We start from the raw sequence: 230,686 nt of genomic DNA, 5'->3' as shown, positions 1-230,686 counted from the left end.
GTGCGAATATGAAGATTGTTTGAGAATTGATTTCGCGTTCTGGAGATGTGACGACATGTGATAGTTGGAACAGTCACTACCACCAAGTCGCTCAACCACCGAGACGATGGAGCGTTCGGCCGATCGTTCGCTGCAACCGTCGTACGATCTTGATCGTCTGCTCGTCCGAGAAGCCTGTCGTGATCGACCAATCAAGGCCAGAGCCGAACACCTCGCCGGCGAACAAGTCATTGTAAGAAGCGGCGAATCGAACTGACCTGCCCTCAAAGGTCAAGGCGCAGCACGGTTTCTTCGATCTCCCCATCCCGAGCGGAAGCGTAGGCGACCTCGGTACCGACAACACTGAAGCCCGCCTTCCGCAACACCCGAACAGAACCGAGGTTGTCGCTGGCGGCGCGGGCGTACAACGGACGATCCCGGACCACGTCGAGGAAAAGCGCGAGGGCGCGGCTGGCGATTCCCCGCCCCCAGACCGCGCGGTCGATCCAGTAGGTGATCTCGGCGTCGCCCTCCACGAAGAACCTGCCGATGGTGCCGAGGAACCGGCCGTCACCCGTCACCGCGCGCAGGATGAGCTCCGGAGAAGTCCGCAACCGCGCCATGTGCAGGTCGAACGCTTCGCGGTCGTCGGGGTCCCTGGCGATGAACGCGGCCATCCGGACCGACTCGGGGTCACGCATCAGTTCGAACAAGGCGTCCAGGTCACGATCCTCGACCGACCGCAGTGCTACCTCGACCATCGGTTCCTCCGTCCTCGGCGACGTCCCAGACAGCCATCAAACCCGAAACCCGCCTAAGGTGACGAGGACGCCGCAGTCACCCCGGGAGGCACGCATGTCGTTGTTGGCCCAGCTGAACACCGCGATCACCACGGGCACGATCGGGGTCGTCGACCTCACCGCCCCGCTGAGCGCGAGCACCCCGATCCTCCAGCTGCCGGAGCCGTTCGCGAACACGATCCCGTTCGGCCTGGAGGAGATCAGCCGCTACGACGAACGCGGGCCGCGCTGGTACTGGAACAACATCCACACCGGCGAGCACACCGGGACCCATCTCGACGTTCCCGTGCACTGGGTGTCGGGAAAGGACGGCCACGACGTGTCCGAGGTGCCGCTGCGTACGCTGGTCGCCCCCGCCGTGGTGCTCGACGTGACGGCCCGCGCCGCCGAGGATCCGGATTTCCTGCTGTCCATCGAAGACATCCGTGAGTGGGAGCGGGTGAACGGGCCGCTGCCCGACGGTGGCTGGCTGCTCTACCGCACGGGCTGGGACGCCCGTTCGCATGATCAGGAGGCCTTCCTCAACAACGACGAGAACGGCCCGCATTCGCCGGGCGTCTCGGGGGAGTGTGCCCGCTGGCTCGCGGAGGAGGCGCCGATCACCGGGTTCGGGGTGGAGACCGTGGGCACGGACGCCGGGCAGGCGCTGGCGCTCGAACCGGCCTTCCCCTGCCACGAACTCCTGCTCGGCGCGGGAAAACACGGCCTGACCCAGTTGCGGAACCTGGCGAGCCTGCCGCCCACCGGATCGCTGCTGGTCGTCAGCCCGCTCCCGATCGTCGGCGGTTCCGGCAGCCCCGCCAGGGTGTACGCGCTGGTCGAACGGGCGTGAACGTCGCGGAGCTGGTCGGCCGCACGCTGGCGGGGCTCGGGGTGGACGCCGCGTTCGGGGTGGTGGGCAGCGGGAATTTCGAGGCCACCAACGGATTACGGTCCGGCGGGGCGCGGTTCGTCGCCGCGCGGCACGAGGGCGGCGCGGCGAGCATGGCCGACGCGTACGCACGGATGAGCGGCCGTGTTTCCGTGCTGAGTCTCCACCAGGGCTGCGGGCTCACCAACGCGCTCACCGGGATCACCGAGGCCGCCAAGAGCCGGACACCGATGGTCGTCCTGGCCGGCGACACCGCGGCGTCGGCGGTGCTGTCGAACTTCCGGGTGGACCAGGACGCGCTCGCGGCCGCGGTCGGCGCAGTGCCGGAACGCGTGCACGGCCCGCGCACCGCGGTCGCCGACACTGTCCGCGCTTATCGGACGGCGGTGCAGCGACGCCGGACCGTCCTGCTCAATCTGCCGCTCGACGTCCAAGCCCAGGAGGCGCCCGAAGCGGTCCGAATCCCGGAGATCCCCGGTCCGGCGCCGATCCGGCCGGACGCCGAGGCGGTCGCGACACTGGCCGACCTTCTCGTCGAAGCACGGCGGCCGGTGTTCATCGCCGGCCGCGGTGCCCGGGCGAGCGCGGCACCTCTGAAGGCGCTCGCGGAAGCGTCCGGCGCATTGCTGGCGACTTCGGCGGTGGCGCATGGCCTCTTCCGCGACGATCCCTTCTCGATCGGGATCGCGGGCGGCTTTTCGTCGCCGTCGGCGGCGGATTTCATCAGGGGCGCCGACCTCGTGCTCGGCTGGGGCTGTGCGCTGAACGGGTGGACCACCCGGCACGGCACGTTGCTCGGCCCGGACGCCCGGCTGGTCCAGGTCGACGTCGAACAGGCGGCGCTCGGCGCGCACCGGCCGATCGACCTCGGCGTCGTCGGCGACGTCACCAGCACGGCCGTCGACGTGCACGCCGAACTCGCGAGGCGCGGCCATCGCGCCCAGAGACGCCGAACCGGCACACGATGGGCCGACCTGCCGTATAACGACCTATCCGGCGGCGGGAGGATCGATCCGCGCACGCTCAGCCGACGTCTCGACGAGATCCTGCCCGCAGAACGCGTCGTCTCGGTCGACTCCGGCAACTTCATGGGCTATCCGAGCGCGTATCTGTCCGTCCCCGATGAGAACGGCTTCTGCTTCACCCAGGCCTTCCAGAGTATCGGGCTCGGGCTCGGAACGGCGATCGGCGCGGCACTGGCCCGTCCGGACAGGCTGCCGGTGCTCGGAGTCGGTGACGGTGGCTTCCACATGGCCGTCTCCGAGCTGGAAACCGCCGTGCGGCTGGGGATCCCGCTCGTCGTGATCGTGTACAACGACGCGGCGTACGGCGCCGAGATCCACCATTTCGGTGACGCGGACATGACCACGGTCCGGTTCCCCGACACCGACATCGCGGCGATCGGCCGCGGTTTCGGCTGCGCCGGTGTCACCGTGCGGTCGGTCGAAGACCTGGCCGCCGTCGAGGAATGGCTCGACGGGCCACGGGACGCGCCGCTCGTCGTCGACGCCAAGATCGCCGACGACGGCGGCTCGTGGTGGCTCGCCGAAGCCTTCCGGCATTGAGTCCGCTAAACGCCCCAGTCCGGGCGCAGCGGCATGCCCGAGTCACCGTCCGGACCGACCTTCACCCCGAGCACCTGGTGCAGTTCGATCTCCCGCCGCTCGAAGGCGAGGCGGCACGCGGCCATGTACAGCGCCCAGACGCGGCTCCGCCCGGCACCGGCCTCGGCGACGGCCTCGTCCCAGTTCGCGTCGAGGTTGGCGCACCACGCGCCGAGGGTGGTGGCGTAGTGCTCGCGGAGGTTCTCCGCATGCCGCACCTCGAGCCCGCTGTCGTGCATCGCGGTGGTGATCTCCCCGACCGCCTCGAGTTCGCCGTCGGGGAAGACGTACCGGTCGATGAACCCGCGCGACCGGTGCGCGACCGAGGTGTCCGGGTTGGTGATGGAATGATTCAGCAATCGCCCGTGCGGCTTCAGTTTCCCGGCGAGGAAACGGAAGTACGACGGCAGGTTGCGGGCGCCGATGTGCTCGGTGAGCCCGATCGACGAAACCGCGTCGAAACCCGTTTCGGTGACGTCGCGGTAGTCCAGGTGCCGTACTTCGGCCTTGTCCGCGAGCCCCTTGGTCACGATGTCCTTCTGCGCCCATTGCGCCTGCTCGCGCGAAAGGGTGACGCCCAGTGCCTCGACGCCGTAGTTCGCGACGGCGTGCTCGACCATCCCGCCCCAGCCGCAGCCGACGTCCAGCAGCCGCATCCCCGGCCGGAGGCCGAGTTTCCGGCACACCAGGTCGAATTTGTGCGCCTGTGCCTCCTCCAGCGAGGCGTCGGCGGACGGATACGCGGCGCAGGTGTAGGCCATGGACGGCCCGAGGACCAGTTCGTAGAACCGGTTCGAAACGTCGTAGTGGTTGGAGATCGCGTTGCTGTCGCGCGCTTTCGAGTGCCGCAGCCCGTCGACGGTGCGTTTGAGGCGGCTCGGCAGTTCTTCGGCGGGCGGGGCGACCCGGCGCAGATGCGTGGGCCCGAGTTCGCGCAGCAGCCACAGCCGGTCTGCGGTACTGAGCTGATCGACCTGGGAGACGAGCGCGCGCAACGCCGTGTAGAGGTCGCCGTCGACGTCGAGCGCGCCGGCGACGTAGGCACGTGCGAGACCGAGGTCGCCTGGGGACGACACGAGGTACGTCAACGCCAACGGCGACCGCACTCGGATCGACACGGTCGCGCCGGCTGGCCCGCTCGTACTGCCGTCGTAGGCGGTGATGGACACTTCGGTGCTCGGGCCGAGCAACCGCTCGAAGATCTCGCCGACGGTCGTCGTCTCAGCCATGGTCGTCTCTCTTCCGGCCCGGGTCACCGCCGCCGCACGCATTTCGCGTACAGGTCGAGCAGGCGGCCGTCGGGGTCGTAGGCCGACTTCAGGTTCCGGTAGGCGTCGCCGTTGTACAGCCGCCAGAACTCGTCTTCGGTGTAGAAACTGTCGGAATACAGCGATTTCCGCCCGCCGAGCCGCGTCACTTCGGCCTCGATCAGCCGATTGTGCGTATCCGGTGCCTCGCCGGGGTCCAGCGGGACCGCGGACCAGAACCCGAAGTTGACGTACAGCGTTTCGGGGTCCAGTTCGTACAGCGGGGTGTTCACGCCGCCCGGCCGCTGCTTCAGCGGGCAGATCCACACCGGGCTGATCGGGATCTCGCGGCGGAAGAAGTCCAGGAACTCCGCCGCCCGCGAGAGCGGTACCTCGATGTCCTGGACGACGGTCTCCTCCGGGGGAAGCCCGCGCAGCTTGAGCAGTTTCGCGGCGATCCCGAACCGGCGGTCGAGCGCCACGACCTTCCAGTAGACCGACGACCGCAGCAGCCGCCTGCCCAGCAGCAGCCGGGGGAGCCGGTGCTGCACGCCGAACGCCCGCGAGCACCAGAACCAGTCCGTGTCCCAGCGCCACAGGTAGTCACGGACGCTCAGATGGTCCGTCCCGCGGGAGCGGATCGACTTGTAGTAGATGTCGAGCCAGGTGTAGTCGCTGGTCGCGGGCGCCGAGGTGGTGAACGTGCCCAGGGTCAGGTATTGCTCGCCCGGCCCGAAGACCGTTCCGTCCACGAAGTCGGCCGATCCGTCACGGCAGGCCTCGCCGAGGGCCGCGACGTACTCGTCGGTGTCGTCGTACCGGACGTGGTCGAGCCGCACGTACGGTTTGACCGGCTCCAGTTCGATCTTCAGCCGCAGCGCGTAGCCGAGCGTCCCGTAGGAGTTCGGGAAGCCGCGGAACAGGTCGCCGTGCTCGTTGTCGGGCCGCGCGACGACGATCCTGCCGTCACCGGTGAGCAGTTCCATCTCCAGCACCGACTCGTGCACGAGCCCGTTGCGGAACGAGGACGACTCGATGCCGAGGCCGGTGACCGCGCCGCCGAGCGTGATCGTCTTGAGCTGCGGCACGACCAGCGGCATCAACCCGTGGGGCAGGGTCGCGTCCACCAGCTGCTCGTAGGTGACCATGCCTTCGACGTCCGCCGTCCGTGCCAAGGGATCGACGTCGAGCACGTGGGTGAATCCCGAGACGTCCAGACCCGGTGAGGTGGTCGCCGTCCGCGCCCGGAACAGGTTCGACGTCCGTTTCGCCAGCCGGATCGTGCCGTGGAGATCCGCGAGCCGCGCGCGGAGCGTTTCGGCGCGCGCTTCGTGTTCGGCGAACCGGACCAGCCGCGCCGTCTCCCGGATACCGCTGTCGCTCGCCATCGGTTCATCGTGCCCCACGGAACCGCCTGGCGCAGCCCTCATTCGTGCCGGAGGCGATGCAGCGGGACGGCGTCCGCCATGGCGGTGAAGCCCTTGTCACCGGGATGGAGGTGATCGCCGGAGTCGTACTCGGGTTTCATCCGCTGGGGGTCGGCGGGATCGCGGATCACCGCGTCGAAGTCGATGTGGCCGTCGAAGATCCCGCTGGTCCGGATGAACCGGTTCACCGCCTGCCGGGTCTCTTCGAGCTGCGGCGTATACGAACCCCAGCCCTTCCACGGGGTGATCGTCGCGCCCAGCACCCGCAGCCCGCGGTCGTGCGCCCTCGTCGCGATCTGCTTCAGCGCCGAGATGATCTTGTCCGGATCGGCCTGGTGCGGGGTCTGCTGGATGTCGTTGATGCCCTCGAACACGATCGCCGTCCGCACGCCGGACTGGTTCAGGACGTCCCGGTCGAGCCTGGCCAGCGCGTTGACCCCGTAGTTGCCGCCGTCGAGCAGCAGACGGTTGCCGCTGATCCCGGCGTTGAGCACGCCGAGGCGCGCACTGATCTTGTCGGCGAGCTGATCGGGCCAGCGCAGGTTCGCGCCCCAGGTCGAATACGCCCCGTCGGTGATCGAGTCGCCGATGGCCACGACACTGCCCCGCAACCCGGCGCCACGGACGTCCACTCCGGACACGTAGTGCCAGACCGCGGTCTTCTCCGGGAACGCCGCCGCCGACTCGTCGGCCGCCTTGTCGCCGTTCCGGGTGAAGTACGAGTTCTGCATCGCGAGCGGGTGATAGGTGACCGGGCCCGATGGCTCCGGGGTGTACGTGGTCACCAGGAGGTCGCCGTCCCTCGGCACGGTCAGCGCCGCGCCGTCGCTGACGATGTCGGCCCCCGGCGGCACGGTGACCTCGCGATCCCCGCCGAAGGTCAGCGTGCGCATCGTGCCGGGCACGGCCTGCGGAGTGTCCGGGCCCGCGGCGACCGCGACGGTCACCCGGCCGAACAGCACCGGAGCGCGGCCGAAGGCGTTGGACAGCCGCACGCGGACCTCGTGGCCGCCGGCGCTGGTGTGCACGATGTTGCGGATCGAGAAGTTCGGGTAGCCGTTGTCGGTCCCGGCCACCCCGGCCGCCGGCGCCGCCGCCCAGGTGCCCACCCAACCGCTGGTGGCCGTGCCCTCGACCTGTGCCGCGGCCGAGCCGGGCACCGATCCCAGCAGCAGGATTCCCGCGATGGCGAGATGCTCAACGCGCATGTCGGTTCGCCTCCACCCAGTCGGCTCCGTTCATCGTCAAGGAATCACCGACAGCCGGTCAACGGCTCGGACAGGACAGGTTTCTGTCGGTGGGCGCGGTTAGCCTGAACGCCATGAAACCCGCCGCGCTCGCGAAGCTCTGCCTAGGCCTCCCCGGCGCCCGGGAGGAGTTCCCGTTCGGCGCGGACATCAACGTGTACAAGGTCGCGGGCAAGGTCTTCGCGCTCGGCCCGCTCAAGGCGAAGCCGCTGCGGATCAGTCTCAAATGCGAGCCCGATCTCGCGGTCCGGCTGCGCGCCGAGCATCCGGCGATCATCCCCGGGTACCACCTGAACAAACGACATTGGAACACCGTCGAGCTGGACGGTTCGCTGACCGACGACTTCGTGCGGGAGATGATCGAGGACTCCTACGACCTCGTCGTCGCGGGCCTGCCGAAACGAGAACAGGAGAAACTGAACTGGGTGGCGCTCAGCCAGGAATGAGCGGCCGCGTTTCATCCGGATTTCATCCGGCCGTGCTCGCCCGGCCTCCTACCGTGGGCGGAGACGGGTGCCGCCCGCCGCACGATGACTCGCTCACCGGGACTTCCTAGGCTGATGCCGTGCTGGAGATCTTGCGGGACCGGTTCCGGGCACGGGTGCAGGCGAGTCTCACCCGGGCCGGGCTGACCCTGCCGTGGTGGGGCGCGTTGTGCGCGAGCGCGGTGAGCTTCGTGTTCACGGCGGTCGCGCTGATCCAACGGGACGCCCTGCTGCCGCCCGAGCCGATCGCGCTGGCCGGTCTGATCGTGATCGCACCTTCGCTGATCTGGGCGGTCACCGACTGGATCATGCCGTGGGTGCGGATGACGGCGCTGATCATCGCGGCCTCGGTGCTGCTGATCGAGCCCGTGCTGCCGGATTTCGCGCCGTTGCTGCTGCTGGTCGCGGCCACCGAAGCGGGCAGTGTCCTGCGGACGACGTGGGGGATCGCCCTCGTCACGGTCGCGGGCGAGGCGGTCCTGGTCGTGGCGGGGATCTGGGGCGGGCTGATCGGCGGGCCGGTGTACATGGTCGCGATCCTGCTCGGCCTCAGCGGCGGGCTCATGGTGCGCTGGTACACCAGGGTGCTGGACGCCGAGCGAGGCAACCGTGACGCCTCTCGCGACAAGGCCCTCCTCGCCGAGCGGCAGCGCATCGCGCGTGAGGTGCACGACGTCGTCGGCCATTCGCTCAGCATCACGCTGCTGCACCTGACCGGCGCCCGGCACGCGTTGCAGCAGGATCGCGACGTCGACGAGGCGATCGAGGCGCTCACCGAAGCCGAGCAGGTGGGACGGGCCGCGATGGCCGACATCCGCCGCACGGTCGGCCTGCTCGCCGACTCGCCCTCGGGCAGCGCCCCGCTGCCGGGGGTGGAGGACATCGCGACGCTGGTGGAACGCACCCGCAGCGCCGGACTGGCGGTGCGCTATACACAGGAAGGCGACCTCGGCCGGGTAGGCGCCTCGGAAGGATTGGGCCTCTACCGGATCGTGCAGGAATCACTTGTCAACGTCGTCAAGCACGCCCCCGGCGCGACCGCGGAGGTCCGGCTGAACGCCGGCCGTCCGGGGGTGAAGCTCACCGTCAGCAACACCCTTCCCGCGACCGTCCGGCGCGCGGCCGAGGACGGTTCGGGGCTGGCGGGGATGGCCGTCCGGGCCGCCCAGCTCGGCGCCGACCTCAGTGCCGGGCCCCAGGGCAGGCAGTGGATCGTGCAGGTCACCGTGCCGGGGGCGAAGCCGTGACCGCCGCCGAGATCCAGGTGCTGCTGGTCGACGACCAGGAGCTGGTCCGGTCCGGGCTGCGGCGGATCCTGCGCCGGCGCGACGGGTTCGTCATCGCGGGGGAATGCGGCGACGGCTCGGAGGTGCCCGCGGCGCTGGCCGCGCACGAGGTCGACGTCATCGTGATGGACCTGCGGATGAAGAACGTCGGCGGGGTCGAGGCGACCAGGCGGCTGCGGCGGTCCGGCGGGCATCCGCCGGTGCTCGCGCTGACCACCTTCGACGACGACAACCTCCTGGCCGACGCGCTGCGCGCGGGCGCGGCGGGCTACGTCCTCAAGGATTCCCCCGCCGAGGATCTGATCAGGGCGGTACGGGCGGTCGCCGCCGGAGACGCGTGGCTCGACCCCGGCGTCACCGGGCGGGTGCTCGCCGCGTACCGGCAGGCCGCCGGGAACGGCAGCGGCGGACGCTCACCGGAACTGCTGACCCCGAGGGAGCAGGACGTGCTCAGGGCGATCGGCCGCGGGCTGACCAACGCGGAGATCGCGGCGACCCTCGTCATCTCGGAGGTGACCGTGAAAAGCCATATCGGCCGGATCTTCACCAAGCTCCAGCTGCGGGACCGGGCGGCGGCGATCGTGTACGCGTTCGACCACGGGATCGTGGTGCCGGGCTGATGCGCGACGATGGGGGGATCATGCCGGACTCGCGACTTCGCTTCGAACTGCTCGGCCCCTTGCGGGCCTGGCACGGGGAGACCCGGCTGGACCTGGGGCCGGTCCGGCAGCAGGCCGTGCTGGCCGCGCTGCTGCTGCGCCCGGACGTGACGGTCAGCCACTACGAGCTGACCGACGGGCTCTGGGAGAAGCCGCCGGAGTCGAACGTGCTGCCGGTGTACGTCCGGCGGCTGCGGCAATGCCTGGACACCTCGGGCCAGAAGCCGCGGGACTCGGTCATCGTGTCCGATCGCGGTGGCTACCGGTTCGCCAGCGGCGGGGTCCGGCTGGACGTGGTCCGGCTGGAGGAGGTCGCCGCCGTCGCGGCCTCGGCCGAGGAGTCGGGCGACCTCGTCGCCGCCGTGGACACCTTCGCCGACGCGCTCCGGCTGTTCCACGGCGAGCCGCTCACCGGGTTGCCCGGCGCGTTCGTCCAGGGGGAGCGGCGACGGCTGGAGGAACGCCGGCTTCTGTTGCTGCGCCGGAAACTCCGGGCCCAGCTGAAACTCGGGCGGTTCGACGAGGTGATCGGCGAGCTGTCGGCGCTGGTGTCCGCCGATCCGCCGAGCGAGCCGCTGGCCGCGTTGCTGATGCGGGCGCTCTACGGTGGCGGGCGGCAGGCGGAGGCGCTCGAGGTGTTCACCGACGTCCGCGAGCGGCTGATCGAGCAGCTCGGCGTCGAGCCGGGCGAGGAGTTGCGGCAGGTGCAGGAGGCGGTGCTGCGGGGGGACGAGGCGCTCCTCGGGGTCGCGCCGCGCCGGGAGCCGTCCCGCCGGATCCGCAACGAGCTGCCCGCCGTCAACGGCGAACTCGTCGGCAGGGACCGGGAACTCGCGCTGCTCGCCGAAGCGGGCGATCCGGAGTCGGTCTCGGTCGACACCGTCGACGGTGTGCCCGGCGCAGGGAAGACCACGCTCGCGGTGCGCGCGGCCCACCGGCTCCGTGAGTCCTATCCGGACGGCGCGTTGTTCGTGGATCTCCACGGCTACACCGAAGGCCGCGAACCGGTGACGCCGGAGCGCGCGCTGCGGCGGTTGCTCCGCGCGGTCGGGGTCGAGGACGGGGCCATGCCGGACGATCTCGACGAGCTGGCGGCGTCGTGGCGGGCGGCGACCGCGCAGCTGCGGTTGCTGCTGGTACTCGACAACGCCGAGTCCGCCGGGCAGGTGCGGCCGCTGCTGCCGTCCGGGCCGGGCAGCCGCGTGCTGGTGACCAGCCGCCGTCGTCTGTCCGGTTTGGACGCCGACCGCCGGGTTTCCCTCGGCGCGCTGGGTCTCGAAGCGGCCGAACGGCTGCTCGGCCGGATCGTGGGGGCACCGAGGGCGGAGGGCGAGCGGTTCGCGGTGCGCGCGCTCGCCGGGCTGTGCGGGCGGCTGCCGCTCGCGCTGCGGATCGCGGGCGCCCGCTTGCAGAACCGTCCGATGTGGACGTTCAAGGACCTGGTCGACCGGATGTCGGACGACGAACGCAGGCTCGGTGAACTGACGGCCGAGGATCGCAGTGTCGAGGTGGCGCTGCGCCTGTCGTACGAACAGCTGAGGCCCGCCGAGCAGAGCGCGTTCAGCGTGCTCGGCCTGTCGCCGACGACCGAGTTCGACCGGCTGTCGGTCGCCGCCCTGCTGGACTGCTCGGCCGCCGAAGCCGAGCGGCGGCTGGAAAGCCTGGTCGACGCGAGTCTCGTGCAGGAGCCGGCGAGCGGCCGCTACCGGCTGCACGACCTGGTGGCGGTCTACGCCCGGCGGCTCGCCGGTGAGATGCCCGAGGACGCCGCCGACGCGGCTCGGAAACGGGTGTACGGGCTCTACCTCGGCGCCGCTCGCCGGGCGAGCGAATGGGGTGTCGCGCGATTCCCGGTGGAGACCGGGGGACTGTTCACCGGGCAGCGTGACGCTTCGGCCTGGCTCGACGCGGCCGGCGACCTGCCGGAGGTGGTGTCGCAAGCGGCCGAAGCCGGGTTGGACGACCTCGCCTGCTCGGTCGCCGAGGGCCTGGTCGACTATCTCGCACGCCAGCAGCGGTACCACGAATGCCGGACGGCGTTGCAGGTCGCGCTGCCGCTCGCCGAACAGGCCGAAGACGAACGCCTGGTCTCGTCGCTGCGGTTCTGCCTCGGCTACGCCTATGCCATGCAAGGACAACTCGACCGCGCGCGCGGCTGGTTCGACGACGCGCTGCGCGCGGGGCGGTCGTCGGGAGACCGCGGCGTGGAGGCGCGGGCGCTCGGCGGGCTCACCATGGTGGATCTCATCGCCGGGCGGCACGATCTCGCGATCCCCGGCATGCGGCGGGTGATGGTCCTCGCCGACGAGGTCGGGGACAGCTGGCTCGCCGAGAGATCGCTGTCCGCGCTCGGTTATCTCGCGTACCTGCGGGGAGAGCACGAAGAGGCGCTCGGCCACCTCGGCCGTGCCCAGGCGCTGGGCGAGGAGATCGGCAGTCCCGGGATGGTGGCCAGGGTGCTGTGCCACAGCGGCACCGTCCGGCTCGAAACCGGCAGGTTCGCCGAAGCCGCGCTCGACCTCCGGCGGTCCGTCGAGCTCGCCGAGGAGACCACGGACGGGCTCCTGACCGCGACCGGTCTCGCGAGGCTGGGCGCCGCGGAACTGGAGCTGGGGAATCTCGACGCCGCCTTCGAACTCCAGCGGCGGGCGCTGACGGCGGTCACCGAGGAGACCATCGTCGGGATGGAGTCGGAGATCCGCAACCGGCTCGGCCGCACCCATCTCGCCGCGGGCGATCCGGTGGCCGCGAGGGAACACTTCGAGTGGGTGCTCACCACCATCGGGCCCGACGGCGATCCCGCGCAGCGTACCCTGGCGCTGGAAGGTCTGGACCTCACCAGACAGTCGGCACACCGGCGTTGACGATCGTGAAGCGGTGGCCCGCCATGCTCGTCTTCCAGCGCGCGAAGTAGGTGTCGGCCGCGTCGGCCAGGTGCGTTCCGGCACGGACCTCGTGGACGACGTAAGCCCACTCCGCGCCGTCGCACAGCACCGATTCCCTTGGTGCTCCACGCTTCCGGAGCACGGCGGAGCAGAGGGCGCCGCGCCTGCCGATGCTGCTGTCGTCGAGACAGCGGCGGAGGTCTTCGACGGCGTGGCCCGCCGTCTCGAACAGCGTCCACCGGTACTTCGGCGACGGGCGCCCGTCGGCCCACGGCGTGGAGAACGCCGCCCAGCTCCAGCCCGGCCCGACGAGCCCGTCCCGTTCCCCGGGGCTCGGCGTGTCGTCCCTGGGCACCACCATGTTGTACGGGGTCCGGCTCGCCGGGCTCATGCACGTCTCCTCGTGGGCCACGGTCCGCGGTCGCGGATCCGTGCCGGAACGGTAAGGCGGAGCCATGAAATCCCGATGAAACGCCGGATGGCCTCGTGAGTGGTCAGGACTGTTCTCTTGACCCGTAAGGCGGATGTGGTGTGTTCGGGCGCTTGCTGGATGCGGGCTTCGGTGTCGCGAAAGCCACTTTCGGGACATCAGGCGTCGCGAAAGTGGCTTTCGCGACGTGGCCGAGCCTTCCGTCGCCCATAAGACCGCATCACCTGTGGCGAAGGGGACTTTCCTCGCGTGCGATGAGGGGAAAGCTCCCTTCACCTCGCCCAGCACCCCCGAGCGCCGGTCCCCCGACGGGACACCCTTTGCCCTACGGCTCAATAACCGTCCTTACCCCTCACGAGGGCTGCGGCACGACGGTCAGCCGCCGCCCGTTGAGCGGCTGGGGCGTGCGGGCGTTGCCCTCACCGAACAGGGCCTGGAACCGCGCGATCGTCGACGGTGAAACGGTCTGCTCGGACATCAGGAACCACTGCACGCCTTCGGTGAACGGGGCCGTCGTGAGGGATCCGTCGTAGCGCAGCGTGCTCCGGTCGCGGGGAAGGAGCGTGGCGAGGTCGAAGTCCTCCAGGGCCACCGTTTCACCGCATTCCGGGGCGAGCTTCGCCAGGACGCGATCCACCGGCGACCCGGCGCCCGAGCGCAGAGGTACCCCGATCACGAGCAGTTTCCCGGCGGCGCTGCGATGGACGAAATGCATTTCCAGCGGATCGGCGCGCCCGCGGAAACGGTGCTCGGACGGGGTGTGGAAATGGAACTGTTCGAGCTCGTAGCGGACCCCGGCGAGGGTGACGTGCCCGGTGCCCGGCCTGACGATGGCCTCTTCGGTTTCTTCGTGATTCCTCGTACCGCATCCGTCGGCGTCCGACGCGTCCTTCCGGATGTATTCGAGGTCCAGATCCGAGTGGCCGTAGGAGATGTCCAGCCTCGGCAGGGTCGGATCGAACCTGATCGCGGCCGGGGAGATGTCGACCGGGCTCTGTGCCGGCTGCCGCGAGTGGGCGGTGCCGCCCGCGGTGAGGAGGAATCCGGCGAGGGCGAGGGGAACGACGAATGCGACAAGGCGCCTGCGCGTCACGCTCTGAACCTTTCGAAGAGCCGCACCCGATGGAGTGGTGCGCGCGAGAAGAACACATCTTTTTCCTGTGCCGAGGAATGCGCAAGTCCCCAGAACAGGGCAATTTCCGACATATTCTCTCGTTTCGTGCGAAACGGAGCGTGTTTTTTTGTCGGTACCCCTCGAAAGATTCACTGTGCGCAGCCGGGTGGACACCCCTAGTATTCGATCATGTCGATCTTGACCGTGCTCCTCGGCCTGGTGGCCCTTCTCCCCGCGGTGGATCCCGTTTCGCGAACGGGCGCCTGCGAGGGAATGGAAGGGGTGACGGTCACGGTCGGCGTCGAGGCCGAAGTGCTCGTGCGGTGCGTGTCCGGTTCACCCGGCGACGCGCGGACCGCGCTCGAGCGGTCCGGCCTCGCGGTCCGGCTGGGGAGCGGAGCGGGGCCGTACGGCGATTCCGGCTACGTCTGCCGTGTCCAAGGCCTGCCCGATGGTGATCCTTGCACCGGCCATCGGGCGGGTTCACCGTTCTGGAAGGTGTGGCGCGTCGGGCTGGATCCGGTCGCGTGGCGCGAATCCGGCACCCAAGGCGGGCCCGGCGCGGTGCGGGTCTGTCCTGGCGGGCTCGTCGGGTTCGCCTTCGGGACTTCGCAGCCGCCGGTGGCGCCCGAGCGGGTGGTGACCACGCCCGGCTGGCTTCCGCCTCGGTGCTGACGGGTCAGTTCGCCGGGACGATGAGCGACGCCATCACCTTCGGGATCAGTTCGCTCACGAACCGGCCGTCGGCCGGGAGTTCGCCGCCTTCCAGCAGGTAGTTCTGCAGTCCCTGCTCGTACAGGGCGACTAGGACGAGTACCGCGTCGTCCGGTGAGATCGTCAGTTTCCGGCCGATCCGGTCGAGCGTGCCGACCAGGATCGCGCCGAGCTCGGTGTGGAAATGCCGGAACGCGGCGCCGATCCGGTCGCGGATCTCCGGCTGCCGCAGGCCTTGCGTGCGAAATTCCGCGCACAGCAGGTACCAGTCCTTGTCCGCGTTGAGCGCGACCATGAACAGTTCGGCGATCCGCCCGAGGGTGGGGGAGAGGTCTTCGCGCGCGCCGACGGCGGTCTCGCCGAGCACGCTCTCGGTGGCCTCGCGGAACCGGTCGAGACGGAGGGTGTTCTCCTCCTGGAACAGGGCGAGGAAGAGGTCTTCCTTCGAGCTGAAGTTCGAGTAGAAGGCACCGCGGGTGAAGCCGGCGCGCTCGCAGATCAGCTCGACCGGGGTGTCCCGGATGCCGCGCTCGGAGAAGGCCTCGTACGCCGCGTCGATCAGCCGTCGGCGGGTGTCCGCCCGGCGCCTGGTCATGGTGGCGCCCCGCTCCTCGGTCATCTCGCCATTCTTTCGCATCGGCCCGGTTCACCCGGCTGTGGGACAGGATACATCGTGAATCGGATACAGCGTGTATTACGATACGCCATGTATCCAACGAGCGCCGGGAGCCGATCGTGTCGTCATTCCTCTACCGCCTCGGCAGGCTGGCCGCCCGCGGACGCGTGCTGGTCACCGCGTTGTGGCTGGTCGTGCTGTGTGTCTCCGGCGGCGCGGCCCTGCTGTTCGGCCAGGGCACCGACGACACGTTCGCGATACCCGGTTCGGAGTCGCAGGAGGCGCTCGATCACCTCGGGCGCGTCTTCCCGCAGGTGAGCGGGACTTCGGCGCAGCTGGTGGTGCTCGTCCCCGAAGGGCAGCGGGCCGACTCCGGGCTCGTGCGCGACTCCGTCTCCGCCGTGGTCCCGGAGCTGACCGGGGCCCCGCAGGTCTCGACGGTGGTGAACCCCTTCGACCCGGCTGTGCACGACGCCGTGTCCAAGGACGGCCGCGCCGCGTTGGTCACCGTGCAGCTCGACGTCGGGCTCGCCGACATCCAGCCGTCGACGAGGACCGCGCTCGCCGGGATCGCGCAGGACCTGGAGAGCCGGATCGGCCACGGTACCGAGGTGCTCACCGGCGGCGACGCGTTCTCGGACAAGGTGCCGAAGCTCAGCCCCACCGAGGGGATCGGCCTCGTCATCGCGCTCGTGGTGCTGCTGATGGTGTTCGGTTCGTTCATCGCGGCGGGAATGCCCTTGCTGACGGCGATCCTCGGCGTCGGGGTCTCGGTGGCGCTGGTCTACGCCGCGACCTCGGTGGCGACCGTGTCCTCGACCGCGCCGATGCTCGCAGTCATGCTCGGGCTCGCCGTCGGCATCGACTACGCGCTCTTCCTGCTTTCCCGGCACCGGGATCAGCTCGCCGAGGGCCTCGAAGTCGAGGAGTCCATCGCGAGGGCGACCGCCACCGCCGGATCCGCGGTCATCTTCGCCGGGCTGACCGTGGTGATCGCCCTGCTGGGCCTGTTCGTCGCGGGGATCCCGTTCCTGACCACCATGGGTGTCGCGGCGGCGGGCGGCGTCGCGGTCGCGGTGATCGTGGCCATCACGCTCATCCCCGCGCTGCTCGCGTTCGCCGGCGAGCGGCTGCGGCCCAGGAAACCGAAGAAGAGCAAGCGCAAGAAGAAGGCGCGCTTCAGCCTCCGTTGGGTGCGGCTCGCCACGAAATCGCCGTGGGTGACGATCGCGCTGATCGTCGGAGTGCTCACGGTGGCGTCGTTGCCCGCGCTCGATCTCCGGCTCGCCTTGCCGGACAACGGAACCGACGAGGACGGCACGCCCGCCCGCGTCGCCTACGACGCCGTCGCCGAGCATTTCGGACCCGGTTTCAACGGCCCGCTCGTCGTCACCGCGGACATCCTGTCGACCACCGACCCGATCGGGATCACCAACGGCATCGCCGACGACATCCGGAAGGTGCCCGGCGTCGCCGTCGTCCCGCTCGCGACGCCGAACCCCAAGGGCGACACCGCGATCATCCAGGTCATGCCGACGACCGGCGCCTTCGACGAGGCGACCGACGACCTCGTCGAACGGCTGCGGGGGATGGAGGGGCAGTTCAAGGACCGGTACGGCGTGCAGACGGCGGTCACCGGGTTCACCGCCGTCGGCATCGACGTGTCCACGCAACTCGGCGACGCGCTGCTGCCGTTCGGCATCCTGGTCGTCGGGCTCTCGCTGGTGCTGCTGGCGATGGTGTTCCGCTCGATCCTCGTGCCGCTCAAAGCCACCTTCGGCTACTTGCTCTCGATCGGTGCCGCGTTCGGCGCGACGTCGTTCGTGTTCGGGCAGGGGCATCTGGCGGAGGCCTTGGGCGTCACCCGCACCGGTAGCGTGATCAGCTTCCTGCCGATCATCCTGATGGGTGTCCTTTTCGGACTCGCCATGGACTACGAGGTGTTCCTCGTGTCCCGGATCCGGGAGGACTACGTCCATCACGGCGACGCGCACAAGGCGATCGAGACGGGCTTCGTGTCCGCGTCGAGGGTCGTGACCGCGGCGGCGGTGATCATGCTGGGTGTGTTCGCCGCCTTCGTGCCGGACGGCAGCGCCACGATCAAACCGATCGCGTTCAGTCTCGCCGTCGGCGTGTTCGTGGACGCCTTCCTCGTGCGGATGACCCTCGTCCCGGCGATCCTCGCGCTGCTGGGCCCGCGCGCCTGGGGCCTGCCGCCATGGCTGGACCGCAAGCTCCCGGTGTTCGACGCCGAGGGCGACGGTCTCGTCCACGAACTCCGGCTCGCCGACTGGCCCGCGCCGGGTTCGCCCGAGGTGATCAGTGCCGCCGGTCTCCGGGTCGACGACGACCGGGGCCGCACGATCTTCCGCGACGTCGAACTGCATCTCGGCCCGGGGGAGATCCTCGCCGTGCACGGTTCCGGCCCCGCGGGCAAGAGCGCCCTGCTCTACGCGCTGGCCGGTCGGGTTCCGCACGTTCGCGGCGACCTGAAGGTGCTCGGCCGCGTGCTGCCGCAGCACGCGCACGCCGTCCGGCGGAACGTCGCTTTCGTCGCCTGCAAGGAGACCGACGACCCGGCCGGGGAGGTCCGCCGCGCGCTCGACGACGGCGTCGGCCTCGTCTTCCTCGACGATCTGGACACCGTCGTCGCCACCGCGCAGCGCGCCGGCCTGCGAGCCGCGTTCGCGAGCAGGGCCGCGACGTTCGCCGTGTCCTGCCAGAGCCTCGCGATCGTGCGGGATCTGCTGCCCACCACCGCCGTCGCGGGCCTCGCCATGACGCCCGCCCTTGTCCCCGCCGAGGTCCGCTGATGTCCCGCTTCTTCACCGGCTCCGCCCGTGCGACCGCCTTCGGTCCGCTGACCTGGAAGTCCTGGCTCGGGATCGTGCTCGTGCCGGTGATCGTCGCGCTCGGGCTGGCGTGGGCGTTCTGGTCGCCCGGCGACAATCACGGCGCGGCCAAGGCCGCGGTGGTCAACAACGACGAACCGGTGACGGTGAACGGCCAGGTGCTCCCGCTCGGCCGGGAACTGGCCGGAAACCTCGTGCACGGTGAGGATTCCGCGTACACCTGGGTGCTCACCGACGCCAAGGACGCGAAGGAGGGCATCTCCGACGGGACGTATTCGGCGGTGGTCACCATCCCGCCGGACTTCTCCGCGCAGGCCACGTCGACGACCGGGAAGCCGCTCGATGCCCGACAGGCGATCATGCGTATCGAGACCTCGCAGCGAACCGGCCTCGTCGACCCGGTGGCGAGCCGGGAGGTCGCGAACGCGACGCTCGCCGCGCTGAACCGGCAGATCGTCGAGACCTATGTGGACAATCTGTACGTCGGCTTCTCCTCGATCCACCAGCAGCTGGTGACGGCGGCCGACGGCAGCGACCAGCTCGTCGTCGGGCTGCGGCAGCTGTCCGACGGGACCGGGAAACTCGCCGCGGGCGCGGGCGAACTCGCCGGTGGGGCGGGAAAGCTCAGCGGGGCCGCCGGACAGCTGGCCGACGGCGCGCGCGAGCTGGCGAACGGCACCGCGCGGCTCGCCACCGGTTCGGGTCAGTTGTCGTCGGGGCTGACCCAGGCCGAGAAGGACACCGCGCAGCTGCCCCGGCTGACCAGGGAACTGGCCGACGGGGCACAGCAGGTCGCGAACGGGAACAAACAGTTGGCCGACAAGATCTCGCCGCTGGCGGACAAGGTGCTCCGGATCATCGACGCGCTGCCCATGGCGGGCGATTCGGCGCGGAAGTTCGCCGAGCTGGCGCAGAAATGCGATCAGGACACGAAGTTCTGCGCCGATCTCAAAGCCGCTTCGGAGAAGTTCACGGCCGACGCCGCGATCCTCGACGGCAAACGCGCCGAGATCCGCGACGCCGTCGTACAGACGAAGAAGGCGGTGCAGGACCTTTCGGCGGGGTCGCAGAAGGTCGCCGACGGGAACAAGCAGCTCGCGGACAAGTCGAAGGAGCTCGCGGGCGGCATCGGCACGGCGGCCGACGGCGCGCGGAAACTCGACGCCGGGGTCAAGGCCGCCGACTCCGGGGCGCGGCGGCTCGCCGACGGCTCCGGTCAGCTCGCCGGTGGCGCGACCACTCTGTCCACCGGCGCCGGTGAACTCGCCACCGGCGCCCGCACCGCCGCCGATGGCGCCGAGCGCGCCGAATCCGGCGCTTCGGAGCTGGCCAAGGGCCTCAACGAAGGCCGGGGCAAGGTCCCCGACTACACCCAGGCCGAACGCGAGCATCTCAAACAGGTCGCCGCCACCCCCGCGATCGCCGACACGGCGGGCTCGGGCACCTTCGGCGAAGGCGCGGTGGCGCTGATCCTCGTGCTGGCGCTGTGGGTGTGCGCGCTGGCGACGTACCAGGTGATCCAGGCGGTGCCGGCGAGCGTGCTCACCACCCGTGAACCGAGCTGGCGGATCATCCTCGCCGCGGCCGTTCCCGGTGCGACGCTGGCGGTGCTGACCGCCATGATCCTGACCGGGGTGTTCTGGGCGTTCCTCGGCCTGAGCTTCGGCAAGGCGGTGACCCTGCTGGTGGTGCTCGTCCTCGCGGCGGGGACGTTCACCGTGGTGAACCAGGCGCTGGTGGCGATCTTCAAACGGCCTGGCCGCTTCGCCGCTCTCGCGATCCTCGTGCTCACTGTCGGCGCTTCACTGGTTTCGACCGTGCCCGGCTTCTTCGGCACCGTGCTGGGAATCCTGCCCACCAACGGCGCGCTGGTCGCGCTGCGCTCGCTGCTGACGGGGTCGGACGGCTTGCCGTCGGGGATCGTGCAACTGGTGGTGTGGCTGGGAATCGGGACGTTGGCGATGTTCCTGGTGACCGACCGGCGACGCTCCTTGCCGGGCCGGGAACTTCGGTTGGCGTAGGCCGAGCGCGCACGTCGCGAAAGCCACTTTCGGGACATCTGACGTCCCGAAAGTGGCTTTCGCGGCACCTGCGGCCCAGGCGTGCCGCCTTACCCCCACCCCGTATGTGACGCACGTCGCTCACTTATACCCTGCGGGGGTACCGTCAGGCTCTTGCGGTACCCCCCTGGGGTATGTACGTTGAATCCATGAGCGGCGCACGAGCCGCCTGGATCACGAGGAGAGCCACGATGAGCGAGACGACCTACACCGTCACCGGGATGACCTGCGGCCACTGCGCGACTTCGGTCACCGAAGAGGTCTCCAAGATCGACGGCGTCACCGGCGTCCGGGTCGATCTGCCGACCGGCGCCGTGACCGTCACCGGTTCCCGTGAACCCGCGGTGGCGGACGTTCGCGCCGCCGTCGAAGAAGCCGGATATCAGCTGACCGCCTGAGCGGCTCCACGATCGCGGGTGGCACCCGCACTAAGGACTCCACGATGAACACAGCAGCGAAGCTTTCCGCCTACGGTGTGGTACTCGCCCTGGTCGCCGGTGGCGGCTGGGTGACGGGCACGGCTGTCGGTCCGTTCGCCGGCGCGGCCGGCGTGCCCGGTGGCGAGGACGCCGGGCACTCGGACACCCACGGCGGCACCGTCGCGGAAGCGGCGCACGGCAAGCAGGAGCACGAACCCGCCGGGCTCGCGTCGTCCAAGGGCGGCTACACCCTCACGCCCACCACCACGACGCTCACCCCCGGGAAGACGGCTCCCTTCACCTTCCGGATCCTCGGCGCCGACGGCGCGCCGGTGACCGCCTACGACGTCGAACACGAGAAGCGGATGCACCTCATCGTCGTCCGCCGCGACACCGCGGGTTTCCAGCACATCCATCCCGAACTCGGCGAGGACGGGACCTGGTCCGTGCCGCTGGCCATCGGGGACGCGGGGGTCTACCGCGTCTTCGCCGACTTCAAGCCCAGCGGCGGCGAGGCGATCACCCTGGGGGCGGACCTCTTCGCGGGCGGGGACTTCCGCCCGGCCGAGTACCGGAGCTCGCATGTCGCGGAGGTCGACGGCTATCAGGTCCACCTCGACGGCGACCTGACACCGGGAACGTCGTCGAAGGTGACCCTCACCGTCACCAAGAACGGCCGTGAAGTCACCGATCTCCAGCCGTACCTGGGTGCTTACGGGCATTTGGTCGCGCTGCGCGGCGGAGACCTCGCGTACCTGCACGTCCACCCGGACGGCGAACCAGGTGACGGCCGGACCCCGGCGGGCCCCGCGGTCACGTTCTTCGCCGAGGTCCCGACGGCGGGCACCTACCGGCTGTTCCTGGACTTCCAGCACGAGGGCAAGGTCCGCACCGCGGAATTCACCGTCACGACAGGGGAAGGGAGCCACTGATGAGCACGGACACCACCGCGGTGGCCAAGTCGGAGGTCGAACTCGCGATCACCGGGATGACCTGCGCCTCGTGCGCCATGCGCATCGAGCGGAAGCTGAACAAGCTCGACGGCGTCACGGCCACGGTCAACTACGCCACGGAGAAGGCGAAGGTCAGCTACCCGGCGGGCATCGAGCCGCGGCAGCTGGTCGAACAGGTCGAGGCGGCCGGGTATTCGGCCGCTTTGCCCCTGGTGGAAAAGGAAGAACCTGCCGAGGAGACCGATCCGATCGCCCCGCTCCGGCAACGGCTCATCGGATCCACCGTGCTGTCGGTGCCGGTGATCGTGCTCGCGATGGTGCCCGCGTTCCAGTTCACCTACTGGCAGTGGATCTCGCTGACGCTGGCCGCGCCGGTGCTGGTGTGGGCGGCGTGGCCGTTCCACAAGGCGGCGTGGGCGAATCTGCGCCACGGCGCGGCCACGATGGACACCCTGATCTCGATGGGCACGCTCGCCGCGTTCCTGTGGTCGTTGTACGCCTTGCTGTTCGGCACCGCCGGAACGCCGGGGATGACGCATCCCTTCGAACTCACCGTCCAGCGGATGGCGGGTGACGGCAACATCTATCTCGAGGTCGCAGCCGGCGTCACGACGTTCATCCTCGCCGGGCGCTATTTCGAAGCGCGGTCCAAGCGACGGGCCGGCGCCGCGTTGCGGGCCCTGCTCGAACTCGGCGCGAAGGACGTCGCGGTGCTCCGCGACGGCGAGGAAGTACGTGTCCCGATCGGCGAACTCGCGGCCGGCGAGGAATTCGTGGTCCGGCCGGGGGAGAAGATCGCGACCGACGGCGTGATCACCGAAGGCGCGTCGGCGGTCGACGCGAGCATGCTGACCGGGGAAAGCGTTCCGGTGGAGGTCGTCCCCGGTGACACGGTGGCGGGCGCGACGGTCAACGCGGGCGGCAGGCTCGTCGTCCGGGCGACCCGTGTCGGCGCCGACACGCAACTGGCGCAGATGGCTAAACTCGTCGAGGCGGCGCAGACCGGGAAGGCACAGGTCCAGCGGCTGGCGGACCGGGTGTCGGCGGTCTTCGTGCCGATCGTGATCGCGCTCGCCGTCGGCACGCTGATGTTCTGGCTCGGTACCGGCGGTTCGGTGGCGGCGGCGTTCACCGCGGCGGTCGCCGTGCTGATCATCGCCTGCCCGTGCGCGCTGGGCCTGGCGACCCCGACCGCGCTGCTCGTGGGCACCGGACGGGGCGCGCAGCTCGGAATCCTGATCAAGGGCCCGGAGGTACTGGAATCGACCCGCGCGGTCGACACGGTCGTCCTCGACAAGACGGGCACCGTGACCACCGGGCAGATGTCGCTGGTGGCGGTCCACGTCGCCGACGGCACCGACGAGGAGACGACCCTGAGGCTGGCGGGGGCGCTGGAGAACGCGTCGGAACATCCGATCGCGCAGGCCATCGCCCGCGCGGCACGGGAACGCACCGGGGAACTGCCCGCCGTCGAGGAGTTCGCCAGCGTCGAAGGCCTTGGCGTGCAAGGGATCGTCGACGGTTCGGCGGTTCTGGTCGGCCGGAGCGCGTTGCTGGAGCAGTGGAGTCACCACCTGACTCCCGAGCTGGCGGAGGCCAAGGCGGCTGAGGAGAAACTCGGTCGCACGGCGGTCGTGGTCGGCTGGGACGGCGAAGCCAGGGCGGTCCTGGTCGTCGCGGACACCGTCAAGCCGTCGTCGGCCGAGACGATCACCCGGTTGCGCGAACTGGGGCTCACCCCGGTGCTGCTGACCGGTGACAACGAGGCCGTCGCCAAGGCGGTGGCCGCCGAGGTCGGGATCGGAACGGTGATCGCCGAGGTGCTGCCGAAGGACAAGGTCGACGTCGTCAAGCGGCTCCAGGGCGAGGGCAAGGTCGTGGCGATGGTGGGCGACGGCGTCAACGACGCGGCCGCGCTGGCACAGGCCGACCTCGGCCTGGCGATGGGCACCGGCACCGACGTCGCCATCGAGGCCGGTGACCTCACCCTGGTCCGCGGCGACCTGCGGGCGGCGGTGGACGCGATCCGGCTTTCCCGGCGGACGCTGCGCACCATCAAGGGCAATCTGTTCTGGGCCTTCGCCTACAACGTCGGCGCGCTGCCGCTGGCGGCGGCGGGCCTGCTCAACCCGATGATCGCCGGCGCCGCGATGGCCTTCAGCTCGGTCTTCGTGGTGTTCAACAGCCTGCGCCTGCGCGGGTTCCGGAGCATCACCGCTTGACGATCGGACCAGGCCTCCTCCAGTATGAACAAGCGTTCATGAACGCACGTTCATAACGGAGGAGGTTCTGGTATGTCCGGCATCGTCAACACCGCGCAGTCGGAGGCGTGGAACGGCTACGAGGGACGGCATTGGGCCGAGCACGACGAGCGCTACGACGCGGTGAACAGCGGATTCAACGAATTCCTGTTCGACGCCGCCGGAATCGGCGAGCGGGACCGGGTGCTCGACCTCGGCTGCGGCAACGGGCAGGTCACCCGGCTCGCCGCCGTCCGTGCTCCGCTCGGGGGAGCGACCGGGATCGACCTGTCCGCCCCGATGCTCGCGACGGCGCGGGCGCGCGCGGACGCCGAAGGTGTCGCGAATGTGGTGTTCGAGCAGGGCGACGTCCAGGTCTTCCCGTTCGAGGACGCGGTTTTCGACGTCGCGCTCAGCCGGTTCGCGGTGACGTTCTTCGCCGATCCGGTCGCCGCGTTCGCGAATGTCCGCCGGGCGCTGAAACCGGGCGGCAGGCTCGCCTTCCTGTGCATGACCGCACTCGCCGGAACCGACCTCGGCGCCGTTTTCGGCGCGCTGGCACCGTTTCTGCCGACCCCGACCGGTGAGGACGGCACGGGGCCGACGGCTTTCGCCGACCCGGCGCGGGTTCGCTCGGTGCTGACCGGCGCCGGGTTCCGCGATGTCGCCTGTGACCGTGTCGAGGCCGACCAGGTCTGGGGAAGCGACGTTCCCGACGCTGCCGCGTTCATCGCCGATTGGGGTCCGGTCAAGTACCACCTCGGCCAGGTGAGCACCCAAGCCGCGAACAGTGCGCGAGAGGCCCTTTCGGTCGCGCTGCGGCCCTTCGAGGGGCCCGGCGGTGTCCGGTTGCGTGGCGCCGCCTGGCTGGTCAGGGCGAAATCCTGATGTCACCGAGAAAAGCGGCCGCCCTGCGGCATACGGAAGACGGCCGGAGCCTGCGCGAGCATTTGATCGATACCGCCGCGGACCTGATCTCCGCGCACGGCACCGCGGAACTCACGGTGCGGGCGATCGCGCGCGCGGCGGGAGTCGCCGATGGCGTGCTGTACAACCATTTCGCCGACAAGGAGGAGTTGCTGGCCGACGCCTTGGCCGCGCACGTACGGAGAGTGGAAGCCGGGCTCGGCGAGCTGCCCGAGCCCGGTTCGGCCACGGTCGAGGTCAATCTCCGCGCCCAGCTGGCTTACGGGCTGGCTCTGCACAAGGAGATCCTGCCCGCGTTCGCCGGGCTGCTGGCCCGTCCCGTCGTGCTCGCGCGATTCGGCGAACGGGCGGGCGATGGCGAGACCTGGCGCGCTCGTCTCGCCGGATACCTGCGGGCGGAGAAGGAACTCGGCAGGCTCGATGGCGATGTCGGGGCGGCGGCGGCCATGCTGGTCGGCGTCTGCCATGAGACGGTGCTCTCGGGTCTGCTTCCGCACGGCCCGGGGGTGACCACTTCGCCGGCGGTGGAAGCCGTGGTCAGGACGGTGCTGGAGGGTATCGCGGTCCGATGAACTCCGGCACGGGTTGATCGGCGGGAGTTCTGGGTAACCCGGATGTGCGACTTCAGCAGGGAGGTCGCGCGCGCGACGGGAAGGGTGGCTCCATGATCAGTATCGCGGAGCATCCGGTGCCGGGAACCTGGGTGCTTGACCTGCGAGCCACGACGCCACGGGCGTTGCCGGACATGCGTGCCTGGGTGGGCAGATGCCTTCCCGATCTCGGCGAGAAGCACCTCGACGACGTCCTGCTGGCCGCGACGGAACTCGTCGCCAACGCCTACGTGCACGGGGGTGGCGCACGCCACATCCAGCTGTGGCGTGGCGTGGCGCCCTGCGCGGTGCGCATCGAGGTCGCGGACGTCAGTGTCGAGCAACCCAGGGCGCGGAGTTCGCAGTTCGAGGATCCGCGCGGCCGCGGGCTGCTCGTCGTCGACGGGGTGGCGGTGCAATGGGGTGTCCGGCGCGAGCCGGTGCGGGGCGGGAAGATCGTCTGGGCGCACATCCGGTGCGACGGCCGCTGTCCGGAAGCGCTTCCGCGCGTGAAGCGCTCCCGGAACTGAGCTGCCTCAGACGGCGCGGCGTGCGGTGAGCAGGCCGAGCGCGGAGATGGCCGCGAAACCGAACAACAGCCACCTCGCCGACGTGACCACCGAACCACCGCCGAAGCTGACCAGCAGGCCGGCGACGGCCGCGCCGAACGCGGTCGACATCGTCAGGATCGTCGCGATCGCGGCGGCCGCCTGCCCGGCCTCGCCGTCCGGGGCGGAGGTCATCGCCGCGACGGAGAGATGAGGCATCGCGATGCCGATTCCGGTGCCACCGAGGAAGAGCACCGGCAGCCAGGCGAGCACGACGGGCAGCGACGGCTGCGCGGTCTGCAGCAGCCCCAGCAGCGCGAATCCCGCCGCGAGGCAGACGGGCCCGGCCAGCACCAGGCGTCGTGTCTTACGCGCCGAAGCGCTGACGAGCTGGCTCACCGACCAGCCCAAGGACAGCGCGGCGGCGAAGAATCCCGCCGCCGCGGGCGGGAGCCCGCCCAGGCTTTGTCCGAACAGCGGCAAGAACGTCTCCACCGCGACGCCGGACGCCAGGATCATGATGGTCAGGTAGATCCACCGCAGCCGTGAGCCTCGCCGGTAGACCGAAGCGGGCAGAACACTGGCCGCCGCACGGTTTTCCGCCACCAGGAACGCGCCCACGAGCCCGAGACCCAGCGCGATGAAGGCCGCCGTCGCGAGGACGTCGGACAGGATCCCGGCCACGCTCACCGCCCCGGCGGCGCCGACGATCAGCGACAGCGAAACGACCGGGGCCGGCGACGACTGCGCCGGGGCTTCGACGGCGGGCAGCGCCCTGGGCACGAAGATCGCCAGCACGGCCGCAGCCGCGGCGAGGATCGCGAACGCCGCGCGCCACGAACCGAACTGTGCCGAGAAACCGCCGAGCGCGGGGCCCGCGAAGTTCCCGATCCCGAACATCGCGGAGATCAGGGCGCTGCCCCGGCTCCACAGCCGTGGCGGCAACGCCGAATGGATCAGGGCGAAGCCGAGCCCGGTCAGCAGGCCGGCGCCGAGGCCCTGTGTCCCGCGCCCGATCAGGAGGACCGGCATCGACGGGCTCACCGCGCACAGGACCGAGCCCGCGGCGAAGACACCGAAACCGATCAGATAGGAAGCCTTGCCCCCGAAGCGGGAAAGGGCCTGGCCCACCAGCATGGTCGCGACGACCTGGGCGACCAGGAACGCCGTCATCGTCCAGGCGTACAGCGGTCGTCCGCCGATGTCCTGGACGGCGGTCGGCAGGAGGCTCGCCGCCACGTAGATGGTGATCGCGCCGACCAGCACCCCGCCCGCCAGTACCGCCGACGTGCTCGTATGGCGGCCCAATTCCCGCCACGACCCGACTTCTTGCCCGATGCTCACGCGGTTCTCCTCGTTGTCGAAAGGATTGCGCTTCGCATCCTGTCGGCGCGGGAGGCCCCGGTAATCGGGCAAATCGGACGTGAATCGCGTCACATTTTCGTGCGGCCTTCGATGGCGGCGCGGGCGGCCTCGACCGACTTCCGGACGACGACTTCCGTGGAGTAGCCCTGTTTCTTGAAGACGCCGTCGAGGTAGAACGTGCCGTAGCCGTGCGCCTGGGTGAACAGCTGCTCCATCAATTCGAGCCCGTCCTGCGGCCGGTCCGCGACGGTCAGGCAGAGCATGACGAACTGGTCGGTCAGGCGGCGGGTCTGCTCGTGCAGTGCGGCGTGCTCGGGGCCCTGCAAGCCGTCCGAGTAGATGATGTTCATCCCGGCGCGGCGTTCGATGAGGTACTCCGTGTACGCGCCCGCGGCCGCGGCGAGCGCGGCGACGGGTTCGCTCTCGGCCTCGATGGCTTTCTGCACCCTGTCGGCCAGTTGGCAGGCGACGGTGGCCGCGAGCGCGGCGAGCAGGCTCTCCTTGTCCGGGAAGTGCCGATAGGGCGCGCCTGGGCTGACCTTCGCGCGCCTGGCGACCTCGGCGACCGAGAACGCGCCGAGCCCCTGTTCGGCGATCAGGTCCAGCGAGACCCGCACGAGTTCGGCGCGAAGATCGCCGTGATGGTACTTGCCGCCCATGTCGTGGATCACACCGTCCCGGTCGCGGAATATGTAAGAGCCCTCTTACGCTAGTTGTAAGTGACCTCTTACATGGTCTCACTGCTTCTCGGAGGGTTTCATGACGACGACCACGCACGCCATCGCCGCGCCGTCCCCGGGTGCCGCCCTGTCGCCGACGACGATCGAGCGTCGCGACCTGCGTCCGGACGACGTGCTGATCGACATCGCGTACGCGGGGATCTGCCACAGCGACATCCACCAGGTGAAGGAGGACTGGGGTAGCGCGATCTTCCCGATGGTGCCCGGCCACGAGATCGCCGGCGTCGTCGCCGCGGTCGGCTCGGACGTGACGAAGTACCAGGTCGGTGACCGCGTCGGCGTCGGCTGCATGGTCGATTCCTGTGGCGAGTGCGAATACTGCCTCGCGGGCACCGAGCAGTTCTGTGTCAAGGGCAACATCCAGACCTACAACGGTGTCGGCTTCGACGGCGAGAACACCTACGGCGGTTACAGCCGTCAGATCGTCGTGAAGGACTCCTTCGTCTGCCGCATCCCGGAAGGGATCGGCCTCGACGTCGCCGCCCCGCTGCTGTGCGCGGGCATCACCACCTACTCGCCGCTGAACCGCTGGGGCGCCGGGCCGGGCAAGAAGGTCGCCGTCGTCGGCCTCGGCGGGCTCGGTCACATGGCGGTCAAGATCGCGGTGGCCATGGGCGCCGAGGTCACCGTGCTCAGCCAGAGCCTGAAGAAGCAGGAAGACGGCCTGAAGCTGGGTGCGAAGGACTACTTCGCGACCGGTGACGCGTCGACGTTCAAGGCGCTGCGCGGCCGCTTCGACCTGATCCTCAACACCGTTTCCGCCACGCTGCCCGTCGACTCCTACCTCGGCATGCTGCGCGTCGGCGGGGCGATGGTGAACGTCGGGGCGCCCGGCGAACCGTTGTCCTACAACGCCTTCTCGCTGCTGGGCGGGAACAAGGTGCTCGCCGGTTCGATGATCGGCGGGATCGCCGAGACCCAGGAGATGCTCGACTTCTGCGCCGAGCACGGGATCGGCGCGGAAATCGAGACGATCTCGGCCGACCAGGTGAACGTGGCCTACGACCGGGTCGAGAACAGCGACGTCCGGTACCGGTTCGTCATCGACGCGGCGACCATCGGCGCCTGACCCGCTTGGCCGGGAGAGTCGCCTGACACGGACCTGGCGACCATGTCGCGAAAGCCACTTTCGAGACGTCTGATGTCCCGAAAGTGGCTTTCGCGACACCGCTTCCCGGAACGGGACGGCTACATCAGCAGCAGCGGCACGGTGTTCATCGCGGTGTGCGCGGCGATCGGCGCCCACAGGTTGCGGTAACGCGACCACAGATACCCGGTGAACAGCCCGAAGAACCCTTGGAACGCGACGATCGCGCCCAGAGTGAGCGGGAGCGACCCCTGCCCGTGCGTCGGCAGGTGCAGCCACGCGAACAGCAGGGCCGCCAGCAGGATTCCTGGCCACCGGCCGAAAAGCGCCTCCAGGCGGGTCTGCAGCATGCCGCGGAAGAAGACCTCTTCGAGGACGTTCGCGGTGAAGAAGGTGAGGGTGGCGCCGACCGCCAGGTACACCGGGTCGGGGTAGTCCTCCGCGGTGGGGAGCGGCGGCGCGAGGGGGCCGAGGACGGAGAGCCAGCCGAACGCGAGCACCGCCGGGATCGGCGCGAGCCATCGCCAGGACCGCCGGGGCCACCACGTGAGCCGGAACGGATCGGGTTCCCCTCGCGTACGCAGGAGGACCAGCGGCAGCACCAGGAACACGAGCGGCTTGGCGAGCGCCCAGACGTCGCGGACCAGCGTCTGGTGTCCCGCCACCGAAACCAGGTGCAACGCCGGCGGCCACAGGAAGGCGATGAGCGCCAAGGCCGTCGCCTGCTTTCGGAGCCTGGCCCGGTCGACGGTGTCGGGGAGCAGTTTCGGCGCGTGGAGCGGGATCCCGTGGATCAGCAGCATCCCGGCCAGCGCCGGAATCAACGCTCCGGCAAGGGAAAGCGTCTTGTCCGAATCCGCGGACGGCTTGATCGTGTCGTGCCCGGTCGCCAGCAGCAGTGCGGGCGCGGCCACGAACACCGCGAGCCCGCCGAAGAGGATTCCCCACGCGGGTACCGGTTTTTCTTTCACCGGGTCAGGATCTTCGAAGCCACGCGAGTCCGCGTCATCACTTCGGAGGACTTCAGCCGACCGCGATGACCTTCTCCAGGCTGCGCAGGCACAACGTGAGTGCTTCGTGCTTCGGCGTCTTGTCTCGCACCAGCTCCCACGCCGTGTAGAGCATGCTCCAGAGCAGCTGGAGCAGCCACTCCTTCGTCATCGCCGGATCGATCGAGCCCTCGGCGTGCCCGCGTTCGATGAGCCGGAGCAGGCGGCGGTCGTCGTCGCTCTCCTCCGCCCATTCGGGCCGGGTCACCAGATCCGGCATGGTGAACAGCAGCTGGAAGATGTCGGCGTGCTCGAAGTACTCCTGGCACAACCGCGCCAGCACGGTGGGGACCGGGCCGTCGTCGAGCCTGGCCCGCTGGGTGCTCTGGGAGATCTTGTCGAGGGCGTCGTGGCTGATGGCGTCGATCAGGTCCGAACGCTCCGCGAAGTACCGGTGCACCGTGGTGCGCCCGACGTTCGCCGCCGCCGCGATGTCGGCCAGCGAGGCGCTCGGTTGCTTGGTCAACGTCTCGATGGCCGCGTCCAGGATCGCGCGCCGGGTCCTCGCCCGGACACCCGTCTCGGTGACCACACCCTCACTCATGGCCGGTACCGTACCTCGCTCCCCGATATGGAACTCGTTTGACGATTTTAGAACACTCGTGTTCCATTGAGAACCATGAACACTCCACGATTGAAGGTGCTGTGGTCGTTCGCGAGACCACACAAGGGGGCACTCGCGATCGGGCTGTTGCTCGCCCTGCTCGGTTCGGCGGCGGGCCTCGCCACGCCCATGGTCACGAAATGGGTGCTCGACTCGCTCGGTTCGTCGGCGTCGCTGGCGGGCCCCGTGCTGGCGTTGGCGGGGCTGATGGTGGTCGGCGCGGTGATCTGGCTGGCGCAGTGGATCCTGCTCGGCACGGTCGGCGAGCGGGTGGTGCTGCAGGCGCGGGAATCGATGGTGCGCCGGTTCTTCCGCGCGACGATCCCGGCGATCACGAAGCGGCCGACGGGGGAGCTGGTCACCCGCGTCACCTCGGACACGGTGTTGCTGCGTGAAGCGGCGTCCTCCAGTGTGATCGGCCTGATCAACGGTGTGGTGATGCTCGTCGGCACCCTGGTGCTGATGAGCGTGCTCGACCCGGTGCTGCTGGCGACGACGGTGGCGGCCGTGCTCGTGGTGATCGCGCTGTTCACGTGGCTCATGCCGGCCATCGCGAAGGAACAGGAGAAGGCGCAGGACCGCGTCGGCCGTCTCGGCGGCGTCCTCGAAGGCGCGCTGCGGGCGATCCGCACGGTGAAGGCCAGCCGTGCCGAAGCCCGGCAGTCCGAGCGGATCCTGGTCGACGCGGAAGCCGCCACCGCGCACGGCGTCCGCGCGGTGCGACGGGAGGCCGTCGCCTGGGTGGTGGCGTGGACCGGTATCCAGGCCGCGACCCTGGTGATCCTCGGCCTCGGTGCCTGGCGGGTCGGCGCGGGCCTGCTGGAGGTGTCCAGCCTCATCGCGTTCCTGCTGTACGCGTTCGCGCTGATGGAGCCGATCACCGAACTGAGCCAGAACATGACCGCGTTGCAGGCGGGGATCGCCGCGGCCGGGCGGATCCGGGAGATGGACGCGCTCGAGGTCGAAGAGGATCGGGCGCCTGCCCGGACGGAGCCGGGTGCCCGGAGTGGCCCGGTGCTGGAGCTGCGAGAGGTGACCGCGGGCTACGGCGGCGACCCGGCGTTGCGGGACGTCTCGCTGAAGATCCCGAGGCGCGGGCACACCGCGATCGTCGGGCCGTCCGGCGCGGGCAAGACCACGATGCTGTCGCTGATCATGCGGTTCGTGCGGCCGGAGTCGGGGGCGCTGCTGCTGGACGGACGCGAGTACGCGGACCTGCCGTACGCGGACGTGCGGAGCCGGCTGGCCTACGTCGAGCAGGAGACGCCGATCGTGCCGGGGACGATCCGGGAGAACCTGCTCTTCACCCATCCCGACGCGACCGAGGACGAGGTGCGGCGGGCTCTCGAAGAGGTCCGGCTGAGCGACAAGATCGCCGCGCTCGACGACGGCCTGGACACGCCGCTTTCGTCGACGTCGGTGTCCGGCGGGGAACGCCAGCGGATCGCGCTGGCCAGGGCGATCCTGCGCACGCCGGACGTGGTGCTGCTGGACGAGGCGACCGCGCAGGTCGACGGCCGGACCGAGAGTGCGATCCACGACTGCATCCGGCGGCTGGCCCGCGAGGGCGCCGTGGTCACCGTGGCCCACCGGCTGTCCACGGTGATCGACGCGGACACCATCGTGGTGATGGAGGAGGGCCGCGTCCGGGCGAGCGGCAGCCATGAGCATCTGCTCGCCACCGACACGCTGTACCGGGAACTGGTGGAGGCGCTGCGGATCGCGGGGGAGGGCGCCCCTGTTCCCGGCTGATCTCAGGCCGGGACGGCGCGGACGCCCGGCGGCATCTCGCGGTTGACCTCGTCGAGCCGGGTGGCGACGGTCCGGCAGGGTTCGCAGCCCGCGAGATGCGTGGTGATCAGGTTCGCCCGGCGGCCCGGCACGCCGCCGCGGAGCCACGCGCCCATCCGGCGCCGCGCTTCCTGGCAGCACGGCGTTCCCGTCTCGGGGACCTGCGCTTGCAGGAAGGCCTGGCGCAGTCCTTCGCGGGCGCGCAAGGCGAGGACGGAGGCGCCGTTGGGCGAGACGCCCAACAGCGGAGCGACCACCTTCGGCGAGTCTCCTTCGGCTTCGGTCCGCCACAGCACCGTCCGCCAGCGGCCGGGGAGCGCGCAGTAGGCGGTCCACGCCAGCCGGGCGTTCGACCGGAGGATGACGAGTTCTTCCGCGCCCACGGCTCCGGCGGCCTCTTCGACCGCCGGGGTCGTGCCGTACAGCTCGACCCGTTTGTGGTGACGGCTCCACTTGGCCGCGAGATTCCGGATGGTGACCGCGAGGTAGGGGCGGAGGTTTTCGCGCGGCCCGCCGCCGTCGCGGATGACGCGCAGGACCCGTACGAAGGCTTCGGCCACGAGGTCGTCCCGTTCGGCGGGGTCGGCGACCCAGCCGGCGGCGATGCGGCGGAGCGGCTCGGCGTGGCGCCGGAAGAGGGTCTCGCCGGCGGCGATGTCACCGGCGCGGAAGGCGTCGAGCAGCGTGGCGTCCGCTGTGGTGTCTTCGACGTCATTCCTCATCGCGGTCTCCCGAAGTAACGGGTACGGCAGTGTACCGGTAACCCGGCCACCGATAAACTCCGGGGGATGACGCCTGAAGCCGACGTGCCTCGGCCGGACGGCCGCGCGGCGCGCTGGGCGGGACAGCGTGAGCGCCGCCGTCGGGAGTTCGTCGACGCGGCGCTGCGCGCGATCGCCGAGCACGGTCCGGAGGTCTCCACCGAGCAGATCGCCGACGAGGCCGGGGTGGCGAGAACGCGGGTGTACAAGCATTTCGACGACGCCGCCGACCTGCAGCGCGCGATCGCCGACCGTGCCGTCCGGCTCATCACCGCCGAACTCGCCCCGCTGTGGGACCCGAGCGGGACGCCGATGCAGCTGATCACCATCGCGGTGGGCGCGCACACCGGCTGGCTCGCCGAACACGGGAACCTCTACCGCTATCTCGCCCGGCACTCCCAGGCCGGGCGGCGCGGCGGCGACGCCATCACCGACGTCAGAACGGCGATCGCCCGGCAGCTCTCCGTCCTGTTCGAGCACTACCTCGACACCTTCGACCTCGACGGCCGGATCGCGGAACCACTCGCGTTCGGGCTGGTCGGCCTCGTCGACACGAGTGCCGCGCGCTGGCTGGAGAATCCGGGCGGCCTCGAACTCCCGGAACTCGCGAGCCAGCTGGTGCGGTGGATCTGGCGGGTCATCGACGACACGCTGCGGGAACGCGGGGTCGAACTCGATCCGCATTCGCCGCTGCTCGTGCCGGGCGGCTGAGCGCCCAGGATGCGGGAGCGGGAATGAAAGCCCGCCCGCCGGTGTCGGAGCGGTCATGGTCACCCCTTTCGACGACCCGGTCTGGGCATCGCTGACCGGCCCGCACGCCCACTTCGCGGAACGCTCCGGCCAGGTCCTGCGCTACCAGGTCGACGTCGCGCCGTTCTTCGCCCTCCCGCCGGAACCGGACGACGCTGTGTGGGCCGACGTCGCCGCGCTGGCGGGCCCCGGCCAGACGGTCACCGTCCACAACACGCTGCCCGTCCCGGCCGGCTGGGAAGTCCTCGGCAGGATCGCCGGAGTCCGGCTGGTCGACGTCGCGCTCGAAGCCGCCGAAGATCCCGAAGCGGTCGTGCTGGGGCCCGACGACGTCCCGGAGATACTCGGCCTCGTCGACCGCGCCCAGCCCGGGCCGTTCCGGAAGCGGACCATCGAATTGGGGACATACCTGGGAATCCGGCGCGACGGCGAGCTGATCGCGATGGCCGGGGAGCGGATGCGTCCGCCCGGCTGGACCGAGATCAGCGCCGTCTGCACCGACCCGGCGTATCGCGGCCAAGGACTGGCGACCCGGCTCATCCGCGCGGTGGCGGCGGGGGTCCGGGACCGCGGCGAACGTCCGATGATGCACGCGGCGGCGACGAATACCTCGGCCATCCGGCTCTACGAATCGATCGGTTTCGAGGTGGAGCCGCGGCCGGACTTCGTGTCGGTCCGGGTTCCTGGCTCCTTGTGAAGACACGCTAACGAGGGATTTCAGAAACTCGCGATGGACTGAACAGCACGGGCGGGCCAGACTTCGCGCCATGAAGGCATTGGTCAAAGCCGACCGAGCACCCGGGCTGGAACTCACCGACGTGCCGGACCCCGCCGTCGGCCCCGGCGACGTCGCCGTCCGCGTGCTGCGCGCCGGGATCTGCGGTACCGATCTGCACATCGACTCCTGGGACGACTGGGCGGCGCGCACCATCGCCGCGCCGCTGGTCATCGGGCACGAGTTCGTCGGCGAGGTGGTCGAAATCGGCCGCTCGGTGACCACGGTCAAGGTGGGCGACCTGGTCAGCGGCGAGGGCCACCTGGTCTGCGGGAGCTGCCGCAACTGCAAGGCCGGGCGGCGTCACCTGTGCGCCAGGACCAAGGGTCTCGGCGTGCACACCGATGGCGCCTTCGCGCAGTACGCCGTGCTGCCCGAGATGAACGCCTGGGTGCACCGCACCAAGGTCGACCTCGACATCGCCGCGATCTTCGACCCGCTCGGCAACGCCGTGCACACCGCGCTGTCCTTCCCCGTCATCGGCGAGGACGTGCTGGTCACCGGCGCCGGCCCGATCGGCATCATGGCCGCCGCGATCGCACGCCACGCGGGCGCGCGCAACGTCGTCGTCACCGACGTCAGCGAGCATCGGCTGGAGCTGGCCCGCAAGGTCGGCGTCGACCTCGCGCTGGACGTCTCCTCCGCGACCATCGCCGACGCGCAGGAGCGGCTCGGTATGGCCGAAGGTTTCGACGTCGGCATGGAGATGAGCGGGCGGCCCGAGGCGCTGCGCGACATGATCGCGAACATGTCGCACGGTGGCCGCGTCGCGCTGCTCGGCCTCCCCGCCTCCGACGTGTCGGTCGACATCGCGTCCGTGGTGCTGAAGATGATCCAGATCAAGGGGATCTACGGACGCGAGATGTTCGAGACGTGGTACTCGATGTCCGTGCTACTGCAGGCCGGGCTCGACATCTCGCCGGTGGTCACCCACCGGTTCGGCTACACCGAATACGAGAAGGCGTTCGCGACGGCCAGGGAAGGCCGCTGCGGCAAGGTCATTCTGGACTGGACGGAGAACTGATGTACGGCGCGATGCGCGACGACCTCAAGGCCGGGCTCGCCGAGATCCGGGAAGCCGGGCTGTACAAGGGCGAGCGGGTGATCCAGGGACCGCAACGGGCTTCGGTCAGCGTCGGCGACGGCGACGTCCTCAACTTCTGCGCCAACAACTACCTCGGCCTCGCCGACCACCCCAAGCTGATCAAGGCCGCCCAGGAGGCGCTCGACCGCTGGGGCTTCGGCATGGCGTCGGTGCGGTTCATCTGCGGGACCCAGCAGCCGCACAAGGAGCTCGAAGCGAAGCTGTCGGAGTTCCTCGGCACCGAGGACACGATCCTCTACAGCTCCTGTTTCGACGCCAACGCCGGGCTCTTCGAGACGCTGCTGACGGATCAGGACGTCATCATCTCCGACGAGCTCAACCACGCGTCGATCATCGACGGCGTCCGGCTCTGCAAGGCGAAGCGGATGCGCTACCGCAACCGTGACGTCGCGGATCTGGAGGCCAGGCTGAAGGAGGCGTCCGGCGCGCGCTACCGGATGATCGCCACCGACGGCGTGTTCTCGATGGACGGCTATCTCGCGCCGCTCGACGAGATCTGCGAACTGGCCGAGCGCTACGACGCCCTGGTGATGGTGGACGACTCGCACGCCGTCGGCTTCACCGGCCCGACCGGCCGCGGTACTCCGGAGCTGTTCGGCGTGCAGGACAAGGTCGACGTGCTGACCGGCACCCTCGGCAAGGCACTCGGCGGCGCGAGCGGCGGCTACACCTCCGGCCGCGCCGAGATCGTCGAGATGCTGCGGCAGCGTTCGCGGCCGTACCTGTTCTCGAACTCGCTGGCGCCGTCGATCACCGCGGCCGCGCTCGCGACACTCGAACTGCTGGACTCTTCGAGTGACCTGCTGGGCAAGCTGCGCGCCAACACCGAGCTGTTCCGGCGCCGGATGACCGAGGCCGGCTTCGACCTGCTTCCGGGTGAGCACCCCATCATCCCGGTGATGATCGGCGACGCCGCCAAGGCGGGCAAGATGGCGGATCTGCTGCTCGACCAGGGCATCTACGTGATCGGGTTCTCGTATCCGGTGGTGCCGCACGGCAAGGCCCGGATCCGGACGCAGATGTCGGCCGCGCATTCGACCGAAGACGTCGACCGGGCGGTCGACGCGTTCGTGACGGCAAGGTCCATGATGGACGAATGATCGATCCGCGACGGCTGCGCGTGCTGCGCGCCCTCGCCGACCACGGCACCGTGACGGCGGCGGGGCAGGCGCTGCACCTGACGCCGTCCGCGGTTTCCCAGCAGCTGGCCGCCCTCGAAGCCGAGTGCGGCCAGCAGCTGCTTCGCCGCCGGGGCAGGCGTGTTTCGCTGACCCCGGCCGGCGAGCTGATGGTGGTGCACGCCAACGCCGTCGCCGCCGAACTGGAACGGGCGCGGGCGACCCTCGCCGCGCTCGATTCCGGTGTCCAGGGCATGGTGCGGCTGGCGAGTTTCGCCTCCGCGATCACGATGGTCGTGGCGCCCGCGATCGCGTCGCTGCGTGCCGGTTCGCCCGGGGTCACGATGCAGGTTCAGGACGTCGAGGGGCACGCGAGCATCCCGCTGCTGCTCGACGGCGAGGTCGATCTGGCGATCACCGAGGAGTACCGGCTCTCGCCACGGACGGATGAAAGCAGGCTCACCCGGTTCCCGTTGTACGTGGAGCCCTTCGACGTCGTGCTGCCCACCGCGCACCGGCTCGCGGAAGCGTCCGAAGTGGACATAGACGACCTGGCCGACGACGAGTGGATCGCGCCGAAACCCGGTAATCCGTGCCGTGACGTGCTGATGATCGTGTGCGCCAATCCGGCGATCCGGCACGTCTCCGACGATTTCCACGCGATCACCACCCTGGTCGCCGCGGGCGAGGGCGTGGCGCTGGTGCCACGCAACGCTTTCGCCGCCGTCCCCGGGGCTGTCGCCGTTCCGTTGCGCGGCGAGCCGCCGCTGCGTCGCGTGTTCGCCGCCGTCCGGCGGGGGAGCGCGGACCACCCGTTGCTCAAGACCGTGCTCGCCGCGCTGCTGGACGCGGATGCGGACCGGGGAAGTCCCACTTAAGATCTGGGCACCTGCCGTCGAAGGAAAGACAGGGTCCGGATGCTCCAGATCGATGCCCTCACCTGGATCGTCACGATCGGGCTGGTGCTCGGGCTCCTGGCACTCGATCTCGTCCTCGCGGCGGTGCGGCCGCACAAGGTCGGCTTCGGTGAGGCGGTGGCCTGGTCGGTCGGCTACATCCTGGTCGCGGTGGCGTTCGGCGTCTGGCTGACGATCGCGCACGGCGGCGACTTCGGGCAGCAGTACTTCGCGGGTTACATCGTCGAGAAGAGCCTGTCGGTCGACAATCTCTTCGTCTTCGTGATCATCATGAGCACCTTCGCGGTCCCCGAGGAACACCAGCACAAGGTGCTCACGTTCGGCATCGTGGTCGCGCTGATCATGCGCGCGATCTTCATCGCCCTCGGCGCGACGCTGCTTTCCTTGTTCTCCTTCATGTTCCTGCTGTTCGGGCTGCTGCTGATCTACACCGGCGTCCAGCTGTTCCGGCATCGGGACGAGGATCCGGACGTCGAGAACAACGTGGTGGTGCGGTCCGCGCGCCGTCTGCTGCCGCTCTCGACCGAGTACGACGGCGGCAAGCTGACCACCCGGGTGGAGGGGAAGCGTGTCGGCACGCCGCTGGTGGTGGTGCTGCTCGCGATCGGCGGGATCGACCTGCTGTTCGCGCTGGACTCGATCCCCGCGGTCTTCGGCGTCACCGACGAGCCGTACCTGGTCTTCGCGGCCAACGCCTTCGCGCTGCTGGGCCTGCGGGCGCTGTACTTCCTGGTGAAGGGCCTGCTCGACCGCCTGGTGTACCTGTCGGCCGGGCTCGCGGTGATCCTCGGATTCATCGGGATCAAGCTGATCCTGCACTGGGCGCACGTGGACATCGACGAGAGCGTTCCCGAGATCTCGACGCCGGTCAGTCTTTCGGTGATCATCGGGATCCTCGTGGTGGTCACGGTGGCGAGCCTGCTCAAGACCCGCAAGGATCCCTCCGCCAAGGCGCATCCGGGCTCGCTGCGCGGCTCCCGGCCCGAAGAGGACTAGCGCCAGCCCCGTTCGAAGAGGTCGAAGATTCTCTCGACGTCCTCTCGGGGATCCTTCCGGCCTCGGGTGAGCGCCGGGATGTCCAGCACGAAGCGGGCGAGCGCGTGACAGGCGATGTCGTCGGAGCCGGCGCCGGTCTCTTCGGCGATGGCCGCGCCGAGGGCCGCGGCGTGCCGGGTCCACATGCGCTCGCCGTACTCCTGCAGCGCCGGGGTGCCGGTCACCAGCGCGGTGAACTCGGCGTACTGGGGATGCTTCGTGAGCGGAAGCCACGTCGTGAGCACGTACTCGCGCAGCGCCTCGACGATGCTCTGACCCTCTTCGCGCTCCCGGACGGCTGCGACCAAGCGTTCTTCGCGGTCCTGCGACTCGTCGAAGACCAGCGCCTCCTTGCCAGGGAAGTGCTTGAACAGCGTCGTCGTCGAGACGTCGGCCGCCTCGGCGATGTCTCGGATGCTCACCTGGTCGTAGCCGCGCGCCAAGAACAGGTTCAGCGCGGCGTCCGCCAGTGCCTGGCGGGTGGCCGCCTTCTTGCGTTCACGCCGTCCCGGTGTCTCCATGTGCGCACCCTACCGCAAGGGTTGTCACAGTCACTAAGTTGACTCGTTGCACTTTTTAACTCGTTCTGCTTTTCTGGGACTCATGACGATCAGCATCATCGGAGCGGGCCCGGGCGGCCTGACCTGTGCCCGCATCCTGCAGTTGCACGGTGTTCCCGTGACGGTGTACGAAAGCGATCCGCATCCCCGGGCACGGAACCAGGGCGGAACCCTCGATCTCCACGCGGACGACGGTCAGCTGGCCCTGCGTGAGGCCGGCCTCCTCGACGAGTTCTTCGCCCTTGCCCGCCCGGAGGGGCAGGAGATGCGCAAACTAGATCCTCGCGGGTGCCTCTTGGAGCACCATGTCCCCGCCGAAGGAGAGACGTTCAAACCGGAGATCGACCGCGGTCAGTTGCGCGGTCTCCTCCTCGACTCACTGGAGCCGGGCACCGTCCACTGGGGACGGACCCTGGAACGGGTCGAGGCCCCTGGGCGTCTGCGCTTCACGGACGGAGCGACGATTGAGACCGACCTGGTCATCGGCGCCGACGGGGCGTGGTCACGGGTCCGCCCGGCGGTCTCGGCGGCCGTGCCCGAATACTCCGGGATCACCTTCCTGGAGGCGTGGTTCGACGACGTCGAGGTCGCGCACCCCGAACTCGCCGAACTCGTCGGCCAGGGCAGCGCGATGGCGGCCGACGGCGAACGGTGCCTTTTCGCTCAGCGCAACAGCGGGGACCACATCCGGGTCTACATCATCCAGCGGCTGCCCGCGGACTGGGCCAGGTCGGCCTCGGAGGTCCGCGGTCGCCTGCTCGACGCGTTTTCCGGCTGGTCGCCGTCGATGTTGCGGATGATCACCGACAACGACGGGCCCTACGTCGATCGTCCGTTGTACGTCCTGCCCGTCCCGCACACTTGGGAACACACGCCTGGAGTGACCCTGCTCGGCGATGCCGCCCACCTGATGCCGCCGCTCGGCGTCGGTGTCAATCTGGCCATGGTCGACGCTTGTGAGCTCGCGCTCGCGCTGGCCGGTTCGGCTTCTGTCGGCGACGCTGTCGCTCTTTACGAGAAGACCATGTTGCCGCGTTCGGAGGAGATCGCGCGACGGCTGGAGAACGGCGCCGAAGGGTTGCTAGAGGTCGATTAATGTTGGTGTGTAAGGAAAATGTTCGTTCTGTCGGTGGTCGGTTGTAGTTTCGGTGTGTGGATACACGGAACGCGCTTGTGGCGCTGCTCGAGGAAGTCACGTCGGCTGATCGGCTTCGGGAGGTCAATGCTTCGCTGGATTCGTTGGGGGATGAGGATGTTGTGGCGGCTGCTGTGGCGGCGTCGGAGGGGATCGCACGGTTGGAGGCGGTGCGGTTCCGGGCGTTGGCTCAGCTGAGCCGGCACCGCGACGGCGCGTCGAGTGTGGTGCAGGAGGTCGCGCTCGCGTTGTCTGTTGTGGACGGTCACGCGGCTGGGCTGGTGTCGACGGCGGAGGCGTTGACCACCCGTCTCCCGCGCACCCTCGGGTTGCTGGATGGTGGCAAGGTGGGTGGTTACGGGGCGATGAAGGTCGCTGCCGCGACCGCGTGGTTGTCGGATGAGGACGCGCGTGCGGTGGACGAGGTGCTGGAGGACCGGTTGCCGGGGCGGAATTCCGAGCAGGTCCGGAAAGCGGCCAGTCACGCGGCGATGATGGCCGACCGTGACGGCGCCGACCGGCGTGCGGAACGACAGCGGGCGGGGCGCCGGTTGTCGATCCGCCAGGGTGAGACCGGGGTGGCGTCGATCGAGGTCGAGGACGGCCCCGTGGAGAAAGTCACCGCCGCCTACACGAGGATCGACCGTGAGGCACGCGCGTTGAAAACCGGCGGGGAAACGCGCACCCTGGATCAGCTGCGCGCGGACGTCGCGCTCGATCTGTTGCTGGGCGGGCAGGGTGGACGTGAGCGGGCCGAGGTGTTCCTGTACATGGACCTGAACACTTATCTCGGGGTGAACGATGCTCCGGCCGAGCTGGCCGGGCACGGGCATGTTCCGGCGTCGCTGGCGCGGCATATCGCGTCTGGCCCGGACACGGTGTTGCGGCGGATCATCACCGATCCGCTCTCCGGGCAGGTGCTGGATCTGGGGCGGGACCGGTATCGGCCGACTGCGGGGTTGGGTGAGTTCGTGCGGGTGCGGGACCGGGAATGCCGAAGACCCGGCTGCCACCGGGCCGCCCAGTCCTGCGATCTCGACCATGCGGTGCCCTGGCAACACGGCGGCCACACCGCCGACACCGAACTGATCGACTTCTGCCGCCGCGACCACCGATTGAAAGACGAACCAGGCTGGGTCTACCAGCTCGCCTCCGACGGCACCCTCACGATCACCACACCTACTGGACAAAGCTACGACAGCACACCACCGCCCCTGCACGAACCCCGCACCGACGAGCCACCATTCTGAACCGACCACGGGTGAGGTCGTTGCCGAAATTCGGCGAGCGCTCGGGAGACGGGCCCGGCTGGGAACTACGGGCATGCGGCTGCGAGCTGGCCACCAGCTCTGCATGAATCGTGCGCCAAAGCGACTGTTCTAAACCCGCCGCCGGAACCGACCACGGTTAGGGTCGTTGCCGAAATTCGGCCAGCGCCTGAGAGGTGGACCCGGCTGGGGGTCTACGGGCCCGCGGCCGACAGCCGGCCACCAGCTCTGCATGAATCGTGCGCCAAAGCGACTGTTCTGAACCCGTCGTCGGAGCCGACCGCGGTTGGGTCGTTGCCGAAATTCGGCCAGCGCCTGAGAGGTTGACCCGGCTGGGGGTCTACGGGCCCGCGGCCGACAGCCGGCCACCAGCTCTGCATGAATCGCGCACCAAAGCGACTGTTCTGAACCCACCGCCGGGAACCGACCACGGTTGGGGTCGTTGCCGGAATTCGGCGAGCGCTTGGGAGCCGGACCTGGCTGGGGTTGCGGCTGGCGATCGGTCAGTTCTTCTGGACGTTCCTCGCAGCGATGAGTCACCGTTCTGGACCCGTCGCCGAAAAGTGGCGATGGGGCGAAGATGGGTTGCCGAAATTTGGCGAGCGCTCGAGAACCGAACCCAGTGGGGTCTACCGGCTTGGGGCTGACAGTCGGCCACCACCCCGCACGAACCCCGCAGCGAACAGCCACCACCACGAACCCGTCGCCGAAAAGTGGCCATGGGGCGGAGATGAGTTGCCGAAATTCGGCGAGCGCTCGAGAACCGAACCCAGCTGGGCCTACCGGCTTGGGGCTGACAGCCGGCCACCACCCTGCCCGAACTCCGCAGCGAACAGCCACCATTCCGAACCCGTCGCCAGAAAACGGCCACGGCGCCCATGGTTGGGGTCGTTGCCGGAATTCGGCGAGCGCTTGGGAGCCGGACCTGGCTGGGGTTGCGGCTGGCGATCGGTCAGTTCTTCTGGACTTTCCTCGCAGCGATGAGTCACCGTTCTGAGTCCGTCGCCGAAAAGCGGCGATGGGGCGAAGATGCGTTGCCGAAATTCGGCCAGCGCTCGAGAACCGAACCCAGCTGGGCTTACCGGCTTGCGGCCGACAGCCGGCCACCGCCCCCGCACGAACCCCACAGCGAACAGCCACCACCACGAACCCGTCGCCGAAAAGCAGCCATGGAGCGAAGGTGCGTTGCCGAAATTCGGCCATAGGACGGCACGCCCTGCGATGAATTTCGCGAGTCGTGACCACGTCCGTCACAGCTAGCTTCCACCGCCCCGCCCGCGGCTGTAGCCGAAAAACGACCATGAGACCCACGGCTGGATTCATCGCCGGAACACAACACACCACCGCCCCCCGCGACCAGCATCCCCTGATTACGCGCCCGTCGCCGGAAAACGACCACACTCCCAGGCGCAGGTGGTTGCCGGAATCCGGCCACGGAAGCAACACGGCACACACCCGACGATGTCTCGCACCTCGTGGCTATGGCATGGCCACCCACCCTCTCCGAGTCAAGCGCCCGACCATGCCGTCGCCGAAAAACGACCACGCGCCGAGGTCTGAGATCGTTACCGGAATCCGGCGACGGAGCCAGGGGCGTTGCAGTGCGCGGTGTTGTCTCGCAGCAACTTGTGGCTACGCCTACCGTCCAGCGCCCTGGGTTCGCGTCGGCGCTGGCCGTCGCCGGAAAGCGACCACGTACCGAGAGGCGATGCTGTCTAGGGGCAGCCCGACCGAGAATGGAGTCCCGTCACCACAACACCCGATTACCGAAAGACGGCGACGCCTGAGCGCACGGACAGGAATCAGACGTTCGGCACCGCCAGACGGGGCACGGTTCGGCGCTGACTGCCAATCCGCCAGGCCACCGCGACAGCAATACGCAAAGGCACGCCGAACACGCTACTTCACTACAGAATCCCGAACAGGCGAAACTTCGACCTCCAGCGAAGAGTCACGCGAAGGCTCCCGCACCACCAAAGTCGCCACGAACGTCAACCCGATGCAGCCGGTGACCCACCAGAAGAAGACGCTTTCGTGCCCCGCCTGCTTCAAAGCCAGCGCGATCGGTTCCGAGAGCCCGCCGAACACCGCGGTCGCCAGGGCGTGCGGCAGCCCGACTCCCAGCGCGCGGACGTTGGTGGGAAACATCTCCGCCTTGATGATGGCCGACAAGGCGGTGTACCCGCTGAGGAAGATCATGGCGGTGATCATGAGCAGGAAGGCCACCCACGGATTCCCCGTCCTGCCTACGAGCGTCATGATCGGCACGGTCAGCAGCATGCCGCCGACGGAGAAGCCGAACATGACCGGGCGGCGGCCCCAGCGGTCGGAAAGGGCGCCGGCGACGGGCTGCATGAAGATGAACAGGAACAGGGCGGCGAAACCGATGAGCGAAGCGGTCGGCTTCGGGATCCCTGCCGTGTTCACCATGTACTTCTGCAGGTAGCTGGTGAAGGTGTAGAACGCCACCGTCCCGCCGATGGCGAGGCCGAGGACGGCGAGAACCTGGCGCCGGTGCTCGCGCAGCAGGACCCGCAGGCCACCGCGAGAAGGCGAGCCGGCGGAGCGCTGGAAGTGCTCCGATTCCACCATGCTGCGGCGGAGATACATCACCACGAGCCCGGCGATCGCCCCGAGCACGAACGGGACCCGCCAGCCCCACGCGTACATCTGCGCTTCGGTGAGCAGCGACTGCATCACGATCATCACCAGCAGCGCCGAAAGCTGCCCGACGGTGATCGAAACGTACTGAAAGCTCGAGTAGAAGCCGCGCCGCCGCGGGGTGGCGATCTCGGACAGGTAGGTCGCGCTCGAACCGAACTCGCCGCCCACCGACAGACCTTGCGCGAGCCTGGCGGCCACGAGGATCACGGGCGCGAGCATGCCGATCGACGAATAGCCGGGAGTGAGAGCGATGGCCAGCGAGCCGAAGCTCATCAGCGTCACGGACAGGGTCAGTGCGGACCGGCGGCCGAACTTGTCCGCGTAGAGGCCAAGCAACCATCCACCGAGCGGGCGCATCAGGAAGCCGACGGCGAACACGACGGCGGTCGAAAGCAATTGCGCGGTCAGGTTTCCCTCGGGAAAGAAGCTGGCCGCGAAGTAGATGCTGAACGAGGCGTAGACGAACCAGTCGTACCACTCGACCAGGTTGCCGAGGCAGCCGCGAACCACGTTCGCGACGACGCCGGGTTTCTTGTGCGGCAAGGGAAGCTCCTTCGCTCCGGGAACGCCGACCATCATGAGCTGTGATCCCTGCGGTTGAGAAATAGAAATCCGCGATGGGCACATACCCGGTCGGCATGGTCTACCCGAGGAAGTCGCTCACCAGGTCGCTCGATTCGGGACGGCACTCGTCGAAGTAGGCATGGCGCGCCCCGGCGAAGAGATGCATTCGCGCGTCGGGGATCCGCTCGGTCAGCAGCGGCGCGTTCGCCACGGGAGCGAGCAGATCGTCGTCACCGTGCAGGACCAGGGTGGGCGCGGTGATCTCCGGAAGCACGTCCCAGGCGTCGTGGGTGTTGCTCGCGACGAGATGCCCGCGCACCGCGTGCGGCGGCATGCCATGCGCACCCAGCACGCGGTATGGACCGGGATTCGCCGCGCGCCAGGCAGGCGTGTACATCAAGTCCGTCAGCGTCTCCCGCGCCTCCAGGGAAGACCGCCGCGCCAGGGCCAGCCGCACGTCGTTCGAGCGCTCGACACCATGCTCGCCGCCCGGCGTGGTGCAGCCGAGCACCAGCCGCCGTACCCGGTCGGGATACCGCGCGGCGACCCATTGCGCGACACGGCCACCCATCGAAGTGCCGTAGACATCGGCCTCGCCGATCCCGAGCTCGTCGAGCACCGCGATCACGTCGTCCGCGAAACCCGTTGTGGAGTAAGCGGAATCAGGCGCGTCGCTGGCCCCTGTACCGCGATAGTCCATGGTGATCGTGCACGGGAAGTCACCGCGCGTACGGTCCCACCACGTGTGGTCGTTCGCCTGGCCGGCCAGCAGCACGAGCGGCCTGCCCGTGCCGTGCCACTGGTAGGCCAGCCGGGTCCCGTCGGTGGCGACGGCGTGACCGGTGCCGGTGAGCGTGTTCATTCTTCTCCTGTTCGGTCTTCCCAGAGCCGCGCCGAGGGCCACTCGCCCTCCCGCACGGTTCGGTGGATCTGCCGGACCAGCGCCCGGGCGACGGCGTCGACGGCGGGTGTGACGCGCCCTGTCCTCGGCGTGCCGAGGACGACGGTCCGCCAGACCTCCGGTTCGCAGACAGGAGCCGCGCTCAGGGCGCCGTCGGCGACGTCCGCCGCGATGCCGATACCGGGCAGGATCGTCCAGCCGTGCCCGCCGAGGACGAGGCGTTTCTGCAGGGTCATGGCGTTCGTCTGCACGGTGACCTCCGTCTCGGCGCCCGCCTCCCGGGCCGCGCCGTCGATGAGGGTGCGCAGCGCGTGCCCCTCGGACGGCATGACCAGCGGACGCGCGGCCACTTCGGCGAACGGGACGGGCCGCGCGGGATCGAGCCCGGCCGAAGGGTGAGCGACCGCCCAGAGCCGTTCGCGGACCAGCGGCCGGACGTTGAGTGACGGCGTGCTGGTCAGGTTGTAGAGCAGGCTCAGGTCGACGTCACCGTCGTCGATCCACCGCTGAAGATGCCCGGAATACGCGGTGAGCAGCCGCAATTCGATCCCCGGATGCTCACGGAGCACCTCAGTGGTCAGCGGCGCGGCGAGCCGTTCGGCGGCGCTCTCCAGCAGGCCGACCGTGACGATCCCGGTGACCACCCCGGGTTTCGGGGCCAGCTCGGCCCGTGCCCGGTCGAGTTCGGTGAGTGCCCGGCGGGCCCGTTCGACGAGCGTCGCGCCCGCCTCGGTCGGGCGCATCCCGTGGCGGGTCCGCTCGAACAACGGCACGCCGAGTTCCTGCTCCAGGGTGCGGATCTGCCGGGTGACCGCGGGCTGGACCAGGTGCAGCAGCTCGGCCGCGCGGGTGACGCTGCCGACCTCGGCGACCGTCACCAACGCCTTGAGCTGCTTGAAGTCCACCGTCGTCCCTTCACATCGCGGACCGGTATGCGGCTATCATGATTCGGTATTTCACAGACCGTCTCATCATCACTCATGATAACCACATGACCGAGGAAGAGACCGAGATCGTCGCCCTCGTGGCCGAGTTCGTGGATCGTGAGGTCCGGCCCGTCGCGCGGGAGCTCGACCATACGAACACCTATCCCGGCGAACTCATCGACCAGATGAAGGCGATGGGCGTCTTCGGGCTGGCCGTGCCCGAGCCATGGGGCGAGACCCAGGTCTCCGCCCAGTGCTACGCGGCGGTGACGGAGGAGCTCGCCCGCGGCTGGATGAGCCTCGCCGGCGCGATGGGCGGCCACACCGTCGTCGCGAAACTCCTTGCCACATATGGCACTCAGGAGCAGAAGGACACCTACCTGCCGAAAATGGCGACGGGCGGGATCCGCGCGACGATGGCGCTCACCGAACCCGGTGGCGGCTCCGATCTGCAGGCACTCCGCACCACGGCACGGCGCGAGGGCGACGAGTACGTGGTCAACGGCAGCAAGACCTGGATCACCAACGCGCGCCGGTCCCAGCTGGTCGCGTTGCTGTGCAAGACCGACCCCGCCGCCGAACCCGCGCACAAGGGGATCTCCATCCTCCTGGTGGAGAAAGGGCCGGGTTTCGAGGTCTCACGGGATCTGCCCAAGCTCGGCTACAAGGGTGTCGAGAGCTGCGAGCTCTCCTTCGACGACTTCCGCGCCCCGGCCACGGCCCTGCTCGGCGGCGTGGAGGGACGTGGCTTCGCCCAGATGATGCGGGGGCTGGAGATCGGCCGGATCCAGGTCGCCGCCCGGGCCCTCGGCGTCGGCCGGGCCGCACTGGAGGATTCCCTGCGCTACGCCCAGGAACGCGAGAGCTTCGGCAAACCGATCTGGCAGCACCAGTCGGTCGGCGATCATCTCGCGGACATGGCGACCAAACTCGAGGCCGCGCGCCAGCTGGTGCACCACGCGGCGCGCCGCTACGACTCGGGCGAACGCGCGGACCTCGAAGCCGGGATGGCGAAACTGTTCGCTTCCGAGGCCGCGATGGAGATCGCGCTCGACGCGGTCCGCATCCACGGCGGCTACGGCTATTCGACGGAGTACGACGTCGAGCGGTATTTCCGCGACGCGCCACTGATGATCGTCGGCGAGGGCACCAACGAGATCCAGCGTGGCGTGATCGCCCGCCAGCTGATCGAACGGCACCGCATCCCGTCCTGAACACCGAGGAAGGCTCCATGCGCCAACCACTCGAAGGAATCACCGTCGTCGCGCTGGAACAGGCCGTCGCCGCGCCTTTCGCCTCACGTCAGCTCGCCGACCTCGGCGCGCGGGTGATCAAGATCGAACGCCGCGGCGTCGGCGACTTCGCCCGCGGCTACGACCGGACCGTGCACGGGCAGTCGAGCTACTTCGTCTGGCTCAACCGCGGCAAGGAAAGCGTCGAACTCGACATCAAGGATCCGGCGGACCGGACGCTGCTCGGCGCGATGATCGGCAGGGCGGACGTGTTCCTGCAGAACCTCGCGCCCGGCGCGGTCGAGCGGCTCGGCCTCGACGCCGGGACGCTGCGCGCGGAACGTCCGGAACTGATCCACTGTTCGATATCGGGCTACGGCCCAGAAGGTCCATATCGGACGAAGAAGGCCTACGATCTGCTGGTGCAGTGCGAAACCGGGCTCGTGATGTCCACCGGTACCCCGGAGACGCCGGCCAAGGCGGGGATCTCGATCGCCGACATCGCCACCGGGATGTACGCCTACAGCGGCGTGCTCACCGCACTGTACGACCGCGAGCGCACCGGCGAGGGAGCGAGCCTGCACGTCGCGATGCTCGATTCGCTCGGCGAATGGATGAGCCAGCCCGCCTACTTCTCCCGTTACGGTCAGGAACCGCCGAGGCGCACGGCGGCGGCGCATCCGTCGATCTCGCCGTACGGCCCGTACCGCACCGGCGACGACCACGTCTTCCTGAGTGTCCAAAGTGAACGGGAGTGGATCGTGCTCTGCCGGGACGTCCTGGCGCGTCCCGAACTCGCCGAAGATCCGCGGTTCGGGACCAACGACGACCGCGTCCGCAACGACGGCGACCTCACCACGATCCTGGAGGAGACCTTCGGCGGCCTGACCGCGGACGAGGTCGGCGACCTGCTGGAGCGGTCCGGGATCGCCAACGCCCGGTTACGGACGCCGGAGCAGTTCACCCGCCATCCGCAGCTGACCGCGAGGAATCGCTGGCGCGAGGTGGAAACCCCTGCCGGAACGCTGGAGGCGTTACTCCCGCCCGTCGAGGTCGTGGGCCACGAGCCGGTGATGGGTCCGGTGCCCGCGCTGGGGGCGCACAACGAGTCGATCCGGGCCGAGTTCGATGCCCGCCAGGAGGTACGAACGTGAAGGAAATCCTGCAGCCCGGACCCGCGGAGGCGCTGGCTTCGCTGCTCGACGTCGACCTGCCGGACCTGGACCGTGACGGTCTGCCCCTGCTGTGGCACTGGTGCTACCTGCTGGACCGGCCCGCGCAAGCCGACTTGGGGCCGGACGGGCATCCGATCCGTGGCACGGAGCCCGGCCGCCGCCGGATGTGGGCGGGCGGACGAGTACGCGCACTCGGCCCGCTGCGGTGCGGTCTGCCCGCCGAGCGGCATACGGAAGTGCTTTCCACGATGGAGAAAGAGGGCCGCAGCGGACGGTTGACCTTCGTCGTGACCGGCCACAAGATCGTCCAGGGCGGGGAGATCGTGGTCGAGGAGGAGCAGGACATCGTCTACCGCGACGCTGCCACCGGGCGGGCGGACGCCCCCGTCGAGGAGCCGGAGGTACCGGTGGCCGAAGACGAATGGGCGATAGACGTCTCGCCGACGTTGTTGTTCCGCTTCTCGGCACTGACCTACAACGCCCACCGCATCCACTACGACCGCGACTACGCCCGCGACGTCGAGGGCTATCCGGGGTTGCTCACCCACGGCCCGTTGCAGGCGCTCGCGATGGCCGAAGCGGCCCGGCGGCGGGGAAGCGGCGGGAGGCTGGCCTTCGACTACCGCCTCGTCGCGCCGCTGTTCGACCATCAGGGCATGATCGTCCGGGCCGAGGACACCGGCACCGCGGTGCGTGATCGCCACGGACGGCGGACGGCGACCGGGACGATGCGGAGCCTCGGCCGATGAACGAAACCACCGCGAAGACCTTCCTGTTCGTCCCCGGTCACCGGCCGGACCGCTTCGCCAAGGCCGCGGCCAGCGGCGCCGACGTCGTGATCCTCGATCTGGAGGACGCCGTCGCGCCCGACCGGAAAGAGGCCGCCCGCGAGCACGTCCGGGCGTGGCTGGACGAAGGCCATCGGGCGGTCGTCCGGATCAACGCCGCCGGAACCGCTTGGTACCACGAGGATGTCGCGAGTGCCGGCCGCGCGCTCGCGGTGATGCTGCCCAAGGCCGAGGATCCCGCCGAGATCGATTCCCTCGCCGGACGGCTGCCGGGTGTCCCGATCCTCCCGCTCGTGGAAACGGCGGCCGGGATCGCGAACGCGGTGGCGGTCTGCGGCGCGGACGCGGTGGTGCGGCCCGCGTTCGGCAGTGTCGATCTGGCCGCGCAGCTCGGGGTCGACCATCGGTCGCACGAGGCGTTGCGATACGCGCGGTCCGCGCTCGTCGTCGCCGCGGCGGCCGTGGGGAAGGCGGCCCCGATCGACGGCGTCACCACGGCACTCGACGACGAAGCCGCGCTCATCGCCGACCTCGACCACGCCAAAACCCTCGGCTTCACCGGGAAGCTCTGCGTGCATCCACGTCAGATCGCGGTCGCCGATCGTGGGCTGGCCCCGTCGGAGAGCGAAATCGAATGGGCGAGGGGAGTGGTGGCACTGGCGGGCGACGGCTCGGTGGCCGTGGCGGGTGGCCAGATGATCGACAAGCCGGTCGAAGCGCGGGCCAGGGCGATCCTCGATCGCGCGGGTGAGCCGTTCCGGCCGGCCGGATGACGCCGACGGCCCTGGTAGTGCCCGCCGAGTGGCGGTAGCGTCGGGCAGGACGACTTTTCGTTACAGGCGAACGGAAAGGGGGCGTGGTCGGCGTGCACGAGCCGAAGGTGACGGAGTTCGCGACCACCGATCCGGAACAGGCGTGTGCCCTGCTCGCCGAGGCGTACCGCGACAATCGCCTGCGGGTCCGCGGCAGCGTCGAAGGCTACCGTTTCGAGCACAACCGCTGTGATCTCGGGGATGTGCATTTCGACTTCCTGCACAACACGCTGACCACGGAGGTCGTCGTCCAGCCGTTGGGCAGGGTGGTGCTGTTGCGGGTGCTGGACGGTGAGCAGGAGCTCGACGACGGGGTGAGCGACCGCAGGCTCGGCCCGGGAGACGTGTTCGCCGGCCCGCATCCCGGCCGCGAGTACCGGACGGGGCTGCACGGAACGCGGCTGCAGATCACCGGGATCGACCTCTCGCTGTTCGGCGGAATCGACCCGGAACCCGTGGTGGAGCGGTTGTGCTACGAGCCGGTGTGCCCGGAGAAGGCTCGGCGATGGAGCCGGACGGTCGACTACATGACCGCCTTGTTCACCGATCCGGACGTGGAGAACGGCCCGCTGGTACTCGGCGCGGCGGGCAGGCTGATGGCGGCCATGGCACTGGACACCTTCACCACGGGCAGGGGCGAAGAGCGCCCGCGCGACCGCCGCGACGCCGTCCCGGACACGGTGCGTCGCGCGGTCGCCTTCCTGGAGGCCAATCCGGACCTCGACCTCGGCGTCGCCGACATCGCCCGTGCCTGCCGGGTTTCGGTGCGGGCCCTGCAACTGGCGTTCCGCCGGCATCTCGACACCACGCCCATGGCCTACCTGCGCCGAGTCCGGCTCGACCTGGCCAGGGCGGATCTCCGTGCCGCCGGGCCAGGCGACGGCACGACGGTGACGAGTGTCGCGGCGAAATGGGGTTTCCTGGACGGCAGCCGGTTCAGCGCGCACTACCGCGCGGCGTTCGGGGAGCCGCCCAGCCACACCCTGCGGAACCGCTGAGGTTCGTTTTCGTCGGTGCCGGTGTGCGTTTTCACCGCTAGACGCCGGCGCCCCGGCCCTGTTCCATGAAGCGTGGCACCAGTACCGCCCGGACCCCGCCTACTGGTGTGTCGCGATCCCGTCGTACATGACCCGGCGGACCGCCCGGCTCATCGCGGCCTGCCGTTCCGGTGAGGGGTCGCGCAGTTCGGACAGGATCGACGCGAGGATCATCCCGTTGATCGCGCGGGCGGTGGCGTCGACGTCCAGGTCCTCGTGCAGATACCCGAGGCGGACGCCGTGGTGCAGATAGCCCGCGGTCAGCTCGGCGGCGGTCTCGTAGAAGTCCAGCACCCGTTCCCGCATCTCGGCGTCGATACCCGCCGCTTCGAGCAGGAGGAACCGGGCCATCCTCGGGTCGTCGCCGAAGATCCGGGCGAGCGCGTCGCCGATCCGCGCGCTCTGCTTGCGGTACTCGGCCAGGCTGCTGACCGCGTCCGGCGCGTTGTCCGCGGCCAGCGCGCCGACCACCTTCTCGACCAGGTCCGTGATGACGTGGTCGACGATGTCCCGCTTGTTCTGGAAGTACCGGTAGAAGGTGCCGTGCCCGATGCCCAGCCGGGCGGCGATGTCGGCGATGCCGGTCGCGTGGTAGCCCCGCTCGGCGAAGCAGTCGAACGCGGTCTCCACGATCTCGCGCCGTAGTTCCTGCTTCTTTCGTGCGGCCCTGCTGACCGGGATCTCCGTCGTCATTCCGCCAGCTTATTGCCTCGCGCGTTCAAATGACATACCGTTCCGGAAATGACACGTCATTCCGCGAGGGCGCTGGTGCTCGGCTGCGGCGGGACCCTCGGGTTCGCCTGGACGGCCGCGGTGCTCGACGCGCTGCACGTCAAGGCCGGCTGGGATCCGCGGGAGGCGGACGTCCTGGTCGGGACGTCGGCGGGAGCCGAGGCGGTGGCCATGCTCGGGGCGGGCATCCCGGCGAAGGCGATCCTCGACGCGGTCGCGGGCGCTCCCGGTGGTGACGCGGTCGTCGCCGCGCACGTCCGGCGAGTGCCGGACAGGTTTCCCCCGGTGCCCTCTCCGCGCTGGCCCGCGGCCGGGCTCGTCCGGGCCGCGCTGCGGCGGGACGTCGACACGCTCGCCGGTCTCGCGGGCCTCTTGCCTCGGGGTAGGGGTGACGCGAGCTGGCTGCGCGAACTCGGTGACGCGCTGGCACCCGGCGGCTGGGTCCCGCATCCCGCGACCTGGCTGATGGCCGCGGACCTGACGGGGAAGCGGATCGCGCTCGGTTCCCCGGACGCACCGCCCGCCCGCCTCGGTGAGGCGATCGCCGCGTCGTGGGCGATCCCCGGCTGGTTCCCACCGTCCGTTGTGGACGGACGTCCGCTGCTCGACGGCGGCACGGTCTCCCCGACCTCGGCCGACTTCCTGCTCGGCCACGGCGTCGGCGAGGTGGTGCTGATCGCGCCGATGAGCAGCGAAGGCGGCGCTCCGGCGCGCGGCGCGGCCCGGCTGGAACGGCTGCTGCGGACGGCGATGACCAGGCGGGTCGACGACGAGGCGCGGCGGTTGCGCGCGGCCGGTGTCCGGGTGGTGCGGATCGAGCCGGGGCCCGCCGATCTCGCCGCCATGGGCGCGAACTTCATGGACGGACGGCGCCGCGAGCACGTGCTCGCCACGGCGCTGAGGACGGCGCCGGACCTGGTCGCCGATGCCTTCGAACGAGAAGGAGTACGCGCATGACCAAGTACCCGGACCTCGACCTTGCCGGCGCGCACGTCGCTATCACCGGTGCGGGGCAGGGCATCGGCCGCGCGACCGCGGAACGCATGGCCGCCCTCGGTGCGCGCGTCTCCATCGGTGACCTCGACCTCGAAGCCGCGAAACGGACCGCCACGGACATCGGCGGCACCGCGCATCATCTGGACGTCGCCGATCCGGCGTCGTTCACCACGTTCCTCGGTGAGGCCGAACGGGCGAACGGACCGCTCGCGGTGCTCGTCAACAACGCCGGGATCATGCCGAACGGTGGCTTCCTCGATCTTTCCGACGCGCTGAACCGGGCGACCATGGAGGTCAACGTCTTCGGCGTCGTCCACGGTATGCGGCTGGCCCTGCCCGGCATGCTGGAACGCGGGCGCGGGCACATCGTCAACGTCGCGTCGCTGGCCGGGAAGTTCCCGGTGAAGGGGCTGGCGATCTACAACGCCAGCAAGTTCGCCGTCGTCGGGCTGACCGCGGCGACCCGGCTGGAATACGCGCCGCACGGCGTGAGCGTCTCGGCCGTGCTGCCGTCGGCGGTCGACACCGCGCTCGCGTCCGGGCTCGACATGCGGCCGATCCCGAAGGTGAAACCGGGCCGGATCGCCGACGCCGTGGTGGATTCCGTCCGCACCCGGGCCGCCGAGATCGCCGTGCCCGGCTACGTCGGCGCGCTCGCGACCCTCGCGGCCGTGACCCCCGAACCGGCGCTCAACGCGTTCCGCCGTCTGGTGCGGGACGACCGCGCCCTACGGCCCGATTCACCCGAGCGGGACGGCTACCGCGCCCGCCTCGACCAGGACACCCACCGGGAGGAAAACGCATGACCACGCAGTACGACGCCGTCGTCGTGGGGGCCGGTTTCGGCGGGATGGGCGCGGCGATCCAGCTCACCCGGCTCGGCTACGACAACCTGCTCATCCTCGAACGCGAATCCGACCTCGGCGGCACCTGGCATGTGAACCGCTATCCCGGGCTGGCCGTCGACATCCCGTCGGCCACCTACTCGTACTCGTTCGAGCCGAATCCGCACTGGTCGCGGCTCTTCGCGCCGGGCGCGGAACTCAAGCGGTACGCCGAACACGTCGCGGACAAGTACCGGCTGCGGCACTACATGCGGTTCGGCTCGGTGGTCACCGGCGCGGTCTGGGACGAGGCGGACGCGCATTGGAAGGTCTCGCTCGCCGACGGCGGCCCGGTCACCGCCAAGTACCTCCTCACCGCCACAGGATTCCTTTCCCAGCCGAAGAAACCCGACATCGCCGGGATCGACACGTTCGGCGGCAAGGTCATCCACACCACCGCCTGGGACGACGAGTACGACCTCGCGGGGAAACGGGTCGCGGTGATCGGCACCGGCGCGACCGCGGTCCAGCTGATCCCCGAGATCGCGAAGGTCGCGCGGGACCTCACCGTGTACCAGCGGACGCCGATCTGGGTGAGCCCCAAACTGGATTTCCCGGTGCCCAAGGCGGTCCGGCGCGCGTTCGCCGCGGTGCCGTTCACCCAGCGGGCCGCCCGGCTGACCGGGACCGCGCTGCTGGAGCTGATGATGGTGTCCGGTGTCCTGCACTACAAGCAGCTGCCGATGGCGAACCGGCTCGGCAAGCTGTGGTGCCAGGCGCATCTGCGCCGTCAGGTGCGGGATCCGGGGCTGCGCGCGGAACTGACGCCGCGCTATTCGTTCGGCTGCAAGCGCCCGACGTTCTCCAACGAGTACTACCCGGCTTTCACCAAGGACCACGTGCACCTGGAGACGACGTCCATCGCGAAGATCGACGAGACCGGGATCGAGACCGCCGACGGGCGGCGGCGGGACATCGACGTCCTGGTGCTGGCGACCGGATTCGACCTGTGGGAGGCGAACTTCCCGGCGATCGAGATCATCGGGCGCGGCGGCCGGGATCTCGGGAAGTGGTGGCGGGAGAACCGTTTCCAGGCCTACGAGGGCGTCGCGATCCCGAAGTTCCCCAACTTCATCTCGCTCAACAGCCCGTATTCCTACTCGGGACTGTCCTATTTCACCACCATCGAGACGCAGATGCGGCATATGGACCGGCTCTTCGGCGCGATGCGGCGGCGCGGTGCGACGGAGTTCGAGGTGACGCAGGAGGCCAACGACGCGTTCCTCGACCGGATGACCGAACGCCTCGGCGACTCGATCTTCACCCTGGGGAACTGCGCCCCGGCGAACAGCTACTACTTCAACCCGCACGGGGAGGCGACCCTGCTCCGGCCGTCCTCCACGGTGAACGCCATCAGGGAGGCGCAGAGCTTCCCTATCGAGGACTACACGTTCGCCTAGCGGGCGGGCTGAAAGCGTCCTTCACCGCATGCCACGCGGTGAAGGACGCTTTCCTTGCATCGCATGCGGTGAAAGCGTCCTTCAGCCCCCCGCACCGTTGACGTTTACTGCTTGCGAAGCCGCAGCGTGACGGCCGTGCCCGCGGCGGCGAGGAAGACCGCGCCGAGCGCGTACGGCCACCACGGCACCTGGGTGTCGCCCACCGGGGCGGCACCGTAACCACCGGCGGCACCGGTGCGGTCGTAGGTCGAGCCGGGCAGCTTGTCGCCGTAGCGGCTCTGCAGGGCTTCGCGGTATGCGGCGAGCGACATCTTCTCGCCGGTCTTCGCCACCGACGAGCCGTCGAGGACGGTCACGGTGTCCCCGTCGACGGCGTACCAGGCGCCCGCCTGAGGCTCGCTCAGGAGATAGCCCTTGCCGACCTGCGCCGCGAGGCGCTTTTCGACGTCACCCGAGGCGACGTTGTACACCGACCAGCCCGAGCCCTCGCGCTGCGACCACACGGTCGCGGCGTCGCCGTTGCCCAGGGTGGCGGGCGTGGCGACATAGGCGAGCTCGGCCGGGACGGAGGACGTACCGGCGATGAAGCCGGCGGTCGGCTGGTACACCGCCACCGGTGTCCGCGGATCGGCCTTGGCGGTTCTGGCCGCGATCGCCGTGTCCGCCTTGGCCGCACCGGGGAACTGCGCCTTGGCGAGCCGCTGGGTGGTCGCGTCGCTGGTGACCACAGTGGACACCGCGGCGAGGTCGGCGGCGGTGGGCGCGCCGCTGGGGGCGTCGGCGGCGGAGGACTGGCCGCCGAGCGCCAGTGACAGTCCGATGGCGAGGATCGTGGCGCCGAGGAAGGTTCGCTTCATGGTTTCAGTCCTTGATCCCGTAGACGGTGTGGGTCCAGGTGAACGAGTTGTTGGACCGGTAGGCGTTGTAGCTCATCTGGTTGTAGCGGGGGCTCGAACCCCACGGGTCGCCGTAGTACACCGTCGTCGCGCCGTTCGTGTTGTCGTAGCCGTAGAGCACGTGCATGTGCCCGCCGCCGTTGCGCCAGCCGATCCGGGTGCCGATCGGCTGCCGCGCGTCCACCTGGCTCTTGATGGAGGCGAAGCTCAGCGTCTGGCCGGACGAACTGTAGGTGCCGACGTTGCTGAACCCCAGCCAGCGGAACACCCGCTGCTGATCGCTCAGGTAGCCCTGGTTGTTCGCGCAGTCCGTCCCGGACTCGTTGTGCGCGATCTGGCAGAACTTCGTCTGGGTGAGGGAATGCCCCCACCACGCGGCGATCGTGTTGCCACTGGCGTCCCAGCACCAGTTGCTCTTCTCCTGTGCCTGCATCCTGATCGGGATCGTGGTGGCCGCCGTGATGGCGGGTGCCGCGGTGGCGGGCGCCTGCAGGGCGACCAGCGCGGCGACACCGGCGCAGGCCGTGGCCAGCCCGCGCCTGAACGAGGTCTTCACCGTCGGAACACTCCTAACTGGATGGTCGAACGCGAAGCACGCGCGGGCGGCTACCCGTAAGGGACAGGTGGGGACTTCGGCTACCCGAACGGGTGGCCGACCGGCGCGAGCAGGGGGTCTGCACTGTGGGGAGGTGACAGAGGGGCACTGCGAACAGTCTGAGATTCACCCTCCGGTGGTCTCGTGGCAAGGTTCGCGGCAATACCTAAGGGTCCGTATTGCCGCCGCGAGGGTCGGTGTCACCGCAGGTCGTCGTCGCCCGATCGAGTTAACGATGCGGGGAGGTCGTGACTCCGGTGGTGTGGACCAGCGGAAAGCCCCCGGCTCGTGGTCACTGTTCGTGTTCCCGCCTTTCGGCGGGTGTCCTCTGGGTATGGTCCCGAGCATGCCGACGATCGGTACGGCACCGGTGTTCGTGGCCCGCGACGCCGAATTGGCCGAACTGGTGCGCGTCGCCACGCGCCCGCCGTCGGTCGCCGTCGTCGAGGGTGGGCCGGGGGTGGGCCGGAGCCGCCTGCTCGAAGAACTGGCCGCCCATCCCGGGATCGCGTCGCGCGTGGTCTGGTCCGCCCGGTGCGGTTCGTTCGCGCGGCCGGGCCGGCTGGCGCCCTTGGTCGACGCGCTGCTGGCGAAGAGCGACCTGGCCGCCGCCCACTCGGCCCGCTTCTCCCCGGTGACCGGAGTCCTTCGGCGGCTGATCCCCGAATGGTCGCCGTGGCTGCCGCCGTTCCCGGCGAACGCGGACGCCGAGACCGTCCGGCAGCAGGAGTTCCGCGCCGTGCGCGAAGTGCTGACCGGCTGCGGTCCGGCGGTGCTGATGCTCGACGACGTCCACTCCGCCGACGACGACACGGGGGAATTCCTGCACGGGCTCTCGGCCTCTCCGGCGGCGACGCTGAGCGTGGTGGTCAGCGCGGCGGTGTGCGGGCCGCGGCGATTCCCGCCGTTGCGCGAGACCACCGCGCATCTCTCGCTCAAGGCGTTCACCGCGGTCCAGGTGCGGACGTTCCTGGACGCCTCCTTCGGCCGGTGCGCGCCGGATCTGGCCGAAGCGGCGCACCGGCGGACGTCCGGGATCGCCGTCGACCTGACGGCGCTGGTCCACAGCGTCGGAGACACGGTCGAAGCGCTTTCCGCGGACAAGCTGGCTTCGGCGACGGTTCCGCCGATCGTGCGGAGCCGGGTCTCCGGGCTGATCGCGGCGATCGGCCCGGCCGCACAGGACGTCGTCCGCGCGGCCGCGGTACTGGGATCCCGCGCGGGTGAACCGGAACTGGGCGCGGTCGCCGGCGCGTCCGGCGAGGTCGCCGGTGCGATCACCGAAGCGGTGGAGGCGGGACTGCTGCGGGATCTCGGCCGCGGCCGCTATGTCTCGGGAAGTCCGTTGATCGCCGAAGCGGTCTACGCGTTGCTTCCCGGGCCGCGGCGGTGCGCGATGCACGGCCGAGCCGCCGCCCGGCTCGCCACGAGCACCGAACCTTCGGCGTCCCTCATCGCCCGTCACGCGCGGCTGGCAGGCGACATCGCCGCGTGGACACAGTGGACCGGCGTCGCGGTCGACAACGCCATCGAAGACGGCCGTACCGAGGAAGCGGGTCGTCTGCTCGAGGCGGCCTTGCGGGACGCCGATCTCCCGCGAACCGCGCGCGAATCGTTCGCCGTCCGGCTCGGCAGGGAGCTGCCGCGCAGCATCGCGCACGCGGGCACCGTCCGGCTGCTGCGGGAGATCCTGCGCGAATGGCCGCTGAGCAAGGCCGCGCGGGGCGAGATCCGCGTCCATCTCGGGCAGGTGCTGATCAACCAGGTGGGCAAGGTCGAAGCGGGCAGGCTCGAGATCGAACTGGGCGCCGCCGACCTGGGCAGGCGGCAGGCGCTGCTCGCCAGGGGACTGGTCACCTTGGCGCTGCCGCATATCGGGACCGTTCCGGTGGAGGAGAACTTCCGCTGGCTCGACGAGGCCGAACAGGTCAGCAAGGGGGAGCACGACGCCGGGCTGCTCGCCGCGATCACCGCGAACCGGCTCTCGGCGCGGATGCAGGTCGCCGATCCGGAGGCGTGGCAGGAGATCGCGGATCTGCCGCGGGCGCCGGAATCGGCGGAGGTCTCCCGTCAGGTGGCCCGCACCTACATCAACCTGGCCGACGCGGTGGCGTGGAACGGGCACTACCCGGTCGCCCGGGCGTACCTCAAAACGGCGCGGCGGCTGATCCGCGACGACCACCAGCCCTATCTCGACGCGCTCGCCGACGGCACGGAACTGCGCCTGGATCTCGCGATGGGGGAGTGGGCGAGTGTCGCGGAGAAGGCGCGCGCGATGCTGACCCGGGTCGACAAGGACGGTTCGCTGGCGGCCGAGCCGTTGCTCGTGCTCGGCTGGTACGAGTACGGGCAGCACCGGCCGACGGCGGCACTGCGTAGTTTCGACGCGGCGTTCGCGCTTTCCGCGGGCAGTGTCCCGGTGCAGGCTTCGGCGTACGCGGGCCGCGTCGCGGTCCACCAGGCGGGCAAGGATCTGCAAGCGGCCCGGCGACTGGCCGAGTTCGGCCTGGAAACGGTGCGGCGCAAGAACAACTGGGTCTGGGCGGCCGAGCTGATGCCGTTCGCCGTGCGCACCATGCTCGGGCTCGGGCAGCATGTCGAGGCGCGGGAACTGCTCGCCGAGTACCGGCAGGGAATCGACGGAAAGGACGCCCCGGTCGCGAACGCGTCGGCGTTGCTGTGCCGGGGCATGCTCACCGAGGCACGCGGCGAAACGCTTCCCGCCGCGGAGCTGCTGCTCGGGGCCGCACAGGCCTACAGCGCGCTGCCGCTCCCGTATTTCTCGGCCTACGCCGGCGAACTCGCGGCCGGCTGCTTCTTCGAAGCCGGAGCGCGGGAGCGCGCCGTCGCGTCCTACACCACCGCGGAGACGACGTACGCGGGTCTCGGAGCCGCCGTGGACTCACTCCGCTGCCGCCGTTCGCTGCGGCGATGTGATCCGGAGATGCCCCGGCGTGGCCGCAAGGGTTACGGCGAAGCGTTGTCCCCGAGAGAACTCGAAGTCGCCCGGCTCGCCGCCCAGAACCTCACGAACCGGGAGATCGGCGAGCGGCTCTTCCTGTCGCCCCGGACGGTCGAAATCCACGTCGGACGGGCGCTCCGGAAATTGGGGCTGCCTTCGCGTACCGTCCTGACCGCTGATCTGCTCAGTGACATTCCCTAAGGGCACGTATTCTTCGATTCGCTGGGTAAGGCGCAGAAAACAGCAGGTCAGAGGCGGTTCCTTTAAATAGTGGGGCAATCGCCGTATTCCACTATTGTTCCGTTTCCGCCGCCGATCGACAGTTGTCGGGCAGTCGCGCTTTCCCGGAAAGGAATCACCGTGAGCAGAAAACGGATCTCAGGCGTGGTCGCCCTGACCCTGGCCGCGCTGGCACCGGCGGCGGGGCTCGCCGGTGCGGAACCGGCGGACACGCTTCGCGCCATCACGCCGACCGACGCCGCGCCCCTGCCGACGGGCGGTGTCCACGGCCAGAGCATCGGCGGCTCGCCCGCGTCGGTCAAGGACTACCCGTATGTCATCGCCGCCCTGCGGGAAGGCGGTTCGAGGCCGAAGGGGCAGAGCTGTTCCGGCTCCGTCATCGCGCCGCGGAAGGTCCTGGTCGCGGCCCACTGCAAGGAGCTGGCGGGTGAGAAGAGTGTCCTTTATGGACTCGATGACCTGAAGAGCGCGGGCGGCACGCAGCTGAAGGCTGTCGACTACAAGGTCCATCCCAAGTTCACCCAGCCTTGGTACGGCTACGACGTCGCGGTGATCACCGTCGACGGCGACATCCCGGTCCCGCCCGGAGGCTACGCGAAGGTCGCCACCTCCGCCGACACCGGCTTGGAGGCGCCGGGCAAGGACGGCTTCAGCCTCGGCTACGGAAAGAAGGACATCAACGACTCCACCCAGGACGTCACGCTGCACAAGCTGACCCTGCCGATCGTGAACGCGAGCCAGTGCACCGGCGTGGAGAACGGCGTCGACCCGAAGACGATGATCTGCGCCGGGTACTCCGACGGCCGCAAGACCGTGCTCCCGGGTGACAGCGGCGGCCCGTTCGTCGTGAACGGGAAGGTCGTCGGGGTCACCTCGTGGAGCCGCAGCGACTTCCGCTGGTACAGCGTCTACAGCAGGCTCAACAACGAGATGGGGGACTGGGTCGCCCAGCAGATCGGCGGCGAGCAGCCGGGTGACGTCTTCACGCTCGCGGCCTCGCCCTCGTCGGTGAAGGTCTTGCCGGGCAAGTACGTGTCGGCGAGTGTGACGAGCAAACCGGGCAAGAACGGTGCCGAGAGCGTCACCTTGTCGGCGTCGGGGTTGCCCGAAGGCGCCAAGGCCACCTTCCAGCCCGCCACGATCAAGGCGGGCGAGGTGGCGAAGCTGACCATCGAGACCGCTTCCGGCACTCCGGAAAAGGCCTATCAGGTCACGATCTCCGGCAAGGGAACGACCGAGACGGCCACCGCCGGCCTGTCGCTCACCGTCGGCGCCGGCGAACCTCCCGTCGGCGACCTGAAGGTGGCCGTGAACCCGTCTTCGGGATCCGGGCGCGCGGGTTCGCTGGTGAGCGCGACCGTCACCGCGACCGGCGGAACCGGCTCGATCACCTTGTCCGCCAGTGGATCCGGGCTGCCGGTCAACCCGTTCTTCTCGCCGCAGAGCGTGTCGAGCGGTGGCAGTTCGACCATGCAGGTCTTCGCGCCGTTCCAGCCGGGCACGTATCCGGTCACGGTGACCGCCAAGGACGGCGGCGGCAAGACCGCGACCACCACCTACACCCTCACCGTCCAGTGATCTTCGCCGAAACAGAGGGGACTTCCCATGCGTGACAAGACGAAAACCCTGCTGGCGCTCGGCCTGCTGAGCCCGCTGCTCGCCCTCGGCGCCGGAACCGCCGTCGCCGCCGAGGCCGAAGGCGTCGTGATCCCGGCCAAGGAACACTACGGCGACCAGTACATCGTCGTCCTCCATGACGTCGCCGCGGCGGGACAGGCGGCGTCGGCCGATCTGGCGAAACGCTACGGCGGCGAGGTGCGTTCGGTCTGGACTTCGGCCGTCCGTGGCTTCTCGGCCAAGAGCATGACGCCCAAGGAAGCGCGGAAACTCGCCGCGGACCCGTCGGTCAAGGCGGTGTACGAGGACGGCACCGCGCGCGGCACCGGCACTCAGCAGAACCCGACGTGGGGCCTGGACCGGGTCGACCAGAAGAACCTGCCGCTCGACAAGGCCTACACCTACCCGAACGAAGGCGCGGGGGTCACCGCGTACGACCTCGACAGCGGCATCAACCCGTCGAACCCGGAGTACGAAGGCCGCGCCAGCCTCGGCAAGGACTTCATGGGCGGAGACGGCAAGGACTGCCACGGGCACGGCAGCCACACGGCGGGCACGATCGGCAGCAAGACCTACGGCGTCGCGAAGAAGGTCAAGATCGTCGGGCTGAAGGTGCTGGGCTGCAACAACTCCGGGCCGGACTCGGGCATCATCGACGCCGTCGACTGGGTGACGGCCAACGCCCAAAAACCCGCCGTGGCGAACATGAGCCTGACGATGGACGCCCCCGGGGTCGGGGACGACGCGGTGAAGCGGTCGATCGCGTCGGGTGTCGTCTACGGGGTGGCGGCGGGCAACGCGTCGGCCGACGCCTGCAACACCAGCCCGGCCCGGGTGCCCGAGGCGATCACGGTCAACGCCTCGGACTCCGCCGACAACCGGTCCTCGTTCTCCAACTACGGAAGCTGCACCGACATCTTCGCGCCCGGCACGAACATCACTTCGCTGAGCCCGAGCAACGGCGGCTCCGCGGGGATGAGCGGGACGTCCATGGCGACGCCGCACGTCGTCGGAGCGGCCGCGCTCTACCTCTCGGCCAACCCCGGCGCCACTCCGCAGCAGGTACGGGACGCGCTGGTGAACGGCGCGACCGCGGGCGTCATCAAGAACGCGGGCAGCGGCTCGCCGAACAAGCTGCTGAACGTCTCCTCGATCGGCAGCGGTGGCCCCGGCCCGCACTGCGGGGTCAAGTCGAACACCACGCCGGTGTCCATTCCGGACGCCGGGGCCGCGGTGACCAGCTCGGTGACCCAGGATGGTTGTGACGGCAGGGCTTCCGCGTCGCTGCCGGTGAAGGTGGATGTCTCGCACAGCTACACCGCGGACCTCGTGCTCGACCTGATCGGGCCGAGCGGCAAGGCCTACCGGCTCAAGGAGTCCGGCGGCGTCGGATCGTCCGCCGGTGTGCACGAGACCTTCACGGTCGACGCCTCCGGTGAGGCGGCCAACGGCACCTGGAAGCTGAGCGCGCAGGACGTCTACCGGTTCGACACCGGCTCGATCGACGGGTTCGCCATCACGTTCTGAACCCACTGAGACTCGCCGGCAGGGCGGGGAGGGAAGCACCGGCGGGGCCGCTTCGGCGGTCTCGCCGGTGTCCGTTCACCAGGGCCGCGACGTGTCGCGAAAGCCACTTTCGGGACATCAGAGGTCGCGAAAGTGGCTTTCGCGACACCTCGCGCAGGCGATGCTCGCCGTTAGGGTGGCCGCTCACCCCGGAGACGTTGCGAAAGCCACTTTCGCAACCTTCAACGTTGCGAAAGTGGCTTTCGCAACACGCCTCGGCCCTGGTCAGGCAACCGCTTGGCAGCTTCCGGCCTCCCGCCGAACTGGGCCTTGACACCAACTAAGCCTACCCTTAGTTTCCCCCTATAACTTTCCGAGGGGGCGAGATGCCGAAGACCGGAGGCCGTCCGGCGACGATCGCGCGGGACGACATCCTGCGGGCCGGTCGCGAGCTCGGGATGCGCCGGCTCAGCGTCAAGGCGGTCGCGGTCCGGCTGGGGGTGACCGCGACCGCCCTGTACCGGCACGTCGACGGCCGGTGGGGGCTCGAGCGGCTGGTCGGCGAGAGCATCCTGGCCGAGTTGCGGCTCCGGGACGATCCGCGGCACGGGCTCGAACAGCACCTGCTGTCCTTCGCCCTGCAAATGCGGGAATTCGCGCTGGAGCATCCCGGCCTCGTCACCTACCTGCAACTGCTCTTCCCGCGCGGCGACGGCGGCCAGCGCCTGCTCACCACCGAGGTCGACGCCCTCGTCCGCCGGGGTTACGAGCCCGCCGCGGCGATCGTGCTCAGCGGCGCCGTGGCGTCGCTGACCATCGCGATGACCGCGTCCGAGGAGAACAGCACGGCCGCGGAGGAGGCCGACGGCGACGGGCTGGACCGGGAACGGCAGGCCGTCCGCGACCGGTTGTCCCGTGACGACCGGCTCGCCGGGCCGTCCGCCGCGTTGCCGGAGGTGCCGCGGCCCGAGTACGTGCGGCTGCTGCTGACCGCGTCGATTCGCGGGTTGATCGAATCCTGCCCGCCGGGCAGGCCGGTCGCCGAGATGGTGGCCGATCTGGCGGCCACGGGGGAGGATCTGTGATGGCGCGCGGCTTCCAGGGCGCGGTGATGCGGGGTTTCGGAGCGAGAGACCACGAAGCGACCGTCGTCGAAACAGCGGAGATCACGCCGCGGTTCGTGCGGGTCCGGTTCGTCTCACCGACGTTGTTCGAAGACGTCGTCGTGGAGCCGACGGCCTGGCTCCGGTTCTGGTTCCCGGATCCGGACGGCGGCACGACGGAGTTCCAGCGCGCGTACACCCTCACCGAAGCCGATCCGGAAGCCGGCACGTTCGCCATCGACGTCGTCCTGCACGAGCCCGCCGGGCCCGCCTCGCGATGGCTGCGTGAAGCGCGGCCCGGGGCGAAGGTTCCGGTGATGTCGCTGGGTTCCACGTCCTTCTCGGTGCCCGCCGAACCTCCGGCCGGCTATCTGCTGATCGGCGACTCCGCCTCGATCCCCGCGATCAACGCGATCATCGGGGTGGTTCCGGCCGAGATCCCGATCGAGCTGTACCTCGAAGAGCACGAGGAGACCGACCGCCTGATCCCGCTGGGGGAGCACGCGAGGCTGACCGTGCGCTGGGTGCCGCGCCTCGACGCGACCTCGCTGGCGGCGGCGATCGAGACGCGCGACTGGTCGGACTGGCAGGCGTGGATCGCGACGGAAGCCGGTTCGTTCAAGCACTTGAAGACGCGTTTGCGCGACACGTTCGGCTTCCCCAGATCCGAGGTGCACGGCCGGGCGTACTGGTACTTCGGCCGGGCCATGGGTGCTTTCCGTGGCGAGAAGGAGGAACCGGCAGCCGAAGCCGTGAAACCGGTCGAGAGGGCACCGAAGGGAGCATGGCGGGCGCAGGCGGCCGGACGTCTGCTGGCGCCGGTGCGGCGGACACTGATCTTCGCCGGGATCCTGCAGGCCGTCGTGACGCTGATCGGGCTCGCGCCCTTCGTGCTGCTGGTGGAGCTGGTCCGGCGGCTGCTCGCCGGTGACGAATCGCTGTGGGCGCCCGGCATCGCGGCGCTGGTGCTGCTGGGCGTGGGAACCCTGCTCGAATCCGCGGTCGTGCTCTGGCTGCACGCGGCCGACGCGCGGTTCGCTCGCGAACTGCGGCAGCGGCTGCTGGGCAAGCTCGCGCGGCTGCCGCTGGGCTGGTTCACCGCGCGGGGCTCGGGCGCGGTCGCGAAACTCGTCCAGGGCGACACGCTTTCGCTGCACTACCTGGTCACGCACGCCGTCCCGGACGCGGTGGCGGCCGTCGTCGCGCCGGTCGCGGTGCTGGCGTACCTCTTCGCGGTGGACTGGCGGCTCGCGCTGGTCCTGCTCGTCCCGATCCTCGTCTACCTCGTCACCACGTCGATCATGGTCGTCCAATCGGGACCCAAGACCGGCCAGGCGATGCGCTGGGCCGAACGGATGGCGGGCGAGGCGGGCGCGTACCTGGAGGGGCAACCGGTGATCCGGGTGTTCGGCGGTGCCGCGGCGTCGTCGTTCCGGCGGCGGCTCGACGAGTACCTCGGTTTCCTCGGTGACTGGCAGCGACCCTTCACCGGCAAGAAGACCATGCTGGACTTCGCCACCCGGCCCGCGACCTTCCTGCTCCTGATCACCGGTGTGGGCACGCTGATGGTGGCGGGCGGCGGGATGGAGCCGGTGACCCTGATCCCGTTCCTCGTGCTGGGCACCACGTTCGGCGCGCGGCTGCTGGGCATCGGGTACGGCCTCGGCGGAGTCCGCGAAGGGATGCTGGCCGCCCGCCGCCTCCAGGTCGTGCTCGACGAACCCGAACTGTCCACAGTGGAACTGAGAGACCGGGAAGGTGCCGAGCCGGGCACGGTGGAACTGGACAGCGTGGGTTTCGCCTACCGCACCGGCGTTCCCGTGCTGGAGAACGTCTCCCTGACCCTGGGCCCCGGCACGGTGACCGCGCTGGTCGGCCCGTCGGGAGCGGGGAAGTCGACCCTCGCCGCACTGGTCGCGAGGTTCCATGACGTCACCGAGGGCGCGATCCGGGTCGGCGGCCGGGACGTCCGCTCCTTCTCCGCCGACGAACTCTACGGCCGGGTGGGTTTCGTGCTTCAGGATCCGCAGCTCGTCAGGGGCACCGTGCGGGAGAACATCGCCCTCGCCGTCCCCGGCGCGACCGAAGACCAGATCGTCGCCACGGCCCGCGAGGCGCGGATCCACGAGCGGATCCTGCGGCTGCCCCAGGGATACGACACCGTCCTCGACGCCGGTTCCCAGCTGTCGGGCGGTGAACGCCAGCGGGTGGCCATCGCCCGCGCGATCCTCACCGACGCTCCCGTCCTCGTCCTCGACGAGGCGACCGCCTTCGCCGATCCCGAGTCGGAGTACCTCGTGCAGCAGGCCCTCGACCGGCTCACCGCGGGCCGGACCGTCCTGGTCATCGCCCATCGGCTGCACACCGTCACCGGCGCCGACCGGATCGTGGTCCTCGACGGCGGCGAGATCGCCGAAAGCGGGACCCACGAAGAACTTCTCGCCAGGGAAGGCCGGTATGCCCGCTTGTGGCACGCCGGTGCCGGGGCGGGGGTGACCGCGTGATCCGCACACTGCCGGCGCTGATCCCGGACACGCAACGCGCGGCGTTCCGGCGTTACGTCGTGCTCGCCGTGCTGTCGGTGCTCCTGCGCGCCGCCGGTGTCGTACTCCTGGTGCCGTTGGTGGGTGCCTTGTTCGGCGCGGAACCCTCGGACGCGTTGCCCTGGCTGGGCGCGCTCGCGGCCGCCACCGCTGCGGGCTGGGCCGTCGACGCGGTCGTGGGGCGGCTCGGGTTCGAACTCGGGTTCGGCGTGCTGGACCACACCCAGCGCGATGTCGCCGAGCACCTGACGAATGTCCGGCTGTCCTGGTTGGACGGTGAACACACCCGGACCGCCCGCCAGGCCATCGCCGCCACCGGCCCCGATCTCGTCGGCCTGGTCGGCTACCTGCTCACCCCGCTCATCGGCGCGGTACTCCTGCCGATCGCGATCGCGCTGGCCCTGCTGCCGATCGCCTGGCCGCTCGGTGTCGCCGCGCTGGCCGGGGTCCCGGTCCTGCTGGGCGCGCTGTGGGCGACCGGTCGGATCACGCGGCGCGCCGACCGGGCGGCGGCGGAGGCGAACACCACGCTGACCGAGCGGATCGTCGAGTTCGCCCGCACCCAGCAGACCTTGCGCGCCGCCCGCCGCGTAAAACCCGCGCGCAGCCACGCCGGTGCCGCGCTCGCCGCCCACCATGGAGCGACCGTCCGGCTGCTGCGCCTGCAGATCCCGGGCCACGTGCTGTTCGGCGTCGCCGGTCAGCTGGCGCTGGTCCTGCTCGCCGGGACGGCCGTTCTCCTCGTCACGCGAGGCGGGTTGAGCGTGCCCGAGGCCATCGCGCTGATCGTCGTGATCGCCCGGTACCTGGAACCGTTCACCGCGCTCGGCGATCTCGCTCCCGGTATCGAGACCGCCACCACCACCCTCGGCCGCATCCGCACCGTGCTCACCGCGCCGGTCACCCCGGCAGGGGAGTCCGCCGCACCGGCCGAGGCGCCGCTGATCCGGTTCGAGAACGTCGATTTCCGCTATTCGCCGGGCACCGAGAACGTGCTGGAGAACTTCGACGTCACCTTGGCCCCGGGGACGACGACCGCGATCGTCGGGCCGTCCGGCTCGGGCAAGAGCACCGTCCTCGCGCTGCTCGCCGGTCTCCATCAGCCGACCGGCGGACGGGTCCTCGCCGACGGAACCGACCTCGCCGGGTTGTCCGCGGCCGGGCGCCGCGATCTCGTCACCGTCGTCTTCCAGCAGCCGTACCTCTTCGACGGTTCGGTGCGCGACAACGTGCTCGCCGGCGACCCGTCCGCGAGCGACGAGCGGGTCGCCGAGGTCGCCGCGCTCGCCAGGGTGGACGAACTGCTGGAGCAGACGGCCGTCGGCGAGGCGGGCGGCGCGCTCTCCGGCGGCGAGCGGCAGCGGGTCTCCATCGCCCGCGCGTTGCTCAAACCGGCACCGGTGCTCCTGGTCGACGAGGCGACCAGCGCGCTGGACACCGAGAACGAGGACGCGGTGGTCCGCTCGCTCAGCGCCGACGCCGTACCGCGGACGCGAGTGATCGTCACCCACCGGATCGCCGGGATCCGGTACGCGGACCGGGTGCTGTTCCTGGAGGACGGGCGGATCGCCGAAGACGGTACCGTCGAAGAACTCCTCGCGGCGCAAGGACGTTTCGCCGAATTCTGGCGGCGGCGGATCGACGCCACCGGCTGGAGGATCTCCGCGAGATGACCCACACCCAAGGCGAGCCCGAATGGGTCGTCACCCGCGACGGCAGACGGCTTCACGCGATGGTGCGCCCAGGGCCGGAGGGTTTCACCGGGCCGACGGTCGTGTTCGAAGCGGGCGCCGCCGCCACCCGGTCGTCGTGGGCGGCGGTCCAGCCGGAGGTCGCCCGGTACGCCCGCGCGATCGTCTACGACCGGTCCGGGCTCGGCCGCAGCGCTCCCGACCCCGGCGGACGTACGCTGCGCCGGATGGCCGACGACCTCAACGACGTCCTCGACCATTTCGGCCCGGGGCCGTACGTCCTCGCCGGGCACAGCGCCGGCGGCCCGATCGTGCGGCAGGCCGCCGGGCGCCGCCCGGAGCGGATCGCCGGGCTGGTGCTGGTCGATCCGACCGACGAAGCCGCGGACGTCCTCTTCGGCCGCGCCTTCCGCACCGGTGAACGCGTCGTGCTCCGGCTCAGCGCCGTGCTCGCCCGCCTGGGCCTGCTCAAGGCCCTCTTCCGCGGCCTGCTGCGGGGGATCCCGGACGACGTCCGCCGCGATCTCGAACGGGAGGCGTTCACCGTCGGGACGGTGCGGACCCAGCGGGAACAGGCCCGCACCTTCCTCGGTGAACTGGCCCTCTGGCGGCAGGACCCGCCGGGGCTCGGCGACATCCCGGTCACCGTGGTGTCCGGCGGCCTCGGCGGCAGCGGGTTCTCCGCCGGGATGAGGGCCCGCGCGAACGCCGCGCACGCCCACCGGGTGACTCTGTCGCCCGCCGGCAGGCACGTCGTCGCCGAGCGGTCCGGCCACTACGTCCCGCTGACCGAACCCGGCGTGATCGTCCGCGAAATCGTCAGGATGACGCGAGCGCCCGCCTGAGCTCTTCGTAGGTCGGGGCGAGTGTCCGGAGGGTCTCGGCGGCACGCTGGTCGTCCTCGACGACGAGGTCGTACTGCAACGAGCCGATCAGCCGGGCCTGCGTGGCGAGGACGGCGGCGGCTTCGTCGCGTCCGATCCGGCGCAGGCACGTCGCCGCGTCGGCCGTCCGCCGGGCACCGAGGCGGACCACGAAATGGATGAGCAGCCCGCGCAGTTCCGCGTCGGGGCCGTCGCCGATCCGCGTGGCGAGCGCGAGGGCCGCGTCACCGTTGCCGAGCGTGCCGGGCGGAAGATCGCCGTCGTTCTGCCCGCTGAGCCGCTTGATCGCCCTGGGGAGCGACGCCACGATGGCGGCCTCGTCTTCTACGACGGTGTGCCGCACGAACTTCGTCCGCATCGTGTGCGGTTCGCCGTATGCGACCGTTTCGGCGCGCCAGGCGGCCGCGAAATCCGCGCGGGGGATCCGCGCGTACGGGTAGCCCTGCGGGTCGTGGGCGGTGACGGACTCGTCGTCCGCGGCGAGCGCGACCAGGAAATGGTCGGCGCCGATCGGGCCGGTCATCCCCGGCTGGTGGCGCAGGTGCCCCATTTCGACCGGGCCGAGCAGGACCGGGCCGTCGGCGAGGCTTTCGACGAGCCGGGCGAAGGCGACGTCCGGATCCGGCTCGCTCGCCGTTTCCGCGTGCCAGCCGAGGGCGTCGAGGGCCTCGCCGATACCGAGATCGGGATCCCAGCCGAAGGCGTCGAAGAACGGCAGCGAACCGCCGATCAGCTGCATGCCGAAGGGACTGCCCGTCACGGTTTCGAGTACGTCGGTGCCCGGCGCCTCGGAGCCGAGCAGCATCGCGAGGGAATGGGCGTAGCAATAAGGGCCGGAGCCACGATAAGGAAGATCGATCACGTGTTCGACCATGGCGGATTTCGGGTGAAAACGCCACCCTCGATCGCGTCCGTTGTGGACAGTGCTTCCATCACCCGTCCGGGGGTTTCGGGGCCACTCAACGGGTTTTATCCAGGCGACACCACCGGTCGCGGTTGCCGTCGGCGATCTCGCCGAACCAGGATGACGATCACTTGGGCTCGCTGTCCCCGCCGTCCTGACCTGGGCCGACGGGAGCGAGGGGTGAGGCGGAGGCGGCATGGCGGAACGTCCTGGGCGGAATCGGTGGCGCCGGGGCCTGGCGGTGCTCACGGTGGCCGTCGTGGCGCTGCTGATGGGTGCGCCCTTGCCCGCTGCCGCCCAGATCCAGCCGCGCGGGGCGGGCACCGAACGGCCGATCGGGCCGGAACCGGTGTACTCCGGGCTGGCACACGGCGGGATCACGATGGCCGCCAACTCCGTCGTGCAGTGCGGTGTCGGTGTGGCCTGTACCGAGTCCGCGAGCAACGCGAGCCCGGTGTCGTGGATCAAGACCGACCCGGCCGCACCGGGGAACACCGCGTCCGCGGCGAGCTTGAACGTCCCGGCCGGCGCGAAGGTGCTCAACGCCCGCCTGTACTGGCAGTTCAACCCGGTCGCCAGCAGCGGAACCTCCGGCGACGGCAGCCGGGGCGACCAGGTCTCCATGAAGACCCCGGGGTCCGGCACCTACCAGCGGATCACCGCCGAGACCTACGACTGGTTCCCCGCGACGACCACGGGCGGCTTCCCGACTTTGTACGCCTACGGCGGCGCGGCCGACGTCACGTCTCTCGTGGCGAACGCCGGCACCGGGCAGTACACGGTGGCCGACATCCAGGCCTGCCAGGGTCAGTCGATCAGCGGGACGAACCTCGGCTGCTGGGGTGGCTGGTCGCTGGTGGTCGCCTACGAGCTGCCCAGTGAGCCGCTGCGTTACCTGCAGGTGTGGGACGGTCTGCAGCGGGTCGCCGGCGGCACCACGCCGAGCTCGGCGACCATCGCGCTGAGCGGTATCAAGGCGCCGACCTCGCGCCAGCCCAACGTCGAACTCGGCATCGTCGCGGGTGACGGCGACGCGCCCATCACCGGCGACTACCTCCAGGTCGGCCCGAACGCGGCGAGTCTCCAGACCATCGCCATGCCCGCGCCGGGTGGCGTGGCGACCAACAACGCGTTCAGCAGCCGTATCGACCGGGTCACGGCCACCGGCTCGGGCACCAGCGTCAGTTCGCGCGACCCCAACCCGGTGAACAACGTCGGCTACGACTCCCGCAGCGTCGACATCACCGGCAAGGTCCCCGCGGGGACCACCGCGCTCCAGGTGAAGATCGGCACGGTCGGCGACGCGCTGTACCCGCAGACGATCTGGCTCGTCACCGACGCGCTCGAACCCGACCTCCAGATCACCAAGGCCAACGATCCGGTCGGCAACACCGACGACAGTCCGCCGGGTTACGTCACCAAGGGCGGGGAGATCACCTACAGCTTCGACGTCGCCAACCGGCACGCCGATGGCAGCGTCACCGACCTCGACACCGCGACGAACGTGGTGCTCACCGACACCTTGCCCGACGGGGTCACGTTCGTGGCCGGGTCCAATCCGAACTGTTCGGCCGCCGGTCAGCTGGTCACCTGCACCCTGCGGAACCTGAGGCCGGGGCAAGCGCAGAAGGTCGACTTCAAGGTCAAGGTCGGTGCCTCGGTGCCGGACGGCACCAAACTCGACAACACCGCCAAGCTGACCTTCCGCGGCGAGGACACCGGGCGGCCGCAGGAACGCACGTCGAACACGGTGCGGAACACGGTCACCTCGCCCGGATACCAGCTGACGAAGACGGTCGACCTCGCCGAGGCCGTCCCGGGCGACACCCTGACCTATCAGGTGGCCGTGCGGAACACGGGGGTGATCCCCGTGCCCGCGTTCACGGTGCGCGACACCTTGCCGCCGGGGACGACCTACGTGTCCTCCACGCCGTCGAAGGGCACCGCGTCCGGTACCGGGCCGATCGACTGGGCGGTGAACGGACTCGCCGTCGGGGAGACGGCCACGTTGACGGTGCGCGTGAAGGTCGAAGAGGCCGCCATCGGCAAGGAACTGGTGAACCGCGCGAACGTCCCGGCCGGGCCGCCGCCGGTCGTCCCACCGGACAACCGCTGCCCGGACGATCCCGCCGCCGCGTGCGCGAAGACCAAGGTGCCACCGCCGTCGTACATGGTGACGAAGACCGCGGACAAGGAATCCGCGAACCCCGGTGACGTCGTGCGCTACAAGGTCACCGTCGCCAACACCGGGAAGGTGACCGCGGCGGACCTCAAGGTCGTCGACGATCTGACCGGGGTGCTGGACGACGCGGTCTACCAGAACGACGCCACCGCGTCACCCGGGGCGGTGGCGTATGCGGAGCCGAAGCTGACCTGGACGGGCACGCTCACGGCGGGGCAGAGCGCGGAGTTCACCTACACGGTCAAGGTCAAGAGCCCGAACACGGGCGACAATCGGTTGAAGAACGTGGTGACGACGGAGACGCCGGGTGGGAATTGTCCGCCGGGGTCGACGGATCCGAAGTGTGGGACGACGACGCCGGTGTCGGGTTTGCTGATCGAGAAGTCGGTCGACAAGCAGTCGGCGAACCCTGGCGATCTCGTGAAGTACACGGTGACGGTGAAGAACACGGGTCAGACGAGGCTGTCTGGTGCGACGTTCACCGATGATCTGACGCAGGTGTTGGATGACGCGGATTATCAGAATGATGGTGCGGCGACGGTCGGTGGTGTCACGTATGCGGCGCCGAAGTTGACGTGGACTGGTGATCTGGAGATCGGTGCCACGTCGACGGTCACGTATTCGGTGAAGGTCAAGAATCCGAACACGGGCGACAATCGGTTGAAGAACGTGGTGTCGTCGGAGACGCCGGGTGGTAATTGCCCGCCGGGGTCGACGGATCCGAAGTGTGGCACGACGACGCCGGTGTCGGGTTTGCTGATCGAGAAGTCGGTCGACAAGAAGTCGGCGAACCCGGGTGATGTCGTGAAGTACACGGTGACGGTGAAGAACACGGGTCAGACGAAGTTGTCTGGTGCGACGTTCACCGATGACCTGACGCAGGTTCTCGATGACGCGGACTATCAGAATGATGGTGCGGCGACGGTCGGTGGTGTCACGTATGCGGCGCCGAAGTTGACGTGGACCGGTGATCTGGAGATCGGTGCCACGTCGACGGTTACGTACACCGTGAAGGTCAAGAATCCGAACACCGGTGACAACAAGCTGTCCAATGTGGTCACTTCGGAGACACCGGGTGGGAACTGTCCGCCGGGTTCGACGGATCCGAAGTGTGGCACGACGACACCGGTGTCAGGTCTGTCGATCGAGAAGACCGTGGACAAGAAGTCGGCGAACCCCGGTGACGTCGTGAAGTACACGGTGACGGTGAAGAATGCGGGTCAGACGAAGTTGTCTGGTGCGACGTTCACCGATGATCTGACGCAGGTGTTGGATGACGCGGATTATCAGAATGATGGTGCGGCGACGGTCGGTGGTGTCACGTATGCGGCGCCGAAGTTGACGTGGACTGGTGATCTGGAGATCGGTGCCACGTCGACGGTCACGTATTCGGTGAAGGTCAAGAACCCGAACACCGGCGACAATCTGCTCAAGAACGTGGTGACGTCGGAGACGCCGGGCGGGAATTGTCCGCCGGGGTCGACGGATCCGAAGTGTGGCACGACGACGCCGGTGTCGGGTTTGCTGATCGAGAAGTCCGTGGACAAGAAGTCGGCGAACCCGGGTGATGTCGTGAAGTACACGGTGACGGTGAAGAACACGGGTCAGACGAAGTTGTCTGGTGCGACGTTCACCGATGACCTGACGCAGGTTCTCGATGACGCGGATTATCAGAATGATGGTGCGGCGACGGTCGGTGGTGTCACGTATGCGGCGCCGAAGCTGACGTGGACCGGCGACCTGGAGATCGGTGCCACGTCGACGGTGACCTATTCGGTGAAGGTCAAGAACCCGGCTCCCGGAGACAAGAAGCTCGTCAACACGGTCACGTCGGAGACACCGGGCGGGAATTGCCCGCCGGGGTCGACGGATCCGAAGTGTGGCACGACGACGCCGGTGTCAGGTCTGTCGATCGAGAAGACCGTGGACAAGCAGTCGGCGAACCCCGGTGACGTCGTGAAGTACACGGTCACGGTGAAGAACACGGGTCAGACGAAGCTGACCGGTGCGACGTTCACCGATGACCTGACGCAGGTGTTGGATGACGCGGACTATCAGAACGACGGTGCCGCGACGATCGGCGGCGTGACCTTCGCGGCGCCGAAGCTCACGTGGACCGGTGACCTCGAAGTCGGTGCCACGACGACGGTCACGTATTCGGTGAAGGTCAAGAATCCGAACACCGGCGACAATCTGCTCAAGAACGTGGTGACGTCGGAGACGCCGGGCGGGAACTGCCCGCCGGGCTCGACCGATCCGGACTGCGGCACGACGACGCCCGTTTCGGGCCTGGAGATCAAGAAGTCGGTGGACAAGCAGTCGGCGAACCCGGGTGACGTCGTGAAGTACACGGTCACGGTGAAGAACACCGGCCAGACGAAGCTCACCGGTGCCACGTTCACCGACGACCTCACGCAGGTTCTCGACGACGCCGTGTACCGGAACGACGGTGCGGCGACCATCGGCGGCGTCACCTACGCGGCGCCGAAGCTGACGTGGACCGGCGACCTCGAAATCGGCGCCACCTCCACCGTGACCTACTCGGTCCAGGTGAAGAACCCGGGCGACGGTGACAAGAAGCTGTCCAATGTGGTCACTTCGGAGACCCCCGGTGGGAACTGCCCGCCCGGGTCGACCGATCCGGACTGCGGTACGACCACTCCGATCTCCGGACTGCTCATCAAGAAGACCGCCGACAAGAAGTCGGTCGATCCCGGCGACACGGTGAAGTACACGATCACCGTCACCAACACCGGGCAGACCAAGCAGGACAACGCCACCTTCACCGACGACATGACCGAAGTCCTGGACGACGCCGACTACCAGAACGACGGCGCGGCGACGATCGGTGGTGTCACGTACGCGGCGCCGAAGCTGACGTGGACCGGCACACTGGAGATCGGGCAGACCTCGACCGTCACCTACACGGTCAAGATCAAGAATCCGAACCCCGGTGACAAGAAGCTGTCCAATGTGGTCACCTCGGACACCCCGGGCAACAACTGCCCGCCGGATTCGACCGACCCGAACTGTGTCGCGGACGTGCCGTCCCGTGAACTGACGGTCAAGAAGACGTCGGACAAGCAGACCGCGAACCCCGGTGACGTCGTCACCTACACCGTCACCGTCACCAACACCGGCAAGGTTGACCTGACCGGCGAAGACGCCGCCCGGGTCACGGACGACCTGTCCGAGGTGCTCGACGACGCCGACTACTCCGACGACGCCGTGGCGGCCCCGGTCGCCGGTGAGTTCGCCTTCGCCGCGCCGAACCTGGTGTGGGCCGGTGATCTCCCGGTGGGCGCGTCGACCACGCTGAAGTATTCGGTGAAGGTGAAGAACCCCGTGACGGGCGACCACGAACTGAGGAACACCGTCAGCACCAACACGCCCGGCACCTGCCCGCCGCAGTCCGACGACCCGGCGTGCTCGACCGTCACCCCGGTGCCCGGTCTCTCGCTGGAGAAGAAGGCGGACAAGGCCACGGCGAACCCGGGCGACGTCGTGAAGTACACGGTGACCGTGCGCAACACCGGCAAGACGAAGCTGACCGGTGCGACGTTCACCGACGACCTCACCGAGGTGCTCGACGACGCCGTGTTCCAGAAGGACGGTGCGGCCACGATCGGTTCGGTGACTTACGAGGAACCGAAGCTGACCTGGACCGGCGATCTGGAGATCGGGCAGACGGCGACGGTCACCTACAGCGTCAAGGTGACCAAGACCGACGGTGACGGCAAGCTGGCCAACGTCATCACCTCCGACACCCCGGGCGGCAACTGCCCGCCGGGCAGCAAGGATCCGAAGTGCGGCACGACGACGCCGCTGTCCAGCCTGAAGATCAAGAAGACCGTCGACAAGACGGAGGCGAAACCGGGCGAGGTCGTCACGTACACCGTCACGGTGGGGAACACCGGGCAGGCCGCCGTCGACGACGCGACGTTCACCGACGATCTGACCCAGGTGCTCGACGACGCCACGTTCGACGGCACGGCGAAGGCGAGTACCGGAACGGTGGCCTACTCCGCGCCGAAGCTCGAGTGGAAGGGCGCGCTCAAGCCGGGGGAGAAGGCCACCATCACCTACGCCGTCACCGTGCGGAAGCCGGCGACCGGAGACCACCGCCTCCGCAACGTCGTCACGTCGGACACCCCGGGCGGCAACTGCCCGCCGGGCTCGGAGAACCCCGACTGCGGCACCGACACCCGGGTTCCGCCGGAGCCCCCGACGCCGCAGCCGCCGGAGAAGCCGAACCCGCAGCCGCCGACGACCCCGCGTCCGCCCGGGCTGGCCGTGACCGGCTCGCCGGTGAAGGCGATGACGGTGCTGGCGCTGGGCATGCTGGCGATCGGCGCGTTGCTGCTCCTCGCCGGACGGAGGCGCCGGGAGTCCTAGGACAGCGGGCGATTTCGCGTGACCAGAGGGACGACACGTGTGTCTGGATGGACGACACGCGTGTCGTCCGCTCGGTCACGCGAAAGTACCGGCTCGGCCCGGGTGGGTCGTGAGTGGCAATGATCGTTCTAACCGTCTTTACCGCTCACGACCACACCTGGAATCGGACATTGTCGCATCAACCGGGCGTTCGGTTGACGTGAAATGTCCCTTGTGGACCTTTCACGCGGCCTTCGGTATCGCGATCAGCGCTTCGACCTCGACGACCAGCTCCGGCTTCGCGAGTGCTGCCACGACGATCAGTGACTGCGCGGGCCAGTCCGCCGCCGGGTACCAGCGGGTGAAGGCCTCGCGCATCGCCGTGCGGAACCCGGGGAGGTGCTCGGTGCCCGACACCATGCTGAACACCTTGACCAGGTGTTCCGGTCCGGCACCCGAGGCTTCGAGCAGCCGTTCGAGGTTGCCGAGCAACGCGCGCGTCTGGGACTCGGCGTCGGGCCCGGCCAGTTCGCCGTCGGGCAGTATGCCGATCTGACCGGACACGACCACGAGTTCGTGGTCGGCGGGCACACGGACCAGATGGCTGTACGGACCGATCGGCGCAGCGACGGCCTCCGGGCTCCAACGATGGATCATCGGTCTCCTTCTCTCGTTCGCCGAGGAAAACGTCTGGGAGGTACCGATGATTCCGGGCCGCGTCGGGAGTCCCACCCTCGACGACGACTACTGGAGGGACTCCGGATGCCGGATTCGAGAGTGAAGACCGAGGTCTGGCCGCTGATCCACGCCGAGCGGGCGGCGCTGGCGGACGACTTGGCGGACCTCACCGAGGAGCGATGGGAGACACCGTCGCTGTGCGAAGGGTTGACGGTTCGCGAAGTGCTCGCGCATCTGACCTCGGCCGCGAGCCTCACCCCGCTGCGGTGGATGGCCGGGGTGATCCGCTGCCGGTGGGATTTCGACAAGCAGGTCGCCATGCGGCTGGCCGAGCAGCTGGGGGACGACGGCGCCGAGACGCTGGAGCGGTTCCGCGGCGTCGTCACCAGCACGACGAAACCGCCCTTGCCGAAGATGGCGATGCTCGGCGAGACGATCGTGCACGGCGAGGATATCCGCCGTCCGCTCGGCATCCGCCGCGATCACCCGATCGACGTGCTCACCGCGCTGGCCGGGTACTACCGAGGCTCGGACATGGTGGTGGTGGCGAAGGGACGCATCGGCGGGCTGCGGTTGCGAGCCACCGATGGCCCCTTCGTCACCGGGTCCGGGCCGCTCGTCTCGGGTACGACCTTGGCACTGATCATGGCCATGACCGGACGGGTGGCCTATCTCGCCGAACTCGACGGCGACGGGGTCCCGATCCTGCGGAAGCGCGTGCTTTCTCAGGACTGAGACTCGAGGGGCAGGCCGGCGCCGGCCCAGTCCTCGATGCCCTCGCGGTACTTGCGGACGTCGGTGTAGCCGAGGGCGGTGAGCCGGTCGGCGACCTGGCCGCTGTTCGGGCAGGCGGGGTTCGAGCAGTAGGTGACGATGGCGGCGCCGCGATCGGGCAGCACGGTCGCGGCGTGCGCGTCGACGTCGGCGAGAACCAGGGGAACGGCGCCGGGCAGATGCTGCTTGGCGTAGTACTCGCCACCCAGTGCGTCGACCACCGTCACGGTCTTCGCGTCGATCGCGGCCTTCAGTTCGTCACGGGTGATGAGTGCGGTCATGTCGCTACCTCCAGTTAATCGGACTATAGTCCGGATGTGCCTCACGACCATAACGGACCGCAGTCCGCTTCTGCAACGTCGCTGGAACTCCTGCGCACGCCGCCGCCCAAGGAGCGTGCCGACGCGGCGCGCAATCGCGCCGCGATCCTGGACGCGGCGGCGGCGTTGTTCGCCGAGCACGGCGTCGACGCGGTGTCGATGGATCAGGTGGCGGCCGCCGCGGGAGTGGGCAAGGGCACGCTCTTCCGCCGCTTCGGCGACAAGGCGGGCCTGGCCGTCGCCCTGCTGGACGCGCGGGAACGCCTGCTCCAGGAAGGGATCCTGCACGGCCCGCCCCCGCTGGGGCCCGGCGCTCCGCCGGCCGAACGGCTCGTGGCCTTCGCCGACGCGTACGTCGGCTACGTACTCGAACACCTGCCGCTCGTACGGATGTCGGAGACCGCCGCGCCAGGGGCCCGCTACCGCATCGGGGCCTACCGATTCTGGCACCGGCACGTCGCGATCCTGCTCGGCGGCACGCCCGACCCCGAGCACGCCGCGCACGCCCTGCTGGCCCCGCTCGCGGCCGAGCATCTGACGGCGTTGCTGCCCGAACTGGGGGAGGACCGCGTCCGTGCCGGGATCACGCGCCTGTGGCGGGCGGCCGGATCCCAGTAGGGTGTCGGCGAGAACCCCGGGAGTGTGTCGATGATGGTGGCGAGCCGAAGGACGGCCAGGCAGGCCGTGCCGGTGCTGCTCGCCGCCGTGCTGACCGCGCTCGGCCTGCTCTTCGCGCTCCACTCGGGCGGTTCCGCCTCGGCGGACGAACCGCGGCCGTCGAACGCGACGGTCGACTCCTCGGTCTCCAAGGCCGTCGCGCCGGTGCGCGCCGCGGGCAGGCTCGCCGCCGAACCCGCCCTGCTGGGTGTGCACGGTCACGGTGACCTGCCTCTCTTCGGCACCGTCCCGCACGGGCCGGCGTCCACGACGCTGCTCCGCCTCGACGAACTCCACGACGAAGCCACTCCCGTCTCGCGCACGGCGAACCGCCTCGCGCTGGGCGATCGCGCTCCTCCTTTCCCGGCAGCCGTCTGAAGCTGACGGGCGCGCACTCGCGCGCCCGGACCGGGAAATCACAAGGAGAACTTCGTGCCGCGCGAAACCGCGCGGCGAGGAATGACCGGGCGAGCCGTCGTCTCGCTGGTCGTTCTCGCCGCGACCGTCTACCTGTTGCTGACCACCGCCCCCAGACTGGGACTCGATCTGCGTGGTGGCACGCAGATCGTGCTGGAGACCAAGAATTCGCCCACCGTCACCGCCGACGCCCAGACCACCGACCGGACGCTCGAAGTCCTGCGCCGACGGGTCGACGCGCTGGGTGTCGCCGAGCCGATGCTGGCCCGTTCCGGCGACAACCGGATCATCGTCGAACTGCCCGGCGTCCGGGATCCGCGCGAGGCCGTCGAGGTGATCGGCCGGACCGCGCAGCTGTCCTTCCATCCCGTGCTCGCCCCCGGCACCGCGGATTCCCGGGTCCTCGACGACGAGAGCGGGCAGCCGATCACGCTGGGACCTGCCGCGCTGACCGGTGAAGGTGTCGACGAGGCACTCTCGTCGGTCGACTCCCAAGGCGGCGGCTGGCTGGTCTCGGTCGACTTCAAGGGGGACGCCGGTCGTTCCTGGGAGCGGCTGACCGGGCAGGCCGCGTGCTCACCGCCGGGTGATCCCACCCGCCGGGTGGCGATCGCGCTCGACGACAAGGTGATCTCGTCGCCGCAGGTGAGCCCGCAGGTCGCCTGCGGGGTCGGGATCGTCGGCGGGAGCACGCAGATCACCGGGCGGTTCTCGCCGGCCGAGGCCAAGGATCTGGCGCTGCTGATCAACGCCGGCGCGCTGCCGACCCCGGTCGAGATCATCGAGCAGCGCACCGTCGGGCCCACGCTCGGTGCCGCCGCCATCGACGCCAGCGCCCGCGCCGCGGTGATCGGCCTGGCGCTGACCGCGCTGTTCCTGCTCGCCGTGTATCGCCTGGCCGGCCTGATCGCCGTGGGCGCGCTGGTGGCGTACGCCGCCGTGTCCTACGCCGCGCTGCTCGCCGTCGGAGCGACCCTGACCTTGCCGGGGCTCGCCGGGTTCGTCCTGGCGATCGGTATGGCCGTCGACGCGACCGTGCTCGTCTTCGAACGGGCGAGAGAGGAACACGCCGTCAAACGGGGAGGTTCGCTGCCGCGGTCGGTCGGCCGCGGGTTCAGCGGGGCGTTGTCGGCGATCGTCGATTCGAACGTGACCACCCTGCTCGCCGCGGGTCTGCTGTTCTGGCTGGCGTCCGGCCCGGTGCGCGGATTCGGGGTGACGCTGTCCATCGGTGTCGTCGTGGCGTTGTTCATCTCGCTCGTGCTCACGCGTCTGCTGCTGCACCTCACGATGCGGGGTCCGGTCGCGCGGAAACCGCGGCTGTCCGGGCTCACGCACGAGGGCCGGGTCCGCCGGTGGGTGAATCGCCGTGACCCCGGCTTCCTCGGGAAACCGAAGCGCTGGCTGATGGTGGCCGGCGCGGTCGTCATCGCCGCGATCGCGGGATTGTTCGTGGCGGGGCCGAATCTCGGCGTGGAATTCACCGGTGGCCGGGTCGTCGAATACAGCACCTCGGCGCCCGCCGACGTCGAACGGGTTCGCGACGCGGTGTCCGACGCCGGATTCCCTCGCGCCGTAGTACAGATGTCCGGGGAGAAGGACATCTCCGTCCGCACCGAGCCGATCGACGAAGACGCCACCGAACGGATCCGGACCGCCGTCGCCGGGGTCGCCGGCGACGCCACCGAGATCCGCGACGAGCAGATCGGCCCGAGCCTCGGCGCCGAACTGCGCACCAAGGCGGTGATCGCGCTCGGTCTCGCGGTGCTGGCGCAGCTGATCTACCTGGCGGTGCGGTTCGACTGGCGGCTCGGCGTGGCCACGGTGGCCGCGCTCGCCCAGGACGTCCTGATCATCCTCGGGATCTTCGCCTGGCTGGGCAAATCCATGGACGGTGTCTTCCTCGCCGCGCTGCTGACGGTGATCGGCTACTCGGTCAACGACTCGGTGGTGGTCTTCGACCGGGTGCGGGAGGTACGGGGGCAACGCCGCAAAGAGCCGTTCTCGCGGGTCGTCGGCACGGCGGTGCTGCAGACGCTGCCGCGGACGATCAACACCGGGATCGGGGTGCTGTTCGTCCTCGGGGCGCTGCTGTTCCTCGGGGACGGATCGCTCGCCGACTTCGCCCTCGCGCTCCTGCTCGGTCTCGTCGCGGGCACAGTGTCCACAGTGGCCACTGCCGGTCCCGTCGCGATCCTGCTGGACAAGCGGTGGCCAGGAGCCGGACGCCCGGCCAGGAAGGCGTCGCCGACCCGACAGCGGGACGACAACGGCGCGGTGGTGTGATCGACGTTCCTTTGTGGACCGCCGTGCCCGGTCCGGCCTTTAAGCTCGTTCCCGGTGGCAGGGGAGTCCACCGGGAACGAGGGGCGGGGAGATGATCCAGAGCGTGCTCGTCGGCGCGGTCGTCGTGCTGGCCTGGACGATGACCGCGGCCAGGCTGGAGCGGTGGCAGATCACCGCGCCGATGGCGATGGTCGCGGCCGGGCTGGCGATCGGGTTCACCACCCGTAACGATCTCGGCAACGGGCTCAACACCGAGATCGCGCTCAACGCGGCGGAACTGATCCTCGCGCTGCTGCTGTTCGTGGACGCCACCGCGGTCAAGGGCGGCTATCTCGGTCACGACGCCAAGACCGCGGTGCGGCTGCTGGTGATCGCGCTGCCGCTGACGATCCTGATCGTCCTGGGGGTCGGCCTGCTGGCGCTGCCGGGCCTCGGCTGGGCGGCGGTCCTGCTGATCGCCTGCATCATCGCCCCGACGGATTTCGCGCCGGCGACGTCCGTGGTGCACGACGTCCGGGTACCCGAGCGCGTGCGGCATCTGCTGAACGTCGAGAGCGGCTACAACGACGGCGTCGTCGCCCCGGTGTTCATCTTCGCGCTCACCCTCGCGGGGAGCCACCACCAGGCGAACACGCCGGGCGAGGCGCTGCGGGCCGCGATCCCGGCGGCGTTGCTGGCCGTGCTGGCCGGCTCCGTCATCGGCGCGGTGGCCGCGGTGACGATGAACGTGACGGCCCGGCACGGCTGGTCGACCCGGCATTCCGCGCGGGTCGCGGCCGTCGCCCTGCCGCTGCTGACCTACACCGCCGCCGTCGCGATCGGCGGCAACGGCTTCGTCGCCGCGTTCATCTGCGGGATCGCCTACAAGACGGCCCGTCATCCGACCGAAGACGAACTCGGGCTGGCCGAGGACGTCAGTTCGTTGTGCGGGCTGCTGATGTGGTTCGTCTTCGGCAGTACCGCGGTGCTGGTGCTGTCCTTCGGCCTCACGTGGGGCATCGTGCTCGTCAGCGTCGTCGCGCTGACCGTCGCGCGGCTGATCCCGGTGCTGCTCACCCTGCTGCGGACGGACTTCCGGTGGAAGGACCGGATGACCATCGGCCTGCTGGCCCCCCGCGGCGCGGCGTCGATCGTGTTCGGCCTGCTCGCCTTCAACTCACTCGACGGCGACGCGGCGGACGTCGCGTTGAGCGTCATGGCGGTGACCGTGCTGCTGAGTGTCGCCGCGCACGGTGTCGGGGCCTCGGCGTTCCTGAACCGCAAGTCGAAGAGGACCTGACGGCGCCTTGTCAGCCGGCCAAGGGCGTCGCGAAAGCCACTTTCGGGACATCTGACGTCGCGAAAGTGGCTTTCGCGACACGCCTCGGCTCGTGGTGGCGCCGGGTGACCCCCGGTCAGCCGCTCATCGCCTTCCTGATCGCCGCCTCGAGCTCCTTCACGTGCTTCGAATTCATGCCGCCGTAAGTGAAGGTGTTCATGTCGACCTTGTCGGCGTACATGGGCACGTCCTCGACGATGGCCTTGGAAGCGCCTTTCACGTCGAAGACGAGCATTCCCGGCTTGAACGCCGTCGGCGGGATGTTCTCGATACCGCTGATCTTCTCGACGGTGAACGTGTGCTTCTTGTCGTTGAGCCCCTTGACGGCGGCCTTGATGGTGACCGACCGGCCGCTGAAGCTGATGGAACGGCGTCTGGCGTGGATGTGCACGAACCCTCCCCTGGGTGCGGAAGAAGGCACTTTAGGAGAGGGGAATCGGCCGGGGCGGGCGTCGTTTTCGAACCGTTACCGGCTCAGTTGCCCGCGGTCTCCACATCCCCGACGGTCGGGTCGTGCGGAGCCGCGCTGTTCCCCAACGCCTCCGCCTCACCGGCGAGGACGGTGAACGCCAGTGCGACGGTGCCCAGTACGTACAGATCCAGATTGTCGTCGGTTCCTGACATCGATGGCATCGCCGAACCAAGCGATACGAAGCCATTTGGCTCAACCGATTGTCTGGTCCAGTCCAGTTATGTCTACTAACGTAGAGGGATGGAGCTGGAACTGCGCCACCTGCGCATCATGTGCGCGATCGCCGAACTCGGCAGTATCACCAAGGCGGCGAACACGCTCGGAATGGCCCAGCCTGCACTGACCGCACAACTCAAGCGCATCGAACGGACCCTCGGCGGGAAGTTGTTCCTGCGCGACCACACGGGCACCCGGCCGACCGCGCTCGGCCTCCTCGTCCTCGACCGGGCGAAGATGGTGCTCCCCGCCGTGTCGTCGCTGCACGACGAGGCGGCGCGGCTCGCCCAGCACGCCGGTACCGGTGAGCCGGTGACCCTGCGGCTCGGTTCGGCGACCGGGCCGATGCTGGGGGCGCTCCTGCAACGCCTCGGCACCACCCATCCCGACATCCATGTCGCCACGCATACGTCGTGGTCGGCCAACGAACTGGCGGACATGACCGCGGAGGGCGCGCTGGACTTCGCCTTCGTCGGCGTCTGCGGTGACGCCGCGCCACCGCCGGAGCCCGGTCTCCGCTGGCGGACGCTCGCGCATCATCCGGTGTTCGTGCTGATGTCGGCGCGGGACGAGCGCGCGCAGCGGCCCGAAGTCGAGCTCGGCGCGCTCGCGAACGAACGGTGGTGCGCGACGCCGGGCGACGGATGTTTCGGCGACTGTTTCGCCTCCGCCTGCGCGAGATCGGGTTTCACACCGCGTTCGCTGTACGAAACCGATGTGCTGACCTGTATCGAGATGGTCGAATCCGGGCACGCGGTGGTGTTGTGCCAGCCGTTGTTCCACGAGATCCCGGGTATCGTCGCGGTCCCGATCGCGGGAAACCCGCTGAGCTGGCGGAATCTCGTCGGCTGGTCGGAGCGCGGGGAGATGGGGCCGTTCGCCGCGGAGATGATCGCGCTGTCGCGCGCGGTGTACGGCGAGCTGATCGACCGGCGGCCGACCTACTCGAAGTATCTGGAGCTGAACCCGGGGTACGGCGTGGACTACACGGACGCGGGGATGCGCTGACCTGCGCGGAAGCGGTCGAAAGGTCCAGTCCACTGGGGTGGATATGACCTAAATGGTATGTACCATTCGTGGCGGGTGCCTCGTACGGTCTGGAACGAGATCTTCTTCCGGAACGCGGTGAGGAAACGCCTGAAATGAACCGAAAGATCGTAGCGGCCGCCGCGGCGGCCCTGACCGGCGCGGGCCTGGTCACGGCCATCGCGCTGACGCCGAGCGCCAGCGCCGGCCAGAACGTGACGGCCGCCGAACAGGTCCAGTCGGAGATCGTCGCCGCCATGGCGCGTGACCTGAAGATCAGCCCGGATCAGGCAAGGACCCGCCTCGCCGGGGAGCAGAAGGCGGCCCGGGCCGACAGCGACCTCAAGGCCCGGCTCGGCTCGTCCTACGCCGGATCGTGGCTGGACACGGCCGGGACCACCCTGACCGTCGCGGTCACCGACGCGGCGCTGGAGGGTGTCGTCCGTGCGGCCGGCGCGACCCCGAAGACGGTCGCGCGGAGCGCCGCGCAGCTCGACGCCGCGAAGTTGTCGTTGGACGCCAAGGGCACCAGCGCTCCGAAGACCGTGCCCGGCTGGTACGTCGACGCCACCACGAACTCCATCGTGGTGCTGGCCAACGCCGGCGATGAGGCGGCCGCGAAGTCGTGGGCGACTGCGGCGGGCGTGGGCGCCGAAGTGGTGCGGGTCGAGACCAGCACCGAAAGCCCGGTTCCGCTGATCGACGTCATCGGCGGCAACGCCTACACCTTCGGCTCGGGCCGGTGCTCGATCGGCTTCTCGGTCGAGGGCGGCTTCGTCACCGCGGGCCACTGCGGCACCACCGGCACGCGGACCTCGAACCCGAGCGGGACCGTCGCGGGTTCCAGCTTCCCCGGCAACGATTACGCGTGGGTCCGTGTGGACGCGGGCAACACCCCGCGTCCGCTGGTGAACCGGTACCCGGGCACCGTGCCGGTGGCGGGTTCGCAGGAGGCCGCGGTCGGCGCGTCGGTCTGCCGCTCCGGTTCCACGACGGGCTGGCGCTGCGGCACGATCCAGCAGAAGAACGCTTCGGTGAACTACCCGCAGGGCACCGTTTCCGGCCTCACGCGGACCAGCGCCTGCGCCGAGCCGGGTGACTCCGGTGGTTCGTGGCTCGCGGGCGACCAGGCGCAGGGTGTCACCTCCGGTGGCTCCGGCAACTGCAGTTCGGGTGGCACGTTCTACTTCCAGCCGCTTTCGGAGATCCTGAGCGTCTACAACCTCCGCCTGGTGACCTCGGGTTCGAACCCGCCGTCGAGCACGACGCCGACCACCACGACGTCGAACAACCCGCCCGGCGGCACCTGGGCGGTGGGCACCACCTACGCCGCCGGCGCGACGGTGACCTACGACGGTGCCACCTACCGGGCCCTGCAGGGCCACACGGCACAGGCAGGTTGGGAGCCGCCGAACGTCCCAGCGCTTTGGGCGCGCGCCTGACCGCCTAGCCGTCCGGGCCACACGCAGGGGTGCGCCCGGACCGACCGCCCCCGACGTCGTCCGTGCGTCGGGGGCGGTCCCTCTTTCCGGCGTAACTCGCGTGACGGGACGCGCAACTCGCGTGATTGAAGGCGTAACTCGCGTGATCAGGCGCCGCACACGTGAGTTACGTCTTCAATCACGCGAGTTACGCGTCTGATCACGCGAGTTACGCGTCTGATCACGCGAGTTACGCGTCAGTGCAGGACTTTCAGGCCCACGACGCAGGCCACGATCCCCACGATCAGCAGGATCCGGGCCACCGAAACGGTTTCCGCGCCCGACCACATGCCGTACGCGACGGTGAGCGAAGCGCCGATCCCGACCCAGACCGCGTAGGCGGTGCCGACGGGGAGATCCTTCATCGCGTACGCGAGACCCACCATGCTGGCGACCAGTGTGACGCCGAAGATCACCGACGGCACCGGCCGGGACAGGCCTTCGGATTTGCCGAGGGCGGTGGCCCACACGGCTTCCAGTACACCCGAAACGATCAGGACAAGCCACGACATGACGCGCTCCCAGAGCGCCGTCTTGTCGCTGGCCGGGTACGGCACCCACTCGTCCGGGGACCTCGTTGAGGAGGTTCCGTCACCAGGATGGCACATCGCCCGCGTGGACCGCCCGCCGGTTTGACGAGGGTCACCACGCGGGCGCGCCATTGTGGACGGTCAGGTCAGCACCTTGGGGGCCGACCAGGCGAGCAAACCCAGCTCCAGCACCGAGAATCCGATCAGCGCCCACGCGCTCGGCAGCCAGATCAGCGCGATGCCGACGAGCAGGACGGGCAGGACCAGCCCGGCGTAGGCGGCCAGGAACAGGGCGGCGAGGACCTCGCCGCGCACCGGCGGTTCGGCGAGAGCGGCGACGGTGGCCACCGACGCGCGGAAGCCCAGCCCGACACCGGCGCCAGCCACGATCCCGCCCGCGACGAAGAGCCACAGCTGGGACGTCGTCACCGCGACCGGCAACGCCACCAGTCCGCTCACCATCAGGCCGAGGCCCAGTCGCAGCTGGGTTTTCCTGGCCAGGCCGGCGAAAAACACCTGCGCCGCGGCGGCCGCGAGGAACACGGAGAACGACGCGAGACCGGCCAGCATCCGCGAGTTCTCGTGCATGCCCTGCGCCAGCAACGTCGGCGTCAGCGCCATGAACAGGCCCGTGATCGCGAACGCCGCGAAGGCGCCGATCGCCGCGCCGAAGAAGGCGGGCCGCGCGCTCGACGGCAGTGAGACGCGCTGCGGCCGATAGGCGGGCCGTTCTTCGGCGCGCTGCACGGTTTCCGGTACGAGCGCGACGGCGATGGCCGCGGCGAGCAGCAGGACCAGGAAGAACACGAACGGCGTCGTGAGCGGCTCGGCGGAATAGCTCGCGAACACGCCTCCGAACAGCGGTCCGAGCGCCAGCCCGCCCATGTTGACGACGGTCGCGATCAGTCCCGCGCGGCCGTGGTCCTCCCGCGGCCGGGCGACGGCGCGGAGTTCGGACAGGTGAGCGGTGGCGGTCGCGGTCAGCGCGCCGATGCCCGCGCCGCCGACGAGCCTGGCCAGGATCAGGCCGGGAACATCCGGCCACGCCAGGAAGAGTGTCGCGGATAGGGCTTGGGTCAAGGTCGCCGCGAGGATGACTCGCCGTCGTCCCAGCCAGTCGCTGACGTGTCCTGCCAGATACAGGCTGCCCATCACGCCGACGGCGTACGCCGCGAAGACGATGGTCACGACGTAGGTCGGGAAGCCGTCGCGCTGCTGGTAAAGCACGTAAAGCGGGGTGGGGACGGTGGAGAAGGCCAGCGAGGCGGCGTAGGCCGCCGCGATGATCCAGAAACCGCGACCGTGGCTGATCCGCCGGAACGCGGGACGGGGGAGGGCGACGCTGTTCAGCATGTCTCCACTGTGAATCTTCGGATCATCCAAGTCCAACGAACAATCCTGGTCACAGTTATCGGTGGATGCGATAATCAAAGCCGTGGAGACCCGCCAGCTCGAATGTTTCGTCGCCGTCGCCGAGGAGCTCAGCTTCACTCGCGCAGCCCAGCGGTTGTACGCGGTGCAGTCCACCGTCTCGGCGACGATCCAGGCCCTCGAAGGCGAACTGGGGGTCAAGCTGTTCGATCGGTCCACGCGAAGGGTCGAGCTCTCCCCGGCGGGCAAGGTGTTCCTGCCCGAGGCGAAGGCCGCGCTGGAAGCCTTCGACAGGGCGCGCGACGTGGTCACCGACGCCTCCGCCGGCCTGCGGGGCAGCCTCCGCATCGGCACGCTGACCAGCGTCGGCGATCTCGACCTGCCCGATCTGCTCGGCGCGTTCCACCGCCGGTATCCGCTGGTCGACCTGCATGTTTCGGTGTCGATCACCGGCTCGACCGGACTGGCCGAGGACCTGCGTCAGGGCAGGCTCGACGTCGCCCTCCTCGGCCTGCCCGAATCCGATCTCGCCGGGCTCGAAGCCAAACTGCTCGGTTCGGCGCCGTTCGTCGCCGTGCTGCCCGACGGCCATCGGCTGAGCGGACGGCGGTCGCTGACCTTGGCGGATCTCGCGGGCGAGTCGTTCGTGGACAACCCCCGCGGCTTCGGCAACCGGGTGGCCCTGGACCGCGCTTTCGAGGCGCTCGGGGCGCCGCGCCGGGTCATCGTCGAAGTCGCCGACCTGCGTGCCGTGCCCTCCTATGTCGCGGCGGGGCTCGGCGTCGCCGTCGTGCCCGATCTCAAGCTGCTCGCGGGGGTCCGGACCATCCCGCTCGACGAGCCCGGTCTCACCTGGCCGCTGACCATCGCCACCCGGGGAGAGCGTCCGCCGAGCCGGGCCGCCCGGCTGCTGCTCGACCTCGTCGACAGCGGGGAGTTCTCCCTCGTGATCCCCGCGCGAGCCTGAGCTCAGCCCGTCAGCAGCGTGCGCGTCGTCCGCGTCACCAGGTCGACGGTGCGCGGCGGCGGTGCCTCGCCGCGGTCGAGATGTCTCTTCACCGCGGCATAGGGGAGATCCACGAGGGCCAGCATCAGTTCGTCCGTGCTCCGGCCGGTCAGTGGACGCAGCTTCCGCAGCACCTTGGTGATCGCCGTGTCGAGCCGGTGGTTGGCGGCCTCGACGCGGGCGCGATCCTCGGTGCTCCAGTCGTCGACGCCGAGCGCCCTGTCGCCCCCGTAGAGCAGTTTCGCCTCGGCGGGATGGGCACGGCACCACCGGACGACCTGCGCGGCGGCCTCGACGGCGGCTTCCATGGCCGGTTCCTGTTCGAGCGCTTCGAGGTAACCCCGCTGGAAGCCGTCCAGGGTGCGGAGCCAGACGGCGGCGAGCAACGCCGGACGTCCAGGGAAGCGGTGGTAGATCGACCCGCTCGGCGCGCCGACCTCGCGGGCGACGGCCGACATGGTCACCCCGGCCACCCCTTCGATGGCGAAGATCCGCACTGCGGCGTCGAGGAAGTCGTCGGCGGTGTGCCGCGGTGGCCGTCCCATTTTCAGAGACTATCCTCTACTATCGTTTTAGGGGAAGGTCTCTAGAACTGGGAGGCGCGATGCGCGTATGGAACAGGCATCACCGGATCGTCGACGTGGCACAGGAACGCGTCGGCGCGTTGATCGACACGCTGGCCACGGAAGACGACAGGCTCTGGCCCGTCGACGCGTGGCCGCCGATGCGGTTCGACCGGCCGCTCGGGGTGGGAGCGACCGGCGGGCACGGGCCGGTGCGGTATCGGGTCGAGTCCTACGAGCCCGGGAAGTCGGTGCGGTTCCGGTTCACCGCGCCGCGCGGCTTCGACGGATTCCACGAATTCACCTTGCGGACGGTCGAAAACGGGAAGACCGAGCTCGCGCATCTCATGGTGCTGCGGCTCCGGCATCCCGCGTGGCTGACGTATCCGCTGCTGTGGCGGCCGATGCACGACGCCCTGGTGGAGGACTGCCTCGACCGCGCCGAGCGTGAACTCACCGGCACGGTCGAGACGCCCGCTCGATGGAGCTTCTACGTCCGGCTCTTGCGGAACCTGATCTCCGGCAAGAGGCCCTTCCGCTTGAGCACGAACAAGGTGCCGCCGATGAGCACGACGGCGATCAAGTAGCCCAGCGCCAAGGACACGGCACCGCCGTTCGCGGGCGGGAGCAGCACGCCGAACACAGCGCTGACCACGGCGAGGATCCACCGTCCGCGGTCGGTCGTGAGGCTCACGGCGAGCAGTGCGACCGTCCACAGGAGATACCAGGGCTGCACGACCGGCCCGAGGACCAGCATCGCGGCGAAGGTCAGCCCCGCGGCGTAGAGCGGGTGCAGCTTCTCCCGGTACGTGAGCCACAGCAGCCTGGCGCCGACGGCGAGACCGAGGACCGCGCCGATGAGCGAGAACACCTCGATCGCGCCGTCGGTCAGGTCGGCACCGAAGATCTTGCCGACCCCGCCGACGAGGAAGCCGAGTTCGTTGGTGGGCGCCATCCAGCTGTGGACCTGGCCCGAGACCCCGGACAGCACGCGGACCCAGCCGAAGCCGAGCCCGCTGCCGAGCGAGATCGCCGCGGTGACGGCGGCGAATCCGGCGGGCAGCCCGAGCGCGACCGCCACCCGGCCGGCGGGCGTCGCCCGGCGGAACAGGTCGACGCCGACGAACAGCAGGCCCGCGACGGCCACGATCTTGATGTTCGCGGCCGCGCTCACCGCGACCACACCCGCCGCGATCAGGGCGGGCCGGGCCGCGCCGGTCTTCGCAGCGCCCATGAAGACGAGCTCCAGCCCGGCGACCATGAGCCCGACCATGAGCCCGTCGTTGTGCACGCCCGCAACGATGTGCCAGAGCACCAGCGGATTGAGCACGGCCAGCCACAACGCGATCGACGGCGAGACCCCGGCGCGGCGGGCGAGCCGGGGGAGCGCCCACGCCATGAGCACGATCCCGATCAGGCCCAGCAGCCGGTGGAGCAGCACCGTCGGCACGAAGGCGTCCCCGGCGATCTGGGCGATCGTGCGGGCCAGCGCGACGAACGCGGGACCGTACGGCGCGGGCGTGTCCCGCCAGTAATGGCTGACGGCCATCGTCACCGGGGAATCGGCGCCGAGCGCCTCGGCGGGCCCGACGAGATAGGTGTCCAGCCCCTTGGCCGCGATCAGGCCTTGCGCCAGGTAGCTGTTGATGTCGCCGCTGAACAGGGGACGCGCGACGAGCAGCGGCGCGCACCACGAGACCGCGATCCAGTACAGCCGCCGCTCGGGCAGCCCGGCGGCGAGCCGTCCGATGCCGAGCCAGGACAGCACGAGGGTGGCCATCCCGGCGACACCCAGCGCCACCACCAGCACCGAGGGCAGGCCGATCCCGGACGTGACCAGCACGAGTACGGCGATTCCGAGGAAACCCGCCCAGTGCAACGCCGAGATGTTCAGCCCGGCCTTCTCCGGCGCGGGCAAGACGTTCTGCATGCGGCCAAACTACTCCAAGTGCGAAATCAGGTTCCGCCGATCGCACGGTTAGCCGGCCTGGACGCTTCGGAGCCGCGTCCACGGGGTACTCCCCGCGGACGAGAGGCGGTGGTGGGCGTGAAGAAGCGCTGGGTTCGTCTCGGGGCGTTCGTGCTGGTCGGGCTGCTGGTCGTCGCCGCGGCCCTGCAGATCACCGGGATCCTGCCGAAGCTCGATCCGTTCGGAACGTCCACTGTGGACCGTTCGCAGCCCGCGGTGCTCCAGGCGGTGCGGGATCTGAGCCAGTACCACGCGGCCGTCGGCGACTACCAGGTCGTCGTGGACATCGAGAAGGACGTCCAGTGGGTGCCCGCGAGCATCGCCGGGGAACGCACCCTGTTCGTCGCGGCGGGTTCCGTCGACGCGTACGTCGATTTCGGGCCGCTGGTGGAGAATTCGCTGACCGTGTCCGAAGACCGGCGGACGGTCGAGGTGCGGCTGCCCGAACCGAAGCTGGCGAAACCCAATCTGGACAACGGACGCAGCTACGTCTTCGGTCAGGAGCGTGGCCTGATGGATCGGCTCGGTGCCTTGGTGTCCGTGCAGGATCAGCGGCCGTTCTATCTGGCCGCGGAGAAACGGATCGGCGAAGCCGCGCAGCACTCCGGTCTGCTCGAACGCGCCAAGGCCAACACCAGGGCGATGCTCACGCAGATGCTGCGGGCGCTGGGCTTCCAGGTCGTCTTCCCGGCGGAACCGGCCACCTGACCCGATCGCCCGCTTTGTCCGGTGTTTCGGCTGGTGAGCGGCGTGGTACGGCTTCCGCATGAACGCGGACGCGGTACCGGAGCGCATCGTGGAGGTCTGGGGAGAGCGGACCCCGTACCAACGAGGGGACGCCTGGCCTCGCAGAGCGGACGTCCATCTCGAGGAGGGTGTCGGCGAATCCGATGTGGACCGCTGGGTCCGCTCGGCCTGCGTCCTGTGCAGCAACGGCTGCGCGTGCGACATCGCGGTGAAGGACGGCCGAATGGTCGGTGTCCGCGGCCGCGAGACCGACCTGGTCAACCACGGCCGGATGGGGCCCCCACTGATCCGTCGCGACGGCGAGCTGGTGGAGTCCGACTGGGACACCGCGATGGACCTGATCGTGCGGCGTTCCCAAGACCTGCTGGCCGAGGCCGGGCCGCTGTCGCACGGTTTCTACACCAGCGGGCAGCTGTTCCTGGAGGAGTACTACACGCTCGGCGTCATCGGCAAAGCCGGCCTCGGCACCCCGCATATGGACGGCAACACCAGGCTGTGCACGGCCACCTCCGCCGCCGCGATGAAGGAGAGCTTCGGCTCCGACGGCCACTGCGACGCGCTTTTCCTCTTCGGTCACAACATGGCCGAGACGCAGACCGTGCTGTGGAGCCGGGTCCTCGACCGGCTCGCCGGACCCGAGCCGCCCGTGGTCGTCGCCGTCGATCCGCGGCGGACGAAGGTCGCCGAGGCGGCGGTGGCATCCGGTGGCCTGCATCTCGCGCCGTTGCCCGGCAGACGTGTCTGCTGCTCGCCGGACGGATCGACCGGCAGACCGAAGCGCTCGCCCCGATCGTCGAGCGATACGGCGAAGACCGCGAAGAGGAGCCCGAGCGGCTCCACGCCGCGGGCCTGGAAGGCACCCGCAGCGGTGGCGTCGGCCTCTTGAGGGACCTGCAGGACCTCTACGCGCTCTCGTCGTTCACCGACATCACCTGGACCGTGGTCGGACAGGCCGCCCAGGGCCTGCGCGACCGGGAACTGGTCGACCTCGCCGAGGACCACGAGCAGGAGACCGCGCGGCAACTGACGTGGCTTCGTACGCGGATGAAGCAAGCCGCTCCCCAGGCACTCATCGCGGCACCATGATTCCGCGTCCGTGCGGTGCTCACCCCGCCGGTCTTGACCGGACGTGCTGGTGACTGGTGGGCTGGCGAAGTCGACTGGGAGGCGCGATGGTGACGAAGCCGAGGGACAGCCTTACCTACAGCGAACCGATCGCCACCGGGGAGGTCGCGATCGACACATCCCCGGAGCGGGTGTACCGGCTCGTCAGCGATCCGGTCTCGATGGCGGAATGTACCGAAGAACTCCGCAAGGCGCGCTGGATCCGCGGCGCGACCGAGGCGCGCGTCGGGAACTGGTTCTCCGGCAGCAACCGCAACGGATGGCGGCGCTGGGTGACCCACGCCGAGATCGTCGAGGCCGAACCCGCCCGCCGGTTCGCCTATCGGGTGCGCACGCCGTTCTTCGTGCCGATTTCCCGGTGGGAGTACGAAATCGTCCCGGAAGGCGACGGTGCCCGGCTCGCCGTGGCGAACTGGTTGCTCGTGCCGCCGTGGTTCGTCCCGTTCGCCATCTTCATCACCGGTGAGCCCGATCGGGCCGGTACCAACCGGGCCAACATCGCGGCCACGCTGGAGCGGGTGAAGGCGCGGCTCGAGGGTCGGGAGTGGCATCGCTAGCCGCTAGCCGCGAACGGTTGAAAGTACGTGAAGGACCCCTTCACTGCGCTAGACGCAATGAAGGGGTCCTTCACGTACTTGGGGAAGGTGTGAAGGTCGAGTTTCCTCGGCTGAGCCGAGTGAAGGGGTCCTTCACGCGCAACCCGCCGTGACTGCTGATATCGATGGGGCTTGTGTGGTGAGCCGCGTGTCCGTGTAGGCCTCCTTGAGAGACCCAGAGTCCCTCAAGGAGGCCTACACGGACACGCGGCTCAGTCGTTCCCGAAGTTCTGCATCCCCCGGTTCTCGAGTTTGCGCATCACCGGGCCGGACAGCAGGCCGTGCACGAGGACCGAAACCGCGATCGTCAGCGCCGTGACCCGCCACAGCGAGTCGGCCATCGGGAAATCGCCGTGCCCCAACGCGTACGAGAGATAATAGAGACTGCCGATCCCGCGGATACCGAAGAACGCGATCGCCGTCGCCGCCGGCCGGGTGGTGGAGCCGCCGAGCAGCGCCAGCCCGCCGAACAACGGGCGCACGATGACCACCGCGGCGACCGCCACCAGGACTTCGACGAGCGTCAGACCCGCCAGCAGCCCGTCGCCCAGCGCGACGCCGAGACCGAGCAAGGCCAGAGCGACGAAGAGCCGCTCCAGCTGATCACCGAATTCGTGCAAGACCCCGTGGTACTCGTGCGATCGTTCGCTGGCGCGGATGGTCGCGGCCGCGGTGAACACCGCGACGAAGCCGATGCCGCCCAGCCATTCGCAGAGCGCGAAGGGCAGGAACGCGATGGCCAGCACCACCAGCCCGTCGGAGTATTCGCCCAGGCGCAGTCTTTCGTGCCGCACCCGGAACATCAGCCACGACAGCAACCGGCCGCAGACGAGGCCGACCAGGACGGCGACCGCGAGCGGGACGACGACCTCGGTCAGCAGCCAGGGAACCGGCGACGTGCTCGCCGTGCCGGCCCAGACGAGGGCCAGCAGCACGAACGGCATCGCCAGGCCGTCGTTGAGCCCGGCTTCGGAGGTCAGCGTGAACCTGATCTCGTTGTCCGAGCCCCGGCCGTCGTCGGTATGCGGCGCGGGCACCTGGACGTCGCTCGCCAGCACCGGGTCGGTCGGCGACAGCACGGCGCCCAGCAGCAGCGCGGCGGCGGGGGACAGGGCGAGCGCCCACCAGCCGAGCAGGGCGACCGCGCAGACCGACAGCGGCAGCGTGATCGCCAGCAGCCGCCAGGTCGAGTTCCACGATCGCCAGCCGAACAACCGGTCGGATTTCAGTCCCGCGCCGACCAGCGACACCAGCACGCCGAGTTCGGTGATCACTTCGACGGCGCCCACCTGCGACCGCGGGTCGAGTACGCCCTGACCGTAGGGGTGTCCGAAGGGGAGCAGCCCGAAAACGAGCCCGCCCACCAGCAGGACCAACGGCATCGAAAGCGCGCGTTCGTGCAGCAGGTTCGGCAGCACGGCGGCACACAACGCCAGAACGCCTGCCCCGGCGAGCAAGATCTCCATTCGCCCGGAGTACCCGGCCCGCCCGTCCGGCAACCGGTCCGGGCTCAGCCGCCCACTTCAAGTCCTTTGTGGACCGTCAGATCGACACCCGTCGCCAGCCGGTACGGTCGCGTGTCCACAATGGCCCCGAGCAGCCTTCGCAGCCGGGAGACCTCGGCGCGGACGGTGACGAGGTGTTCGGCGTCGCCGTAGAGCGCCCGGCTGAGCGCCTCGGCCGAAAGCCCGGACGGGCCCGCCGTGTCGAGGTGCACCAGGATCTCCGCGTGCCGCGGGGTCACCGTGCGGACCCAGCCGACGTCGCCCGACGCCATCCGCAGCATCGGCGCGTGACCGAGTTCGAGGTCCAGCCGGACGCGGCGCGCGGTGTCGGCTGGACGGACGAGCCAGCCTTCGGTCAGCCGTTCGGGCAGGCAGGCGCCGAGCCCCGGCACGGCGAGGATCTGTCCTTCCGTGGGCGCGGCGATCCTCGCGCCGGACGCGACCCCGGCGGAATGGGCCACCCAGCCGTCGTCGTCCACCAGCAGTACCGGGCCGCCCAGGCCGGTCACCACCGGTTCGGCGGTCCGGCGCAGCCGGTCGAGACCCTGCTGATGGTGCCGCCAGAGCTCGGATTCGACCAGCCGCCGCCCGGTCTCCACCAGCGCGCCGATCGCCGGGTGCAGGGTCAGGGCGGGGCCGCTGACGTCGATCACGCCGAGCAGTTCGCCGGTACGCGGATCGTGCACCGGCGAGGCGGTGCAGTACCAGGGATGCTGGCCCTGTTCGAAGTGTTCCCCCGCGAGCAGTTCCACGGGCGCCGCCTCGGCGAGCGCGGTGCCGATCGCGTTGGTGCCGACCCTGGTCTCGGTCCAGACGGCGCCTTCGGTGAAACCCAGGGTGTCGGCCCGGCGCCGGACGGCGGGCGAGCCCACCCGCCAGAGGATGATCCCCTCGGCGTCGGTCACCACCAGCAGCATGTTCGCGGTGTCGGCCGTCGCACCGACCACTTGCCCGAGGTCTTCCACCACCAGCCGCAGCGGGGAGGCGCGGCGACGGCGGGCGACCTCGTCGAACGGCACCGAATCCCGGGTGTTCACCCCGTCGGCGGCGAGCCCGAGGCTCAGCATCCGTGACCACGACCGGGATACCAGCGGCCGCGGCCGGACCCGCGGACGGCCACCGCCGATCACGGCTTCGTGCATGCGGATCAGGTCCCGGGCGTGCATCGGCAGGTCGGCGCCGGGCGGGACCGAGCTGGACAAGCTCACAGGCCACCTCCGCACCATCGCGTCGCCCGACCAGCATAGGACCGCCCGCCGAGGCGCGCCAAGGCGCCGGAGGTGCAACACGCTGCAACCTTTGCCCCGGCACCCGCCCGGGGCGTGTGATCGGGGTAACAGCCGAACGCCGACGTTCAGGAGTGGCCATGACACAGACGGTGGACCGGATCGAGGCGACGGGCTCGCCGCAGGCTCGGGTGGACGCCTGGTTGAGCCGGTTCGAAACGGCACTCGCCGCTCGCGATGTCGAAGCCGCCGCGGCGCTCTTCGCCGTCGACAGTTATTGGCGTGACCTGGTCGCCTTCACCTGGACGATCAAGACGGTCGAAGGCCGCGACGACGTGGCGGGCATGCTCGGCGCGTGCCTCGACCGGATCGACCCGTCCGGGTTCCGCACGACCGAGACGCCGACCGAAGCCGACGGCGTGACCGAAGCGTGGCTCGAATTCGAAACCGCGACGGGCCGTGCGAAGGGCCACTTGAGGCTGAAGGAAGAAGGCGCCTGGACGCTGCTGACGAGTCTGCGTGAGCTCAAAGGTTTCGAGGAACGTCGCAACGACCAGCGGCCGAAGGGCGTCGAGCACGGCGTCGTCCGCGGCCGGAAGTCATGGGCGGAGAAACGCGAGGAGGAACAGACCCGGCTCGGCTACGAGCAGCAGCCATACGTCGTCGTCATCGGCGGCGGGCAGGGAGGGATCGCGCTCGGTGCCAGGCTGCGGCAGCTCGATGTACCCACGCTGGTCCTGGAACGCAACGAGCGGCCGGGCGACTCGTGGCGTAAGCGGTACAAGAACCTCTGCCTGCACGACCCGGTCTGGTACGACCACCTGCCCTATCTGCCGTTCCCGGACAACTGGCCGGTGTTCGCGCCCAAGGACAAGATCGCCGACTGGCTCGAGATGTACACGCGGCTCATGGAGGTCCCGTACTGGACGAGCACCGAGGTCACCTCGGCGTCCTGGGACGAGGAAGCGCAGCAGTGGCTGGTGACCGTGGTCCGCGAGGGCGAGGAACTGGTGCTCACCCCGCGGCACGTCGTGTTCGCGACCGGGATGTCCGGCAAGCCGAATCTCCCGTCGTTCCCGGGAATGGACGACTTCGAGGGCGATCAGCACCATTCGTCACAGCACCCCGGCCCGGATGCGTACGCCGGCAAGAAGGCGGTCGTGGTCGGCTCCAACAACTCCGCGCACGACATCTGCGCGGCACTGTGGGAGCACGGCGCGGACGTCACCATGGTGCAGCGGTCCTCCACCCACGTGGTGAAGTCGGATTCGTTGATGGAGCTGGGACTCGGCGACCTGTACTCGGAACGCGCGGTGCGGTCGGGGGTCACCACCGACAAGGCGGACATGATCTTCGCCTCGATCCCGTACCGGATCATGCCGCTGTTCCAGATCCCGGTGTACGACGCGATCCGTGAGCGGGACAAGGACTTCTACGCGCGGCTGGAGGCGGCCGGGTTCCAGCACGACTGGGGCGACGACGGTTCCGGCCTGTTCCTGAAGTACCTGCGGCGCGGCTCCGGCTACTACATCGACGTCGGCGCGTCGGAACTCGTCGCCGACGGGAAGATCAAACTGGCCCACGGCCAGGTCGACCACCTGACCCGCGACGCGGTGGTGCTGTCGGACGGCACGGAACTGGAGGCGGACGTCGTCGTCTACGCCACCGGCTACGGCTCGATGAACGGCTGGGTCGCGGACCTGGTCGGGCAGGAGACCGCGGACCTCGTCGGCAAATGCTGGGGCCTGGGCTCCGGCACGACGAAGGACCCCGGGCCGTGGGAGGGGGAGCAGCGGAACATGTGGAAGCCCACCCAGAAGGAAGGCCTGTGGTTCCACGGCGGGAACCTCCACCAGTCGCGGCACTACTCCCTTTACCTGGCGCTGCAACTGAAAGCGCGCTACGAGGGCATCCCGACGCCGGTGTACGGGCTCCAGGAGGTACACCACAGGTCGTGACGGCCCAGAGTCTTCGGTGCCGGACCCCGGGCGGGCCGGCACCGGAGGGCGCCGCCCCCGGACCACGGGCGGTCGACGGCGTCGGGCACCGCCTCCAGACCCTGGGCGGTTCCCGGCGCCGTAGCCATGTTCAGCGGGCGGCTTTCGCGTAACGGCGGGCCAGCACGGCGAAAGCCTCCCTGAGTTCGGGCGGCCCGACGACCTCGATGTCGGCGTCGAACCGGCCGATACTCGCCGCGAGCCCGGCCCACGACCACGACCCCAGCACCAGACGGCACCGATCCGGCCCGAGTTCCTCCACGACACCGTCGCGGACGTAGTGGGACACCGTGGCCGCCGGGAGATCGAGAACGACTTCCCCGCGGCAGGGCCACTCGCCGGTCTCGGACGAACCACGGAAGCGGCTCGCGACGAACGTGGCGACGTCGGGAGCCGGCAGGTCCCGTGGGGTGAACCGTGGGCCGGTCGGAGTGCGCGGGGAGATCCGGTCGGCCCGGAAGGTGCGCCAGTCGGCGCGATCCAGATCCCAGGCGACGAGGTACCAGCGGCCGTGCCAGGTGACGAGGTGATGCGGTTCGGCCCGGCGTCGCGCGTCCGCGTAGTCGAACCGCAGGATCTCGCGGGCGTGCACGGCCGCGCCGAGCGCGAGCAGCACGTCGCCGTCGACGCGGGATTCCGCCCGGGTCGCGGGTGATTCGACGGCGGTGACGCGCACCGTGTCGATCCGGCGCCGCAGCCGGGAGGGCATCACCTGGCGGACGGTGTGCAGCGCCCGCATCGCGGCCTCCTCGATGCCCGCGCCGCTGGTGGTGGCGATCTGGAGCGCGACGGCCAGCGCGACCGCCTGCTCGTCGTCGAACAGCAGCGGTGGCAGCTCGGACCCGGCGTCGAGCCGGTACCCGCCGTCGGGGCCTTTGATGGTCGCGATGGGGTAGCCGAGTTCGCGCAGCCTGTCGACGTCGCGCCGCACGGTGCGCGGGCTGATGTCCAGCCGCTCGGCCAGCAGCGCTCCCGGCCAGTCGCGACGGGCCTGGAGCAACGACAGCATCGACAACAGGCGCGCGGAGGTCTTCGGCATGGTTTCCATGATGCCTCCAGTAGAGGCCACACCCTGTCCTCTACCCCTGCGAGAGTCGTCGTGTGCCAGAAAACGACAACTCGGAGGGCCCGATGACCGCCACCATCCTCGACGCCGAGCGCGCCGACCTGCTCGAAGCCCTCGACACCGTCCGCGCCGCGCTGACCACCACCGTCCAGGGGCTCACCGACGAGCAGCTCGACGAGCATCCGACGGTCAGCGAGCTGAGCCTCGGGGGCCTGATCAAACACGTCGCCTCGATCGAGGAGATGTGGTTGCGGTTCGCGGTCGAGGGCCCGTCCGCGATGACCTACGACCTGCCGGAAGGCGTCACCTGGGCCGATCTCGGCGCCGGGACCGCCCGCGAGTTCCCGCAGTGGGCGATCGACCACCAGAACAACTTCAGGATGCTGCCCGGCGACACGCTCGCGGGGATCCTCGCGCGCTACGAGCAGGTGGCCGCGCGGACGAAGGAGATCGTCTCGTCGATCCCGGACCTGTCCGCGACGCATCCGCTGCCCGAGGCGCCCTGGAACCCGCCGGGCGCGGTGCGGAGCGTGCGCCGCGTGCTGACGCACGTCATCGCCGAGACCGCTCAGCACGCCGGCCACGCCGACATCCTGCGGGAGAGCATCGACGGCCAGAAGTCGACCTGATCCTGCCCGCGGCGTCGTGAGCGGCGCCCACCACGCCACTGCCACGCTCGCCCATGCCAGTACGTGAAGGCCCCCTTCATTGCGCTAGACGCAGTGAAGGGGGCCTTCACGTACTTGGGAAGGTGTGAAGGTCGAGTTTCCTCGGCTGAGCCGAGGGAAGGGGGCCTTCACGCGCGGTCGCGGTGACTGCTGGGGCTCACGGACTTGCGATCAACCGCCACCCTGGGACCGCCGTGGTTCTGACCGTCGTCATCACTCACGAGGGGCATAGGTCGCTCACAGCTTCCTGCCGTAAGGTCCCCGCCCGTCGGCGGCCGGTGATCTTGGTGGTGGTTGTGTGCGGGAGACGGAGCGGCGATTTCGCCCGGAAATCCAGGGATTGCGGGCACTCGCGTGCGTGCTGGTGGTCGTCTACCACGTCTGGCTCGGCCGGATCTCCGGCGGTGTCGACGCGTTCTTCCTGATCTCCGGCTTCCTCGTCACCGGCCAGCTCTACCGCGCGGCGTCGCGCGGGAGGATCGAGTACCGGCCGATGTGGGGCCGGATGATCAAACGGCTGTTCCCGGCCGCGCTCACCGTGCTGCTGCTGGTGGTCGCGGTGAGCATGGTGCTGCTGCCGCAGAACCGCTGGTTCCAGACGATCAAGGAGGTCGTCGCCTCCGCGCTGTACCTGGAGAACTGGCGGCTGGCGGCGGATTCCGCCGACTACTTCGCCCAGCACAACTCGGCGAGCGTCGTCCAGCATTTCTGGTCGCTCTCGATCCAGGGGCAGTTCTACGTGGTCTGGCCGTTGCTGGTCGGCCTGGTGCTGCTGGTCGCCAAGGGGACACGCCGCGGCGTCCGGCCGATGCTCCTCGCCGTGCTCGGCACGGTGTTCGCGGTTTCGCTGGCGTATTCGGTGTGGCTGACCGCGGTCGATCAGCCGCTGGCGTACTTCGATTCGCTGACGCGGGTTTGGGAGTTCGCGCTCGGTGGCCTGCTCGCCTTGCTCATCGACCGGATCCAGGTGCCCCGGCCGGCACGCGTCGTGTTCGGCTGGGCCGGGGTCGCCGGGCTGGTCGCCTGCGGCCTGGTGCTCCAGGTCGGGACGGTCTTCCCCGGCTACCTCGCGCTCTGGCCCACACTTTCCGCCGCGCTGGTGATCCTCGCGGGCGACACCGCCTTCAAGGGCGGCGCCGATCGTTTCCTCGGCAGCCGCCCGCTGAAGTACCTCGGCGACCTGAGCTACGCGCTCTACCTGTGGCACTGGCCGGTCCTGGTGTTCTACCTCGTCGCCCGTGACCGCGAGGAAGTAGGCCTGCGCGGGGGTGCGGTGATCGTCGCGCTGTCGTTCGCCCTCGCCGTGCTCACCCACCACCTGGTCGAAAAGCCGGTCCGCGGTTCCGCAATCGGAACGCGGAACCGGTGGGGCGCCTACCGTTTCGGCGTCGCGACGCTCGCGGCCGTGCTCGCCGCGACGGGCGCCTGGCAGTGGGTGAGCGTGCGCCAGGCGGAGAGCTATTCGATCGCGGTGGACGATCCCGACCACCCCGGCGCGCTCGCGCACACCGACGGATTCAGCTACTGGGGCGCCGCCGACGCCGCGCTCGTCCCGTCGTTCGTCGCGGTGTCCGAAGACTGGGCCGGGATCGACCCCGGCCGCTGCGGCCCTTCCCCGCGGAACGCCGAACTCGAGGTCTGCACCTCGCAGACCTCCGGGCATCCCGCTCGCCGGATCGTGGTCGCCGGCGACTCCCACGCCGGGCAGTTCCTCGGCGCCCTTCTCCCGATCGCCGAAAAGAAGAACTGGGAGGTCACGGCGATCCTCCGCGGCGGCTGCCCGTTCTCCACCGACTCGGACACCGTGCCCGGCGATCAGTCCTGCGTCGACTGGAACACCGCCGTCGTGGACGAGATCGTCACGACCCGGCCCGACGCGGTGATGACGATCGGCACCAGGGACGTGAAGGTCGGCGTCGAGGAACGGGTTCCCACCGGCTACATCGCCCAGTGGCGGAAGGTCGACGAAGTGGGTATCCCGGTGCTGGCGGTGCGGGACAACCCGCGCTTCGGCCAGTCGCCGTCGGCGTGCGTCGAGAGTCGCGGCGCGGAAGCGCCCGAATGCGCCACCCCGCGTTACGACCTGTATGCGGCGGAGCCACCGTACGAGGCATTGCCGGATCTGCCGCCGAACGTGCGCTTCCTCGACTTCAGTGACTACTTCTGCACGGCCGAGGTCTGCCCGCCGGTGATCGGCAACGTGCTCGTCTACCTCGACGACAACCACGTCAGCGGTACCTACATGTCGACGATGTCGGCGATCGCGGAGAAGGCGATCACCGACGCTCTCGGCTGGGCGGACGACCACGCGGAGGAACCGCCTCCGGGAGGGTGATCCAGACAACAGATCGCCGTTGAATTGCGTCGAACCACACCAAGTCACCGATTTGGCGAGCTTTTACGCAATGATTCGCCCTTAACCACGCATTGAAGCGGCGGATATCGTCGTCGCCATGAGGGTCGCCGTTCATCAGGGCTCGTACGCCGAGCTGCCGTCCGCCGTCGCGGGGTCGGGCGCCGATCTCGTGATCGCCGCCGAGATGATCACCACCGGTTACCACATCGGCGCCCGTTCCCATGAGCTCGCCGAACCGGCCGACGGTCCGACAGCGGCGCGGATGTCCGCGCTGGCAAGGAAAACCGGCGTCGCACTGGCCTACGGGTACCCCGAGTCCGAAGGCGGGCGCGTGTTCAACAGCGTTCAGCTGATCGGCCGCGACGGACAACGCCTGGCGAACTACCGCAAGACGCATCTGTTCGGCGACATCGATCGCGACTGGTTCGAGCCGGGCACCGAGGCGGTCGTCCAAGCCGAGCTGGACGGCCTCCGGGTCGGCCTGCTGATCTGCTACGACGTCGAGTTCCCCGAGCTGGTGCGTGCGCACGCGCTGGCGGGGACCGAACTGCTCGTGGTGCCGACCGCGCTGATGAGCCCGTACGAACTGGTGGCCGACACGCTGGTGCCCGCTCGCGCCTACGAGAGCCAGCTGTTCGTCGCCTACGCGAATCGCTGCGACACCGAACGGGAACTGACCTATTGCGGCCGCTCCTGCGTCGTCGCCCCGACCGGCGAGGTACTCGCCCGCGCGGGCACCGGCCCGGAGCTGATCAGCGCCGAAGTCAGCCGTGACGCGCTCCTCGCGTCGCGGCTGGAGAACACCCACCTCGCCGACCGACGGCCCGAGCTGTACCGAGGACTTTCCGCATGACCTCCGCCCTCCCGACCGCGATCCACCACGACGAACCGGCGGGCCGCCCGATCACCATGTTCGGCCCCGATTTCCCGTTCGCCTACGACGATTTCCTCGCCCACCCGGCCGGGATCGGCTCGCTGCCCGCGGAGCGGCACGGCACCGAGGTGGCGGTGATCGGCGGTGGCCTCTCCGGCATCGTCACCGCGTACGAGCTGATGAAACTCGGCCTCCGCCCGGTCGTCCACGAGATCGCCGAGATCGGCGGACGCCTGCGCACGGTGAATTTCCCCGGCTGCCCGGACGACGTCGTCGCGGAAATGGGGGCGATGCGCTTCCCACCGGCGTCGACCGCGCTCTTCCACTACATCGACAAGGTCGGCCTGGAGACGACGCCGTTCCCGAACCCGCTGGCCGCGGGGACGCCGAGCACCGTCGTCGACCTGAAGGGGGAGAGCCACTACGCGCGCACCGCGGACGAACTCCCCGCCGTTTTCGGCAAGGTCGCGGCCGCCTGGGACAGCACGTTGTCCGAGCAGGCCGCGTTCACCGAGATGCAGAAGGCGATCCGCGATCGCGACGTGAAGACGATCAAGCGGCTGTGGAACGAGCTCGTGCCGAAGCTGGACAACCAGACCTTCTACGGTTTCCTCTGCGACTCGCCCGCGTTCGCCTCGTTCCGCGACCGCGAGATCTTCGGGCAGGTCGGCTTCGGCACCGGCGGCTGGGACACCGACTTCCCGAACTCGATCCTGGAGATCCTGCGGGTGGTCTACACCGGAGCCGACGACGAACACCGCAGCATCGTCGGCGGGAGCAGGCAGCTTCCGTTGCGGCTGTGGGAACACGCGCCCGAGGACATCGCTTTCTGGCCCGCCGGAACGAGTCTGAGCTCGCTGCACGGCGGGACCCCGAACCCCGGCGTCGCCAGGCTGCACCGCACCGCGCCGAACAACGTCACCGTCACCGACACCGAAGGCCGCGTCCGCACCTACCCGGCGGCGGTGTTCACGGCGCAGAGCTGGATGCTGCTGTCGAAGATCGCCTGCGACGAGGCACTGTTCCCGATCGACCACTGGACGGCGATCGAGCGCACGCACTACATGGAGTCCTCGAAGGTCTTCGTCCCGGTCGACCGGCCCTTCTGGCTGGACAAGGACCCGGTGACCGGCCGCGACACGATGAGCATGACGCTCACCGACCGCATGCCGCGCGGCACGTACCTGCTCGGCGACGACCCGGACTCGCCCGCGGTGATCTGCCTGTCCTACACCTGGGCCGACGATTCGCTGAAGTGGCTGCCGCTTTCGGCTTCCGAGCGGGTCGAGGTGATGTTGCAGTCGCTGAAGGAGATCTATCCGGGCGTCGACGTCCGGCGGCACGTCATCGGCGACCCGGTGACCGTGTCCTGGGAGGCCGAACCGCATTTCATGGGCGCGTTCAAGGCCAACCTGCCCGGCCATTACCGCTACCAGCACCGGCTGTTCACCCACTTCAAGCAAGACCGTCTGGAGGAGCGTCACCGAGGTCTCTTCCTGGCGGGCGACGACGTCTCGTGGACGGCGGGCTGGGCCGAGGGCGCCGTCCAGACCGCGCTCAACGCGGTGTGGGGCGTCCTGCACCACTTCGGTGGCGAGACGCACCCGGCGAACCCGGGGCCCGGCGACGTCTACGACGACATCGCGCCCGTGGAACTGCCCGACTGAGCGCGGCGGCCCACCAGCCAGGCCATACCCGCGGCGAGGAGAGCGCCGATGGTGTTCATCAGCCAGTCGTTGGTGTCGCAGGCACGGCCGATCGCGGGCACGAACGCCTGGATCGCCTCGATCACCGCGGACAGCGCCGATCCCGCCACGAGCATCGTCACCGGCCGCCGGGCCGCCAGCGCGGCGAAGTAGACCGGCGGCAGGAACAGCGCGACGTTGGCCAGGAGTTCGACCGAGCCGAGCGTGGGCAGGGAGAACTGGACCGTGCACAGGATCTCGTCGATCGTGTGCCGCGTGGGCACCAGCGTCAGCGCGAGGACCGGTACCAGCGCCACTCCCGCGAGCGTCCAGAGGACTCGATGCCTGTCCGCGAGCAGATGGCCCGAGACGCCGCAGACGAGTGCGACCAGGAGGATCGCCACCGGCACCAGGGCGGAGTGGTCGAGCAGGAAGTTCGTGATCATGGCGGGCCGATCCTACGAGCCGGTGAACCCGACCTCCGCGGACGGCACCACCCGCACCCGTCCACCGGGATGGATCGCCGTGCTCAGCAGGAGATTGTGCCGGGCGATGACCTGTTCGGCCGTCAGGCCCGTGGTGGGGTCTCCGTCGGCGGACGGCGCGTGGCCGTCGGCGACCAGCACGACGTCCAGGCCGTGGCTCTGCGCGGACCGGGCGGTCGCGTCCACGCAGTAGTCGGTGGCCAGCCCGGTCAGCACCACGGTGTCGACGCCCCGGTCGACCAGCAGACCGGCCAGGCCGGTGCGGTGGAAGGAGTCCGTCGCCGTCTTGTCGACCACGACGTCGACCGGTTCGAGACCGAGCAGCGCGCTGACCCGGGTGCCCGGCGACGCGGGATCGAAGTCGGTGCCGGGAGCGCCGATCTGCCGCAGCGCGATCACCGGGACGCCGTTCTCGCGGGCTCGCCGGGCGAGTCCCGCGATCCGGGCCGCCAGCTCCTCGCCGCGCCAGACCAGGGGAACGAGCATTTCCTGCATGTCGACGATCAGCAGCGCGGCCCTCATACGCGGCAGCCTAGGGCAGCGCGGCGAGCGACTCGGCCTCCGGGATGAGCAGCCGCGGCGTTCCGGTGCCGTCGGCGGGGACCGCCCAGACGTCGGAGTGCCCCTGCGTGCGGGGGAGGGCGTAGGCGACGGTGTGACCGTCGAGCCAGGCGGGCTGGTCGTCGACGCTCCTGGTCTCGGCCAGCGCGGTCACCGTGCCGCTGGCGAGGTCGAGCACCGAGACACGCCAGCCTTTCGCGGGGTCGCCGTCGATGGCCGCCTTGTAGGCGATGCGGGTCTCGTCGGGGGAGAGGGACGGGCATTCCACGTTGTCCCGCGACGCCCGCACGGTGCGGGCCTTCGAGTCGCCTTCGACGAGATACCGGTGCGAGCCGGTCGACATGGTGGCGTAGAACCGGTTCGGCTGCCGGGTGAAGGTGACGCCCCAGAAGTTGACGTCGGCGGCCTGGTACGGCTTGCCGTCCACGGTCACGGCGAAGTCCTCGAGCGTCCCCTCGACGTCGCCGGTGGTGAGATCGAGGGTGCCGGCGCGGGTGGAGAACCGGCCACCGTTGTAGGAGTCGCCGGTGACGAACACCGTCCACGCCAGCCGCTGCCCGTCGGCCGAGACGCGCGCGCGGTTGGGCACCCCGACCAGCGGGATCTCCTGCGTCACCGCGAGACGGCGGTCGAGCACGGCCAGCTGGTAGGTGGTCAGCCCGGTCTCCGGCCGCAGGCAGATCGCGGTGCCGCCCGCCGCGTGGACCCGGCTGCAGGACACGGTCGACACCGCCCGTGGCCCGCCGGGGTCGGCGCTGCTGACACTGGACACGTGCCCGCGGTCGGCGTCGGCGGTGCTGCGGAACAGCAATCGAGGGCCTTCGAGGGTGACGGCGTCGCTGGTGCCCGCTGATGCGGCGCCTTGGTTGCGCGCGCCCGCCGCCCCGACGTAGAGCATGGCGGCCGCGGCCAGCGCGAGGGTTCCGGTGACGGCGATCAGGACGCGGGTGCGGGTGTTCACGGTCGTGCCTTCCTGCGGTGGAGCCGAAGAACTGGTGAGGGGGTGAGGTCCGGATCTGGTCCGGGTTCGTGGCGCGCCTCATGGTCGAGACGTGTCGCGAAAGCCACTTTCGGGACACCAGACGTCCCGAAAGTGGCTTTCGTGACACCGTCGCCGGGGTCTTACCCGGTCACCGCCAGACGTTCGTGATCGGCGGCTTGTTCGCCGCGTTGCCGATGCCCGGCAGGCCGAACGCCGCCTCGATCGTGCGGAGGATCGAGTAGTGGTTGATCGATTCGCTGTAGCTGCCCGGTTTCACGTGGGCACCGACGAACGTGGTGAAGATCTGGTTCACCGACGTCCCGCTGTCCTCGTCGAAATTGACGATCAGCAGGCTGTTGTGCGTCTTGGCCCACTGGGCGTAGGCGTCGAGGTTCTTCTTCAGCCATTTGTCACCGGTGTCGACCGGGCAGTCGTGCATGTCGCTGCACAGGTCCGGGGTCACGAAAGCGACGTCCGGCAGCTTGGTGAAGTCGCTCGGGAACGACGAGAACCGTTTGTTCGCCGACGACGGCACATTGCCGAAGCTCACCCAGCTGTTGTGTTTGCGCGCGTATTTGCCCTTCGTGCAGCCGGTGTAGCCGTCGGAAGGCATGCTTTCGGCATAGCCGACGAACTTCTTGCCGATTCCCGCCAGCTGGGAGGCGAGGTTCTCCTTGTTCCCGAGATCCTGGCATTTGTTGCTGTCGACCCCGTGCGTCGAGCCCGCGAACTGGGCGATGTAGTTCGGCTGGCTCGGGTGCGTCGTCCCGTACGCCTTGGTGAACTTGGCCCCCTGCGCGGCGAGCTGGTTGAAGTACGGCGCCTTCGAGCTGCCGCTGATCTCCTTGTAGTCCTTGTTTTCGAACATCACGAGGACGATGTGGTCGAACCCGGGCACCGCCGCCGCGGCGGGCTCCACCGCGGCGGCAGGAGTGTCCTGATGGGACACCGCCAGTGCCGTGGCCAGCCCGATCGCGGCCACGGCCGCGATCGCGATCCGTTTCCAGCGCATTGAAACCTCCTGGGAAAAGTTGAAACTTTGACGACCGGCCGTCGGGTTCAGCGGCGCTCCGCAGGCGTCGACAGAGTCGAGACATCAGATGTCTCAGGTGCATTTAAACGGCAGGGGAGCCTGTGGCCCATCAAGATCGCCTGACTGGAGCAGTCGGCGGTCGTGGAACGCCTCAAAACCGGCATTGCTTGGCATGAAACCATGTAAACCGGGCGTTCGGCTTGTGCTCGGGCACGCGAACCGATCAACGTATGGCAACTCGTTGATTCGGCCGGTCGACGGCAACGACGTCATTGTCGCGGCTTCATGGTGCACTCATCCGACCATTGGTTAAGCTGGTTGCCGTGAAGCCCCTTTTGCCGAGACCGGCCGGATACACGATCGAAGAACTTTCCACGATCGTCGGCATGTCGGCGCGCAATATCCGGGCCCATCAGACGCGGGGGCTGCTCGCCCCGCCGGTGCGGCACGGCAGGTCCGCCTACTACGGCCCGGCCCACCTGCGGCGCCTGCGGCGGATCACGATGCTGCAGAAACAGGGCTTCAACCTGGTGTCCATCGCCGCGATGCTCGGAACGACCACAGTGGACGGCGCCCACCGGCTGGACGCCGCGATGGCCGACATCGCCCGTGACCAGCCCGCCGTCGTCCGCTGCCTGGAGCGGCACGGAGTGCTCGGTCGGGACGACATGGGTGCGCCGGCCGTCGTGCGCCCGTCCGTCTCACGCGCGGTGGCGGAGCTCGCCGGAGCCGGGGTGCCGCCCGCCGCGGCCCTGCGGTTCCTCGGGCAGTTCATGGACCGGGTCGCGACGCTGGCGGGTGAACAACTCGCCGCGCTGAAAGCTCACGCCGGTGGCGCCACAGGAGCCTGTTGCGCTGAGCTCCTGGTAAGCGCTTTCAGGGTGACCGTGGAGAACGCCGCCGAAGTCACTTTCGCAGACGGGGAGCCAGCGCCACGGCCGCCGAGGTGACGGCCGCCGTCGCGACGTCGAGGCTCGTGCCGTCCGCGAAAGCGGACAGCATGACGACCACATAGCGGTCGCCTTCACCGACGAGCCCGGTCGTGTGCGCGTCCACCGAACCTCGTCCGGCCGCCCAGCCCTGTTTCACCGCCCACGGCCGGCCGGGGAAGGCCGAGGGGATGCCGAAATGCTGGTCGAACCCGTCCGCGGCGACACGCGTCGCCGCCCGGAGCGGTTCGAGCACCACGTTCCGTTTGGCCTTCGGCAGGCCGAGGATGTGGCGGTAGACCGCGGCGACGTCGTCCGCTGTGGACAGCGTGTCGCCCCAGCGGCCCGGGTCGGCGGGCGGTGTGGTGTTCCGCAACCCCACGGCGGCCACCGTCCTGGTGACTATCGCGGGCCCGCCGTTCCTGGCCCAGAGCGTGTTGGCGACGGTGTCGTCGCTTCTCGCCAGCATCCGGTGGATCTGGGAGGTTTCGGCCCTGCTTGCCTTGCGCGTGACGGCGTCCAGCGCGATGAACAGTTTCACGACCGACGCCGTGCGGAACCGTTCCGAGCCGCGGTCGCCGATCACCTGCTCGCCCGACGTGCGGTCGAAGACCACGGTGGCGTCGCGTCTTTCCGGTGCCGGGGTGCCGGCGCGGAAGAGCACATAGCCGAGGATCGCGGCGATCACGAGGAAGGCGATCAGGATCGTCACGCGAACGCGCGGTCGCCGGTTCGTGCCCGGCACCGCGATGGGCGTGGTTCGTTGGTCGAGCATGCCGCCGATGTTCAGAGCCGATCATCGTGGCCCTGTCTCGTTCGTGTCATGACTCTGTAACGGCGATCCACTGCAGGGAAAGAGTTTTCTCGCTTCGGGCGACAGGCCGGGAAAACGGCCGTTCACCTCGGCCGATCGGCCGAGGTGAACGGCCGTCCGGTCGATGTGTCCGAAACGGACGGTCAGACCGGCTCCGAAGAGACGACCGACGGCAGCCCGCGGAGCCTCTCCAGCAGCGGCTCGACCTCGTCGGCGTCGATCAGGACCGCACAGGTCATGGTGCTTTCGCGGACGCCGTCGCGAACGTCGACGGACAGGTCGTGGACCAGGCAGCCGAGCGCCTCGACCAGGCCGGGGATCTGCTCGACGCCACCGACGAAATAGGTCGCGATCCGGCGGCGGACCAGCATGGACGAGCGGGGTGTGGGGAGCTGAACCGAAACAGCGGACATCGTGGTCTCCAAAGGCGGGAAAACGTACAGGCCATGGAGGGCCAGGTCCCGGGAGATGCCCCGTATCGAGGGGTCGCCGGACTGCGCGCCGGCGACCTGGTTCAGCCGGCGCGCTCGACTACGAGTCGGTCCAAGCGGAGTCGGTCCAAGCGGCGCACGGCGACAGGCTAGCACGTTACGAGAGACGCAGCCGAGAACCTTGCTCGCGGACGTGCGCGGCGGAGCCGCAGCCGAGGTCCAGCTGCCGCTGCCGCTCGGCCACGAACGCCCGGCCGAGGCCGGTGCGATCCGAAGTGGACAGTGTGCGCCGGAGTTCGTTCAGCAACCCGCGTTCCTCCGCGCGGATATGCGCGTCCACCGAATTCTCCAGCGCCGCCAACGCTTTCTCGGAGTCGGCGGACTCCAGCACGGCCAGCAATTCGTCCGCGAGCCCGCTCTCCGTCGTATCGGGACGGACGATCCGCTCCGTCGCGGTCGCGTGGGCGACCAAGGACGCGGACAGCTCGGCGATCAGCGCCGGACGGTCGGCCTCGTCGTTGCGGAGGTCGCGGAACAGCTGTTCGATCCGGCGGTGATCGGCCAGGACGACCTCCACCAGGTCGGAGCCCGGGGGAGCCGCCGTCGGGCCGGGACGCATCCAGCCGAACGTCAGCTCCACGGCCTGGCGCCAGTGCGAGTACTCACTGTCGCGGCGGGCCGGGTCCATCGTCGGGAGCCACTGCCCGGCGCGGTGCCAGTTCCGCCGCAGGCCCTCCAGGTCCGGCCAGTATCCGACCGACAACCCGGCCGCGTACGCCGCGCCCAGCGACACCGTCTCGGCGACCATCGGGCGCACCACCGGCACGTCGAGGACGTCGGCGACGAACTGCATCAGCAGGTTGTCGGCGGTCATCCCGCCGTCCACCTTGAGCGTCGACAGCGCGAGCCCGGAGTCGGCGTTCATCGCGTCGACCACCTCGCGGGTCTGCCAGCCCGTCGCCTCCAGCACGGCCCTGGCCAGATGCCCCTTGGTGATGTACGACGTCAGCCCGGCGATCACGCCGCGCGCCTCGCTGTGCCAGTGCGGTGCGAACAGACCGGAGAAGGCGGGCACGATGTAGCAGCCGCCGTTGTCCTCGACCGTCCTCGCCAGCGTCTCGATCTCCGGCGCGCTGCCGATCAGTTCGAGCCCGTCGCGGAACCACTGCACCAGCGATCCGGTGACGGCGATCGACCCTTCGAGGGCGTAGACGGCGGGCTCGTCGCCGATCTTGAACCCGACGGTGGTGAGCATGCCGTGGGTCGAGAGCACGGGTGTCGGACCGGTGTTGAGCAGCAGGAAGCTGCCCGTGCCGTACGTGCACTTCGCCTCGCCGGGCGCGAAGCAGGTCTGGCCGAACAACGCGGCCTGCTGGTCGCCGAGCGCCGCCGCGATCCGGATGCCCGGAACCACCCGCGACGTCGTCCCGTACACCTCGGTCGACGGCCGGATCTCCGGCAGCATCGCGCGCGGGACGTCGAAGAACTCCAGCAGTTCGTCGTCCCACGACAGCGTGCGCAGGTTCATCAGCATGGTGCGCGAGGCGTTGGTGACGTCGGTGATGTGGACGCCGCCCTCGGGCCCGCCGGTCAGGTTCCAGATCAGCCAGCTCTCCACCGTCCCGAACAGGACATCGCCGCGTTCGGCGCGTTCCCGCAGGCCAGGGGTCCGTTCGAGCATCCACCGGATCCGCGGCGCGGAGAAGTACGTGGCCAGCGGCAGCCCGCACAGCCGCCGGACGCGGTCGGCGCCGGGCTCGCGGGCGAGGTGTTCGAGCATCGCGTCGGTGCGGGTGTCCTGCCAGACGATCGCTCGCCCGACCGGGTTGCCGGTGTGCCTGTCCCAGAGCACCGTCGTCTCGCGCTGGTTCGCGATGCCGAGCCCGGCCACCTGTGCGGCTTCGACGCCGGCGTCGGCCAGCGCCTGCGGCACGATCCGGCCGACGTTGCGCCAGATCTCCGTCGCGTCGTGTTCGACCCAGCCCGGCCGCGGGAAATGCTGGGTGTGTTCGCGCTGAGCGACCGACACCAGCCTGCCGCGCGCGTCGAACAGGATGCACCGCGTCGAGGTGGTGCCCTGGTCGATCGACATCACGTAGCGCTGGACCACGCGAGCACCTCCATCACCATCGGGACGCGCCGAGATCGCGGGAGACCGCTCGTGCCGCGTCGCGCACGTGGCCGAGCAGCCGCGGGATCGGGCTGCCGTCGGCTTCACAGATCCGGTCCGCCGCGCCGGAGACCCCGATCGCGCCGACCACGATGCCGCCGTGGCCGCGGATCGGCGCGGCGATCCCGGCCTCGCCGGTGATCATCTCGCCGTTCTCGCTCGCCCAGCCCGCCTCGCGTACCTTGCCGCAGGCGCGTTTGATCGCGGTCTGGGTGACCAGGGTCCGGCGGGTGTAGGCCTCCGGCCCGCCGGTGCGCAACGATGCCACGAGACCGGTGTCATAGGCCAGAAGGACTTTCCCGAGCGCCGTCGCGTGCAACGGCAGGAGTGTGCCGACGTCGAGCGTCTGCAGGCTGTCGTCGGGCCGGAAAACGTGGTGCACCACCAGGACCCGGCCCTCCAGTGGCGCGCCGATGCGGACGGCCTCTCCGCTGCGCGCGGCCAGCGCGTCGGCCCAGTTGATCGCGCGGGAGCGGAGTTCGTTGACGTCGAGGTAGCTCGTGCCGAGGTGCAGCAGCGCCGCGCCCAGTTGGTATTTCCCGGTGTCGCGGTCTTGTTCGACAAAGCCGACCCCTTGCAGGGTGCGGAGGATCCCGTGTGCCGTTCCCTTGGCGAGTTCGAGGGAGTCGGCGATCTCGCCGACCCCGAGACGGCCTGAACCGCGCGCCAGCAACCGCAGGATCGCGGCGGCGCGCTCGATGGACTGGATCGGACCGGGCACGGCCCAACCGTAGCCCGACCGGCCCTGATTCGACAATGTCGAACATCGTCTCCAGACGTTCGACAATGCCGACCGGCGTCCGTTGACCCCGGGTTTCCCCGAACTTAACTTCGGCCTCAACAGGGCAACGGTGTCCTTTGTGGAGGAAGCAATGGTGCGAAACCTCAAGGCTCGCGGACTGGCGGGCGAACTGGCGGCGGAGTTCGTCGGGACGATGATCCTCATCCTGTTCGGCTGCGGGGTGGTGGCCCAAGTCGTCGCCGCGGGCATCGGGGACCACGACAGCATCGCGTGGGCATGGGGAATCGGTGTCACGCTGGGTATCTACGTGGCTTCACGGATCAGCGGCGCGCATCTGAACCCCGCCGTCACCGTGGCGCTCGCGGTGTTCAAGGGCTTCTCGTGGCGCAAGGTCGCCCCGTACGCCCTGGCGCAGACCGCCGGCGCGTTCCTCGGCGCGCTGCTGGTGCGCTGGAACTACACCGAGGTGCTCAACGCCGCGGATCCCGGCCTGACGATCAAGACCCAGGGTGTGTTCTCCACTCTTCCGGGTAACGGAACCCTGCCGGTGGGTGACTGGGGCGCCTTCCGCGACCAGATCATCGGTACCGCGATCCTGGCACTGGTGATCTTCGCCATCACCGACCTCCGCAACACCGCGCCCGCCGCGAACCTCGCCCCGGTCGTCGTCGGCTTCCTGGTGGTCGCCATCGGCATGGCCTGGGGCACCAACGCCGGCTACGCGATCAACCCCGCCCGCGACTTCGGCCCGCGCCTGATGTCCTGGCTCACCGGCTATGACACCGCGTTCACGGATCAATACGGGTATCCGTACTGGTGGATCCCGATCGTGGCGCCGGTGATCGGCGCGGTCGTCGGCGGGGCGATCTACAAGTTCTTCATCGAGCGTTACCTGCCCGCCGAACCGGCACCGGAAGCCTTGCCCGCCAAGGACATCGAGCGCGTTTCCTAAGGAGAGAAACCCATGTCTGACTACATCGGCGCCGTCGACCAGGGCACCACCAGCACGCGTTTCATGATCTTCGACCACGGCGGCAACGAAATCGCCCGCCACCAGCTCGAGCACGAGCAGATCCTGCCGAAGCCGGGCTGGGTCGAGCACGACGCGACCGAGATCTGGGAGCGGACCCGCTCGGTCATCGCCACCGCGCTCAACAAGGCGAAGCTGACCGCCGCCGACCTCGCGTCGCTCGGCATCACCAACCAGCGTGAGACCACCGTCGTGTGGAACCGCCGCACCGGGCGCCCGTACTGCAACGCCATCGTGTGGCAGGACACCCGCACCGACCGGATCGCCTCGGCGCTGGAACGCGAGGGCAAGGGCGACGTCATCCGCCGCAAGGCCGGTCTGCCGCCCGCCACCTACTTCTCCGGCGGCAAGCTGCAGTGGATCCTGGAGAACGTCGAGGGCGTCCGCGAAGACGCCGAAAAGGGTGACGCGCTCTTCGGCACCACCGACACCTGGCTGATCTGGAACCTCACCGGCGGGCCCGACGGCGGTGTGCACGTGACGGATCCGACCAACGCGTCGCGTACCATGCTCATGGACCTGGAAACCCTGGAATGGGACGACGAACTGCTGTCGTTCTTCGGCGTCCCCAAGCAGATGCTGCCGTCGATCGCGCCGTCGTCGAACAACGGCCGGTTCGGCGTCACCCGCGCGGACGGCCCGCTCGGCGGCGAGGTCGCCATCACCGGCGTGCTCGGCGACCAGCAGGCGGCGACCGTCGGCCAGGTGTGCTTCCGCCCCGGCGAGGCCAAGAACACCTACGGCACCGGCAACTTCCTGCTCCTCAACACCGGGCACGAGGTCGTGCGGTCGAAGCACGGGCTGCTCACGACGCTGGCCTACCAGTTCGGCGACGAGAAGCCGGTGTACGCGCTGGAGGGCTCCATCGCCGTCACGGGTTCCGCCGTGCAGTGGCTGCGCGACCAGCTGGGCATCATCAGCGGCGCGTCCCAGAGCGAGAGCCTCGCGCGTCAGGTCGAGGACAACGGCGGCGTCTACTTCGTCCCCGCGTTCTCCGGGCTTTTCGCCCCCTACTGGCGTTCCGACGCGCGCGGCGCGATCGTCGGCCTCACCCGCGCCACCACCAACGCGCATCTGGCGCGGGCGACGCTCGAAGCGATCTGCTACCAGACCCGCGACGTCGTCGAGGCCATGCAGAACGACTCCGGCGTCACGCTCGACGTGTTGCGTGTGGACGGTGGCGTGACCGCCAACGAACTCTGCATGCAGCTGCAGGCCGACATCCTCGGCGTGCCGGTGTCGAAGCCGGTCGTCGCCGAGACCACCGCGCTCGGTGCCGCCTACGCGGCCGGGCTCGCCGTCGGGTTCTGGAAGAGCACCGACGAGCTGGAACAGAACTGGAACGAGGACAAGCGCTGGGAGCCGTCGTGGACGGACGAACAGCGCGCCGAGGGCTACGCGGGCTGGCAGAAGGCCGTCGGCCGCACGCTCGACTGGGTCGAGGTCGAGTGAGCCCGATGAACAGGAGGAACAAGGTGACACCCGTACCGCTTTCCCCGGTCTACCGTGCCGAGACGCTGCGCAAGCTCGCTCGTGAGGAGATCGACGTGCTGGTCGTCGGCGGGGGAGTGACCGGTGCCGGCGTCGCGCTCGACGCGGCGTCGCGCGGGCTCTCCGTCGCGCTCGTCGAGGCCCGCGACTTCGCCGCCGGAACGTCGAGCCGGTCGTCGAAGCTGATCCACGGCGGGCTGCGTTATCTGGAGAACCTGGACTTCAAGCTGGTCCGCGAGGCGCTGAAGGAACGCAGCCTGCTCCTGCAGACCCTCGCGCCGCATCTGGTCCGGCCGGTGAAGTTCCTGGTGCCGCTCAAGCACCGCGTCTGGGAACGCGGCTACATCGGCGCGGGCGTCACGCTCTACGACACCCTCGGCGGAGCGCGCGCCCTGCCGCGGCACCGGCATCTGTCGAAGCGCGGCGCGGGCAAGGTCGCTCCCGGTCTCGCGGACGACGCCCTGATCGGCGCCATCCAGTACTACGACGCGCAGGTCGACGACGCCCGCCACACGATGACCATCGCGCGGACCGCGGCCGAGCAAGGTGCTTCCGTCCTCACTCGCGCCCGGGTCACCTCGCTGATCCGCGACGGTGAACGCGTCGTCGGAGCCAAGGTCGTCGACCGCGAGAGCGGTGCCGAGATCGAGGTCCGGGCGAAGACGGTCGTCGCGGCCACCGGTGTGTGGAGCGACGACATGGCGGAAGCGGCGGGCATCCCCGCGCCGTTCACCGTGCGTGCGTCGAAGGGTATCCACCTGGTGGTGCCGCGCGAGAAGATCGACCTGGACACCGGGCTGATCCTGCGCACCGAGAAGAGCGTGCTGTTCGTCATCCCGTGGGGACGGCACTGGATCGTCGGCACCACCGACACCGAATGGGACCTCGACCGCGAGCACCCGGCGGCCAGCCAGGCGGACGTCGACTACGTGCTCGATCACCTCAACGCGGTCCTGCGCACGCCGCTCACCGCCGACGACATCGAAGGCGTGTACGCGGGGCTTCGGCCGCTGCTGGCCGCGAAGGCGACGTCGACCACGAAGCTGTCGCGGGAGCACGCCGTCGCGCATCCGGTGCCGGGTCTGGTGATCGTGGCCGGCGGCAAGTACACGACGTACCGGGTGATGGCCGCCGACGCGGTCGACGTCGCGGTGGAGGACCTCGGCCGCCCCGCGCCGTCGTCGTGGACCGAGCGGCTGCCGATCGTCGGCGCGACGGGCTATCACGAGCTGTGGGGTGCGCGGCACTCGCTCGTGCAGCGCACGGGGCTGCCGATCGCCCGCATCGAACACCTGCTCCAGCGCTACGGCACCGCGATCGAGGACATCCTGGAGTCGATCTCGGACCGTCCCGAACTCGGCGAAGCGATCCCGGGGACGGCGGAGTACCTGAAGGCGGAGGTCGTCTACGCGGTTTCGCACGAAGGCGCGCTGCACCTGGAGGACGTCCTGACGCGGCGTACCCGGATCTCCATCGAAGAGCGGGATCGCGGGGTGACCGCGGCGCCGGTGGTGGCGGAGCTGATGGCGCCGCTGCTGGGCTGGGACTCGCACAAGCAGGAGCGCGAGGTTGCCAATTACCTCGCGCGGGTCGAGGCGGAGCGTTCCGCCCAGGCCCAGCCGGACGACGAGGCGGCGAACGCCAGCCGTCTGGCGGCTCCGGCGCTGCTGCCCAGCTGAAGCGCGTGAAGGCCCCCTTCCCTCGGCTCAGCCGAGGGAAGGGGGCCTTCACGCTACTTGAGCCAGTCGAGGTAGCGGGTCCCCGCGATACGGGCGCCGTCCTTCGTGGTGAGCACGTCGCCCTTGACCGCGGCGAACATACCCGCGGTCTCGTCGACGGTCACCGCACGCGTGTCTCCCTTGGCGGACAAGGTGATCCGGCCCAGTTCGTCCAGCGGGTAGACGTCCGGGCCGCCCACGTCGAGGGTTCCGTTCAGCGGCTTCCCGGCTGACACCTCGGAAACCGCGGCGGCGACGTCGGCCGCGGCGATCGGCTGGATCGGCGTGCTGGGCAGCCGTACTGCGGACTCGTCTGAGGTCCAGGACAGCACCGCGTCGACGAATTCCATGAACTGGGTGGCGCGGACGATCGAGTAGGGGACACCGCTCTGCTTGAGGATGTCCTCCTGCAGGGTCTTGGCCCGGTAGTAGTCGAGCTGCGGCACCTGGTCGACGCCGACGATCGACAGGATCACGAAATGCCCGGTGCCCGCCTTCTTCGCGGCCGCCACGAGGTTGTCCATCGACGTCCGGAAGAACGCGGGGGAGGCGTCGTCGAAGGTCGGCGAGTTCGTGAGGTTGACGACCACGTCGGCGCCGTCGAGCGCGCTGTCCAGGCCCTGGCCGGTGAGCAGGTCGACCCCGGTGGACGGCGAATGCGGCACGGCCTCGTGCCCCGCCTCGTTCAGGTTGCGCACGACCTGCGAACCGATCAGCCCGGTCCCGCCGATGATCGCGAATTTCATGACCCAGCGCCCTTCGTCGGTGGCGCCCGTAAACCCGGACACCGAATGTCCGAGATAATACTCGGATACATTGTGTCCGAGTCAAGAGGCGGGTTAGAGTCATCCGGGTGAAGATGTCCGGTGGGGTCGAGTGGGCCCTGCACTGCTGTGTCGTGTTGACCTCCGTCGACGAGCCCGCGCCCGCCGCGCGCCTGGCGCAGCTTCACGACGTCTCGCCGAGCTACCTCGCGAAGCAGCTCCAGGCGCTTTCCCGGGCCGATCTCATCCGGTCGGTGCAGGGGAAGGCCGGGGGCTATGTCCTCACCAGGCCGCCTACGGAGATCACGGTGCTCGACGTCGTCGAGGCCATCGACGGACCCGGCCCGGCCTTCCTCTGCACCGAGATCCGGCAGCGCGGCCCGATGGCGACGCCGCCCGAGGCGTGCACGACACCGTGCGCGATCAGCCGTGCGATGGCGAACGCCGAAGTCCAGTGGCGGGCGGCGTTGCGTGCCGTCACCATCGCGGATCTGGCCGACGACGTCCGGGGTGACTACGGTCCGGGCGCGCTCGCCGGGATCGGCACGTGGTTCAAGGCCGCCGAGGGGTAGCCGAAGGGCGCTTTCCCCGCATGCGATGCGAGGAAAGCGCCCTTCGCCGCCTGGGATGAGGGAATGTCCTCACGCCTTGAAGCGGTCGGCGTGCTCGGCGACCCACTGCGCGAACGTGCGGGCGGGACGTCCGGTCACCTTCTCGATCGTGTCGACGACGGTGCGCGCCTCCACCGGCGGATCGCTGTGCCAGCCGACGACGTACTCGGCGTCCGCGACCGAGACGCCTTCGGCCAGCAGCCGGTCGATCGCCTGCTGTCGTGTGATCCGCTCCAGTGCGATGTCACGGCCGACGCCGGAGCCGAGGATCGCGATCCGTTCGCTCGTGGTGAGCGCTTCCGGGCCGGTGAGGTTGTAGACCTTGCCCGAGTGCCCGTCCTCCACGAGCGCGGTGGCGGCGACGGCGCCGATGTCGCCCTCGTGCACCACCGCGCTCGGGAGGTCGAACGGCTCACGGACCACACCGTCGGCCCGGACCGAGTCGACCCAGGTCAGGGCGTTGGACATGAACTCCTGCGGCTCCAGCCGCGTCCATTCCACGCCGGACTCGGCCATGGCCTGTTCCGTCGGCCCGACGTAGCCGCCCCACACGATGGTCATCCGGCGCACTCCCGCGTCCACGGCGCGTTTGACCAGGTCGGCGCCGACCTCGGCGAGGCCTGCCGTCACGGTGATGTGCAGCTTGGTGACACCTGCCAAGGCTCCGGTCAATGTCTCCGGCGCGGTGTGCGTGCCTTCCATCAGTTCGACGCCTGCCGGAAGCCGCGCGGCGGCGGGATTCCTGCTGAGTGCCCGGACGTGCTCCCCGCGGCGGACGAGTTCGGCGACGACGTGGCGGCCGGTGTTCCCGGTGGCGCCGGTTACCAAGACGGTCATGAATGATCCTTTCGTTTCCCGTGACGGTAAAAGCTCAAGTAATGTGGAGGTCAAGCGGACCGATCAGGAATCGAGAAGCGTCGAGGTCACGGGATCCCTAGCGTCTTCGCCACAGGCCAAACGACTCCAGGAGGTTCTCGTGAGCAAGCGGATCCGGACGTTCCACCGGTGGACGTCGCTCGTCTTCGTCGCCACCGTCATCGTGTGCTTCGTGGTCGTCGCGCAAGGCGACCCGGCCGAGTGGGTGCTTTACACGCCGCTGCCGCCGCTCTTCCTGCTGATGTTCAGCGGCCTCTACCTCTTCGCGCTGCCGTACACCGCCAAGCGGCGGAACCGGCGGCACGTGGCCGGATGAGTCTTAGTTCACGGCAAAAATTAACAGGCGGCATATCGGGCGGAAACTCTTGACGCGGCCGCCGCGTCCGGTGAGGATCGGCCGGTCCCCGCCTTCCGCAGAATGGACCAGACCATGGCAAGACGTGCTCGTGCGCGCCGAAGTCCGCTGATCGCCTTGATGAGTCTCGCGCTGCTCGGCGGGGCCGTGGTCGCCACGCCCGCCGCCGTCGCGGCGGAACGACCGGTGATCGGGAAGCCCGCGTTCGATCGGGACGGCTGTGCCCGGATCGAGAAGAGCCTGCCGACGCTCGCGGACTGGCCGAAGGTCGAGAGCCGGTTCAAGGGCAAAGGCGGTGACGAGCGGCGGATCGCCCGGATCCTCGAAGGGATGACCCTGGCGGAGAAGGTCGGGCAGATGACGCAGCCCGAGATCGCCGCGATCACCCCGGACGAGGTCCGGCAGTACTCGATCGGCTCGGTCCTCAACGGCGGCGGCTCGTGGCCGAACAAGGACAAGCACGCCTCCCAGCAGGACTGGCTGAAACTCGCCGATTCCTATTGGGACGCCGCGAAGGGCAGCAGGACGAAGATCCCGGTGATCTGGGGCATCGACGCCGTGCACGGCAACAACAACGTGTACGGGGCCACCGTCTTCCCGCACAACATCGGGCTCGGCGCGGCGCACGACCCGTGCCTGGTGCGCGACATCTCCGCGGCGACGGCCCGGCAGATCCGCGCCACCGGCCAGGACTGGGCCTTCGCGCCGACGCTGGCGGTCGTGAAGGACGATCGCTGGGGACGCACCTACGAAGGGTTCTCCGAGGATCCGCGGATCACCAGGGCTTACGGCTACGAGGCGATCAACGGTCTCCAGGACGGCTCGACCAAACGCATCGGCTACAACGGCGTGATCGGTACCGCCAAGCACTTCATCGGGGACGGCGGCACCCTCAAGGGGCAGGACCAGGGCGTCAACCCGGCGTCCGAAGCCGAGATGATCAACGTCCACGGGCAGGGCTACTACGGCGCGCTCGCGGCGGGCTCCCAGACGGTGATGGTGTCGTTCAACAGCTGGACCAACGCCGAACTCGGCATCGACGAGGGCAAGCTGCACGGCAGCGACAAGGCGCTGAACCAGATCCTCAAGGGCAAGATGGGCTTCGACGGCCTCGTCGTGTCCGACTGGAACGGTATCGGCCAGGTTCCCGGCTGCACCAACGCTTCCTGCCCACAGGCGATCAACGCCGGGATCGACATCGTGATGGTGCCGAACGACTGGAAGGCGTTCATCGCCAACACCGTCGCCCAGGTCGAGGACGGCCGGATCCCGCTTTCGCGGATCGACGACGCGGTGACGCGGATCCTGCGCGTCAAGCTGCGCGCCGGGCTGTACGAGTCGCAGAAGCCGTCGGACCGGTCCTACGCCAACTCCGACGAAGCGCTGAAGGAGACCTGGCTGGCGCGCGACGCGGTCCGTTCCTCGCAGACGTTGCTGAAGAACAACGGCAACGTGCTGCCGCTCAAGCCGAAGTCGAAGGTCCTCGTGGTCGGCAAGAGCGCGGACAGCATCCAGAACCAGACCGGTGGCTGGACGCTGAGCTGGCAGGGGACCGGCAACACCAACGCGGACTTCCCCAACGCGACGTCGATCCTCGCCGGGCTCAAGCAGCAGCTCGGCGACGTCAACGTCACCTTCGACGAGAAGGGCGACACCGACCCGAAGGGTTACGACGCGGTCATAGCCGTCATCGGCGAGACCCCGTACGCGGAAGGCGTCGGCGACCTGACGCGCAAGACGCTGGAGGCCTCGAAGCTCTACCCCGAGGATCTGGCCGTGCTCGACAAGGTCCGCGGGAAGGGCGCTCCGGTCGTCACCGTCTATGTCGGCGGCCGCCCGCTGTACATGAACAAGGAGATCAACCGCTCCGACGCGTTCCTCGCGGCCTGGCTGCCCGGCACCGAAGGCGGCGGCGTCGCCGACGTCCTGGTCAAGGGCGGGTTCAAGGGCACGCTGCCGTACTCGTGGCCGAAGAGCGCGTGCCAGACGCCGCTGAACGCGGGTTCGGCGGACTACGACCCGTTGTTCAAACTCGGCTACGGGCTCAAGACCGGGCAGCGCGTCACGGTCGGGCAGCTCGACGAGACGGCGGGGCCGGTGACGTGCGGCTCGACCGGTGGCGGCGGTACCGCGACCGAGGATCTCGAGGTGTTCAATCGCACCGATGTCGCGCCGTACAAGGGTTTCATCGGCTCCGCGGAGAACTGGGGCGGTACCGAGATCGGCCCCGACGGCGCCGCTTCGCACGCCGAGATCACCGTCGTGCAGTCGGACGTGAACGTGCAGCAGGACGGGCTCAAGTCGACCTGGACCGGCACCGGGCCGGCGCAGCTCTACTTCCAGAACCCGGCCGGTACCAACGATCTGCGGGGCTACCTCAACGCCGACGCGGCGCTGGAGTTCGACACGATCGTGCACGAGGCGCCCGCCGGGCGGACGGTGATCAGCATGCACTGCGTCTACCCGTGCTTCTCCGAGGTGAACGCGACCAAGCTGTTCACCGACCTGGCGGGAGCGCCGAAGTCGACGGTGAAGATCCCGGTGTCGTGCTTCGCCAACGGGCTCGACCTGGAGAACGTCAACACGCCGTTCCTGGTGTACACGGACGCCAAGTTCTCCGCTTCGTTCGCGAACGTGCGGTGGGTGCCCAAAGGCGCTCAAGACCCCGACGCGAGACCCTGCTCGAGCCTGAACTGAAGTACGTGAAGGCCCCCTTCATTGCGCTAGACGCAGTGAAGGGGGCCTTCACGTACTTGCGACAAAGGGCGTCAGGTGGCCGCGGGTGGTGACCAGGTCAGCCGCGGATCCGTCTGCACGAAACTGCCCAGCAGGTGATCGATCCGCGTCAGCGCGTCGAGGTCCAGCACCACGCCGGCCGCCTTCGCGTTCTCGGTCACCTGGGCGGCCGTGCTCGCGCCCATCACCACCGAAGCGACGGTGTTGTGCTGCAACGTCCACGCCAGCGCCAGCTGGGCCATGGTCAGCCCGGCCTCGTCGGCGACGCCGCGCAGCAGGCCGACGCGTTCGAGGAGGTCCGGCAGGAGCAACGGCCGCGTCTCGATCGCCTTCGCGCCCCGGGAACCCGGCGGGATCTCGCCCGGCCGGTACTTGCCGGTCAGCACGCCCTGCGCGAGCGGGACGGACGCGAACTGCCCGATCCCGGAGCGTTCGCACACCGGCATCACCTGGGCCTCGGCGACCCGCCAGAGCATCGAGTAGTGCGGCTGGTTCGCGACGAGCGGGACACCGTGCCGCTCGGCGATCGGCCGCGCTTCCAGCAGTTGCTCCGCCGTCCATTCCGCGGTGCCCGCGTAGAGGATCTTGCCCTGCCGCACCAGATCGGACAGCGCGAGAAAGGTCTCTTCCAGCGGTGTGCGGTAGTCGAACCGCAGTAGCTGATAGACGTCGATGTAGTCGGTGCGCAGCCGTCGGAGGGAGCCGTGCAGCGACGTGACCAGGTGTTTGCGGCTGAGGCCCGCGTCGTTGACGCCCGGTCCCTCCGGCCAGAAGACGCCGGTGCACAGGACGAGATCGTCGCGGCGGGCGTGGCTCAACGCCGCGGCGAGGTTCTCCTCGGCGGCACCGCCGTCCCAGGCCGCGGCGGTGTGGAAGGTCGTGACGCCGGCGTCGAGCGCGGCCTGGACACCTTCGGCGCCGTCTTGGTGGGTGAGCCAGTTGCCGTAGGAGATCTCACTGACGGACAAGCCGCTCGCGCCGAGCCTGCGGTACTCCATGGTCACCTCTTCCGCGCGCCGGTTTCGAGGATGGTGCGGTCGATCCACTCGTCGAGACCGGCGGCCTTGCGGGCGTAGGTCTCCCGCACCGATTCGTGCGGCAGGATCAGGAACTCCTCCGACGCCAGCCCGTGCACGACGGACTCCGCGACGTCCTCCGGCTCCAGCAGGGGCGCGGCGGCGGCGATCGCGAGGGCGGCGGGATGCCCGGCCGCGATGCCGGGTTCCAGCAGCGCGGTCCGCACACCGAGCGGGCACAGCGCGCTGACCCGCACCCCGCGCGGACGGTAGGTGATGGCCAGCCATTCGGCGAGCCCGACGGCCGCGTGCTTGGTCACCGAATACGGCGCGTCACCCGGGGTGCCCAGCAGACCCGCGCCCGACGCCGTGATCAGCAGATATCCGTGGCCGCGGCTCAGCATCGCGGGGAGCGCGACCTGCGCGGCGTGCACGTGCTGCATGACGTTGATCGCCCACGACCGCGTCCACTGTTCGTCCGCGGCGTGCACGCCCGTCCCGAACGCGGCACCGGCGTTGGAGCAGAAGAGATCCACCGCGCCGAACGCCGAACGGGCGTCGGTCACCAGGGCCTTCAAGTCCTCTTTGGACGACGCGTCGGCGTGCCGCGCGACCGCCGCGCCGCCCGCGGCGGTGATCTCGGCGACCACCTTCTCCGCGCCCTCGAGATCGAGATCGGAGACGACCACCCCGGCGGCGCCCTCGGCGGCGAACCGCCTGGCCATGGCCGCGCCGATACCGTGTGCCGCGCCGGTCAGCACGACGACTCGTCCTGTTACTTCCACATGCGCTCCATGGTTATCGATGCTGCTTTCGGTGACAATTCTTCTGTTTTGTTACGCCGGTGAGCAACGTGTTGTCAGAATATGCGATACACGTGATAAAAGTGCAGGTCAGAGGCTTGTTCGGGAGACGTCGACATATTTGTTTCCGGCGCCGGACTTTAGCATGCGTTCCCTTGTTTTCCGAGTTTTCGCACGAGACTATTGCGCTCTCTGCGGCAAGTAGGTTATTTCTTGGGAATCCCGCTGAAAGATCGCCGAACCCGGCGAGGTTCGACCAGCCCAGCCGAACAGGAGGTCCGCCGGTGAGTCATGCGACGGCGCGCACGCGGGTACTCGGCGTCAATCCGCTCGGACGGCCAGATCCAGGCCTCGCGGCCGCCGTCGCCAGGGGCGGCGGTCTCGGGATCGTGCCGATCGGGTCCATAGTGGACGGAGGGTACCCGTTCGGCGTCCGGATCCCGGCCGGCCGCCACGTGCGGGACGAAGAGGTGCGGGAAAGCGGCGCGGGGCTCGTGCTGCTGGCCGAGGGGGCGGTCTGGCGGGACAGGGCCGGCCTCCCCGTGCTGGCCGAGGTGACCGGCGTCGAGCAGGCCGTCCGGATGCTCGCCGCCGGCGCCTCCGGTCTGGTGGCGAAGGGCTCCGAAGCGGGCGGCTCGGATCTGACCACGTTCGTCCTCCTGCAGCGGTTGCTGGAGCGGTTCGGCGAGGACGTCCCGGTGTGGGCGTACGGGGGTATCGGGCCGAGGACGGCGGTCGCCGCGATCGCCGGTGGCGCGGCGGGTGTGGTGCTCGACGGGCTCGGCCTGTTCCCGGAGGCCGACGTGCCTGCCGAGGACCGGGCCGAACTGGCCAGGGCCGACGACGGGCTCTGCACGATGCTCGCGAATCGCTTCGAGGACGCGGAAAGCGCTGTCCGCTCGGTCGTGCGCTCGCTCGCGGTACCGACGGCGGTCCCCGCGGACCAGGGCGAGCGGCTCTGTCACACGTTGGGAACCCGCCTGCCGGTCGTGCAGGGCCCGATGACGCGGGTGAGCGACCAGCCCGGGTTCGCCGCCGCCGTGGCCGCGAACGACGGCTTCCCGTTCGTCGCGGTCGCCACCGCGAACGGCGCCAAGACCGCCGAGCTGCTCGCCCGCACCGCCGAAGCCCTCGGCGAACGACCTTGGGGAGCGGGCATCCTCGGGTTCGTCCCGGAGGCCCTGCGCGCCGAACAGCTCGCGGCCATCCGGGCGGCCCGCCCGCGCTGCGTGCTGATCGCGGGCGGGAAACCCGCTCAGGCCAAAGCGCTGGAGGCCGACGGCATCGCGACCTTCCTCCACGTGCCGTCGCCGATCCTCCTGCGGCAGTTCCTCGACGCCGGGGTCCGCCGGTTCGTCTTCGAGGGCGCCGAATGCGGTGGGCATATCGGCCCGCGGTCGAGTTTCGTGCTGTGGGAGCAGCAGTTGGACGTACTGCGCGAACACGGTGCCGAAGACGTCGAGATCCTGTTCGCGGGAGGGATCCACGACGCGAGGTCCGCCGCGATGGTGTCGGCGATGGCGGCGCCGCTCACGGGCGTCGGCGTCCTGATGGGCACCGCGTACCTGTTCACCGAGGAGGCGGTGAGCCACGGAGCCATCACCGGGACCTTCCAGGACCGCGTGCTCGACGCCGGGTCCACGGTCACCCTGGAGACCGCGCCCGGGCACCTCACCCGTTGCCTGCCCAGCCCGTACACCGACGAGTTCGCCGCGCTGAAGGCCGGACTCCGCGCGGACGGCGTCCCGCCGCAGGAGGTCTGGCAGCGGCTGGAAGAGCTCAACACCGGACGGCTGCGCATCGCGAGCAAGGGCATCCGGCGGGAAGGCGACGCGCTCGTCGAGGTCGACACCCTCGCCCAGCTCGCCGAGGGCATGTACATGGCCGGACAGGTGACCGTCCTGCGCGAAGAGCGCACCGACATCGCCGCCCTGCACCGGGACGTGACCGAAGGCGCGGCGAAGCTGCTCGCCGCGCGCGCTCCCGCCGAAGAGTCCGTTGTGGACGGTGACATCGCGATCGTCGGGATGGCTTGCGTGTTCCCGGGGGCACCGGATCTCCCGGCCTTCTGGGCCAACGTCCTGCACGGTGCGGACGCCGTCACCGAGGTACCGGACCAGCGCTGGGACACCGGCGTCTACGCGGACCAGTCGACGTCGAAATGGGGCGGATTCCTTCCTCCGGTGGACTTCGACCCGCTCGCCTACGGCATCCCGCCCAAGTCGATGGGCAGTATCGACCCGGCCCAGCTGGTCTCCCTGCAAACCGCGCGCCGTGCCCTCGAAGACGCCGGTTACGGCGAAGGCGGTTTCGACCGTGAGCGCACCAGTGTCATCTTCGGTGCCGAAGCCGGGGGAGACCTGGCGAACGCCGGAGTCCTGCGCGCGCTGCTTCCCGGCTACCTCGAAGACGTCCCGGAGGAACTCCTCGCCCAGCTGCCGGAGCTGACCGAGGATTCGTTCCCCGGCACCCTCGCCAACGTCATCTCCGGCCGGATCGCGAACCGGCTCGACCTCGGCGGCGCCAACTACACCGTCGACGCCGCGTGCGGTTCTTCGCTGGCCGCGCTGGACCTCGCGGTGAAGGAGCTGCGGGCGGGGACGAGTTCGATGGTCCTGTGCGGAGCGGTCGATCTGCACAACGGCGTCAACGACTACCTCATGTTCACCTCGGCGGGGGCCCTGTCGCCGACCGGCCGGTGCCGCCCGTTCGACGCGTCGGCGGACGGGATCGCCCTCGGCGAGGGCGTCGCGTGTCTCGTGCTCAAGCGGCGGTCCGACGCCGAACGGGACGGAGACCGTGTCTACGCAGTGGTCAAGGGCGTCGGTGCCGCCAGCGACGGCAAGGCGCTCGGCCTCACCGCGCCGCGTCCCGAGGGGCAGCGGCGTGCCCTCGCGCGTGCCTACCGCGACGCCGGCGTGTCCCCGGCGGACGTCTCACTGGTCGAGGCGCACGGCACGGGTACGGTCGTCGGCGACGCCACCGAACTCACCACGCTCACCGAATTCTTCCTCGCCGCGGGTGCCGAGCCGGGCACCTGCGCGCTGGGCTCGGTGAAGAGCCAGATCGGGCACACGAAATGCGCCGCGGGGCTGGCGGGCCTGATGAAGGCGGCGCTGGCGCTGTGGCACGAGGTCGTGCCGCCCACGCTGCACCTGACCAGGCCGAACCCCGCCTGGGACGCCGAGCGCAGTCCCTTCACCTTCTCCACCGGCGCCCGGCCGACGCCGGTTCCGCGCGGACGCGAGTTCGCCGGAGTGAGCGCGTTCGGGTTCGGTGGGACCAACTTCCACGCGGTGCTCGCGGCCCCGGGAGTCCCGCCGGGACGGCGGCACGGCCCACGTGACTGGGACGCCGAGCTGGTCCTGCTCCGCGGCACCGACGTGGACGCCGCCCGCGCGACCCTGCGGGATCTGCTGGCGGCCAACGAAGGCCGGCCGCTACGGGAAATCGCCGCCCTCGCCGCCGAACGGGGCGGATCCGAGCCGGTGCGGCTCGCGGTCGTCGCGAGCGACGTCGCGGAACTGCGTGCGGCCGTCGAGAACGGCGGGATCGTCGCGGACGACACCGAAGCCGGTGCGATCGCGTTCCTGTTCCCCGGACAGGGCAGCCAGCGGACGGGAATGCTGGCGGACCTGTTCGTGCACTTCCCCGAACTGGCTGACGTCCTGAGGCTCGCCCCCGACGTCGCCGCGACGACGTTCCCGCCGCGCGCGTTCACCGAAGACGGCCGCGCCGCGCAGGACGAGGCCCTCAAGGACACGCGCGTCGCGCAGCCCGCGCTCGGACTGGTCGAGTCGGCCGTCTGCCGGTTGCTCGCCGATCTCGGCGTCCGGCCGGATCTGCTGGCAGGACACAGCTACGGCGAACTGACCGCGCTGTCGGTCGCGGGCGCGTTCGACACGCCGACCCTGGTAGCGCTCAGCCGGGCCAGGGCCCGCTCGATCGCCGAAGTCGCGGCCGCGGATCCCGGCGCGATGGCCGCGGTGAAGGCGTCGCGTGAAGAGCTGGCCGCCGCCCTCGATCATCCGGACGTCGTACTGGCCAACCACAACGCGCCCGGGCAGACCGTCCTTTCCGGACCGACCGCCGCCATCGAGGAGGCGGTCCGCGAACTGCGGGGCCAGGGGATCGGCGCGAAGCGGATCCCGGTCGCGTGTGCCTTCCACAGTCCGCTCGTGGCCGGGGCGAGCGACGTGTTCGCCGTCGATCTCGACAACGCCGAGATCGGCGAGCCGGGTCCGCCGGTGTGGTCGAACCGCACCGCGCGGCCGTACGAAGCCGGGGCGGTCCGTGCCGAGCTCGCCGCCCAGATCGGTGCGCCGGTGCGCTTCGTCGAACTGATCGAGGACATGTACGCGGCAGGCGCGCGCACGTTCGTGGAGGCGGGCCCGGGCCAGGTGCTTTCCCGGCTGGCCAAGGACATCCTCGGCGACCGGCCGCACACGGTGATCGCGTGCGACCCCGGCGGCCCGGGACTGCGCGGATTCCTCACCGCGCTCGCGCGCTTGGCGCTCACCGGCGTCGACGTGCGCACCGAACGGCTGTTCCGCGGCCGGGTCCGTGTCGGCCCGCTCCCCAAGCCCGCCTGGACCGTGGACGGCCAGACCGTCCGCGCGCCCGGCGGCGAGGTCCCCGCCCATGGGCTCGTGCCCGCCCGACGAATCCCGAGGACGACCATGAACCAGCCCGCGCCCGGTCGTGACCAGGCCGTCGTCGAGTTCCTCCGCACCAGCCGAGAAATGCTGGCGGCGCAACGGGACGTGATGCTGGGGTACCTCGGCACCGCCCCACTCGCCCCCGCTCCGGTGCAGGCGCCGGTCGTGCCCGCGCTGCTGCCGCCGGTCGAGGCTCCGGTCGTCGTGCCCGAACCGGAACCGGCCCCGGAGGCCGCGGTCACGGACGTCCTGGCCACCGTGATCGGCGCGATCGGCGAACGCACCGGCTATCCGGCCGAGATGATCGACGCCGATCTCGACCTGGAAGCGGATCTCTCCATCGACTCGATCAAACGCACCGAGATCGCGGGTTCGCTGCTCGCGAAGCTCGGCCTCACCGGCCGGGTGCACGACGACGCCCAGGATCAGCTCAGCCGGGACCGGACGGCGAGCGCGCTGGCCGCACGGCTGCGGAAGTGGCTCGAACCGGCCGCCGTGACTCCGGCCCCCGCCGAGACACCCGCCGGCTCCGCGCCCGGCCGATACCTCCTCGACCGCGTGTCCGCGCCGCTCGGCACGCCCGACCTCGGCAAGGTGGCGGGCAAGACGGTCTCGGTGACCTTCGAGCCCGGCCAAGAGGGGCTGGCCGAGTCGGTCCGCGCGGTGTTCACGGAAGCGGGCGCCCTGCCGGGGGAACGGGACGAGGCCGACGTCGTCGTCGTGCTGAATCCGTTGTCGGACGCCGAGGAACCCGTCGCGCCGCAGGTCTTCGGCCGGCTCAAGAGTGCCAAGGGCGCGGTGGTCGTGGTGGCGAGGACGGGCGCCGGGCACGCCGCGGGATTGCGTGGTCTCGTGCGCGCGGCGGCGCGGGAGCGGAACGAGCCGACCAGGCTGGTCGAACTGGAGTCCACAGTGGACCTCGCGCGGATAGTGCTGGAAGAGGTGATCGCCGACGGTCCGGTGGCCGTTCGCTACGACACGGCCGGGCGGGCGGCGTTCGAGCCGTCGGCGGGCTCGCTCGGTTCGATCGCGTACGCGGGCGCCGGCCCCGGCGGGGGAGAGGTCAAGGCGCTCGGCCTCGACGCGGATTCGGTGCTGTTGCTGATCGGTGGTGCTCGCGGGATCACCGCGCGGGCGGCGGTTTCGCTGGCGGCGAGCGGATGCCGGATCGAACTGGCCGGCCGCACCCCGTGGCCCGCCGAACCCGGCGACGAGGACCTTCCCGGTGACGCGCCGGGTATGCGCTCGGCCCTGGCCGCACGCGGCGGCTCGCTCGCGGACATCGAACGACGGGTGCGCACCGTGCTGGCCCAGCGCGAGATCGCGCGGACGCTCGACCAGATCCGCGCGGCGGGCGGTATCGCCGCCTATCGGTCGCTCGACGTACGCGACGCCGCCGCCGTCCGGCAGGTGGTCAAGGATCTGCACACCCGCTACGGCCGGATCGACGGCGTCGTCCACGCGGCCGGGGTGATCGACGACAAGCTGATGGCCGACAAGGACGAGCGGTCGTTCCGCACCGTCTACGGGACCAAAGTGGACGGTGCGCGGGCGCTGCTCGACGCGCTCGAGCATTTCGGCGTGCGTCCCGGGTTCGTGACCTTCTTCGGGAGCATAGCCGCGGTGCTGGGAAACCGGGGTCAGACCGACTACGCGGCGGCGAACGACGCGCTGGAGTCCCTCGGTGAGCAGTGGGCGGAACGCACCGGATGCCGGGCGCTGACCGTCCACTGGGGACCGTGGGCGCCCTCCGACGACCACGCGGGCATGGTGTCGCCCGAGCTGGCGCGCGAGTACGAGCGCCGCGAGGTGGCGCTGATCGACCCGGACGAAGGTACCGCCGCGCTTCTGCGTGAGCTGGCCTACGGCCCGGCCGACGTCCGCTCGGTGCTGTACACGGCGTCGCTGTGGTGAGCAAGCAGGAGCCGGTCGCGATCGTCGGGATGGGCGTGTTCCTTCCCGGTTCGTCCACTGTGGACGAGTACTGGCGGAACATCGTCTCCGGTGCCGACGCGATCACCGAGATCCCGCCGCACCGCTGGGACCCGAGTTTCCACGACGGCGACGGCCGCTCGCCGGACCGCACCTACGGCAGGCGCGGCGGATTCGTCGCCGACAGCCTGGACTTCGACGCGACGGCGCTCGGCATCGCCCCCAGCACCGTCGCCGGGATGGAGCCGGACCAGCTGGTCGCGCTGGCCGTGGCCGCCTCCGCGGTCGACGACGCCGGTGGCCTGCGGCGGCTGGGCGATCTCGAACGCGTCGGCGTGATCCTCGGCAGGGGAGGCTATCTCTCGCCCGGGCTTCAGCGGTTCGACCAGCGGGTCCGGTCGGTCCGCCAGATCACCGGCGCCGTCCGGGAGCTCCTGCCGTCGGCGCGTCCGGAGATGCTCGACAGGCTCCGCGACGCGCTGCTGGAACCGCTCGGCGAATTCCGGCCGGACACCGCGATCGGGCTGGTGCCGAACCTCGCCGCGTCGCGGGTCGCCAACCGCCTGGACTTCGGCGGACCGGCGTACACGGTGGACGCGGCCTGCGCGTCCTCGCTGCTCGCCGTGGACCAGGCGATCGGCGAACTCGCCCGCCGTCGCTGCGACGTCGTGCTGGCCGGCGGCGTGCACCACTGCCACGACGACACACTCTGGTCGATGTTCACCCAGCTCGGGGCCCTCTCACCGAGCCAGCGGATCAGCCCGTTCTCGCGGGACGCGGACGGCCTGCTGATCGGTGAGGGCACCGCGATCGTCGTGCTGAAGCGATTCTACGACGCGCGCCGCGACGGCGACCGGGTCTACGCGGTGCTGCGCGGTTCGGGGACGTCGAGTGACGGGAAGGGCGCGAGCCTGCTCAGCCCGGCCGTGGCCGGTCAGACGCTGGCCCTGCGCCGCGCGTGGGCGTCGGCGGGGCTCGATCCCACCGAGCCCGGCGCGCTCGGCCTGCTGGAGGCGCACGGGACCGCGACGCCGACGGGGGACGCGGCCGAACTGGCCACCCTCGCCGAGGTGTTCGGCCCGCCGGACGGACCCCGCGCCGCGATCGGCGCGGTCAAGGCGATGATCGGCCACACCATGCCGACCGCCGGTGCCGCCGGTCTGGTCAAGGCGGCGCTCGCCCTGCACCACGCGACCTTGCCGCCGACCCTGAACTGCGCCGATCCGAGCCCCCTCCTGGACAAGACGCGATTCCGGGCCTTGAGCACCGCCGAGCGCTGGCGTTCGGGAGACGTCCCGCGCCGGGCCGCGGTCAACGCCTTCGGTTTCGGCGGTGTGAACGCGCACGTGGTGCTGGAGGAGGCAGACCCGGCGCCCGCGCGGCCTCGCCGGGCCAAGGTGACCGAAGAACCCGAGCGTGTCCTGCTGCTCGCGGCGTCGACTCCCGGGGAGTTGCGTGCCCTGCTCGACCGCCCGGAGCCGGAATCCGGCGGGCACGGGCCGTGCCGGATCGGGATCGTGCGGCCCGACGAGAAGCGTCTCGAAGTCGCGCGGAGGGTGCTCGCCAAGGTCACGGCCGAGGGCGGGTCCTGGCACGGCCCCAACGACATCTGGTGCACGACCGCGCCACTGCTGGACCAGGACGGGGCGAAGACCGCGTTCGTCTACCCAGGACTGGAGGCCGACGCGGAACCACGGTGTGCCGACGTCGCCAGGCATTTCGGGCTGGACCGGCCGGAGTGGTCGACGACGAGCGTGCTTTCGCGCGCTTCGAGCGTGTCCCAGGTCGGGCTGCTGCTCGACGCCGCGCTGAGGCGGCTGGCCATCAAGCCGGATCTGCTCGCCGGGCACAGCGTCGGCGAATGGACCGCGATGCAAGCGGCGGGAATGTACCCGGGACTGTCCACCGACGACATGCTGGAGCGGTACTGGCCGCAGGGGTTCACGCTGCCGGACGCCGAATTCCTGGTCCTCGGTTGCTCGGCGGAGCGGGCCGAGTCGCTGCTCGCGGCCGAACCGGAGCTGATGATCTCGCACGAGAACGCGCCACGGCAGACGATCGTCTGCGGGGACCCGGCGGCGGCTGCCCGGCTCGCCAAGCTGTGCACGCAGCACGGTGTCGTCGCCAGGACACTGCCGTTCCGGTCCGGGTTCCACACCCCGCTGATGCGGTCCCGGCTCGGCCCGTTCACCCGGCTCGCGGCGGAACTGGACCTGAAACCGCCGCGGATCCCGGTCTGGTCGGCGACCACGGCGCGGCCGTATCCCGCGGATCCGGTGGAGGTCCGTGAGCTGTATCTGGCGCACCTGGTGCGCAAGGTCCGGTTCCGGGAACTCGTCGACGCGCTCTACACCGACGGCACGCGTGTCTTCGTGCAGGCGGGCGCCGGGCAGCTCGGCACGTTCGTGTCGGACACGCTGGGCTCGCGGCCGCATCTGGTCATCCCGGCGTCGTCCGGCACGAGGCCGGGCCTCGCGCAGTTGCGCAGGGTCGCCACCGCGGTCTGGGTGGAGGGCGGACGGCCCGCGTTCGAAGCGCTGGAGCCGCGCCGCACCCGGATCGACACCGCGGGCACGATGCTCTCGGTCGAGGGCGACGTCAAGGGGATGTTCGACGGCGCGGTTCCCGAGCTGGTCGACGGCGTGCCGGACGCGATCGTCGCGGAGTTCACCGCGCTGCTCGCGGAGACCAGGGAGGCCGCCGCGAGTGTCGCCAACGCGGCCGCGCGGCGCACTTTCGAGTCCACTGTGGACGTGTCGCTGACGACGATGCCGTATCTGGCGGATCACCGGTTCTTCCGCCAGCGCGAGGACTGGCCCGACGAAGCCGACTTCCGGCCCACCGTCCCGGCGACGACACTGGTCGAGCTGGCCTGCCGGGAAGCGGAACGGGCCTGGCCGGGTACGGTCGCCACCGGGGTGAGCAACGCGGCCTTCTCGCGGTGGCTGATCGCCGCCCCGGCCGTGCGCGTGCCGCTTTCGATGACCCGCGAGGGCGACCGGATCAGTGTCCAAATCGGACCACACGCCAGTATGGACGTCCATCTGGCGCGGCGATATCCGGCGGCTCCCCGGCCGTCCCCGCCGCCGGGTCCGGAAACCGCGCCGCCGTTGACCGCCGCCGAGATCTACACCCGCCGCGAGATGTTCCACGGTCCCGCGTACCAGGGGCTCGACAAGCTCATCGGGCTCGGTGAACGGCATATCCGCGGCGACCTCGTCGTGCCGGCGGCACCCGGCGCGCTGCTGGACAACGTCGGCCAGCTGCTGGGCTGCTGGCTGATGGCGACCAAGGCGGACGCGCTGCTGGCGTTCCCGACGTCGATGGGCCGGATCACCTGGTACGCGCCGGAACCGCCGCCGGGTACCCGGCTGCGGTGCGTGGTGCGGGTCCGGCTGCCGCGGCCGGACGTCCTGGAGATGGACGCGGAACTCGTGCTCGACGGCGCCGTGCTGGCCCGGATCGAGCAGTGGCGCGACATCCGGTTCCCGTGCGACCGGCCCGCCCACCGGGTTTACGCCTTCCCGGACCGGAACCGGCTTTCCGAGGACCACCACGGCGGCTGGACACTGGTCACCGACCGGTGGCCGAGCCCGGCCGCGCGGGACATCTACGCCGGCGTCTACCTCGGCGCGGAGGAACGTGCCGAGTTCGCTGCCTGCGCGCCCCGGCGGCAGCGTGGCTGGCTGCTGGAACGGATCGCGATCAAGGACGCGGTCCGCGCGAGACTCGGCCTGGACGGCGTCTACCCGGCGGAACTCCGCGTGAGCGCCGACGGGACCGGGGTGACCGGGCTGCACGGCCGGGTCTTGCCGCCGCTGGCGGTGGCCGTCGCCTCGGTGGGCGAGGTCGCGGTCGCCCTCGTCCGGGAACCAGGTGTGACGCCGCCCAGGATCGCGATCCGGGCGGAAGGCGAGCTCGCCGGGCTCGCCGAGGAAATCGGTATAGGGGCGGAATTCGCCGGAATCCCGGGGCATGTGGTGGCCTGGAACCGCGGGTAGGAACGAGGAGCAGAGCATGACGATCGAACAGCAGAGCCCGGCGTCGGTCTTCGGCACCGTGGCGGAGTTGCTGCGAGAACTGGTGGGGGACGTCGACGTCCTCGGTATCGAGATCACCCCGCGGACCACCTTCCACGAGGATCTCGGCTTGGAGAGCATCGACCTGGTGACCTTCGCGAGCATCCTCGCCGAGTTCTTCGGCGAGGACGTCAACCTCGCGGAGTTCCTGGCGGAGAAGGACCTCGACGACGTGATCGGGCTCCGGGTCGGCGACATCGCCGACTACGTGGCCGCCCGGCTCGGCGAACGGGGGTGAGGCGATGCCGACGATGACCGTCAACGGGCTGCGCACCAACGTGCAGCTCGTGCCCGGCGGGGGCACGGAGACCGTGGTGTTCCTGCACGGCATGGGCACCGACAGCCTGGCGAGCTTCTACCTCACGCTCGCCCCGCCGGTCGCCGCCGCCGGGGTGGACGTGATCAGCTACGACCTGCGCGGGCACGGCAAGACCGAACGTCCCGAACGCGGGTACACGATCGCGGATTTCGTCGCCGACCTCGACGACCTGCTCGACCAGCTCGACCTCGACCGGCCCGTGCACCTGGTGGGCAACAGTTTCGGCGGCACTCTCGCGTACAGCTACGCCGTGGCGAAACCGGACCGGGTGCGCAGCATCGTGTGCATCGAGTCGGAGCCCGCCACCGAACTGTGGGCGGGCAAGATGGCGCAGATCCTCGAACACACCGTGCGCTTCTTGAAGGTCGAGGAGAGCTTCGATTGGATCGAGGCCAACTACAGCGCGCATCACCGGCGGCTGGCGCGGATGGCGGCCGAGCGGATCATGTCCACGTCGATGGCCGAAGAAGTCCCGCTCGGTCCGTTGCTGACGCTGGACCAGGTGGCGGGGATCGGCTGTCCCGTACTGTCAATTTTGGGCAGTCACGGCTATCAGGCCGACGATCTCACCGCGTTGACGTCGGTGCTGCCCCGCGGCGAACTGCACGTGTTCGAGGGGCAGGGGCATTCGGTGCTCGTCGAGCAGCACCGGGAGGTCCGGGAGCTGCTGCTGAACTGGATCTCGCGGCACGGGAGGCCACGCGGATGAGGTTCCTGCTGGTCGTCCCGCCGCTCACCGGGCACGTGGCGCCGCTGCGCGCGGTGGCCGCCGAGCTGGTGGACCGTGGGCACGACGTCGCCTGGTGCGGTCCGGAACCCACGACGTCCGAGCTCACCCGGGCGGGCCGGGTCTACGCGGCCGGGGACGCGCTGGAGTTCGCCGTCGAACGTCGTCCCGAGGGCCTGCGCGGGTTCGCGGCGTTGAAATACCTTTGGGAGCACTACCTGGTCCCGCTCGCGGACGCGATGGTCCCCGGGGTCGAGAAGGCGGTGGCCGAGTTCCGGCCGCACGTCGTGCTCGCCGACCAGCAGGCGTTCGCCGGCGCCCTCGTGGCGAGCCGTCGCGCGCTGCCATGGGTGACGTCGGCGTCGACGTCCACCGAGCTCGGGGATCCGCTGGGCGCCATGCCGAAGATCGCCGCCTGGGTCGACGGCCTGCAGGACGGCCTGCGCGCGCGGCACAAGGTGTCCTGCGGTGACCTGCGCTTCTCGCCGGAGCTCATCCTGGCGTTCACCACCGTGTCCCTGACCGGTCCGATCGCCGACGTGGGCGCGGTCCGCTTCGTCGGCCCGGCACTGGCCCCCGCGCCCCCGGTGGGCTTCTCGTGGGACCGGCTCGACGGCCGCCCGCTCGTCGTCGCCACCCTCGGCACCGCCAACGCCGCGCTCGGTCGGCGCTTCCTGTCCGAATGCGTCGACGCCCTGGCCGGGATGCCGGAGGCCCAGGGTCTCGTCGTCGACCCGACCGGTGAGCTGCTCAGCGACGAAGTGCTGGTCGTCAAGCGGATCCCGCAGGCGGAAGTGGTGCGGAAGGCGGCGGCGGTGATCTGCCACGGCGGGCACAACACCGTCAGCGAAACCCTCGCTTCGGGGCTGCCGCTGGTGATCGCGCCGATCCGGGACGACCAGTCGATGCTGGCTCAGCAGGTCGAGGCCGCCGGCGCCGGGTTGCGGCTGCGCTTCGACCGGGTGAAGGCACCCGACATCCGCGACACGGTCACCGAGGTCTTGACCGACCCCGCCTACGCCGCCGCGGCGGCCCGGGTCCAGGCCTCGTTCGCGGCGGCCGGGGGAGTCGTGGCGGCCGCCGACCACCTCGAGTCCCTGTCGCGCTAGGCGTAACTCGCGTGCTTGGGGGCGTAACTCGCGTGATTGGAGGCGTAACTCGCGAGTTACGCCTCCAATCACGCGAGTTACGCCTTCAATCACGCGAGTGCGGGTTTCAGGCCATCGGGGTGACGCCTCGCGGCGACCGGAACGTCCTCGCCGCGATCCACCCGCCGACCGCGGCCGCCACCGCGGCGATCGCGAGCGAAACAGGGACCGACCAGCCCGACGGGCGTCCGAGCGCGAGGGCTCGGGTCGCGTCGATCGCGTAGGTCAGCGGGTTGAGCGCCGAGACCACCCGCAGCCAAGCCGGCATCGTCTCGAGCGGCATGTACGCGCTGGAGGAGAACATCAGCGGGAACATGACCACGAAGGACGCCATCTGTAGCGTTTCGGCCTTGCGCAGCCAGGTGGTGATGGCGACGAAGATCCAGCTCAGGCACCAGCCGACGACGAGCGTGAGCAGAAGAGCCGCGGTGACACCGAAAACCCCGCCGGTCGGCCGGAAACCCAGCAGTACCACGCTGGCGAGCGCGGTCACCAGCAGTTGCACGGCGAGCCGGGCGGAATCGGAGATGGTACGCGCGACCAGGACCGCCGAAAGACTGATGGGCATGCAGCGGAGGCGTCCGGTGAATCCACTGTAGATCTCCGCGAGCAGACCGGCCCCCGAACTCATCGCCGTCGTCATCGCGATGTTCACCAGCGTCGCCGGGACGAGGAAGTTCACATAACCCTGGTAGGCCGCGACACCGGGCAACGTGCTGACGCCGTTGAACACCTGGCTGAACAGCAGGAGGAGCACGATCGGCTGCAGCAGCCCGAAGAACACGAGCCGCCGGTCGCCGAACGCCGTCTTCAGCGAACGCGCGGCGAGCACCCGGACCTGGGTGGCGAAGGTGCTCTGTGGCCAGGTCGACGGGTCTCCCAGCACCGGCGGGGACGGGGCGCGATGCCGTGCCTCGGTCATGGCGCGACCGCCGGATTCCGGTGCAGCGAAAGGTAGACGTCGTCGAGGGTCGGCTCGGCGACGGTGAGGTCCTTCATCGGCGCGCCCGCCGCGTCGAGCGCGCGCACCAGCACCGTGATGTCGGCGGGACCGGACAGCGCGACCCCGAGCACCAGCCCGGAGGCCGACGTCGTGCAGCTCATGCCGAGCCGGTGCACCGCGGCCAGCGCCCGGCGGGCGGCGAGGTCGGTGCCGAAGGTCAAGGTCGCTGTCCGCTCCCCGAGCCGGGCCTTCAGTTCCGATGGCCGCCCGGAGACGGTGACGTGACCCAGCCCCAGCACGATGACGTGATCCGCCAGTCTGTCCGCCTCCTCGAGGTACTGCGTGGTGAGCACGACGGTGGTACCGCGGGCGGCGAGCCGTTCGACGCCGTCCCAGAGCCCCGCGCGGCTGAGCGGGTCGAGGCCGGTCGTCGGTTCGTCGAGGAAGAGGACGTCGGGGGAGCCGACGAGCCCGGCGGCCAGGTCGAGCCGTCGCCGCATGCCGCCGGAGTACGTCCGCGCCGGCCGGTCGGCCGCGTCGTCGAGACCGAACATGGCGAGCAGTTCGGCCGCGCGCGCCCTGGCCTGGCGCCGGTTCGCGCCCAGCAGCCGGGCGACGAGTTCGAGGTTGCCGCGGCCGGACAGCGCGTCGTCGACCGCCGCGAACTGGCCGGTGACCCCGATCCGCCGCCGGACGTGCTGCCCGGCACGCACGACGTCGAATCCGCAGACCTTGGCGCTGCCGCCGTCCGGTCTGACCCGGGTGCTCAGGATGTCGATGAGCGTCGTCTTGCCCGCGCCGTTGTGGCCGAGCACCGCGAGCACGGTGCCACGGCCGACCCGGAGACTGACGCCGGCGAGGGCCGTCACTTCACCGTAGTGCTTGGCGAGGCCGGTCACCTCGATGGCAGCCTGCTCCATTCGCCGAACGTAGCGGGGCTTTCGGTGCGGCCGCAACGAACGCCCGCGGACTCCGGGTACCGGTGACAATTCCCCGCCCGCCCCGGCTGACGTGGGTGACAAAAGTGAAAGGACACCATTCATCCGGGATTGGACCGTGTCGGCTCGTGGGCGAGGGCGGTGGTGAGGTGAAAGCTCTCTTTTGCCGCGTCCGATGCGCGGAAGGAGGCCTTCACGGACTTGTGGATCGTCAGGTCGCCGCCGCGTCCCAAAGAACCGTCATCGCCGCGCACGGGAAAGAACGAGAAACAGTTACGCCCATTACAATCTTCTCCCCACGCGAACCCGTCGTTCCCCGATTACTTGTCCCTCTGGCATTCCGTCAGTAGCGTGCTGCACCAGTTGGCCGTTCGGCCGGACAATCGAAATGAGGAAGCCCGTATGTCAGTGCTGACCGGGCGCGTTCCGCGCGCCCTCCTGCTCCCGGCCGTGCTGGGGCTGGGGGCGCTTTCCTTGGCTTCCGCTTCCGCCGACCCCGCACGGATGCAGCAGGCACCGGTGGCCCTCGCGCAGGAGCCCGGCGTCGCGCAAGCGGGGCTGAAATTCGGTTTCCACGTCGGCGACGAACAGCAGCCCACGACCAGCCGCGTGGCGAAACTCGGTTCGGACATCACCTTCCCGCAGGGCCGGTTCGACGGCAAGATCCTCGGTTTCAGCGACACCTCGCCGATCACCGGCAAACTCGCCATCCCGCCGACGTCCAGCTATTTCGTGTCGTTCCGGTTCATGCCCGCCACCGGCGATGTCGAGCTCATCCCGGACGGCGACGCGACCGGCGTGGTCGACGTGGACACCGGCGCCACCGGCGACTGCAAGGAGGTCGGCACCAACATCTGCGCGCACACCGACGTCACGAACAAGGTGTTCATCAAACTCTCGAACGTGAAGGTGGACGGAAAGGTCCTCGACGTCGGCCCGAACTGCCGGACCGCGCAATCGGTCGCGGTGAACATCAAGGCCCTGGTGCCGCTCGCGCTCCCCGCCCCGCCGGTGAAGGTCACGAGCACCTTCACGACACCGGGGTTCACCGGCTGCGGGGTGCGTGAGGATCTGAGCCCGTTGCTGACCGGGCTGGTGTCCGGCCCCGGTAACACCCTGGTCACCAACCTCCGGCTGCGATGCGTCGGCGATGGCCCGCCCCCCAACGGATGTGGAGCCTGACGATGGCCAATCCAGTCTCCCTCCTCGCCCGCGCGCCGGAGAAGGCCGCCGCCGGCCTGCGCGAATTCGGCCGCATGTGCGCCATGGGGATCGACGTCGTCATCGCGATGTTCCGCCGTCCCGTGCAGGTTCGCGAGTTCATCCAGCAGTTCTGGTTCATCGCGAGCGTGTCGATCACGCCCGCGATCCTCGTGTCGATCCCGTTCGGCGCGGTCATCTCGTTGCAACTGGGTTCGCTCACGAGCCAGATCGGCGCGCAGCAGTTCAACGGCGCCGCGAGCGTGCTGGCGGTGGTGCAGCAGGCCAGCCCGATCGTGACCACGCTGATCATCGCGGGCGCGGGCGGTTCGGCGATCTGCGCGGATCTGGGCGCGCGTTCCATCCGCGAGGAGATCGACGCGATGGAGGTGCTCGGCGTCTCGCCGATCCACCGGCTGATCGTGCCCCGTGTGCAGGCGGCCATCGGTGTTTCGGTGCTGCTGAACGGTTTGGTCAGCGTCGTCGGCGTGCTAGGCGGCTATTTCTTCAACGTCATCGTGCAGGGTGGGACGCCGGGCGCGTACCTCGCGAGTTTCAACGCGCTGGCCCAGCTGCCCGACCTCGTGGTCAGCTCGATCAAGGCGTTCATCTTCGGTTTCCTCGCCGGCGTCGTCGCCGCCTACCGCGGCCTGAATCCCAAGGGCGGCCCCAAAGGCGTGGGTGACGTCGTCAACCAGTCGGTGGTGATCACGTTCCTGCTCCTGTTCTTCGTCAACACGATCCTGACCGCGCTGTACCTGCAGCTCGTCCCCGCGAAGGGAACCTGATCCCGTGACCAGCGTCCCCGAACGGGCCCGCGAGGCGTTCAAACGTCCCGGCAACAGTCTTTTCGAGCTGGGCGACCAGTTGCTGTTCTACATCCGCGCGCTCGCGGCGATCCCGATGGCGGTCACCCGCTACTTCCGGGAAGTGGTGCGCCTGCTCGCTGAGGTGACCTTCGGCAGCGGTGCCCTCGCGGTGATCGGCGGCACCGTCGGCGTGATGGTCGGACTGTGCGTCTTCACCGGGATCACCGTGGGATTGCAGGGTTTCAGCGCGCTGAACCAGATCAACATCTCCGCGATGACAGGCTTCCTCACCGCGTACTTCAACACCCGCGAGATCGCCCCGCTCTCGGCGGGGCTCGCGCTGTCCGCGACCGTCGGCGCCGGATTCACCGCGCAACTGGGCGCCATGCGGATCTCCGAAGAGATCGACGCGCTCGAAGTGATGGCCGTGCGCAGCATGCCGTACCTCGTCACCACGCGGATCGTGGCGGGGTTCATCGCGATCATCCCGCTCTACGTGATCGGACTGCTGATCTCGTACCTGGGCTCGCGGGTGACGACGGTCGTCTTCTTCGGCCAGTCCGGCGGTACCTACGACCACTACTTCTCCCTGTTCTTACCGCCTGAAGACGTGCTGTGGTCGTTCGCCAAGGTGCTCGTGTTCAGCGTCGGCGTCATCCTCACGCACTGCTTCTACGGTTATCGCGCCGCGGGCGGCCCGGCGGGCGTCGGGGTCGCGGTCGGCCGCGCCGTGCGGACCTCGATCGTGCTGATCAGCGTGCTGGACCTCTTCCTCAGCCTGGCGATCTGGGGAGCCACCACGACGGTGAAGGTGTCCGGATGAGCGCGCGGGCGCGGACACAGGCGGCGGGGGTGATCTTCCTCGTCATCCTGGTGCTGCTCGGCTGGCTCGCCGTCGCGATCTTCAACAAGGACTTCGAACGCGCGGAACTGGTCACGCTCAAGACCGACCGGGTCGGCAACCAGCTCGCCCCACCCGCCGAGGTCAAGGTCCGCGGTGTGCCGTTCGGCGAGGTCCGAGCGGTGCGGGGCACCGCGGAGGGCGCGGAGATTGATCTCGCCATCGACCCGGCGAAGATCGATCAGCTGCCGCGCAACGTGTCGGCGCGCTTGCTGCCGAAGACCGTGTTCGGCGAACGTTACGTCAATCTCGTGCTCCCGGAGCGGCCCGCGGGAGGCTCGCTGCGCGACGGAGACGTCATCGGCCAGGACCGGTCTTCCAACGCGATCGAGCTGGAACGCGTCCTCGGTGATCTCCTGCCGCTGCTGCGGGCGGTGCAGCCGCAGAAGCTGAACAGCTCACTGGGCGCGATCTCGCTCGCGCTCGACAACCGCGGGAAGTCCTTGGGAGACAGCATCGTCCAGCTCAACGACCTGCTCAACCAGGTGAATCCGCTGATGCCGCAGTTCAAGGCCGACGTCACCGGTCTCGCCGACGTGGCGGACCTGTACACCGGTGCGGCGCCGGACATCCTCAAGGCGCTGTCGGATCTCTCCACGACCGCGAAGACCATTGTGGACACTCGTGCGGACCTCGACAAGCTTTACGCCAGTGTCACCACCGCGAGCGGCGACCTGAACAAGTTCCTGGTGCAGAACAAGGACAACATCATCGGGGTCAGCGTGAAGAGCAGGCCGACACTCGAGCTGCTGTCCCGTTATTCACCCGAGTTCCCTTGCCTGTTCGACGCGGTGAACCGGCTCAAGCCGGTGATGGAGAAGGCGTTGGGCAAGGGCACCGGGGAGCCTGGACTGCACGTGACGCTGTCCGTCCACGATCCGCGCGACAAGTACGTGCCGGGCCGGGACGATCCCAGGTTCGACCAGAAGGGCGGGCCGCGCTGCTATGGCGGCGGCGGGACTTCGGTGGCGGCGGCGTTCGCCGCCGATGGGGACCTCGGCCCGGCCAATTCGAAGGGGGAGCGGGGGCTGGTCGCCGAGCTGCTGGCGCCGTCGCTCGGGATGAAGCCGGCCGAGGTCCCGGACTGGAGCAGCGTGCTCGTGGGCCCGGCCTTGCGCGGTACGGAGGTGACCGTCCGATGAGGGGTATCGCGGGACCGGCGATCAAAGGCCTGGTCTTCTTCGTGATCACCGTGGTGGCGACCGGGATCCTGGCCATCACCATCGCCAATTCCGGAGTCGGCACGACGGTCGGCTACACCGCCAGGTTCACCGACGCCACGTCCGTCAATCCCGGCGACGAGGTCCGGATGTCCGGTGTCCGCATCGGCCAGGTGGATTCGGTCGGCGTGGTGGAGCGGCGCCTGGCGGACGTGCGGTTCTCGATCGAGAACAAGCGCCGCCTCACCGCCGGTGCGACGGTCACCATCAGATACCGCAACCTCGTCGGCCAGCGGTATCTCTCGATCGACCCCGGCCCGGACGGGCCGGCGGCGCTGGACGAGGGTGCGCTGATCCCGCCGGAGCGGACGCAGCCGGCACTGGATCTGACGGCCCTGTTCAACGGGTTCAAACCGCTGTTCCAGGCGCTTTCGCCGAACGACGTCAACCAGTTGTCGTTCGAGATCGTCCAGGTGCTGCAAGGTGAAGGGAGCACCATCGACAGCCTGCTCGAACACACCGCGTCGCTCACGAACCACCTGGCGGGCAAGGACGAGGTGATCGGCCAGGTGGTCGGGAACCTCAACACGGTGCTCGACACGCTCAACTCCCAGGGCGACCAATTCGACAAACTCGTCGACGTCACCGCGCAACTCGTCTCCGGGCTCGCCGGCGACGCGAAACCCATCGGGCAGGCGATCGGCGGGCTCGGCGAGCTCACCACCGCCACCGCGGATCTGCTCCAGGACGGCCGCGCGCCGTTGAAGGACAGCATCAACACCCTCGGCGATTTGTCGAAGAACCTCGCGGACAACACCCCGGTGTTCGAGCAGTTCCTGGCGAACCTGCCGAAGAAGCTGGACCGCATCGGCTCGATGGTCTCCTACGGCTCGTGGTTCAACTTCTACCTGTGCTCGGTGAAGTCCGACGCGCCGCCCGCCCCGGGCGGCCCGCCGGTCGGTATCCCGCTGACCCAGGGACGGTGCCGGTGAAAGCGCCGAGGATCAAACCCTTCCGCAGCCGCAACCCGATCGTCGTCGGCGCCGTCACGGCACTGCTGATGGCGGTCGCGGGCTCGGCGACCTTCTTCTCCGACGATCTCCCGCTGGTCGGCGGCGGGACCACGTACGCGGCCGAGTTCACCGAAGCCGCCGGTCTGAAGCGCAACGACGAGGTCCGGGTGGCCGGGGTCAAGGTCGGCGGGGTGTCCGACGTCCTGCTGGACGGCGGCCGGGTCAAGGTCCTGTTCCGGGTCAAGGACACCTGGATCGGCAACCGCACGACGGCCGCGATCAAGATCAAGACCCTGCTGGGGCAGAAGAACCTGGTCCTCGACCCGGTCGGCAACGCGGAACTCGATCCGGACGAGCCGATCCCCGTGCAGCGCACGAGCTCCCCGTACGACGTCACCACGGTCTTCAACGACCTCGCGAATACCGTGGGCGCGATCGACACCGACCAGCTGGCGAAGGCGTTCGGGACCCTGTCGGAAACGCTCGGCGCCTCCACCCCGCAGGAGGTCCGGACCGCTTTCGACGGCATCACCGCGCTGTCCAAGACGCTGGCATCCCGCGACCAGGAGCTGGTGAAGCTGTTCGAGAACACGAACAAGGTGTCGAAGACGCTCGGGGACCGCTCGCAGCAGATCGAGGCGTTGATCCGCGACGGCAACACCCTTCTGACGGAGCTGAACGCCCGCAAGGACGCCATCGCGAAGCTGTTCAGCGGGGTGAAGAACCTGTCGATCCAGCTCAAGGGGCTGGTGGCGGACAACCAGAAGACACTCGGGCCGGCGCTCGACCAGCTCGATCGCGTCGCCACCGTGCTGCTGCGCAACCAGGACAAGCTCGACGAGAGCCTGCGGCTGGCCGGTCCCTTCTACCGCCTGCTCGGCAACGCGGTCGGCAACGGCCGCTGGATCGACACCTACATCTGCGGGCTCGTCCCGACCGGTGGCACGCCGGGCAGCTGCATGCCTTCGAGGAAGGGAGGACGCTGATGGGGCGCCACTTCACGCTGGCCGACCTCGGCGGACAGGCCCGGCGGCGGGCCTGGCTGCGGCGGCTCGCGGTCGCCGTCGTCGCGGGGCTGCTGGTGACGGCGGCCTGGCCGCTGGTGACCCGGCAGGCCGACCGGGTCCTGACCGGGTTCTTCACCGCGACCGTCGGGGTGTACCCGAACACCGAGGTGCGGGTGCTCGGCGTCCCGATCGGTTCGGTGACCAGGGTCGAACCGCGCGGCACGAACGTCGAGGTGGTCATGACGGTCCGGCCGGACGTCAAGCTGCCCGCCGACGTCGGCGCCGTGGTGATCACCCCGAGCCTGGTCGCCGACCGGTACGTGCAGCTCACGCCGGTGTACGTCGACGGGCCGGAGCTGGGCGACGACGGGCGGATCCCGCCCGAGCGCACCGTCACCCCGGTCGAGGTCGACGAACTCCTCGGCAGCCTCAACCAGCTGATGACGGCGCTGGGGCCGAAGGGTGCCAACCGGGACGGCGCGGTCAGCGACGTCCTGACCAAGGCCGCGGAGTACCTCGACGGCAACGGCGGAAAACTCGGCGAGGCGATCAAGAATCTCGGCGAGTTCGCCAGGACCGCGAGCGATTCCAAGGACGACCTGTTCAACTCGGTCGACAACATCAGCAAGTTCACCGCGATGCTCGCGTCGAACGACGACAAGGTGAAACAGGCGATCCAGCAGATCTCCTCGCTCAGCAAGATCCTGGCCGACCAGCGGGACCAGTTCTCCGGCGCGATGACCGAACTGACCGAGGCGCTCAGCGTGGTGCAGGGGTTCATCAGGGACAACCGCGGCAAGGTCAAGTCCGATGTGGACAAACTCGCCGAGATCACCAAGCTGCTCAGCCGGCAGAAGGCGTCGTTGAGCGAAGCGCTCGACGCCGCGCCGAACGCGCTGGCGAACGTGCTCGGCGCGTACAACCAGGGCGCGGGAACGCTGGACGGCCGGGGGAACCTCACGGAATTCTCGGGGGCGAAATGAAAACCCGGCTCGCTGCCGTCCTCGTCCTCGTGCTGGCCGCCACCGGGTGCAGTGGCGGAGTCGACGTCTACGACATCCCGCTGCCGGGCGGGGCCGCGCTGGGGGAGCGCCCGATCCATGTCACGGCGAGTTTCACGAACGTGCTGGATCTCGTGCCCCAGTCCGGGGTGAAGGTCAACGACGTCCCGGTCGGCCAGGTGCGGACCGTCGAGCTGGCTCCGGACGGCCGCAGCGCGGTGGTCGGACTGCTCATCAACGGGGACGTGAACCTGCCTGCCAATTCGGTCGCACGGCTGCGGCAGGCGAGCATCCTCGGCGAGAAGTTCGTCGAGCTCGCGCCGCCGCCCGAGGGGACGCCGAGCGGACGGCTGGTCGACGGCGCGGTGATCCCGCTGGCCGGTTCTTCGCTGACCCCGGAGATCGAGGAGGTGTTCGGCGCGCTTTCCCTGCTGCTCAACGGTGGCGGCGTCGCGCAGGTGCAGAACATCACCCGTGAACTGAACGCCGCGCTCGGCGGCAAGGAGAGCGCGGCCCGCAGTCTTCTGTCCAATTTGGACACATTCGTCCGCGGTCTCGACGAGCACAAGGCCGAGATCACCCGTGCCATCGAGAGCGTCAACAAGCTGGCGGCGACCCTGAACGCGAACACCGACGAGATCAAGGCGACGCTGAACGGGCTCACTCCCGGCATCGAGGTCCTGAACCAGCAGCGTCAGGCGCTGGTCGGGATGCTGAAGTCGTTGGACGGGCTCACTTCGGTCGCGGTCGACACGGTGAACCGCAGCAAGGACGACCTCGTCGCCGACCTCAAGGCGCTCGAACCGTTGCTGCGGAAGCTGGCCGACTCCGGGGACAAACTGCCGAAGGCGATGGAGATGATCTTCACCTTCCCGTTCCCCGACGCCGCGCTGGAGGCCATCCGCGGCGACTACCTGAACACGTTCCTGACCTTCAAGAACAGTGGTGGCCGCTGATGCTGACCAAGTTCGTCCGTGTCCAGCTGGTGGTCTTCGTGACCATCGCGGTCCTCGGCGTCGCGTACGTCGGCGCGACGTACGCGGGCCTGGACAAACTGGTGCTCGATCGCGGATACACCGTCAAGGTCCGGCTCGCCACCGGCGGTGGCATCTTCAGCAACGCCGAGGTCACCTATCGGGGCGTACCGATCGGCAGGGTCGGGGAACTGCGGCTGACCGCCTCCGGTATGGAGGTGGATCTGGAAATCGAGCCGGGCGGTCCGGAGGTGCCCGCGGACACCGAAGCCGTCGTCGCCAACCGATCCGCCGTCGGCGAGCAGTACGTCGACCTGCGGCCTCGCCGCGACAACGGCGCCATGCTGCGGGACGGTTCGGTGATCGCCGAGGCGGACACGAAGATCCCGCTGCCGGTGGACGTCGTTCTGTCCAGTGTGGACTCTTTCGCCAACTCGGTGCCGAAGCCCGCGCTGCGGACCGTGGTCGACGAGCTGTACAACGCGACCTCCGACGCCGGCCCGGCGCTGGACCAGCTCGTCGGGCGGGGGATCGAATTCGTGCGGGAGGCGAGCGCGCACGTCGGCCCGCTGACCAGGTTCGTGACCGACGCGCAGACCGTGCTCGACACGCAGGTCTCGCAGGCCGACGCGATCCGCTCGTTCGGTGCCAACGCGAAACTGCTCGCGGCGACGTTGAAGAGCTCCGACGGCGATCTGCGGCGGCTGATCCCGGCCGTCCCGGCGGCCGCGAACGAGGTGAGCACGCTTCTCCGGGAGTCCGGCCCGAGCCTCGGCATCCTGCTGGCCAACCTGCTGACCACCGCGGACGTGCTGGAAACGCGGCAGGACGGTATCGAGCAACTGCTGGTCACCGCCCCGAAAGCGGTCGCCGCGGGCCACGCGATCATGGGGCCGGACGGCGCGCGCGTCGGCCTCTCGCTGACGTTCTTCGATCCGCCGCCGTGCGTCACCGGTTACGGGACCGCCTACCGCGACGGCCTCGACACGTCGCCGCGGCCGTTGAACACCGCGGCGCGCTGTGCCCTGCCCAAGGGCAACCCCACGAACGTGCGCGGCTCGCAGAACGTGCCGGGAAGGTGAAGGCCATGACTCGCATCGCCGCGTTCCTCGCCGTGGTGGCCACCGCGCTGGCGGCCTGGTTCGGTTACTCCTGGTGGGACGCGAGCCACGACGAAGGCGTCGCGCGCGCGACGGTCCGCGAGGAAGCGTTGCAGGTGGGCAGGCAGGCCGTCGCGGCTCTGACCACTTTGGACTATCGGCAGGCGGAGCAGGGATACCAGAACTGGCTGAACCTCTCCGGCGGCGCGTTGCACGACGAACTGGCGCGCGACCGGGAAGGCGGCCTCGGCCGGATCGGCCAGGCGAAGACCGTCACCACCGGCCGGGTCGTCGACGCCGCGGTGACCGAAGTGGACAGTGGCGGCGGAACGGCCGAGGTGATCGCTTCGGTCGAACTCGAGGTGCGGCCCGAAGGCGGGGAAACGGTGACCAAGCACAACCGGTTCCGCGCCGGCCTGAACCGGACACCGGACGGGTGGCGCGTGACGTCACTCGGCCAGGTGCCGGTGACCGACACCGGAAAGCCCTGACGGAGGACGGGATGACCACGAAACGAACCGTCAAACCGGCGCGGCGCGCGGTGAAGGTCGCCGGGAAGATGGGCGGGAGCACCCGGGTGCTCGAACCTCCTGTCGAAGACGTTTCCGAGGAGGCTCCGGCCGCTGCTCCGGTGCGGCGCCGAGGTGCCGTGGTGCTGGGCGCGGTCGCGCTGGTGATGGCGGGCCTCGCGGGGTGGTTCGCCATCGAGGCGCGGGACGTGACGGCGGTGCTGGCGCACAACACCGCCCTGACCGACGTCGCCACCACCGCGGAAGTCGGCGACCAGGTCGGCAAGGCGCTCGGCACGGTCTTCTCCTACCGCTACGACGACCCCGCCAAGAGCGAGCAAGCCGCGAAGGAGGTGCTCACCGGGCCTGCGCTGGGACAGTACGACCAGCTGTTCGCGCAGGTCCGGGGGCTCGCGGCGGACCAGAAACTGGTCGTGACCTCGACCGCGGTGGTGTCGGGGGTGAAGGTTCTCGACGGGGACCGGGCGTCGCTGCTGGTGTTCCTGGACCAGACCGGTGTGCGGGGGGACGGGCAGCGGAGTACGGGGGCGGCTCAGCTGAGCGTGAATGCGGAACGGGCCGAGGGGAAGTGGCGAGTGACGGCCCTGGCCGCCGCCTGACGTCGGGTGTCATGCCTGGTCCGAAGGTTGCGAAAGCCACTTTCGCAACCTTCAACGTTGCGAAAGTGGCTTTCGCAACGTCGGTCGCGGCCGGGCTCGCGACTGCTCAGCGATCTCGTCGCGAAAGCCACTTTCGCGACGTTAGATGTCCCGAAAGTGGCTTTCGCGACACCGGCGCAACGTCGGTCGCCTCGCGGAACCCGACGCGTTTGCGCGTGAAGGCCCCCTTCCCTCGGCTCAGCCGAGGAAAGGGGGCCTTCACGCGCAAACGCCTCACGAAGGAGCAGCCCGCAGAGCCAGGATCATCTCGAACCGCCGTTCAGGATCCCGCAGCCCGTCCGCGAACAGCGCCTCGAGTTCCTGGGCACGGGACCGCACCGTCTGCGGGTGCACGGCGAGCCGTTCCGCCACCTCGCGCACGTTCCCGCAGGTCTCCAGCCACGCCAGCAGCGTCCCGGCCAGCCGCGAATGCTGTTTCCCGGTCAACCCGGCCAGCGGCCCGAGCCGTTCCCGGACGAGTTCGGTGGCCAGGAAGGGTTCCTTGAGCAGCCACAGCCGCGAGAGATGGTCGACGCACCACGTCACGGGCTCGTCGGCGAGCGCGCCGGAGTCGACGAGCCGCAGTGCTTCGCAGGCGGCCCGCAACGAACGGGCCGCGAAAACGGGTGGGACGGCGGGGCCGATCGCGGCCCGCCAGCCGGCGAGTTCCGCGGCGAACCGGTCCCGGTCGTCCGGTTCAGGGGCGGGCAAGAGCAGGCAGGGGGAGGCGCTCTCGAAGTCGGCCAGCGCGGTCGGCGGAGCCGCCGGTACTTCGTCCGGCGGCCGGTCGAGGGCGACGGCGACGAGCAGCTCCGGTAGTTGCCAGCGGGCCAGCTCGGCGGCGTGTTTGACGACCTCGGGCGGCGACGGTGGCTCGGCGAGCAGGAGTTCCATCAGGCGGTGCCGCCGGCGCTCCAGTGCGCCGGCGGCCTTTTCCCGTGCCTCCGCGTGACCCTCGACCGACAGCGCCGAAAGCTCGTCGATGTAGGCGAAGATGGCTTCCGCCAGCAAGCACAGCGTCGCGGAAGGCACCCCCGCACGGCGCCCCACTTCGGCCATCCGGCGCCAGGTCACCCTCGCGCCCACCCGGTAGGCCGCTTGGAGGACGTCGACGTTGCGGCCCTGATGGAACTCCTGGACACCCAGGCTCACGAACACGCTCCGCCGGTCCTCCGACGGCGCCTCGGGGTTGCCGAGGCGCTCGAGGAACTGCACGAACGCCATCTGCACGCCGGTCTTGAGCGCCTTCCCGAACGCGCCGTCCAGCGGCCGCGCGTACTCGGGGATGGTCCGCTGGATCTCCCGGACCACCTCCCCGGCCGTATCGCCCAGCCCTGGCCGGAACACGGTCGCCAGTTCTCTCGGCAGCAGCGCCCAGAGCTGGACCGGACGCCCGCTCGCCCCACCCGGCCGGGCGGGCGTGAGCAGCGGTCCGTACGTCGCCTCGACCCCGCTGCGGGCGTCCTGCGGTCGGGTCACCTCGTCACCTCGTTGTGAGTGGGGAACGCTGAGCTGGTCAGTCGTCGGCGAGCAGGGCCTCCGCGCGCAGGGCGATCTCCATGTCGAGCCGGTCGTCGGCGTTGTTCAACCGGTCGCCGAAGAGATCGATGAGCTGGTGCATGCGGTACCGGACGGTCTGCGGGTGGACCTTGAGTTTCTTCGCGATCTCCGGAGCGCTGCCCCGGGACTGCAGCCAGATCAGCAACGTCTCGCCGAGCCGCGCCCGCTGTTTGGGGGTGAGGTCGTCGAACGGGGCGAGGCTGCGCGTGCACAGTTCGCGGACCAGGAACTCGTCCGCGAGCAGCCACAGGGTGGACAGGTGATCGCTGTACCGCGTGACCGGATTGTCCGGAAGGACCCCGCGCTGGATCAGCCGCAGCGTGCGGCGGGCCCACAGCAGGGAGCGCGGCGCTTCGGTGAGCCGCACGGCCGGGCCGATCACCGCGCGCCAGCCGGGGAGCCGTTCGGCGAGATCCTTCAGGTGCTTGTCCGGGTCGCCGGTGACCAGGCAGGGCTTCGGGCCTTCGAAGTCGACCAGGACGTCGGCGTCCAGATCGGCGCTGTCGGGGTCCAGCGGGCCGAGCCGTCGCTCCAGCGCGACGACCGTGACCTCGGTGGGCAGCGCCCATTGTGCGTTCGCGGCGTGCGACGCGATCGACTGCGGTGAGGACGGGGGATCGGAGAGCATCAGTTCGAGCAGCCGGCGCCTGCGTCTGGCCCTGGTGCCCGCGGCCCGCTCCTGCGCGGCCGTATAGCCCTCGATGGACAGGGCCGAGATCTCGTCCACGTAGGCGAAAATCGCTTCGGCCGCGGTGCACAGGAGATCGGCGTCCGCTCCGATCGCCTGCCCGAATTCCGAAACGTGCCGCCACGCGACGCGGCCGCCGACGCGGTAGGCCGTCTGCAGACAGTCGAGGCTGCGTCCCTCGTTGAATTCGACCTTCCCGAGGTTACGGAACACCGCCGACCATTTGTCGAGCGGCGCCGTCCCCTGACCGACGGTATCGAGGCAGTGCAGGATCGCCTGCCGGATACCCTGCGTGATGATCTGTCCGAACGCGCCTTCCAACGGCTGCGCGTACTCGGGGACGGCTCGTTGCACCTCCTGCAGGATGGCTCGTGCCAAGGGGTCGGCCCGCGGCCGGAACCGCTCGCCCAGGTCTCTGGGCAGTGACGCCCACAGTCCATTCGCACCGGTGCTGCGCACAGGTCGGTTCTCCACTGGGGTTCTCGGTGCCGGCGTGAAGGCGCGCGGTCGCTGGACCGGACCCGGTGGCTGGCGGAGCGGGGTGGCGGGGTGACGCACGCCGGGTTCGGGTCGTGCGGTCCGCAGATCGTGCCGCGAGAATCCGGTATCCAAGTCGGTCATGTTTTTTATCCTTGCTGGCAACAAAATCAGCCTCTTCAACGGTGAAGCCGATCCAGATTTTGTGGCTCACGCAACATAAAATCCGGCCGAGAGGACTGTCAACGGCTGGCGGGAGCTTGATCGGCCACCTGGATGGACTACACCCGAACGGGTGGTCCGATCCGATGACGAGTGACATTTAGGCGGGCCTGAGATGGCGCCCGGATGACAATTTTTCCGGGGCGTTTTCGGGTGCTTCCGCCGCCTCGCTGGCGCGGATGAGCACTTCGACGACCTCGTCCAGGCTCAACCGGGCCGGTGCGGTCCCGGCGAGGAAGCGTCCGAGCTCGTCGCCGAACCGGGCCGGGTCGGCCACATGTGGAAAGTGTTTCGCATTTTCGAACACCGTCAATCGGCTGTCCGGCAGCACTTCGGCGGTCTTGCGGCCGTGGGCGACCGGGATGAGCGGGTCGTGCGCGCCCCAGACGACCAGGGTGGGCACCTCCCGGGCGAGATAGAGCTTGTCGATCGCGCTCGCGCGCTGACCCCTGAGGTCGATCAGGCTGCGCGCGATGAACAGGAACGCCCGCCGCCTGCCAGGGTCGGCCAGTGACGCGAAGTGACGAGTCAGCTCCCGGGTTTCGGGAGAGAGCTTTCCGCCGAGCGAGCGGCCCGCGGCGGCGATCCCGCGGGCGATCGCGACGGTGACCGGGTTGACCGCGAGGGTGAGTGTCGCGTTGGCGCCCGGCAAAGCCGTCGCGCGCAGGACCGGGGACACCTGCGGGCCGAGCCCGGCGCTGCCCACCAGCACCAGCCGGGCGCACATCTCGGGGAACTGGTAGGCGAACTGCATCGCGATCCCGCCGCCGAGGGAATGCCCGACGATGGTCGCGTGCCGGTTCCGGGTGAGCGCGAGGACATCGCGGACCACGCTGGCCATCGCGCCGAGGCCGTAATCGGCCCGAGGGGCGGCCGAATCACCATGGCCCGGCAGATCAGGGGCGAGGACATGGCGCCCGAAGCCGCTCCGCTCGAAATGGTCGAGCAGCGGGACCCAGGTCTCGCTGCTGCCCGAGATCCCGTGCAGCAGCACGAGCGGTTCGCCCGCGGTGTCCTTTGTGGACGGAACGTATTCCCGTAGCCGGATTTCCCGCCCGTGCAGGGTCAGTGTGCGCGCTTCGAGGGCCATGTCCCGCCTTTCCGTTGTCAGGAATCAAAATAACGGGTAGAACGCCGGGTGCGTCAGCGTGTCGCCGGATACTTCCGACACTTGCGACCCGGGTGACAAGAATGCCGGGGCCGACCCCGAGGCGGATGCCAAAACCGCGCGGACAGGTCGATCGCGCATCGACATTTTCCGGTCGTCCCGGTATTCAGGAAAGCGTCGGTGAACACCCGTAACGACGGAGAACGCGATGGCCTGCCGGGCGGACTTCCACGTCGATCAGCCGAGGACGAAGCGTGCCCGCCGAGGCCTCCGCTGGGTGCTTCCCATCGTGCGGCCGCCGGAACGCCGGGTCCGGCGGGTCAGCTCCCTGACGACCCTTCGTCGCGGTGGTGGGCGCGCATGAGCCGCTGCGCGCGGAGCGCGAGCTGCATGTTCAGCCGGTCGTCGGCGTCCTTGAGGCGGTCGCCGAACAGGTCTTCCAGTTGACGGAGGCGGTTCCGCACGGTTTGCGGATGGACGCCGAGCCGCTGTGCGATCTCCGGCGCCCCGCCGCGCGTTTCCAGCCACGCCAGCAGGGTTTCGCTGAGCCGCTCCTGCTGTTTCCCGCTCAGGGAGGTGAACGGGTCGAGGCTCTGCTTGGCGAGTTCGGCACCGAGGAAGTCCTCGGCGAGCAGCCACAGCGTGGCGAGATGATCCCGGCACCAGATGACCGGACCGGGCGCGTCGTCGCTGTTCAGCAGTAGCGCGCGGCGCGCGGTGCGGAGGGCGGCGGGGGCGTCGGAGAGCGGCACGACGGGGGAGACCGCCACGCGCCAGCGGTCCAGTGCGTCCTTCAGCGGGGCGAGATCGGTGTCCGGATCCGCGGTGAGCAGGTACGGCTCGGCCGCGTCGAGATCGGCCAGCACGGTGGTGTCCAGGAGGTGGACCGGGAAGTCCGGTGCGCCGGGAGCGCGCTGGAGCGCGACCATGGCCGCGGCCCCTGGAACCCGCCAGCCGGCACCTTCGGCGAGGCTGGTGATGCTGCACGCGGATCCTTCCGGCGCCTGGGCGATCAATTCGAGCAGACGGCGGCGCCGGAGCGGGATCGCGCCCGCCGCCCTGGCTTCCGCCTCCTGGTACCCCTCGATCGTCGTGGCGCACAGTTCGTCCACGTAGACGAAGACGGACTCGGCCGCGAGCGCGATGACGTCGAGGCCGACGCCGAGCCCGCGCACGATGGGCCGCATCGCCCGCCACGCCGCCCGCGCGCCGATGGTCACGCTGTCGTGCAACGGTTCCAGGCTGCGGCCCTCGGTGAACTCGATCCGCCCGCGCATGCGGTAGAAGTCGATCCACCGATCGTGGGGCACGTCCGGGTCGCCGATGCAGTCGACGTAGTGCCGCACCGCCCGGTCGCAGGAGACGACCAGGACGCGACCGAAGACACCGCGCAAGGGCCGCGAATAGGCGGAGACCGAACGCTGAACCTGGTTGACCATGGCGGCCGCGGCGTGCCCGGTATACGGACGCAGTTCTTCGCCGAGCGAACGCGGCAACGTCGCCAGCATGTCGAAACCGCGATACTGGACCACCAAGACCACCCTTTGACTTTCTTCGAACGCCGGAAGAAAACGTGAATCCGTTTGCATAACCGCGTCGGAACGACGGGAACGGTGCGGGCCGTTTGTACTGGATCGGCGGACGGCGTGTACCCCGAATGTGACGTTGAATTTGCAACGGAAAGTCGCGACGCTCAGCCACGTGACAACGAGCGGGCGTTTCGGTGTGACGTCTTTTGACACGGATGTGTGGACGGTTCTACGCTCCGTGCATTCGAGTGCGCCGGTGGCGCGCGGACGAAAGGGAATGGGTGCCCGTAATCGTCGTCCTACTTCACAACGGGGGATCGCACACGTGAGCTGGCAGCCCGTCGGCGTGTTGTGGGAACGCCTTCCGAGGGAGCTCGGTGACGCCGTCCGCCCGCGGATCCCGGCGATCGCCCGGCACTGTGTCGATGCCGTGGTGGCCGAGATAGGCGAATGCGCGGAAGTGTTCAGTGACGGCGAGGCCCGTGCCGCGGCCGTCGAGCTGAGCAGGCGCAGCATCGAACGCGCCATCGATCGGGTCGGCGTCCCCGAACTCCTGCAGAACGACCTCCTGGTGGACTTCCGCGCGCAGGGCCGGATCGCGTTCCAGCAAGGACTCAGCCGGGAGGCCGCGCAGGCGGCGTTCAGGGTCTCGAGCCGGGTGCTGTGGCGTTCGATCGCCGCGATCGGCCGCCGGCTCCAGCTGCCCGGCGACGTCCTCTACGGCGCGGCGGAGTGCCTCTTCGGTGACGTCGTCGAGGTGACGATGGCGCTGACGGACGGGTACAACGCCGCGCAGGCCGAGGCCACGGGGCCGGCGGAGCAGCGGGCCAGGCTGTTCCGGCTGCTGACCGGTGGCTCCGGGTACAGCCAGGCCGACGCGGGCGCGCTCGCCGTCGCGATCGGCTGGCGCATCCCCGAACGGATCACCGCGGTCGTCTTCACCGCGGCGCCCGGCGCGCCGTCGTTCCCGCCCGGCCTGCTGCCCCCGGCGGTTCCGGTGGACCTCGTCTCGGACACGCCCGGCGCGCTGGTGGCCTGCCCGGAGGCCGACCTCGGCGGTCTGCGGGACCTGCCGTCCGGCTGGTCGGCGACGGTCGGGGTGTCGGTTCCGGCCGCGCAGGCCGCCGAGTCCTTCCGGATCGCCTCGCGAGCCTCCGAACTCACCCGGCGGGGAATGATCACGACGGTCGGCCCCGTGCTGTGGTGCGAGGAGCACATCACCACACTGCTGCTGCTCGCCGACGAATTCCTGCTCGACCGGCTCGCCGGAGAGGCGCTCGAACCGTTGTCGGGGCTGGCGCCGCGCCAGCACGACGAACTGGCGGCGACCCTGCTCACGCAGGTGCAGACGAGGGGGAGCGCGCCCGAGATCGCCCGGCGGCTCGCCGTGCATCCGCAGACGGTGCGGGCACGGCTGCGGCGGCTCACGGAACTGTTCGGCGAACGCCTGGACGATCCGGATCAGCGGTTGCGGATCGAGCTGGCGCTGCGTGCGGAACGGCTGCGCCCCGCCGACGTCTGACGAGCTCCCGCCACCGGGAACACCCAGCGGCGGTAGCCCCACCAGCGGAACACCGAACCCGCCGCGGTGCCCAGCAGCATCCCGCTGACGAAGTCGGCGATCTCCTGGGCGAGGAAGCTGACCTCGGGCACCTCGAGCCGCAGGACGTAGCGCGAGATCAGCGGCGGGCCCAGGGTGATCGTCACGGCGATCGCGTTCACGGTGAAGAACAACACCGCTTCCGGGAATCCGCGCCTGCCACCGCGGGTGTGGAACGCCCAGCGCCGGGACGACAGATACGCGAAGGCGGTCGCCACGACGGTCGCGATCGCGAGCGCCGTGACCGGTTTCTCTTGCAGGACGGTGATTTTCAGCCCGTAATAGACCCCGAGCGTGAGCCCGAAGGCGGCGAGGCCGACGGTGGCGAACCGGAGCAGCTCACGCCGCTCACCGGCCCGCGCACCGTCGTCCGCAAAGGATGCCGGGGCTTTTCCGAGCACCGCCCGCTCAGCAGTTCGACGTCGCCGGGGCGCCCGCGACCCGGTCCTTGAGGAAGGCGAGCACGTCGGCGTTGCCGGTGTAGACCGCCGTGATGTGGTCGGTGTCGAAGGTCTTCCAGGTCGTCTTGACCCCGGCCGCGCAGTAGGCCTTGTGCAGCGCGTCGGCCTGGGCGAACTGCACGAGCTGGTCCTGGGTGGCGTGGTAGAGGAACACCGGGACCTTGGGCGGAGTGCCGCCGAGCTTGTTCTCGTTGAGCCGCTTCACCCATTCCGGCCGCACGTAACCGGCGCTGGTCGTGTAGTCGGCGATCTTCTGGTTCGCGTACGTCGTGAGCAGCTCGAACGTGCAAGCGCTCTTCTGCATCTCCGCCAGCTTCACGCGGCCGTTGTCGCTGAGGAACGAGTCCAGTTTCAGTTCGGGATAGGCGTTGTCCAGGCCGATCAGGGCATAGGCGAAGACGCCGAAACCGAATTTCCCGTCGAGTTGCAAGGTGACCTGGACGAGGTCGGCCGGCACGCCGCCGGCGGCGACACCGACGAGGTTCAGCTCCGGCGCGTAGGCCGGCTGAACTTCGCCTGCCCAGGCCGCGGCCCCGCCGCCCTGCGAGTACCCGCGGAAGAGCACTTTGGCGTCGGTGGACAGCTTCGCCTCCGGCAGGCGTTGCGCGGCGCGGACCACGTCGATCATCGCCGGTCCTTCCGAACGCCCGACCACGTACGTCGTCTTCGGATCCTGGCGATAGCCCTCGTAGTCGGTGAGGGCGACGGCGAATCCGGCGTCGAGCGCGTCGTCGAGGCCGGACTGCTCGTAGAACGCGCCGATGTCGATCATCTTCGAGGGAGTGCAGCCGAACGCCGGGCCGTGCGTACCGGCGCCGAACGAGACGATCGGCGCCTTCGCCGGGTCCACGTTCTTCGGCACCAGCACGGTCCCGGTCACCGCGTCCGGCCGCCCGAGGGCGTCCGTCGACAGGTACATCACCTGCCACGCGTTGACGGAATCCTTACGCGGACCGGCTTTCGAGACCCGCGAGCGGATGATGTCACCCGGTTTGCCCGCCGGGAGCGGGGACGGCGGGGTGTAGAACGCGTCGTCGGACGCCGCCGGGGCGGCGGAACTCGCCGGGCTCCCGCTCAGCACGGTCACGAGACCGGCGGACAGGACGATCGCCAGCGCGACGGCGAGTGTCCGGCGGGACGGGCGGGGGAACGGGGTCGGCACGGCCGGGCCTCCAGAGCGGGTGGACTCAATGTCGGATTCGGGTAGTGCACGCGCGGGCCAGTCCCGGGCATCGGCGCGTTGCGAAAGCCACTTTCGCAACCTTGACGGTTGTGAAAGTGGCTTTCGCGACACCGCTTCCGCGCCGGGCACGGGACTCAGGCGCTGCCGCCGTAGACCTGGCGGCAGGTCGTGGACTCGGCGAACGCGAGCTCCAGTTCGGGGTTGGCGCGCAGATGCTTGATCGGGCCTTCCGGCTCACTCAATCCGCTCATCGTGCTGTCGGCTTCGGCGACCACCTTCTGCAGGCTCGCCTGGTCGGTGACCTTCGCGTCCTGCATCCGGGTCAGCGTGGCGGACACCTTCGACTTGGTCTCGCCGAGGGTGGTGGTGGCCTTGTCCACAGCGGACTGTCCCTCCGGGACCGGCGGCACACCGGCGTTCCGGATTCCGCCCGCCATGTCGTCGAGGGCGGCGGAGAGCGAGTTCAGGAAGCCCACCATGGCGGTCTTGGTCCCCTGCGGGTCGGCGGGATCGAACGCGGGCGGCTTGGACAGCTTCGCCGAGCCCGTCGCGACGCCGGAGCACACCTTGTCCACCCAGGCGAGCGCGGCCGGGTCCGCGTGCTTGCCGGCGTCCGCGGGTTCGTCCGACCCGCAGGCGCCCAGCAGGACCGCCGCGGCGGTCGTGGAGACGGCGGCGAACGCGATTCGCGCTGCCGTGCGGCGCATTCTTTTCATGGTTTCCCCGTCGAATTCGGCGAAAGAGAGCCTGCCCCGCCCGCGCCGAGCGCGATTCCACGATGGTCGGCGGTGACCGGCTTGCTGAACCGCGAGGTTACTCACGAAAGATTACGGCAGGCAAGGCGGCGACGGCCCGGAAAAGGTCGATTGGCATGTGCGAGATAGTTTTCAGGGGCGCGATTGTCATCCTCGTCAGCGGTTCCGCGAGCGGTCTCACCTGGCTCTGAACTGGGGAAACCCATGTGTCGCTACTAGGAACCACCCGGTTCCACCGTGTCTGTGTGACAATTTACCGGCGGCCGGTCGATTTTTCCGGTGAAGCACTTGATAGCGGTGCGGACGCGTCGTTAGTTTACTGTTCGGTTGCGATCCGTCAGACATCGTCGCTACCCGGAGAATTCTCCCGGGCCGATATTCATTGCTCTGGGGAATTGTACGCCGTTTCGTATCATCGTTGATACCACGGAAGGACGATCGTGAGTCACCGAAGAGGAACCAAGAAGGCGGTCGCCGCCGCCGCTGCCGGTGCCGTGGGGCTTGCCGCCGCGGTACTCGTGGTCGGGGCGCAGTCCAGTGTCGCCGATCCGATCTCGCTCCCGCTCAACTATCACTGCGACCTGCCGCTCGTGGGGTCGCAGTCGCTGAAGGTGGTGATCAACACCGATCTTCCGCTGTCGGTCAAGACCGGTCAGCCGACCGGCACGTTCGACATCAAGGCCGTCTCCACGATCAACGCGGACACGGTCAGCGGGCTCAACCTGATCGGTGCGACCACGCTGGAAGGCCAGGCCATCGCGGCGGCGACCGTGGCGGCACCGGGGCTCAACCTCCCGGTCAGCGTCCCGAACGACATCGCCAAGCAGAACATCCCCACCTCGGGCGAGATGACGGTCAACGCGGCGGGCAAGACGCCTTCGCTGACCTTCAACCAGCCCGGCGAGGCGAAGATCACCGTGGGCGACCTGCGGCTGAAGGTCACCCCGCGCAAGGCCGACGGTTCGGTCACCGGCATCACGCCGGACGGCACGATCGACGCGCCGTGCACGCAGGATCCCGGCCAGAACAACACCCTGGCCACGATCAAGATCGGTGACGGCGGTGGCGGCACGACCACGCCCACCACCCCGACCACGCCCACCACCACCCCCACGACGCCGACCACGCCGACGACCCCGCCCACTACCACCACCACGCCCGGTGGCGGCGGGATCAAGTACGCGTTCGGCATCAAGGGACAGACCGCGCTGAAGTCGCTCGGCAGCACCGCGGCGATCAACGGTGGTTTCGACGCGGACGTGGATCTCGCGTCGAAGACGTTCACCGGTGACCTGAAGCTCGACCCGTCGTCCACCCAGTTCAAGCTGTTCGGGTTCATCGACGGCCGTTCGGAGATCAAGGTCGAACAGGTCGGCAAGCAGACCGGTGAACTCGTCGGCACCGGGTTCAAGGCGCACATCAAGTTCAACGTGTTCCTGCCGAGCGTGCAGATCTTCGGGATCCCCATCAGCAACGACCCGAAGTGCGGCACGGTCAGCCCGTCCACCAGTGAGATGACCACCGGTCCGGACTTCGACCTGCTCAAGGGCGGGAAGCTCACCGGCACCTACTCGCTGTCCGCCCTGCAGAACTGCGGTCAGCTGAACGACTGGGTCAGCGCGTTCGCCAAGAGCGACGGCAACACGCTCGATCTGAACCTCACCAAGAAGTAAGTCAGGCCACCGGTCCCCGTCGCGTTCCGTGACGGGGACCGGTGCCGTTTCCGCGCGTCCAGGAAGGCGACCATGCCCCTTCGCATCAACGTCCGGATGCTGCTCGCGGCGGGCCTCACCGTCCTGCTCACGGCGGGCTGCCTGCTGTTCGTCGCCGTCCGCAGCGCGGCCGCCGGTACGCCCGTCGACAAGAAATTGTCGTTCACCTGCCCGTTCCCGCTGATCGGGCTGCAGAAACTCGACGTGAACATCAAGGCCGACTTCGAGGTGCCGGCGGCGCCCGGCGGCACGCTCACCACTTCCGGGCTGACCATCACGGTGACCGTGCCGGACAAGGCCGCGCGTGGCCTCAATCTCGTCGGCGCCGCCACCATCGAGGGCACCGCGGCGGCCGGCGTGACACTGGTCAACGGCGACGCGAACCCGCTCCCGGTACGCATCCCGCTGAACGTCGCGAAAACCGACGTCCCGCCGTCCGGTTCGTTCGGCCCGGTGGCGACCGGCTCCGTGCCCACCATCACGCTGGCGAAACCGGGCAAGACGACGCTGACCGTCGGCGACTTCACCACCCGGCTCACCCCGAAGAAGGCCGATGGCTCCTTCACCGGGCTCGGCTCTTTCACCTCGGACTGCACGCTCGACCCTGGCCAGGATCCGGTCCTGCTCTCCTTCGAACTCGGCGACAAGCCCGCGGGGCACCGGTTCGCGATCGCCGGGAAGACCGGCGTCAAGGCACTCGGTGCCGACGCGCCGCTGACCGGCAGCTTCGACCTGAGCCCGACCGCCGCGACGGTGTTCAGCGGTGGCCCGGCGTTCGAAAAGGCGCATACCGACTTCCGGCTGTTCGGCTTCCTGCCGGGTTCGGCCGATCTGGAGTTCGTCGCCGACGGGCCGCAGGGCGGCGACCTCGCCGGGACCGGTTTCGTCGCGCGATCCCGGTTCGCCACCGTTCTCCCGCTGGTGACGCTCGTCGGTATGCCGGTCAGCACCGGGCCGGGCTGCCGGACATCGGCCCCGTCGACCGCGGAACTGCGCACCGCCGACGGTTTCACCATGGCGAAGGGCGGCGCGCTGCGCGGCACCTACTCGCTGGCGCCGTTGACCGGCTGCGGCGCTTTCACCTCCTATGTGAGCACGCTCTTCCAGGGGGACGGCAACACCTTCGAACTCACGCTGACCCCGCGCCAGGCCTAGTGTCCGCGGTGGTCGTGAGCGGCGATTCGGGTGTCTTGGGCGGGTAGTGAAGGCCACAGCAGGCGCAGCGGCCGCGCGTGAAGGCCCCCTTCCCTCGGCTCAGCCGAGGAAACTCGACCTCCACACCTTGCCCAGTACGTGAAGGTCCCCACCCTTGCGCCTAGGTCAGGGTCCCGGCGAAGTCGTGCTCACGCTGTTCACCGGCGCCAGGCGCGCGTTCGTTCGGTGTCCCCAATGCCACATTGGGGACACCGCGACCGAGCCCGCACCACACTCCTCGAGCAAGCACCGCGAGCTGCACCAATCGACTTTGCCGGGCCCCTGGCGCCTAGATACAAGAAGGGGGCCTTCATGTACTGGGAAGAGACCATCACGCGTGTCGTCCGTCGGATCACCGACACCCGAACCCGCACGACCGGCTCCCGGCACCTGTTTCCACCACCACCGCAGTAGTCGGGCCGGTGGCGGCCCCGGTTCCCGGCGGCGGTAATCTGCCTCGCGACACGACCCGGACACCTGTTCCGCCACCGAGGAACCACTGGTGAATCCTGGGAGTGCCACGAATGACGATTTCCGCGCCGGAGTCCGCCGTCCGCACGGTGGAACTGACCGTGTCGGGGATGACCTGCGCCGCCTGTTCGGCGCGGGTGGAACGCACGTTGAACAAACTGGACGGCGTCCGCGCGTCGGTGAACTACGCGACCGAGCGCGCCACCGTGCAGGTGCCCGAAGCGCTGGCCGACGACGTGCTCGTCGAGCGGGTCCGCAAGTCCGGCTACACGGCGGAGATCCGCGGCGAAGAGGATCCGGACCTCGGCTTCGCCCGCGTCCGGGATCTCCGTCGACGGCTCGTGGTCGCCGCGCTGCTGGCGATCCCGCTGGGGAACCTCTCGATCACCCTCGCGCTGGTGCCGCGCCTGCGGTTCCCGGGCTGGGAACTACTGTGCCTCGCCTTGGCCGTTCCGGTCGTGTTCTGGTCCGCGCTGCCGTTCCACCGCGCCACGCTGCGGAACCTCCGTCATCGGTCGTCCAGTATGGACACTTTGGTGTCGCTGGGTGTGCTTTCGTCGTTCGCGTGGTCGGCGTGGTCCGCCTTCGCGGGCGGCACGGAGCCCGGGTACTGGATCGGCTTCGGCCCGACGGCGGCCGGCGCCGACGCGATCTACCTCGACGTCGCCGCCGGGGTGACCACCTTCCTGCTGGCGGGCCGGTACTTCGAGAGCCGGTCCAGGCGCAGCGCCGCCGGGCTTCTGGCCGCGCTGGACGCCTTGGCCGCCAAGGACGTCCGGGTGCTGCGGGACGGTGTCGAGCGTATGGTCCCGGTCGGCGAGCTGGTCGTCGGGGACCTGTTCGTGGTCAAGCCGGGGGAGTCGATCGCCGCCGACGGTTTCGTCCACAACGGACTGTCTACTGTGGACGTCAGTGCGGTGACCGGTGAGCCGGTGCCCGCGGAGGTCGCCACCGGGGACCGGGTCGTCGGCGCTTCGGTGAACCGGGACGGCAGGCTCGTCGTCCGCGCGACCGCGGTCGGCACGCACACCCAGCTGGCTCAGATGACCGCGCTGGCCGAACGAGCGCAGGCCCGCAAGGCCGCGGTGCAACGTCTGGTCGACCGCATCTGCGCGGTGTTCGTCCCCGCCGTGCTCGGCGTGGCCGTGGTGACGCTCGCGGCCTGGCTGCTCGGCGGGGCACCCGTCCGCGAGGGGTTCGCGGCGGCCGTCGCCGTCCTCATCATCGCCTGTCCGTGCGCGCTCGGGCTGGCGACGCCGACCGCGCTGATGGCCGGGGTCGGCCGCGGCGCCCAGCTCGGCATCCTCATCAAGGGGCCGGACGCGCTGGAGGCGAGCCGCACCGTGGACACCGTCGTACTGGACAAGACCGGCACGGTCACCACAGGGAAGATGACCGTCACCGGTTGCCGCCCCGCCGACGGGTTCACGCTCGGCGAGCTGCTGCGGTTCGCCGGGGCCGTGGAGGCCGGTTCGGAACACGCCGTCGCGGCGGCCGTGGTGACCGCGGTGCGGGCGGAACTGCCGGATCTGCCCCCGGTCGAAGGATTCGGCGCCCTGCCCGGGCTCGGCGCGAAGGGCGAGGTCGAGGGGCGGGAAGTCCTCGTCGGCAACGCGCGGTTGTTCGCCGAACGCGGGATCACCGCGCCCGACGGCTTCACGGCGGAGGACGGCACCACGGCGATCCTCGTCGCGGTCGACGGCCTGTTCGCCGGGCAGCTGGCGATCCGCGACGTCGTGAAGCCGTCGGCACGGACGGCCGTCGAGGCCCTGCACGCGCTCGGCCTGCGGACCGTGCTCCTGACCGGCGACAACGAAACCGCGGCCCGTGTGGTCGCGGACGAGATCGGTGTCTCCGACGTGCGCGCCGGGGTGCTGCCCGCGGAAAAGGCCGCGGTCATCGAGGAGCTGCGGGCCGGGGGAGCGCGCGTCGCGATGGTCGGCGACGGCATCAACGACGGTCCGGCGCTGGCCACCGCGGATCTCGGCATGGCGATGGCACAGGGCAGCGACATCGCGGTGCGCTCGGCCGACATGGTGCTGGTCCGGGAAGACCTGCGCGTGGTCCCCGACGCCATCCGGCTGGCCGACCGCACCCTGCGGATCATCCGGGGGAACCTGGCCTGGGCGTTCGGCTACAACGTCGCCGCGATCCCGCTGGCCGCGTTCGGCCTGCTGAACCCGCTGATCGCCGGGGCGGCGATGTCGCTGTCCTCGGTGCTCGTCGTGTCCAACAGCCTCCGGCTCAAGGACTTCCGACGCGACGCGTGACACTTGCGGGTGGTTTTGTACCATCGCCCCTCGGGACAAGGGGGCCTTCGTGAAGCCGTTGAACACCGGCGAACCCACCGCCGTGGGGCGCTACCGGGTGTTCGCCGCGCTCGGCGAGGGCGGGATGGGCCGGGTGCTGCTCGGGATCTCCACCGACGGCCGCCTGGTCGCGATCAAGCAGGTCCACCCGGGTTTCGCGCACGATCCGGGCTTTCGCGAGCGGTTCCGCCGGGAGGTCGAAACCTCCCGCCTGGTGTCCGGCGCGTACACCGCGCCGGTGATGGACGCCGACCCGAACGCACCGACACCGTGGCTGGCGTCGGTGTTCGTGCCCGGGCCGGCGCTGTCGGAGGCGGTCTCCGCCGCCGGGCCGCTGCCGCCGGTGGCGGTCCGTCATCTCGCCGCCGGGCTCGCGCTGGCGCTGGGCGACATCCACCGCGCCGGGCTGATCCACCGCGACCTGAAGCCCAGCAACGTCATCCTCACCGGTGACGGCCCCCGGGTGATCGACTTCGGCATCGCGCGCGCCGTCGAAGGCGACTCCGAGCTCACGCACACCGGCGCCGTCATCGGTTCGCCCGGGTTCATGTCCCCGGAACAGGCCGAGGGGAAGCCGCTGACCCCGGCGAGCGACATGTTCTCGTTCGGCGCGCTGCTGGTGATGGCCGTGACCGGACGCGGCCCCTTCACCGGGACGTCCACTCCGCACACCTTGTACAACGTCGTGCACCTCCAGCCCGACCTGCGGCAGCTGGCGCCGGAGCTGCGGCAGATCGTCGAGCCGTGCCTGGCGAAGAACCCGGCCGACCGGCCGTCACCCGCCTGGGTCCTGGAACGGCTCGGCCCCATCCCGCCGATGACCAGCCCGTGGCCGCCGGTGGTTTCGCACCTCATCGAGACACAGCAGGCCGAGGTCCGGCGGCTGCTGAACCCGCCACCGCCGAAGCGATCCCGGCGGGGCCTGTACGCGGGACTGGCCGCGGCCGCCGTGGTGCTGCTGGCGGGCGGCACCGTCGCGGCGGTCTCGCTCTCCGGGGACGATCCGCCGCCGGCCGCCGTCGCGCCGAGTTCGCCGCCGCAGCCGGACGAACCGGTCGCCACCCCGGTCAACCAGGATCCGCTCGGCCCGGACAACCTGCGTCGCGTCGACCTGTGCAAGGTGCTCGCCGGCCGGGACGTGCCGGGATTCGGCAAGCTGAGCACGGAGATCGACATCCAGTTCGACTCGTGCACGTACTCGTCGCCCTCGGGTGAGTGGCTGGAGCTGAGCGTCGGCGGTGACCTGGTGGAAGGCGAGGCAGGCGGCGAGCTGGAAGGCCTTCCGCTGCGTGTCAAGGGGTCCGGCGACACGTGCGCGGTCGCCGTCCCGGTCAGTGGCCTGCCGAACACCAAGCTGAGCGTCGACGTGAACAGGCTGTCCACAAAGGACCAGGCCTGCTCGGTGGTGAAGGCGGCGCTCGCCGACGCGATCAAGCGGATCCGCGCCGGAGGCCACGAGCGCGAGCTCCCGGCGGGCACATTGGCTCCGCTGGACCCGTGCGCGATCCTCGGCCCCGCGACCACGGACCGGCTGATCGGGCCGGTCGTCGAGACCATCCGCGAACACCTGCACCAATGCCGGTACGACGCCGCGGGCAACGTCCGCCTGAACTTCGTGCGCGCGTACCCGCCCGCGCAATCGAAGGACTCGTACTACACGGAGGTCGCCACCCTGGATCTCGGCGGTGCCAAGGTGTACCTGGCCAAGGTGGACGACGGCATCGCGCGCTCCACCTGCTCGCTGACCTGGCAGCATCGGTCCGTCAGCGAACGCGACGGGGAGAACGTCGAGCTGACGGTCGGGACCAGCGGGACCAAGATGACCGCCGGCGAAGCCTGCGAGAAGGCGAAGGGCTTCGCCGGGGCGCTGCTGCCGAAACTTCCGAAACCCTAGGGCTGACCAGTGAAACCGTTGAACCCCGGCGAACCCCGGCAGATCGGCCCGTACCGGATCGTCGCCGAGCTCGGTGAAGGCGGGATGGGCCGCGTCGTGCTCGGCCTAGCCCCGGACGGCAGGCTCGTCGCCGTCAAGCAACTGCACGCCCAGTTCGCGCACGATCCACGCTTCCGTGAACGGTTCCGGCGCGAGGTCGCCACGTCACGGCTGGTCTCCGGCGCCTACACCGCCGCGGTCATGGACGCCGACGCGGAAGCGGAAACCCCGTGGCTCGCCTCGGTCTTCGTCACCGGGCCGTCCTTGAAGGAGGCCGTGGACGGCGCCGGGCCGCTGCCGGTCGAGTCGGTGCGGCTGCTGGCGTCCGGGCTCGCCGCGGCACTGACCGAGATCCACCGTGCCGGGCTGATCCACCGGGATCTCAAACCCAGCAACATCATCCTGACGAGTGACGGCCCCAGGGTGATCGACTTCGGCATCGCACGGGTGGCGGAGGACGCCCAGGAGCTCACCGGAACGGGCGCGATCATCGGGTCGCCCGCGTTCATGTCCCCGGAACAGGCGGGCAGCGGGCGGATCACCGGCGCGAGCGACGTGTTCTCCCTCGGCGCGATCCTGGTCATGGCCGCGACCGGGCGTGGCCCCTTCACCGGGCCGACCGCGCCGCAGACCCTGTATAACGTCGTGCACGCCGCGGCGGATTTCAGCGACGTTCCGGACGAAATCCGGCGGATCGCGGAGCCCTGCTTGGCCAAGGACCCCGTGCGGCGGCCGACTCCGGAACAGATCCTGGACTTCCTCGGCCCGGTGCCGCCGGGCGCGGCGCCCTGGCCGCCCGCCGTGCACGCCCGGATCCAGCGGCAGGACGCCGAAGTACGTGCGGTGCTGGCCCTGCCACTGCCGATCTGGCGTCCGCCGCCCAAGAAGATGGCGCCGCGGACGAAGAAGATCCTGTTCGGCTCACTCGCCGCGGTCGTCCTGCTCGTCGTCGCCGGGATGGTCGCGCTCGGCCTCGTCATCGCCGAGCACGCCAAACCCGAGAATCCCGGGACGACTTCGCTGTCGGCGAGCGAGGCACTCGGCGCGGAACGGCTGCGGCTGGTGGATCCGTGCAAGGTGCTCGCGGGCCGGTTCGTGCAGGAGTTCGGCACCCTGAAACCGGAGACGGGCCCGATCTACCCGGCTCGCTGCAAGTACACCGGTCTCAAGGGCGTCGACTTCGAGTTGCGGCTCGGCGAAGGCGTGTCCGCCAGCGGTCTCGACCGGACGGACCGCACTGCCGAAGGACTTCCGCTACTGCGCAGCACGATCAGCGGCGGCTGCGATTCGGTCGTCCAGCTGCCGACGGACCGGCGGCTCGGCGTCGTCGTCTCCCATCCCGGCCGGGAAGGTGACCCCTGCAAGGCCGCCGACGACATGCTGACCGCCGCGCTCGCCCGGCTGCGCACGCACGAGGTCGACCGGGCGGGTGATCCGGCGAGCCTGCTCCCGTTCGATCCATGCACGGTCGCCGATCCGGCTGTGCTCGGCAAGGCCATGCCCAACGCGCAGCCGGCCCCGCGGACGTTGCGGATCTGCGAGTGGCTGGGCGGCGGGGACACCCTGACCGTCGAACTGCAGCGAGGTTCCTACGCGCCGGAGGGTTCGCCGGTCGATCTCGGCAACGGCGTCACCGGCGACATGCGGGAATTCGGCGGCTCGAACTGCGCCGTCACCTGGCGGCATCGCCAGCTGCCGGACCGCGAGGCCGAACACGTCGCCGTCCGCCTGCTGGCGCGCGAGGGGAGCGGAAGCCCCTGCGACCGGGCGAAGGAGATCGCGGGCTCGATCGCTTCGCGGTTGCCGAAGCCCTGAGCGTCGCGGATAGGGGAACCCCTGTGACGGCCCGGAAACGGGGTCCGCTAAGCTATCGCCAGTACGAACGACACACCACGCGCGTTTAGCTCAGCGGGAGAGCGCTTCCCTGACACGGAAGAGGTCACTGGTTCAATCCCAGTATCGCGCACCAGGTTCGCTTCCCCGGCGAGCCGGAGTTCGTACCGCGGGCGATTAGCTCAGGGGGAGAGCGCTTCGTTCACACCGAAGAGGTCACTGGTTCGATCCCAGTATCGCCCACCGCAGTGAAGGCCCCACCCGGCTCCGGGTGGGGCCTTTTTACGTTTTGGAGCCAGGCTTGGTGGGCTCGGGAAAGGCGCGGGTGGCGTCGCGAAAGCCACTTTCGGGACATCAGACGTCGCGAAAGTGGCTTTCGCGACAGAGGCGCCGGGCGGCCGCGGCAAGGTGCAGCGCCCAGCAGGACCCAGAAGTACGTGAAGGACCCCTTCCTTGCGCCTAGGTACATGAAGGGGTCCTTCACGTACTTCAGGCGAGCGAGGCCGGAGGCCGTAGTGCCTCGATCATCGGCGTGAGCGTGTCCATGGTCGCGGCGAGGTCGGCCTTCGGGTCGGGGGAGTGGGCGAGCCAGACGGCGGCCTCGTTCATCGCGCCGGAAAGCAGGCGTACCAACGGTTCGACGGGTCGTTTCGCCAAGACGCCCTCGGTCATCAGTTCGGTCAGCGCTTCGGCGAGGTGCCGGGCGGACGACTCCGCGTCCAGCTCACGCCAGTCCTGCCAGCCGACGACCGACGGCCCGTCCAACAGCATGATCTGCTGGGTATCCGGATGGGTCGCGGCGGCGAGGAACGCGCGGCAGCCGGCGAGCAGCCCGGCCCACGGGTCCGGCGCGGCGTCCGCGGCCCTCGCGATCTGTTCGCCGACGTCGTGCTGTACGACGCCGAGCACATGCCGGAACAGGTCCGCCTTGCTGCTGAAGTGGTGGTAGAGCGCGCCTTTGCTCACGCCCGCGGTCTGCGCGATGGTCTCCAGTCCGACCTTGCCGTACCCGTGCTCGGCGAACAGCCGCCGGGCGGTGGCGGTCAACGTCTCCATCGTCTCTTCGCGTTGCTGCTGCTTCGTGCGGGCCATGACCCGGATCTTGACATACCGACCGTCGGTTGGCTAACTTCGGAGAAACAAACCGACGGTCGGTATTGTTCGAGAACAAGGTGACCTCATGCGTCTGACCAGCTTCTATCCCGTCCTCATGACCGAGAAGATCGCCGAGACCCGGGACTTCTACCGCGACCACTTCGGCTTCGAGCTCACCTTCGAGGCCGACTGGTACGTCAGCCTCAAACGCGGCGAGTGGGAACTGGCGCTCCTCGCGCCCGGGCACGAGACCATCCCCGCCGGAGCGGGCAAGGCCGTACAGGGACTCCTGCTGAACTTCGAGGTCGAAGACGTCGACGCCGAACACCGGCGGCTGGTCGTGGAGGCGGGCCTGCCCGAGGCGCTCTCCCTGCGCAGCGAGGATTTCGGGCAGCGGCACTTCATCGTCGCCGACCCCAACGGCGTCCTGATCGACGTGATCCAGGAGATCCCGCCGACCGGGGAGTTCGCCGAGCAGTTCACCGACGAGGCGCGGCCGAGCTGACGGCAACCGGACGTAAACGCCAGAGTGATCGCTTAGGTCACCTCCTCAGCGGCCAGAACCTTACGTAGGCGCGCGAGGGCGCGATGCTGGGCCACCCGGACGGCGCCGGGGGTGGACCCCACGGCCTCTGCCGTCTCCTCGGCGGACAATCCCACGACAACCCGCAGGACCACGATCTCACGCTGTTTGTCGGGAAGGACGCGCAGCAGTTGCGACATGCGCTCGTTCAGCTCGCCTTGGAGAGCACGCTGCTCGGGACCGACGCCGCCCTCGACCTCGTCGGGGACTTCGGCGACCGGCTCGGCGCGGTTGCGGGCCGCGGCGCGATGCGCGTCGGCCACCTTGTGCTGGGCGATCCCGTAGACGAAGGCCAGGAACGGGCGGCCCTGATCACGGTACGAAGGCAATGCCGTGAGCACCGCGAGACACACCTCCTGAGCAACGTCGTCTGCGGAAGCGAACGAACGCTCCTGCCTGCCAACCCGAGCGCGGCAGTACCGCACTACCAAAGGACGGATGGCCGCCAGCAACCGCTCGACCGCTTGAGGATCACCCTCAACAGCAGCGGCGACCGGCACGTCCGAGTCGTGGCTGCGGCTATGCACTGTCGGTACAGGGCTCGGTTGACCTGCGGCGATCAACTGGCGCGTCAGCGCGCGGCTTTTGATCTGTGCCAAGGTCTTGTCGAGATCCAGGTTACGGCTGAGCGAGTCGTTGAAGGCACTGCTGGCCCGGGACAGCCAGGGCGGCACGTTGCGGGTGTCAGTCACTCTTGCCTCCTTCTGTCAGGTCTTGTGCCGGTCTCTGTTGCCGATAGAGGCGCTCGAGTCGTTTGCGGGCGTGGCGAAGGTTGGATCTGACTGTCACGGTCGACAGGCCCAGGTGGTCCGCGATCTGTGTCGGGGAGAAACCGTCGAGTGCCCAAACGATGACGTCACGCTGGCGCGTCGGAAGTTGGTTCACCAAGCTCGCGACCCATGCCGTCTCCTCCAGAAAGGAGATCAAACGCTCGGTCTCCCGATCCAGAGGCTGAGACCAATCACCTTTGACCGCGCGACGTACACCCTCTTCAGTTCGCTGTAGCTGCGCTCTGGCGATTCGTGGTGCGGCCTTGCGCACCCAAGCACGTGGGTGGTCAAGGCTGCTCCAGCGTTCCAAGGCTTGGACCATCGCATCCGCGGCGGCATCCTTCGCGGTCTCGAGATCGAAGCCCGCCTTGCACAGGAACCCGACTAACTGCGCGAAGTCGTGTTTGAAGAACTCGTCGAAGTCCGAGTACTCGTTCACCGAACATCACCACTCCCTCCCCCTACGGTCGTATCTCACCAGTAGGTGCAGCGAGAGTGCTCGTTCGTGCAATGTCAGGACACGCGGTCACGAAGCCTGGTGAAGAGCATGGCCACCACGAACAGCCCGCAAGCGACGGCCGCCGACACCTGCAACCCTGTGGTGCAGGCGGCTTTCGCGGCGTCGAGCAATTCGCCGGCCAACGGCGACGGAAGGCCGGCGACCGCGGACTCGGCTTGGGCGGGTCCCGACAAGGCGAGCGACCGCGCCGGTTCCGGCACGCCGGCAGGGACGGCCAAGTGTCCCGAGTACACCGCGGCGGCCAGGGAACCGAACACCGTCGTCCCGAATCCGGCGCCCAGTTCGTAGCCCGTCTTCTCCACCGCCGCGGCGCCGCCCGCCTGGTCCGCGGAGGTCGCCGAAAGCAGGGTGTCCGTGCTCGACGTGAGCGCGAGCGCCATCCCCAGGCCCAGCCCGGTCAACCCGGCGCCGAGCAGCACCGGCGTCGTGAGCGCGGCCGACCCCGCCGCCGGGACCAGCAACGACACCGCCGTCACCGCGAACCCGGCGGTGCGGACCCGGGCGTTGCCGTAGCGTCCCAGCAGCGACGGGGTCACGACGCTGCCGGCGGCCGAAGCGCCCAGCACCAGGAGAAGCCGGCTCGCCGCCGCGGTCGGGGACAGCCCGAGCACCACCTGCAGGTACTGCGCGAACAGCAGGCCCAGCCCGACGAGCGTGCTCATCACCAGCAGCACCCCGCCCACCGCGGCCCGCACGCCCGGCCGCCGGAACAGGCTGAGATCCAGCAGCGGCGGATCGGTCCGGCGCTGGCGGCGCAGGAACAGTCCGATGAGGACACAGCCGGTCGCGCCCGCGGCGACGGCCGTGGTCCAGGAGCCCGGATGTCCGACGGCGAAAGCGATCCCGAGGACACCACCCGCGGCGAGGGCGGCGCTGAGCGCGTCCCACGGGCCACGGCCCGGCGGATTCCGCGGGAGCCACCACAACGCCAGGACGACCGCCGCCAGGATCACCGGCGGGTTCAGCAGGAACGTCGCCCGCCAGCCCCACGCCTCGACGAGCACTCCGCCGAGGATCGGCCCGAACACCGATCCGGTGCCCGCGATCCCGCTGCACACCGCGATCGCCGTGCGGCGACGCCGCTGCTCCGGGAACTGTTCACGCAGCAGCGACATCGTCACCGGCATGATCATCGCGCCGCCACCGCCGAGCAACGCGCGGAACGCCAGCAGTACCGGGACGTTCGGCGCGAAAGCGCAGCCGAGCGACGCGATCCCGAACACGACATACCCGGTGATCAGCACGCGTCGCCGTCCGTACCGGTCACCGAGGGTGCCGAACGGCAGCAGCAGCGGCGCGGCGGTCAGCGGATAGATCGCGACGATCCACACCTGAGCCGCCGCGCCGGGCCGCAGCTGCCGGACGAGGTCGGGCAACGCGACGTGCAGCACCGTCGCGTCGACCGCCACGAGGAAGAGCCCGGCGCCGAGTACCGCCAAAAGCGGCCAGGCGCGGTCGACCGCTCGCTCGGCCCGGGCCGTGGTCACAGGAGTCCCGTCAGATGCCTCGCCACGACGTCGACGTGCGGCGGGTCGACGACCGACAGGTGATGCGCCTCGATCGGCACGATCTCCAGCGCCGGGCACAGCTCCGCCCAGCCTGCCGCGAGATCCGTGCGTGAGTACCGGGGTTCCATCGCCAGCCCGGCCGCGTACTGTTCGGTCGCCCGGTAGAGCACGACGCGCCCGTCGTAGCGCCGGGGCGTACCGCGTTCGGCCGCCAATGTGTCCAAAAAGGACTGACGCTGGTGCCGGAGCACGCCGGGGCTGAGCAGGCCCGCCTCGGCGACCCGCCGCATGGTCAGCTCGATCTGCTCCTCTTCGGGCAGTGGAGCCAGCTCTTCGTGGCCGAGCCGCACTTCTCGGCCGTAGGTCCCCTCGACGTACCCGGTGAACCGCAAGAACCGCCGGGCCGACGACGCCCTCGGATCGAGGTCCGGCTCCGGGAGCGGGAGCATGGTGTCGATCAGCGCGACGAACTCGACCTCTTCACCCTCTTCGGCGAGCCGCGCGGCGACGCCGTAGGCCAGCGCCCCGCCGAACGACCAGCCCGCCAGCCGGTACGGCCGGTCGCGGCGCTGCGCCCGCACCAACGGCAGCAACTGCTCGACCCGGTCCTCGATGCTGACCCCGGGGACGCGTTCGAATCCGACGCACGGCACACCGGAAGGCAGCCGCTCCAGCAACGGCCGGTACACGGTGCAGGTGCTGCCGCCCGGGTGGAACAGCAGCAGCGGCGCGATGCCCGCTTCGCCGGGGGCGAGGATGTGCACCGGCCCCCGCTCCTCCCTCGTGTCGAGGATGGCGCGGGCGACGTCGGCGATGGCCGCGAGCGAATCGTGCCGCCGGAGTTCGGCGGCGGCGACCGGGGTGCCGAGCTCGGTGCTCAGCCCCTCGGCGAGCAGTTCGGCCAGCCGGTCCGGTGTGCCCGTCTCGGTCAGCCGAACGTGCGTGCCGGTCGCTTCGGTCCCGGTGTGCTCGTGCCACAGACGCAGGACCAGGCGATCCGCCGCGTCCCAGGCTCGGCCCCGGGACGGCAGCGGCTTCTCGTTCTCCCGGGGTGCGAGATCGCGGCTGAGATCGGCGAGGGTGGCGCCGCGAAGCACACTGACGGCGTCGGGTTCCGTGCCGAACTCCCGGCGGACGGCTTCGGAGATCCGGTTCGCCATCAGGGAATCCAGCCCGAGTTCCACCAACGGGACGTCGGCGTCGAGGCGATCGGGGCGCAGCCCCATGACGGCGGCGACGATCTCGGTCAGCCGGTCGCCCCCGGCGGTGCGCACGGGTCCGGGTTCCGGCGTGCGTGCCGCGAACGCCGGTGCTCGCTCGTCCTCGGTGTACCAGTGGCGTTCGTGCCGCCACGGCATCGGCGGGACGTCGACCAGCCGGGAACCGTCGTCCGGATCGGCGGTGGTGATCCGGGTGCCCGCGCAGTACAACTCGGCCGCGGCGGCGCCCAGTGTGCGGACTTCGTCCTGCCCCCGGCGCAGCGTTCCCGTGACGACGGCGTCGTCGATCCCCTCAGCTTCGAGGGTCCTCATCACCGAGCCCCGCAGGATCGGATGCGGCGACACCTCCAGGAAGACCCGGTGCCCGTCCGCGGCGGCGGACGCCACCGCTTGCCGGAACCGCACGGGACGGCGTAGGTGCGTGGCCCAGTACCCGGCGTCGAAGTCCGGCAGCTCTCGCGGATCGGCGAGAACCGTGTCGTACCAAGGCACGGTCGGACGGCGGCCGCCCAGTTCGGCGAGGGCCTCGCGGAGCGCGGGCAGCACCGGATCGACCCGGGCGGAGTGCCCGGCGACCTCGACCGGCAGCCGCCGCGCGGTCAGCCCGGCGGCTTCCAGCTCCGCGACGAGGAGATCGAGCACGGTCGCGTCCCCGGCCACGGTCAGTTGCCCGGGCGCGGATTCGACGGCCAGTTCGATGTCGGGGTACAGATCCAGTTCCTCCGGCGCCAGTTCGACCGCCGCCATCGCGCCGCCCGGCCCGAGAGTGCCCAGCAGCCGGGCCCGGGTCGCGACCAGGTGGACGGCCTCGTCGGGGGTGAGCACGCCGCTCACCACGGCGGCGGCCGCGGAGCCGAGCGAGTGCCCGACGACGGCCGAGGGCCGGACGCCGAGAGCCTCCCACTGCGCGGCCAGCGCGATCTGCGTCCCGAAGATGGCGGTCTGGGTTTCGGGAAGGGACAAGGGGTCGCCGCTGGTGAGCAGGGCGCGCAGCGAGCGGCCGGTGTGCTCGGTGAACAGGTCGTGCAGCTTGTCGACCTGCGCGGCGAACGCGGGTTCGGCGCGCAACAGTCCTTGCCCCATCCCCGGCCACTGCGAGCCGTGACCGGAGAACACGAAGACCGGGCCGTCGGTGCTCACGGCCGTGCCGGTGACGGCGCCCGCGGGAAGCGGATCGGCGCCGGAACCGATGGCGCGCAGCAGTACCGCCAGTTCGGCGGTGTCGCCCGCGACGACGGCGGCGCGGTGTGGTCCGCCGTTGTCGCGCCGGGACAACGTGTGGGTGATGCCGGCGAGGGAAGGCGACGGCGTGGATTCCAGCCAGTCCGCCAGCTGAGCCGCGCGTTCGGTGAGCCGGTCGCGGGTGCGGGCGGAGAGCAGCCCGATCCGGACGTCGGCCCGGTCCGGCGCGGGTTCCAGCGGCGGCGCCTGTTCGAGGACGACGTGCGCGTTGGTCCCGCCGAACCCGAACGCGGACACGCCCGCCGTGGCGCGGCCGGACCGGCGCGGCCACGGCGTCGGTTCGGTCACCACCTTCAGGCGCAGGTCGTCGAACGGAATGTGCGGGTTGGGGGCCGAGAAGTGCAGTTGTGGCGGCAGTTCATCCCTGGTCATCGCGAGGACCACCTTGATCAGCCCGGCGATCCCCGCGGCCGCCTCCGCGTGCGCGATGTTCGTCTTCACCGAGCCGATCAGCAACGGTGCGTCGGCGGGGCGGTCCTTGCCGAGCACCGCGCCGAGCGAGCGGGCTTCGATCGGGTCGCCCAGCAACGTGCCGGTGCCGTGCGCCTCGACGTAGTCCACAGTGGACGGATCGAGCCGGGCGCCGTGGTACGCCGTGCGCAGCATGTCCTGCTGGGCGATGGGGTTCGGCGCCGCCATACCCTGTGACCGGCCGTCGGAGTTCACCGCCGTGGAGCGGATCACCGCCAGCACGCGGTCACCGTCGTACTCGGCGTCGGTCAGCCGTTTGAGCACGACGACGCCGCAGCCCTCGGCACGCGCGATGCCGTCGGCGTCCGCGGCGAACGTCTTGCACCGTCCGTCCCCGGCGAGCAGCCCGGCGGCGGCGAACGCGGCCGTCGGACCGGGCAGCAGCATGAGGTTCACCCCACCCGCCAAGGCCAGATCCGCCTCACCGTCGCGCAGCGCACGCACGGCGTGGTGCACCGCGACCAGGGACGACGAGCAGGCGGTGTCCACCGCCATACTCGGTCCGCGCAGGTCGTAGACGTAGGAGAGCCGGTTGGCGGCGATGCTCCCGGCCGCGCCGGTGGCGGTCCACAGATCCACGCCGCCGCCCGCCATCGTGAGATGGCCGTAGTCGTGGGTCGAGATCCCGGTGAACACGCCGGTCCGGCTGCCGCGCAGGGAGGCCGGGGCGATCCCGGCGTGTTCGAGCGCGGCCCACGCGACTTCCAGGAGCATTCGCTGCTGAGGGTCCATTGTGGACGCTTCACGCGGGGTGATGCCGAAGTGGTCGGCGTCGAAACCGGCCACTTCGTCGAGGAATCCGCCCACGATCGGCGCCGCGGCGGCATCCCAGCGGCCCGGCGGCGCGGTCCGGACGGCGTCCCGCCCGCGACTCAGCAGGTCCCAGAACTCGTCGACGCCGTCCGCGCCCGGCCAGCGGCAGCCGAGGCCGACGACGGCGATCGGGTCGGTCCGGCGACGGTCGGTGCTCGGCTGCTCGGGTTCGGGCTCCGTGCCGCCGGTGAGCGAGCGGGCCAGATGATCGATGGTCGGGCTCTCCCACAGCAGGGTGGCCGGAAGCGGAGTGCCGAGCAGGTCTTCGAGATCGGCGGCGATACCGACGGCCTGCCGGGAGGACAGGCCGTAGTCGCTGAGCGGGCGGTCGGCTTCGAGCCGGGCCGCGTCGACGCCGGTGTGCCCGGCGACGGTGTCGAGCAGCCAGCGGCGCAGCGCCGGGGCGTCGAACGACGGATTTCTCATCGCACCAAGGCCTTTCCGTAATCGCCGGCGAGGTAGCGGTCGCGGCAGGCGCTCCGCGCGATCTTCCCGCTGGAGGTCCGCGGGACCAGGCCCGCCGGGACGAGCGCGACGTCACGCAGCGCGAGGCCGTGCGCGTCGGAAACGAGCCGCCGGATCGTCACGGCGAGCGCCCGTTCGTCCTCGGTGGTCAGCGCGCTGTGTCCGCGGTGCTCGGCGACGACGACCGCGGCTTCGGTGTCGGTGCCTTCGACGGCGAACGCGGCGACGCTGCCGGGGCGGATGTCGCGGTCGGCCGAGGCCGCCGTCGCTTCGACGTCCTGCGGGTAGTGATTGCGGCCGTCGACGATGAGCAGGTCCTTGATCCGTCCCGCGATGTAGACCTCGCCGTCGTGGCGGACGCCGAGGTCGCCGGTGCGCAACCAAGGGCCGGTCGGCAGACCCTCGTGGGCGCCGGTCAGCCTGGCGCCGAAGGTTTCGGTGCTCTCCAAGGGTTTCTGCCAGTATCCGGTACCGACGTTGGGGCCGTGGACCCAGATCTCGCCGACCGATCCGTCCTTCAGCGCGACGCCGGTTTCGGGATCGACCAGCGCGACTCGCTGACCCACCGGAACACCGCAGGCGACCAGCTTGAGACCGTCGTCCGACGGCCGTGCGGTGCCGGCGCCCAGGGCGGCGCGGTCGAATGTGGTCACCCGCGGCGGGACTCCGGGGCCGGTGGTGACGAAGACGGTCGCCTCGGCCAGCCCGTACGCGGGCCGCGTCTTGTCCGGCGTGTACCCCACTTCGGCGAAGGTGTCGTGGAACCGGTCGAGCACGCCGGGGTTGATCGGCTCTGCGCCGTTGACGATCGCGGCGACGCGGTCGAGACGGAGCTTGGCGCGATCCTCCTCGCGCACCCGGCTCGCGGCGTAGTGGAACGCGAAGTTCGGGGCGGCGCTCCAGCTCCCGTTGTGGTCGCCGAGCAGTTCCAGCCAGCGCACGGGGCGCTCGATGAAGGCCAGCGGGTCCATCAGCACCGACCGCATGCCCATCGCCAGCGGCGTGATCAGGCCGAGGACGAGGCCCATGTCGTGGAACAGCGGCAGCCACGACACCGTGGTCCCCGTCGGTGCGATCCCGAGCCCGTGGACCGCCTGGCTGACGTTGGCGAGCACGTTCGCGTGGGTCAGCACCACTCCGGCGGGGCTCCGCGTCGAACCGGACGTGTACTGCAGATACGCCACGTCGTCCGGTGCGGGAGCCGGGGCGGGCCAGGCGCGGACGGGCCCCGCCTTGTCGGCCGCGACGACCGTGACGTGCTCGCCGCCGGGCAGCCCGGCCAGGAATTCGCGGACCGCGTCCTCGCCCGCCGCGGTGGTGATCACCGCGGTGGGGGAGCAGTCGGTCAGCACCGCGGCGAGCCGTCCGGCGTGCCCGGGCAGCCCCGGATCGAACAGCGGCACGGCGATCGCGCCCGCGGTGATCGCGCCGAGGAAGGCGACAACGTAGTCGGCGCTCTGCGGGCACAGCACCGCCACCCGGTCGCCTGGCCGGACGGGCAGCGCGCTCGCGACGGCAGCGACGCGCTCCTGGAGTTGTTTCCAGCTCAGCGTCTTCCGCCGTCCGGCGCGATCGCTCGCGAAGTCGGTGAAGGTGACCGCCGGCCGGTCGCCCTCGGTGTCCGCCCAATGCCGGAGGCAGTCGGGGAGGGTGGGGCCGGCCGTGGCGGGCAGGTTTTCGGGGGCCAGGGACATGACGTCTCCTCGGGGTTCGGCGGGGTGGTGCGGTGGATCAGCGGCCGAGCGGACCGGCGGCGTGCCGCCAGGCGTCGACGGCGAGCGCGTCGAGATCGAGGCCGGTGGTCCCGGCGTCACGAAGCACGACCAGCACGTCGTCGGCGGCGATGGCGACGGTGCGCAGACGCAGCCCCGGCAGCTCGGGGGGCTGCCCGGGAAGCGTCAGGAGTTGTTCGTAGGAAAGGGTTTTCGCACCCGGCACGACGGGAGCCGGGTGGACGGTGACGGTCGACACCGCGGTACCGGCCGCGTCGTCGACCGTCACCTTCGAGCACCGTCCGGCCTGCGCGGCCCACGCCGCCAGATCGGGCGGGTTCGTCATGCGGGCGACCAGTTCGGAGACCTGGCCGCCGGGGACGGCGGACTGGAAGCCCTGGCCGGCGGCGCCGTTCCCGGCCAGCCTGCCGTGGACTACGTCTTCGCAACCACCGACGTCGACCCTGCTTTCTCGACGGTCCGGGATGGACAGTGCCGAGGCCACGTCGAAACCGTCGCGCGTCGACGCGGCCGGGACGGTTTCCGGAGGCAGCAGGGCGGCGGGCGGAACAGGGGAGGCAGGCGCCGCCTGAATCGATTCTCCAGAGGTGCCGGAAATGGTCGCGACCGCGGCGGCGGACACGACGAGTGCGCGAATTCGGGCAGCCATGAATAGCCCTTTCGGAAGGGTCCGTGGGGAGGTGTGGTCCCTTCGGTGGGACGCGGGCGCCGGGGTCGCGTCGGGGAACGCAGAACCCGGGCGGCACGACGAAGGCTACGACGGGAAATCGAATACCGGAAGGCATCAAGAGAACGTAAATGTCCTTCGTGTACAGGACGTGACCTGCGTTTTCCGGACTTTTCGCTGGTGTGCGAGCTGATCTGGTACTCCCGTGCCACAGTCGCTCACCGTCCGTGAGTGATGGGTCACCCGGCTGGGGGAGGTCGAGGGTTTTCTTGTTTCCCTGGCATTCATATTGTCCTCCCGGATTGTGGGCAGGACAATTGCGCGGAAGCGGCCCGTCCGCTTAACGTGGCGCCACCTCTGCTTTTCTTTCTCGGGTAATCGCCGTCACATTTTCGAATTCTGTCGAACGACCGGGACAAAGGATTACGTATGCGCACTACTTCGAGGCGGCTGTGGGCGATCGCGGCCGTCACCTGCCTGCTGCCGGGCGTCGTCGCGGCCCCGGCGCGGGCCGAGAGCGGTGTCCCGGACGCCCGGGCCGACGACGGCTCGCACGTCGTGGCCCAGACCACTGTGGACGGTGACCCGAGGATGCTGGATCTCACCGTGCGCTCGGTCGGTGTCGGGAGTTATGCGATGGTCCGGCTGATCCTGCCGTCGCGGTGGGAGGCCGAACCGGAGCGGAAGTGGCCGGCGGTGTACCTGCTCGCCGGGGAGACGCGCCTCCAGGATTACCGCGGCTGGACCGCCAACACCGACATCCGGAAGCTCGCCGACGACTCCGGGGCCCTGGTGGTGATGCCGGGTTCCGGATCCGCCGGGTTCTTTTCCGACTGGTGGAATTACGGCAAGAACGTCGTGCTCAACCAGTGGGAGACGTTCACCGCGGTCGAGATCCCGCAGCTGATCGACCGCGGCTATCGAGGAGATGGGCGGCGGGTCGCGGCGGGGCTCTCGCTCGGCGGATACGGCGCGGTGGAACTCGCCGCCCGGCGGCCCGGGGTGTTCCGGTTCGCCGGGTCGTTCAGCGGCAATCTCAACCCCACCGGCCCGTACGGCGAGCTGCTGACCAGCGCGATCGTCGCTTCGGCCCGGCAAGATCCCGAAGCGCTCTGGGGCGACCGGCAGCGCGAGTCGGCCCGCTGGGACGCGCACGATCCGCTGGTGAACGCCGACCGTCTCCGCGGCACCGAGCTGTATCTGTCCACGGGCAACGGCCTGCCGGGGCCCTTCGACGGGAAACTCCCGATCGACGTCCTGCCCGGCGCGATGCTGCTCGAATTCCTGTGCTCCGGCCAGACCACCGCGATGGCGGACCGGCTGAACCGGCTCGGTGTCCCGGTCATGACGGACTTCTACGGGCCGGGCACGCACCACTGGGCGTACTGGCAGGACCAGTTGCACAAGACCTGGCCGAGGATGCTGCGGGCGCTGTCCGCGCCGGTCGAGCCGGGGGAGGCGTCGTGACCCGTCCGTCCTTTGTGGTCACCGGGGCTTCGAGCGGGATCGGCCGGGCGTGTGTGGCCGAACTCGTCCGGCGGGGCGCCCACGTCTGGGCCGGTGTGCGCACCGACGGGGACGAAGCGGACCTTGCGCGCACCTTCGGCGAAGCGGTCACCGTGCTGCGCATGGATCTCCGCGACGCGGCGTCGATCGAGGCGGGCGGGGAGAAGGTCGCGGCGGCGGGCCCGCTGCGCGGTCTGGTGAACAACGCGGGAATGGCCCGGCCGGGACCGCTGGAACACGTCCCGCTGGAGGACTTCCGGCAGCAGCTGGAGGTCAACGTCACCGGCCAGCTGGCCGTCACGCAGGCGATGCTGCCCGCGCTGCGCGCCGCGTCCACCGCCAGGGTGGTGACGATCGGATCGATGGGCGGGCGGATCGCCGGGCCGATGGTCGGGCCCTATCACACGTCGAAGTTCGCCCTGGTCGGCTTGACCGACAGCCTGCGCGCCGAGCTGGCCCCGTCAGGGATCGGCGTCGTCCTCGTCGAACCAGGTGCCGTCGCCACGTCGATCTGGCCGCGGGCGCGCGCGGCGGCCGAAGAGGTGCGTGCCGCCCTGCCGCCGGCGGCGCGGGAAAGGTACGCGGCGCAACTGGACGAGGCCGAACGCAGTGCGGAGCGATCCGCGCGGAACGGCGTCCCGCCCGAGCGCGCGGCACGGGTCGTGGCCCACGCGCTGACCGCCCGGCGGATCGCGCCGAGGTACTTGGTCGGCAGGGACGCGCATATCGCGGCGGTACTGGCGAAGCTGCCGTTCCGCCTCCGCTACCGGCTGACGGCGGCGAAGCGATGACCCGGCTCGTCGTGATCGTCGCTCCGGGTTCCCGCGGCGACGTCCAGCCGTGTATCGCCCTGGGGCGCGGTCTCGACGGCGACCGGGTGCGGGTGCTGGCGGCCGAGCGGTTCCGGACGCTGGTGACTTCGCACGGCCTGGATTTCGCGCCGCTTTCCGCCGACCCGGGCGAGATCCTCGGCTCGGACGGTGGCCGCGACTGGACCGGGGGACGCACGCCCGCGGCCTTCCTGCGCGGGTTGCGCGGTGCGCTCGCCCCGGTGATGGAGCGGCTGCTGGCCGACGTCCACGAGGGAGCCGCCGGTGCCGACCTCGTCCTCGCTCCGACGCTCGGGTTCCTCGGCGCGCACCTGGGCGCGTCGCTCGGCGTTCCCGACGTCGAACTGCATTACCAGCCCAGCGTGCCGACGCGGGCGTTCTCGCATCCGCTGCTGCCGTGGGCCGCCAAGGCCGGGCCTGGCGGCAGGTGGCTGAGTTTCCACGCCGTCGACACCGTCGCGTGGCAGGTGCTGAGGCCGGAGGTGGACCGCTGGCGCGAGCGGTCGCTCGGCCTGCCGACGGCCGGTTTGCGCGGCCCGCGGCGGGCGGAAACCCCGGTGCTGTGCGGTTTTTCCGGTGCGGTCGTGCCGCGGCCGAAGGATTGGCCGTCGAGGGTGCACGTCACCGGGTACTGGTTTCTCGACGCGCCCGCCGCGTGGCGGCCGGACCCGCGATTGCGGGATTTCCTCGCGTCCGGGCCGCCTCCGGTGTACGTCGGCTTCGGCAGCATGCGGCCGTCGGAGGCGGAACGGACGTTCGCCGCCGTCCGCACCGCGTTGCGGCGGGCTGGGTTGCGAGGCCTGCTCGGTACCGACGTCGCGGCCGAGGACGACGACCTGCTGACGATCGGGGACGTCCCGCATTCGTGGCTGTTCCCGCGCACCGCCGCGGTGGTGCACCACGGCGGCGCGGGCACGACCGCGGCCGCGTTGCGCGCGGGCGTCCCTTCGCTGGTCTGCCCGGTGTTCTCCGATCAGCCGTACTGGGGCGACCGGGTCTTCCGGCTCGGCGCGGGGCCGCGGCCGTTGCCGCTACGGGAGGTCGCGGCGGACCCGTTGACCACGCGGCTGCTGGAGCTGTCCGGCAACCTGCTGTTCCGTCGCGGCGCGCAGTACGTCGCCGGGCGGATGCGAGAGGAGGACGGGGTGGCGCGGGCGCGAGAGGTTCTCAGGAGCTTGCCCGGCGCTGCTCGGTGAGGTGGGTGGCGAGGCGGCTGAAACAGGACTGCCAGCCTTCGACGTGGCCGTCGCGTTCCGCCACCGTCTCGAAGATCGCCTGGTGGAACGACATTTCCGTCTTGCCGTCGAGGTCGGAGAGGATGATCGTGACGAGGGTGTCGTGCCCGCGCGAGCCTTCCGGTTCCTCCCAGGCGAAGCTGAAGACGAGCCGTTCCGGCGGGACGATCTCGTGATAGACGCCCGATGCCCAGAACTCCGTTTCGCCGTCGGTCATGCACGTGCGCCACTTGCCGCCCTCGGCGAGGTTGACGGTGCAGGACGTGGCGGTGAACCCGACCGGGCCCCACCACCGGGCGAGATGGTCCGGATCGGTCCACACGCGGAAAACGAGCTCGCGGGGAGCGTCGAGGACGCGGGTGATGGTCAGGTCGGTCATCGAAGTCTCTTCCGCAGGGGCAATCAACCAAGAGGTTAATCAACGTACTGGTTGACTATAGTGGTCGTGTCAAGCCGCAAGGCGCGACTCGCGTGATTGAAGGCGTAACTCGCGTGTTTGGAGGCGTAACACGCGCTGCCGGGCGTGTTACGCCTCCAAACACGCGAGATACGGCTGGAAGCACGCGAGTTACGGCTTGGTGCAAGGCCCAAGCTTGACCCCCGCTTTAATAACTCTTTACCAAGTGCGATACTGGGTCGGCGAGGGGAGTACTTCCCAAGGGTCTGCCCGGTCAATACGGACGCTCCGCTGGTGTCCCCGGGAGACCGCCCCGCAGGGGTGAAGGAGACCTCGAACTTCGAGTTCGAGGAGGCTTCATGCCCGAGTCCGTGGCAACCGTGGGATCGCCGGGGTTGTGGGCGATCAGCATCGCCGTCCTGCTGGCGCTGCTCGTCGCCGATTTCGCCGTGACCCGCCGCCCGCACGAGGTGTCGATGCGGGAGGCCGCCGGCTGGTCGGTCTTCTACCTCGCGCTCCCGGTCGTGTTCGGGCTCTGGCTGTGGCTCGAGTTCGGTGGCGGCCAGGCGATGGAGTTCATGACGGGTTTCGTCGTCGAGAAGTCCCTGTCGGTCGACAACCTGTTCGTCTTCATGCTCCTGCTCGCCGCCTTCGCGGTGCCGTCCGAGGTGCAGCAACGTGTGCTGCTGTACGGCATCGTGGGCGCGCTGGTGCTCCGCGGCGTGTTCATCGCGGCCGGTGCCGCGATGCTGTCGGCGGGCACCTGGGCGTTCCTCGTGTTCGGCGTGATCCTGTTCGTCTCGGCGGTCAAGATCCTGCACGAGGCCATGTCCGGCGGCGAGAAGGAGATGGATCTTTCGAAGCTGCGGTCGGTCCGCTTGCTGCGACGCCTCATGCCGGTCACCGACGACTATCGCGGCACCCGGCTCACCGTGCGTGAACACGGGCGCCGCGCGCTCACCCCGCTTGCGGTCGTGGTCGTCGCGGTGTTCGCGACCGACGTGGTGTTCGCGGTCGATTCGGTGCCCGCGGTCTACGGCATCACCGAAGACCCGTACCTCGTGTTCGCCACCAACGCCTTCGCCCTGATGGGCTTGCGCGCGTTGTACTTCGTGCTCCACTCGGCGCTCGCGAAGCTGGTCCACCTGAACCACGGCCTCGCGATCATCCTCGCCTTCATCGGGGTGAAGCTGGTGCTGCACTGGGCACACGGGATCTGGCCGTCGGTGCCGCAGGTCCCGACCCCGGCGTCGCTGGGCGTGATCGTCGCGATCCTCGTCACGGTCTCGTTCACCAGCCTGTACGCGCGCCGCCGCGAAGCCGCCCGGACGGCACGGGAGTGAACGATGATCACCGAACTCGTCGCCGGTTTCCTGCTCGATCTGGCGGTCGCCGCCCTCTTCCTGGCCGCGTTGCTCCTGGTCTTCGCGGCGATGCGGCCACCGCGCTGAGCTCAGGGAAAGCGGATCACGGTGATGCCGGCCAGCACGAAGAACACCAGCACCACCAGGGTGCCGCCGTGCCCGCCGGACGAGCTGGTCACGACCTGCTCGACGGCGCCGGTCAGCCGGACGCCGCAGTCGGCGACGACGGTGTGCCTGCCCGCTTCGATCCGCGTGAACTCGACGGGCGCGGTGAAGGCTCCGGTGCCGTCGGCGTAGGCGCCGCCGACGCGCTCGCCGTCCGACGTCAGCGTGACACGCTCGCCGGGTGTGCAGCCCTTGCCGGTCGCGGACAACGCGTCGCCGGGCCGCACACTCGGCCGGTCGAGGATCAGGTCGTCCGGGCCGGGCGGGGTGCTGCTCGACGGCGGGATGTCCGTCGGCGGCGGGGGAGCGTCCGTTGTGGACGGTGGAGTCGTGGTGGGCGGCGGTGTCGTCGTGGTGACCGGGGTGGTGGTCGTTCCTGGCCTGGTCGGAGTGGTCACCGGGACCGACGGCTTGGTCGTCGGCGGCACCGTCGTCGTCGGCGGCGCCGTGGTCACGGTCCCGGTCACGCGGAAGGTCGCGCTCCCGGTCAAGGGTTGACTGGTCCGCGCGTTCGTGCAGGTGCCGGTGACCGTGTGGCTGCCGGGCGTGGCGTTACCCGGCACGGTCGCCCCGGTCTGCCCGCTGGGTGCGCTGACCGACGTAATGGCCGTTCCTTCCCAGGCGAAAGAAATCGGGCCTTTGCACGGCGAGAAATTCCAGGAAATGGTGAACGAACTGCCCGCGGGACCGCTCGAAGGTTTCAAACCAACCGTGGACTGATACGGGGACTGTTGCGCGTTTCCCGTTCCTGCCTGGGAAAGCAGGAACAACAGCCCGGTCACCGCGCCGAATATCAGGCGAACCACGATACGCATTGGAACGTCCCTCTCCGGTAAGTACTCGCTGTAGCATTCCGGACCAGTCGGCCGAGGAAAACAGGGGATGCGCAAAATGGGACGTGTCATCGCGGCAGGGGTTGCGTTGGGGTTGTGCGCGGTCCTCCTCGGTTCGTCGCCGGCCAACGCGGACGATGTCCCCCGTGGCAGGCTCGACCTGGCGGTCACCCTCGACGACCGGCCGATCACCAACGCCACGGTGATGATCGACCCGGCGAAACAGGTCGAGCTCACCGTCACGGCCACCAACAGCGGCGGGACCGCTCTCAAGGTCCGCAGCGTGCGGGTGTCCGGTGTGGCGCTGGCCCTGACCTTCTTCGCCTACGACACCACGGCGCCGTTCGAGGTCCCCGCGCACAGCCGGGTCACCAGGACCTTCGTGCTGGACATGGCCGACCTTTCCGGCCAGGCGATCGGGCTGCTCCCGTCGACGGTCGAACTGCTCGACGCGCAGCGGGGCACACTCGGCGAGGCGACCACGGTCGCGGACATCCGCGGGTCCTTCTGGTCCGTCTACGGCGATTTCGGTCTCGCGATGCTCGTGCTCACCGTGCTGGCCTGGTCGACAGCCCTCCTCGCGCTCGCCCGGCATCGGCTTCCCGCCAACCGGTGGCGGCGCGGCCTGCGGTTCCTGCCCGCCGGATTCGGCACCGGGCTGGTCGCCGTCGTCACGCTGTCGGTGCTGCGGCTCGTCCCGCCGGAGCCGGCGATCGAGATCCCGGTGGTGCTCGGCGCCGCCGTCATCGCGTTCCTGCTCGGCTACCTGACGCCGCATCCCGCGCCGAGGCCCGATGGCGACGAGACGGTCCGCTTTCCCGACTCCACCAAGGAATTCAACCGATGAGCGCACCCGCCGAGGTCGTCGCCGCGCTGCCGCAGTACGAGATCGGGCCGGCGATCGGCCAGGGCGGGATGGGGGTCGTCTTCGCCGGCGTCCACCGCTCGCTGCGCCGCGACGTCGCCATCAAACAGCTGCCGTGGGACGTGCTGAACCACGCCGTCAGCAGTGAACTCTTCGACCGCGAAGCGCGCGTGCTGGCCAGCCTCGACCACCCGCACATCGTGCCCGTGTACGACTACGTGCGCACCGGCCGGGAGCACCTGATGGTGATGGAACGGCTCGACGGCGGCACGGTGCACAGCCGGTTCCACAGTGGCGAGATCGGCGGGGAACAGGCGTGCGCGATCGGGCTGGCGATGCTCGCCGGGCTCCACGCGGCGCACGAAGCGGGCGTGCTGCATCTCGACGTCAAGCCGAAGAACCTGCTCTTCACCACCCAAGGTGTGATGAAGGTGGCCGACTTCGGTATCGCGAAGGTGATCAGCGAGGGCGCCACCCTCGTCACCCATGGCGGCGAAGTCCTCGGCACACCCGCCTACATCGCGCCGGAGCAGGCGATGGGCAACGCGCTGAGCCCGGCGGCCGACGTCTACTCGGCGGGCACGGTGCTCTACGAACTGCTGTCCGGGAAGCTGCCGTTCGACAACACCCGCGGCGCGATCAGCATGATGCGCCAGCACATGTTCACCGATCCGCGCCCGATCGACGGCGTGCCCTCGCCGATCGCCGGGGTCGTCATGCGCAGCCTCTCGCGCGAACTCGACTCCCGGTATCGCGACGCGGAGACCTTCGCGGCCGACCTCGCCTCGGCCGCGACCGCCGTGTACGGGCCGGGCTGGCTGGAACGGTCCCGCGTTCCGGTGCGGCACCTCACCCCTCGGGTGATCTCCGCGTTCGGCACGGCCATGCCGACGGGAGACGGCCCGACGCGGCCGGTTCCCCGCCCCGCACCGGATCCGACGTTGTCGGCGACCCGCGCGACCCTCGCGCCCGGGCCCCGGCCCGGCTCGGTGCTCTTGTTCCGGCTGGCCGCGGCGGTCGCCGCGATCGCGCTCGTGGTGCTCACCCTGCTCACCCCGGAGCGCCTGCCGCACGAGGCCACGACGCTGAAGATCGACGGCGTCCCCGCTTCGTCCGTGGATCTCAGCAAGACGTTCGCGGTGACGGGGGAGGGGCGCCCGGCTCAGGTGACCCTCGGCCTCGCGGCCGCCGGGATCCCGCTCGGATCCGCGTCGGCGGTGCCGAAACCCGAAGGCGAGGGGTTCCGCGCCGATTTCACGTTTCCCGGGCTCACCCGCTGGATCGCCGGCGGGGCCGTGACCGCGACCTTGACGGCCGACGGCGTTCCGAGGACTTTCACCGTCGTCACCCGGCAGCATCCGCTCGCGAGCGCGCTCGGTGCGGGCAGCTTGATCCTCGCCCTGTTCGCGTTGGCGTACCTGGAATCCGGGCTGCGGACCATCCGGAACGGTCACCGCTGGCGGGGCGCGCTCGTCGGCGGACCGGTGCTCGGCCTGCTGTTCGGCGCGACGGCGTGGCTGTGCGTCTCGGTCCTGCGAGTGCACGAGCCCGCGGCGCTGTTCGGAGCCGGCTGCTCGATCGCGGGTGCCGTGGCGGCCGGTTTCGTGGTCGCGGCCGCGCGCTCCCGGCGCACGCGCTGAAATCACCCGGGGGCGGCCGTCGAGGGCCGCCCCCGCTTCGGGGTCACGACTTGCGGTGCTTGCCGTCGTCGTCGGTGATCTCGAACTGTTCCTTGCGCACCTTGCCGGAGATCGTCTGGTCCTCGGTGACGGTCTCGGTCTTGAGCCTCGCCCGTTCCACCGCGACGGTCTCCTTGTTCACCACCGGTTTCTCGGCGTGGAGCACGACTTCCTGCTCGTCCTCGGTGATTTCGGCGCGCTCGCCGCCCGGTTTCGTGATCGGCTCCCGTTCGACCCGCACCTCCTCGTGGCTGACCGGCACGGTGACCTGCTGCTCCTCGGTGACGACGTACTTGCGCAGGCGGACGTGCCCGGTCTCGACCTGCTCGGTGCCGACGTTCAGCCGCTCCTCGGACCGCGTCATGGCGGGCTCGGCTTCGCGGTGCTTCCTGCCGGTGTCCGTTCCCGTGTCCATTCCTGCCTTGGCCCGGCCGCCGTCACTCCGGCCCTGTGCCCGGTCGTCCATCCGGCCGTCCGGTGAGGTCCGTGGCATCGGCAGCCCGTAGTGCTTGTAGAGCTGCGCGCTCTCCTCGGCCGAAAGATGGCCGTCGGCCTCTATCCGAGGTGCGTCGGTGACCGCGTCCTTGGCGACGCGGACGTGCACACCGTCCTGGTCGGCGTGCGCTCCGGAGAGCGGCACGAAACTCTCCTTGGTGCCGAACAGGCCCGTCTTGACGGTGATCCATTCCGGCTGGCGCGTCGCGTCGGCGAGGTACACGTTGCCCACCTTGCCGAGCTTGTTGCCGGTCGGGTCGACCACGGCACTGTCGATGAGTTCTTGCGGCTGCATGGTCTTCGCCATCGGTCCCGCTCCTCTCTGAAGATCTTGCGGAGAAGCCCACCGTCGAACGAGCCGATGATCACGGCAACCGTCGTGGTGCACCTGTGGGTGACCCCGGAAAGTGGTGGTTTGAAGCTTCGCTCACGGGCTAGGGAAGGCGTTTCGCCGCAGGTGAAGGGGGGTGTCCGGGGAGCGTCCGACAGTGGCGGGGGATGGCGCGAACGTGTGGTCCCGAAAATCGGATGCGGGGATCCGGAGACGTGACCTACCCTCGTGATCGTGATGCAGCAACTGCTGTTCCTCTGAGGAACGACGCCTCCACCGGTACCGCGAGCCGCGATACCGGACTTCGTTCTTCCTGCTCATCACTTCACCGGAGGCAGTTCCTTCATGTCATCCCCTCTTTCGCCCGCGCCTGTGCGCGCGGCGCACGTCCGCCTGTCCGGCGTCCACCTTTCCTTCGGGGGACGGCCCGTCCTCTCGGGGGTCGACCTCGTCGCCGCCGCCGGCGATCGGGTCGCCATCGTCGGGGAGAACGGCCGCGGCAAGACCACCCTTCTCCGGGTACTCGCCGGTGACCTGGCCGCCGACCGTGGCGAGGTGCACCGGTCCGGTTCGGCCGGAGTCGCCGACCAGCAGATCCCGCTCGGGCCGACCGACACGGTCGGCGCGTTGATCGACCTCGAACTGGCCGCCGTCCGCGGCGCGCTGGCCCGGCTCGAGGCCGCCACCGAGGCACTGAGCGACGGACGTCCCGGAGCCGACGACGCCTTCGCCGCCGCGCTCGAAGAAGCCGAGGCCCTCGACGCGTGGGACGCCGACAGGCGGGTCGAAGTGTCCTTGGCCGCCCTGAACGCCGTCGACGACCGTGACCGTCCACTCGGGACACTGTCGGTCGGGCAGCGGCACCGGGTCCGGCTGGCCTGCCTGCTCGGCGCCGGGCACCCGGTGCTGCTGCTCGACGAGCCGACCAACCATCTCGACGCCGCGGGCCTCGGCCATCTCACCGAGCGGTTGCGCGCCCATCCGGGCGTGGTCGTCCTGGTCAGCCATGACCGGGCCCTGCTCGCCGACGTCGCCACGACGGTGATCGACCTCGATCCGTCGAGCGACGGACGGCCGCGCGTCTACGGCGGCGGGTACGCGGCCTATGTCGAGGCCCGTCGGGCCGAACGAGCCCGCTGGGAGTCGGCGCACGCCGACCAGATCGCCGAGCGGCAACGGCTGGCCGACGACCTGTCCGCGGCGCGGAACCGGTTGCGCGACAACTGGCGGCCGCCCAAGGGGACCGGCAGGCACGTCCGTGCCACGCGTGCGCCCGGGCTGGTCCGCGCGGTCCACCGGCGGCAGGAGGAACTGGCCGAGCACGTGGTCGCCGTGCCGCCGCCACCGGCCCGGTTCGCCATGCCCGAGCTACCGGCGCACGGGGGCGCGACGCTTCTCCGCGCCGCCGGGGTGACGGTGGCCGGGCGGCTCACCCGTCCGGTCGACCTGGCGCTGGAAAGCGGCGACCGGCTCGTCGTCACCGGCCGCAACGGCGCGGGTAAATCGACGCTTCTGGCCGTGCTGTCCGGGGAGCTGGAGCCCGGCACCGGCACGGTCACGCGGTCGCGGTCCGCGCGGATCGGCAGGCTGAGCCAGGAATCCGAGCTGCCGGGCAGGCGGACGGCGATGGAGCTGTACGACGAACAGCTCGCCAGGGCCGGGATCCGCGGGCCCGGGCTGGGCGAACTGGGCCTGCTCGCCGGCTACGACCGGCACCGGCCGGTGGCCGAGTTGTCGGTCGGTGCCCGGCGACGGCTCGACCTGGCGCTGGTGCTGGCTCGGCGTCCGCACGTCGTGCTGCTGGACGAGCCGACCAACCACCTCTCCGCCCCGCTCGTCGACGAGCTGACGGCCGCGCTCGAAACGACCCCGGCCGCGGTGGTGATCGCCACGCACGACCGGCAGTTGTCACGGGACACGGCGTCCTGGCCGAGGCTCGCGTTGTGAGCCGTCAACCGCGGTGGGCGACCGTGTAGCGCACGGTCTGCGCGAGCACCACGCTCCCGTCGTGCTCGCGGAGCGGTTCGAGCTCCGCGAGCACGGCCTGGCGCACGGCGTCGAGGCGGTCTTCCGGGACCAGCTCCCAGAACATCCGCTGGCCGTGCGACCAGGACCAGGTGATCCAGTGCCCGGGGTCGGCGAACTTCACCGGATAGACGCGTTCCACGGACGTGGCACCGGTGAAACCCGCCGACTCGACGGCCTGGCCGAATCCTTCGATGGTGGCGAACAGGCCCGACCTGATGGCCAGAGTCCAAGCCAGCTCCGGCGGGACGAACGGTTTGAACACCTCCCGCACGGCCGCCCACCGGGGATCGTCGGCGCCGAACGTGGTGACGCCCAGCCTGCCGCCGGGCGCGAGGAGGCGATGCCAGGACCGCAGGCCGGCGAGCGGATCAGGCAGGAAGAACACCACGAACGACGCGAGGACGGCGTCGAAGGCGGCGTCGTCCAGTGTCGGTTCTTGGGCGTCCATGAGGGAAACCGTGGCGTTGGCGCCGCGCTCCTCGATGTCCTTCGCGGTGCGGGCGACCATTTCCGCGGAGAGGTCGATCCCCAGTACCGAGCCCTCCGGGCCGACCCGTTCGGCCGCCGGGAACAGGACCGCGCCCCGGCCGCAGCCGACGTCCAGCACGCGTTCGCCGGGGGCGAGCCCGACCCGGTCGAGCAGTTCCGTGGCGAACGCGCCGAAGAAGTCGACGCCGAGCGCGTCGTAGGTCTCCGCCGTCCGGTCGAACAGCCGCGCCATCGCCTGCCGGGTGTAAGCGCTCATGCGCAGGACGATGGCCCGGCGAAAACGGTGTTGTCAAACGGATGCGGGAATTTGTCACGCCGCTTCGAGCGATGGTGCCCGGTACTCGTCCCGGGATGCCGGTTTTTCGCGTCGGGCCGGTCGTGTGTGTTGCGAAAGCCACTTTCGCAACGTTGAAGGTTGCGAAAGTGGCTTTCGCAACACGCGCGCTCACGAGGTTCAGCGCTGGCGACTTCTCGTGCTCAGCTGGACGACACGCGTGCTCGACGAGGTCCAGCACCGATACCGGCGGTTTCGCGTGATCGAACGGACGACACGCGTGACTGGACGGACGACACGAGCGTGGCCGGGACACGCCGAGAGTCGTCCGTTCAATCACGCGTGTCGTCCAGCTGATCACGCCTCAAGAGAAGGCGCGGGAGACCTGCGAAAGCACGATGAGCCCGCAGACGAACAGGTTCTTGTACTTGTGGTCCACCAGGATGGCCACGAATTCGCGAAGGGTGGCGCTCGGCCAGAAGTACCAGGCCGTCGGCGATCCGATGACCTGCCCGTTCACCTTCGCGCGGCGGGCGATGAGGGCGGCGCGGAGCACGTGGAAGTTGTTCGTGACCACCGTGCAGCGGTAGTCCGCTTTCCGCCGCGCCATGATCTCGGCGCTGAAGGTGAGGTTCTCGAACGTCGTCCGCGAGCGGTCTTCGAGGAGGATCCGCTCCTCCGGCAGCCCGTTCTCGGCCAGGTAACCGGCCATGGCGTGGGACTCCGGGAGGTCCTCGTCGGGTCCTTGCCCGCCCGAGGTGACCACCATCGGCTCCCGGCCGCGCCGGGCTTCGGCGTCGACGACGCGTTTGGCCCGGTTCAGGCGGCCCGCCAGCAGCGGCGGCACCCGGTGCCCGTCGAGCAGACCGGAACCCAGCACCACCACGAAATCGATGCCCTTTTCGGTGCGGATACGGCCGTAGACGATCGAGTACAGGAGAAAACAGACGAACAGGAACGAGAAGTAGACGACGAGTCCGTTCAGGATGCCCCGGACGATGTCGAGAGGCTCCCAGGCGAGCTGCGTGACCGTCGCGTTGAAGACGATCAGCGCGCAGATGCCCACACCCGTGAGCAGCGAAAGGACGTTGGCCAGCCGCCGCCCCTCGCGGCGCAGCATGGTGATCCCGTTGCAGATCAGGAAGATCGTCAGCGCGAGAACCGTCGGGATGATCATCAGGATCACGCCGACCGCGACGAAACCCGCCGCCTCGGGGGAAACCGAGGCGAGCAGCGCGATGAACGTCACGCCGAGGAACAGCAACGCGAAGAAGAGATAGAAGCCGTTCCGCAGCCGGCGCCGGTCGCGAAGGAAGCTCACGAGGAACGCCGCACAGCACAAGGCCGCGATGGCGAAGGGGATGGCAGCGGCCTTCACGAGAACTCCAGCTTGAGGACGATGCGGGCACTCGGGTGTCGGCACGCGGCGGCATTCAAACACACGACGGAGCCGCCGAAGGCGACCTCTCGTTGGTGTGTCGCCTTTCCTGACCCGAGTGAGTCACCGTGCCCGCTGCACCGGCCGCTCGTCCCACACCGGTTCCGCGGTTTCGCGCACGTGCCCGTCCGAGCCGAACACGAGATACCGGTCGAAGGATCGCGCGAACCACCGATCGTGTGTCACCGCGATCGTAGTGCCCTCGTAGGCTTCCAGCGCCTGCTGCAGGGCTTCCGCCGAGGCGAGGTCGAGGTTGTCGGTCGGCTCGTCCAGGAGCAGGATCGTCGCGCCGCCGATCTCCAGCAGCAGGATCTGGAACCGCGCCTGCTGACCGCCGGACAGCTTCTCGAACCGCTGGTCGCCCTGGCCGTCGAGCTCGTAGCGGCGCAGGATGTTCATCGCGGGCCCGCGGCTTCGCGCGTACCCGGTCCAGAGGATGTCGACGAGTGTGTGCCCGAGCAGTTCGGGATGGGCGTGCGTCTGGGCGAAATGTCCGGGGACGACGCGGGCACCGAGTTTCCACAGTCCGTCGTGCGCGACGTCCTCGCCCGCCAGCAGCCGCAGGAAATGGGATTTGCCGGAGCCGTTCGAGCCGAGCACCGCGACCCGCTCGCCGTAGAAGACCTCCAGATCGAAGGGCTTCATCAGGCCGCGGAGTTCGAGGCCTTCGCAGGTGACGGCGCGGACACCGGTCCGGCCGCCGCGCAGGCGCATCGTGATCTTCTGCTCGCGTGGGGGAGCGGCGGGCGCTCCGGCCTCCTCGAACTTCCGCAACCGTGTCTGCGCGGCGTGATAGCGCGAAGCCATCTCGTCGCTGCGCGCGGCGTACTGCCGCATGTCGGCCACGAGTTTCTTGAGCTGGGCGTGCTTTTCGTCCCACCGACGGCGGAGTTCCTCGAAGCGCTCGAACCGTTCCGCGCGGGCCTGGTGGTAGCTGTCGAAGCCGCCGCCGTGCACCCAGACGTCGCCGCCGGCGGGCCCCGGTTCGACGCTGATGATCTTGTTCGCCGCCCGGGCGAGGAGTTCCCGGTCGTGCGAAACGAACAGCACGGTCTTCTGGGTCTCGCGCAGCCGCTCTTCCAGCCACTGTTTTCCGGGGACGTCGAGGTAGTTGTCCGGTTCGTCGAGCAGGAGGACACCGGACCCGCCGAGAAGCAGCGCCTCCAGCACCAGCCGCTTCTGCTCGCCACCTGACAGCGTGCGCACCTCGCGCCAGCGTGCCTTCTCGTAGGGCACGTTGAGGGCCGCCGTCGTGCACTTGTCCCAAACGACTTCGGCTTCGTAGCCGCGAGCGTCGCCCCAGTCGCCGAGCGCCTGCGCGTACGCCATCTGGTTCGCTTCGTCGTCGCGTTCCATCAAGGCTAGTTCGGTCTCGTCGACCGCGCGGGCGGCGGCGCGGAGCGCTTCCGGAGACACCGACACGAGCAGATCCCGCACTGTCCGTTCGTCGCGCACGGAACCGACGAACTGGGGCATCACCCCGAGCCCGCCGCTGATGGTCACCGATCCACTGGTGGGGGAGAGCTCCCCCGAGATCAGCCGCAGCAAGGTCGTCTTTCCCGCCCCGTTGGCGCCGACGAGCGCGCAGACGCTGCCCTCCCCGACCCGGAACGAGACGTCGTCGAGGAGCAGTCGCCCGTCGGGCAGGTGGTACTCGACGTGCGCGACCTCGACGTGACCCATTCCGACAGACTGCCCGCGTCGTCGGGAGTCACGCAACGCAATAACTCCGGTAGGGTCGGTGACGTGGAGCGAACCTACTTCGGCGTGCGGCTCAAGCTGATGCTTGCGCTGTTCCTGCCCGAGTTGTTCGTCGTGCTCCCGGCCCTCGGCGGGATCAACCCGCTGAGCCTGGCCACCGCGCTGACGGCGTCGATCGCGGTCGCGAACCCGCTCGGCCTCGCCGCCGCCCTGACCGCGTCCCTCGCCGCCGTCCTGCTCGCGCTGGCCGCGCACTTCCGCCTGGAACCGGCGGCCGCCGCGATGCGGGTGCGCGCCATCAGCCTGCGCGAACGCGCGCAGCTGTTCTTGAGCTTGCGCGACCCCGACGCGCGTGGCCGCGTGCGGCCCCGGGCTCCGTCACCGGGCATCGCGACTGCCTGACCTTCCGTCCGAGGGTGAGGCAGTCACTCCTGCCCACACACCCTCGACCGACGGAGTGACCTGGTCATGTTCGATGTCCTGCTGTACCCCGTTTCCGCCATTCTCTGGTTCTGGCACAAGGTTTTCGGCGCCGTTTCGAGTCCCGACTCGGGCGTCGCCTGGGTGCTGTCCATCGTGTTCCTCGTTTTCACCCTGCGCCTGTTGCTGGTCAAACCCGCCCTCGGCGCCTTGCGCGCGGGCCGTCGCATGCAGGCGCTCGCGCCGCGGATGCGGGAGATCAAGGAGAAGTACGGCAAGGATCGACGGCGGATGACGGAAGAGATCCAGAAACTGCATGCCGAAACCGGCGCGAACCCGCTGGGCGGTTGTCTCCCGGCACTGATCCAGGTGCCGGTGTTCCTGTCCCTGTATTGGGTTTTGCGGGATTTCACGCCCGGAGCGCAGTCGAACCACGTCTTCGACGCCGCCGGGGTGCGGTCGTTCTTGAACGCCGACCTCTTCGGCGCGAAGCTCGGCAACTGGCTTTCGCAGCCGGCGGCGGAGCTGGCCGCGTTCGGCACCGATCACGTCCACATGATCGCCGTCGGGGTGCCGCTGATGGTGATCGCGAGCCTGGCGACGTTCTTCTCGATGCGCTCGGGACTCGCGCGGCAGACCGCGACCGCCCCCGAGGCGGCGGGGATCACCAAGCTGATGATGTACCTGGCACCGGTCGGCATGCTGGTCTCGGGAGCGTTCTTCCCGGTCCCGATCGGGGTGCTGCTGTACTTCCTGGCCACCAACGTGTGGACGCTGGGACAGCAGCACTTCCTCACCAAGATCGTCGACCGGGAGGAGATCAGCCGCTGACCGACGATCGGCGGGCGGCCACCGAGTATCGAACCGCCTTGCGGAGTCCGGGCAGGACGGTGTCGACGTGCGCCGCCAGCGCTTTGACGGCTTTCCGGTTCGCGCGATTCTCCTTCGAGGTGAAGACCGTGCGGACGTCACCTTCGTACGACAGCATGGCGAGGACCGCGTTCTCGATCGGGACGGCGGCGGGGTCTTCGCCGCTCAGCACCACGTCGCGGATCGGCTCACGCAGCGCCCGCGCCTGGTGCGGTTCGGTCAGCGTGATGTCGTGAACCGGGAAGATGCCCAGGGCCCGGCGCTTGCCGACCCTGATCGTCCCGGAAGCGGCGAGCTGGTCTCGGACGAGGTTCTCGGCCTTGTGCCAGTCGCGGTCGATCAGGGCGAACCAGCGGCGCGGCTTGTCTTCAGGAGCGTCCTCCAGCACTTTCGCGAGGAAGAGGTCACCCGGAGTGAGGCCTGCCGCGGCCGTGCGCGCGGCCTTGCCGTCGCGATCGGCGAGAAGACCCGCGATGACCAGCTCGGCCACCGCGGCCGCCCGCAGGAGCGTGCCTCGTACCAGGGCACTGGTGGGGTCGAGCCGGTTCTTCTCGGTGTCGTAGCCGAGCAGGTACATCCGCTGGGGCAGTGACTCGGTCATTTCGTCCTCCCACGGGCCCGTCGGGAGCGAGTATCAGGGCGAAGAACTGTTCGGTACCGGCGTGTCGGGCAAAGCCCGATGGGGAATCATTGCGCTCGCCCGGGAACTGTTCCCGGGCGGGTGGGTGTTCCCGGCGCCGTCCGGCGCCGGGAACGCGTTCGCAGATGACGCCCCGTGATCGACGCGGTGTCCTCGGCCAGTGCCGACGGCTCGCCCTCGAACACCACCGTCCCGCCGTCGGCTCCCGCGCCCGGCCCGATGTCGATGACGTGGTCGGCGTGCGCGATCACGCGTTGGTCGTGTTCGATCAGGACGAGCGTCGCGCCGCCGTCGACGAGTTCGTCGCAGAGGGCCAGCAACCGGTCGACGTCGCTGCCGTGCAGCCCGGCGGTGGGTTCGTCGAGGATCAGGCGCAGTTCGTCCGCAGGGCCGGCGTCGGCGAGCCGGCGGGCGAGCAGCAGCCGTTGCCGTTCGCCGCCGGAGAACGTGTCGAGGCTTTGGCCGATGGTCAGGTAGCCGAGCCCGACCCGGTCCAGCCAGCGCAACCGCTGAGCGATCGCGGGATGCTCGCCGAAGAGCGCGGCGGCGTCCGCCGGGTTCATCGCCAGGACGTCGGCGATGGTCCGCCCGGTCAAGCGCGCGGCGAGCGCGTCCGGGTTGAACCGGGTGCCGCCGCAAGCGTCGCAGCCGGTCTGGACGTCGTCGAGGAACGCCAGGTCGGTGATGATGACGCCCTTTCCCTTGCAGACCGGGCACGCGCCGCGGCCGTTGGCACTGAACCACGATGGATGCCTTCCCGTCGCCTTCCCGAACGCCTCGCGGACGGGTTCGGCGACGCCCAGCACCGTGGCCGGTGTGGACCTGATCCCGCCGCGCAACGGGGCCTGGTCGACGACGACGAAATCGGGGTGCTGCAGCGGGAGTTCGCCCGTGATCAGGCTGCTCTTGCCGGAACCGGCGACACCCGAGACGACGGTCAGCACGCCGAGCGGCACGTCGACGGTGACGTCCCGCAGATTGTGCCCGCGGGCGCCGGAGATCGTCACGGTCCCTCGCGGGGCGCGGGTCCGATCCCGGAACCGAAGCGGGGTACCGAGCATCCGCCCGGTCTCGGTACCTGCCGCGATGAGATCACCGGGGCGGCCTTCGAACTGGACGCGTCCGCCGCCGTCACCGCCGCCGGGGCCGAGATCGATGACGTGATCCGCGGCCGCGATGACCGCTGGATGGTGCTCGACCACCAGGATCGTGTTGTGCGCGTCGCGGAGCTTGGCCAGCAGTCCGAGGAGGCGGTGCACGTCGTGCGGGTGCAGGCCGGTGCTGGGCTCGTCGAACACGTAGCAGACGTCGCTGAGCGCGCTCCCGAGATGGCGGACGATCTTCACGCGCTGGGCTTCGCCGCCGGACAGCGTCCTCGACTCCCTGGACAGGCTGAGGTAGCCGAGGCCGACCGAGTCCAGCGCGTCGAGGCGTTCGCGGATCGCCCGCAGCAGGGGCGCCACCGACGGATCGGACACTTTCGCGACGACGTCCCGCAATTCGCCGACCGGTAGCGCGGACCAGTCCGCGATGGAGCGTCCGTCGATCAGGCTGCCGCGCGCCGCCTCGGACAGGCGGGTTCCCTCGCACTCCGGGCAGACGCCACGCGTGACGACTCCGGCGAGTCCCTCCCGCTCCTCGGTAGTGAGCCGCGAGGGCGTCTTGCGCAGGTACGTGTCTCGCAGCCGCGGGACGATCCCGTCGAAGAGGCCGTGCTTGGGGTAGTCGTCGCCCGGATCGTCGAGAGGCAGCCCCTCGGCGTGCAGCAAAGTCTCGACCTTGGCGGGCGGCAACCGTTCCAACGGGACATCGGGGTCGACGAGTCCGGAGTGGACGAGCCGCTTCCACCGGTAGGTCCCGGGGGCGAACGTCGGGAAGCGCACGGCGCCGTCGCGCAGGCTCCGAGAGCGGTCGAGGAGCCGGTCGAGATCGATTTCGTCGACCACACCGAGCCCCTCGCAGCGCGGGCACATCCCGGCCGGATCGTTGAACGAATAGGCGGGCGAGAATCCGGCGTTCGGTTCGCCGAGGCGCGAGAACAGCAGGCGGAGCAAGGGTGCGATGTCGCTCGCCGTGCCCACGGTGGACCGCGCGTTGCCGGTGAACCGCCGCTGATCGACGATCGTGGTGAAGACCAGCCCGTCGATCCGGTCGACGTCGGCGGGTGGGTGCTGGGGCAGCCGGTTCCGCACGAAGGCGGGGTAGCTCCCGGTGACCAGGCGTTCGGCCTCGGCCGCGATCGTGTCGAAGGCCAGCGACGACTTCCCGGATCCGGACACGCCGGTGAACACGGTCAGCCGGTGCTTCGGCACCCGCACCGAGACGTCGCGGAGGTTGTGCGTCCGGGCGCCTTCCACGGTGATCCACCGGCCCCGGTCTGCTCGAACTTTCGCCATGAACCGAGACTACGATGAGATGTGGCCGGTTTTCGGCCACAATTACGGGAGGCGTCGTGACGGCACCACGGGAACGGATGCTGCGGCTGTTGTCGCTCCTGCAGTCCGGCCGGGCGTGGCCGGCCGCCGAGCTCGCTACGGCCATGGAAGTCCCGCCGCGCACTCTTCGCCGGGACATCGACCACCTTCGCGGTCTGGGATATCCCGTGGAGAGCAGCCGCGGCCCGGGCGGCAACTACCGGCTCGTCGCCGGAACGGCGCTGCCGCCGCTGATGCTGGAACACGACGAGGCGATCGCCACCGTGCTCGGGTTGCGGCTCGCCGCGGCGGGTGGCACCGGCGTCGACCTGACCGCCGAATCGGCCGACCGCGCCGCCGCGAAACTCCGGCGCGTCCTTCCCGCGGCCTTGCGCAGGCGGACCGACGAAATGCTCGCCGCGGTCGAGTTCGGGAGCGGTGACCAGCCGCGGGTCACCCAGGACGTCCTGAACCTCCTCGCCGCGGCGATCGCGGCCCGCCGATGCCTCGAGTTCGCGTACACGGCGAAGGACGGCCCGTCGTCACGGACGGTCGAGCCGATGCGCCTGGTCCAGCTCGGCAGGAGGTGGTACCTGTACGCGTGGGACCTCGGCAGGCGGGATTGGCGGAGCTTCCGTCTCGACCGGATCGCCGGGCCGAGGACGACGGAGGTGGCGTTCGAGCCGCGTGAACTCCCGGTCGACGACGTCGCGGCTCATCTCCAGGAACGCTTTCACAGCCCGAAATCGCTCCGGATCACGCTGACGCTGGACGTCGGTGCCGACGAGGCCGCGGCCCGGCTGCATCGGATGGACGGGAGTTTCGAGACCCTGGGCGACGACAGCTGTCGATATGTCGCGTACGTCGATTCCTTCGAGTGGCTGGCGGTCGTCCTTCTGCTCACCGACATCGGGTTCACGGTGGAGGAGCCGGCGGAATTCGGCGAATACCTCGCGCGGACGGGGGAGCGGCTGCTGCGAGGGACCACTCGCCTCGTGAGTGGCAAGGACCACTAGCGCCAACCGTGCCCTGAGTACCTACTGGGAACGCAGGTGCGGCGGCGTGCGTAAGGGCGTAACTCGCGTGATCAGGCGCGTAACTCGCGTGATCAGGCGCGTAACTCGCGTGTCTGGAAGCGGCACTCACGAGTTACGCCGTTGATCACGCGAGTTACGCCGCTGATCACGCGAGTGCGGTGCCACGGGCCTCGTGAGTGGTTAGGACGGTTAGAACCGTCCTAACCACTCACGAGGGGTGGGGCCACTGCTGGCCGCGCGTCCAGGAGTCCAGCACCATCAGGGTCTTCGTGCCCGTCACCTGGTGATGCCGCCGGATCTCGTCGATGGTGCGCTGCAGGTGGCCCATGTCCCGCACCCGCAGCCAGACGAGCGCGTCGGGGTCGCCGGCGATGGTGAACACCGCCTGGGCTTCCGGCATCCTGGTGGTGGTGCGGACGATCTCGCCGACCTTGGTGGTCCCGGTGAACCGCAGTTCGGTGAACGCCTCGATGCCCCAGCCGAGTTTGGCGTGGTCGATCTGGACGGTGTAGCCGACGATGACACCGTTCTCCTGCATGCGGTCGATCCGGCGTTTGACGGCCGCGGTCGACAGCGTGACGCGGGCCCCGATGTCGCCCAGCGTGCGCCGGGCGTCCTCCCGCAGCAGTTCGAGGATCTCGCGATCGGTCTCGTCGATGAGCTGGTCCGCCATGGGCCAGGATGGTACGCAGACGCAACGGATATCGGCCAGCGGAGAAGATGGGCCGGATTTTTTGCGTGCGGGGTGCCAATAGACTGCCGCCTGTTGCGGCGGCCCGCGAGGTCGGGTCTCCTGTCGTGACGTCGCGCGGGGGTGCCGAAGGAGGCAGGTCTGGTGGAGCAGTTCACGTTGGAGGACCGGTATCTGCGGGAGGACGGCACCGTCTACCTCAGCGGCGTCCAGGCCCTGGTCCGGATGCTGTTCGACCGGGTACGGCACGACCGCGCCGCCGGGGCGTCGCCCGCCGTGTTCGTCTCCGGCTACGAGGGATCCCCGCTGGCCGGGTACGACCTCGAACTCGGCCGCCGCTCCGTCCTGCTCGAAAAGCACGACGTCGTGCACCGCCCCGGCCTGAACGAGGAGCTCGCCGCGACGGCGGTCATGGGCAGCCAGCTCACCGCGTCGGTCGGCTCGTCGCGCGGCGTCACCGGGTTCTGGTACGGCAAGGCACCCGGGCTGGACCGGGCGACCGACGCCCTGCGGCACGCCAATCTCGCGGGCACCGACCCGGCCGGTGGTGCGGTGGCGCTGGTCGGCGACGATCCGAACGCCAAGTCCTCCTCGGTGCCGTGCGCCTCCGAGCTCGCACTGGCCGACCTGGCGATGCCGGTGTTCTTCCCGGCCGATTCCCAGGACGTGCTGGACTTCGGCCTGCACGCGGTGGAGCTGTCCAGGGCGAGCGGGCTGTGGTCGTCGATGAAACTCGTGGCGAACGTGGCCGACGCCGCGAGCACCGCCCACGTCCATCCGCGCTGGACCGCGCCGGAACTCGCCCTGCCCGCGTACCGGCACAAGCCCACCTCCCGGCTGCTCGGCACCACCTTGATGGCGCTCGAACGCAGCCTGTACACCGAACGTCTGCCGCTGGCCGTGGACTACGTGCGCGCGAGCGGCGTCAACCGGATCGTCCAGGAAGGACCGGCGGATCGCGTCGGCATCGTCACCGCCGGAAAGTCCTATTTGGACTTGATGCAGGCACTGCGGCTGCTCGGCCTGGACGCCGAAGCGTTGTCCCGGCACGGCATCCGGATCCTCAAACTCGGCGTCATCCACCCACTCGAACCGTCGATCGTCCGCCGGTTCGCGGACGGCCTGAGCGAGATCGTCGTGGTGGAGGAAAAGCGTTCCTTCGTCGAATCGGCGATCAAGGAGGTGCTGTACGGCACCGCCGGCGCGCCGGCCGTGTACGGCAAGACCGGCCCCGACGGCCGCGTCCTGTGCACCGAACTCGGTGAGCTCGACCCGGACGCGATCGCCAGGGTGCTGGCCGCGCGGTTGGGCGACCACCACGAGATCCCGTCGGTGATCGCGTGGCGGCAACGACGCCGTCGTGAGCGCATCTCGGTGCCGTTGCTGACCAGGACGCCGTACTTCTGCTCCGGCTGCCCGCACAACTCGTCGACCAAGGTGCCCGAGGGAACCGTGGTCGGCGGCGGGATCGGCTGCCACGCCATGGCGCTGTTCATGGAACCGGAACAGGTCGGGGACGTGGTCGGCCTGACCCAGATGGGCGGCGAGGGCGCGCAGTGGCTCGGGATGGAGCCGTTCGTCGACGCCTCGCATTTCGTGCAGAACATCGGCGACGGCACGTTCACCCATTCCGGCAGTCTCGCCGTCCGGGCGGCGGTGGCCGCCGGGGTGAACATCACCTACAAGATCCTCTACAACGCGACCGTCGCGATGACCGGCGGTCAGGACGCCGTCGGCGGGCTCTCGGTGGACCGGCTGGCGTCGCTGCTGCTGGTCGAAGGCGTCGCGAAGGTGGTCATCACCAGTGACGAGCCGAAGCGGCTCCGCGGCGTGCGCCTGCCCGACGGCGTCGAGATCCGGCACCGCGACGAATTGCTGGCCACACAAGAGGAACTGGCCCGCGTTCCCGGGGTCACCGTGCTCATCCACGACCAGGAATGCGCCGCCGAGAAACGCCGCAAACGCCGTCGCGGCAAGCTGGAGACCCCGGCGGCCAAGGTCGTGATCAACGAGCGGGTGTGCGAGGGCTGCGGTGACTGCGGCGAGAAGTCGAACTGCCTGTCCGTGCAGCCGGTCAGCACGGAGTTCGGCCGCAAGACCGCGATCCACCAGTCGTCGTGCAACGTGGACTACTCGTGCCTGGCCGGGGATTGCCCGTCGTTCATGACGGTGGTGCCCACCGGACGCAAACACCGGGCGCGGCTCGCGGAGATCACGGCGGCCGAGCTGCCGGAGCCCGAGGCCACCGGCACCGACTTCACGGTGCGGATCACCGGCGTCGGCGGGACCGGCGTGGTCACCGTCGCGCAGATCCTCGCCACGGCCGCCGTGATCGAGGGCAAGCAGGTCCGGACGCTGGATCAGACCGGGCTCGCGCAGAAGGGCGGCGCCGTCGTCTCGGATCTGAAGATCACCGCCGAGCCGAAGCCGCAGGCCCCGAAACTCGCGGCCGGGGAATGCGATCTGTACCTGGCCTGCGACGTCCTCGTCGGCGCGGACCCCGCGCATCTGACGGTGACGGACCCCGGCCGGACCACGGCCGTGGTCTCCACGACCGAGGTGCCGACCGGCCGGATGGTCGTCGACACCACCGTCTCGTTCCCCGACGCGGCGGCGGTGCGGGGCGCGATCTCCGACAGCGCGGCGCGGACGGTGGCCCTCGACGCGCGGGCGCTGGCGGAAACCCTGTTCGACGACGACCAGTTCGCCAACATCCTCCAGCTCGGCGCCGCTCACCAGACCGGCGCGATCCCGCTGGACGCGGCCAGTGTGGAGCGCGCGATCGAACTCAACGGGGTCGCCGTCGCGGGCAACCTCCAGGCTTTCCGGCGCGGCAGGCAGCTCGTCGCCGACCCCGGCAAGCTGCACGCCGCGATCGCTCCGCCCACCGTCGCCGCGACCCCCGCCCCGTCGGCCGCCGCGCTGCGTGCCCGCGCGCTCGTCCATGCCGAGCCGGGGACGGAACTCGCGCGGCTGCTGGACATCCGCGTGCCGGAACTCGTCCAGTACCAGAACGCGCGTTACGCGCGGGAGTACGCCGAGTTCGTCGAACGCGTCCGGGTCCTGGAAGGGGATTCGACCGCCGTCACCGAGGCGGTGGCGCGAAATCTGCACAAACTGATGGCCTACAAGGACGAGTACGAGGTCGCGCGGCTCTCGCTCGATCCCGCCGTGCTCGCCGGGATCGAGGCGGAGTTCGGCGTCGGCAGCCACTACGCCTATCGTCTGCACCCGCCCGTGCTCCGCGCGCTGGGAATGAAGCGGAAGGTCGCACTGGGCCCGAAGTTCCGCCCGGTGTTCGTCGCACTGCGCGCCGCGCGGAAGCTGCGAGGCACCCGCTGGGACCCGTTCGGCAGGGCACACGTCCGGAAGGTGGAACGGGAACTCGTCGGGCAGTACCGGGAAACGATCCTCGCCGCTTTCGGCGCCGAGGACGCGGACCGGGGCAGGCTCCTGGCCCTGGCCGAGCTGCCCGATCTGGTCCGCGGCTACGAGGACGTCAAACTGGCCAACGTCGAGGCTTACCGGCGGGAACAGTCCGCGCTCCTCGCCGAACTCACGCAGGGGGAGCGGCTCGGCGCGAGCACCTGACGACCGGAATTTTGTCGCCTGGCACGCTTTTTTTGTACTTCCGGACGACGTTTTCGGTGACGGGTCCGTCGGATCGTCCGAGTGCACTACTGTCGCTCTGGGGTCCGCGCATGACACACCACTGATCGGGATCGGGGAGTCATCGTGATGAGGAATCGTGCGCCCATGGCGCGAAGACGGGTCATTTCGCTGGTGGCGGCACTTGTCGTGGTCACCGGCGCGGGGACGGGGACCGCGCAGGCCACGCCGGTGGGGCCGGTGGATCTCGGTACGTTGCCCGGGGACGACGAGAGCACGGTCCTGGCGGTCAACGAGGCGGGGGAGATGGTCGGGCTGTCGCTGGCGGGCCCGGCCCCGAAGCGCAGCCATCCGGTCCGCTGGAACGCCGCCGGGCAGATCATGGCGCTGCCCACGCCGGGCGGCACCGAGGGGCAGGTCCGTGCCATCAACGCTCTCGGGGTGTCCGCCGGTCACGTACTGACCGCGACCACCGCCGTGCCTGCCCGCTGGGACGCCGCGGGCCAGGCGACCCTGCTGCGGCTTCCGCCCGGCCACCACAACGCCACGGCGTGGGCGATCAGCGACACCAACGTCGTCGTCGGGAACTGGCTGACGCCGGACGGCCAGTTCCACGGGTTCCGCTGGGACCCGGATGGCGTGGCCACCGACCTCGGGACGTTGCCGGGCGAGACCTGGAGCATGGCCGAAAGCATCTCCGCCGACGGCACCATCGTCGTCGGCAGCGCCGTGCGCGCCGCGGCGAACCACGCCGTGCGGTGGGTGAACGGCGGACCGATCAGCGAACTGGCACCCCTGGGCGTGAGCAGCGGGGCGAGCCGGATCAACGAGGACGGCGTGGCCGCCGGAGTCCTCCGCGAGACCGGCGGCGGACCCCCGGTCCCGGCGAAGTGGGACCGGGACGGCGTGCTCCATCCGCTGTCCTGGCCCAGCCCTCACTCGGTCTGGATCCACGGGATCGGCTCCACCGGTTACGTGGTCGGCTCGGGCTATCTGAACCCGCCTCGCCGATCGGCCCTGGTCTGGGATCTCGACGGCGGCGTCACCGTACTGGCCGACGACGGTCTCGGCGCCGACGCCGAGTCGGTCAACGCCCACGGCACCGTGGCGGGCACTTTCCGGAGCAAGGCGACGGTCTGGTTCCTGGACGGGGAACGCAGGCAGCTCGGCACGCTGCCCGGCGGCACCCGCGCGCAGGGGTACCGGATCACCGACAACGGCCGGGTGGTCGGAACCGCCGCCGACGCCGCCGGAAAGTCCCGCGCGGTGTACTGGACTCTCGGCTAGCGTCCGGGTCGCGCCGGTCCGGTGCGCATGTCGCGAAAGCCACTTTCGAGACTTCTGACGTCTCGAAAGTGGCTTTCGCGACATCGCCGGGCAGCCTAGAGCGTCAATCGAGCGAAGGAAGCCGTCTTGGGCAGCACGCCGGATCTCGGCCCGCCGCCGCGGCGGATCACCGTCGACGTGGCGCAGGTGCGCGGGCTTGTCGCCGAGCAGTTTCCGGACTGGGCCGGTCTTCCGGTCCGGCCGGTGGCCGAGTCCGGTTGGGACAACAGGACTTTCCGGCTCGGCGACGAAATGGTGGCGCGGCTGCCGAGCGCGGCCGAATACGCCTTGGCGGTGGACAAGGAGCAACGGTGGCTTCCCGTGCTCGCTCCGCGGCTGCCGCTGCGCGTCCCGATCCCGCTGGCGAAAGGGAAGCCTGGCGCGGGCTATCCGTTCTCCTGGTCGATCTACCGGTGGCTCGACGGCGAACCCGCGAGCACGGACGGGATCTCCGACCCGGTCCGGTTCGCTCTCGAACTGGCGGGTTTCCTGGCGGCGTTGCGGGATATCGACGCCACGGCCGGCCCTCGGCCGGGTAAGCACAACTGGTTCCGGGGCGGCACCCTGCGGACCTTCGACACCTTGACCGAACGCGCGCTCACGGCGCTGGACGGTGAGATCGACGTCGGCTCGGCCCGCGCTCTCTGGAAGTCGGCGCTGGACGTTCCCTGGGACGGCGAGGATCGGTGGTTCCACGGCGACGTCGCGCCGGGGAATCTTCTGCTCGGCGGCGGGAGACTCGCGGCCGTCATCGACTTCGGTACCTGCGGAGCCGGCGATCCGTCCTGCGACCTCGCCATCGCTTGGACGTTGCTGACAGCCGACGGCAGAGAGGCGTTCCGAGAGCGGCTATCGGCGGACGGCCCGGAATGGGAGCGCGGACGGGGCTGGGCGCTCTGGAAGACCTTGGTCACCTGCGCCCGGACGCGGGGCCGCACCGACGAGGAGGCGGTGAACGCGCGCCGCGTCCTGGCCGGGATCCTGGCCGATTGACCGTCGCCCGTGATCGATCCGTGGTTGGATCGGGCGCATGTCCGCCATCGTCGTCGCCGTGATCGCCGCCGTCGCCTCGGTCTCCGCGGCCGTGGTCGCCGGGATGTTCGCGCTGGCCGCACGCCGTCTCGAAGCCCGGGTGCAGAGCGTCGACCAGGTCCGCGAACGGATCTCCGAGCAGAAGCGCGCCATGTGCGAGCCGGTCGTCGACATGCTCGACCGGATGTTCACCAGCGACGACCTGCCCACGGAAGAGGAGCTGAAGCACAAGCGCCGCTTCGACACCTGGGTGAACGTGTACGGCTCCGACGGCATCGTCCAGGCGTACTCCCGGCTCATGCAGGCGCTCCCGGCCGGGGCGCCCGCCGACATCCAGTTCCGGCTCTACGCCGACTTCCTGATCGAGGTCCGCAAGGACATCGGCGACCCCGGTACCGCGGTCGACCGGATGCAGGTCCTCGGACCGCGGTCGGCGAACCTCTCCGACCGCCGGAGCCTGACCGATCCCGACATCAACACGGTCTGCAAACGCCTCGGCTGGGTCCCGCCCTGGCGCGCCAGGTAGGCCCACCCGATCGCGGCCATGTTGGCCAGTAACCACCAGTGCCGAGGCTGAGACGGGCGTTTTGGGGGCGTGGCTGACAGATTCGCGAACGGCGAATCGACCGCGTATGACAAAGACGAAGAATGGTCGCGCGGGCTCTGTGATTTTCCTTGCCTGGTGCGCCTTGCGGGTGTGTTAATTCCCTGTGGCATACCCGTAAATGTGCACACGTGCCCGCCGGGAAGAGCCCGCGAAAGCGGGCATTAATCATTTGTCGGTGGTTTCGGCGGGCGTGGTCCATGTGTTGGAGAGGTACCTGTGAAACACAGAAGACGTAGTCGAAGACTGGCCACTGGGGGCATCGCCGTGGTGAGCACGGCGGCCTTGGTGGCACTGGGTCTCGCGATAGGTTCGGGCACCAGTGCCGCGGCTCCGGGTGAGCTCACGCAGAATTACTCGTGTCCGTTCCCGTTGATCGGAAATCAGAACGTCTCGGTCACCATCAAGACCACGCAGCCCTCGACGATCGAGACCGGGAAACTGACTCCCGCCATCGAGATCACCGCCGTGTCCAACGCGGGCAAGACGGCGACGGAAGGTCTTCGGCTCGTCGGTGCCGAGTCCATCAAGGGCACCGCGAAGGCGACCTCGACCGTGACGATGCCCGGCAGCCAGGGCACGATGACGGTGAAGGTCGACTCCGACGTGCCGAACCAGCCCATCCCGCCCGCGGGCAACGACCTCGTCGTCAACGCCACGGGCAGCGCGCCCGCGCTGAGGTTCGACCAGCCGGGCACCGCCTCGCTCGCGGTGACCGGGCTCCAGCTGGTGATGACCCCGCTGAAGGCCGACGGCACCGAAACCGGGCTGGGCACCTTCACTTCGGACTGCACGCTGGCGGCGGGGGCCGAGACCGTCCTGCAGACCTACACCGTGAACGGCGCTCCGGTCACTCCGGAAGCCGTTGTCGGCACGGGGAACCACCCGCCGCTGCGGCAGGTCTACAGCTGCCCGTTCCCGCTGATCGGGAACCAGGACGTCACGGTCGACATCAACGCGTCGCTGCCCGACACGATCCCGGTCGGCCAGTTCACGCCCAGGATCGACATCACGGCCGTCTCCAACGCGGGCAAGACCGCGACCGAAGGGCTCCGGCTCGTCGGCGCCGAGAAGATCAAGGGATCGGCGCTGGCCACTTCGCTGGTGTCCAGCCCGCAGGGACATCTCGCGGTCGGCGTGCCGACAGCCGTCCCGCTGCAGCCGATCCCACCGACGGGGAACGACCTGATCGTCACCGCGAGTGGTGCGGCGCCGTCGTTGCGGTTCGACCAGCCGGGGACGGCGACCCTTTCGGTGCACGATCTGGTGCTCACCATGACGCCGTTGACGGCTTCCGGCGCGGAGACCGGCCTCGGCACCTTCGTCGCGGACTGCACCCCCGCGAACGGCCAGGCCAACGTGCTGCACACCTTCACCGTCACCGCGGCCGCGGACACGACCCCGCCCTCGGCTCCCGGTGCGGTGACCGTCGGCGAGGTCACCCAGAACAGTGTCGCGCTGTCCTGGGGCGCGGCCACCGACGAGGTCGGCGTGACCGGCTACGACGTCTACAACGGCTCCACGGTGGTGAAGTCGGTGACGGGGACTTCGGCCACTGTGGACGGTCTCGCGCCGGACACGGAGTACTCGTTCACGGTCAAGGCGAAGGACGCGGCGGGCAACGTTTCGCCCGCCACGGCGCCGGCCACCGCGCGGACCGCGAAGGCCCCGGACACGCAGGCGCCGACCACACCCGCGAACGTGCACTCGACCGGAACCACCCAGACCAGCGTGACGCTGGCCTGGGACGCGTCGAGTGACAACGTCGGTGTCACCGGCTACGACGTCCTGAAGGGCGCCGAGGTCGTCAAGTCGGTCACGGAACCGCAGGCCACGATCGACGGTCTGACGGCCGACACCGAGTACTCGTTCACCGTGGTGGCGAAGGACGCGGCGGGCAACGCTTCGGCGGCCAGCGCCCCGGTCACCGCGCGGACGCAGGCCGCGCCGGACACGCAGGCTCCCGGTGTGCCGGGCAACCCGCGCTCGACCGGTACCTCGGCCTCCAGCGTCGGCTTGGCGTGGGACGCGGCGAGTGACAACGTCGGTGTCACCGGCTACGACGTCTACAACGGCGCGACCCTGGTGAAGTCGGTGACGGAGACCAACGCCACCGTCGACGGTCTCGCCGCCGACACCGAGTACACCTTCACTGTCGTCGCGAAGGACGCGGCGGGCAACAGGTCGGAGCCCAGCGCGGCGGTGACCGCGCGGACCGCCACGGTTCCCGACACCGAAGCGCCCAGCGTTCCGGCCGGCCTGGCCACGACCGACGTCACCCAGTCCAGTGTCGCGCTGTCCTGGAACGCGTCGAGCGACAATGTCGGTGTCACCGGGTACGACGTCTACAATGGTTCCACGCTGGTGAAGTCGGTGACGGGGACTTCGGCCACTGTGGACGGTCTGGCGCCGGACACCGAGTATTCGTTCACTGTGGTGGCGAAGGACGCTGCGGGCAACGCTTCGGCGCCCAGCGCCGCGGCGACGGCGCGGACGCAGGCCGCGCCGGACACGCAGGCTCCCGGTGCGCCGGGCAACCCGCGTTCGACCGGGACCACGCAGACCAGCGTGAGCCTCGAATGGAACGCGGCGACGGACAACGTCGGTGTCACCGGGTACGACGTCTACAACGGTTCCACGGTGGTGAAGTCGGTGACGGGGACTTCGGCCACTGTGGACGGTCTGGCGCCGGACACCGAGTATTCGTTCACCGTGGTGGCGAAGGACGCGGCAGGCAACCTCTCGACTCCGAGCGCCGCCATCACCGTCCGGACGCAGGCCTCGCCCGACGAGGTGGCTCCGAGCGTGCCGGGCAACCCGCGCTCCACAGGAACCACGCAGACCAGCGTGAGCCTCCAGTGGGATGCCGCGACGGACAACGTCGGTGTCACCGGCTACGACGTCTACAACGGCTCCACGCTGGTCAAGTCGGTGCCGGGCACCTCCGTGATCGTGGACGGTCTCACGGCCGACACCGAGTACTCGTTCACCGTCGTCGCCAAGGACGCCGCGGGGAACAAGTCGGCCGCCAGCGCGGCGGTCACGGCGAAGACCCAGCCGAACACGTCCCCGGTCGTCAAGTACAGCTACGACCTGACCGGTAAGACACAGCTGAAGAAGCTCGCGGGCCCGATCGACCTGCGCGGCGGCATCAACGCCGCGATCACGCTGGCGAACGGGACCTTCGACGCCGACCTGACGCTGAACCCGACGAGCGCGAACCTCACGCTCTGGGGTTTCGTCCCGGTCAAGGCGAAGATCGAGTTCGCTTCGGCGGGCAAGACCACGGGAACCTTGGCCAACGGGGTGCTCAAGTCGACCTCGGCGGTGACGGTCAAGCTGCCGCGGGTCAGCGTCTTCGGCTTCCCGGTCTCGGCGAGCCCGGCCTGCCAGACGAAGACCCCGGCCCAGATCCCGCTCCAGTCCAAGGCCGGCTTCGACCCGCTGGCCGGTGGCAAACTCACCGGCACCTACACCCTGCCGCCGCTGCAGGGTTGCGGATTCCTCAACGACATCGTCAGCGGTGTCGCCTCCGGGCCCGGCAACACGGTGGAGGTGAACCTCAAGCCGCGTCCGGTCGGCTGATCCCACGGAAACCCTGATCCGGCCCCGTCGCGACCCGCGGCGGGGCCGGATCCATGACCGGACCACCGGCGCGAGTGGTCCGGGTTACTCCGATCGGCCCTGCCGGGCGCGACGGCCAGGTAATAAGTTGCCGCTAACAACAAATCCTGCCGTCGATGAAGCCTGTGGGAAGGATCGACATGAAGTCTCCGAAGCGGCGTCGCGCGATAGTCGCGCTGTTGACCGCCGGCGCGCTCCTGGCGTCCACGCCGGTGAGCGCCGCGCCACTGGCGGACGCGCCCGGCGCGCCGGGTACCGGGGCGGCCTGGACGACCGGCGGTAAAGAGGGTTTCGGCACCGCCACGAACGCGGCGTCGAAGGTCTGGTTCACCCTCGGCCAGGGCATCAACCACGAGATCTACTACCCGACCGTGGACGTCGCCAACGTCCAGGACCTGCAGTACGTGGTGTCCGACGGTGCCGGTTTCACGCAGCTGGAACGCGACCACACCACCAAGCAGCTGGTGCTCACCGACCCGCGTTCCCTGAGCTACCGGCAGATCAACACCGCCACCAACGGGCGGTACCGGATCACCAAGACGCACACCGCCGACCCGGCGCGGTCCACCGTGCTGATCCAGACCAGGTTCGAGGTGCTCGGCGGTGGTCCGCTGCAGCTGTACGCGCTGTACAACCCGTCCCTGAACAACAGCGGGATGGGGGACACCGGCGCCACCTCCGGTGGGCAGCTGGTCGCTTCGGACGGGCCGGTGTCCAGCGCCCTGGCCGTCTCCACCGGGTTCGTCAAGGCGACCAGCGGTTACAGCGGTACCGCGAGCGACGGCTACGTCGATCTGAGCGGTGATCACGTTCTCGGCGCGCAGTACGACACCGCGTCGGCGCCCGGAAATCTCGTGCAGCTCGGGCAGATCCCCGTGGGCACCGACACCACGTTCACGCTCGCGCTCGGATTCGGAGGTGATCGCGGCGCCGCGTCGGCGAACGCGTCGGCCTCGCTCGCCGGCGGGTTCGGGGCGGCGGACACCGCGTACCGGTCCGGCTGGAGCGGCTATCTCTCGTCGCTGGCCGCGGTGCCCCGTTCGATCACCGGCGCCGGTTTGACCACGCAGTACAACGTGGCGCTGATGACCCTCAAGGCCCACGAGGACAAGACGTACTCGGGCGCGAACGTCGCTTCGCTCACCAATCCCTGGGGTGAGGCGAAAGACGCGAACGGCACGGGGGACTGCGGGTATCACGCGGTCTGGTCCCGCGACCTCTACCAGGTCTCGACCGCGCAGATCGCGGCGGGAGACTCGGCGGCGGCCCACCGTTCGGTCGACTACCTGTTCACCGTCCAGCAGCGGCCGGACGGTTCGTTCCCGCAGAACACCCGCCTCGACGGCACCAACTGCTGGACCAGCCTGCAGATGGACGAGGTCGCCTTCCCGATCGTGCTCGCGTGGCAGCTGGGCCGGGCCGACGCGGGGATGTGGGCGAAGGTGAAGAAGTCCGCGGACTTCCTCGTCGCGAACGGCCCCTCGACCCCGCAGGAACGCTGGGAGGAGAACGGCGGCTACTCGCCGTCCACCATCGCCGCGGAGATCGCCGGGCTGATCTGCGCCGCGGACATCGCCGATCGCAACGGTGACACGACGGCGGCCGCCCGTTACCGCGAAACCGCGGACCGGTGGCAGGCGCAGGTCAGCGCCTGGACGTTCACCACGTCCGGTCCGCTCGGCGACGGCCGGTACTTCCACCGCATCGACGGCAACGGCGATCCCGACGACGGCCAGAACGTCTTCCTGCAGAACGGCGGCGGGAACCACGACGAACGCGCCATCATCGACGCCGGCTTCCTGGATCTGGTCCGCCTCGGCGTCAAACCCGCGGCCGATCCGGACGTCGCCGCTTCACTGTCCGAAGTGGACTCCACGCTGAAGGTGGACACTCCCAACGGTCCGATGTGGTACCGGTACAACCACGACGGCTACGGCGAAACCGCTTCCGGTGGCCCGTACACCGGCGCCGGCATCGGACGGCTGTGGCCGCTGCTCACCGGTGAGCGCGGGGAGTACGAGCTGGCCAACGGGCGCCCGGCGACGACGCATCTGGCGGCCATGGCCGCGTCGGCCAATCCCGGTTTCCTGATCCCCGAACAGGTCTGGGACCGGCAAAGCGCCGGTGGCTTCACCTTCGGCGAAGGCACGGGCTCGGCGACGCCGCTGGCCTGGTCGATGGCGCAGTTCGTTCGGCTGGCGCACTCGATCGACGCGGGCGCCCCGGTCGAGACGCCTTCGGTGGTCAAGCAGCGATACAGCGCAGCGTGCGCGGGAGTTTCGGCGAAGTTCACGGTGAACGCCACGACTTCGTGGGGCCAGAACATCTTCGTCGTCGGCGACCGGCCCGAACTCGGTGCGTGGAACCCGGCGAACGCGATCCCGATGTCGTCGGCCGGCTATCCCTTGTGGACGGCGAACGTCACGCTGCCGAAGGGAGCCGCCTTCCAGTACAAGTACATCCGGAAGAAGGGCGGCGCCGTCACGTGGGAATCGGGTGCCAACCGGGGCGGTACCGCTTCGAGCGGCTGCACGATGGCGTTGAACGACACCTGGCGGCCCTGAGCCCTCGTGGGTGGTAAGGACGGTTCTAGTCCGAATCGCCACTCACGAGCCGTGCCTCACCACGCCACTGCCATGCTCGCTCGCAGCTGCAGTACGTGAAGGCCCCCTTCATTGCGCTAGACGCAGTGAAGGGGGCCTTCACGTACTTGGGGAAGGTGTGAAGGTCGAGTTTCCTCGGCTGAGCCGAGGGAAGGGGGCCTTCACGCGCTGCCGCTGTGGTTGCTGAGACTGGTGTTATCGCTGAGGCCGCGGATGGCGATCGCGAGTCCGTGAAGGTCTCCTTCCCTACCTTCAGGGTAGGCAAGGAGGCCTTCACGTACCTCGTTGTCTCGCAGCCGGGTGCCCTGCCGGGTTCGCGACGTGAGGCAGGCGTGCTCCGGACGTGTCCGCTCACGAGCGCCGGATCAGTCCTCCGGCACCATCTTCCCGCAGTCCCCGGGCGACTTGATCTCCTGGTCGGCCGCCTGGGCCACCTGCTCGAAGTTCCGCACGAAGCTCCGGTAGATCCCGTCGTTGTCGAGGACGCGGATGACGTTCTCGTCGTTCTCGTGCAAGGACGGGTTGTTGAAGTTCTGGCTGCCGGTGAAGACGACCTTGGTGCCCGGCTTCAGGTAGTCACCCTCGATCATCATGTTCTTCTCGTGGATGCCCGCCTCGTTGCTCTTCTTGAAACCACGCAGCCGCACACGGTCCGGCTGCCCCTTCAGCAGCGCTTCGCACGAGCCCTTGACCATCCGCAAGGCCACGATGTCCACGGTGCAGCCCCGGGCGGCCAGCACTCGCAGCCGCTCGATGATCTTCATCCGGGTGAGTGACCACACCCCGATGCGGATCTTGGACTTCTCCGTCGAACAGCCGACCTCCTTCAGGGAGTTTTCGACGGTGTCGTTGCCCGCGTCCTTGAGCCTCGGGTAGAAGTAGCTCTTGGTGTTCCCGGTGACGACGGGCGGGTTGGCTTCGTAGTAGTCGGGGTTCGCCGTGGCCCCGTCCGCGACCCTCCGCAGGTCGCCGAAATAGTCGTTGTACCTGGCGAACAGGGCGGCGTTCCCGACGTCGGTGTAGTAGCTGTTCCAGCCGCCCTTGCCGCCCGTCGTGTTCTCGCTGAAGTTCGCCGATCCGGTCGCGACCACCGTCGACGCGTCGAGCGTCCGATCGAACAGGAAGAACTTGTTGTGCATGGCGTTCCCGCCGTTGCACCCTCGGCCGTCCTCGCAGTTCTTCGCCCACGAGTTCTTGTCGCCGGTCTTCTCGAGCCGGTGCTTCATGTCCTTGTAGCTCGGATGGTCCGTCGTCCGGCCGTCGACCAGGACCTGGACGTGCACCCCGCGCTCCGCGGCGTCCGCGAGCGCCTCGGTGATCGGCTTGTCCCACATCAGAAACTGCGCGGTCTTGATGGTCGAGTTCTCGGGCGCGCCACGGATCAGCTTTTCGAGGTATTCGACGATCTGGCCGCCGCCCGGGGTGTTGAAGTCCGCGCGCGTGGTCAGCCGCGGCGTCGCGGCGGCGGCCGGGACGCTGGTCGCCGCCACCAGTAGCGCGGTCGCCAGTGCTCCACGCAGCAAGGTCTTCCTGTGCGGTTTCATTCCGATTCCCTCCCCATCGCCGGATCTGCCGGCGGGTCCACGCTCCCCAGCGCGGGGCGGCGTGGCAAGCGAAATCGCGCGGATTGGGAAGCTGGGACGAATCCACGCCTCTGACCTGCGGTGACGCCGGGCCGGGAGACGTGATCTCGTGAATTCGCGCGGCGAAAGGCGCGCGATGGGACACTGGTGCCCGTCCAGGACAGGGCGCGGAGGGGGCGCAGCGGGATGGCGAGTGAGGCGGCTGCCACGCTGGCGGCACTTCTCACCGAGTACAAGGAGCGGAGCGGCCTGAGCTACGAACAGCTCGGGCGCAAGGTGCATTCCAGCCGGTCGACCGTGCACCGCTACTGCACGGGACGGAACGTACCCACGACGTTCGCGCCGATCGAGGCGATCGCGACGGTGTGCGGCGCGAGCCGTGAGGATCTCGCGAAGCTGTACCGGGTGTGGGAGCGCGCGGACCTGGGCGAAACCCCGGTGCCCGAGCCGGTCGTCATCCGTGACACCGACGTGGCCGAGACCGCTCGCGCGCGACCGCTGTCCCGTGTCGCGCTCGTCGTGGTCCTCGGAGTGGTCCTGTTCGCCGGAGGTGCCATGGCGAATCCGCCGGACCGGCAGGCGCAGGTCACGGCACCCGCTGTCCAGGCGGCGATGTGGACGAACGCGCCACGCGCGCTCGATCCGGAATTCGTCGGGGTGACGACGAACTCGAACACCGGGCTGATGCCGACGTTCCGCGTCGGATCGGTCCGGCTGTGGAACACGCGCACCCGGTGGCAGAACCTGGAGCCCGCCCGCGGCCGGCACGACTGGACAACCCTCGAACGGCTGGTGACCAGCGCTCGCGGCGCCGGTTTCCCGGTGTCCCTGACCTTCGGCGGCACCCCGTCGTGGGCGAGCCCGAACAGCCCGAAGTCCGTCTACACCGACGATTCCCGCACCGGCCCGCCCGACGACCTCGCCGACTGGGATCGGTTCGTGCGGGCCGTCGTCGAGCGGTATCGCGGCCGGATCGACGCCTACGAGCTGTGGGACATGGCCAACCATCAGGACTTCTTCTCCGGTTCGATGGCCGGGTTGGTGGAAATGACGCGGCGGGCGAGCCAGGTGATCAAATCCGCCGACCCCGCCGCCACCGTGGTCTGCCCGTCCATGGGCGAGCTTTGGGATCCCGGCGCGTTCGACGGGTTCCGGCGGTTCGCGAAGCTCGGCGGCTACGACCATTGCGACGCCGCCGCGATGAAACTGGCTCCCCGCAACGACTCCGACCCGCCGGAGACGATGCTGCCACTGGCACAGGAGATCGAAAAGGTCTTGCACGAAGCCGGAGCCGGCATCAGGTTGTGGAGCACCGGGTCGGCCTACGACGTGAACAGGCAACAGCCCCTCGACGCCGACCGGGGTGCGCGGCACGCTGTCCGGTTCTTCCTTTCCGGCCTCTACGCGCAATACCGCCGCATGTACTTCTACAACTGGGGCAGCGCCAAGATCCCCATCGTGCTGCAGCCCGCCGGCGGCCCGCACACGAAGGCGGCGCGACACGTGGAACGCCTGCACACCTGGCTGTCGGGCAGCCGGATCCATTCCTGCGGGCAAGGGCGCGCGGCCGGGTTGCCCGATCACCTGTGGCAGTGCCGCTTCGACCAGGGTGGCAAGGCCTTCCTGATCTGGTGGACCATCGACCGGTCCGAGCGGATCCCGGCGGCACAGGGCACCACCTCGGTCGAAGACCTCGACGGGGAAGTCACGCCGATGGAGCCCGGCGCCGAGGTCGCCGTCACCGGCAGCCCGATCCTGCTGAAGCTGGGCTGAGGGTTCAGCCGCCGTTCAAAGTGGACACGACCGCCGCCACGGTCACCGTGTTGAACACGAAGGCGATGGCCGCGTGCGTGGTCACCGTCCTGCGCATCTCCCGGGAGACGACGTCCACATCGGTCGTCCCGAAGGTCGTCATCACGGACACCGCGAAGTAGATGTAGTCCGACCACTCGGCGGATCCGTCGCCGGGGAACCGCAGGGCGGCGCCCCGTTCGACCACGTCGTCCGCGTGGTAGGCGATCGCGAACGACACCAGGACACAGATCCACGCGACGACGACCAGCGCGACCGCGACCCCCACCCGCGCGCCCGCCGGCAGGCTCTCGCCGCCGAGCCCCGGCATCCACACCACCGCCACCGCCAGCGCGGCCGCCGCGATGATGATCGACACCCCCGGCCCCGGCGCGGTCCCGAACACGTACCGCTGCGCGAACGAGCCGCGGCTTTCCCGCCGTGCCCAGTCGTGGATCTGCTCGGAGGTCGCCGCGCCGAACGCGGCCACCGTCACGACGAGGTAGGCGACGAGGTACGCGAGAAGGACCAGAACACCGGCGTCGACCACCGAGATCGACAGGATGTCCTGGCGGAACGCGGCCGCCAGCGCGGCGACGACCAGCGCGAACACGACGCTCAAGCCGCTCCTGCGGCGCTCGGACAGCCAGCCCCGAGCCGTTTGGCGAGACAGCGTGGTCTCCTTTCCCCGACGAGTCGGGCCAGTCTCGCACCGGAGGCCCGGCGCCGGCGGGCCGCGGTACCCCGTTCCAGTGACGAGGTGATCTTTCGTGGCGCCCCGCCGTCCTCAGGCGACGAGTGGTCCTATCCGGAGCCGCTTCGAACAGGGGAGTCGTCGGCCATCGCGTTGGCCTCGTCGATCAGGGCCATATGCTCTTCGGCCCAGTTCCGGAGCGCCGCCAGCGGGACGTCGAGCGACCGGCCGAGGTCGGTCAGCCGGTAGTGCACGCGGGGTGGCACGGTGGGCTCCACCCGGCGGTCGACGAGGCCGTCACGGACCAGGCTGTGCAGGGTCACCGACAGCATTTTCTGAGACACGCCAGGGATCCTGCGCCGTAGCTCGGCGAACCGGACCTCGTCCGGAGCCGCCTCCGCGAGGACCTTGACCGCCATCGACGTCCACTTCGTGCCGATGCGGTCGAGCAGCCGGCGAGTGGGGCACTCGGGGTCGAACAGATCACCACGCCGTGCCGGTTTGGAGGTCACCTGGAGCTCACCACCTGTGGGGAAAGTGCCGTCTTGGCGGCACACCGGAAGTTACCTACGGTTTTCTGGTAACCAATGGTAACCACAGGGAGGCGACGTGCCCCAGGTACGACGGATCGGCGTCAACGGCATCGAGGTCGACGTGGCCGTCACGGGCAGCGGGCCCGCGGTCCTGTTGCTGCACGGCTTCCCGCACACATGGCGGCTCTGGAGCGAGATCATCGGCCCGCTGGCCGAGCGGCACCGGGTCATCGCCCCGGATCTGCGAGGGCTCGGCGGCAGCACCCGCGCCGCGGACGGCTACGACGCGAGCACGCTGGTCGCCGACGCCGAAGGCATCCTGGACGCCCTCGGCGAACCGGTGGCGGACGTTGTCGCCATCGACGCGGGCACTCCGGTCGCCTTCCTGCTCGCCCTGCGGCGGCCGGAGCTGGTGCGGCGGCTCGTCGTGATGGAGTCGCTGGTGGGTTCGCTGCCCGGCGCCGAGGACTTCCTGGCCGGCGGCCCGCCGTGGTGGTTCGGCTTCCACGCCGTCCCCGGCCTCGCCGAAAAGGTCCTCATCGGACATGAGGCGGACTACCTCGACTGGTTCCTCGCGGCGGGCACGCTCGGGCGCGGCGTGCCGCCGGAGATCCGCGATGCCTTCGTCGACGCCTACACCGGGCAGGACGCCCTGCGCTGCGCTTTCTCCTACTATCGGGCCATGCCGGACACCGCGCGCCAGATCGGTGAAGCGGTGGCCGGCACCAGGCTCACGATGCCCACGATGGCGATCGGCGCCCACCCGGTGGGGCGTGCGCTGGAACGGCAGTTACGTCCCGTCGCCGACGACCTCACCGGTCACCTCATCGAGGACTGCGGCCACATCATCCCGCTGGACCGTCCCGCGGAACTGCTTCGCCTGCTGATCCCGTTCCTCACCGCGGGCCGGTGACGGCCTGTCTGCCCGGCGGGCCCACCCCGCCGCGGTCAGCACGGGTCGGGATCGGCCTGGTTGAAGCAGCTCAGCAGGATGCACGAGCCCAGCAGCATCTCGGCGCCGGCTCCGGCGACGAGCGAGTCGAGCGCCTCGTCGGTGAGTTCGACGAGCCCGGCCGGGTTGGCGGGCAGGAGCCCGGCGCCGGTGGCGGCCCGGTAGCCCTCGTCCTTCCAGTAACGGACGATGTCGTGTTCGGACATTCCTTGTCTCCTTCGGTGTCGTGATCGCGGCCGGGGCACCGGCCTGGACCACACCGTGGGGCACGGCGGTAGGTACCAGGTGGGCACGCGGTGGGCGTCCGGTGGACGGGGCCGGTCGCGCGGGCACCGAACCGGAACGGGCACGATCAGGCACATGACGCGTGAGACAGAGGACGGCTCGGTGTACGACACGATCTTCCGGCGGCGGGACACCAGGGGAGAGTTCACCGGCGAGCCGATTCCGGACGAGGTGCTGCGCCGAGTGCTGAGCGCGGCGCACGCCGCGCCGAGTGTGGGCCTTTCCCAACCCTGGGATTTCGTCGTGGTGTCCGATATGGACCTTCGGAAGCGGTTTCGCGAGCACGTGCTGGCCGAACGCGAGGTGTTCGAAGACCGGTTGGACGTCGAGCGGGCCCGGGTCTTCGCGAACATCAAGATCGAGGGGATCGTCGAGTCCTCCGCCGGGATCGTGGTCGGCTACGACCCGGGACGCGGCGCGCCCGACGTGCTGGGAAGGCACGCGATCGCCGACGCCGGTCTGTACTCGGTGTGCCTGGCCATCCAGAACCTCTGGCTGGCGGCGACGGTCGAAGGTCTCGGCGTCGGCTGGGTCAGCTTCTACCGTGAGGAGTTCTTGCGCGATCTGGTCGGGTTGCCCGGAAACGTCCGGCCGGTGGCGTGGCTGTGCGTCGGCCCGGTGCGGGATCTCCCCACCGTCCCCGATCTGGAGCGGCACGGCTGGCGGGAACGTCTTCCGCTCGACGCCGTGCTGCACCACGAACGGTACGAGCCGCGTATCTGACTGTCCATAAGGGACACAGTCGGTTCCGCGGCTCTGGTCCGGAACGGCGTCGCGAAAGCCACTTTCGGGACCTCAGACGTCTCGAAAGTGGCTTTCGCGACATGATCGCCAGACGGTAGGGACCCTCATCGGTCCCGGCCGGCGAGGGCGGACGCGATCAGCGCGACCGCCGGATCGCTGTCCCCGGCGAGCCGCTCCAGCAGGCCACCCGCCCTGGCCCCCGGAATCTCCGCCAGGGCTTGGACCACGCGGATCCGGACCTCGGAATCCCCGGCGAGCGCGTCGGCCAACGCGGCCATGATCCGTTCCTCCGACCGCGGGTTCTCGACCAGCGAACCCAGGACCTCCGCGGCTTCGACGTCGTTCGTGCCGTCGACCACCATGCCGACGAGGGCGGGGATGGCCGCGGTCGCGCCGCGCCCGCCCAGGGCGAGCGCGGCGGGCCCGCGCACCCTCGCGTCGGGGTCCCCGAGCGCCTCCGTGAGCGCCTTGCCCGCATCGTCACCTGGGATCTCGGCGAGCGCCAGCACCGCGCGCTGCCGGACGTCCGCATCGTCGGCGCGCAGCCCCGCCGCCACCTCGGCCACCCCGTCGCCGCCCGCCCGCGCGAGCGCCCAGCGCAGGGCCCCGGCGACGTTCGGGTCGGCCTCGGTCAGGATCGCGTCGGCGATGCGGTCGGCGGGCACCGGCAGGTCTTCGGCCGGATTCAGGACGGCCTGCTGGCGGCGCGCCGCGTGAGGCGAAGTGAGCCCTCGCAGGAGTTCCACGATGCGCAGGGCGTCCTGCCAGTCCGAGGCGGCGGACGCGTCGACCGCCCGCAACCGCGCGAGCAGTTCCCGCTCCTGGTTCAACCGGTCCTCCGCCTGGCGGATGAGGTCCCCGACCAGCGTCGACGGCGTGAAGGTGGGGTCCTCGAGCGCGCGTGAGATCTGGCGCAGGGACAACCCCAGCGAGCGCAGGCTCTCCACATGGAAGATCCGGCGGATGTCCTCGTCCTGGTACTCCCGGTAGCCGCCGACGGTGCGTCCCGTCGGCCGCACCAGGCCGAGGGAGTCGTAGTGGCGCAGCATCCGGGAGCTCACCCCCGAACGCCGCGCCACCTCGCCGATCAGCACGCCGACCCTCCGGCCGCCCGCGGACCCAGCGCCACGATCCGTTTCGCCTCGTCCGCGGTCACGTCGAAACCCGCTTCCGGGTCGCGCAGCAGGCGTTCCGTGGCGAAAGCGTGCGCGCGCACCGCGTCGTCGCGGCTTTCCGAGGCCTTCCGCAGGGCCGGCTCGCAGGCGGCCTCCCCGAGCGCGATGAGTGCCCGGCTGAGGCTCAGCCGCCTGGTCCGGTCACCGCGGCCGAGCTCGATGGCCAGTTCTGCGGCCAGCCCGGCCCGCGCGCCCTCCGGCACGAGGATGACGGCGGCACGCCAGGCACTCCGGGCGACCTCGTCGTCGGCGTCGTGCATCAGGGATTCGGTGATCGCGGGCCAGGCGGTGCGGTCCCCGATCTTGGACAGGGTGTGCAACGCCTGGCTCCGCGCCTGCGCACGCTCGGAGCGGAGCTCCACCAGCAGCTTGGGCACCGTGCTCTCCGGCGGGAGCCGGGTCAACGCCCAGGTGAGCATGTCGCGGACGAAGAAGTCGGGCTCGACCGCGCAGCGCGCGACGAGGGCGTCGGTGAAGCGCGGGTCGGGCCGGGTGCCCGCGGCCATGGCGGCCTTGAGCCGCGTCGACGCGTCCTCGGAGCGGAGAGCGTCGAGCAGCCGGGTGTCCGTGGTCGGGTTCATGGGAACCACCTCCTGCGCTTCAGTGAAGACCTTGTCACGATGTCAAGGTCAACCCCGAAGCGCCGGAACCCGGCGTGTCGGCCTCAGCGGAGCTTGTCGACCTCGGCGATCCGCTCCCAGCGGGCACCGAGCGCGTTGAGCAACGCCGCCATGTCGATGTCGTCGTCGCCGTCGAGGAGTGCCTTGTCCAGACGGCGCGCGCGGCGGTTCACCTGGCTCAAGACCGACTTGCCCTCGTCGGTGAGCGAAAGCAGCTTGCGCCGCGCGTCGTGCGGGGACTCGACGCGCTGGATGAGCCCCCGCCGTTCGAGCCTGCGGCACAGATCGGCCATCGTCGAGGTGTCGAGCGCGACGGCGCCCGCGAGTGAACTCTGGTCGCTGCCGGGATAGGCGCGGACCGCGGACAGGACCGCGAACTGCGGGCCGGTCAGCACCGGATCCACATGGCGGTTCCACGCGGCGAGGTACGCCTGGTACAGCCGGCGGGCGCCATAACCGGGAGCCGCCAGCAGGTCCGACGGCGTCGCGGGCGTGACGGCCGGTGCGTCGTCCCTGCGCCGGCCCGTGCGCGCCGATTCACCCATCGCTGCTCCTTGTCGGCTCCAACCCGCTGCCCGGGCCCCCGCGGTGATCCTACGTGTCCGGACGGTCGCTCACGGGAAGGCCGCCGAGATCTGTCCGCCGTCACCTCTTGCGTATCCGGATAGTACGTGTTCGTATGAAGCCCGGTCTTGCGTACCCGGATAGTACGTGCTCGGATCAATATGGAGGTGGTCGGCGATGGACCGGAACCTGTTCAACGACATCTGTTTGCGCCAGCTGACGTTCTCGGGGGTGCACGAGGGCGAGACCGTGGTGGTGCTGACCCGCGGCGGTGAGCGGGCGGAGTACGCCGACGCCTTCTTGTGGGCCGCGCAGCAGCTCGGCGCTTCGGCCTACCACATGCGGCTGCCCTCGCCGGTCAGCGCGGCGGGCGCGTGGGCGGTGGGCGACTCGGGGCTCGGGAACATCCCGTTGGCGGTGGAAGCGCTCAAGAGCGTCGACATGGTGGTCGACTGCACGTTCCTGTTGTTCAGCAAGGAACAGTTCGCCATCCAGGACGCGGGCACCCGGATCCTCACTGCCGTCGAACCGCCCGAGCTGCTGGCCAGGCTCATGCCGACGAAGGAACTGCGCGAGCGCGTGGAGATCGGCGCGGAACTCCTGGCCAAGGCAGGCACGATGCGCATCACCAGCCCGGCGGGTACCGATGTCACGTATCAGCTCGGCGTGTACCCGACGTTGTCCGAATACGGCTACACCGACACGCCCGGCCGCTGGGACCACTGGCCGGCGGCGTTCGTGTTCACCGGCGGTGCCGACGACGGCGTCGACGGGAAGATCGTGCTGTCACCGGGCGACGTTCTGTTGCCGTTCAACAGCTACGTACAGACCCCGGTCGAGATCACCATCGAGCAGGGCTTCATCCGGGACATCCGCGGCGGAGCCGGATCATCCGGGCTCGACGCGGATCTGCTGCGTTCCTACATCGAGAGTTTCGACGATCCCCGCGGCTACGGCATGAGCCACGTGGGCTGGGGCCTCGACGAGCGCGCGCACTGGCACGGCCTGACCCAGTTCCCCGGCGGGATGGGCATGGAGCTGCGGAGTTTCTACGGCAACGTCATGTTCTCCATCGGTCCCAACAACGAGCTCGGCGGCCCGAACGACACGCCTTGCCACTTCGACATCCCCATGCGCGGCAATTCCCTTTACCTGGACGACGAACTGATCGTCGACAACGGCGAGCTGACCGTCGTCGAGATGCGTCCGGCGGCCCGCCGATGACCGACCACCACATCGGGATGATCGTCCCCAGCTCGAATCTCACGATGGAGACCGAGCTGCCGCGGATGCTGCGCGCCAGGGAGGAGGCCGAGCCGGGGGACCGGTTCGTCTTCCACTCCGCGAGGGCCCGGATGCGGCACGTCGAACCCGAACAGCTGCGGGCGATGAACGCCCAGGCCGGACGCGCCGCGGCCGAACTCGCCGACGCCAAGCCCGATGTCGTCGCCACCGCGTGTCTCGTGGCGATCATGGCCCAGGGGCCCGGCTACCACTGCACCGCCGAAGACGACATCACGCGCGTGCTGCGTGAAGAGGGTTGCGACGCGCCGGTCGTCTCCAGTGCCGGTGCGCTGCTGTCCGGGCTCGAAGCGCTCGGCGCCCGCAAGGTCGCGATCATCACGCCGTACCTGAAGCCGTTGACCAAGGCGGTGGCGGACTACATCGAGGACGCCGGATTCGAGGTCGCCGACGCCCTTTCGCTGGAAGTGCCGGACAACCTCGCCGTGGCCCGGCTGGATCCCGCCGGGCTGCGCGAGCACCATCGCAGGCTGAATCTGTCCGATGTGGACACCCTGGTGCTGTCCGCCTGTGTGCAGATGCCGTCGCTGCCCGCGATCCAGCCGGTGGAGGACGAGATCGGGATCCCGGTCCTGTCGGCGGCGACGGCCACGACGTTCCGGATCCTGACGGAACTCGGCGTCGACCCCACGGTGCCCGGCGCCGGGAGGTTGCTCAGTGGCGCGGAAGCGTTGACGAAGACGGGAGGCGGGCATGGCCGCGAGTCAGTCGTTTGAGGTCGTTGTCGTCGGTGGCGGGCTCGGTGGGCTCTGCGCCGCGTTGTCCCTGCGGCAGCGGGGGTTGCGCGTCACCGTGGTCGAGGCCGCCCCGGCACTGGGCGAGATCGGCGCGGGGATCCAGACCGCGCCGAACGCCAGCCGGATCCTCATCGGCCTCGGGCTGCGCGCCCGGCTGGAGCGGGTGCGGACCGAGCCGCAGGACCAGGTGCGCCGTCGCTGGGCCGACGGCAGCATCATCGCCCAGCTGGAGCTCGGCGGGCGGGTGACCGACCAGTACGGCGCGCCCTACTGGCACTACCACCGCGCCGACCTGCACGGAGTGCTGCTCGACGCCTGCCTGGATCCCGACGGGATCGGTCCGGTGGTGCGGGTGGCGACCGGCGCGCGGGTGGTCGACCTCGACCGGACGGTGCCGGACCGGCCCGCCGTGATCGCCGCCGACGGACGCCGGTTCACCGGCGACCTCGTGATCGGGGCGGACGGCATCCGGTCTTCGGTGCGCGATCTCGCCGGCTTCGACGACACCCTCGCGTTCTCCGGCGAGATGGCGTACCGGGCGCTGATCTCGGGCGACCTGATCGCGCAGGATCCCGCCACCCGCTTCCTGTCCGACCGCTACCACTCCACGATCTGGTACGGCCCCAACAAACACCTGGTGCACTACATGATCCGCGGCGGGGAGTACCTCAACGTGGTCGCGATCGTGCCGTGCACCGAAACGGTGGAGAAGGACTGGAGCGGTCCGGCGACCGCCGCCGAACTCGCCGCGGAGTACCACGACTGGGACGATCGGGTTCCGACGATGCTGGCGAAGGCGAAGGACGAGGACGTCTCGGTGTGGGCGATGTACCGCCGTCGCCGTGACCCGGTCTGGGTCGACGGCCGGGTCGCCCTGCTCGGCGACGCCTGCCACGCGATGCTGCCGTACCAGGCACAAGGCGCGTCCCAGGCGATGGAAGACGCCGCGGTGCTGGCCGAAGAGCTGGGCCGCGTCACGCGCGACGGGATCGACGGTGCCCTGGTCCGCTACGTGGACCGGCGCGCCAAGCACGCGGGCATGGTCCAGGACGCCTCGCTGCAGAACATGGACTTCTACCACCTGCCCGACGGTCCCGAACAGCGCGAACGGGACGAGAAGCTACGGCGCTTCGACGGCGAATCCGACGTGTCCTACGACTGGCTGTGGAACGGCAGCCCGCTCACCGACCCCGACACCGAGTCCATCCACTACCAGTTCGCCCGCTGAGGCGCGCTGGCCGGCAATCGCATCGGAGTGGTTCATGCGTACTGGTGATCAGATCGTCCAGGACCTGCCCTGGCGTTGGAGCGTGCAGGGAAAGATCTTCCTCATCGGCGGGCTGGGCTACATGTTCGATGCCTGGGACGTCGCGCTGAACGGATTCCTCACCCCGCTCGTCGGGACGGAATTCGGCTTGTCCGCCGGTGGGAAGGGCCTGGTGGCCACCGCGAACCTGATCGGCATGGCCGTCGGCGCGGTCGTCTGGGGCACGATCGCGGACCGGATCGGCCGGAAACGGGCGTTCAGTGTCACGCTGCTGCTGTTCGCGCTGTTCTCCGTGCTGGGCGCGCTCGCGCCGAACGTGGAGACGTTCCTGGCGCTGCGTTTCCTGGCGGGGATCGGACTGGGCGGCTGTATCCCGGTCGACTACGCGATCGTCAGTGAGTTCTCCCCGCGCAAACATCGCGGCCGGGTCTTGTCCGCGATGGACGGCTGGTGGCCGATCGGGACCACTCTGGCCGCCGTCACCGCGACGCTGCTGCTCCCGGTCCAGGGGAACTGGCGCTGGATGCTGGTCTTGATGATCCTGCCCGCGCTGCTGCTGTTCTGGGTGCGGCGTGGTGTCCCGGAATCGCCGCTGTACCTGGTGCGCAAGGGCCGCGAGGCGGAGGCGCGGGCCGTGATCGACGACCTCGTGCGCCGCACGGGAGCGACACCGGAGCCGTACTCGGTCCCGCCCGCGGTGGTCGAGGACACCCGCGGCGGCGCGGTCGCGGCCGCGTTCGATCAGCTGCGCCGGGTGTGGGCGTTCAACCCGCGGATCACGGCGGTGGCGTGGTCGCTGTTCATCAGCGTCATGCTGGTCTACTACGCCGCGCTGAGCTGGATGCCGTCCATCCTGCGGGCGCAGGGATTCGGCGAGATCGCCGCCTTCGCGTCGACCGCGCTCATGAACGCGACCGGCATCGTCGGTGTCGCGGTGGCCGTGCTCCTGGTCGACAAGGTCGGCCGCAAGCGGATCATCATGGTCGCCGGTCCGCTCACCGCACTGTCGCTCGTCGTGTTCTCCCTGCTGCTCGACACGCCTGCCGCGGCGGTGGTGGCGATCGGCGCGTTCGGCCTGTTCGCGCTGGTGGTCATCCCGGTGATGTACGCCTACGTCTCCGAGCTCTACCCGACGGAACTGCGGGCTTCGGGGTTCGGCTGGGCGTCGTCGTCGAGCCGGGCGATCACCGGCTTCGCGCCCCTGCTGTTCGGCAGCGTGCTGTGGCCGGTGCTCGGGCTGCCGCTCACCTTCACCGTGCTGGGTGTGCTCGTGGTGGCCGCGGTCGTGTTCATGAAGGTGGGCGCGCCGGAGACCCGCGGCCGCGAACTCGACCGGATCGTCGACCCGGTCGAGGCACCCGCCGAGACCAGGACGGCTCTGTGAAGCCCGCCGCGTTCCGGTACCACCGAGCCCACGACGTCACCGACGCCGTCGGCCTGCTCGGCGAGCTCGCCGCGGCGGGCGAGGATCCGAAACTCATCGCCGGCGGCCAGAGCCTGATGCCGATGATGAACTTCCGGCTCGCCCGCCCCACGGCGCTGGTGGATCTGGGACCGTTGCGCCGGGACCCGGCGCTGAACTCATTCCGGCGCAACGGTTCCAGCCTCACCATCGGCGCACTGGTCACTCATCGTGCGGTCGAGCTCGCCGAGCTGGGACCGGATTTCGACGTGCTCTCCCGCGCGATGCGGTGGGTGGGGCATCTGCCGATCCGGTCCCGCGGCACGGTGGCGGGCAGCGTCGTCCACGGCGACGCGACCGCGGAATGGTGCCTGCTGGCCCTGCTGCTCGACGCGGTCATCGTCGCCGAGGGCCCGCGCGGCCCCAGGGAGATCCCGGCCGCGGAGATGTTCCACGGCTTCTACACCACCGCCGTCGAACCGGAGGAGGTCGTGACCGCGGTGCGCTTCACGAGGCCGTCGCCCCGGGCCGCGCTGACCGAATTCGCCCGCCGTCACGGCGATTTCGCGATCGTCGACGCCGCGGTGAGCATCGACGCGGAGCGCGGGGGCCGCGTCGTGCTCGGCGGCGTCGCCCCCGCGCCCGTCCGGGTGCCCGAGGCCGAAGCGCTGCTCGACGGCGGCGTTCCCGGCCCGGAGCTGTTCGCCGCCTGCGGGGCGGCCGCCGCGGCGGCGATCGATCCGCCCGACGACGCGGCGGGCAGCGCGGCCTACCGCCGCCGGCTGGCGCGCACGCTCGTCACCCAGGCGCTGCACGAGGCGTGGGAGAAAGGAGGAACGCGATGACCGCACGGTTCGACGGACGCCAAGGCCGCTGGGTCGGCGCGTCCGTGCCCCGGCGTGAGGATCCTCGCCTGCTCACCGGCCGCGGCCGGTTCGTCGACGACATCCAGCTGCCGGGAATGCTGCACGCGGCCTTCGTCCGTTCGACGGTCGCGCACGGCAAGTTGGCCGGGATCGACCTGTCGGCCACTCTGGCGGTCGAAGGAGTCGTCGCCGCGTATACGGCGGAAGACCTGGGGCTCGGGGACATCGTCGCTTTGCTCGATCGCCCGCCCGAGGAGTTCTCGCCGACCGCGATGCCGATCCTCGCCAGGGAGAAGGTGCGGTTCACCGGAGAGCCGGTGGCGCTGGTCGTCGCCCGCGATCCGTACAGCGCCGAAGACGGGGTCGAGGCCGCGG

General features: G+C 69.7%; 188 protein-coding genes, 2 tRNA genes, 2 pseudogenes and 1 riboswitch (1 of these 193 running past the window's edge). Of the genes and pseudogenes, 117 read left to right on the top strand and 75 right to left on the bottom strand.

All coding sequences use genetic code 11. The features are described from left to right. Window positions 1-263 precede the first annotated feature (263 nt). Window positions 264-740, bottom strand: a complete 477-nt coding sequence (locus tag ACOCEP_RS36335; RefSeq protein ID WP_482334151.1) for a GNAT family N-acetyltransferase — start codon at window positions 738-740, stop codon at window positions 264-266. Window positions 741-834: 94 nt separating this feature from the next. Between ACOCEP_RS36335 and ACOCEP_RS36330 the strand changes: the two genes are divergently transcribed. Both ACOCEP_RS36330 and ACOCEP_RS36325 read left to right on the top strand, forming a co-directional pair. Beyond that, window positions 835-1,611 (top strand): cyclase family protein, encoded by a 777-nt coding sequence (locus tag ACOCEP_RS36330; protein ID WP_482334149.1) that lies wholly within the window; start codon window positions 835-837, stop codon window positions 1,609-1,611. After that, entirely contained in the window at window positions 1,608-3,215 is a 1,608-nt protein-coding gene (locus ACOCEP_RS36325; RefSeq protein ID WP_482334147.1) for a thiamine pyrophosphate-binding protein, read from the top strand. Before ACOCEP_RS36330 ends, ACOCEP_RS36325 begins: the two co-directional genes overlap by 4 nt. Window positions 3,216-3,220: 5 nt before the next feature. Here ACOCEP_RS36325 and ACOCEP_RS36320 read toward each other — a convergent pair whose 3' ends face one another. The 3 genes from ACOCEP_RS36320 to ACOCEP_RS36310 are packed head-to-tail and all read right to left on the bottom strand — an operon-like array spanning window position 3,221 to window position 7,136. Then, window positions 3,221-4,483: a class I SAM-dependent methyltransferase gene (locus ACOCEP_RS36320; protein ID WP_482334146.1), complete on the bottom strand. Its 1,263-nt coding sequence runs from the start codon at window positions 4,481-4,483 to the stop codon at window positions 3,221-3,223. Window positions 4,484-4,506: 23 nt separating this feature from the next. Further along, complete coding sequence (locus ACOCEP_RS36315) at window positions 4,507-5,889, bottom strand: FAD-binding oxidoreductase (protein ID WP_482334145.1); 1,383 nt, start codon at window positions 5,887-5,889, stop codon at window positions 4,507-4,509. Between the two features lie 38 nt (window positions 5,890-5,927). After that, window positions 5,928-7,136: an SGNH/GDSL hydrolase family protein gene (locus tag ACOCEP_RS36310; protein WP_482334143.1), complete on the bottom strand. Its 1,209-nt coding sequence runs from the start codon at window positions 7,134-7,136 to the stop codon at window positions 5,928-5,930. Window positions 7,137-7,249: 113 nt separating this feature from the next. Here ACOCEP_RS36310 and ACOCEP_RS36305 point away from each other — a divergent pair, with 113 nt between their 5' ends. The 4 genes from ACOCEP_RS36305 to ACOCEP_RS36290 all read left to right on the top strand — a co-directional run bounded on the left by ACOCEP_RS36305 (window position 7,250) and on the right by ACOCEP_RS36290 (window position 12,469). Continuing rightward, entirely contained in the window at window positions 7,250-7,621 is a 372-nt protein-coding gene (locus ACOCEP_RS36305) for an MmcQ/YjbR family DNA-binding protein (protein ID WP_482334142.1), read from the top strand. A 119-nt stretch (window positions 7,622-7,740) separates the two neighbouring features. Beyond that, entirely contained in the window at window positions 7,741-8,907 is a 1,167-nt protein-coding gene (locus ACOCEP_RS36300; protein ID WP_482334140.1) for a sensor histidine kinase, read from the top strand. Beyond that, window positions 8,904-9,566 carry a response regulator gene (locus tag ACOCEP_RS36295; protein ID WP_340685655.1) on the top strand — a complete coding sequence of 221 codons (663 nt, stop codon included), beginning with the start codon at window positions 8,904-8,906 and terminating at the stop codon, window positions 9,564-9,566. The genes ACOCEP_RS36300 and ACOCEP_RS36295 overlap by 4 nt, the downstream gene beginning before the upstream one ends. Further along, on the top strand, window positions 9,566-12,469 hold the full coding sequence (locus tag ACOCEP_RS36290) for an AfsR/SARP family transcriptional regulator (RefSeq protein ID WP_482334139.1): 2,904 nt from the start codon (window positions 9,566-9,568) through the stop codon (window positions 12,467-12,469). The genes ACOCEP_RS36295 and ACOCEP_RS36290 overlap by 1 nt, the downstream gene beginning before the upstream one ends. Here ACOCEP_RS36290 and ACOCEP_RS36285 read toward each other — a convergent pair. Next, window positions 12,441-12,881 carry a hypothetical protein gene (locus ACOCEP_RS36285; RefSeq protein ID WP_482334138.1) on the bottom strand — a complete coding sequence of 147 codons (441 nt, stop codon included), beginning with the start codon at window positions 12,879-12,881 and terminating at the stop codon, window positions 12,441-12,443. The genes ACOCEP_RS36290 and ACOCEP_RS36285 overlap by 29 nt on opposite strands. A 391-nt stretch (window positions 12,882-13,272) precedes the next feature. Then, on the bottom strand, window positions 13,273-14,013 hold the full coding sequence (locus ACOCEP_RS36280; RefSeq protein WP_482334136.1) for a carbonic anhydrase family protein: 741 nt from the start codon (window positions 14,011-14,013) through the stop codon (window positions 13,273-13,275). A 210-nt stretch (window positions 14,014-14,223) separates the two neighbouring features. On the opposite strand from ACOCEP_RS36280, the gene ACOCEP_RS36275 reads away from it, so the two are divergent. Continuing rightward, entirely contained in the window at window positions 14,224-14,709 is a 486-nt protein-coding gene (locus tag ACOCEP_RS36275; protein ID WP_482334135.1) for a hypothetical protein, read from the top strand. Window positions 14,710-14,713: 4 nt separating this feature from the next. Here ACOCEP_RS36275 and ACOCEP_RS36270 read toward each other — a convergent pair whose 3' ends face one another. Continuing rightward, window positions 14,714-15,367: a TetR/AcrR family transcriptional regulator gene (locus ACOCEP_RS36270; protein ID WP_482334133.1), complete on the bottom strand. Its 654-nt coding sequence runs from the start codon at window positions 15,365-15,367 to the stop codon at window positions 14,714-14,716. Window positions 15,368-15,483: 116 nt separating this feature from the next. On the opposite strand from ACOCEP_RS36270, the gene ACOCEP_RS36265 reads away from it, so the two are divergent. The 8 genes from ACOCEP_RS36265 to ACOCEP_RS36230 all read left to right on the top strand — a co-directional run bounded on the left by ACOCEP_RS36265 (window position 15,484) and on the right by ACOCEP_RS36230 (window position 25,935). Continuing rightward, window positions 15,484-18,177, top strand: a complete 2,694-nt coding sequence (locus tag ACOCEP_RS36265; RefSeq protein ID WP_482334131.1) for an MMPL family transporter — start codon at window positions 15,484-15,486, stop codon at window positions 18,175-18,177. Then, window positions 18,177-20,237, top strand: a complete 2,061-nt coding sequence (locus ACOCEP_RS36260) for a YhgE/Pip family protein (protein WP_482334129.1) — start codon at window positions 18,177-18,179, stop codon at window positions 20,235-20,237. Before ACOCEP_RS36265 ends, ACOCEP_RS36260 begins: the two co-directional genes overlap by 1 nt. Window positions 20,238-20,467: 230 nt before the next feature. Beyond that, on the top strand, window positions 20,468-20,674 hold the full coding sequence (locus ACOCEP_RS36255; RefSeq protein ID WP_482334127.1) for a heavy-metal-associated domain-containing protein: 207 nt from the start codon (window positions 20,468-20,470) through the stop codon (window positions 20,672-20,674). 44 nt (window positions 20,675-20,718) lie between these two features. Beyond that, window positions 20,719-21,627 carry a hypothetical protein gene (locus ACOCEP_RS36250; RefSeq protein ID WP_482334125.1) on the top strand — a complete coding sequence of 303 codons (909 nt, stop codon included), beginning with the start codon at window positions 20,719-20,721 and terminating at the stop codon, window positions 21,625-21,627. Next, window positions 21,627-23,870: a heavy metal translocating P-type ATPase gene (locus tag ACOCEP_RS36245; protein WP_482334124.1), complete on the top strand. Its 2,244-nt coding sequence runs from the start codon at window positions 21,627-21,629 to the stop codon at window positions 23,868-23,870. Before ACOCEP_RS36250 ends, ACOCEP_RS36245 begins: the two co-directional genes overlap by 1 nt. A gap of 72 nt (window positions 23,871-23,942) precedes the next feature. Next, entirely contained in the window at window positions 23,943-24,776 is an 834-nt protein-coding gene (locus ACOCEP_RS36240; RefSeq protein WP_482334122.1) for a class I SAM-dependent methyltransferase, read from the top strand. Continuing rightward, on the top strand, window positions 24,776-25,387 hold the full coding sequence (locus ACOCEP_RS36235; protein WP_482334120.1) for a TetR/AcrR family transcriptional regulator: 612 nt from the start codon (window positions 24,776-24,778) through the stop codon (window positions 25,385-25,387). The genes ACOCEP_RS36240 and ACOCEP_RS36235 overlap by 1 nt, the downstream gene beginning before the upstream one ends. A gap of 92 nt (window positions 25,388-25,479) precedes the next feature. Continuing rightward, a complete protein-coding gene (locus tag ACOCEP_RS36230; RefSeq protein ID WP_482334118.1) occupies window positions 25,480-25,935 on the top strand; it encodes an ATP-binding protein in 456 nt (151 codons plus the stop codon). 6 nt (window positions 25,936-25,941) lie between these two features. Here the strand turns inward: ACOCEP_RS36230 and ACOCEP_RS36225 are convergent, their stop codons facing one another. Together ACOCEP_RS36225 and ACOCEP_RS36220 are read right to left on the bottom strand one after the other, a co-directional pair. Then, a complete protein-coding gene (locus tag ACOCEP_RS36225) occupies window positions 25,942-27,297 on the bottom strand; it encodes an MFS transporter (protein ID WP_482334116.1) in 1,356 nt (451 codons plus the stop codon). Between the two features lie 89 nt (window positions 27,298-27,386). Continuing rightward, window positions 27,387-27,989, bottom strand: coding sequence for a TetR/AcrR family transcriptional regulator (locus ACOCEP_RS36220; RefSeq protein ID WP_192741769.1), 603 nt, complete (start codon window positions 27,987-27,989; stop codon window positions 27,387-27,389). A gap of 88 nt (window positions 27,990-28,077) precedes the next feature. Here ACOCEP_RS36220 and ACOCEP_RS36215 point away from each other — a divergent pair, with 88 nt between their 5' ends. Next, the gene (locus ACOCEP_RS36215; RefSeq protein WP_482334114.1) at window positions 28,078-29,127 is read left to right on the top strand and encodes an NAD(P)-dependent alcohol dehydrogenase; all 1,050 of its coding nucleotides are present in this window, start codon (window positions 28,078-28,080) and stop codon (window positions 29,125-29,127) included. Between the two features lie 119 nt (window positions 29,128-29,246). Here the strand turns inward: ACOCEP_RS36215 and ACOCEP_RS36210 are convergent, their stop codons facing one another. Then, window positions 29,247-30,116, bottom strand: a complete 870-nt coding sequence (locus tag ACOCEP_RS36210) for a CPBP family intramembrane glutamic endopeptidase (RefSeq protein WP_482334112.1) — start codon at window positions 30,114-30,116, stop codon at window positions 29,247-29,249. 52 nt (window positions 30,117-30,168) lie between these two features. Then, window positions 30,169-30,738 (bottom strand): TetR/AcrR family transcriptional regulator, encoded by a 570-nt coding sequence (locus ACOCEP_RS36205; protein ID WP_482334110.1) that lies wholly within the window; start codon window positions 30,736-30,738, stop codon window positions 30,169-30,171. Between the two features lie 75 nt (window positions 30,739-30,813). Here ACOCEP_RS36205 and ACOCEP_RS36200 point away from each other — a divergent pair, with 75 nt between their 5' ends. Continuing rightward, on the top strand, window positions 30,814-32,550 hold the full coding sequence (locus ACOCEP_RS36200; protein ID WP_482334109.1) for an ABC transporter ATP-binding protein: 1,737 nt from the start codon (window positions 30,814-30,816) through the stop codon (window positions 32,548-32,550). Between the two features lie 2 nt (window positions 32,551-32,552). Here the strand turns inward: ACOCEP_RS36200 and ACOCEP_RS36195 are convergent, their stop codons facing one another. Beyond that, window positions 32,553-33,311 carry a sigma-70 family RNA polymerase sigma factor gene (locus tag ACOCEP_RS36195; RefSeq protein ID WP_482334107.1) on the bottom strand — a complete coding sequence of 253 codons (759 nt, stop codon included), beginning with the start codon at window positions 33,309-33,311 and terminating at the stop codon, window positions 32,553-32,555. A 66-nt stretch (window positions 33,312-33,377) separates the two neighbouring features. On the opposite strand from ACOCEP_RS36195, the gene ACOCEP_RS36190 reads away from it, so the two are divergent. The 6 genes from ACOCEP_RS36190 to ACOCEP_RS36165 all read left to right on the top strand — a co-directional run bounded on the left by ACOCEP_RS36190 (window position 33,378) and on the right by ACOCEP_RS36165 (window position 39,011). Further along, window positions 33,378-34,061, top strand: coding sequence for a TetR/AcrR family transcriptional regulator (locus ACOCEP_RS36190; protein ID WP_482334105.1), 684 nt, complete (start codon window positions 33,378-33,380; stop codon window positions 34,059-34,061). A 55-nt stretch (window positions 34,062-34,116) separates the two neighbouring features. Then, window positions 34,117-34,797, top strand: a complete 681-nt coding sequence (locus ACOCEP_RS36185) for a GNAT family N-acetyltransferase (RefSeq protein ID WP_482334103.1) — start codon at window positions 34,117-34,119, stop codon at window positions 34,795-34,797. A 70-nt stretch (window positions 34,798-34,867) separates the two neighbouring features. After that, a complete protein-coding gene (gene tdh, locus ACOCEP_RS36180) occupies window positions 34,868-35,899 on the top strand; it encodes an L-threonine 3-dehydrogenase (RefSeq protein WP_482334102.1) in 1,032 nt (343 codons plus the stop codon). Further along, window positions 35,899-37,080, top strand: coding sequence for a glycine C-acetyltransferase (locus tag ACOCEP_RS36175; protein ID WP_482334100.1), 1,182 nt, complete (start codon window positions 35,899-35,901; stop codon window positions 37,078-37,080). Before tdh ends, ACOCEP_RS36175 begins: the two co-directional genes overlap by 1 nt. Next, the gene (locus ACOCEP_RS36170) at window positions 37,077-37,976 is read left to right on the top strand and encodes a LysR family transcriptional regulator (protein WP_482334098.1); all 900 of its coding nucleotides are present in this window, start codon (window positions 37,077-37,079) and stop codon (window positions 37,974-37,976) included. The genes ACOCEP_RS36175 and ACOCEP_RS36170 overlap by 4 nt, the downstream gene beginning before the upstream one ends. A 39-nt stretch (window positions 37,977-38,015) precedes the next feature. After that, entirely contained in the window at window positions 38,016-39,011 is a 996-nt protein-coding gene (locus tag ACOCEP_RS36165) for a TerC/Alx family metal homeostasis membrane protein (RefSeq protein WP_482334096.1), read from the top strand. Here ACOCEP_RS36165 and ACOCEP_RS36160 read toward each other — a convergent pair. After that, window positions 39,008-39,571 (bottom strand): TetR/AcrR family transcriptional regulator, encoded by a 564-nt coding sequence (locus ACOCEP_RS36160; RefSeq protein WP_482334094.1) that lies wholly within the window; start codon window positions 39,569-39,571, stop codon window positions 39,008-39,010. The two genes, ACOCEP_RS36165 and ACOCEP_RS36160, sit on opposite strands and share 4 nt — an antisense overlap. Before the next feature lie 82 nt (window positions 39,572-39,653). Between ACOCEP_RS36160 and ACOCEP_RS36155 the strand changes: the two genes are divergently transcribed. Together ACOCEP_RS36155 and ACOCEP_RS36150 are read left to right on the top strand one after the other, a co-directional pair. Then, a complete protein-coding gene (locus ACOCEP_RS36155) occupies window positions 39,654-40,706 on the top strand; it encodes an FAD-dependent oxidoreductase (protein ID WP_482334092.1) in 1,053 nt (350 codons plus the stop codon). Between the two features lie 77 nt (window positions 40,707-40,783). After that, window positions 40,784-41,995 (top strand): HNH endonuclease signature motif containing protein, encoded by a 1,212-nt coding sequence (locus ACOCEP_RS36150; protein ID WP_482339882.1) that lies wholly within the window; start codon window positions 40,784-40,786, stop codon window positions 41,993-41,995. 1,917 nt (window positions 41,996-43,912) lie between these two features. Here the strand turns inward: ACOCEP_RS36150 and ACOCEP_RS36145 are convergent. The 3 genes from ACOCEP_RS36145 to ACOCEP_RS36135 form a co-directional block, all read right to left on the bottom strand. Then, a complete protein-coding gene (locus tag ACOCEP_RS36145) occupies window positions 43,913-45,256 on the bottom strand; it encodes an MFS transporter (RefSeq protein WP_482334090.1) in 1,344 nt (447 codons plus the stop codon). A gap of 64 nt (window positions 45,257-45,320) precedes the next feature. Then, a complete protein-coding gene (locus ACOCEP_RS36140; protein ID WP_482334088.1) occupies window positions 45,321-46,103 on the bottom strand; it encodes an alpha/beta fold hydrolase in 783 nt (260 codons plus the stop codon). Beyond that, window positions 46,100-47,047 carry a LysR family transcriptional regulator gene (locus tag ACOCEP_RS36135; protein ID WP_482334086.1) on the bottom strand — a complete coding sequence of 316 codons (948 nt, stop codon included), beginning with the start codon at window positions 47,045-47,047 and terminating at the stop codon, window positions 46,100-46,102. The genes ACOCEP_RS36140 and ACOCEP_RS36135 overlap by 4 nt, the downstream gene beginning before the upstream one ends. 86 nt (window positions 47,048-47,133) lie before the next feature. Here ACOCEP_RS36135 and ACOCEP_RS36130 point away from each other — a divergent pair, with 86 nt between their 5' ends. The 5 genes from ACOCEP_RS36130 to ACOCEP_RS36110 all read left to right on the top strand — a co-directional run bounded on the left by ACOCEP_RS36130 (window position 47,134) and on the right by ACOCEP_RS36110 (window position 52,073). Then, window positions 47,134-48,282 (top strand): acyl-CoA dehydrogenase family protein, encoded by a 1,149-nt coding sequence (locus ACOCEP_RS36130; protein ID WP_482334084.1) that lies wholly within the window; start codon window positions 47,134-47,136, stop codon window positions 48,280-48,282. Between the two features lie 17 nt (window positions 48,283-48,299). Next, window positions 48,300-49,454: a CaiB/BaiF CoA transferase family protein gene (locus ACOCEP_RS36125; RefSeq protein ID WP_482334083.1), complete on the top strand. Its 1,155-nt coding sequence runs from the start codon at window positions 48,300-48,302 to the stop codon at window positions 49,452-49,454. Next, window positions 49,451-50,224, top strand: a complete 774-nt coding sequence (locus tag ACOCEP_RS36120; RefSeq protein WP_482334082.1) for an HTD2 family dehydratase — start codon at window positions 49,451-49,453, stop codon at window positions 50,222-50,224. Before ACOCEP_RS36125 ends, ACOCEP_RS36120 begins: the two co-directional genes overlap by 4 nt. Continuing rightward, a complete protein-coding gene (locus tag ACOCEP_RS36115; protein ID WP_482334081.1) occupies window positions 50,221-51,036 on the top strand; it encodes an HpcH/HpaI aldolase/citrate lyase family protein in 816 nt (271 codons plus the stop codon). The genes ACOCEP_RS36120 and ACOCEP_RS36115 overlap by 4 nt, the downstream gene beginning before the upstream one ends. 92 nt (window positions 51,037-51,128) lie before the next feature. Next, on the top strand, window positions 51,129-52,073 hold the full coding sequence (locus ACOCEP_RS36110) for a helix-turn-helix transcriptional regulator (RefSeq protein WP_482334079.1): 945 nt from the start codon (window positions 51,129-51,131) through the stop codon (window positions 52,071-52,073). Window positions 52,074-52,172: 99 nt separating this feature from the next. Here ACOCEP_RS36110 and ACOCEP_RS36105 read toward each other — a convergent pair whose 3' ends face one another. Next, complete coding sequence (locus ACOCEP_RS36105) at window positions 52,173-52,805, bottom strand: TetR/AcrR family transcriptional regulator (protein WP_482334077.1); 633 nt, start codon at window positions 52,803-52,805, stop codon at window positions 52,173-52,175. Between the two features lie 48 nt (window positions 52,806-52,853). Here ACOCEP_RS36105 and ACOCEP_RS36100 point away from each other — a divergent pair, with 48 nt between their 5' ends. Genes ACOCEP_RS36100 through ACOCEP_RS36090 form a run of 3 tightly spaced genes read left to right on the top strand, consistent with a single transcriptional unit; the run spans window position 52,854 to window position 56,124 of the window. Next, window positions 52,854-53,801 (top strand): patatin-like phospholipase family protein, encoded by a 948-nt coding sequence (locus ACOCEP_RS36100; protein ID WP_482334075.1) that lies wholly within the window; start codon window positions 52,854-52,856, stop codon window positions 53,799-53,801. Next, entirely contained in the window at window positions 53,798-54,646 is an 849-nt protein-coding gene (locus ACOCEP_RS36095) for an SDR family oxidoreductase (protein ID WP_482334073.1), read from the top strand. Before ACOCEP_RS36100 ends, ACOCEP_RS36095 begins: the two co-directional genes overlap by 4 nt. Continuing rightward, on the top strand, window positions 54,643-56,124 hold the full coding sequence (locus ACOCEP_RS36090; protein ID WP_482334071.1) for a flavin-containing monooxygenase: 1,482 nt from the start codon (window positions 54,643-54,645) through the stop codon (window positions 56,122-56,124). Before ACOCEP_RS36095 ends, ACOCEP_RS36090 begins: the two co-directional genes overlap by 4 nt. Before the next feature lie 104 nt (window positions 56,125-56,228). Here ACOCEP_RS36090 and ACOCEP_RS36085 read toward each other — a convergent pair whose 3' ends face one another. After that, window positions 56,229-56,981: a hypothetical protein gene (locus ACOCEP_RS36085; protein ID WP_482334069.1), complete on the bottom strand. Its 753-nt coding sequence runs from the start codon at window positions 56,979-56,981 to the stop codon at window positions 56,229-56,231. 4 nt (window positions 56,982-56,985) lie between these two features. Continuing rightward, entirely contained in the window at window positions 56,986-57,576 is a 591-nt protein-coding gene (locus ACOCEP_RS36080) for a papain-like cysteine protease family protein (protein ID WP_063276879.1), read from the bottom strand. Window positions 57,577-57,961: 385 nt separating this feature from the next. On the opposite strand from ACOCEP_RS36080, the gene ACOCEP_RS36075 reads away from it, so the two are divergent. The 7 genes from ACOCEP_RS36075 to ACOCEP_RS36045 all read left to right on the top strand — a co-directional run bounded on the left by ACOCEP_RS36075 (window position 57,962) and on the right by ACOCEP_RS36045 (window position 70,122). Next, window positions 57,962-60,778 carry a LuxR C-terminal-related transcriptional regulator gene (locus ACOCEP_RS36075; RefSeq protein ID WP_482334067.1) on the top strand — a complete coding sequence of 939 codons (2,817 nt, stop codon included), beginning with the start codon at window positions 57,962-57,964 and terminating at the stop codon, window positions 60,776-60,778. 159 nt (window positions 60,779-60,937) lie between these two features. Beyond that, window positions 60,938-62,395 (top strand): trypsin-like serine protease, encoded by a 1,458-nt coding sequence (locus ACOCEP_RS36070; protein WP_482334065.1) that lies wholly within the window; start codon window positions 60,938-60,940, stop codon window positions 62,393-62,395. Window positions 62,396-62,422: 27 nt separating this feature from the next. Then, on the top strand, window positions 62,423-63,961 hold the full coding sequence (locus ACOCEP_RS36065) for a S8 family serine peptidase (protein ID WP_482334063.1): 1,539 nt from the start codon (window positions 62,423-62,425) through the stop codon (window positions 63,959-63,961). A gap of 365 nt (window positions 63,962-64,326) precedes the next feature. Continuing rightward, on the top strand, window positions 64,327-65,025 hold the full coding sequence (locus tag ACOCEP_RS36060) for a TetR/AcrR family transcriptional regulator (RefSeq protein ID WP_482334062.1): 699 nt from the start codon (window positions 64,327-64,329) through the stop codon (window positions 65,023-65,025). Next, window positions 65,025-67,547 carry an ABC transporter ATP-binding protein/permease gene (locus ACOCEP_RS36055; RefSeq protein WP_482334060.1) on the top strand — a complete coding sequence of 841 codons (2,523 nt, stop codon included), beginning with the start codon at window positions 65,025-65,027 and terminating at the stop codon, window positions 67,545-67,547. The genes ACOCEP_RS36060 and ACOCEP_RS36055 overlap by 1 nt, the downstream gene beginning before the upstream one ends. Beyond that, window positions 67,544-69,259: an ABC transporter ATP-binding protein gene (locus ACOCEP_RS36050; RefSeq protein ID WP_482334059.1), complete on the top strand. Its 1,716-nt coding sequence runs from the start codon at window positions 67,544-67,546 to the stop codon at window positions 69,257-69,259. The genes ACOCEP_RS36055 and ACOCEP_RS36050 overlap by 4 nt, the downstream gene beginning before the upstream one ends. Beyond that, complete coding sequence (locus ACOCEP_RS36045; RefSeq protein ID WP_482334058.1) at window positions 69,256-70,122, top strand: alpha/beta fold hydrolase; 867 nt, start codon at window positions 69,256-69,258, stop codon at window positions 70,120-70,122. Before ACOCEP_RS36050 ends, ACOCEP_RS36045 begins: the two co-directional genes overlap by 4 nt. Here ACOCEP_RS36045 and ACOCEP_RS36040 read toward each other — a convergent pair. After that, on the bottom strand, window positions 70,097-71,023 hold the full coding sequence (locus tag ACOCEP_RS36040; RefSeq protein WP_482334057.1) for a hypothetical protein: 927 nt from the start codon (window positions 71,021-71,023) through the stop codon (window positions 70,097-70,099). The genes ACOCEP_RS36045 and ACOCEP_RS36040 overlap by 26 nt on opposite strands. A 238-nt stretch (window positions 71,024-71,261) precedes the next feature. On the opposite strand from ACOCEP_RS36040, the gene ACOCEP_RS36035 reads away from it, so the two are divergent. Further along, window positions 71,262-77,642, top strand: a complete 6,381-nt coding sequence (locus ACOCEP_RS36035) for a DUF7927 domain-containing protein (protein WP_482334056.1) — start codon at window positions 71,262-71,264, stop codon at window positions 77,640-77,642. Between the two features lie 222 nt (window positions 77,643-77,864). On the opposite strand, the gene ACOCEP_RS36030 is transcribed toward ACOCEP_RS36035, so the two are convergent. After that, the gene (locus tag ACOCEP_RS36030; RefSeq protein ID WP_482334055.1) at window positions 77,865-78,278 is read right to left on the bottom strand and encodes a RidA family protein; all 414 of its coding nucleotides are present in this window, start codon (window positions 78,276-78,278) and stop codon (window positions 77,865-77,867) included. Between the two features lie 105 nt (window positions 78,279-78,383). On the opposite strand from ACOCEP_RS36030, the gene ACOCEP_RS36025 reads away from it, so the two are divergent. Further along, window positions 78,384-79,034, top strand: a complete 651-nt coding sequence (locus tag ACOCEP_RS36025; RefSeq protein ID WP_482334053.1) for a maleylpyruvate isomerase family mycothiol-dependent enzyme — start codon at window positions 78,384-78,386, stop codon at window positions 79,032-79,034. On the opposite strand, the gene ACOCEP_RS36020 is transcribed toward ACOCEP_RS36025, so the two are convergent. Continuing rightward, entirely contained in the window at window positions 79,025-79,354 is a 330-nt protein-coding gene (locus ACOCEP_RS36020) for a rhodanese-like domain-containing protein (protein ID WP_125682618.1), read from the bottom strand. The genes ACOCEP_RS36025 and ACOCEP_RS36020 overlap by 10 nt on opposite strands. An 81-nt stretch (window positions 79,355-79,435) precedes the next feature. Here ACOCEP_RS36020 and ACOCEP_RS36015 point away from each other — a divergent pair, with 81 nt between their 5' ends. The 4 genes from ACOCEP_RS36015 to ACOCEP_RS36000 all read left to right on the top strand — a co-directional run bounded on the left by ACOCEP_RS36015 (window position 79,436) and on the right by ACOCEP_RS36000 (window position 84,032). Continuing rightward, window positions 79,436-80,011: a TetR/AcrR family transcriptional regulator gene (locus tag ACOCEP_RS36015; RefSeq protein ID WP_482339881.1), complete on the top strand. Its 576-nt coding sequence runs from the start codon at window positions 79,436-79,438 to the stop codon at window positions 80,009-80,011. Between the two features lie 30 nt (window positions 80,012-80,041). Continuing rightward, a complete protein-coding gene (locus ACOCEP_RS36010; protein WP_482334051.1) occupies window positions 80,042-80,428 on the top strand; it encodes a hypothetical protein in 387 nt (128 codons plus the stop codon). A 54-nt stretch (window positions 80,429-80,482) separates the two neighbouring features. Continuing rightward, complete coding sequence (secD, locus tag ACOCEP_RS36005; RefSeq protein ID WP_482334050.1) at window positions 80,483-82,753, top strand: protein translocase subunit SecD; 2,271 nt, start codon at window positions 80,483-80,485, stop codon at window positions 82,751-82,753. A gap of 91 nt (window positions 82,754-82,844) precedes the next feature. Next, window positions 82,845-84,032 carry a cation:proton antiporter gene (locus ACOCEP_RS36000; protein WP_482334048.1) on the top strand — a complete coding sequence of 396 codons (1,188 nt, stop codon included), beginning with the start codon at window positions 82,845-82,847 and terminating at the stop codon, window positions 84,030-84,032. Between the two features lie 115 nt (window positions 84,033-84,147). On the opposite strand, the gene ACOCEP_RS35995 is transcribed toward ACOCEP_RS36000, so the two are convergent. Further along, on the bottom strand, window positions 84,148-84,462 hold the full coding sequence (locus tag ACOCEP_RS35995) for a hypothetical protein (protein ID WP_482334046.1): 315 nt from the start codon (window positions 84,460-84,462) through the stop codon (window positions 84,148-84,150). A gap of 83 nt (window positions 84,463-84,545) precedes the next feature. Next, a complete protein-coding gene (locus ACOCEP_RS35990) occupies window positions 84,546-84,695 on the bottom strand; it encodes a hypothetical protein (protein ID WP_482334045.1) in 150 nt (49 codons plus the stop codon). Window positions 84,696-84,783: 88 nt separating this feature from the next. Here ACOCEP_RS35990 and ACOCEP_RS35985 point away from each other — a divergent pair, with 88 nt between their 5' ends. Then, window positions 84,784-85,767, top strand: a complete 984-nt coding sequence (locus tag ACOCEP_RS35985; protein WP_482334043.1) for a LysR family transcriptional regulator — start codon at window positions 84,784-84,786, stop codon at window positions 85,765-85,767. 134 nt (window positions 85,768-85,901) lie between these two features. Further along, window positions 85,902-87,227 (top strand): alpha-lytic protease prodomain-containing protein, encoded by a 1,326-nt coding sequence (locus tag ACOCEP_RS35980; RefSeq protein WP_482334041.1) that lies wholly within the window; start codon window positions 85,902-85,904, stop codon window positions 87,225-87,227. A gap of 236 nt (window positions 87,228-87,463) precedes the next feature. On the opposite strand, the gene ACOCEP_RS35975 is transcribed toward ACOCEP_RS35980, so the two are convergent. Beyond that, window positions 87,464-87,778 (bottom strand): DMT family transporter, encoded by a 315-nt coding sequence (locus ACOCEP_RS35975; protein WP_063277207.1) that lies wholly within the window; start codon window positions 87,776-87,778, stop codon window positions 87,464-87,466. Between the two features lie 11 nt (window positions 87,779-87,789). Continuing rightward, a riboswitch (guanidine-III (ykkC-III) riboswitch) is annotated at window positions 87,790-87,858 on the bottom strand. 79 nt (window positions 87,859-87,937) lie between these two features. After that, complete coding sequence (locus ACOCEP_RS35970) at window positions 87,938-89,149, bottom strand: MFS transporter (RefSeq protein WP_482334039.1); 1,212 nt, start codon at window positions 89,147-89,149, stop codon at window positions 87,938-87,940. Window positions 89,150-89,231: 82 nt separating this feature from the next. Here ACOCEP_RS35970 and ACOCEP_RS35965 point away from each other — a divergent pair, with 82 nt between their 5' ends. Beyond that, window positions 89,232-90,134, top strand: a complete 903-nt coding sequence (locus ACOCEP_RS35965) for a LysR family transcriptional regulator (protein ID WP_482334038.1) — start codon at window positions 89,232-89,234, stop codon at window positions 90,132-90,134. 2 nt (window positions 90,135-90,136) lie between these two features. Here the strand turns inward: ACOCEP_RS35965 and ACOCEP_RS35960 are convergent, their stop codons facing one another. Next, window positions 90,137-90,718, bottom strand: coding sequence for a TetR/AcrR family transcriptional regulator (locus tag ACOCEP_RS35960; protein WP_482334036.1), 582 nt, complete (start codon window positions 90,716-90,718; stop codon window positions 90,137-90,139). Between the two features lie 59 nt (window positions 90,719-90,777). On the opposite strand from ACOCEP_RS35960, the gene ACOCEP_RS35955 reads away from it, so the two are divergent. Then, the gene (locus ACOCEP_RS35955; RefSeq protein ID WP_482334035.1) at window positions 90,778-91,323 is read left to right on the top strand and encodes an SRPBCC family protein; all 546 of its coding nucleotides are present in this window, start codon (window positions 90,778-90,780) and stop codon (window positions 91,321-91,323) included. On the opposite strand, the gene mptB is transcribed toward ACOCEP_RS35955, so the two are convergent. Beyond that, on the bottom strand, window positions 91,227-92,666 hold the full coding sequence (gene mptB, locus ACOCEP_RS35950; RefSeq protein WP_482334034.1) for a polyprenol phosphomannose-dependent alpha 1,6 mannosyltransferase MptB: 1,440 nt from the start codon (window positions 92,664-92,666) through the stop codon (window positions 91,227-91,229). The genes ACOCEP_RS35955 and mptB overlap by 97 nt on opposite strands. Before the next feature lie 111 nt (window positions 92,667-92,777). Here mptB and ACOCEP_RS35945 point away from each other — a divergent pair, with 111 nt between their 5' ends. The 4 genes and pseudogenes from ACOCEP_RS35945 to ACOCEP_RS35930 all read left to right on the top strand — a co-directional run bounded on the left by ACOCEP_RS35945 (window position 92,778) and on the right by ACOCEP_RS35930 (window position 95,134). Beyond that, a complete protein-coding gene (locus ACOCEP_RS35945; protein WP_482334032.1) occupies window positions 92,778-93,413 on the top strand; it encodes a DUF4230 domain-containing protein in 636 nt (211 codons plus the stop codon). 58 nt (window positions 93,414-93,471) lie between these two features. Then, a pseudogene (locus ACOCEP_RS35940) lies at window positions 93,472-94,185 on the top strand (molybdopterin-dependent oxidoreductase); the annotation flags it as partial. A gap of 2 nt (window positions 94,186-94,187) precedes the next feature. Next, a pseudogene (locus ACOCEP_RS35935) lies at window positions 94,188-94,538 on the top strand (hypothetical protein); the annotation flags it as partial. An 86-nt stretch (window positions 94,539-94,624) separates the two neighbouring features. Next, the gene (locus tag ACOCEP_RS35930) at window positions 94,625-95,134 is read left to right on the top strand and encodes an SRPBCC family protein (protein ID WP_482334030.1); all 510 of its coding nucleotides are present in this window, start codon (window positions 94,625-94,627) and stop codon (window positions 95,132-95,134) included. A 251-nt stretch (window positions 95,135-95,385) separates the two neighbouring features. Here the strand turns inward: ACOCEP_RS35930 and ACOCEP_RS35925 are convergent, their stop codons facing one another. Both ACOCEP_RS35925 and ACOCEP_RS35920 read right to left on the bottom strand, forming a co-directional pair. Beyond that, the gene (locus tag ACOCEP_RS35925; protein ID WP_482334028.1) at window positions 95,386-96,639 is read right to left on the bottom strand and encodes a cation:proton antiporter; all 1,254 of its coding nucleotides are present in this window, start codon (window positions 96,637-96,639) and stop codon (window positions 95,386-95,388) included. Window positions 96,640-96,683: 44 nt separating this feature from the next. Then, window positions 96,684-97,886: a sigma-54-dependent transcriptional regulator family protein gene (locus ACOCEP_RS35920; protein WP_482334026.1), complete on the bottom strand. Its 1,203-nt coding sequence runs from the start codon at window positions 97,884-97,886 to the stop codon at window positions 96,684-96,686. 158 nt (window positions 97,887-98,044) lie between these two features. On the opposite strand from ACOCEP_RS35920, the gene ACOCEP_RS35915 reads away from it, so the two are divergent. Beyond that, window positions 98,045-99,862, top strand: coding sequence for a flavin-containing monooxygenase (locus ACOCEP_RS35915; protein WP_482334025.1), 1,818 nt, complete (start codon window positions 98,045-98,047; stop codon window positions 99,860-99,862). A gap of 130 nt (window positions 99,863-99,992) precedes the next feature. On the opposite strand, the gene ACOCEP_RS35910 is transcribed toward ACOCEP_RS35915, so the two are convergent. Next, window positions 99,993-100,940, bottom strand: coding sequence for a helix-turn-helix transcriptional regulator (locus tag ACOCEP_RS35910; RefSeq protein ID WP_482334023.1), 948 nt, complete (start codon window positions 100,938-100,940; stop codon window positions 99,993-99,995). 92 nt (window positions 100,941-101,032) lie between these two features. Between ACOCEP_RS35910 and ACOCEP_RS35905 the strand changes: the two genes are divergently transcribed. The 4 genes from ACOCEP_RS35905 to ACOCEP_RS35890 all read left to right on the top strand — a co-directional run bounded on the left by ACOCEP_RS35905 (window position 101,033) and on the right by ACOCEP_RS35890 (window position 106,532). After that, on the top strand, window positions 101,033-101,596 hold the full coding sequence (locus tag ACOCEP_RS35905; RefSeq protein ID WP_482334022.1) for a DinB family protein: 564 nt from the start codon (window positions 101,033-101,035) through the stop codon (window positions 101,594-101,596). A gap of 337 nt (window positions 101,597-101,933) precedes the next feature. Next, on the top strand, window positions 101,934-103,970 hold the full coding sequence (locus ACOCEP_RS35900; RefSeq protein ID WP_482334020.1) for an acyltransferase family protein: 2,037 nt from the start codon (window positions 101,934-101,936) through the stop codon (window positions 103,968-103,970). 118 nt (window positions 103,971-104,088) lie between these two features. Then, window positions 104,089-104,844, top strand: coding sequence for a carbon-nitrogen hydrolase family protein (locus ACOCEP_RS35895; protein WP_482334018.1), 756 nt, complete (start codon window positions 104,089-104,091; stop codon window positions 104,842-104,844). Beyond that, a complete protein-coding gene (locus tag ACOCEP_RS35890; protein WP_482334016.1) occupies window positions 104,841-106,532 on the top strand; it encodes a flavin monoamine oxidase family protein in 1,692 nt (563 codons plus the stop codon). The genes ACOCEP_RS35895 and ACOCEP_RS35890 overlap by 4 nt, the downstream gene beginning before the upstream one ends. Here the strand turns inward: ACOCEP_RS35890 and ACOCEP_RS35885 are convergent. The 4 genes from ACOCEP_RS35885 to ACOCEP_RS35870 form a co-directional block, all read right to left on the bottom strand. Continuing rightward, window positions 106,496-106,996: a VanZ family protein gene (locus ACOCEP_RS35885; RefSeq protein WP_482334014.1), complete on the bottom strand. Its 501-nt coding sequence runs from the start codon at window positions 106,994-106,996 to the stop codon at window positions 106,496-106,498. The two genes, ACOCEP_RS35890 and ACOCEP_RS35885, sit on opposite strands and share 37 nt — an antisense overlap. A gap of 12 nt (window positions 106,997-107,008) precedes the next feature. Further along, window positions 107,009-107,557, bottom strand: coding sequence for a cysteine hydrolase family protein (locus tag ACOCEP_RS35880; protein WP_482334013.1), 549 nt, complete (start codon window positions 107,555-107,557; stop codon window positions 107,009-107,011). A 10-nt stretch (window positions 107,558-107,567) separates the two neighbouring features. Further along, entirely contained in the window at window positions 107,568-108,557 is a 990-nt protein-coding gene (locus ACOCEP_RS35875) for a TolB family protein (protein WP_482334012.1), read from the bottom strand. A 169-nt stretch (window positions 108,558-108,726) separates the two neighbouring features. Continuing rightward, on the bottom strand, window positions 108,727-109,590 hold the full coding sequence (locus tag ACOCEP_RS35870) for an alkaline phosphatase family protein (RefSeq protein ID WP_482334010.1): 864 nt from the start codon (window positions 109,588-109,590) through the stop codon (window positions 108,727-108,729). A 344-nt stretch (window positions 109,591-109,934) separates the two neighbouring features. On the opposite strand from ACOCEP_RS35870, the gene ACOCEP_RS35865 reads away from it, so the two are divergent. Next, on the top strand, window positions 109,935-110,561 hold the full coding sequence (locus ACOCEP_RS35865; protein ID WP_482334008.1) for a MerR family transcriptional regulator: 627 nt from the start codon (window positions 109,935-109,937) through the stop codon (window positions 110,559-110,561). Here ACOCEP_RS35865 and ACOCEP_RS35860 read toward each other — a convergent pair. The 4 genes from ACOCEP_RS35860 to ACOCEP_RS35845 all read right to left on the bottom strand — a co-directional run bounded on the left by ACOCEP_RS35860 (window position 110,518) and on the right by ACOCEP_RS35845 (window position 114,676). Then, entirely contained in the window at window positions 110,518-111,315 is a 798-nt protein-coding gene (locus tag ACOCEP_RS35860) for a serine hydrolase (RefSeq protein ID WP_482334007.1), read from the bottom strand. The two genes, ACOCEP_RS35865 and ACOCEP_RS35860, sit on opposite strands and share 44 nt — an antisense overlap. A gap of 182 nt (window positions 111,316-111,497) precedes the next feature. Then, window positions 111,498-111,767 (bottom strand): hypothetical protein, encoded by a 270-nt coding sequence (locus ACOCEP_RS35855; protein ID WP_482334006.1) that lies wholly within the window; start codon window positions 111,765-111,767, stop codon window positions 111,498-111,500. 175 nt (window positions 111,768-111,942) lie between these two features. After that, window positions 111,943-113,895 carry a glycerol kinase GlpK gene (gene glpK, locus ACOCEP_RS35850; protein WP_482334004.1) on the bottom strand — a complete coding sequence of 651 codons (1,953 nt, stop codon included), beginning with the start codon at window positions 113,893-113,895 and terminating at the stop codon, window positions 111,943-111,945. A gap of 13 nt (window positions 113,896-113,908) precedes the next feature. Then, entirely contained in the window at window positions 113,909-114,676 is a 768-nt protein-coding gene (locus ACOCEP_RS35845; protein ID WP_482334003.1) for an IclR family transcriptional regulator, read from the bottom strand. Between the two features lie 151 nt (window positions 114,677-114,827). Here ACOCEP_RS35845 and ACOCEP_RS35840 point away from each other — a divergent pair, with 151 nt between their 5' ends. From ACOCEP_RS35840 to glpD, 3 genes are read left to right on the top strand one after another with little or no spacing between them, the layout of a single operon-like run. Beyond that, window positions 114,828-115,649 (top strand): MIP/aquaporin family protein, encoded by an 822-nt coding sequence (locus tag ACOCEP_RS35840; RefSeq protein ID WP_482334001.1) that lies wholly within the window; start codon window positions 114,828-114,830, stop codon window positions 115,647-115,649. Window positions 115,650-115,661: 12 nt separating this feature from the next. After that, the gene (gene glpK, locus ACOCEP_RS35835) at window positions 115,662-117,179 is read left to right on the top strand and encodes a glycerol kinase GlpK (protein WP_034316660.1); all 1,518 of its coding nucleotides are present in this window, start codon (window positions 115,662-115,664) and stop codon (window positions 117,177-117,179) included. Window positions 117,180-117,184: 5 nt separating this feature from the next. Further along, window positions 117,185-118,897, top strand: coding sequence for a glycerol-3-phosphate dehydrogenase (glpD, locus tag ACOCEP_RS35830; protein WP_482333999.1), 1,713 nt, complete (start codon window positions 117,185-117,187; stop codon window positions 118,895-118,897). 53 nt (window positions 118,898-118,950) lie between these two features. On the opposite strand, the gene ACOCEP_RS35825 is transcribed toward glpD, so the two are convergent. Continuing rightward, window positions 118,951-119,682 (bottom strand): SDR family oxidoreductase, encoded by a 732-nt coding sequence (locus ACOCEP_RS35825; RefSeq protein WP_482333997.1) that lies wholly within the window; start codon window positions 119,680-119,682, stop codon window positions 118,951-118,953. A gap of 113 nt (window positions 119,683-119,795) precedes the next feature. Between ACOCEP_RS35825 and ACOCEP_RS35820 the strand changes: the two genes are divergently transcribed. Continuing rightward, window positions 119,796-120,272, top strand: coding sequence for an Rrf2 family transcriptional regulator (locus tag ACOCEP_RS35820; RefSeq protein ID WP_482339880.1), 477 nt, complete (start codon window positions 119,796-119,798; stop codon window positions 120,270-120,272). Window positions 120,273-120,341: 69 nt separating this feature from the next. On the opposite strand, the gene ACOCEP_RS35815 is transcribed toward ACOCEP_RS35820, so the two are convergent. Continuing rightward, entirely contained in the window at window positions 120,342-121,148 is an 807-nt protein-coding gene (locus ACOCEP_RS35815; RefSeq protein ID WP_482333996.1) for an NmrA family NAD(P)-binding protein, read from the bottom strand. Window positions 121,149-121,287: 139 nt separating this feature from the next. Between ACOCEP_RS35815 and ACOCEP_RS35810 the strand changes: the two genes are divergently transcribed. Both ACOCEP_RS35810 and ACOCEP_RS35805 read left to right on the top strand, forming a co-directional pair. Then, window positions 121,288-121,503: a hypothetical protein gene (locus ACOCEP_RS35810; protein ID WP_482333995.1), complete on the top strand. Its 216-nt coding sequence runs from the start codon at window positions 121,288-121,290 to the stop codon at window positions 121,501-121,503. A gap of 159 nt (window positions 121,504-121,662) precedes the next feature. Further along, window positions 121,663-124,239 (top strand): glycoside hydrolase family 3 protein, encoded by a 2,577-nt coding sequence (locus tag ACOCEP_RS35805; RefSeq protein WP_482339879.1) that lies wholly within the window; start codon window positions 121,663-121,665, stop codon window positions 124,237-124,239. A 71-nt stretch (window positions 124,240-124,310) separates the two neighbouring features. Here ACOCEP_RS35805 and ACOCEP_RS35800 read toward each other — a convergent pair whose 3' ends face one another. Both ACOCEP_RS35800 and ACOCEP_RS35795 read right to left on the bottom strand, forming a co-directional pair. Next, on the bottom strand, window positions 124,311-125,276 hold the full coding sequence (locus ACOCEP_RS35800) for an aldo/keto reductase (RefSeq protein ID WP_482333994.1): 966 nt from the start codon (window positions 125,274-125,276) through the stop codon (window positions 124,311-124,313). Between the two features lie 2 nt (window positions 125,277-125,278). After that, entirely contained in the window at window positions 125,279-126,079 is an 801-nt protein-coding gene (locus tag ACOCEP_RS35795) for an SDR family oxidoreductase (protein ID WP_482333992.1), read from the bottom strand. 302 nt (window positions 126,080-126,381) lie between these two features. Between ACOCEP_RS35795 and ACOCEP_RS35790 the strand changes: the two genes are divergently transcribed. From ACOCEP_RS35790 to ACOCEP_RS35770, 5 genes are read left to right on the top strand one after another with little or no spacing between them, the layout of a single operon-like run. Next, entirely contained in the window at window positions 126,382-132,669 is a 6,288-nt protein-coding gene (locus ACOCEP_RS35790; RefSeq protein WP_482333990.1) for an SDR family NAD(P)-dependent oxidoreductase, read from the top strand. Beyond that, window positions 132,666-136,688 (top strand): beta-ketoacyl synthase N-terminal-like domain-containing protein, encoded by a 4,023-nt coding sequence (locus tag ACOCEP_RS35785; protein WP_482333988.1) that lies wholly within the window; start codon window positions 132,666-132,668, stop codon window positions 136,686-136,688. The genes ACOCEP_RS35790 and ACOCEP_RS35785 overlap by 4 nt, the downstream gene beginning before the upstream one ends. Before the next feature lie 16 nt (window positions 136,689-136,704). Beyond that, entirely contained in the window at window positions 136,705-137,004 is a 300-nt protein-coding gene (locus ACOCEP_RS35780) for a phosphopantetheine-binding protein (protein WP_482333986.1), read from the top strand. Between the two features lie 4 nt (window positions 137,005-137,008). Then, window positions 137,009-137,794, top strand: a complete 786-nt coding sequence (locus ACOCEP_RS35775; RefSeq protein WP_482333984.1) for an alpha/beta fold hydrolase — start codon at window positions 137,009-137,011, stop codon at window positions 137,792-137,794. Continuing rightward, on the top strand, window positions 137,791-138,921 hold the full coding sequence (locus ACOCEP_RS35770; RefSeq protein WP_482333982.1) for a glycosyltransferase: 1,131 nt from the start codon (window positions 137,791-137,793) through the stop codon (window positions 138,919-138,921). The genes ACOCEP_RS35775 and ACOCEP_RS35770 overlap by 4 nt, the downstream gene beginning before the upstream one ends. Window positions 138,922-139,027: 106 nt before the next feature. Here ACOCEP_RS35770 and ACOCEP_RS35765 read toward each other — a convergent pair whose 3' ends face one another. Further along, a complete protein-coding gene (locus ACOCEP_RS35765) occupies window positions 139,028-139,882 on the bottom strand; it encodes an ABC transporter permease (protein ID WP_482333980.1) in 855 nt (284 codons plus the stop codon). Next, on the bottom strand, window positions 139,879-140,823 hold the full coding sequence (locus tag ACOCEP_RS35760; RefSeq protein WP_482333978.1) for an ATP-binding cassette domain-containing protein: 945 nt from the start codon (window positions 140,821-140,823) through the stop codon (window positions 139,879-139,881). The genes ACOCEP_RS35765 and ACOCEP_RS35760 overlap by 4 nt, the downstream gene beginning before the upstream one ends. 420 nt (window positions 140,824-141,243) lie before the next feature. Between ACOCEP_RS35760 and ACOCEP_RS35755 the strand changes: the two genes are divergently transcribed. From ACOCEP_RS35755 to ACOCEP_RS35705, 11 genes are read left to right on the top strand one after another with little or no spacing between them, the layout of a single operon-like run. After that, a complete protein-coding gene (locus ACOCEP_RS35755; protein ID WP_482333977.1) occupies window positions 141,244-142,023 on the top strand; it encodes a hypothetical protein in 780 nt (259 codons plus the stop codon). 2 nt (window positions 142,024-142,025) lie between these two features. Further along, window positions 142,026-142,829, top strand: a complete 804-nt coding sequence (locus ACOCEP_RS35750; protein WP_482333975.1) for an MlaE family ABC transporter permease — start codon at window positions 142,026-142,028, stop codon at window positions 142,827-142,829. A 4-nt stretch (window positions 142,830-142,833) separates the two neighbouring features. Then, window positions 142,834-143,673, top strand: coding sequence for an MlaE family ABC transporter permease (locus tag ACOCEP_RS35745; protein WP_034315131.1), 840 nt, complete (start codon window positions 142,834-142,836; stop codon window positions 143,671-143,673). Beyond that, entirely contained in the window at window positions 143,670-144,893 is a 1,224-nt protein-coding gene (locus ACOCEP_RS35740; RefSeq protein ID WP_482333973.1) for an MCE family protein, read from the top strand. Before ACOCEP_RS35745 ends, ACOCEP_RS35740 begins: the two co-directional genes overlap by 4 nt. Next, window positions 144,890-145,903: an MCE family protein gene (locus tag ACOCEP_RS35735; protein ID WP_482333972.1), complete on the top strand. Its 1,014-nt coding sequence runs from the start codon at window positions 144,890-144,892 to the stop codon at window positions 145,901-145,903. Before ACOCEP_RS35740 ends, ACOCEP_RS35735 begins: the two co-directional genes overlap by 4 nt. Continuing rightward, on the top strand, window positions 145,900-146,910 hold the full coding sequence (locus ACOCEP_RS35730; RefSeq protein WP_482333970.1) for an MCE family protein: 1,011 nt from the start codon (window positions 145,900-145,902) through the stop codon (window positions 146,908-146,910). The genes ACOCEP_RS35735 and ACOCEP_RS35730 overlap by 4 nt, the downstream gene beginning before the upstream one ends. Next, on the top strand, window positions 146,910-147,914 hold the full coding sequence (locus tag ACOCEP_RS35725) for an MCE family protein (protein ID WP_482333969.1): 1,005 nt from the start codon (window positions 146,910-146,912) through the stop codon (window positions 147,912-147,914). The genes ACOCEP_RS35730 and ACOCEP_RS35725 overlap by 1 nt, the downstream gene beginning before the upstream one ends. Then, entirely contained in the window at window positions 147,911-148,888 is a 978-nt protein-coding gene (locus tag ACOCEP_RS35720) for an MCE family protein (RefSeq protein ID WP_482333967.1), read from the top strand. The genes ACOCEP_RS35725 and ACOCEP_RS35720 overlap by 4 nt, the downstream gene beginning before the upstream one ends. Continuing rightward, complete coding sequence (locus ACOCEP_RS35715; protein WP_482333966.1) at window positions 148,888-149,988, top strand: MCE family protein; 1,101 nt, start codon at window positions 148,888-148,890, stop codon at window positions 149,986-149,988. Before ACOCEP_RS35720 ends, ACOCEP_RS35715 begins: the two co-directional genes overlap by 1 nt. A gap of 5 nt (window positions 149,989-149,993) precedes the next feature. After that, on the top strand, window positions 149,994-150,497 hold the full coding sequence (locus ACOCEP_RS35710; RefSeq protein WP_482333965.1) for a hypothetical protein: 504 nt from the start codon (window positions 149,994-149,996) through the stop codon (window positions 150,495-150,497). An 11-nt stretch (window positions 150,498-150,508) separates the two neighbouring features. Continuing rightward, window positions 150,509-151,135, top strand: coding sequence for a hypothetical protein (locus tag ACOCEP_RS35705; RefSeq protein ID WP_482333964.1), 627 nt, complete (start codon window positions 150,509-150,511; stop codon window positions 151,133-151,135). A 273-nt stretch (window positions 151,136-151,408) separates the two neighbouring features. Here ACOCEP_RS35705 and ACOCEP_RS35700 read toward each other — a convergent pair whose 3' ends face one another. The 4 genes from ACOCEP_RS35700 to ACOCEP_RS35685 form a co-directional block, all read right to left on the bottom strand. Beyond that, window positions 151,409-152,653: a PucR family transcriptional regulator gene (locus tag ACOCEP_RS35700; RefSeq protein WP_482333962.1), complete on the bottom strand. Its 1,245-nt coding sequence runs from the start codon at window positions 152,651-152,653 to the stop codon at window positions 151,409-151,411. 37 nt (window positions 152,654-152,690) lie between these two features. After that, a complete protein-coding gene (locus tag ACOCEP_RS35695) occupies window positions 152,691-153,881 on the bottom strand; it encodes a PucR-like N-terminal domain-containing protein (protein WP_482339878.1) in 1,191 nt (396 codons plus the stop codon). A 340-nt stretch (window positions 153,882-154,221) separates the two neighbouring features. Next, entirely contained in the window at window positions 154,222-155,211 is a 990-nt protein-coding gene (locus tag ACOCEP_RS35690) for an alpha/beta fold hydrolase (protein WP_482333960.1), read from the bottom strand. Window positions 155,212-155,549: 338 nt separating this feature from the next. Further along, window positions 155,550-156,770: a PucR-like N-terminal domain-containing protein gene (locus ACOCEP_RS35685; protein WP_482333958.1), complete on the bottom strand. Its 1,221-nt coding sequence runs from the start codon at window positions 156,768-156,770 to the stop codon at window positions 155,550-155,552. A 313-nt stretch (window positions 156,771-157,083) separates the two neighbouring features. Between ACOCEP_RS35685 and ACOCEP_RS35680 the strand changes: the two genes are divergently transcribed. Further along, window positions 157,084-158,280, top strand: a complete 1,197-nt coding sequence (locus ACOCEP_RS35680; protein WP_482333956.1) for a PucR-like N-terminal domain-containing protein — start codon at window positions 157,084-157,086, stop codon at window positions 158,278-158,280. On the opposite strand, the gene ACOCEP_RS35675 is transcribed toward ACOCEP_RS35680, so the two are convergent. From ACOCEP_RS35675 to ACOCEP_RS35665, 3 genes are all read right to left on the bottom strand, one after another. Next, window positions 158,220-158,759, bottom strand: coding sequence for a GtrA family protein (locus ACOCEP_RS35675; protein ID WP_482333954.1), 540 nt, complete (start codon window positions 158,757-158,759; stop codon window positions 158,220-158,222). The two genes, ACOCEP_RS35680 and ACOCEP_RS35675, sit on opposite strands and share 61 nt — an antisense overlap. 7 nt (window positions 158,760-158,766) lie before the next feature. Then, window positions 158,767-159,981: a lipase family protein gene (locus ACOCEP_RS35670; protein ID WP_482333952.1), complete on the bottom strand. Its 1,215-nt coding sequence runs from the start codon at window positions 159,979-159,981 to the stop codon at window positions 158,767-158,769. Between the two features lie 155 nt (window positions 159,982-160,136). Further along, window positions 160,137-160,709 (bottom strand): hypothetical protein, encoded by a 573-nt coding sequence (locus ACOCEP_RS35665; RefSeq protein ID WP_482333950.1) that lies wholly within the window; start codon window positions 160,707-160,709, stop codon window positions 160,137-160,139. A gap of 488 nt (window positions 160,710-161,197) precedes the next feature. Between ACOCEP_RS35665 and ACOCEP_RS35660 the strand changes: the two genes are divergently transcribed. The 7 genes from ACOCEP_RS35660 (at window position 161,198) to ACOCEP_RS35630 (ending at window position 170,452) form a co-directional block, all read left to right on the top strand. Then, a complete protein-coding gene (locus ACOCEP_RS35660) occupies window positions 161,198-162,430 on the top strand; it encodes a DUF6801 domain-containing protein (RefSeq protein ID WP_482333948.1) in 1,233 nt (410 codons plus the stop codon). Between the two features lie 72 nt (window positions 162,431-162,502). Then, complete coding sequence (locus ACOCEP_RS35655; RefSeq protein ID WP_482333946.1) at window positions 162,503-163,624, top strand: DUF6801 domain-containing protein; 1,122 nt, start codon at window positions 162,503-162,505, stop codon at window positions 163,622-163,624. A 563-nt stretch (window positions 163,625-164,187) separates the two neighbouring features. Next, complete coding sequence (locus ACOCEP_RS35650; protein ID WP_482333945.1) at window positions 164,188-166,404, top strand: heavy metal translocating P-type ATPase; 2,217 nt, start codon at window positions 164,188-164,190, stop codon at window positions 166,402-166,404. A 49-nt stretch (window positions 166,405-166,453) separates the two neighbouring features. Then, window positions 166,454-168,337, top strand: coding sequence for a serine/threonine-protein kinase (locus tag ACOCEP_RS35645; RefSeq protein WP_482333944.1), 1,884 nt, complete (start codon window positions 166,454-166,456; stop codon window positions 168,335-168,337). 9 nt (window positions 168,338-168,346) lie between these two features. Next, window positions 168,347-170,191 (top strand): serine/threonine-protein kinase, encoded by a 1,845-nt coding sequence (locus tag ACOCEP_RS35640; RefSeq protein ID WP_482333942.1) that lies wholly within the window; start codon window positions 168,347-168,349, stop codon window positions 170,189-170,191. Window positions 170,192-170,270: 79 nt separating this feature from the next. Beyond that, a tRNA-Val gene (locus ACOCEP_RS35635) sits at window positions 170,271-170,345 on the top strand. 35 nt (window positions 170,346-170,380) lie between these two features. Continuing rightward, a tRNA-Val gene (locus ACOCEP_RS35630) sits at window positions 170,381-170,452 on the top strand. A gap of 246 nt (window positions 170,453-170,698) precedes the next feature. Here ACOCEP_RS35630 and ACOCEP_RS35625 read toward each other — a convergent pair. Further along, window positions 170,699-171,301 (bottom strand): TetR/AcrR family transcriptional regulator, encoded by a 603-nt coding sequence (locus ACOCEP_RS35625; RefSeq protein ID WP_482333940.1) that lies wholly within the window; start codon window positions 171,299-171,301, stop codon window positions 170,699-170,701. A gap of 88 nt (window positions 171,302-171,389) precedes the next feature. Between ACOCEP_RS35625 and ACOCEP_RS35620 the strand changes: the two genes are divergently transcribed. Then, on the top strand, window positions 171,390-171,809 hold the full coding sequence (locus ACOCEP_RS35620; protein WP_482333939.1) for a VOC family protein: 420 nt from the start codon (window positions 171,390-171,392) through the stop codon (window positions 171,807-171,809). A gap of 32 nt (window positions 171,810-171,841) precedes the next feature. Here ACOCEP_RS35620 and shbA read toward each other — a convergent pair whose 3' ends face one another. The 6 genes from shbA to ACOCEP_RS35590 form a co-directional block, all read right to left on the bottom strand. Continuing rightward, window positions 171,842-172,414, bottom strand: a complete 573-nt coding sequence (shbA, locus tag ACOCEP_RS35615; RefSeq protein WP_482339877.1) for an RNA polymerase sigma factor ShbA — start codon at window positions 172,412-172,414, stop codon at window positions 171,842-171,844. Between the two features lie 157 nt (window positions 172,415-172,571). Next, window positions 172,572-173,096 (bottom strand): RNA polymerase sigma factor, encoded by a 525-nt coding sequence (locus ACOCEP_RS35610; RefSeq protein WP_482333937.1) that lies wholly within the window; start codon window positions 173,094-173,096, stop codon window positions 172,572-172,574. Between the two features lie 74 nt (window positions 173,097-173,170). Next, entirely contained in the window at window positions 173,171-174,664 is a 1,494-nt protein-coding gene (locus ACOCEP_RS35605; protein WP_482333935.1) for an MFS transporter, read from the bottom strand. Then, window positions 174,661-178,857 carry a beta-ketoacyl synthase N-terminal-like domain-containing protein gene (locus ACOCEP_RS35600; protein ID WP_482333933.1) on the bottom strand — a complete coding sequence of 1,399 codons (4,197 nt, stop codon included), beginning with the start codon at window positions 178,855-178,857 and terminating at the stop codon, window positions 174,661-174,663. Before ACOCEP_RS35600 ends, ACOCEP_RS35605 begins: the two co-directional genes overlap by 4 nt. Next, window positions 178,854-180,590 (bottom strand): fatty acyl-AMP ligase, encoded by a 1,737-nt coding sequence (locus ACOCEP_RS35595; RefSeq protein WP_482333932.1) that lies wholly within the window; start codon window positions 180,588-180,590, stop codon window positions 178,854-178,856. The genes ACOCEP_RS35600 and ACOCEP_RS35595 overlap by 4 nt, the downstream gene beginning before the upstream one ends. A gap of 37 nt (window positions 180,591-180,627) precedes the next feature. Then, complete coding sequence (locus ACOCEP_RS35590; RefSeq protein WP_482333930.1) at window positions 180,628-181,278, bottom strand: hypothetical protein; 651 nt, start codon at window positions 181,276-181,278, stop codon at window positions 180,628-180,630. Window positions 181,279-181,725: 447 nt separating this feature from the next. Here ACOCEP_RS35590 and ACOCEP_RS35585 point away from each other — a divergent pair, with 447 nt between their 5' ends. Genes ACOCEP_RS35585 through ACOCEP_RS35575 form a run of 3 tightly spaced genes read left to right on the top strand, consistent with a single transcriptional unit; the run spans window position 181,726 to window position 184,828 of the window. Next, on the top strand, window positions 181,726-182,763 hold the full coding sequence (locus ACOCEP_RS35585) for an alpha/beta hydrolase (RefSeq protein ID WP_482333928.1): 1,038 nt from the start codon (window positions 181,726-181,728) through the stop codon (window positions 182,761-182,763). Further along, window positions 182,760-183,593 (top strand): SDR family NAD(P)-dependent oxidoreductase, encoded by an 834-nt coding sequence (locus ACOCEP_RS35580; protein WP_482333926.1) that lies wholly within the window; start codon window positions 182,760-182,762, stop codon window positions 183,591-183,593. The genes ACOCEP_RS35585 and ACOCEP_RS35580 overlap by 4 nt, the downstream gene beginning before the upstream one ends. After that, window positions 183,590-184,828 carry a glycosyltransferase gene (locus ACOCEP_RS35575; protein ID WP_482333925.1) on the top strand — a complete coding sequence of 413 codons (1,239 nt, stop codon included), beginning with the start codon at window positions 183,590-183,592 and terminating at the stop codon, window positions 184,826-184,828. Before ACOCEP_RS35580 ends, ACOCEP_RS35575 begins: the two co-directional genes overlap by 4 nt. On the opposite strand, the gene ACOCEP_RS35570 is transcribed toward ACOCEP_RS35575, so the two are convergent. After that, on the bottom strand, window positions 184,800-185,246 hold the full coding sequence (locus tag ACOCEP_RS35570) for an SRPBCC family protein (protein ID WP_482333923.1): 447 nt from the start codon (window positions 185,244-185,246) through the stop codon (window positions 184,800-184,802). The genes ACOCEP_RS35575 and ACOCEP_RS35570 overlap by 29 nt on opposite strands. Window positions 185,247-185,623: 377 nt before the next feature. Here ACOCEP_RS35570 and ACOCEP_RS35565 point away from each other — a divergent pair, with 377 nt between their 5' ends. Continuing rightward, window positions 185,624-186,607: a TerC/Alx family metal homeostasis membrane protein gene (locus tag ACOCEP_RS35565; protein WP_482333922.1), complete on the top strand. Its 984-nt coding sequence runs from the start codon at window positions 185,624-185,626 to the stop codon at window positions 186,605-186,607. Between the two features lie 110 nt (window positions 186,608-186,717). Here ACOCEP_RS35565 and ACOCEP_RS35560 read toward each other — a convergent pair whose 3' ends face one another. Beyond that, window positions 186,718-187,260, bottom strand: coding sequence for a hypothetical protein (locus ACOCEP_RS35560; protein ID WP_482333920.1), 543 nt, complete (start codon window positions 187,258-187,260; stop codon window positions 186,718-186,720). Window positions 187,261-187,318: 58 nt separating this feature from the next. Here ACOCEP_RS35560 and ACOCEP_RS35555 point away from each other — a divergent pair, with 58 nt between their 5' ends. The 3 genes from ACOCEP_RS35555 to ACOCEP_RS35545 all read left to right on the top strand — a co-directional run bounded on the left by ACOCEP_RS35555 (window position 187,319) and on the right by ACOCEP_RS35545 (window position 190,131). Beyond that, complete coding sequence (locus ACOCEP_RS35555) at window positions 187,319-187,513, top strand: hypothetical protein (RefSeq protein ID WP_482333918.1); 195 nt, start codon at window positions 187,319-187,321, stop codon at window positions 187,511-187,513. Between the two features lie 171 nt (window positions 187,514-187,684). After that, window positions 187,685-188,473 carry a hypothetical protein gene (locus ACOCEP_RS35550; RefSeq protein WP_482333916.1) on the top strand — a complete coding sequence of 263 codons (789 nt, stop codon included), beginning with the start codon at window positions 187,685-187,687 and terminating at the stop codon, window positions 188,471-188,473. Beyond that, on the top strand, window positions 188,470-190,131 hold the full coding sequence (locus tag ACOCEP_RS35545) for a serine/threonine-protein kinase (protein WP_482333914.1): 1,662 nt from the start codon (window positions 188,470-188,472) through the stop codon (window positions 190,129-190,131). Before ACOCEP_RS35550 ends, ACOCEP_RS35545 begins: the two co-directional genes overlap by 4 nt. A gap of 43 nt (window positions 190,132-190,174) precedes the next feature. Here ACOCEP_RS35545 and ACOCEP_RS35540 read toward each other — a convergent pair whose 3' ends face one another. Further along, window positions 190,175-190,972, bottom strand: a complete 798-nt coding sequence (locus tag ACOCEP_RS35540; protein WP_482333913.1) for a DUF2382 domain-containing protein — start codon at window positions 190,970-190,972, stop codon at window positions 190,175-190,177. Window positions 190,973-191,341: 369 nt separating this feature from the next. On the opposite strand from ACOCEP_RS35540, the gene ACOCEP_RS35535 reads away from it, so the two are divergent. Beyond that, on the top strand, window positions 191,342-192,943 hold the full coding sequence (locus tag ACOCEP_RS35535; protein WP_482333911.1) for an ABC-F family ATP-binding cassette domain-containing protein: 1,602 nt from the start codon (window positions 191,342-191,344) through the stop codon (window positions 192,941-192,943). 4 nt (window positions 192,944-192,947) lie between these two features. Here ACOCEP_RS35535 and ACOCEP_RS35530 read toward each other — a convergent pair whose 3' ends face one another. From ACOCEP_RS35530 to ACOCEP_RS35520, 3 genes are all read right to left on the bottom strand, one after another. Then, window positions 192,948-193,769: a class I SAM-dependent methyltransferase gene (locus tag ACOCEP_RS35530; protein WP_482333909.1), complete on the bottom strand. Its 822-nt coding sequence runs from the start codon at window positions 193,767-193,769 to the stop codon at window positions 192,948-192,950. Between the two features lie 382 nt (window positions 193,770-194,151). Next, the gene (locus tag ACOCEP_RS35525) at window positions 194,152-195,165 is read right to left on the bottom strand and encodes a YdcF family protein (protein ID WP_482333907.1); all 1,014 of its coding nucleotides are present in this window, start codon (window positions 195,163-195,165) and stop codon (window positions 194,152-194,154) included. 123 nt (window positions 195,166-195,288) lie between these two features. Continuing rightward, window positions 195,289-196,908: an ABC-F family ATP-binding cassette domain-containing protein gene (locus tag ACOCEP_RS35520; protein ID WP_482333905.1), complete on the bottom strand. Its 1,620-nt coding sequence runs from the start codon at window positions 196,906-196,908 to the stop codon at window positions 195,289-195,291. 63 nt (window positions 196,909-196,971) lie between these two features. On the opposite strand from ACOCEP_RS35520, the gene ACOCEP_RS35515 reads away from it, so the two are divergent. Further along, entirely contained in the window at window positions 196,972-197,328 is a 357-nt protein-coding gene (locus ACOCEP_RS35515; RefSeq protein WP_482333903.1) for a DUF6412 domain-containing protein, read from the top strand. A 66-nt stretch (window positions 197,329-197,394) separates the two neighbouring features. Next, window positions 197,395-198,177: a membrane protein insertase YidC gene (gene yidC, locus ACOCEP_RS35510; protein ID WP_482333902.1), complete on the top strand. Its 783-nt coding sequence runs from the start codon at window positions 197,395-197,397 to the stop codon at window positions 198,175-198,177. Here yidC and ACOCEP_RS35505 read toward each other — a convergent pair. Both ACOCEP_RS35505 and ACOCEP_RS35500 read right to left on the bottom strand, forming a co-directional pair. Further along, the gene (locus ACOCEP_RS35505) at window positions 198,167-198,817 is read right to left on the bottom strand and encodes a GOLPH3/VPS74 family protein (RefSeq protein WP_482333901.1); all 651 of its coding nucleotides are present in this window, start codon (window positions 198,815-198,817) and stop codon (window positions 198,167-198,169) included. The two genes, yidC and ACOCEP_RS35505, sit on opposite strands and share 11 nt — an antisense overlap. A gap of 86 nt (window positions 198,818-198,903) precedes the next feature. Continuing rightward, window positions 198,904-201,252 (bottom strand): excinuclease ABC subunit UvrA, encoded by a 2,349-nt coding sequence (locus ACOCEP_RS35500; protein ID WP_482333899.1) that lies wholly within the window; start codon window positions 201,250-201,252, stop codon window positions 198,904-198,906. A gap of 56 nt (window positions 201,253-201,308) precedes the next feature. On the opposite strand from ACOCEP_RS35500, the gene ACOCEP_RS35495 reads away from it, so the two are divergent. Then, complete coding sequence (locus ACOCEP_RS35495; RefSeq protein ID WP_482333897.1) at window positions 201,309-202,286, top strand: helix-turn-helix transcriptional regulator; 978 nt, start codon at window positions 201,309-201,311, stop codon at window positions 202,284-202,286. 229 nt (window positions 202,287-202,515) lie between these two features. On the opposite strand, the gene ACOCEP_RS35490 is transcribed toward ACOCEP_RS35495, so the two are convergent. Beyond that, window positions 202,516-202,980 carry an Lrp/AsnC family transcriptional regulator gene (locus tag ACOCEP_RS35490; RefSeq protein ID WP_038512105.1) on the bottom strand — a complete coding sequence of 155 codons (465 nt, stop codon included), beginning with the start codon at window positions 202,978-202,980 and terminating at the stop codon, window positions 202,516-202,518. 162 nt (window positions 202,981-203,142) lie between these two features. On the opposite strand from ACOCEP_RS35490, the gene ACOCEP_RS35485 reads away from it, so the two are divergent. From ACOCEP_RS35485 to ACOCEP_RS35460, 6 genes are all read left to right on the top strand, one after another. Next, window positions 203,143-206,589: an indolepyruvate ferredoxin oxidoreductase family protein gene (locus ACOCEP_RS35485; protein WP_482333895.1), complete on the top strand. Its 3,447-nt coding sequence runs from the start codon at window positions 203,143-203,145 to the stop codon at window positions 206,587-206,589. Between the two features lie 165 nt (window positions 206,590-206,754). After that, window positions 206,755-207,894: an HAF repeat-containing protein gene (locus tag ACOCEP_RS35480; RefSeq protein ID WP_482333893.1), complete on the top strand. Its 1,140-nt coding sequence runs from the start codon at window positions 206,755-206,757 to the stop codon at window positions 207,892-207,894. A 126-nt stretch (window positions 207,895-208,020) separates the two neighbouring features. Beyond that, on the top strand, window positions 208,021-208,926 hold the full coding sequence (locus ACOCEP_RS35475) for an aminoglycoside phosphotransferase family protein (RefSeq protein WP_482333892.1): 906 nt from the start codon (window positions 208,021-208,023) through the stop codon (window positions 208,924-208,926). Window positions 208,927-208,963: 37 nt separating this feature from the next. Next, complete coding sequence (locus tag ACOCEP_RS35470; protein WP_482333891.1) at window positions 208,964-209,491, top strand: hypothetical protein; 528 nt, start codon at window positions 208,964-208,966, stop codon at window positions 209,489-209,491. 345 nt (window positions 209,492-209,836) lie between these two features. After that, window positions 209,837-213,154: a fibronectin type III domain-containing protein gene (locus tag ACOCEP_RS35465; protein WP_482333889.1), complete on the top strand. Its 3,318-nt coding sequence runs from the start codon at window positions 209,837-209,839 to the stop codon at window positions 213,152-213,154. Window positions 213,155-213,333: 179 nt separating this feature from the next. Then, complete coding sequence (locus tag ACOCEP_RS35460; protein WP_482333887.1) at window positions 213,334-215,757, top strand: glucan 1,4-alpha-glucosidase; 2,424 nt, start codon at window positions 213,334-213,336, stop codon at window positions 215,755-215,757. A gap of 404 nt (window positions 215,758-216,161) precedes the next feature. On the opposite strand, the gene ACOCEP_RS35455 is transcribed toward ACOCEP_RS35460, so the two are convergent. Continuing rightward, a complete protein-coding gene (locus ACOCEP_RS35455; RefSeq protein WP_482333886.1) occupies window positions 216,162-217,340 on the bottom strand; it encodes a phospholipase D-like domain-containing protein in 1,179 nt (392 codons plus the stop codon). A gap of 225 nt (window positions 217,341-217,565) precedes the next feature. On the opposite strand from ACOCEP_RS35455, the gene ACOCEP_RS35450 reads away from it, so the two are divergent. Then, entirely contained in the window at window positions 217,566-219,152 is a 1,587-nt protein-coding gene (locus ACOCEP_RS35450) for a helix-turn-helix domain-containing protein (protein ID WP_482333885.1), read from the top strand. 4 nt (window positions 219,153-219,156) lie between these two features. Here ACOCEP_RS35450 and ACOCEP_RS35445 read toward each other — a convergent pair whose 3' ends face one another. Both ACOCEP_RS35445 and ACOCEP_RS35440 read right to left on the bottom strand, forming a co-directional pair. Further along, window positions 219,157-219,783 (bottom strand): DUF1345 domain-containing protein, encoded by a 627-nt coding sequence (locus ACOCEP_RS35445; protein ID WP_482339876.1) that lies wholly within the window; start codon window positions 219,781-219,783, stop codon window positions 219,157-219,159. 191 nt (window positions 219,784-219,974) lie between these two features. Then, a complete protein-coding gene (locus tag ACOCEP_RS35440) occupies window positions 219,975-220,376 on the bottom strand; it encodes a winged helix-turn-helix transcriptional regulator (RefSeq protein ID WP_482333883.1) in 402 nt (133 codons plus the stop codon). Between the two features lie 97 nt (window positions 220,377-220,473). Between ACOCEP_RS35440 and ACOCEP_RS35435 the strand changes: the two genes are divergently transcribed. Continuing rightward, complete coding sequence (locus ACOCEP_RS35435; RefSeq protein WP_482333881.1) at window positions 220,474-221,310, top strand: alpha/beta fold hydrolase; 837 nt, start codon at window positions 220,474-220,476, stop codon at window positions 221,308-221,310. A gap of 35 nt (window positions 221,311-221,345) precedes the next feature. On the opposite strand, the gene ACOCEP_RS35430 is transcribed toward ACOCEP_RS35435, so the two are convergent. Continuing rightward, window positions 221,346-221,555 (bottom strand): mersacidin/lichenicidin family type 2 lantibiotic, encoded by a 210-nt coding sequence (locus ACOCEP_RS35430; protein ID WP_482333879.1) that lies wholly within the window; start codon window positions 221,553-221,555, stop codon window positions 221,346-221,348. A 154-nt stretch (window positions 221,556-221,709) separates the two neighbouring features. Here ACOCEP_RS35430 and bluB point away from each other — a divergent pair, with 154 nt between their 5' ends. Continuing rightward, on the top strand, window positions 221,710-222,357 hold the full coding sequence (gene bluB / locus ACOCEP_RS35425; RefSeq protein ID WP_482333878.1) for a 5,6-dimethylbenzimidazole synthase: 648 nt from the start codon (window positions 221,710-221,712) through the stop codon (window positions 222,355-222,357). A gap of 125 nt (window positions 222,358-222,482) precedes the next feature. Here bluB and ACOCEP_RS35420 read toward each other — a convergent pair whose 3' ends face one another. The 3 genes from ACOCEP_RS35420 to ACOCEP_RS35410 form a co-directional block, all read right to left on the bottom strand. Next, window positions 222,483-223,472: a HEAT repeat domain-containing protein gene (locus ACOCEP_RS35420; protein ID WP_482333877.1), complete on the bottom strand. Its 990-nt coding sequence runs from the start codon at window positions 223,470-223,472 to the stop codon at window positions 222,483-222,485. Then, a complete protein-coding gene (locus tag ACOCEP_RS35415) occupies window positions 223,466-224,134 on the bottom strand; it encodes a HEAT repeat domain-containing protein (RefSeq protein ID WP_482333875.1) in 669 nt (222 codons plus the stop codon). Before ACOCEP_RS35415 ends, ACOCEP_RS35420 begins: the two co-directional genes overlap by 7 nt. 83 nt (window positions 224,135-224,217) lie before the next feature. Then, on the bottom strand, window positions 224,218-224,718 hold the full coding sequence (locus ACOCEP_RS35410) for a MarR family winged helix-turn-helix transcriptional regulator (protein WP_482333873.1): 501 nt from the start codon (window positions 224,716-224,718) through the stop codon (window positions 224,218-224,220). A 196-nt stretch (window positions 224,719-224,914) separates the two neighbouring features. On the opposite strand from ACOCEP_RS35410, the gene ACOCEP_RS35405 reads away from it, so the two are divergent. The 6 genes in view from ACOCEP_RS35405 to ACOCEP_RS35380 are tightly spaced (at most 34 nt apart) and all read left to right on the top strand, a layout consistent with a single transcriptional unit that may run on beyond the window. Further along, complete coding sequence (locus ACOCEP_RS35405) at window positions 224,915-225,961, top strand: 2,5-dihydroxypyridine 5,6-dioxygenase NicX family protein (RefSeq protein ID WP_482333871.1); 1,047 nt, start codon at window positions 224,915-224,917, stop codon at window positions 225,959-225,961. Next, entirely contained in the window at window positions 225,958-226,755 is a 798-nt protein-coding gene (locus ACOCEP_RS35400; RefSeq protein ID WP_378418338.1) for a maleate cis-trans isomerase family protein, read from the top strand. The genes ACOCEP_RS35405 and ACOCEP_RS35400 overlap by 4 nt, the downstream gene beginning before the upstream one ends. Continuing rightward, window positions 226,733-228,004 carry an FAD-dependent monooxygenase gene (locus ACOCEP_RS35395; protein ID WP_073844092.1) on the top strand — a complete coding sequence of 424 codons (1,272 nt, stop codon included), beginning with the start codon at window positions 226,733-226,735 and terminating at the stop codon, window positions 228,002-228,004. Before ACOCEP_RS35400 ends, ACOCEP_RS35395 begins: the two co-directional genes overlap by 23 nt. Before the next feature lie 34 nt (window positions 228,005-228,038). Continuing rightward, window positions 228,039-229,427 carry an MFS transporter gene (locus ACOCEP_RS35390; protein WP_038512174.1) on the top strand — a complete coding sequence of 463 codons (1,389 nt, stop codon included), beginning with the start codon at window positions 228,039-228,041 and terminating at the stop codon, window positions 229,425-229,427. Further along, the gene (locus tag ACOCEP_RS35385) at window positions 229,424-230,290 is read left to right on the top strand and encodes an FAD binding domain-containing protein (RefSeq protein WP_482333869.1); all 867 of its coding nucleotides are present in this window, start codon (window positions 229,424-229,426) and stop codon (window positions 230,288-230,290) included. Before ACOCEP_RS35390 ends, ACOCEP_RS35385 begins: the two co-directional genes overlap by 4 nt. Continuing rightward, a protein-coding gene (locus tag ACOCEP_RS35380) for a xanthine dehydrogenase family protein molybdopterin-binding subunit (protein WP_482333867.1) crosses the window boundary here: on the top strand, window positions 230,287-230,686 show its start. The gene runs 2,006 nt beyond the window's last position; the window shows 400 of its 2,406 coding nt (coding positions 1-400); its start codon is at window positions 230,287-230,289; its stop codon lies beyond the right edge, outside the window. The genes ACOCEP_RS35385 and ACOCEP_RS35380 overlap by 4 nt, the downstream gene beginning before the upstream one ends.

It is taken from the genome of Amycolatopsis sp. CA-211722 (assembly GCF_056828465.1).
Note: the sequence above shows the minus strand (reverse complement) of the source record. Positions and strands in the feature narration are given on the sequence as shown.

Coding starts and splice junctions, on each gene's coding strand:
- ACOCEP_RS35755 (WP_482333977.1), top strand. CDS start 141,244: ATGTCAGTGCTGACCGGGCGCGTTCCGCGCGCCCTCCTGCTCCCGGCC.
- ACOCEP_RS35405 (WP_482333871.1), top strand. CDS start 224,915: ATGGACCGGAACCTGTTCAACGACATCTGTTTGCGCCAGCTGACGTTC.
- ACOCEP_RS36310 (WP_482334143.1), bottom strand. CDS start 7,136: ATGCGCGTTGAGCATCTCGCCATCGCGGGAATCCTGCTGCTGGGATCG.
- ACOCEP_RS35890 (WP_482334016.1), top strand. CDS start 104,841: ATGACCTCCGCCCTCCCGACCGCGATCCACCACGACGAACCGGCGGGC.
- tdh (WP_482334102.1), top strand. CDS start 34,868: ATGAAGGCATTGGTCAAAGCCGACCGAGCACCCGGGCTGGAACTCACC.
- ACOCEP_RS35815 (WP_482333996.1), bottom strand. CDS start 121,148: ATGACCGTCTTGGTAACCGGCGCCACCGGGAACACCGGCCGCCACGTC.
- ACOCEP_RS35625 (WP_482333940.1), bottom strand. CDS start 171,301: ATGGCCCGCACGAAGCAGCAGCAACGCGAAGAGACGATGGAGACGTTG.
- ACOCEP_RS35720 (WP_482333967.1), top strand. CDS start 147,911: ATGAAAACCCGGCTCGCTGCCGTCCTCGTCCTCGTGCTGGCCGCCACC.
- ACOCEP_RS36255 (WP_482334127.1), top strand. CDS start 20,468: ATGAGCGAGACGACCTACACCGTCACCGGGATGACCTGCGGCCACTGC.
- ACOCEP_RS35800 (WP_482333994.1), bottom strand. CDS start 125,276: ATGGAGTACCGCAGGCTCGGCGCGAGCGGCTTGTCCGTCAGTGAGATC.
- mptB (WP_482334034.1), bottom strand. CDS start 92,666: ATGCAGAACGTCTTGCCCGCGCCGGAGAAGGCCGGGCTGAACATCTCG.
- ACOCEP_RS36230 (WP_482334118.1), top strand. CDS start 25,480: ATGATCAGTATCGCGGAGCATCCGGTGCCGGGAACCTGGGTGCTTGAC.
- bluB (WP_482333878.1), top strand. CDS start 221,710: ATGACGCGTGAGACAGAGGACGGCTCGGTGTACGACACGATCTTCCGG.
- ACOCEP_RS35750 (WP_482333975.1), top strand. CDS start 142,026: ATGGCCAATCCAGTCTCCCTCCTCGCCCGCGCGCCGGAGAAGGCCGCC.
- ACOCEP_RS35705 (WP_482333964.1), top strand. CDS start 150,509: ATGACCACGAAACGAACCGTCAAACCGGCGCGGCGCGCGGTGAAGGTC.
- ACOCEP_RS36140 (WP_482334088.1), bottom strand. CDS start 46,103: ATGAACACGCTCACCGGCACCGGTCACGCCGTCGCCACCGACGGGACC.
- ACOCEP_RS35735 (WP_482333972.1), top strand. CDS start 144,890: ATGAGGGGTATCGCGGGACCGGCGATCAAAGGCCTGGTCTTCTTCGTG.
- yidC (WP_482333902.1), top strand. CDS start 197,395: ATGTTCGATGTCCTGCTGTACCCCGTTTCCGCCATTCTCTGGTTCTGG.
- ACOCEP_RS35805 (WP_482339879.1), top strand. CDS start 121,663: ATGAGTCTCGCGCTGCTCGGCGGGGCCGTGGTCGCCACGCCCGCCGCC.
- ACOCEP_RS35895 (WP_482334018.1), top strand. CDS start 104,089: ATGAGGGTCGCCGTTCATCAGGGCTCGTACGCCGAGCTGCCGTCCGCC.
- ACOCEP_RS36170 (WP_482334098.1), top strand. CDS start 37,077: ATGATCGATCCGCGACGGCTGCGCGTGCTGCGCGCCCTCGCCGACCAC.
- ACOCEP_RS36335 (WP_482334151.1), bottom strand. CDS start 740: ATGGTCGAGGTAGCACTGCGGTCGGTCGAGGATCGTGACCTGGACGCC.
- ACOCEP_RS36000 (WP_482334048.1), top strand. CDS start 82,845: ATGATCCAGAGCGTGCTCGTCGGCGCGGTCGTCGTGCTGGCCTGGACG.
- ACOCEP_RS36275 (WP_482334135.1), top strand. CDS start 14,224: ATGTCGATCTTGACCGTGCTCCTCGGCCTGGTGGCCCTTCTCCCCGCG.
- ACOCEP_RS35925 (WP_482334028.1), bottom strand. CDS start 96,639: ATGGAGATCTTGCTCGCCGGGGCAGGCGTTCTGGCGTTGTGTGCCGCC.
- ACOCEP_RS36195 (WP_482334107.1), bottom strand. CDS start 33,311: ATGAGGAATGACGTCGAAGACACCACAGCGGACGCCACGCTGCTCGAC.
- ACOCEP_RS36055 (WP_482334060.1), top strand. CDS start 65,025: ATGGCGCGCGGCTTCCAGGGCGCGGTGATGCGGGGTTTCGGAGCGAGA.
- ACOCEP_RS36045 (WP_482334058.1), top strand. CDS start 69,256: ATGACCCACACCCAAGGCGAGCCCGAATGGGTCGTCACCCGCGACGGC.
- ACOCEP_RS36010 (WP_482334051.1), top strand. CDS start 80,042: ATGATGGTGGCGAGCCGAAGGACGGCCAGGCAGGCCGTGCCGGTGCTG.
- ACOCEP_RS35455 (WP_482333886.1), bottom strand. CDS start 217,340: ATGAAACCGCACAGGAAGACCTTGCTGCGTGGAGCACTGGCGACCGCG.
- ACOCEP_RS36250 (WP_482334125.1), top strand. CDS start 20,719: ATGAACACAGCAGCGAAGCTTTCCGCCTACGGTGTGGTACTCGCCCTG.
- ACOCEP_RS36060 (WP_482334062.1), top strand. CDS start 64,327: ATGCCGAAGACCGGAGGCCGTCCGGCGACGATCGCGCGGGACGACATC.
- ACOCEP_RS35880 (WP_482334013.1), bottom strand. CDS start 107,557: ATGAGGGCCGCGCTGCTGATCGTCGACATGCAGGAAATGCTCGTTCCC.
- ACOCEP_RS35460 (WP_482333887.1), top strand. CDS start 213,334: ATGAAGTCTCCGAAGCGGCGTCGCGCGATAGTCGCGCTGTTGACCGCC.
- ACOCEP_RS36330 (WP_482334149.1), top strand. CDS start 835: ATGTCGTTGTTGGCCCAGCTGAACACCGCGATCACCACGGGCACGATC.
- ACOCEP_RS35600 (WP_482333933.1), bottom strand. CDS start 178,857: ATGAGAAATCCGTCGTTCGACGCCCCGGCGCTGCGCCGCTGGCTGCTC.
- ACOCEP_RS35775 (WP_482333984.1), top strand. CDS start 137,009: ATGCCGACGATGACCGTCAACGGGCTGCGCACCAACGTGCAGCTCGTG.
- ACOCEP_RS36030 (WP_482334055.1), bottom strand. CDS start 78,278: ATGATCCATCGTTGGAGCCCGGAGGCCGTCGCTGCGCCGATCGGTCCG.
- ACOCEP_RS36025 (WP_482334053.1), top strand. CDS start 78,384: ATGCCGGATTCGAGAGTGAAGACCGAGGTCTGGCCGCTGATCCACGCC.
- ACOCEP_RS35415 (WP_482333875.1), bottom strand. CDS start 224,134: ATGAACCCGACCACGGACACCCGGCTGCTCGACGCTCTCCGCTCCGAG.
- ACOCEP_RS36320 (WP_482334146.1), bottom strand. CDS start 4,483: ATGGCTGAGACGACGACCGTCGGCGAGATCTTCGAGCGGTTGCTCGGC.
- ACOCEP_RS35595 (WP_482333932.1), bottom strand. CDS start 180,590: ATGTCCCTGGCCCCCGAAAACCTGCCCGCCACGGCCGGCCCCACCCTC.
- ACOCEP_RS35410 (WP_482333873.1), bottom strand. CDS start 224,718: ATGGGTGAATCGGCGCGCACGGGCCGGCGCAGGGACGACGCACCGGCC.
- ACOCEP_RS35450 (WP_482333885.1), top strand. CDS start 217,566: ATGGCGAGTGAGGCGGCTGCCACGCTGGCGGCACTTCTCACCGAGTAC.
- ACOCEP_RS35740 (WP_482333973.1), top strand. CDS start 143,670: ATGAGCGCGCGGGCGCGGACACAGGCGGCGGGGGTGATCTTCCTCGTC.
- ACOCEP_RS35535 (WP_482333911.1), top strand. CDS start 191,342: ATGTCATCCCCTCTTTCGCCCGCGCCTGTGCGCGCGGCGCACGTCCGC.
- ACOCEP_RS36185 (WP_482334103.1), top strand. CDS start 34,117: ATGGTCACCCCTTTCGACGACCCGGTCTGGGCATCGCTGACCGGCCCG.
- ACOCEP_RS35565 (WP_482333922.1), top strand. CDS start 185,624: ATGCCCGAGTCCGTGGCAACCGTGGGATCGCCGGGGTTGTGGGCGATC.
- ACOCEP_RS36305 (WP_482334142.1), top strand. CDS start 7,250: ATGAAACCCGCCGCGCTCGCGAAGCTCTGCCTAGGCCTCCCCGGCGCC.
- ACOCEP_RS35585 (WP_482333928.1), top strand. CDS start 181,726: ATGCGCACTACTTCGAGGCGGCTGTGGGCGATCGCGGCCGTCACCTGC.
- ACOCEP_RS35955 (WP_482334035.1), top strand. CDS start 90,778: ATGCGCGTATGGAACAGGCATCACCGGATCGTCGACGTGGCACAGGAA.
- ACOCEP_RS35395 (WP_073844092.1), top strand. CDS start 226,733: ATGGCCGCGAGTCAGTCGTTTGAGGTCGTTGTCGTCGGTGGCGGGCTC.
- ACOCEP_RS36205 (WP_482334110.1), bottom strand. CDS start 30,738: ATGAGTGAGGGTGTGGTCACCGAGACGGGTGTCCGGGCGAGGACCCGG.
- ACOCEP_RS36240 (WP_482334122.1), top strand. CDS start 23,943: ATGTCCGGCATCGTCAACACCGCGCAGTCGGAGGCGTGGAACGGCTAC.
- ACOCEP_RS35905 (WP_482334022.1), top strand. CDS start 101,033: ATGACCGCCACCATCCTCGACGCCGAGCGCGCCGACCTGCTCGAAGCC.
- ACOCEP_RS35820 (WP_482339880.1), top strand. CDS start 119,796: ATGTCCGGTGGGGTCGAGTGGGCCCTGCACTGCTGTGTCGTGTTGACC.
- ACOCEP_RS36125 (WP_482334083.1), top strand. CDS start 48,300: ATGCGCCAACCACTCGAAGGAATCACCGTCGTCGCGCTGGAACAGGCC.
- ACOCEP_RS35590 (WP_482333930.1), bottom strand. CDS start 181,278: ATGGCTGCCCGAATTCGCGCACTCGTCGTGTCCGCCGCCGCGGTCGCG.
- ACOCEP_RS35855 (WP_482334006.1), bottom strand. CDS start 111,767: ATGTCCGCTGTTTCGGTTCAGCTCCCCACACCCCGCTCGTCCATGCTG.
- ACOCEP_RS35650 (WP_482333945.1), top strand. CDS start 164,188: ATGACGATTTCCGCGCCGGAGTCCGCCGTCCGCACGGTGGAACTGACC.
- ACOCEP_RS36105 (WP_482334077.1), bottom strand. CDS start 52,805: ATGACGACGGAGATCCCGGTCAGCAGGGCCGCACGAAAGAAGCAGGAA.
- ACOCEP_RS35545 (WP_482333914.1), top strand. CDS start 188,470: ATGAGCGCACCCGCCGAGGTCGTCGCCGCGCTGCCGCAGTACGAGATC.
- ACOCEP_RS35860 (WP_482334007.1), bottom strand. CDS start 111,315: ATGCTCGACCAACGAACCACGCCCATCGCGGTGCCGGGCACGAACCGG.
- ACOCEP_RS36190 (WP_482334105.1), top strand. CDS start 33,378: ATGACGCCTGAAGCCGACGTGCCTCGGCCGGACGGCCGCGCGGCGCGC.
- ACOCEP_RS36245 (WP_482334124.1), top strand. CDS start 21,627: ATGAGCACGGACACCACCGCGGTGGCCAAGTCGGAGGTCGAACTCGCG.
- ACOCEP_RS36285 (WP_482334138.1), bottom strand. CDS start 12,881: ATGAGCCCGGCGAGCCGGACCCCGTACAACATGGTGGTGCCCAGGGAC.
- glpK (WP_034316660.1), top strand. CDS start 115,662: ATGTCTGACTACATCGGCGCCGTCGACCAGGGCACCACCAGCACGCGT.
- ACOCEP_RS36095 (WP_482334073.1), top strand. CDS start 53,798: ATGACCAAGTACCCGGACCTCGACCTTGCCGGCGCGCACGTCGCTATC.
- ACOCEP_RS36065 (WP_482334063.1), top strand. CDS start 62,423: ATGCGTGACAAGACGAAAACCCTGCTGGCGCTCGGCCTGCTGAGCCCG.
- ACOCEP_RS35620 (WP_482333939.1), top strand. CDS start 171,390: ATGCGTCTGACCAGCTTCTATCCCGTCCTCATGACCGAGAAGATCGCC.
- ACOCEP_RS35550 (WP_482333916.1), top strand. CDS start 187,685: ATGGGACGTGTCATCGCGGCAGGGGTTGCGTTGGGGTTGTGCGCGGTC.
- ACOCEP_RS36075 (WP_482334067.1), top strand. CDS start 57,962: ATGCCGACGATCGGTACGGCACCGGTGTTCGTGGCCCGCGACGCCGAA.
- ACOCEP_RS35530 (WP_482333909.1), bottom strand. CDS start 193,769: ATGAGCGCTTACACCCGGCAGGCGATGGCGCGGCTGTTCGACCGGACG.
- ACOCEP_RS36200 (WP_482334109.1), top strand. CDS start 30,814: ATGAACACTCCACGATTGAAGGTGCTGTGGTCGTTCGCGAGACCACAC.
- ACOCEP_RS36260 (WP_482334129.1), top strand. CDS start 18,177: ATGTCCCGCTTCTTCACCGGCTCCGCCCGTGCGACCGCCTTCGGTCCG.
- ACOCEP_RS36145 (WP_482334090.1), bottom strand. CDS start 45,256: ATGATGGTCGGCGTTCCCGGAGCGAAGGAGCTTCCCTTGCCGCACAAG.
- ACOCEP_RS35990 (WP_482334045.1), bottom strand. CDS start 84,695: ATGTCAGGAACCGACGACAATCTGGATCTGTACGTACTGGGCACCGTC.
- ACOCEP_RS35985 (WP_482334043.1), top strand. CDS start 84,784: ATGGAGCTGGAACTGCGCCACCTGCGCATCATGTGCGCGATCGCCGAA.
- ACOCEP_RS36175 (WP_482334100.1), top strand. CDS start 35,899: ATGTACGGCGCGATGCGCGACGACCTCAAGGCCGGGCTCGCCGAGATC.
- ACOCEP_RS35575 (WP_482333925.1), top strand. CDS start 183,590: ATGACCCGGCTCGTCGTGATCGTCGCTCCGGGTTCCCGCGGCGACGTC.
- glpD (WP_482333999.1), top strand. CDS start 117,185: ATGAACAGGAGGAACAAGGTGACACCCGTACCGCTTTCCCCGGTCTAC.
- ACOCEP_RS36115 (WP_482334081.1), top strand. CDS start 50,221: ATGAACGAAACCACCGCGAAGACCTTCCTGTTCGTCCCCGGTCACCGG.
- ACOCEP_RS35505 (WP_482333901.1), bottom strand. CDS start 198,817: ATGACCGAGTCACTGCCCCAGCGGATGTACCTGCTCGGCTACGACACC.
- ACOCEP_RS35870 (WP_482334010.1), bottom strand. CDS start 109,590: ATGCGCTGGAAACGGATCGCGATCGCGGCCGTGGCCGCGATCGGGCTG.
- ACOCEP_RS35655 (WP_482333946.1), top strand. CDS start 162,503: ATGCCCCTTCGCATCAACGTCCGGATGCTGCTCGCGGCGGGCCTCACC.
- ACOCEP_RS36235 (WP_482334120.1), top strand. CDS start 24,776: ATGTCACCGAGAAAAGCGGCCGCCCTGCGGCATACGGAAGACGGCCGG.
- ACOCEP_RS35780 (WP_482333986.1), top strand. CDS start 136,705: ATGACGATCGAACAGCAGAGCCCGGCGTCGGTCTTCGGCACCGTGGCG.
- ACOCEP_RS35970 (WP_482334039.1), bottom strand. CDS start 89,149: ATGCTGAACAGCGTCGCCCTCCCCCGTCCCGCGTTCCGGCGGATCAGC.
- ACOCEP_RS35665 (WP_482333950.1), bottom strand. CDS start 160,709: ATGCGCCGCACGGCAGCGCGAATCGCGTTCGCCGCCGTCTCCACGACC.
- ACOCEP_RS35725 (WP_482333969.1), top strand. CDS start 146,910: ATGGGGCGCCACTTCACGCTGGCCGACCTCGGCGGACAGGCCCGGCGG.
- ACOCEP_RS36165 (WP_482334096.1), top strand. CDS start 38,016: ATGCTCCAGATCGATGCCCTCACCTGGATCGTCACGATCGGGCTGGTG.
- ACOCEP_RS35400 (WP_378418338.1), top strand. CDS start 225,958: ATGACCGACCACCACATCGGGATGATCGTCCCCAGCTCGAATCTCACG.
- ACOCEP_RS35540 (WP_482333913.1), bottom strand. CDS start 190,972: ATGGCGAAGACCATGCAGCCGCAAGAACTCATCGACAGTGCCGTGGTC.
- ACOCEP_RS35770 (WP_482333982.1), top strand. CDS start 137,791: ATGAGGTTCCTGCTGGTCGTCCCGCCGCTCACCGGGCACGTGGCGCCG.
- ACOCEP_RS35710 (WP_482333965.1), top strand. CDS start 149,994: ATGACTCGCATCGCCGCGTTCCTCGCCGTGGTGGCCACCGCGCTGGCG.
- ACOCEP_RS35885 (WP_482334014.1), bottom strand. CDS start 106,996: ATGATCACGAACTTCCTGCTCGACCACTCCGCCCTGGTGCCGGTGGCG.
- ACOCEP_RS35930 (WP_482334030.1), top strand. CDS start 94,625: ATGGTGACGAAGCCGAGGGACAGCCTTACCTACAGCGAACCGATCGCC.
- ACOCEP_RS36315 (WP_482334145.1), bottom strand. CDS start 5,889: ATGGCGAGCGACAGCGGTATCCGGGAGACGGCGCGGCTGGTCCGGTTC.
- ACOCEP_RS36155 (WP_482334092.1), top strand. CDS start 39,654: ATGACGATCAGCATCATCGGAGCGGGCCCGGGCGGCCTGACCTGTGCC.
- ACOCEP_RS36160 (WP_482334094.1), bottom strand. CDS start 39,571: ATGGAGACACCGGGACGGCGTGAACGCAAGAAGGCGGCCACCCGCCAG.
- ACOCEP_RS35915 (WP_482334025.1), top strand. CDS start 98,045: ATGACACAGACGGTGGACCGGATCGAGGCGACGGGCTCGCCGCAGGCT.
- ACOCEP_RS35825 (WP_482333997.1), bottom strand. CDS start 119,682: ATGAAATTCGCGATCATCGGCGGGACCGGGCTGATCGGTTCGCAGGTC.
- ACOCEP_RS36090 (WP_482334071.1), top strand. CDS start 54,643: ATGACCACGCAGTACGACGCCGTCGTCGTGGGGGCCGGTTTCGGCGGG.
- ACOCEP_RS36100 (WP_482334075.1), top strand. CDS start 52,854: ATGACACGTCATTCCGCGAGGGCGCTGGTGCTCGGCTGCGGCGGGACC.
- ACOCEP_RS35690 (WP_482333960.1), bottom strand. CDS start 155,211: ATGGCCCTCGAAGCGCGCACACTGACCCTGCACGGGCGGGAAATCCGG.
- ACOCEP_RS35960 (WP_482334036.1), bottom strand. CDS start 90,718: ATGGGACGGCCACCGCGGCACACCGCCGACGACTTCCTCGACGCCGCA.
- ACOCEP_RS35840 (WP_482334001.1), top strand. CDS start 114,828: ATGGTGCGAAACCTCAAGGCTCGCGGACTGGCGGGCGAACTGGCGGCG.
- ACOCEP_RS35765 (WP_482333980.1), bottom strand. CDS start 139,882: ATGACCGAGGCACGGCATCGCGCCCCGTCCCCGCCGGTGCTGGGAGAC.
- ACOCEP_RS35500 (WP_482333899.1), bottom strand. CDS start 201,252: ATGGCGAAAGTTCGAGCAGACCGGGGCCGGTGGATCACCGTGGAAGGC.
- ACOCEP_RS35760 (WP_482333978.1), bottom strand. CDS start 140,823: ATGGAGCAGGCTGCCATCGAGGTGACCGGCCTCGCCAAGCACTACGGT.
- ACOCEP_RS35390 (WP_038512174.1), top strand. CDS start 228,039: ATGCGTACTGGTGATCAGATCGTCCAGGACCTGCCCTGGCGTTGGAGC.
- ACOCEP_RS35715 (WP_482333966.1), top strand. CDS start 148,888: ATGCTGACCAAGTTCGTCCGTGTCCAGCTGGTGGTCTTCGTGACCATC.
- ACOCEP_RS35975 (WP_063277207.1), bottom strand. CDS start 87,778: ATGTCGTGGCTTGTCCTGATCGTTTCGGGTGTACTGGAAGCCGTGTGG.
- ACOCEP_RS36270 (WP_482334133.1), bottom strand. CDS start 15,367: ATGACCGAGGAGCGGGGCGCCACCATGACCAGGCGCCGGGCGGACACC.
- ACOCEP_RS36290 (WP_482334139.1), top strand. CDS start 9,566: ATGCGCGACGATGGGGGGATCATGCCGGACTCGCGACTTCGCTTCGAA.
- ACOCEP_RS35570 (WP_482333923.1), bottom strand. CDS start 185,246: ATGACCGACCTGACCATCACCCGCGTCCTCGACGCTCCCCGCGAGCTC.
- ACOCEP_RS35470 (WP_482333891.1), top strand. CDS start 208,964: ATGTCCGCCATCGTCGTCGCCGTGATCGCCGCCGTCGCCTCGGTCTCC.
- ACOCEP_RS36035 (WP_482334056.1), top strand. CDS start 71,262: ATGGCGGAACGTCCTGGGCGGAATCGGTGGCGCCGGGGCCTGGCGGTG.
- ACOCEP_RS36215 (WP_482334114.1), top strand. CDS start 28,078: ATGACGACGACCACGCACGCCATCGCCGCGCCGTCCCCGGGTGCCGCC.
- ACOCEP_RS35480 (WP_482333893.1), top strand. CDS start 206,755: ATGGCGCGAAGACGGGTCATTTCGCTGGTGGCGGCACTTGTCGTGGTC.
- ACOCEP_RS36085 (WP_482334069.1), bottom strand. CDS start 56,981: ATGAAGCGAACCTTCCTCGGCGCCACGATCCTCGCCATCGGACTGTCA.
- ACOCEP_RS36130 (WP_482334084.1), top strand. CDS start 47,134: ATGACCGAGGAAGAGACCGAGATCGTCGCCCTCGTGGCCGAGTTCGTG.
- ACOCEP_RS36020 (WP_125682618.1), bottom strand. CDS start 79,354: ATGACCGCACTCATCACCCGTGACGAACTGAAGGCCGCGATCGACGCG.
- ACOCEP_RS35430 (WP_482333879.1), bottom strand. CDS start 221,555: ATGTCCGAACACGACATCGTCCGTTACTGGAAGGACGAGGGCTACCGG.
- ACOCEP_RS35910 (WP_482334023.1), bottom strand. CDS start 100,940: ATGCCGAAGACCTCCGCGCGCCTGTTGTCGATGCTGTCGTTGCTCCAG.
- ACOCEP_RS35520 (WP_482333905.1), bottom strand. CDS start 196,908: ATGGGTCACGTCGAGGTCGCGCACGTCGAGTACCACCTGCCCGACGGG.
- ACOCEP_RS35980 (WP_482334041.1), top strand. CDS start 85,902: ATGAACCGAAAGATCGTAGCGGCCGCCGCGGCGGCCCTGACCGGCGCG.
- ACOCEP_RS35490 (WP_038512105.1), bottom strand. CDS start 202,980: ATGGCGGACCAGCTCATCGACGAGACCGATCGCGAGATCCTCGAACTG.